A 228,621-nucleotide genomic window follows, 5' to 3' on the forward strand; every position below is an offset into this window, starting at 1 on the left:
CTGCCGCCGCCGGTCTGGTCGTAGACGCGGGTGATGGTGCAGGTGGTGCCCGCGCAGAACGAGTCCTGCGCCGCGGCGTCGGCGACGCCTCCGGCGGACAGCACCCCGATGTCCTTGAAGGCGTTGTCCGAGGCCCGCTGCACCTGGTAGAGCGGCCCGTTGAAGGAGGCGAACAGCGCGCGGCTGGTGCTGTGCGCCGCGACGCACGGCGTGCCGCCCGCCGCGTAGATGTCGCAGGGACCTTGTGCGGCGGCCTGCGAGGCGCCGCTGAACGCGACAAGACCGGCGAAGGCAAGCGCCACCGCGGCCAACGAGACAACCACCCCCCGGCTCAGTTTTCGCAATATGAGAAGCGCAGGCATCATGTACTCCCTTGTTCATTCCTACGGGGGCAGAAAGCCGCGCCCCCAGCCGGGATTGCCGTGGGGTTCTGGGGGCGGGCCGGCTGGGGGCGGGTGGACGCGTCCGGGCGAGCGGATTCGCCGATGCGTCGGGTCACCCTGTCACTGGATCGTCCAAGCCTGGTTGGACTGGTTCAGCGGCATCCACTGACTGATGGCGGCTCCGTCGGCCGTCGATCCGCCGCCGACCTCCAGGACCTGCCTGCTCTCGAAGTTGCGGATGACGTACCCACCGCTGGTCGGCTCGAAGTACCACAGTTGGTTGTTGCCGCCCCCGTAGGTGTACTGCTGCAGCGCGGTCCCCCTCCAGTGACTGGAGGCGTTGATGTCGAGGACCTTGCCGCTGTTCCTGTTCACGATCTTGTAGAGCTGACCGCTGACCGGAACGATGTTCCACTGCTGGTTGGCGCCACCGTTGCTCGGCCACTGGATGACGCTCCCGCCGTCGGCGGTGGAGTTCTGGTACACGTCCATCAGCTTCCCGCTGTTGACGTTCTTGATCGTGTAATTCGTCGACGGGTTGATGGTCGGCGTCCCGGTCGCGGCCTCCAGCGCCCCGCCGGCCTGCTGCACACTGAAGTCCGCGATGAAGAAGTACGCGCCGTCGGTCTTGGCGACCCGCACATAGCGGAACTTCTGGCGGACGTCGATGTTGCCCGTGAGCGTCGAGGCCAGCGACAGGGTGCTCGTCTGGCGTCCGACGACGGTGTAGGTGCCGAAGGACGGGTCGTTGGAGGCCCGGATCTCGAAGTTGCCGCGCGTCTCGGGCTGGTCCAGGTCCTGACGGGTCGTCAGGGAGAACTGTCCGAGCTGGTAGGCCTGCCCCAGGTCGACCTGCCACCAGGCCGAGGTGTCGCTCCCGGTCGGTGACCAGCCGGTGGCACCGTCGTTGTCGTCGGCTTTGGCCGGCCCCCAGGTGGAGCCGTACACCGAGGAGGCGGACGTCGGCTTGTTGTAGGCGAGGTCGACCTTCGCCGCCAGCCCCCGGTAGGCGGACTCAAGACCGGATGCCTTGATCACCGAGTCGTTGGACGTCGTGTTGTTGGTGAGCGTGACGTTGGAGCCATTGCGGTTCTGGTTGATGAATCCGTCGGTACGCGACAGCACGTTGTTCGAAAGGGTCATGTTGTTCGACCCCTCGTCCGTGTAGATGCCGGCCACGGCGGAGCCACAGGCGGCCGGCCCTCGTATCGCGTCGTGGATGTAGTTGCCGCTGATGACCGTGCCCGGGTCGTTCGAGAGGTGGTAGATACCGGCGGAGTCGCACAGCCGGTTCATCACGTTGCCGATCCGGTTGTAGCTGACGCTGTTGTTGCCCTCGGCGTTGGCCGCGGACTGCCAGCCCCAGCCGAGTGAGATGCCGGCCCACGGGGTGTCGGAGATGTCGTTGTGGTCGATGGTGGTGCTGTTGACGAAGCCCGCGTTGATGCCTGCGGTTCCCAGGTAGTCCTCACCGGTCCGGGTGATCAGGTTGTCCTTGACGGTGACGTTCTTGACCACCTCCCGGGCGTCCTCACCGGCCGGGGAGGCGGGCGGGTTGTAGACGGTGTGGTACTCCACGGTCGGGTCGGAGAACTTGCCGACCATGATTCCGTTGCCGGCGATGTCGTGGACGAGGTTGCCGGTCACGGTGCTGTCGTGCACACCGTGGTGCAGGTCGAGGGCGGTGGCGCCCATCTGCGTGAAGGTGTCGCCGGTGAAGGAGAGGCGGTCGGCGTTCGACGCCTGGACCCCGGCCGGCGGACGGCCGACGTACTGGTTGTTGGAGGTGTCGGCGGACAGGTTGTAGTTGCCGCCCTGGCCGTTGAGGTAACCGTTGTTGGTCGCTTCCATCCAGGTGGTCCCGGTGAAGGTGAGCCCGGAGAAGCGCAGGTCGTGTGCGGGACTGTCGAGGTTCGTGCCCTTGATGTCGAGGAGGGTCTGCAGCGTCGGGGCCTGCACGTCGGCCGTGGACATGTCCTCGCCGGGGCGGGGCTTGTAGTACACGGTCTGCGCGGCGGTGTCGACGTAGAACTCGCCCGGTTCGTTGAGGAATTCGTGGGCGTTCTCGAAGTGCAGGGGAGAGCCGTTGGAGAGGACGGGGAAGGGGCGCGGGAAGAGGATGCCCGCCTCGTGGTCCTGGATCGACACGCCGGCGGTGCCGTTGGCGGAGCTGATCGACTTCAACCGCAGGTAGCTCTCGCCCCACTGCGTTTCCAGCATCATCTCGACCTGGTTGAGGTGGCCCCAGTCGGAGACCTGTGAACTGAGCACCTTCAGCAGCTTGTTGGTCTTGTCGCTGCCCTGCAGCTGGAAGTCCGAGCCGAGGTCGGGGAAGCGGGCCCGGGTGGCGCGGACCCCGTTGACGTACAGCTGCCGGAAGTCGAGGCTGCCCACGGACGCCTTGTACTCGCCGTTCGCGGCCGCGGTCCAGCCGGTGATCGCCTTGCCGCCGGTGATGACGGGCGTCTCGCCGTTGTACGCCTGGTAGACGACCGTGTGGCCGTTGGTGCCCGAGTCGCCGGCGCCGAAGGTGATCGGGGTGGTGAGGGGGTAGGTGCCTCCACGCAGGTTCACGACGATGTCGTCGGACATGTTCGCGTTGACAGCTCGGACCGCGGCCTTGGCCGCCTGGATCGTCTTGAAGGCTGCGGCGGTGCTGGTTCCCGGGTTGCTGTCACTGCCGTTGACAGGGTCGACGTAGAAGTTCGTCGTGGCTGCGTAGGCGGGGTGGGCGGGCAGTACGGCCGCGAAGACGACAGCCGCCGCTGCGAGCGCCCTGACTGTCCCCGCTCCGATGCTTGGGGGTCTCATCTGTGGTGTCCCTCCTCCAAACCCCTGCTTCCTATGAGTTGCATTTATCAATGCAAGGAAGCGTTGCAGTCAAGACGATAGGCATATCTATTTTTCACTGGCGCAACAAGGGTGACATGTAGGGGCATCGGGCCCGGCGTTGTTGATGCCAGCGTCAAGGGAGAATCAGCCCAGGTGAAGGCCTTGTTGGCTGAGGCGATCGATCGCCGACGGCGTCCCGCACGGTCCGTCTCGGCCAAGCCGCCTTGCTCTTGATAAGTAGTACTCATTTAGAGGGATGCTGTCGCGGGCGGCCCCGCCAACGGCGCGGGTGCCCCTTCGGCCGTGCGCGCTGTCATCTCCGCGGAGGCTTCCAGCGCATCGCGCTCCGGTTCTCCGGGAAACATGGCATGTCTCAGAAGAATGAATCATCGCATATATGAATGAAACGGTCTCATCTGCTCTCACTCTAAGTACTTTCATCCACTTACCTGTTGACACGGAGCAGTTACGTCATCGAACTTCATGCGTGACTCGGCAGCCCCTGGGATCGCAGGCCCTCGGGCCGCCGCCCCAACCGCCGCACCCCCGACGTATCAGAGCCGCCCGACACCTGGGAGTAGCACCTATGTCGTCAGGAAGACTGTCCCGTCGTACCCTGCTGGGCTCCGCGGCCGCCGCTGTGGCCGCGAGCGCGCTGCCCGTGGTTCCCGGCTTCTCCCGCCTGCTGCCTCAGGCGGCCGCCGCGGACATGCAGACCAATCTCAGCAACCTGGTGAACATGCGGTTCGGCATGTTCAACCACTTCAACATGGGCACGTTCACCAACGAGGAGTGGGCCGCGCCGAACCAGAACCCGGCTCTGTTCGCGCCCACGGCGGTCGACTGCGCCCAGTGGGCGGCGGCCGCGGCGGCGGCGAAGATGAGCTACGGCGTCCTGACCACCAAGCACCACGACGGCTTCTGCCTGTGGCCCAGCGCCCACAACACCTACAACGTCGCCAACAGCTCCTACAAGCACGACGTCGTCGCGCAGTACGTGACCGCCTTCCGGGCCCAGGGCCTGAAGGTCGGCCTGTACTTCTCCATCTGGGACCGCACCTACAACGTGCAGGCCTACGACACCCGCCACAAAGTCGCCTCCGACCAGGCCGTTCAGCCCGGCGACATCACCTACATCCTCAACCAGATCACCGAACTGCTCACCAACTACGGCGACATCGACATGTTCGTCACCGACGGCTACGCCTGGCAGATGGGCCAGCAGGCCGTCCCCTACCAGCGCATCAGGGAACATGTGAAGTCCCTGCAGCCCGACATCGTGATGATCGACCACGGCGGGCTGTCGGTGCCCTACCTCGGCGACGCGATCTACTTCGAGGAGCCCCTCGGCATCACCTCACCGGCAGGCAACACCTACGCCTCGCTGCAGGGCCAGACGATCAGCAACGGGTGGTTCTGGCACCCGACGACGCCCACGACCGATCCGATGAGCAGGGACTCCATCCTCTCCCATCTGGCGGACCTGGAGCCCAAGTACACCTCGTTCATCCTCAACTGCCCGCCCAACCGCAACGGTGTGCTGGACACCAACATCGTCAACCGGCTTTCCGAGGCCGGCGCCGCCTGGAGCGGCCCGGACATCTCCCGGCCGCCCCTGCCCGCCCAGATGCTCCGCGCCGAACACCCGGTCACCCCCGTGGCCGCCTACGCCACCGACTACCACACCGGCGAAGGTCCCATGAACGCCATCGACGGTCTCAGCGACAAGGGCTTCGAGACCTGCTGGTCCACCTGGAGCCTCACGCTGCCCCAGAGCATCACCATCGACCTCGGCGGTGTGTGGAGCAACATCTCCACCCTGGAGTACCTGCCCAAGCAGTGGAACCGCAACGACACCACCGACGGTGACATCACCGCCTGCACCATCTCGACCAGCACCGACGGCACCACCTTCACCCAGGTCGCCACCGCCCGCTGGGCCGGTGACCGCACCACCAAAGTCGTCGAATGGCCCGCCCGCAACGCCGCCTTCGTCCGCATCCAGGTCACCGCCGGCACCGGCGGCTACGCCAACATCGGCAACCTGCGCGTCGGCGGCCGCACCGCGACACCCGCCCTGGTCTCCACCCTCTTCCCCGGTGACGGCACCGTGTACCGCCTTGTCGCCCGCCACAGCGGCAAGGTCGCCGACGTCTCGGGCGCCAAGACCGCCGACAACACCGCCATCCTGCAGTGGCCCTGGCAGAACCATGCCAACCAGAAGTGGACGATAGCCCGGGCCGACAGCGGCTACTACAAGATCCGCAACGTCAACAGCGGCACGCTCATGGAAATCGGCGGGCTGTCCCGCGTGGACGGCGGAGGTGCCGATATCTGGGCCGACGCCGACGCGCCCCAGCAGGACTGGGCCATCACCCCCACCGGCGACGGCCACTACCTCCTCACCAACCGGCTCAGCGGCCTGTCCCTCAACGTCGACAGCGGCTCCACCGCCGACGGAGCCGCCATCAACCAGTGGGCCTACACTGCCATCCCCCAGCAGCAGTGGCAGATCATCCCCTCCTGACAGAGGACCAAAGAAACGTGCATCCGGCGCACACAGGCGCCGGATGCACGTACTTCTCGGGCGACCGCTGCGCGAGTGGCACTGGAGGGTCACGCGGGTGCCGGCCGATCGCGGTAACGTCGGCCAATTGGTCGACTTCGCCCACCGCGTCCTTGGGCCGGCTCTCACGGTGGTCAAACGCAGCGAGGACGTCTCGGGGTTCATCGTGCCGCCCAGGAGGCCCGCAGCCTGGTGGCGCTCCTGGGGACGGCGGCGTGCGGCACGCGCGGCCGGCTCGTCCGGGTGTGTCGTCAGGAGGATGAGACACGCGCCTGGAGGTGGGCCCGGCCGGCCACCCGAACCTGGTCCCCGACGGTGCAAGGGCGGTGGCCGGTGACGTCACCGATCCGCGGACGGTGAACGCGCCGGCCAAGGACGCCGACGCGCTGGTGCCGACCGTCGGCGGGCCCGACGCCGCCCGCTACACCGACGCCGTGGCCACGGCCACCGCCGCGGTCCGGGCGCTGGGACCCGCCGGCCCGCGCATCATGCACGCGGGCGGCGGCGCCGGCCTGCTCGACGCCCCCGACTTCCCGAGGAGTTCAAGCCGTACGCGATCGGCCAGGTCCAGGCCCTCGATGCGTATCGGGCCCCGGACGAGGACGTCACCGGGACGTACTTCTCCCCGCCGCCGGTTCACTTCGCGCCCGGCGAGCGCACGGGGCGCTACCGCACCGGACCGGACACTCCGGACGTCGGGGACGACGGACAGGGACGCGTCTCCTACGAGGACCACGCCGCCGCCCTCGTCGACGAGGGCGCGAACCCGCGCCATCCCGACCGGCGCTTCACCGGCGGCTCCTGAACTGGGCGCCTGACCCGGCCGTCCGTGGGGCCAGGCGCCCAACTCGCGCCTCGGACACCTGTCAGTGCAGGGGGAGTGCCCGCGTGTGGTCGATGCGTACGGCGTCCAGGGACTGGGAGTTGAGGCCCAGGAGCCGCAGGATCGTCGGGGCGATCTGCGTGGTCCGCACCGAGTCTCCGACCCGCACCCCTTGCGGGGTGGCGGCGCCGGAGACCACGAGCGGGACGTCTAGGTCGTCGGCGTGGGCACCCCCGTGCTCGGCGATCTTGGACTTGCCGCCGGTGTAGACGACGCCGTACCGGGTGATGCCGAACAGGTCGGGCACGCGGGAGTCGCCCGGGCGGACGTGGAAGTAGCGGGCGGCCTCGGCACCCGCGTAAAGGGTCCTGAGGCCGCCGGCCGTGAAGGGCTTGGCCGCGCCGTCGATGCCGTTGCCGGTACCGGACTGAGCGAGCAGGTACGCCTTGGCGAAGCCGGTGGCGGCCTTGGAGCGGTCGGTGAGCCACAGGAGCATCGCGTCGTCGTCCACGGCGTGCGCGACCAGGTCGCCGGCGCCCGGGTGGGCGGCCTTCCACGCGGCGTTGAGTCCGTCCAGGAGGGCGCCGTCGTCGATCCGGGTCAGCGCCTTCGGGTCGGTCGGCGACTGGCCGTGCTTGGCCGAGAGGATGACCGTCGTGCTGCGGTCCAGGTGCTGCTTGTGGAGTTCGGCGAGGAACGCGCCCACCTGCTGGTCGACGAAGGCGAGGTTCTTGGCCAGCAGCGGCCCGGGCACGCCCTTGGCCTGGTAGCCGCCCGTCAGGCCGTCGGAGGAGGGCAGCTTCTGGGCGGTCGACACCGACTGGAAGTTCATGCCGAAGACCGCCGGGGTGCCGACCTGGTGGGTGCGGCCGTGGTCGTAGCCGTCGATCTCGTTCAGCACGGCCCGCACCTTGTAGCCGTCGTACTGCTCGGTCGCCGCGTTGTCCTTCGTCCAGTCCTTGCCGGCGGGGTAGCCGATGGCCTGGCTGTTGATCTCGGGGGCGAACAGGTCCTGGATGCCGTTGCCGCTCGGGCCGTTGAGGATGTCGTAGGCGACATGTTTGTCGGACCATGCGGTGCGCAGGCCCGCCTTGCGGGCCACGTCGAAGACCGTGTTCACCTTCAGGTAGCCGTGCGGGTAGAGCGGCTTGCACGTCTTCGGGTCGACCGGCAGCTTCGACGGGTCGATGAGGCTCGCGGCGTCTCCCGTCATCTTCAGGATGCTGCCGGGCAGTCCCGCGAGGCCCTGGCCGGCGTCGAGGGAGTCCTTGTTCTTGTCGAGGTCCTCGGTGAGGTCGACCTCGGCACCCGGCTTGGCGCCCGCGCAGGCGGTCGTGCCGGCCGGGAGGAGCGCGGCGTCGTAGGTGTCGTCGTAGTAGACGCCCGTGGTGCCCGGGTCGCCGCCGGTGAGCTGGCCGACCATGCCGGGGAACGAGTCGGAGGGGACGGTGGTTCTCGCGTGGGTGTACTCCACACCGCCGCCGACGAGCCGGGCGAGCGGCGAGTCGGGGTGGCGGTCGATGTACCAGGCCAGGTCGGACTGGTGCAGTCCGTCGACGGACAGCAGCAGGACGTGCCGGGCACGAGCGTGCGCCTGCGCGTGTGCCGCGGCAGGCGCGGTGGCCGTGGCGGTGAGGGCGCCCGCGGCGGCTAGCGCGGCTGCGGCCGCGGCGACGGTACGGGCGGGACGGACTGGACGTCGGAACAAGGGTGCTCCCTGGTTGTGCGGCGCGGGGGGCGGCGAACCGTGCAACGACATGGGAAGGGCAGAACGTGTACAGGAGCGGACGTACGGACCGGGTCCTGCCCAAGAAACACATCGGCGCACGCAAAGAGGTGCGCTGCCGACACCGCCCACCGGGTCCCGGACAACTCTCGTACGGTCGACTGGCCTTCCCTCGGGGCGCCTGACCTCAGCGGGCTTCTGAGAGCAACTCGCCCGCGGCCCGCTCCACATCGCCCTCCGACACGAGCACCAACTGCGCCGCCTGTCCCAGCGGGACGAAGCTGTCCGCGCTGGTGACCCGTCGGACCGCGCCGCTGAATCCGGCGTCGACCAGGGCGGTGACGACTCCCTCCGACACGCCGCCGGTACGGCGGGTCTCGTCGACCACGAGGACACGGCCCGTCGCTCGGGCCTCCCGCAGCAGGTCGTCGACCGGCAGGGGGGCCAGCCAGCGCAGGTCGACGACCCGGCAGGCGACGCCCTGTTGCTCCAGCCGGCGCGCGGCCCGAAGCGAGATGCGCAGACCGTTGCCGAAGGTCACGAGGGTCAGGTCCGTGCCCGTGCCGTAGGTGCGTGCCCGGCCGATCGGGACGTGCTCGGCGGCGGGCGGGTAGGCGGCGAGCCAGGCGTTGTCCCCGTCGGAGTGGAGATCCCTGGCGTGGTAGAGCGCGATCGGCTCCAGGAAGGCGCTGACCGTGCCGTCCACCTTCGCGGCCGCCACACAGGTGCGGAGCATCGCGGCGGCGTCGTCGGGGCGGGACGGGGAGGCGATGACCAGCCCGGGAACGTCCCGCAGGGCGCCCAGCGCGTTGTCGTTGTGGAAGTGGCCGCCGAAGCCGCGCTGGTAGCCGTAGCCGGCGATGCGCACCACCAGGGGATTGCGGTACTGGCCCTGGGAGAAGAACTGCAACGTGGCTGCCTCGCCGCGCAGTTGGTCCTCGGCGTTGTGCAGGTACGCGAGGTACTGGATCTCCGCCACCGGCAGCAGCCCGGACAGTCCCGCCCCGAGCGCGAGGCCGAGGATGGCCTGCTCGTCGAGCAGGGTGTCGAAGACCCGGGCGGTGCCGAAACGCCGTTGCAGTCCCCGGGTCAGCCCGTAGACCCCGCCCTTGCGGCCGACGTCCTCGCCGAAGACGACCATCTCCGGGTGGCCGCCGAGCAGGTCGGCGAGAGTGTGGGTGATGGACTGCGCGACGGTGACCGGCTCACCCACGGGCACGGTCGGCGGTTCGCTCGTACGGCGCGCCCATGCCGCCACGAGGTCGGGGCGGCGGGGTGCGAGGGGGGCGGCGATCTGGACCGCGGTGGTCAGCGGCTCGCTCTCGAGGGCCTCCTTGGCGACGGCGAACACCCGTCCGCCCACCTCGTCGTACCGGTCGACAACCTCCTGCGGGGTGAGGACGCCGGTCGTCGTGAGCAGCCGGGCAGTGGCCAGCAGCGGATCGCGCCGCAGGTCCGCGGCGACTTCGGACGGCATCCGGTAGGCGGCCTCGGCGTCCGAGCCCGCATGGCCCAGGAAGCGGACCATCGACAGGTGCAGGAACGCGGGTCGGCGGTGCTTGCGCACATGGGCCACAGCCTCGCCGGCGGTGTCGAAGACGGCTTGCGGATCGCACCCGTCCGCGGCGAAGTAGGCGAGAGCGGGCCGGTCGCCGTAGGCGCGCCGCACCCAGTCGTGCGGGGTCGGCACGCTGATCCCCAGGCCGTTGTCCTCGCAGACGAACAGCACCGGCATCGGCAGACCCTGGTAGGCCGCGTGGCAGGCACTGTTGAGGGCGCCCGCCGCGGTTGAGTGGTTGACCGACGCGTCACCGAAGGAACAGCACACGACGGCATCACCGGGCCAGGCGCACTCGGTTCCGAGCCGCCTGGCGCGGGCGATGCTCCACGCCACCCCGACCGCCCGGGGCAGATGGGAGGCGATGGTCGACGTCTGCGGGATGACGGCCAGTTCGCGGCGCCCGTAGACCTTGTGCCGGCCGCCGGCGATCGGCTCCTCGGCCCCGGCGGCCACCCCCAGCAGCATGTCCCTGACGGCGTCGACACCGCCGGCCTGCCGGGCGCGGGCGCAGTAGAAGGCGCCCGACCGGTAGTGCAGCAACGCCGGGTCGGTGGGGCGCAGCGCGAGGGCGAGTGCGGCGTTGCCCTCGTGGCCGCTCGATCCGATGGTGTAGTAGCCGCGGCCCTGCTGCTGCATCCAGCGCGCGGCGGCGTCGGCGTGCCGGCTCTCCAGCTGGGCATCGAACAGGTCCAGCGCGGTACGGGTGTCCAGCCGGCCCGGAGCCTGGGCGGCAGACCGGAGACCGGCCACCGCCTCGCGGAAGTGCCGGTCCAGGTCCTCGACGCCGCTCACAGGCGGAAGGACAGGTCGGGTTCGAGCACGGCGACGTCCATCTGTGCCTTCTGCAGCCGGCCGGAGTGGTCCCAGTTCATCGACTGCCAGCGGGTGAACTGGTCGAGCACCCACTGCCCCGACTGGCGACTGCCGTTGCCCGACTTGCCGTTGCCGCCGAACGGCAGGTGCGCCTCGGCTCCCGAGGTGGTGTTGTTGACGCTGACCATGCCGGCGGAGATGCCGCGCCGGAACGTCCACACCTCGTGCGGGTCGGTGGTGTAGATCGCGGCGGACAGCCCGTAGCCGTGGGCGTTGGCCAGATCGAGGGCCTCGTCGAAGTGGTGGTAGGTGGTCACGCCGACGATGGGGCCGAAGGTCTCGGTGAGGAACAGGTCGTCGTCGCGGCGCACTTCGTCGACGATCACCGGGTGGTAGAACATGCCCGCCTCGGGGTCCCCGACGAACCCCTTGCGCGGGTTGTCGGCCGTGATCCGCCCGACGCCGTCGGAGCCGTAGGTCCGGTGGTGGTCCTTGATCCAGCCGAGGAAGGTCTCGTAGCGCCGCGCGAACCGCTCGTCGAGCATCGGGCCGTACAGAACGTCCTCGAAGGCGTCGCCGATGCGGGCCGTGCGGCTCGCGGTGTCGAATCGGGCGAGGAAGTCCTCGTGCACCGACTCGTGGACGATGAGCGTCCCGAGGGAGGTGCAGCGCTGCCCCGCGGTGCCGAATCCGGAGAACAGCGCCCCCTCCACCGCCAGGTCGAGGTTCGCGCTCGGGGTGACCACCTGAGGGTTCTTGCCGCCCAGCTCCAGGCACGGGGTCTGCAGGTGACTTCCGCACAGGGCGCCGATCTTCTGGCCGACGTGAGTGGAACCCGTGAACCCGACCTTGTCGATCAGCCCGGCGTCCAGGGAGGCCTCCAGGCCGGCGTACGTCTGCTCCCCGTCGGCGAGTACGAGGTTGAGCACGCCGTCGGGCAGGCCGCCCCCGTGCACGAACAGCTCGAAGAGGGCCCTGGCGCTCGCGGCGGCGTACTCGGCGGGCTTCCACACCACGGTGTTGCCGGTCACGAGCGCCGGCACGAGATACCAGGCCGGCACGGCCACCGGGAAGTTGCCAGCGGTGATCACCGCGACCGTGCCCATGGGGTTGCGGAAGGTGAACAGCTGCTTGTCGGGCATCTCCGAGGGCACCGTCTGCCCGTACAGCCGGCGGCCCTCGCCCAGGAAGAAGTCGCAGGTGTCGATGATCTCCTGCACCTCGCCGAGCGCCTCTGCGAGCGGCTTGCCGATCTCTTCGGTCACGATGCGGGCCAGCCGGTCCTTGTTCGCCTCGACGAGCCGGCCGATCTTTCCGATCGCGGAACCGCGCACCGGCGCCGGGACGTCGGCCCAGGCCCGCTGTGCCGTCTTCGCGGCCTTGGCTGCCCCGACGAACGTCGAGGCGTCCCCGAGGGAGACCTCGGCGACCAGATCCGCCGTGCGGCCGGGATTGCGGCGCTGAACAGTCCCGCCGGGAGCGCCGGCGACCGGGTGGCCGGCAACGATCGAGGCGACGGAACGGGCCATGACATTGCTCCTTGTCAGCTGGGAGGGGTCGGTGTCCGCCGGGAGGGGTCAGTCCAGGCCGGCAAGGACCCGGTCGAGGGCCCGCAGGGCGATTCCGAGTTCGTCCTGGGTGATGGACAGGGCGGGGCGGAAGCGCACCGAACGCTCACCGCACGGCAATGCGATCACCTGCTCTTCCGTACGCAACCGGCGTACCGCCTCGTCACGGACGCCACTGTCCGGCAGGTCGATGGCGCTCATCAGCCCACGCCCCCGCGAGTTGGACGCGAGGGGCGCGTGCCGGACCTCCAGATCACGCAGTTCGGCCAGGAACCACGATCCCACGGCAGCCGCATGGGCCACCAGGTCGTCCCGTTCGACGATCTCCATGATGCGCCGCGCGCGGACCATGTCGACCAGCCCGCCGCCCCAGGTGGAGTTGATCCGCCCGGAGACCCGCAGGACGTTGTCGGGCACCTGGTCGACCCGGCGCCCGGCCATGATGCCGCCCAGCTGGACCTTCTTGGCGAAGGCCACGATGTCCGGCTGGAGACCGAGTTGCTGGTAGGCCCAGGTGGTGCCGGTGATCCCCACGCCGGTCTGCACCTCGTCGAGCACGAACAGCGCGTCGTACTCGTGGCAGAGCGCCTGCATCGCCTGCAGGAACTCGGGGCGCAGGTGGTTGTCGCCCCCCTCGCCCTGGATCGGCTCGGCGATGAAGCAGGCGACGTCGTGCGGGTTGTCCTCGAAGGCCCGCCGCGCCTGCGTGAGGGCCCGCTGCTCGGCCTGCTCCACCTCGGCGAGGTGGCGCTCGAGGGGAAACCGCATCGCGGGTACGTCGATGCGCGGCCAGTCGAACTTCGGGAAGCGTGCCGTCTTGTTGGGCTCGGTGTTGGTCAGTGAAAGGGTGTAACCGCTGCGGCCGTGGAAGGCCTTTTGGAGGTGGAGCACCTTGGTGCCGAGTTCGGGGGAGCGGCCCGCGGCCTCGTTGCGGCGGCTCTTCCAGTCGAACGCCGTCTTGAGCGCGTTCTCGACGGCGAGTGCCCCGCCCTCCACGAAGAACAGTCTCGGCAGGTCCGGATCGCCCAGTACCCGGGCGAACGTCTCGACGAACTCGGCGTAGTGCGTGGTGTACATGTCGGGGTTGGCGGGCTTGTTGGCCGCCACCTGCGCAAGCAGGGTCATGAACTCCGGATCGTCCACGATGCCCGGCGCGTTGAGCCCCAGCGGAGCGGACGCGAAGAACGAGTAGAGGTCGAGGAACCTCTCACCGGTGCGTGCGTCGACGATCCAGGAGCCCTGACTGGAGAGCGGGTCGAGGACAAGCTTGAAACCGTCGGTCAGCACATGACGGCCGAGTCTTTCGTGCACCTCGCCCGGATGGATCGTCGACGCAGCAGCAACCGTCATGGGGCACCTACTCTCGATAGCCGCGAACAGGAGATGTTTCGTCAGTCACGAGGAGTCACGAAAGTATCTTAGGTGTGTGGCTGAGATGGCCGCAAGATTTCGTGCACGGGTAGATGTGAATGCCGTCGGCGGCGGCATGTCCGGCGGTCCGCCCCGCGTTACCGATCATGACTTAGGCCGATTGTCAGTGGTGCGTCCTACTCTCGCCATATGACCTACTGCGTCTGGCACAGGGGCCTCGGCATCACGCTCGACCTGACCGAGGCGGATCTCGGGCACCCCGAATACCCGCGGCTGCTCGACGAGATCTACGGCAATTACCAGCCGGACCTTCTGTACTGCCTGGAAGCCCATGAGGACGAGGGGTTCATCTGCCCCGGCTTCATGGCCGTCCGCAAGGTCGACGGCCGCCCGCACGCCATGCACGTGGCCAGAGGGGAGCGCCCCGAGACGAAGGCCGAAAGCGATCTCCACAAGGCGCTCAGGGAGTACACCGTCAAGGTCGCCTCGGGGGAGGGGTTCCGGGTCACGGGAGCGGAGAGGGCCGAGCGTGGAAAACACCGCACCGACGTGACCGTGGAGAGCGGCGGCAGCCGTCGGCTCGCGTATGAAATACAGCTCGCGGCGATAGCCGGCGGTTCCGTCGACGAGCGCACCCGCAGCGCACATCGGGAGGGGCTCACCCCGCTGTGGCTCGTCAACAACGAGAACGCGATACCCATCGACCGCGCGCCCTGGGCCCGCCTGAACGTACAGAGCTGGCGGGACGTGACCGACCGCGCGGCCCTGCCGGTGCGCGGCGGCATCAAACAACTGCACATGTCCCGCTGCGACTGGAGCAATCCGGTGCCCTGCCCCCTGCAGGGTGCGGGCCGCTGCGGCGGACGGCACGCGCTGTGGGAACCCGTGCGTGGCCTCTACTACGACGACGTCATCCGGCGCACGGCCACGGGCGAACTCGTCTCGCTGTACCTGCCCCACCCGGCGGGCCGCCGTGGCTGGCACATGTGGGTCACTCCGACGGACAAGGACGAGTTCCTCGAAGGCCGCCCCGAACCCCTGCCCGGCTCTGCGGCGGCGCTCCGGGCGGGCGGGGCGGATCCTCTGCCCGCGCCTCGGACCGCCGCATGGGAGGCCGGCGACGGCATGGAGGCGGGTCTGCGCGGCGAGCTCACCCGGGCGCGTGACGACGAACGGCCCATCGATGCCTCGCTGTGGCACACCGAGCCGGGCTCGTCGGAGTTCTCACGGCCCTTCACCGTGGGCGAGTTCGTCATACCCGGCGATCTGGTGGCCGCCCGGCGGACCTTCACCCGGGCGCTGGAGCACTGTGCGGACATCGCCGCGCACCTGCCCAGTGGCGTGGACGTCGCAGCCGGGCGTGCCGAGATCACCGGTGGTCAGCGGGAGCGTCTCGCGGACGCGCGGGAGCGGTGCCGGCGTCTGGCCGAGGAGATGCACACGCACCCCTGGTGGGAGACGGTCGGCGACCGTCATGCCGCACGGGAGGCGCTGACGCACGCCGCGACCCACGACACGGCATCCTGGACTGTCCGTCCAGGCATTGGACCAGCAGTCCAAGGTGAAGTAGTCTGAGGCGTATGCCTGAGGAGCAAGTCCACGACGCCGAGCGGGACGCGATCCTCGCGGCGCTCGGCCCTGTCGTCGACGGGATCGCGGCGACGTTCGGCCCGGTGTGCGAGGTGGTGCTGCACGACTACCGGCGGCCGGAGAAGTCGGTCGTCGCCGTCGCCGGCGAGGTGACCGGGCGGGGCGTGGGCGGGGCGATGAGCGAGATCGGCATGAGGGTGCTCGCTCAGGGCGACGAGGCGGCCGACGACCTGAACTACGTCACCCGCACCGGGACCGGAAAGCTGGTCAAGTCGTCCACGATGGTGCTGCGCGACTCCACGGGAGCGGTGTTCGGCGCACTGTGCGTCAACGTGGACATCACCGCCGTGAACGAGGCCCATGCCCTGCTCGGAGCGCTGGCCGGCCTCGTCTCCGGCGCCGCCGAGCCGCCGGTCACGGCCTTCGGCAACGACATCGACTCCGTCGTGGACGCCATCCTGGACGCCCATCGGCTCGGGCGGAACGAGAGCTGGGCCGGACTCGGCCGGGCCGAGCGCCTCGATCTGTTCCGCGGGCTCGACGAACAGGGCGTGTTCGCCGTACGCCGCGCGATCGAGCAGGTCGCCGCCCGGCTCGGCATCTCCCGCGCCACCGCCTACAGCTACCTCTCCCAGGCCCGAGCCGCCACCGACCCGACCCCCGCTGGAGGACACGCGTGACGACCACCACCCCGCCGGTCACCCTCGACGCCGTCCGCGAAGCGGCCGACCGGCTCAAGGGCGTCGCCCACCGCACCCCCGTACTCCGCTCCCGGACGCTCGACGAACTCGTCGGCGCCGAGGTCCTCCTCAAGTGCGAGAACTTCCAGCGCGTCGGCGCCTTCAAGTTCCGCGGCGCCTACAACGCGGCCTCCCGGCTCGCCCCGGGACAGCTGGCCCGCGGCATCGCCGCCTACTCCTCCGGCAACCACGCCCAGGCCGTCGCCCTCGCCGCCCGCGAACTGGGCACCACCGCCGTCATCGTCATGCCCGAGGACGCCCCCCGCTCGAAGGTGGACGCGACCCTCGGTTACGGCGCCGAGATCGTGACGTACGACCGCTACACGGAGGACCGCGTCGCCGTCGGCGAGGCCCTGGCCGCCGAGCGGGGCCTCGCCCTCATCCCGCCCTACGAGCACCCGCACGTCATGGCCGGGCAGGGCACGGCAGCCCTCGAACTCCTGGAGGAGGCAGGGGAGTTGGACGCACTGATCGTGCCCGTCGGCGGCGGTGGGCTGATCGCCGGGTCCGCCACGGCCGCCAAGGCGCTGCACCCCGGCATCCGGGTGCTCGGCGTCGAACCGGAGGCCGGGGACGACACCAAGCGGTCCCTGGAGGCGGGCCGGCGCGTCAGCATCGAGGTGCCGCGCACGATCGCCGACGGGCAGGCCCTGCACACGCCCGGCGAGCTGACCTTCTCGGTGAACCGGCGGCTCGTCGACGGGATCTGCCTGGTGTCCGACGACGAGATCCGGGACGCCATGCGGTTCGCGTTCGAGCGCCTGAAGATCGTCGTCGAGCCGAGCGGAGCCACCCCGATCGCTGCCCTGCTCGCCGGGCGTGCCGGTTCGCTTCCGCGCCGGATCGGCGTCATCGTCTCCGGCGGAAACGTGGACGCGGACCGCTTCGCCCGGCTGTGCGGCCGGGCGACGGAGTCATGACCAGAACTCGTTGCCCTTGTCGATGTCCGCTACGCACTCGTCGAGGTCGGTGATCTTGTCCCCGACGATCCGGAAGACGATGGCTCCGTCCTCGTCGATCCGCTTGTCGCCGCGCTGGGCGGTGAAGTGGTGCATGGAAACCGCGTGGCCGCGGCCGTCCACGAGGACGTTGCGCAGTTCGACCTTGAACGTGCCGCCCGTCTCCTCGTAGAGCCGGCGGTAGTAGTCCAGGACCGCGTCGATTCCCTTGCAGTCGCCGGACAGCATGTGGCTTCCGGGCACATGGTGCGTGGCGTCGCCCGTCATCATCGAGCGCAGGGTGTCCATGTCGCCGCGTGAGAAGGCCTCATAGCCCGTGCGGACGAGTTGTGCGTGGGGGTGTTCAGCCACGGTGATCGCCACCTTTCTGGGTGGTACGGCGAAAGCGGCCTCGCACCATTCTCCGCTCGTTCGACCGGGTTGTCCGCTCATCGACGTTTTCTCCGCATCCCGGATGGCGGTCCCAGCTGGACCGGCGGACGATGGTGTGGTGGGCGGAGCTCGCAAGGAAGGGAGCCGTCATGCTTGAGATCAAGGCCGTCGAGAAGCCCGACGAGCGGCGCGATTTCCCGCGCGGACACCTGGAAGCCGTGCATATGACCGGGCTCGACTTCGCGGTGGGGACCTTCGAACCGGGCTGGAAGTGGTCCGAGTCCGTCGCGCCGATCGCCGGAACGGACAGCTGCCAGGTCCACCACAACGGATACTGCGTCTCCGGACGCATGCGCCTGCGCATGGACGACGGCGCCGAGCAGGAGGTCGGACCGGGCGACGTGTTCGTGGTGTCACCCGGGCACGACGCCTGGGTGGTCAGCGACGAGCCGTGCGTGGTGTACGACTTCGCGGGCCAGATGGCGACGGACTACGCGAAGTCGAAGGGCTAGCGGTCACACCGGCAGCAGGCGCGCGACGAGCGCGCCGAGCTGCCGGGCGTTGCGGCACTCGTGCATCTCCACCAACTCGGCGTACTCGGGTGCGGCGGAGTCGCCCGTGCCCCACTGGGCGTGCGGCTCGGGGTTCAACCAGTAGACGCGGCGGGCCCGTTCGGCCACCTGCCGTACCGACGTCAGGTTCGGGTCGCTCATGTTCGTACGGGCGTCGCCGAGGACGAACACCGTGGTACGCGGACCCACCGCGTCGCCGTACCGCTCCGCGAACTCGCCCAGTGCGACGCCGTAGTCGCTGCTGCCGTGCCAGCCCGTGAGCGTCGCCTCCGCCCGGATACGGGCGCCCAGCCCCTCCGGGTCGGCCGCTCCGTGGTCGAGGAGCCGGGTCACCTCGTCGAGCCGGTTGACGAAGGCGAACACCCGCACCTTGCTGAACTGGTCGTGCAGCGCCTGGACCAGCAGCATCGTGAAGTCCGAGAACCCGGACACCGACCCCGACACATCGCACAGCAGCACCAGTTCGGGCCGCATGGGCCGGCGCCTGCGCAGCACCGGCTTCATCGGCACCCCGCCCGTGGACAGGGAACCGCGCAGGGTGCGCCGCAGATCGATGCTGCCGCGGGAGGCACGGCGCCGACGGGCCGCGAGCCGGGTGGCGAGCTTACGGGCGAGCGGCTGAACGGTTCTGCGCAACTCGGCGAGCTGGAGTTTCCCGGCGTAGAGGAAGTCGACCCGGTCGGGCGTCGTGGCCACCGCGCGCCGCGCGAGCTCGTCCCGGTCGCGCTGCTCGGCGATCCGGCGCCGCGCCTCCACGGCCACCTGCCTGCGGAACGTCTCGATCCGCCGCCGGATCTCGTCGTCGAGCAGCCGGTCGGCGAACCCGGAACTGCCGTTCCGCGCCCGGACGTTCTCGCGGACGCGGGCGAGCAGGGTCTGCGGGCGGAGCCGGTCGAGCGTCTGGTGCGACGACCAGCCCTCCGACCCCGGCGACGTACCGTATCCGCCGAAGCCGTCGACCGCCTCCGCCGCCAGCTGCCCCATCATGACGACGTCGCCCGCGGCGAGCGCGGCGGAGAGCCGTTCCCGCAGATCCTCCCGGTCGGCGGGCTCCGTCTCCGGCCCGCCGACGCCCCGCGGGAAGTACAGGTCGAAGACCGGGTCGAACACCTGACGCTGCACCGTGCCGTGCAGCAGTGTCGCGGCCAGCCCCTCCCGCAGCAGCTCTCGGTCCGCGAGGCCCAGTGCAGCCACCGCCTGTGCCGCGTCCACGGTCTCGCCGGTACCGATCCGCATGCCGTGCGCCCGCAGCGCCCCGACGAGAGAGGTGAGGCGCTCCGCCACTCCGGGGGCGGTCACACGGCGTCCACGTCGAGCTTGGCGGCCGCCTTGAGGACGTCGTCCTGGTGCTTGAGGAGAACGCCCAGAGTGTCGCGTACGACCGTCTCGCCGAGGGTGTCGGCGCCGAGCGCGAGGAGCGTGCGCGCCCAGTCGATCGTCTCGGCGACCGAGGGCACCTTGCGCAGGTCCATCGCGCGCATCGCGCCGACCACCCGCACCACCGAGCCGGCCAGCGCCTCGTCCAGGCCGGGCACCTTCAGCCGTACGATCCGACGCTCCAGTTCCTCCTCGGGGAAGCCGATGTGGAGGAACAGACAGCGGCGGCGCAGCGCCTCGGACAGCTCGCGGCTCGCGTTCGAGGTGAGGACGACGAAGGGGCGGCGGGTCGCGGTGATCGTGCCCAGCTCGGGAACCGTGACCTGGAAGTCGCTCAGTACTTCCAGGAGCAGGCCCTCCACCTCGACGTCCGCCTTGTCGGTCTCGTCGATCAGCAGCACCTTGGGGTCGTCACCGCGGATGGCGGTGAGCAGGGGCCGCGTGAGCAGGAACTCCTCGCTGAAGATGTCCGTGCGCGTCTCGTCCCAGGTCTCGTCGCGGCCCGCGCTGATGCGCAGCAGCTGCTTGGCGTGGTTCCACTCGTACAGTGCCCGGGACTCGTCGACGCCCTCGTAGCACTGCAGCCGGACCAGCCGCGCGTCCGCCACCTCGGCGACGGCCTTGGCGAGCTCCGTCTTGCCGACCCCCGCGGGGCCCTCCACCAGCAGCGGCTTGCCCAGGCGGTCGGCGAGGAAGACGGTGGTGGCGACCGCGGGCGAGGCGAGATAGCCGGTGGCGGCCAGACGCGCGGAGACGTCGTCGACGGATGTGAACAGCAACGGGGCCTCCAGCTCGGCACGGATCGGACCGCTCGACACGGATCGGATCCACTATCTAAGCGCTTGTTCACCCGTCCTGTCACGCGAAACCATCCAGGCGGGGCGCAGAACCCGGCCCCGTCCGGGTCACCACGACGCGCCGACCCTGCGCCCGGCCGGCGCAATGGACCGGTGACCGCGCCCCCGGACGACTGCCTCGCCGTTCCGCGCAATGGCCGGCTCGGGCGGCGTGGAGCATCAGCACACCCCGGATGCCGGCCATGCCGCTGTGGCCCCGCTGCTGCCGGCCGTGCTCCTCCTGGACCCGGAGCCCCGCGGTCAGGGAGAGGGAAGTCCGTTGTCAGTGGCGCCTTGTACGTTTCGGTCATGGGGATCTATCTGGTCAGTGTCGATGCGCAGGAATGGTTCGACGACGACGAGGATGAGGGCGGCCGAGGCGCCGTCGCCGCCGCGCTCGACGCGGAGTTGGGACGGCGCGGGCTGCCGCCGTACACCTCGGTGCCCGAGGGGGCGGACTTCGTGCGCGGCTCGGGGATGTCGTTCGAGGAGAAGCTGGTGCCTCCCATGGACGGGTTCAGCGCCCTGTGCCGGGCACACCTGTCACGGGCGGAAGAGGAGGTGCTCTGCGGCTGGACGCTGCTGGTGCCCCTCTCCCTCGACGAGGAGATCTGGCTGCCCGTCGACTCCGCCTACACGGACGAGACGATGGTCGCCGGTGCTCCCCAGGTGCTCCGCCTCGCGGAGCGGCTGGCGACGGCAGTCGAACTTCCGGTGGACGAGATACCGGCGACCAACGACAACCTGGACCTGACCATGTGGTTCCTGGACGGCCCGGCGAAGGACCTGGCCGCCACCCGGCCGGGACCCTGGAGCGACGACCTGGACACCGCCTTCTACGTGGCGGTGTATCTGCGGGCCGCCCAGCACTCGCTGCGCCGCGGCTGCCCGATCGAGTACTGCTGACCGGGACCTCGCAGTTGGCGTGCAGGCAGACCGTCGGTCAGGAGAGAACGAGGCCTCTGGTGCGCCACCGGCCTCGTGTCCTGGTGCGACGAGCGGTGGGTCCTCGGAATCCTGGGCCGCAACTCGACGACCAAGCCGGCAGCAGACTCAGCGCCTTCTGCCGCACCGGCTCGACTCCGGCGATGTCCTCGCCGTTCACGAGGATCCGCCCCGAGGCCGGCTCGATCAGCTGGTTGACCATCATCATGGTCGTCGTCCTGCCGCAGCGGGAGGGGCCCGCCGGCGTGACGAGCTCGCCCTGCGGACCCCTCGAAGCCCAGGTCGTCCACCGCCGTCGTACCGCCCCGGATACCCCTTGGTGACCTGCTCGAACCGGATCATGCCCTCACGCCGACGGCGCGGCCGGTGCTCCGACCGTCAGCGGGCCCCGGCGGTGGGTGAGCGGCCGGCCGGGCTTCCGGCAGGGACGGGCCGCTGACTCACCCGCTCACCAGCACCACCTCCAGGGTGCGCGGCCCGTGCACCCCTTCGACCCGGTCCAGCTCGATGTCGCTGGTCGCCGACGGGCCGGAGATCCACGTCAACGGGCGGACCGGGTCGAGGCGTTCGAGAGCCTGGGGCACGGACGACACGACCTGCTCGGGGACCCGTACGACACAGATGTGGTGGTCGGGGACGAGGGTGATGCGACGGCGGCCCTGGTCGGGGCCCCCGTCGAGGACGATGGTGCCCGTCTCGGCCACGGCCACCGCACACCCGGTGACCACGCTCTCGACCTGGTCCAGCTCATGCGGGGTGCTCTCGGCACGATCCGGAACCCGCTCGGCGTCCGTCCCCCCGAGCCACTCCTCGTTCGGTCCGGCCGGCACCAGCACCGTCTTCGAGCCCCGCTCGGCGAGCAACCGGCCGATCACCGCCGCCAGTTCGGCCGCCGTGCAGCGATGCACGATCGCCCGGTAGTCCGCCAGGTTCTCGGCCAGCAGATCCACCGTCTGCGCGACACTCCGCTCCCCGTGCTCACGCACATAGTCGCGCGAAACAGCCTGCTCGTACGGCGTGTCGTCCTGCGGTACGTCCGCGAGCGCGCGCCGTACCCGGCCCAGGATCCGTTCCCTGCTGCTCACTTCGCGCCTCCCTTGCCACCCTGCGTGCGCTGCCACCAGTCGCGGAACGGTTCCGCCGGCACCGGCGGAAGATCCCGGCTGCCGCTCCACGCCTTGCCCGGCCCGGGCAGTGTGCGCGGATGAAGGCGGCGCGTGCGGGAAGCCAGCCGCTGACCCGTGCGCAGGGCCCCCGGACGGGTGAACGCCCAGCGGGCCGCGCGCATCGCCGCCCGCTCGGCCGCATGTCCCTTCGCGGGCTGCAGCACCACCTTGTTGCCCTCGCGGGTCACCGGCCCGCCCTCCACGACACGCTCCCGCAGATGAACCAGGACCTCCGGGATGTCGATGGCGACCGGGCACACCTCGTAGCAGGCGCCGCACAGCGACGACGCGTACGGCAGCGAGGCGTCGATCTCGCTTGCGGTGCCCCGCAGTTGAGGGCTGAGGATCGCGCCGATCGGGCCCGGGTAGACCGAACCGTAGGCGTGCCCGCCGGCCCGCTCGTACACCGGGCAGACGTTCAGACAGGCCGAGCAGCGGATACAGCGCAGCGCCTGGCGGCCGACCTCGTCGGCGAGGGTGTCGGTGCGGCCGTTGTCGAGCAGCACCAGGTGGAAGGTGCGCGGTCCGTCGCCGTCCGTGGTGCCGGTCCACGTCGAGGTGTAGGGGTTCATGCGCTCGGCGGTGGAGGAGCGGGGCAGGGTCTGCAGGAACACCTCCAGGTCCCGCCAGGCCGGCACGATCTTCTCGATGCCGACGACCGAGATCAGCGTCTCGGGCAGGGTCAGACACATCCGCCCGTTGCCCTCGGACTCGACGACCACCAGGGTGCCGGTCTCGGCGACCATGAAGTTGGCGCCGGAGATCCCGACCTTGGCGCGCAGGAACTTCTCCCGCAGGTGCAGCCGGGCCGCCTCGGCGAGCTCGGCGGGCGTGTCGGTCAGGCCGTCGGGGGCCGGGCGGCCCCACTCACTCATCTCATGCTCGAAGATGTCCCGGATCTCGCCGCGGTTGCGGTGGATCGCCGGGACCAGGATGTGCGAGGGCCGGTCCTTGCCCAACTGCACGATCAGTTCGGCGAGATCCGTCTCGTAGGCACGGATGCCCTCGGCTTCGAGCGCTTCGTTGAGGCCGATCTCCTGCGTGGCCATCGACTTGACCTTGACGACCTCCGACTCGCCGGTCGCCTTCACCAGGCCGGCCACGATCCGGTTGGCCTCGTCGGCGTCGGAGGCCCAGTGCACGATGCCGCCGGCGGCCGTGACCGACGCCTCCAGCTGCTCCAGGTACCGGTCCAGATGGCGCAGCGTATGGTCCTTGATCCGCTTGCCCGCCTCCCGCAGCGCCGCCCAGTCGGTCAGCTCCGCCACGGCCGTCGCCCGCTTGGCGCGGATGGTGTGCGTCGCGTGCCGCAGATTGCCGCGCAGCGTCGGATTGTTGACCGCCTCGTGCGCGGCCTTGGGAAAGGCCGGCATCCCCACGAACGTCCCGCTCATACGGCCGGCTCCTCCTCCGTGCTCGCCAGGATCTCCGCGATGTGCACCGGCCGCATTCCGCTGCTGAGCCGCGTCATCGTCCCGCCGATGTGCATCAGACAGGAGTTGTCGGCCGCGCACAGCACCTCCGCGCCGGTCGACTCGGCGTTGCGCACCTTGTCCGCGCCCATCGCCGCCGAGACGTCGGCGTTCTTCAGGGCGAAAGTGCCGCCGAAGCCACAACACTCCTCGGCACCCGGCAGCTCGACCAGCTCCAGGCCCTTCACCGCCTGGAGCAGCCGGCGCGGGCGGTCGCCGAGCCCCAGGCCGCGCAGCCCGTGACAGGTCGGGTGGTAGGTCACCTGGTGCGGGTAGTACGCGCCGACGTCCGTCACCCCGAGCACGTCCACCAGGAACTCGGTGAGCTCGTACGTCTTCGGGACGACAGGAGCCAATGTCGCCGCGAGCGAGTCCCCGCGCCCCTCGGCCCGCGCCCGCTCACCCATCCGCGGATAAAGCTCCCGCACCATCGCCCCGCAGGACCCGGACGGCGTCACGATCGCCTCGTACTCCCCGAAAACATCGGAGAAATGTCGGGCCAGCGGCTCCGCCTCATGTCGATACCCAGTGTTGTAGTGCGCCTGCCCGCAGCAGGTCTGTGCCATCGGGAAATCGACCTCGACACCCAGCCTGGTCAGCAGTTTTACCACGGCGCGCCCGGTCTCCGGATAGAGCGTGTCGTTGACACAGGTCAGGAACAGGGCGACACGCATCGCAGCTCCTCGTGATCGGTCATCGGATGAGTGAAGCGTAGCCGGGGGACGGCGCGTGGGGGAGACCCCCCTCACCTTCCGGTGAGCCGGGCCTGCGCCTCACGCCACCGGGCGGTGTCGCCCCGCGGCTCGTAGCGGGTGAGCGGCTGGGTGCGCGTGAGCAGGTGCCGTCCGCTCGCGAGGTCGCCCACCAGTCCGTGCGCCCGGGCCTGGACCAGCACGTTCCCCAGCGCCGCCGCCTCCGTCGGACCGGCCACCACGGGCAGTCCGCACGCGTCGGCGGTCAGCTGGCACAGCAGCGCGTTGCGGGTACCGCCGCCGACGACATGCACGACGTCCACCGGATGCCCGGCCAGCCGCTGGGCGTCCTCGATCGCCCGGCGGTGGGCCAGGGCGAGCGAGTCGAGAATGCAGCGCGTGATCTCCGCGGGGGATGCGGGCACCGGCTGCCCCGAGGCGCGGCACGCCTCGGCGATCCGTTCCGGCATCCGCCCCGGCGCCAGGAACGCCGCATCCCCCGCATCCACCACCGACCGCAGGGCCGGCGCGTTGGCGGCCTCCAGCAGCAGCGAGCCCAACTCCGGCTCGCCCCAGGCCCGTACGCACTCCTGGAGCAGCCACAACCCCATGATGTTGCGCAGATACCGGACCGAGCCGTCCAGCCCCAGCTCGTTGGTGAAGTTCGCGGCCCGGCTCTCCTCGGTCAGCACGGGCGCGTCCAGCTCCAGACCGGCCAGTGACCAGGTACCGGTGCAGATGTACGCGAACCGCTCACCGTCGGCCGGTACGGCGGCCACCGCGGACGCCGTGTCGTGCGAGCCGACCGCCGTCACCGGCACCGGCCCCCTCAGCCCGGTCTCCTCCAGCACCTCCGGCCGCAGCACACCCGCCGGATCCCCGGGCTGCCGCAGCGGCGCGAACAGGCCCAGGTCGACGCCCAGCCGGGAGGCGACCTCGTGCGACCACCCCCGGGTGCGGGGATCGATCAGCTGCGTCGTCGAGGCGTTGGTGAGCTCGGTGCCCTGCTCACCCGTGAGCCAGTAGGACATCAGGTCCGGGATGAGCAACAACCGCTCGGCATGGCCCAGTTGGGCCGTCCCCCGCGCCGCCACCAACTGGTACAGCGTGTTGAAGGGCGCGTACTGCAAGCCGGTCGCCGCGTACAGCTGCTCGGCGGGCACGGTCGCCCACACCTTCTCCGCGACGCCCTCCGTGCGGGCGTCCCGGTAGTGCACCGGATTGCCCAGCAGCGCCCCGTCGGCGTCCAGCAGCCCGTAGTCCACGGCCCAGCTGTCGATGCCGACGGAATCGACCTGCCCCGCCGCCTTCAGTCCGTCCAGGACACCCCCGTACAGGGAGAGGATGTCCCACCGCAGTCCCTCGGGCACCCGTACGGGCCGGTTGGGGAAGCGGTGCGCCTCGGTCAGCTCCAGGCTGTCGGGGCCGACGCGGCCGACCATGACGCGCCCGCTGGACGCGCCGAGGTCGACCGCGGCGTACGACTTCACGAGCGCGCTCACCGCAGGAAGGCGGCCGCGACGCCGGCGTCGACCGGGACATGCAGCCCCGTGGTGTGGGTCAGCTCGCCCCCGGTCAGTGCGAACACGGCGTTCGCGACATGCTCCGGCAGCACCTCCCGCTTGAGGATGGTCCGCTGGGCGTAGAACTCGCCCAGCTTCTCCTCCGGCACCCCGTACACGGCGGCCCGCTGTGCACCCCAACCGCCCGCGAAGATCCCGGAGCCGCGTACGACACCGTCGGGGTTGACGCCGTTGACCCGGATGCCGTGCTCGCCCAACTCGGCGGCCAGCAGCCGTACTTGATGAGCCTGGTCGGCCTTGGTCGCCGAGTAGGCGATGTTGTTGGGCCCGGCGAAGACGGCGTTCTTGGAGGCGATGTAGACGATGTCGCCGCCCAACTCCTGCGCGATCATCACTCGGGCCGCCTCCCTCGAAACCAGGAAGGAACCACGGGCCATGATGTCGTGCTGCAGATCCCAGTCCCTGGCCGAAGTCTCCAGCAGTGGCTTGGAGATGGAGATCCCGGCGTTGTTGACCACCAGATCGACCCCGCCGAAGGCGAGAACGGCCGCCTTGAAGGCCGCGGCGATCTGCTCCTCGTCCGTCACGTCCACGGCAACGGAGACGGCCTTGTCCGGACCACCCAGCTCCTCGGCGACGGCTGCCGCGTTGTCCGCATTGAGATCGGCGACGACGACACAGGCCCCCTCCCCGACCAGCCGCTCCGCGATGGCCTTGCCGATCCCGCTGCCCGCGCCCGTGACGAGCGCGACCCGCGTGGCGAGCGGCTTCGGCTTCGGCATCCGCTGAAGCTTGGCCTCCTCCAGCGCCCAGTACTCGATCCGGAACTTCTCCGACTCCTCGATCGGCGCATACGTCGATACGGCCTCGGCGCCGCGCATCACGTTGATGGCGTTGACGTAGAACTCGCCGGCCACCCGCGCGGTCTGCTTGTCCTTGCCGAAGCTGAACATGCCCACCCCCGGTACCAGCACGATCGCCGGGTCGGCGCCGCGCATGGCGGGGGAGTCGGGCAGAGCGTGCCGCTGGTAGTAGGCGGCGTACTCCTCGCGGTACTCGCCGTGCAGCTCCTTCAGCCGCGCGATCGCCTCCTCAAGGGGAGCGGCCGGCGGCAGATCGAGCACCAGCGGCCGGACCTTCGTCCGCAGGAAGTGGTCGGGGCAGGATGTCCCGAGCGCGGCGAGCCGCGGATGCTCGGCACGCGCCAGGAACTCCAGCACGACGTCGGAGTCGTTGAAGTGCCCGACCTGCGGCTTGTCCTGAGAGGCGACGGCCCGCACATACGGCGCCAAGGCCGCCGCACGCTCCCGACGCTCGGCCTCGGGCAGCGCCTCGTGGCCCTCGACCACCGGCCCGAAGGGCTCCGGCTTCCCCCGCTCGGCCAGGAACGCCTCGGCGGTCCGGATGATGTGCAGCGAGTTCCGCTCGCACTCCTCGGACGTGGCACCCCAGGCAGTGATGCCATGGCCCCCCAGTACACACCCGATGGCCTGCGGATTGGCCTCCTTGACCGCCGCGATGTCCAGCCCCAACTGGAATCCGGGCCGCCGCCACGGCACCCACACCACCGTGTCGCCGAAGCACTCGGCTGTCAGCTTCTCCCCGTCGGCGGCGCAGGCGAGCGCGATCCCGGAGTCGGGGTGCAGGTGGTCGACATGCGCGGCGTCGACCAGCCCGTGCATCGCGGTGTCGATGGAGGGGGCGGCACCTCCCTTGCCGTGCAGGCAGTAGTCGAACGCGGCGACCATCTCGTCCTCGCGCTCGACACCCGGATAGACCCCTTGCAGGGCCCGCAACCGGTCCAGCCGCAACGCGGCGAGCCCGGCCTCGGTGAGCGTGCCGAGGTCACCACCGGACCCCTTGACCCACATCAACTCGACGTCATCGCCGGTCACGGGGTCGGTGTCGGTGCCCTTCGCCGAGGCGTTACCGCCGGCGTAGTTGGTGTTGCGGGGGTCGCGGCCGAGCCGATGGGACCGGGCCAGGAGGGCGGCGGCTTCGGGGTGGGGTGCCATGAGCGGGTCTCTTCCTTGTGTCGTCGGAACGTTGCGGGTGTACGAGGGGCGGGCAGGCGGCGCAGCCCTACGCGCCCCAGCCGGCTTGGGTGCCGCCGACACGCTCGGCGGTGATGTGCTGCTGCCAACCGGAGCGGCGGTAGGCGGCGATCGGGTCGGGGTCGAGCCCCATCTCCTCGCGGACTTCGGCGAGCAGCGGGCGTACGTCGGTGTTGTACGCATCCATCAGCACGGCATTGGCTTCCAGCACATCCCCCTCACGCTGAGCCACCGCAAGCGCCTCCCGGTCCACGAGGAGTGCCTTCGCCGTGGCTTCCTGGACGTTCATGACGGAGCGGATGATGGCGGGGATCTTGGCTTCGATGTTGTGGCACTGGTCGAGCATGAAGGCGATGTCGGAGGTGTAGCCGCCGCCGCGGACGACTTCGTACATGATGCGGAAGAGCTGGAAGGGGTCGGCGGCGCCGACCATGAGGTCGTCGTCGGCGTAGAAGCGGGAGTTGAAGTCGAAGCCGCCGAGTTTGTTCTCCCGCAGCAGGGTGGCGACGATGAACTCGATGTTGGTGCCGGGTGCGTGGTGTCCGGTGTCGACGACGACCTGTGCCTTCTCGCCGAGCTTGAGGCAGTGGGCGTAGGCGGTGCCCCAGTCGGGAACATCCGTCGCGTAGAACGCCGGCTCGAAGAACTTGTACTCCAGCAGCATCCGCTGCCCGTCCCCGAGCCGCTGGTAGACCTCGGCCAGGCCTTCGGCGAGCCGGTCCTGCCGCCCCCGGAGGTCGTCCTGCCCGGGGTAGTTGGTGCCGTCGGCGAACCACAGTTTCAGGTCCCGGGAGCCGGTGGCGTCCATGATGTCGACGCACTCCAGCAGATGGTCCAGCGCCTTTCGCCGTACCCCCGCGTCCGGGTGGCAGATGCTGCCCAGCTTGTAGTCGTCGTCCTGGAACGTGTTGGAGTTGATCGCGCCCAGCTTCACGCCGTGGTCCTGGGCGTACTTCGCCAGGGCGCTGTAGTCGTCCACCCTGTCCCAGGGAATGTGCAGCGCGACGGTCGGCGCCACGCCGGTGAACGCGTGCACCTGCGCCGCGTCCGCCAGCTTCTCCTGCGGGTCGCGCGGCACGCCCTGCTGGGCGAACACCTTGAAGCGCGTACCGGAGTTGCCGTACGCCCATGACGGTGTCTCGATCTTCTGCGCCGCGAGTGCTGCCTTCACGGCGGACTGGTCTGGCATGACCACCTCTGAACACTGTTTGAATCGTTTCAGGGAACCTAGTCCCACTGGTGGGACGCCGTCAAGACGTCAGGGTGCTCACCCTGGGGCGTTCATGAAAGTGCGGGGATTCGTTGCCGGAACCCTTGACGAGCCGCCGTCGTGGGATCACGATGCCGTGAAACGTTTCACGGCTCCTTTCAGGGTTGGTTACACGTGTCACAACCCCATGGCGCAACCGGCCCTCCGTCCCCGAACTCCCCCTCCGAAAGGCCGCCTCGATGAGCAACGACGCCATCTCCAGCAGGCCCGCCAAACCCCGGGTGACCCGCTCCCAGTGGCGCCTCGCCGTCCTCTCCGGCATGGCTTCCTACCTGGACTCGGGCATCATCGTTTCCTCCGGCCTGTCACTGGGCCTGTGGCAGAGCCGCTTCCATCTGTCCTCGTGGGGCCTCGGCGCGCTGAGCGCGGCGCTGACCTTCTCCATCGCCGCCGGCTCGCTGGTCGGCGGCCGCCTCGCCGACCGCTTCGGCCGGAGGCGCGTGTACGGGATCGACATCGTCGTCTACGCCGTCGGCGCCGCCCTGCTGGTCTTCGCGCCCACCACCACATTCCTCTTCGCCGGCATGATCATCGGCGGGCTCGCGGCCGGAGCCGACCTGCCGACCTCGCTCGCCATGGTCTCCGAGCACTCCCCACGCTCGGTACGCGGCCGACTGATCGGCGCGACACAGACCATGTGGGTCGTCGGCATCACGGCCGCGATCGTCATCGGCTTCGGCACTTCCACGCTCGGCTACCTCTCCGCTCAGCTCCTCTTCGCCCACCTCGCCGTCGTGGCCCTGGTCGGCTGGGTGCTGCGCAACCGCATGCGGCTGTCTCCCGTGCCGGAGGAGGGCGAGCACGGCGGCGGTCGCGAGGGCGTCGACGCACGGGCGCTACGCCGCCTCGGCGCGAAGCCCGTCCTCGTCCCGCTCCTGGCGACGGGCGGCTTCTACCTCGCCTGGAACCTCGCCGCCAACACCATGGGCCAGTACGGCACGTACTTCCTGACCACGGTCAGCGGTGCCTCCCAGACCCTCGCCACGGGCATGAGCCTGGCCGGCCTCCCGATCGGACTGGTCTGCTCGCTCGCCTTCGTCCGGCTGGCCGACACCCCCTGGCGCGACCGGCTGTTCTACGTCTGCGCGGCGCTCCAGGTGCTTGCCTTCGCCGTGGCAGCGGCGACCGGTGGTGCCGTGATCGCGGCGATGGTGTTCTTCCTGCTCCTTTACAACGTCGTCAACCAGTTCGCCGGCGAGGCCAATTACAAGATCTGGTCCCAGGAGGCATTCCCCGAGGAACTGCGCGCCACCACCCAGGGACTGACCTACGGGCTCAGCCGCGCCCTGTGCGGTCTCGCCGGGCTGGTCACCCCGACCCTGATGGCGGCCAGCGGTTCGGCCGTCCTGTGGATCACAACGGGGTGTGTGGCCGTGTCCGGTCTGATCGGAGTGTGGGTCGTCCGCAGCATTGCTCCGCAGGGGCGGGGCGCGTCGGCAGGGACCACATCCGCCGTCCGTGCGAAGGAAGCGATCTGATGCGAGTCACCGCACCCGTCCCGGAACACCACCGAGAGCCGCTCGGCATCGGCGAGTCCCGCCCCCGCCTGAGCTGGCGCACCGAGACGGACACACCGGACTGGACACAGAAGGCGTACCGGCTCGAGATCACCGGCGCCGACGGCACCGTCCTCACCGACTCCGGGCGCGTCGAGAGCGCCGACTCGGTGCTGGTGGCCTGGCCGGGCGAGGCGCTCGGCTCCCGCAGCCGGATCGGGGTGCGCGTCCGGGTGTGGGGCGAGGACGGCGAGCCGTCCCCCTGGTCGCCGCTCACCTGGGCGGAAACGGGACTGCTCGCCCGTATCGACTGGACCGCCCGGCCCGTCACGCCCGACCGCGAAACTGCCGACGTCCCGCTTCCGGTGGCGCTGCTGCACCGCACCTTCACCCTCGACAAGGCGGTCACGTCGGCCCGCCTGTACCTCACCGCGTACGGCGTGTACGAGGCCGAGATCAACGGCCACCGCGTCGGCGACCACGTCCTCGCCCCCGGCTGGACCTCGTACCGCCATCGGCTGCGCTACCAGACCTTCGACATCACCGACCTGCTGCGCGAGGGCGACAACGCGATCGGCGCGCTCCTCGGCGAGGGCTGGTACACGGGCCGACTCGGCTTCCACGGCGGCCGGCGCCATCTCTACGGCGACCGCCGCGCGCTCCTCGCCCAGCTGGAGGTCACCCACCCCGACGGCACCGTCACCACCGTCGGCACCGACGAGTCATGGCGCGCCACGGCAGGCCCGATCCTGCGCTCCGAGCTCTACGACGGCGAGGCGTACGACGCGCGTCTGGCCCGCCCCGGCTGGTCCGAACCGGGCCACGACACCTCGGACTGGTCACCCGTCACGGAACTCCCGCTCCCCGAGGCCGAGTTGGTGGCCCCGACCGGCCCGCCCGTGCGCCGCACGCAGACCCTCACCCCCGTCGACGTCCTCACCACACCCTCCGGCAGGACGGTTCTCGACTTCGGGCAGAACCTGGTCGGGCGCCTGCGCATCCGTGTGTCGGGCCAGGCCGGACACACCGTCACCCTGCGGCACGCGGAGGTACTGGAGCACGGCGAACTCGGCGTACGGCCCCTGCGTCTAGCCGCCGCCACCGACACGTACACCCTCTGCGGCGTGGGCGAGGAGACGTACGAGCCCCGCTTCACCTTCCACGGCTTCCGCTACGCCGAAATCGGGAACTGGCCCGGCGAGTTGGACCCGGCCGCAGTCGAAGCGGTCGTCCTGCACACGGACATGACCCGCACGGGATGGTTCGAGTCCTCGCACGAGCTGGTGAACCGCCTGCACGAGAACGTCGTCTGGGGCATGCGCGGCAACTTCCTCGACATCCCCACCGACTGCCCCCAGCGCGACGAACGCCTCGGCTGGACCGGAGACATCCAGGTCTTCGCCCCCACCGCCTCCTTCCTCTACGACTGTTCGGGCATGCTGGGCGGCTGGCTGCGCGACCTCGCGGCCGAACAACTCGCCCGCGCGGACGGCACGCCCCTGCTGGTCGTGCCCGACGTCCTGCCCTCAGGCTTCGGCGGCACCCCGCACGCGGTGTGGGCGGACGTCGCCGTGCTGCTGCCGTGGACGCTGTACCGCCGATTCGGCGACCTGGAGGTGCTGCGCACCCAGTACCCGAGCATGCGTGCCTGGGTGGAGACCGCCGCCCGCCTCACCGAGGAGGGCGGGGGCCTGTGGCGGCAGGACTTCCAACTGGGTGACTGGCTCGACCCGGCCGCCCCGCCGGACGCTCCCGGAGACGCCCGTACGGACGGCGATCTCGTCGCCAACGCGTACGTCGCCCGCTCGGCCGACGTCCTCGCCGAGACGGCACGGCTGCTGGGGGAGAAGGACCACGCCGCACGGTACGAGGAACTCGCGCGGTCGGTGCGGGTGGCGTTCGCCGAGGAGTTCCTCACCCCGGGCGGGCGGACGTCGAGCGACGCGCAGACCGCGTACGCGCTCGCTCTGTGCTTCGCGCTGCTGCCGACGGAACGTCAACGACGGGGCGCCGCGGAGCGGTTGGCCCACATCGTGCGCAAGGCGGGTTTCCGCATCGCCACCGGATTCGCCGGTACACCACTGGTCTGCGACGCCCTGTGCGCGGGCGGGGAAGCGCAACTGGCGTACCGGATGCTCCTGGAGAAGGGCTGCCCGTCCTGGCTGTACCCCGTGAGCATGGGGGCGACGACCGTGTGGGAACGCTGGGACTCGATGCTGCCCGACGGGAGCATCAACCCGGGCGAGATGACCTCCTTCAACCACTACGCCCTCGGTGCCGTCGCCGACTGGCTGCACCGCACGGTCGCCGGCCTCGAAGCCGCCGAACCGGGCTGGCGCCGGCTGCGCATCGCGCCCGTTCCAGGCGGGGACCTCACCTTCGCGAAGGCCGCACACGACACGCCGTACGGCCGTGCCGAGGCGGGCTGGCGGATCGAGGACGGCACGCTCGTGGTGGAGGCGCTCGTCCCGCCGAACACCCGAGCCGAGGTCGAACTCCCCGGTGACGACGAGCCGTTCGAGGTCGGCTCGGGTCGCCGTACCTTCCGGCGGCCGTACACCGCACCCGCGTGGCCGCCGGCCGCGGTCCGGAATCCGTTCGACGGCCCGGAGTGACCGCGGGGGAGGCGCTCAGGCCAGGACGGCCGGCCTGAGTACCTCCTCGCACCACTGGCGGAACGTGGTCGGGCCGGGCGAGGCGACGCGGTGGTCCTCGTCGTAGGCGTCCTTGATCTGGGCCAGGGCCATGTCGACCAGGCCCTGCGCCCATGCCTCGCTCGCGCCGTGCTCCAGCATCGTCGCCCGGTAGGTGTCGACGGGCAGCTGCTGATACCGGACGGGACGCCCCAGCACCTCGGAGAGGACCTGTGCCATGCCGTCGAAGGAGAGGGCGTCGGGGCTGACCACGGGTACCCCCTCCTGACCGCTCCACGACCGGTCGAGCAGGAGTTCCGTGGCCTTGGCCGCGATGTCCCGGGTCGCGACGGACGCGACGACGCGGTCGCCGGGCTGCGGCCAGTAGAACGCGCCCTGGTCCCTGATCGCGGCCACCTGCCACAGCAGGTTCTCCATGAAGGCCGGCGGCTGCAGCGCCCGGTAGTGCACACCGGTGTCCATGATCATCCGGTCCTTGGCCAGCGACGCCGACAGCTGCCCGGCGTTCTTCTCGATTCCGCGGCCCATGGTCGACACGGCGACGACCCGCTCGACGCCCCGGGCGGCGATGGCCTGGCAGGCTGATCGCGTGTAGTCGACGTAGTGGCCTTCGACGTTCTCCGCTCGCGGGTCCGGCGGCACCACCCAGAACACGGCGTCCGCGCCCGCGAAGGCATCCATGACCACATCGAGGTGGCGGTGCGACCCCTGGACGACCTCGACACGGTCCCGCACATGTGCGGGAAGCCGGGCGGGATCGCGGACGATCACGCGGACCGGCTCCTCGCCGTCGAGGAGACCGTCGACGAGCTGTCGGCCGATCTGACCGGTGGGAGTGGTGATGACAAGCATGAAGAAGCTCCAAGGGGGCTCGCTGGAAAGGCGGTTGACATCCTTCGGCCGCTGGATGGACCAGTTGGACGGGCCGGCTGGACGGGCCGGGGAACCGCATGCCTCGATCCTGCGCTGCGCCCCTGCGAGACGGAAGGACCGAAGGGATCCCGCTTGTTACCCTCTGGGTCATACCGAACGGAGGTGCCGGATCGTGGAATCCCGATCACTGCGCTACTTCGTCGCCGTGGCCGAAGAACTCAACTTCGCCCGCGCCGCCGAACGGCTGGGCATCTCCGCCCCGCCCCTCTCCCGCGCCATCCGCAAACTCGAGGCCGAGCTGGGCGTCACCCTCTTCGAGCGCACCACTCACAGCGTCGAGCTGACCCCCGCCGGAGCGGTCCTGCTCGGGGAGGCCCGGATCGCCCTCGACGCCCTGCAGGCCGCCGGGCGACGGGCCCAGCGCGCGGCTGCCCGGGAGGCGAAACTGGTCCTGGCCATCAAGGCCGACGGCGACGGGGGCCTGCTGGAACCCATCCTGGCCCGCTACGCGACCGAGCCCGCCGCCCTGCCCGTCACGATCCGTCTGTCCGGCTGGGGTGACCAGGCCCGTCTGCTGCGCCGGGGCGAGGCCGACGCCGCCCTGATCTACGAACCCTTCGACCACACGGGCCTGGACACCGAAACGGTCACCGTCGAACGCCGGCTGGCCGCTCTCCCGGCCACCCACCCGCTGGCGGCCCGCGACCACCTCACCCTCGCCGACCTGGCCATCCCGGGGGTCGAGTCCGGCCGCCTCGACGGCCTGGCCCGCTACCTGGACATGATCGTCGAACGCCATGGCATCGCCGACCTGCCCCAACTGCTCACGCTCGTCGAACTGGGCGAGATCGTGACCCTGCTGCCCGCATCCGTCACCGCCCGGTACCCGCGCCCGGGCGTCGCCTACCGCGAGATCCAGGACGCCCCACCGGCCACCCTGTCGATCGTCTGGCCCCAGCAGTCCTGCTCGACGGCCACCGCCGCACTGGTCCGGGCGGCGGCGTCGGTGGTCCCCGCCGTCGAGGCGTTCGCATGAAGTACCTGGTCCTGATGTACGCCGACCCCGCGGCGACCGAAGCGATGACCGCCGCCGAACGCGCGGAGGTCTTCCGCAGGCACGAAGCGCTCCACCGGGACCTGGAAGCCACCGGTGAGATGCTCAACGGAGCCGGACTGGCCGTCCCGCGTGACACGGAGACAATCCGGTGGCACGGCGAGGGGTCGGCCCCGACCACGACGGACGGCCCGCTCATGGACTCCACCGATCACCTGACCGCGTACTACGTGATCGACTGCGCCACCCCGGAACGGGCTCGGGAGATCGCCGAACGCGTCCTGGACTTCCACGTCGTGGCGGTAGAGGTGCGGCCCGTCCACGACTCGTTCGGGATGGGCGAAACCTGACCCCACGGGCCGACATCCGCGAAGCTGCCTCGCAAACCGAGCCGCTTCGCACGCTGACTGCCATGGCCATCCCAGCCAGGTCATGATCGCGCAGCGCCCGCCCGGGTCGGTGCCCGCCGTGTGCGCGGTCGCCGAACACCTTCCCGCGCGCGACAACTCCGCACCGACGCCGTCATGGCGCTGCTGACCATCCACCACTGGACCGACCTGGGGGCCGGAATCGGCCTTGGGAACCAACGGAACAGCCAGTATCGATGAGAACGATCATGGTCGGTTACTGACGACGGCGCTTTGATGTCGTCTCGCCGAGGTTCGCTGACGGACGGCCCTGACGGCGCTATGTCGTTGGTGTGAGATACGCGCAAGGCGGCGGGCTGGACGCCGCGGGGCGGGCGCGCCGCGAGGCTTTGCGGATGCGGGCGGCCGCGATGTTCGCCGAGAACGTCACGTCTTCGGAGATCGCCGAGCGGCTGCGGGTGACGGTGCGGTCGGTGTACCGGTGGAGGGCGGATTTCGAGCGCGGCGGGACGGCGGCGCCGGCAAGTAGGGGCCCGGTGGGGCAGCGTTGCAAGCTCAGTGCGAAGTCGCAGGCCAAGCCGGCCCGGATGCTGGATGAGGGCCCGGCGGCGTTCGGCCGGGACGAGGACCAGGTGTGGACCGGGGCTCGGGTCGTCAAAGCAGCGCACCGATCTCGCTGGCGGCGGAGGCCGGCGAGGCGACCAGGCCGCGCCGGTGGGGTGCGGCGTCTTCGACCAGGCAGGCGGTGACGCCGGTGTACTCGCCACCGACGGCGAAGCCCATGACACAGCGCAGCAGCAACAGCAGAACCCCGGCGACGGAGCCGATCTGGTCGCGGGTCGGGAGCAGGGCGGTGGCCGGCATCGCGGAGGTCATCACCGCCATCGAGCCGAGCAGCACCTTGCGGCGCCCGAGCCGGTCCCCGATGTGGCCGAAGGCCATCGCGCCGAGCGGGCGTATCAGGTAGGCGACGGCGAAGACCGCCAGGGTGATCAGGAGCGAGGTGGTGCCGGTGCCGAAGATCACCCGGGACAGCACGGTGGTCATGTACAGGTACAGCGTGAAGTCGTACCACTCCACGACGGTGGACAGGGCCGCCACCAGAATGGAGGACCGGGGCAGGACGGCCGTCGCCTGAGCGCGCGGTGCGGGTGCGAGGGATTCCATGATGTGCCTTGCGGGAGGGCGGCAGCGCGGACCTGGACGGTCGTGCGGGAGGAGGAGGCACCTGTCTGCCTCACGGCGCCGGTACGGCGCCGATCTGCTGCATGAGCCCGAGGAGATCGGGCTGACCCCGCTCTTTGACGATGCGTCCATCGGCCAGGTAGTAGAAGTTCATGGCCTGGACCGCGATCTTGTTGCCGGTGGCAGGGATGCCGAAGAACTCGCCTTCGTGAGTGCCGCGCATGGTGAACCGTGCGGCCACCGTGCTGCCTTCGGTGATGCTCTCCTCCAGCGTCCACCGGACGTCGGGGAATGCGCTGCGCATCATCGCGATGATCTCCAGGTAGCCCTCGGGGCCCCGCAGCGGTTCAGCGTGACTGGGTGCGTGGAACACCGCGTCGGGGGCGATGACCTCCCGGGCAAGGTCCTCGTCGGCTGTGTTGATGAACTCGACGAAGCGCTTCATCACTGATTCGACGGATTCCGGTGACATTTTCCTCTGCCTCTCTGCCTCTCTGCCTGCGTGGTGGTGTTCGAAGCGAACGGCAGGGCCATGACGACCGTAACATCGAATCGATGTAAACCTCGTTTCGATATGTCATCCTGAAGGAATGCTGGAACTCTCCATACTCGGCTTCCTGGCCGCAGGCCCCCTTCCCGGACACGAGCTGCGCCGCCGCATCACGCACCTCACCGGATACAGCCGACCGGTCAGCGACGGCACCCTCTACCCGGCGATCAACCGCCTGACCAAAGCCGGACTGATTCAGCGGCGACCCGCGCCGGAAGCAGGAGGCGGCCGGTATGTGCTGAACCTGACCGACACGGGCCGCGAGGACATGCTCCGGCGGCTGCGCGAGCCGGCCGAGCACGAACTCACCGACTTCCCCCGCTGGTTCACGATCCTGGCCTTCCTCTCCCTGCTCCCGGACGTGGCCGACCAGCACGCGGTGCTCAGGCGCCGGCTCGCCTTCCTGGAGGAATCGGCGAGCTTCTTCTACGACGGAGACAAGCCGCTGCGCGCCGAGGAGGTCGCAGACCCCTACCGGCGCGGCATGCTGCTCACCGCCCGCGCCACCAGCCAGGCCGAACGAACCTGGATCCGCGAGTCCCTCGGCCAGGACACCCCCGAGCCCGGCCCCACGCGCGACCCACACGCCTCCTCCCCGCTCGACGCACCGGCGAGCTGACAGACAACGAAAGGCGCCCCCCCATGCTTGCTTCCTGGTACGACGCACAAGGCCGGGCCACCGAGGTACTGCAGGTCGGTGAACTGCCTGACCCCACCCCCGGCCCTGGCGAGGTCCGGGTCCGCGTCACCGTCTCGGGGGTGAACCCCGGCGACACCAAGAAGCGCACTGGCTGGACCGGCTCCGGCATGCCCTACCCGCGGGTGATCCCGCACAGCGACGCCGCCGGCGTGATCGACGCGGTCGGCTACGGAGTCGACGAGCGCCGCACCGGGCAGCGCGTGTGGGTGTACGGCGCCCAGTCCTACCGGGCCTTCGGTACCGCCGCCCAGTACACCGTCGTGCCTGCCGGCCTCGCCGTCCCGCTACCCGACCACCTCTCCGACGATCTCGGCGCGAGCCTGGGCATCCCCGGCATCACCGCGCACCGCAGCGTGTTCGCCGACGGCCCCGTCGATGGCAAGGTCGTCCTGGTCAACGGGGCCCTGGGCGGGGTCGGCTCGCTGGCAGCCCAGCTCGCCGCCTGGGGTGGGGCCACCGTCGTCGGCACCGTCCGCCGCACAGCCGACCTGGACCGGGTCGATCCGGCGGTCATCTCCCACGCCGTCGCCCTCGACGCCGCCGACCCGGCCGCCGAGATCCGCGCGTACGTCCCCGCCGGTGTGGACCGGATCATCGAGGTGTCCCTGTCCGACAACGCCGACCTCGACAACGTCGTGGCCGCCAACGGCGCAACCATCGCCGCCTACGCCACCCGCGCCGACCGCACCGAAATCCCCTTCTGGACCCTGCTGTTCAACAACGTCACCCTGCGCCTGATCGGCAGCGACGACTTCCCCGCCGACGCCAAACTCCGGGCCGCCCGTGATCTGACCTCCGCGGCCGCCGTCGGCGCGCTCACCGTCGAGATCGGCGACCGCTACCCGCTCGCCGACATCGCCAAGGCCCACGACCGCGTCGACGCCGGCGGCCGCGGCCGCGTTCTGATCGACATCCCCCGATAAGGCCCCGGGGAGCCGCCGTAGCAGCAGCCGCTCCCGTCTGTCGCCCCTGACGCGTCTCAGCCCTCCGCGCCGTCACGTACGCCGCAGCGCGATCACCGAGGCTGGCGGAACCTGGAGCCGATACGCCCCCGGTGACCACACACGGTGAGTTACCGCTCCACTTCCGCTGGCATGCCTAATCACTCGGGAAGAGTGAAGCCCAGTTCACGCAGGCGGGGCAGGCAGGCTTCGAGGCACTGCTCCACCGACGCGGCATCGGTACGCACGACGATGTCGTCACGCAACGGGGCGCCACTGGCCACGAACGTCCAGGGCTTCCGCCTCTCTGCCATCCGCTCAGCATCGGCCTTGAACAGCACGGTTACGCCCTGTTCGGCCAGCGCCTCCATGATCGTGACGATGTCCACCGGTGCCCCCTCCGGAAGTGGCTCGAACACACCACGGTGAATCCATCCGTCCGAGGACGCACCACGAACACGGTCGTCACCACCCAGAGTGACCAACGAAGGCTGTCCAAGCTCGAATACGCGACACCTCAACATGCGGGCCTACCAGTCCCAAGGCCGGGAATCGCCGAACTCCTCCGGGTCGCCCGCCGCCGCATCGTGATCCTGACCTGGGACCAGCGGATCGTCCGCGAGCAGTTCCGGCCCGTACGCGAATACCCCGACAGGCCGCCGCCTTCGACGACACCCGCACCCTGCCGCTGGACCGGCTGGCCGACCTGCACGGCGGGGCGCGCCAACAACCCGTCCCCGTCCCGCACGACTGCACGGACGGCTTCGCCGCAGCGTACTGGCGACGCCCCCACGCCTACCTGGCCCCCCAGGTACGGTCTGGAACCTCCCTGCTCGCCCAGACCGGAGAAGCAGCCCTCGCGCCGGGCCGGGCAGCCCTCTCCAAGGACCTGAGAACGGGCCGCGGGCACACCCGGCACGCGGACCTGCTCACCCGCGACACACTCGACGTCGGCTACCGACTACTGACAGTGGACATCTCGCCTGCCCGGGTAGGGGCGCGGGGCTGTATTCGATTTGCGGCTCCGCCGCGTGGGCGCGACCGGCCACATCAGGCCCGCGGGCCTGCAAGCAACGAAACCCGGCAGACGAGATGCGGCGCTCACGCCCCCCAGCCGGCCTGCTGTCCGCCGACCCGCTCTTCGATGATCTTCTGGGCCCATCCGGAGCGGCGGTAGGCGGCGATGGGGTCGGGGTCGAGTCCCATCTCCTCGCGTACTTCGGCGAGGAGCGGGCGTACGTCTGTGTTGTAGGCGTCCATGAGTACGGCGTTGGCTTCGAGGACGTCGCCTGTGCGCTGGGCTGTTCCCAGTGCCTCGGTGTCCACGAGCAGGGCTTTGGCGGTGGCTTCCTGGACGTTCATCACGGAGCGGATGATGGCGGGGATCTTGGCTTCGATGTTGTGGCACTGGTCGAGCATGAAGGCGATGTCGGAGGTGTAGCCGCCGCCGCGGACGACTTCGTACATGATGCGGAAGAGCTGGAAGGGGTCGGCGGCGCCGACCATGAGGTCGTCGTCGGCGTAGAAGCGGGAGTTGAAGTCGAAGCCGCCGAGTTTGTTCTCCCGCAGCAGGGTGGCGACGATGAACTCGATGTTGGTGCCGGGTGCGTGGTGTCCGGTGTCGACGACGACCTGTGCCTTCTCGCCGAGCTTGAGGCAGTGGGCGTAGGCGGTGCCCCAGTCGGGAACATCCGTCGCGTAGAACGCCGGCTCGAAGAACTTGTACTCCAGCAGCATCCGCTGCCCGTCCCCGAGGCGTTGGTACACCTGGGCCAGTGCCTGGGTGAGGCGGTCCTGGCGTGCGCGGAGGTCGTCCTGCCCGGGGTAGTTCGTGCCGTCGGCGAACCACAGTTTCAGGTCCCGGGAGCCGGTGGCGTCCATGATGTCGACGCATTCCAGCAGGTGGTCCAGGGCCTTGCGGCGCACTCCCGGGTCCGGGTGGCAGATGCTGCCGAGCTTGTAGTCGTCGTCCTGGAAGGTGTTGGAGTTGATCGCGCCCAGCTTCACGCCGTGGTCCTGGGCGTACTTCGCCAGGGCCGCGTAGTCGTCCACCCTGTCCCAGGGAATGTGCAGCGCGACGGTCGGCGCCACGCCGGTCAACGCGTGCACCTGCGCCGCATCCGCCAGCTTCTCCTGCGGCGTACGGGGAACGCCCTGCTGCGCGAACACCTTGAACCGGGTCCCCGAGTTCCCGTACGCCCACGACGGGGTCTCGACTGCCTGGGTCTTCAGCGCGGCCTTCACCGCGGCGAGCTCGGTCACTTCAGGGCTCCTGTGACGTCTGGCCGGAACGGCAGATTGATGAATCGATTCAAGACCGGAAGCTTAGAGCTCTCCGCAGGGGTGTCAAGCTTTCCGGCAGAGGCTGTTGCCCGTGGCCTGACCGTGACCTTTGGCTCTCGAAGGGCTCTCGAAATTTTTTCGAGCCGACCCCATTGACGTGACATGGCCGACGCGCCTAACGTCCCGGCAACCAAGTTGAAACCTTTCACGACGTCGTGAGCCCCTTGTCGGCGTCGTCGAGGAGCCCCTAATGACCCACCCGTCCGACACGGGTCCGGCCCCGGTGCTGGCGCTCGAGGACATCTCGAAGTCCTTCGGCGCGGTGCGCGCCCTGCGGGACGTTTCCCTGGAGTTGTTCCCCGGCGAAGTGCACGCACTCGCCGGCGAGAACGGCGCGGGCAAGTCGACCCTGATCAAGACCCTTGCCGGTGTGCACCGGCCCGACGCCGGCCGGGTGCTGCTCGACGGTGAGCCCGTCGTCTTCCACGGCCCCGGCGACGCCCGCGACGCCGGGATCGCCGTGATCTACCAGGAGCCCACGCTCTTTCCCGACCTTTCGATCGCCGAGAACATCTTCATGGGCCGCCAGCCCCGGCGCGCCCTCGGCCGTATCGACCACAAGGCCACGCACGCGGCGACCCTGGCCCTGATGCAGCGTCTCGGCGTCGAGCTCGACCCCGACCGCCCGGCCCGCGGTCTTTCGATCGCCGACCAGCAGATCGTCGAGATCGCCAAGGCCCTCTCCTTCGAGGCCCGCGTCCTGATCATGGACGAGCCGACCGCCGCCCTCACCGGCAGTGAGGTGGCCCGCCTCTTCGGTGTCGTGCGCACCCTGCGCGAACAGGGCGCCGCCGTGCTGTTCATCTCGCACCGGCTGGAGGAGATGTTCGAGATCTGCCAGCGGGTCACCACCCTCCGCGACGGCGCATGGATCTCCAGTGAGCCGATCGACGGCATGACCGAGGACGACCTCGTGCGCCGCATGGTCGGCCGCGACCTCGACGAGCTGTATCCCAAGCAGGACGTCGAGCCCGGTCAAGTCGCCCTGAGCGTGCGGAGGTTGACCCGCGAGGGCGTCTTCACCGATGTCTCCTTCGACGTGCGGCACGGCGAGATCGTCGGTCTCGCCGGGCTCGTCGGCGCCGGCCGTACGGAGGTCGCCCGAGCCGTCTTCGGCATCGACCGATGGGACGCCGGCGAGGTCGAGGTCCAGGGGCGCAGGCTCACCAACGGCGCCCCCTCCACCGCCATGGCCGCCGGGCTCGCCCTCGTCCCCGAGGACCGGCGCGCCCAGGGCCTGGTGATGGACATGTCCATCGAGCGCAACATCGGCCTGACCGGTCTGCGGACGACGGTCAGGGCGGGCCTGGTCGACCGCGGCGCCGAACGCAGCCGCTCCCTCGACTGGGCCGTCAAGCTCCAGGTCAAGTACGCCAGGATCGCCGACACGGTCAACACCCTGTCCGGCGGTAACCAGCAGAAGGTGGTCCTCGCCAAGTGGCTCGCCACCGGCCCGAGGGTGCTGATCGTCGACGAGCCCACGCGCGGCATCGACGTCGGCACCAAGGCCGAGGTGCACCGCCTGCTCAGCGAGCTGGCCGCCGACGGCGTGGCCGTTCTGATGATCTCCTCCGACCTGCCCGAGATCCTCGGCATGGCCGACCGCGTGCTCGTCATGCACGAGGGTCGCCTCACCGCCGAGATCCCACGCGCCGAAGCCACCGAGGAAACCGTGATGGCCGCAGCCACCGGGAGGGCCGCCGCATGACGGTGACCACTTCCAACGAAACCCCCGTCGCCGAGGTGCCCAGGTCCAGCGGCACCCGGCTCGTCGACCGCGTCTTCAAGATGCGCGAACTCGCCATCCTGGCCGTCTTCCTGGTGATGATCGCCGTCACCCAGATCGGCAACAGCGACTTCCTGTCCGAACAGGGCATCAAGGACCTGCTCCTCAACGCGACCATCCTGGTCCTCGTCGCCACCGGCCAGTCCCTGGTGGTGATCACGAGGAACGTCGACCTGTCGGTCGGCTCCACGCTCGGCATCGCGGCCTTCGCCGCCGGTGACTATCTGCACGGCGGCGGGAACGCGGTGGTGGCCATCGTCCTGGCGGTGCTGCTCGGCGTCGGCTGCGGCCTGCTGAACGGCCTGCTCGTCAGCCTCGGCCAGGTGCCCGCCCTCGTCGTCACCCTCGGCACCCTCTACATCATCCGCGGCGTCGACTCCATCTGGGTCGGCTCCCGCCAGATCACGGCGGCCGACCTCCCCGGCGGCTTCGTCGACTTCGGCTCCGGCGGCATCTCCGCGGTGCCGTGGCTGGCACTGATCGCGCTGGCGGTGCTGGTGGCGACGGCGTACTACCTCAAGCAGTTCGGCAGCGGCCGTGAGCTGTACGCCCTCGGCTCCAACCCGGAGGCCGCGCGGCTCGCCGGCATCCCCGTCCGCAAGCGGATCCTGGCCGCGTACACCTTCTGCGGCGGCCTCGCAGGCCTCGCGGGCGCGATGTATCTGGCCCGGTTCGGCAACGTCGACTCCGGGACAGGCAACGGCTACGAACTCACCGTCGTCAGCGCGGTCGTGGTCGGCGGCGTCGTCTTCACCGGCGGCTCCGGCAGCGTGTACGGGGCCGCGCTGGGCGCCCTGCTGCTGACCTCTATCAACAGCGTGCTGCCCGCCCTCGGCGTCAGCTCCGTGTGGGTGCTCGCCATCAACGGCATCCTGCTCATCCTCGCCATCGCGGTCGACCGGGTCGTCGCGCTGCGCGTGGCCTCCGCCCTGAAGAAGAGGAACGCCCGCCATGCCTGAGTCACTGACGCGCGCGGTCCGCTGGGACACGGTCGTCGGCGCGCTCCTGGTCGTCCTGTTGCTGCTGTCGTTCAGTACGGTCGACGGGTTCGGCAACGCCCTCAACCTGTCGTTCCTGATCGGCAACACCCTGCCGATCGCCCTGATCGCCCTGCCCATGACGCTCCTCGTCGTCTCCGGCGAGATCGACCTGTCCGTCGCCTCGACGGCCGGCCTCTCGGGCGCCGTGATGGGCAAGCTGTGGAACGACGGCATGGCCATCGAGACGATCATCCCGCTCTGCCTGCTGCTGGGTGTGGTCTGCGGGCTGGTCAACGGGCTCCTCGTCACCCGGCTCGGGCTGCCCTCCCTCGCCGTCACCATCGGCACCCTCGCCGCTTACCGGGGCATCGCACAGATCGTGCTCGGCTCCGACGCGGTGACCGATTTCCCCTCCCAGTACCTGGACTTCGCGGCCGGACGCATCGGGAACACCTTCATCCCGCAGGCACTCCTGCCCTTCGTGGTACTGCTCGCCATCGCGGTGGTCGTCCTGCACGCCACCCCGTTCGGACGCTCGCTGTTCGCGATCGGTGCCAACGAGGAGGCGGCGCGGTTCGCCGGCATCCGCGTCAGGCGGCACAAGCTGATCCTGTTCACGGTGACGGGGCTGATGGCCTCGCTCACCGGGATCTTCTGGGCCCTGCACTACGCCAGTGCGCGCTATGACAACGCGACCGGGCTTGAACTCTCCATCGTAGCCGCCGTGTTGCTCGGTGGCATCGACTTCGACGGGGGCAGGGGCACGCTCGGCGGCGCGATCGCGGGAGTTTTCCTGCTCGGCGCACTGCAGAACGTGATGAGCCTGCTCAATGTCTCGGCGCAGTCGCAGATCGTCGTCACAGGCGTCCTGCTCGTCATCTCCGTGCTCGGCCCCCGGGTCGCACGCCAGATCTCCGTCGCGAGGGCCGCGCGCTCCGCGGGATAGGCCGTTCGTCAGCTGCGGGCCCGTTGTGGCTGGTCGCGCCCACGCGGCGGAGCCGCACAAGGATCCCGCCCCGCGCCCCTGTGGGGCGCGTCGTACTCACCCTTCGTTAAAAGGACCAGATATGCGCAAGTCATCCCTCCGCCGTGCCTGTGCGGCGCTCGCCGCCGGAACCTCCCTCGCCCTTGCCCTCACCGCATGCGGTGGCACCACCAAGAACAACTCCAAGAGCGACGACACGGCGGCCACCTCGACCGCCAAGGCCGACCCGAACGCCGCCGTCAAGAAGGACCTGACCGTCGGCTTCCTGCCCAAGCAGGTCAACAACCCCTACTTCACCTCCGCCGACAAGGGCGGCGAGAAGGCCCTCACCGAGCTGGGCAGCAAGTACAAGGAGGTCGGCCCCTCCAGCGCCACCGACACCGCCGGCCAGGTCTCCTACGTCAACACGCTCACCCAGCAGCAGGTCAACGCGATGGCCGTCTCCGCGCAGGACCCGGGCGCCCTGTGCACCGCGCTCAAGCAGGCCATGAAGAACAACATCAAGGTCGTCACCTACGACTCCGACACCAAGCCCGACTGCCGCAACGCCTTCGTCTCGCAGGCCTCCGCCGAGGACCTGGGCCGTACCGAGGTGCAGCTGCTGGCCCAGCAGATCGGCTACAAGGGCGAGATCGCGATCCTGTCCGCCGCGCAGACCGCGACGAACCAGAACGTGTGGATCGACTTCATGAAGAAGGAGCTGGCGGACCCGAAGTACAAGAACATCAAGCTGGTCAAGGTCGCCTACGGCAACGACGACGCCCAGCAGTCCTTCCAGCAGACCCAGGGCCTGCTCCAGCAGTACCCGAACCTGAAGGGGATCATCTCCCCGACCACCGTCGGTATCAAGGCGGCCGCCCAGTACCTGTCCGGCTCCAAGTACAAGGGCAAGGTCAAGCTGACCGGTCTCGGCACCCCGAACGACATGCGCAAGTACGTCAAGAACGGCACCGTCGACGGCTTCGAGCTGTGGGACCCGTCCAAGCTCGGTGACCTCGCCGCCCGTACCGCCGTCGCGCTGGCCTCCGGTCAGATCACCGGCAAGGAGGGCGAGACCTTCAAGGCCGGCTCCACCACCTACACCATCGGCAAGGACGGCGTGATCACCCTCGGCAAGCCGACCGTGTTCAACGCCAAGAACATCGACCAGTTCAACTTCTGATCCCCTTCCACCCCTGCGGGAGCTGGTACTTCATGCAGCGCGTCTGTTTCCTCCTCAAGGTCCGCGAGGACCGGCTCGCCGAGTACCGCGAACGCCATGCCGCCGTGTGGCCGGAGATGCTCGAAGCGCTCTCCGCCACCGGCTGGCACAACTACTCACTCTTCCTGCGCGACGACGGCCTGCTGGTCGGCTATCTGGAGACCGAGGACTTCGGCGCCGCGATCGCCGGTATGGAAGCCACCGAGGTCAACGCTCGCTGGCAGGCCGAGATGGCGCCGTTCTTCGAGTCGCTGGACGGCGCCCGGCCCGACGAGGCCATGAAGCCGCTCACCGAAGTGTTCCACCTCGCCTGACATCTCCCCGGCACACCTCCCCTCCCGCTCTCGCACGACAATGGAGTCCCCTGAGATGAGACGACGCACCCTGCTGGCCGGCGCCATACTCAGCGCCGCGGCGGCCCCCGTCCTCGGTGCCGGCACCGCACGGGCCGCCGACCCGGGCCCCTCGGTCACCAAGAAGGGCACCACCCAACTCGACGCGGCAGCCATCTTCTTCGTCTCCTACGACGGCCTGGTCAACAACAACTCGTTCCAGAAGAACGGCCTGCTGACGTACAAGGGCTACCAGTACGCCACCTGGTACACCTCGACCGGCAACGCCGTGGTCGGCCGCCGCGCGCTCGGCGGGAGCAGCTGGTCGACGGTGACGCTGTCCCACGTGCTCAAGACCAGCGACTCCCACAACGTCATCTCCATGGGCGTCTCCAAGGTCGACGGCCGACTGCACCTCAACATGGACTCCCACAGCGACGGCTACTTCTACGTGAAGTCCGTCGCCGGGCTGATGGACAACCCCGCCACCACGAGCTGGACGTCGTCGGTCTTCGGCTCGGTCCAGACGTCCATGGACGGCCTCGCCCTCACCTCCCAGTTCACCTACCCCCAGTTCGTCTCCACCCCCGAGGGCAAGCTGCAGCTCAGCTACCGGGTCGGCATCTCCGGCAACGGCCGCAACGCCCTTGCCGAGTACGACGGTTCGACGTGGACGGCACTGGGGGAGTGGTCCAGCTCCACGGGCACGTACACCAGCTCGCACGGCTCCTCCACCGCCCGCAACATGTACCTGCACGGCATCGACTACGACGTCAACGGCCGGCTGCACTCCTTCTTCACCTGGCGCGAGCAGAACGCCGCCGTGATGTGCAACAGCGGCGGCATCACCAACCACGACACCGGTTACGTCTACTCGACCGACCGCGGCCGCACCTGGCGCAACGACGCGGGCACCCTCGTCGCGACGACCGGCAGCTCCGACACGGTGGCCGTCACCGACGGCGGACTGGTCGTCGACTCGCTCAACCCCGACCACTCGCTGATGAACCAGGAGAGCCAGTTCACCGACTCCTCCGGGCTCCCGCACGCGATCATCAGCTACGTCCCCGGCCGTTTCGGGCAGTGCACCACCAACTACGTCAGCGACCGCACCGCCAACGGCCGCGCCTTCCACCTCCGCAAGAACTCCTCCGGCACCTGGCAGAAGACCGAGATCCCCGTCGCGCTCAACTCCAGCCAGCGCACCAAGCTGATCCTGGACAAGTACGACAACGCCTACGCGGTCTTCCCCTTCGGCCGGATCGCCGCCGCCTCGAAGTCCTCCGGATACACGGACTGGACCCTGCTGTACGACGGCAGTGACCTGAACGCCTTCGGCGAGGTCGTGATCGACGAGCTGCGGGTCAAGGCGGACAACGTCCTGTCATTCATGTACCAGGAGAAGTCGAGCGGCACGACGCCCTCGGCACTCCACGTCGTCGACTTCGCGCTGCCCGCGTGACCGGGCACGATGCGCCGAACGATGACGGTAATGTGAAGGCCTTCCGGCCGAATCACGTCCCCCTGGAGGTCCCTGCCCGATGAGCCAGTCGGTGGGTATCAAGGACGTCGCCCGCGCCGCCGGAGTCTCCGTCGGCACGGTGTCGAACGTGATCAACCGGCCCGACACGGTCGCCACGGAGACCCGTGCACGGGTGCAGTCCGCGATAGACCGGCTCGGCTACGTCCGCAGCGAGTCGGCGCGCCAGCTGCGCGCGGGCCGCAGCCGGATCATGGGGCTGCTCGTGCTGGACATGGGCAACCCGTTCTTCGTCGATGTCGCGCGCGGTGCCGAGCGCGCCGCGCGCGACGCCGGCCTCGGCGTCATGGTCTGCAACAGCGCCCAGAGCGCGGGCGAGGAGGCCGAGTACCTCTCCCTCTTCGCCGAGCAGCGGGTCCGGGGCGTGCTCCTGACGCCCGCCGACGCGACCGGCCGGAACATCGAGACGTTCCGGCGGCACAACATCCCGTTCGTCCTCGTCGACCGGGTCGCCGAGGGCACCACCGAGTGCTCCGTCTCCGTCGACGACGTGGCGGGCGGCGCCCTGGCCGTGCGTCACCTCGTCGACGCCGGGCACCGCACCATCGCGTACGTCAGTGGTCCGCCCGGCCTCAACCAGGTCCGCGACCGTCGCACGGGCGCCCTGAACGCCCTCGCCGAGGCCGGCCTCGGACCGGAGTGCCTGCGCGAACTGCCCACCGAACGGCTCGACGTGGCGGCCGGCCGGGACGCCGGCGCCCGCCTCCTCGGCCTCGCCGACCGCCCCACCGCCGTCTTCTGCGCCAACGACCTGCTGGCCCTCGGCGTTCTGCAGGCGATGTACGCGGCCGGCATAACGGTCCCCGACGACCTCGCCATCGTCGGCTACGACGACATCGAGTTCGCCGCCGCGGCGGCCGTCCCGCTCACCTCGGTACGCCAGCCCGCCGTCACGATGGGCGCCCTCGCCGCCGAGCTGCTGCTGGAGGAGACAGAGGCGGAAAACGGGACGAAGCGACACGAACACCGGCGTGTCGTACTCCAGCCGGAGCTGGTCGTACGACGGTCCAGCCTCTCCGCCCGCTGACCGCCGGGTCAGTAAGTTTTCATGATCCCAGGGGTCCGCTGCCGGACGAACCTGTGGTGAAGTGGGACGCGGCCCGAAACCCGTCCGTCCCTGGAGGCCTGTTGACCGCCACGTACCGCCAGCCCGGAGTCGTCCTCACCGACCACCACTTCACCGTGCCCCTCGACCACGACGACCCGGCGGGGGAGACGATCGAGCTGTACGCCCGTGAGGTGGTCGCGAGCGACAAGACGCGGGCGGACCTGCCCTGGCTGGTCTACCTCCAGGGCGGCCCCGGCTTCGGCGCCAACCGTTTCGTGGGCAGGCAGTCCTGGCTGGGCCGTGCGCTCAAGGAGTACCGCGTGCTCCTCCTCGACCAGCGCGGCACCGGCCACTCCACGCCCGCCAACCGCCAGACCCTCCCGCTGCGCGGCGGCCCCGCCGAGCAGGCCGACTACCTGGCGCACTTCCGGGCCGACGCGATCGTCCGCGACTGCGAGGCGATCCGCACCCAGGTCACCGGCGGCGCCCGCTGGACGGTCCTCGGCCAGAGCTTCGGCGGCTTCTGCACGGTGAACTACCTCTCCGCCGCCCCCGAAGGGCTGACGGCGGCCGTGATCGCCGGCGGCCTGCCCTCCCTCGACGCGCACGCCGACGACGTCTACCGCGCCGCCTACCCCCGCATCGAACGCAAGGTCGCCGCCCACTACGCCCGCTATCCGCAGGACGTCGAACGCGCCCGCCGCATCGCCGACCACCTCCTCACCCACGAGGTGACTCTCCCGAACGGCTACCGCCTCATCGCCGAGGCCTTCCAGTCCCTCGGCATCGTCCTCGGCGGCAGCGAGGGCAGCCACCGTCTGCACCACCTCCTGGAACACGCCTTCGTCCGCACCCCGCAGGGCACGGCCCTCTCCGACGCGTTCCAGGAGGAGGTCCAGGGCCTCCTCTCGTACGCGAGCCACCCCCTCTATGCCCTCGTCCACGAGGCGATCTACGGCCAGGACGCGCGCCCGACCGCCTGGTCCGCCGAACGCGTCCGCGCGGAGTTCCCCCAGTTCGACGCGGCGAAGACGCTCGCGGGCGACGGCCCGCTCCTGTTCACCGGCGAGTCGGTCCACCCCTGGATGTTCGACTGCGACCCGGCGCTGCGCCCCCTGCGCGAAACCGCCGGCCTCCTCGCCGCCCGCACCGACTGGCCGCCCCTCTACGACCCCGCGCGCCTCGCCGCCAACGAGATCCCGGTGGCGGCGGCCGTCTACCACGACGACATGTACGTCGACACGGCCCACGCTCTGGAGACGGCGCGCACGATCCGCGGCCTCAGGACCTGGGTGACCGACGAGTTCGAGCACGACGGAGTACGGGCCGGCGGGCCGCGGGTGCTGGACCGGCTGCTGGCTCTGACGCGTGACGAGGCGTGAGAGTCACCGGGAGTGATGTCGGTGTCACGCACTAGTCTTCGACCATGACCGAGCCGAAGATCACCGAGTTGCGGCCCATGCCTGCCGACTGGCAGCGCGCTCTCGCCGTCGTCGCGCACCCGGACGACCTCGAGTACGGGTGCTCGGCGGCCATCGCCACCTGGACCGACGAGGGCCGCGAGGTCGGCTACCTGCTGGCCAGCCGCGGCGAGGCGGGCATCGACACACTGGAGCCCGCGAAGTGCGGTCCGCTGCGCGAGCGGGAGCAGCGGGCGAGCGCGGCCGTGGTGGGGGTGACGCAGGTGGAGTTCCTCGACCACGAGGACGGCGTCATCGAGTACGGCACCGCCCTGCGCCGCGACATCGCCGCCGCGATCCGACGCCAGCGGCCCGAGCTGGTCATCACCCTCAACCACCGCGACACCTGGGGCGGCATCGCCTGGAACACCCCGGACCATGTGGCGGTGGGGCGCGCCACGCTCGACGCGGCGGGCGACGCCGGCAACCGGTGGATCTTCCCGGAACTCATCGAGCAGGGCCTGGAGCCCTGGAACGGCGTCCGCTGGGTCGCCATCGCCGGCTCCGCCTCGCCGACGCACGCGGCGGACGCCTCGGCCGGACTGGAGCGCGCGGTGCGCTCGCTGCTCGAACACCGCACCTACATCGAGGCGTTGACCGACGAGGACCCGGAGACGTACGCCCGTGGATTCCTGACCGCGCACGCCGAGCGGACGGCGGAGCGGTTCGGGGGCCGGCCGGCCGTGGCTTTCGAGGTCTTCAGCCGATAGACGACTGCCGGCGGCGCCCTCCGGCAGCAGGCACGGGGAACAGATGGGGGAGTACATGGGGGAACGCATGAACGGCACGGACGTCCTGGCCGAGCGCTTCGAAGAGCACCGGGGGCATCTCAAAGCATTGGCCTACCGCATGCTCGGCTCGCTCGCCGAGGCGGAGGACGCGGTCCAGGAGACCTGGCTGAAGCTCAGCCGCTCCGACGCGGACGCCATCGAGAACCTCGGCGGCTGGCTGACCACCGTGGCCGGACGGGTCTGTCTCGACATGCTCCGCTCCCGGAGCTCGCGTCGCGAGGATCCCATCGATGAGACGTTCGTGCCCGACCCCGTGATCAGGCCCCTGTCGCAGATCGACCCCGAGCAGGAGGTGCTCCACGCCGACTCCGTGGGGCTGGCACTGCTGGTGGTCCTGGAGACCCTGGAACCCGCCGAACGGCTGGCGTTCGTGCTGCACGACATGTTCGCCGTGCCGTTCGACGACATCGCGCCCGTCGTGGAGCGCAGTTCGGCGGCGACCCGGCAGCTGGCCAGCCGGGCCCGGCGCCGGGTGCGGGGCGCCACGCCGTCCTCGGAACCCGACCTCGGCAGACAGCGGCAGGTCGTCGACGCCTTCATGGCGGCCGCCCGCGCAGGTGACTTCGAGGCGCTCGTCGCGGTCCTGCACCCCGACGTGGTGCTGCGGGCCGACTCCGGTGCGCTGGTCGGGGGTGCCGCCGCCTCCAAGCTGGTGCGTGGCGCCAGGCCGGTGGCCGAACAGGCGATGCTGTTCCGGCAGTTCGCGCAGTTCGCCCAAGTGGTGCTGGTCAACGGGGAGGTCGGTGTCGTCAACGTCTTCGAGGGGCAGCTGCAGTCGGCCATGGGCGTCACCGTCGTCGACGGCAGGATCGTCGCCCTGCACATCCTGGCCGACCCGTACCGGCTCGCCCGCCTCGACCCCGGCGCACTCGACTGAGGTCAGGCGGCCACGGCCAGCGGATTCAGGGTGCGGTGCGGGTCCACTACCCGCCCGTCCGGCAGGATTTCACCGGTGTCGTCGAACACGATCGTCCCGTTGCACAGCAGGCTCCAGCCCTGTTCGGGATGGGCCGACACGATCACGGCGCTGTGGTGCTCGGGGCTGTCCGCGGTGGGGCACGATGGCCGGTGACTGCACATGATCTCGCTCCTCGATCCGTCTGGCTCCCGCCTGAAATGGGCTCGTATCCGTGATAGCCGAGCTTGTTTTCCGTTGAATGAGGAGACCCCCACAGCGCCGGGAAGTCATCGGTGAGGTTCGGTTCCCGAGGCTGCTTTCGACGGGGTCCGCGGCTGCGCCTCTGTCAGACCCGCGTGGGAGCGTGGGACATGGACGAGCGGGCGCGTCGAGGCGAAGGGGACCGCGTCATGACCGCCGCTCACCGGAGCCGTTCTCTGCGAGCGCGATCGTCCTGCGCGAGTGCGGTGTGTCCAAACGATCCCCCGCAGCGGCCGGGGCCGACCCGATGTCCGCCCACGACACGCCGTGCATCCGGCGGTGTTCCACGCGGTCGTCGGTCAAGTCGCCGGTCAAGTCGGCGGTCGACGACTGGAGTTGACCGGATATGGTGGCGGCCGTCAGCAGCGCCGGCCAATAGGGCTGTTCCTGGTCACCGGGGCGCAGGGTTGTCAAAGGCCACACACCTCATGGGAGCTGAGGAGAGACCAGTGCACGAGGACGAACAGCCGCTGTCGGGCGGGAACGTCAGCGACGGCGTCGTCCGTGTCGGCGACACGGTCCGTCGGCCTGCGGGTCCCTGGACGCCCGCGGTGCACGCTCTGCTCACGCACCTGCACGAGTCCGGCTTCCGCGCGGCGCCGCGCCCCCTGGGGATCGACGACCGCGGGCGCGAGGTGCTGACCTTCGTACCGGGCGGCGTGATCTGGCCCGACCGGTTCGCCCTGGTGGAGCCGACCGCAGGGCTGGTCCGCGTGGCCCGGCTGGTCCGGGACTTCCACGACGCGGTAGAGGACTTCATGCCGCCGCCCGACGCCCGCTGGCAGGTGCTCGTTCCCGCGGAGGGCGCGGACATCATCGCCCACCAGGACCTGGCGCCGTGGAATCTCGTGGCCGGTGAGGGGGACTGGGCCTTCATCGACTGGGACACGGCCGCCCCCGGCTCCCGCCTCTGGGACGTCGCCTACGCCATCCGCGGATTCGTTCCCCTGTCCGCTCATCCCGACTGGCAGAGCCCCGACGCCGCCGCCCGCCTGCGCCTCTTCGCCGACGCCTACGGACTCGACGAGACCGAACGGCGCACCCTGGTACCGATGTTGGGCCGCCGCACCCGAGCCATGCACGACTTCCTGCGAGAACAGTCGGACCGGGAAGTTCAGCCGTGGGCGAGACTCTGGGCGGAAGGGCACGGGGACGCGTGGCGTGGGGATGCCGAATACATCGAGGAGCGCCAAGACCTATGGGAGCGAGCACTGCTGTCCGGTTGATCGCTGCCTTCCGGGCTCCCCGCACGCCCGGAGCTTCCCAGACGCCCGCGGCTCGTCATCCGGCCGCGCCCAGATCGGCGGACAACCAGCGTTCGGGCCGCATACGGACCACGACGTGATCGGCGAGTTCTGCCTCGGCGAAGGCCACGAACTCGTCGAGCGCCGCACCCGACAGGTAGCGGCCGGCCATCTCACGGTGGAGCGTGCCGCTGCCTTCGGCCACCTCGGCGACCGGCCCTTCGACCGACACGTACCGGGTCGTGGGCTCTGTGCGCTGGACCATCAGGCTGAAGCGGCCCGCCGCCCTGATCAGGGTCATTTTCCGGGAACTCGCGCCGGTGAGGATCCACGGCAGACCGCCGCGCTCGTAGGCGTACCAGATCGGCACCACCAACGGCCCGCGGCCGTCACCGGAGGCGACGCCCAGCGCGGCCACCTGCGGCTCAGCAAGGAAACCTTCCCGTTCTTCGCGTGAAAGCGCCATACGACGACTGTACGTACGGCCACCGACAGCGCCTGGCCGCGCCCCGTTAGGCTTGGCGTCATGCCAGATCAGACAGCCGACCGGGCCGAGCTGCGCGGGGACTGCGAGCGTTGCTTCGGGCTGTGCTGTGTCGCCCTGCCGTTCGCCGCCTCCGCCGACTTCGCGAACGACAAGCAGGCCGGCACGCCCTGCCCGAACCTTCGCGACGACCACCGCTGCGGCATCCACGCCCGCCTGCGGCAGCAGGGATTCAACGGCTGCACGGTCTACGACTGCTTCGGCGCGGGCCAGAAGGTCTCACAGGTCACCTTCGGCGGACAGGACTGGCGCACCAGCTCGCGGGCGGACGCCCGGCGCATGTTCGATGTGTTCCCGGTCGTACGGCAGCTGCACGAACTGCTCTGGTACCTCACCGAGGCCCTTGCTCTGCCCCCGGCCCGCCCGGTCCACGCGGATCTGCGCCGGGCCCTGGAGAAGACCGAGGAGCTCACTCGCCGACCCCCCGAGCAACTGGCCGCGTTGGACGTGGGCGCGCACCGGCAGGAGGTCAACGTGCTCCTGCTGAAGACCAGCGAGCTGGTACGGGCCGGTTCTGGCGCCCGCGGCCGAAAGAAGGACCGCCGTGGTGCCGACCTGATGGGCGCCCGCCTCAAGGGTGCCGACCTGCGCGGTGCGAACCTCCGCGGCGCCTACCTCATCGCCGCCGACCTGACCGGCGCCGACCTGCGCGACGTGGACATGATCGGCGCTGACCTGCGGGACGCGGATCTCACCGACGCCGACCTGACCGGCGCGTTCTTCCTCACCCAGCCCCAGCTCAACGCCGCCCGCGGCAGCGCCGGAACCCGGCTGCCGCGCTCAGTCACCCGCCCCGTGCACTGGGCAGCGCAGCTCTGACGAAGCCTCCTCGACGGCCTGCGCGGGTGCGGAGCACGCCGAGACCGTACGCCGCTCCAGGTGCAGCCGCAGCCCCTCCGGCATCAGCGTGAGCCGCTCGGTGACCCGCAGCCGGTAATCCGGGTCGGGCCGCAGGTCGTAGCGGCGCAGCAGCAGACCGAGTACCAGCGTGGCCTCGTGCAGTGCGAACTGCCGCCCTATGCACGCCCGCGCCCCCGTCCCGAACGGCTTGAAGGTGTGCGGGGCCCGGGACCGTACGGCCTTCGGGTCGAAGCGGTCCGGGTCGAACCGCTCAGCGTCGCTGCCCCACACCTCCGGGTCGCGGTGCAGCATCGCGGTCAGGACCAGCGCCCAGGCACCCCGCCTCATCGGATGGTCCCCGGCCAGCACCGTGTCCTGACGGGCCTCCCGGGCGAAGGCCGGTGCCGTCGGCCACAGCCGCAGCGCCTCGTCCAGCACCCGCCTCACATACCGCAGCTTGGCCACCTGGTCGTAGCCGGGCACCGTCGAGTCCCCCCAGACGGCGTCCACCTCGGCCCGCGCGCGTGCCGCGATCTCGGGGTGCCGGGAGAGGTAGTGCAGGGCGAAGGACAGCGCGCCCGACGTCGTCTCGTGGCCGGCCACCAGGAAGGTGATGACCTGGCGGCGCACGTTCTCGGCGGACAGGCGCTCCCCGGTCCCGGAGTGGGCCGTCTCCAGCATGCGGTCCAGCAGATCCCCTTCGCCGCCCTCGCCCGACGCCCGGCGGACCCGGACCAGATCGTCCACCGTGCGGTTGAGATACGCGATGTCGGCCTCGTTGCGGCGCGAGGCACTTCGCAGCAGGAACGGCGCCAGCGGCGAGGGCACCGCGTTCAGACGCTGGGCGTACGTCAGCGTACCCACCATCGCGGTCACGAACGGATGCAGTCGCGGCCGCTCGAAGGAACCGAAGTCGTGCCCGAACCCGGTGCGCGCGATCGTCTCCAGCGTCAGCTTGGTCATGTCACCGGGCACGTCCACCGCCCGGCCCGCCGCCTGCTCGCGGTCCCAGTGGTCGGTCAGCCGCTCGGCCACCGCCAGCATCATCGGGTGGTAGCCCTCCATGGCTTCCCGGCTGAACCCAGGGGCCAGCACGTCGTGCGCCAGCTGCCAGTTCGACTCGTGGTTGTACGCCGTGAACAGCGCGTCCCCGACGACCGGCCGCAGATTGGCGACCCCGAGGCCGACGTGCTTGGCGAAGCGCGACTCGTCCGCCATGTCGGCCGCCGGCTCGGCGCCCCACACGAACACGAACTCCTTGCCGAACGCCTTGCGCCGGAAGATCGGCCCGAGCTGCCGTGCGTAGCGCATGGAGTCCTGGACGGGCGTGCGCCGGTCGGCGCCGAGCACATCGCCGAGCAGAGGGAGCCGGTGCGGGGGGTGTGGGATGCGGTGCAGCTCGGGCCAGCCCTGTTCGGCGCCCCGGAACCCCTTGGGAAGCGACGCTTCCACCACCGGTCCGACCGTTGACGTCGTCTCCGCCATGACGCGTTCTCCCTTGAATCAGCGGCAGGTTGAGCTGTCGTGCAGCTGCTGGTTGAGCTGTCATGCAGCTGTTGTACGTGGGTTCAATAGCGGCTCCAGTCTGATCCCGCTGTTGAACCGGCGTCAAGTAAAGTGCGGGCATGGCCGCGAACCAGGGCGAGCGCACGCGCCGAAGGCTCAGCACCGAGGAGCGCAGGGAACAGCTGCTGTCGGTGGGCGCGCGGCTGTTCTCGGAGAGTCCCTACGACGAGGTGTGGATCGAGCAGGTCGCCGAGATCGCCGGTGTGTCGCGCGGGCTGCTGTACCACTACTTCCCGACCAAGCGGGACTTCTTCGCGGCGGTCGTCGAGCGGCAGAGCGAGCGGATGCTGCGGATGACGGCGGCGGTGCCCGGGGTTCCGGCGCGCGAGCAGCTGGCCGCCGGTCTCGACACCTTTCTGGAGTACGTGCACGCCCACGCGCACGGCTTCCGCGCCTTCCACCGCGCCGACGCGGCCGGGGACCAGGCCATCCGCCGGGTCTACCAGCGGGCGCTGGCGGCCCAGGAGCGGCAGATCCTGGCGACGCTCGCCGCCGACCCCGAACTCGGCCCGGTCGCGCAGCAGCGCCCCGACCTCAAGCTGGCCGTCCGCGGCTGGCTGGCCTTCACCACGGCCGTCTGCCTTGAGTGGCTTCGGGGTTCGGATCTGACCCGGGAGCAGGTGCGCGACCTGTGCGCCAGGGCGCTGCTGGGTGTCATCGCACCCTGAGGCGCGCACGCTTCCGCCGCCCCGTGGTTGGCGTACGCCCCGATCTTCGATAGCTTAGGCAAGCCTTACCTAAGGAGGTTTGGGATGAGTGACAGCCCCAGCTGGACTGCCGCGCCCGCCGCGGCCGAACGGGCCAGGTCGGTTCTCGCCGCCGCCTGGTCCTGCGCGGTGACCGCGGACGGCGGTCGCGAGGAGTTCGTCGGCGCCCATAGCGTGGACGAGGACGGTCGGGTGCTGCTGCACGTGCCCGAGGACAGCGCGCTGCTCGCGGCCGCGATCTGCGCGCCCCGCGGAGAACCCCATGCGGTGCTGGAGTTCGCCGACGTCGCGCCCGTCCCCGTGCGCCACCGGATCCGGGCCCGGCTCTGGCTCGCGGGGTACTTCCTTCCCGAGGACGGCCACCTGGCGTTCCGCGCCACCCGGGTCGTGCTGCGGCAGTCCTTTGGCGCGGTGGTCGTCGACCTCGACGAGTTCGCCGCCGCCGAGCCCGACCCGCTGGCCCTCGCCGAGGCGCACCTGCTGACCCATCTCGCCGACTGCCATCCCGACGCCGTCGAACGGCTCACCCGGCTCGTCGAACACGCCAGTCTGCACGGCGCGGTCCGCGTCCAGCCCGTCGCTGTCGACCGGCACGGACTGACGCTGCGCATCGAGCGCAACCGCGCCCACGGCGACGTACGACTGCCGTTCCATGCGCCCGCCGACGACATCGGACAGCTCACGGAACGCATGCACGCCCTGCTCGCGCAGGCGAGCGCCGCCTCCTGTCCGCGGGCTCTACAGCGGCAGCGCACAGACGGCGACGGGTGAGGCGAACGGCTCGCCCGCGAGTCGTAGTTCACCGCTCTTGTCGTCGACGTGGAAGACGCTGACCGTGCCGGACTTCTGGTTCGCCGCGAACAGCAGCGTGCCGTCCGGCGAGAAGGCGATCTGGCGCGGGAAGTCGCCGGACACCGGCACCGTGCCGAGCAGCCGCAGCCGGGCGCCGTCCGCGTCGACCGCATACCGGGCGAGGCTGTTGTCACCGCGGTTGGCGAGATAGGCGTAGGAGCCGTTCGCGGTCACCAGGATCTGCGCCGGGTAGTTGGTGCCCGGCCCGGAGCCCGTGCTCTGCGGATCGCCGATCGTCAGCCGCCCCGTGGCGGCCTCGTACGCGCAGACCGCGACCGTGTTGTCGACCTCGTTGGCCAGATAGGCGTGCCGTCCACCGGGGTGGAAGGTGAGGTGGCGCGGACCGGCGCCCGGCCGCGTGTGCGCCTGCGCGACCTCGGTCAGGGTGCCCCGGCGTTCGTCGAGGCGGTAGGTGTAGACGGTGTCCGTGCCCAGGTCGACGGCGAGCACATGACCGCCGTCGGGGCTGGTGATGAACTGGTGGGCGTGCGGGCCCTGTTGACCCGGACCGGGTGCCGGAGTCGAGTGCGTGACCACGTCTGTGCGTTCGCCCGGCGCGCCCGACGTGTCGATCGGATGCACGGCCACGCTGCCCGACGTGTAGTTGGCGCTCAGCAGCCAACGGCCGCTCGGATGCACGGAGAGGTGGCAGGGCCCCGCCCCGCCGGTGCTGCGGACGCCAAGGATCTTGCGATCGGCGAGGCGTACGGCGGTCACGGCTCCGTCGTCGTGCTCGTTCACCGTGTACACGGTGCGGCGGTCCGGGTGGAGCGCGAGATACGACGGGTTGACGATGCCGGTGAGCGTTCCGGTGCCGGTGATCCGGCCGGACGCGGGGTCGTACGTGGCGAGGCCGATGCCCGTGCCGCCGCCCTCGACCGTGGTGTAGGTGCCGAAGTAGAGCGGCTGGGGGCCGGAGGGCTTCTTGGCCGTGTGCGGGGCGGACGGCTCGGCCGACGGCCGCTCGGCAGCGGGCGCCGCTCGGTCAGGGGGCGTGGGGATGTCGGCGGCCGCGTTCTCGGGTGGCGCGGGCGCCGGCAGTGCCGTCACCGCGGCCGCTCCCGCGAGCGCGCCGACGAGACGGCGCCTGCTCCAGCCGCCGCCCGCAGCTCCCGTCCCACTGCCCATGTCCACACCTCAGGTGGTCGCTCGCCTCGATCGTGACAAGCCACCATGACCCGTGCCGCCAGGTGTGCGCAAGAACAGCAACGCCCGTTGCATAGCATGCAACAGCTGGTCCGTCTACCAGTCGCCGCCCTCCACCGGCTTGCCCGGCTCGTCCTTCAGCTGCTTGGCCTGCTGTGGCGCCGGATCCTGCCAGGGCTCGTGGTCGTCGCCGAGCCAGTCGCCGACCGGCTTCACGCCCTCCAGCGTGTCCGCGGGCGTGAGATCCTCCGCGTCCTGGTCGTAGTAGTCGTACCAGGGCAGTCCCACCCGGGTGTACTCCGCGCGGTTCACGGGTGACGGCGGGGGAGCCTCGCCGGTGATACGGCGCCACTCCGGAGGCGTGACCAGGTGCACGAACACCCTCCCGGCGGGCTGCTCGGCCCAGTCATCGAGGCGCCGGACGTCGCGGTAGACCTCCTGGCGCATCGAACCGCCGACGCCGAGCCCCATGGCCGCGGCGGGACGCGCACGGCCGGCCGAAGCCGCCACCGGGCCGCCCGGCGTGGCCGCCGCCATGGGCAGCGCCGCGCCGTACCCACCGGCCGCCATGCTCGTCCGCTGCCGCTGGGAGAGGCGCCGCTCCTCCTCGCGCCACTCGGCAAGCTTCCGCTCGCGGAGCGGAAAGGACTGCAGCTGTACGCCGCCCCAGGTCTCCTCGCCCGTGACCTGGCCCTCGACGGTCGCCCCCAGCCCCAGCGGCACCGCCACGAACTGGCGGACCGTGCCCTTCCCGGAGTTGATGCCGTCCAGCCAGGGCTGGCGGGGCAGCACCACATAGTTCTGCGGCTTCCGGGACAGCCGGTCGCTCCACGGCTTCCCCGAGACCGCGCACACCTTGCCCACGCCGACCTGCAGAGCGGCCGGCTCCGTGGTCCCCCCGAAGCTCAGCCACATCGCCTCCCGCAGATACACCGGCACCATCACACCGCCCCGCGCACGCCACTGCTCGGGCACCGTGTCGGGGAAGTCCGAGACCCGGCGGACCGGGAATTCGCCGAGGCCCGGCGGCAGCGGATGGGTGCCCGACTCGGGCAGCCGCAGGGTGCGCACGAACCGCACCGCCACCCCGCCCGGCAACCGCAGGGTGTTCCCGTCGATCCGCACGCTCTGGTCCGTCATCCGCCCGCCCCCTCGTTCCGGGTCCCGGAAGCGCACGCCGCTCCGGTGACTCCGTCACCTAGAACGACGCTCGGCGCCGTCGGGGTTCCTGCGCAGCACCTCCGGAACCCGCAGCCGTTCGGAATCGCGCAGGCTCTCCCGCAGCCTGGTCAGCCGGGGCATGCGCTCGCGCTGCTCGCGGGACGTGCGGTCCAGCTCCTCGAAGAGGCGGCGGGAGCGGTGCTCGGTGTCCATCTCGTCGAGGATGCGGTTGACCTCCGTCAGCACGGCCCCGTACAGCTGCCAGGTGCGGGCGTCGTGCTGCACCTCCTCCAACAGCAGCTGGGCCAGCTTGTCGCGGGTGGCCGCTGCCTGCCGCAGTTCGGCGGCCAGCCGGGACTCCGCCGACTCGGCGCTCACACTGACGTGGCTGGTGACCAGCACGGCGAAACTGACCACGGCGTCGGCGATCTCCGACAGCAGCCGCTCCACGGCGGCCCCCGTCTCCGGCGCGAACAGGGGCTCGGGATCGCGTTCCTTGGCCAGGTCGGTGAGGGTGCGGGCCAGCACCCGCAGTACCACCGTGCAGATCTCCAGCGTGTCCAGGCCGGTCCGCAGCACCACCCGGTGCAGCAGGCCCTCACGCACGCGGGGATTGAGCCGCAGACTGTCCTCGGCCTGCCTCAGGGCCGCGTCCACCTCCACGATGTCGTGGTCGAGCCGGCGTGCCTCGTGCAGCCGCTCGGTCGCCCGCTCGACGGGCGTACGGCCGGCGGCCTCCTCGCCCATGCGCAGCATCAGCTGCCGTACCCGGCGGGCCAGCCCCTCGATCGACTCGCCGGCCTCGTCCACCCACACCGGTGGCGCGAGCAGCAGATTGCAGCCGAACCCGACGACCGCGCCGATCAGTGTCTCCACCACCCGCGCCCACGCCGTGTCCCCATGGGTGGTCACTCCGAGCACCAGCATGGCGCTGATCGCCACCTCGGGTACGTACTCCTCGACCCGCACCAGCCGTCCCACCGCCAGTGAGGCCACGATCAGCAGGGCCAGACTCCACCAGGTCAGACCCACCAGGAGACTGAAGGCGATGGCGACGAGGACGCCGGCCACGACCGAGTTCACCCGGCGGATGCCGTTGGTGAGGGTGGCGTACAGGGTGACCTGGACGACCAGCAGCGCGGTCAGCGGGGCGGTGAGCGGCGCCGGCTCGGGGCTGAGACGCAGCGCGACGACGTACGCGATCGTCGCAGCGGCAGCCGCCCGCAGGGTCTGCACGACCATCGGGTCCCGGCGCCGTTTCGCAAAGCGCACGAGAGACGCCGTCCACTCACGTACATCGAGCATCCTCGGGCCGTGCCCTTCCTGTCCTTGAGGACTGTGTCATTGAGGACCGTAACTGTCCGCAAGGCAGCCTAGATTGTTCATGTCGGTCGAAGGATGACAGGAGGGGAACAATCGTGGAGCGCACCCAGGTCATCGAGGTTCTCACGCGAGCGCACGCTTATCTCGCCGAGGTGGTCGCAGGAGTGCCGGAGCCGGCGTGGGGAGCGCCGACGCCGTGCACCGAGTGGACGGTACGGCAGGTCCTCAACCACGCCCGGATCGACCAGCAGGCCTACGGTCTCGCGATCACCGGCGGCCGCCCGGACTCCGACCCGTTCCACCCCGCCGACGCCCTCGACGGAGATCCGGCCGCAGAGCTGGACAAGGTACTGCGCGCCGTGGCGGACGCCTACGCGGGACTGCCCGCCGACGCCGAGCAGGCACCGACGCCGCTGGGTCCCATGCCCGTGCCTCTCGCCGCGGCGGCGGCCGCCATGGACGCGGCCGTGCACGCCTGGGACATCGCGGTCGCCACGGGCCAGGACCGGCCGCTGGCCGGCGAACTGGCCGAGGGGATCTGGCCGGCGGTGCAACGGCTCGTCGATCACCTCCGGGACGCCTACCAGGTGTTCGCGCCCGCGCGCGAGCCTGCGCCGGACCACGACAGGGCCGAGGTGCTGCTCGCCTTCCTGGGCCGCGACCCGCACTGGTCCCCTGTGCCGTCCTGACGCACACGGCGGAGCGCACCCGAGAGCACACAGCCCGACCAGTCAGTTCGTCACCGCCGGGAACTGGTGGACGACGAAGTCGAATGCCTGCCCGGTCCGCAGATCCCCCAGCAGCAAGGCCCACAGCTGACCGAGCCCCCTCACCCGGTCGCCGCGCAGCCGCACCATCCCGGCCACGGCAGCCTCGGCTCCCGCTATGTGAGCGTCGGCCTGACCTTCGACCCGGGCTCGTTCGAACGCCACCGGTCGGGACGGCGCCATCCATCGCTGGACGCCGGGACCGGCGGGGCCGGGCACCAATGAACGGACCCTCGACCGCGTCCGGTACCGCGACTACGTCCTGGACCTGCGCTCGGTCGGCTCACCCGCCCGCGACTGGGCGGCCCGGCCGCGGGACCGGTAGCCGGCGACCTTCGCGAGATTGCCGCAGCGGTCCATCGAGCACCAACGGCGGCGCCGGGCCTGGGAGTCGTCCAGGAACAGCAGTGAACAGTCCGGGTTCTCGCACTCCTTGACGCGCTCCAGCAAGGGGCTGCGCACGAGGAGGACGGCATCCCGGGCCACCGTCGCCAGAGCAGCACGGGCCGGCTGCCGGGCCGTCCAGCGTACGGGGCCCAGCTGGGGGGCCAGGTCCGGGCGGGCCGCCGCCTCGTTGATCAGCTCCACGTCGGCCGGTTCCGGGTCCGGCCCGGCCATCGATGTGCGCACAAGGCGGTAGAGGGCCTCACGCAGGACGCGGGCGCCCGCCAGGTCCCGGGCGGTGGCCCGCACCGGCTCGCCGTCCGCGGCCAGCTCCGCCTCCGTGAACCAGCGGGCCAGCGCGGCCGGGTCCGGGAGCCGCTCCAGCGGAACGTTCGCGTGCCTCCGGCCGAGCGTCGCCACGAAGTTCAGGCAGGGGCGGCCGCCGATGAAGGGGAACGCGAGCGCCGGGTCGGCGGGGGTCGCGGAGGTGCCGGTCATACGGGAGAGCGTACACCGGTTCATGAGGTGTCGGTCATGGCCACGGCCCCTTGACACCAGTTGAAGAGGTGTTGGATGGTGACACCACTTCAACCGGTGTCAGCCGGGTGGTCGGCTGTGACAGGAAGCGGGTGCGGTATGCGTGCGGTACGGATCGACGAGTTCGGCGGGCCCGAGGTGCTGGTGCCGGTCGAGGTGCCCGACCCCGTGGCGGGGCCCGGCGAGGTGCTGGTGCGGATAGCGGCTGCGGGCGTGAACCGCGCCGACGCGCTGATCAGGTCCGGCGTCTATCACCGGGCCGGGCGGCCGCCGCTGATCCCCGGCGTGGAGGCGTCGGGAGTCGTCGCGGCGCTGGGGGAGGGGGTGAGCGGTCTGGAGGTCGGGCAGCGGGTCATGGCCCTGGACGGGGTGAACGCCCCGGGCTTCTACGCCGAGTTGGCGCCCGTACCCGCCACCCAGGTAACCGTCCTGCCGCAGGGCGTGGGCCTGACGGAGGCGGCCACACTGCCCGTGGCCTGGCTCTCCGCCTGGTACTGCCTGCGCCACCTCGCCCGGGTCACCAAGGAGGACACCATGGTGGTGAAAGCGGCCGCGAGCGGGGTCGGCAGTGCTGCCGTGCAGATCGCCGCCCAGGCGGGCGCGCGGGTCATCGCCCTCGCCGGATCGGCCGAAAAGGCAGCCTGGGCAGGGGAGTTCGGAGCCCACGCCACCGTTGACACCTCCGCCCATCCCGACGACGCGGAGGTCGAGGAGGTGCTGCGACTGACAGACGGCCGCGGCGCCGACGTCGTCCTCGACACCGTCGGCGGCCCGGCGTTCGGCCGCAGCCTGCGCCAGGTGAGCCACGGCGGCCGGGTCGTGGCCCTGGCCAACGTGGCCCTGGCGCCGAGCACCGTCGACACCCGTGACTTCTACCCCAAGAACGCCGCGATCCTCGGCTTCCAGCTCACCAACCTCCAGATCCACGGCTACGACCCCCGCAACGACCTGCGTGAGCTGGCCGAGCGGGTGGCCGCCGGGGCGTACCGGGTGCCGGTCGAAACCGTTGTACCCCTCGAACAGGCCCGTACCGCCCACGAGTTGCTGGAGCGGCGCAGCAACCGCGGCAAAATCGTCCTGGCGGTGGCCGACCTCTGAGTGATCTCATGAGGAAGGCCTCCGGGAGATCCGCCGGGCGCTTCAAGAGCGGCCCGAGAAGGAGAGCGAGTGGATTTCCGGGACCTGGGCTCACCGCGGGCGCGGCGGGCACTGCGCCATGTCGCCGTCCGTTCGACGGGCCCGTCCGTCGGCCCCGACCTGCGGATCACACTGAACTTCCACCCGGACCGGCTGGTCGGCCCACTGCCCCTTCTCCAGGCGCTGGCCCGGGACGGCGCTTACCACTCGCAGTTCGTCACCGGCACCAGCAACGGCGGGCTCACCGCGCACCCCGGCGGCGACCGCTGGCGCTGGGAGAGCCGGATCTTCGGCGGTGCCTACGACGAAGCCGACCCGCACGAGCGGCCCGTGTACGGCGCGCTGAACTTCCGGCGCCAAGTCGTCGGTGCCGCACCGCGCTTCGGCTCCTCGCACTTCCGGCTCACCGCCGACGCCCTCGCCCGCACCACCTTCTGCTACCCCGACAGCGCGGCCGGGCCGACCGACTTCGGGGTGGCCGCCGGAATGTCGCTGATCGCGCTCGCCGAGGCGGACGAGCAGGACGCCCTCAACGACTACATCGAGGCCCAGGTCCACGGAGGCGTCCTGCTCGCCCGCCACCTGGAGGCACTCGTCCTGGACGCGAGCTACCGCGGCACGCCCGTCGAGGCCGCCGCCCGTCTGCTGCCCTGCCCCGTCGAGTGGCACCCCGGCTACCGGCTGAGCGTGGCGGAGCTGTACGAACACGCCGACTACCGCGGACCGGAGTACGCGGAGCTCGGCGCCCGGATCGCGCAGGACGGCCATGTCGACCCACGGATCATCGGCGACGCGGCCCGCACCGGTCGCCACGAACCGCAGGACCTGAAGATGGTCTGGCACACCGTCGCCCGCTTCGGCGCACCCGAGGGAGCGGGCACCGCCTATGCGCCCGGCGGCCACACCCCGGGAGTGAGGACGCCGAGCGCATAGGCACGTGCCACCAGTTCGGTCCGGTTCGACGCGCCCCAGCGCGCCGACAGCCGCCGCAGGTGGTAGGTGACGCCGTCCGTGCTGAGGCCGGTCTCCTTCGCGGCCCTGGCGGTGGTCGCGCCCCCGGCGAGCAGCGCCAGGATGCGGGCCTCCACCGGCGCGACCCGCACGGGCTCCTCGCCGAGCGGCTCGCGCTCGCCCCGTACCCGCAGCATCACCAGCAGGGCGGGTGTCTCCTCCACGGTGTCGCTGACCGGGTCGGCGGTCAGCTCCCCGAACCGCTCACCGCCGCCCGGTCCCTCCCAGCACACCGACACCTGGTACCGCGAGCGGTGCCGCAGCCGCAGCGCCTGCGCGATCCGCTCCACCTGCGTGGCCTCCTGCGGCCGGAACAGCTCCAGCACATCACGGCCGCGCAGCCGTCCCGGGGTCGTACCGCACTCGGCCGCCATCTCCGGGTTGGCCAGCAGGACGGCGCCGTACGCATCGCACACCGCGACGGGCACGGAGACCCGGTCGAAGAGCATCAGGGCGCGGTTGCGCCACGTCACGGCCTCCCGACGGCCCTCTTCCACCCAGACCTCCTGCCACCCGCACAACGGCGACGCCCACTGCGTGCACTACACAATCATGTGGCGAGCCAGGCCGCCCGGTCCGGCGCCAGCACCCCGTCGTCGAGCGGGCCGCTCGCCAGCAGGACCGAGGCGTGCCCGGGCAGCCGGTACGGCTCGGCCGAGAGGTTCACCACGCACACGAACTCCGGCTCGCGGCGGAAGGCGAGGACGCCGGCCGGGGTGTCGAGCCAGGCCAGGCCGCCGTCGCCGAGGGCGGGAAGGCCGCGGCGCAGGCGCAGTGCGGCGCGGTACAGCTCCAGCATCGAGCCCTCGACACCGTCATGCGCGGCCACGCTGTGCTCCGCCCAGTCGGCCGGCTGCGGCAGCCAGGGCTCGGCCGTCGTACCGTCCGGGCTGAAGCCGTACGGGGCGCTCCGCCCCGACCACGGGATCGGCACCCGGCAGCCGTCGCGCCCGCGGTCGGTGTGCCCGGACCGCTCCCACACCGGGTCCTGGAGGACGGACTCGGGCAGGTCCTCGACCTCCGGCAGGCCGAGCTCCTCGCCCTGGTAGATGTAGGCACCGCCTGGCAGCGCGAGCATCAGCAGGGCGGCGGCGCGGGCCCGCCGAGTGCCCAGGGCCAGATCCACGGCGCCCTCGGGCCGGTAGGGCTCGTTGGCCACCCACCGCCGGACGACCCTGCGGCCGTAGCGGCTGGGGTGGCGCATGACGTCGTGGTTGGACAGCACCCAGGTGGCAGGGGCGCCCACCGCGCCGAGCATGGCGAGGGAGTCGTCGATGACGGCACGCAGATCCTTCGCGTCCCAACTGGACATCAGGAAGTCGAAGTTGAACGCCGTGTGCAGACCGTCCCGACGCACATAGGCGGCGAGCCGCTCCGGGGTGTCCGCCCAGGCCTCGGCGACGAACGACCGGTCGCCGGGGAACTCGTCGGCCACCCGGCGCCAGGCGCGGTAGACGTCGTGCACCTCGTCCCGGTCCCAGTGCGGATGGTCCAGATGTTGCCGTGGCCCGTCGGGCGCCGCTTCCGGGCGGGGCGGCAGGTCGGGCAGCTCGGGATGCTTGATCAGTCCGTGCGCCACGTCGATACGGAAGCCGTCCACGCCCCGGCTGAACCAGAACCGCAGGATCGACTCGAACTCCGCCCGCACGTCCGGGTGTCGCCAGTTGAGGTCCGGCTGTTCCGGGGCGAACAGGTGCAGGTACCACTCACCGTCGGGCAGCCGGGTCCAGGCCGGGCCGCCGAAGCAGGACACCCAGTCGTTGGGCGGCTCGGCGCCGTCCGTCCCGCGCCCGGTCCGGAAGACGTAACGCTCCCGCTCCGGGCTGCCCGGACCCGCCGCCAACGCGGTCTGGAACCAGGCATGTCGGTCGGAGGTGTGGTTGGGCACGATGTCCGGGATCACCCGGATCCCGTGCCGGTGCGCCTCCTCGATGAGCTGCTCCGCCTCGGCGACCGTGCCGAACAGCGGATCGATCTGACGGAAGTCGGCGACGTCGTATCCGTGGTCGGCCATCGGCGACTCGTACCAGGGGTTGATCCAGATCGCGTCCACGCCGAGCGACTTCAGATACGGCAGCCGGGAGCGGATGCCGGCGATGTCGCCGACGCCGTCGCCGTTGCCGTCGGCGAAACTGCGGACGTAGACCTGGTAGATGACGGCGTCGCGCCACCAAGGTGCGGTGCTGGTGGACATGTGGGTGCGTACTCCTCGCAAATCAGTGGGAAGCAGAACTACTTGGCCGCGCCGGCCGTGAGACCGGCCACGATCCGGCGCTGGAACAGCAGCACCACGACCACGAGCGGAACGGTGACCAGGACTCCGGCGGCCATCTGGCTGCCGAACGGCGTCTCGAACTGGGTCGCCCCGGCGAACTTGGAGATCGCCACGGGAGCGGTCTGGATGTCCGGCTTGTTCGTCATCGACAGCGCGATGAGGAACTCGTTCCAGGCCGCGATGAAGGTGATGATCGCGGTGGTGAAGATGCCGGGCGCGGCGAGCGGAATGATGACGCGGCGGAACGCCTGGCCGCGGGTGCAGCCGTCGATCATGGCCGCGTGCTCCAGTTCGTCGGGCATCTGCCGGAAGAACGCCGTCAGGTTCCACACCGCGAGCGGCAGTGTGAAGGACAGGCTGGGCACGATCATCGCCTGGTAGGTGTTGATCCAGCCGAAGCCGACGAACATCTTCAGCAGCGGCACCACGATCGACACCACCGGGAACATCGACGTGGCGATGATCAGCGTCAGCACGAACCGCTTGAAACGGAATTCCAGCCGCGCCATCGCGTACGCCGTGAACGTCGCCAGCAGCAGAGCACATACCGTCGTGATGCCCGCCACGACAAGGCTGTTGAGCAGCGCGCGGGTGAATCCCTCGGACGGGTCGAGGACCGCACGGTAGTTCTGGAAGGAAATCCGCGCGGGGAGGACGGAGTTGTCGAAGATGTCCGAGGTGCGGCGCAGGCTGGAGACCAGCATCCAGTAGAACGGCGCCAGACAGTAGGCGACGACGGCGGCGACCCCGAGCCAGAGCAGTGCTCTGCGCACGACCGCGTGCAGGGCGGTGGGGGTCATGCGGCCACCTCCTTGTGGCGGCGCGGCACCACGTCGGCGCCCAGCAGCCGGACGAACGCCAGCGCGACGAGGAAGACGTAGCCGAAGAGGATCACCGCGTAGGCCGCGGCCGGCCCGAAGCGCACGTTCGCGGCCTGGTCCTGGGCGAGCATGGACAGCGTCTCCACGGACGTCTTCTGCGCGCCGATCAGGATGTACGGCAGGTCGAACATGCGCAGCGCGTCGAGCGTGCGGAACAGCACGGCCACCAGCAGCGCCGGTTTGACCAGCGGCAGTGTGATGCTCCAGAACTGGCGCAGCCCGCCCGCCCCGTCCATCCGGGCCGCCTCGTACACCTCCTTCGAGATCACCTGGATCCCGGCCAGCACCAGCAAACCGATGAACGGAGCCGTCTTCCACACGTCGGCCACGATGACCGCCACCTTCGCGTGGAACCCCTCGGTGGTCCACAGGATCTGACGGCCGATCAGGGCGTTGGCGACCCCGTCGCTGTTGAAGACCCAGCGCCAGAGCAGACCCGTGACGGCGGTCGGGATCGCCCATGGCACGAGGATGGACGCGCGGACGACCGCCCGGCCGCGCAGCGCACGGTGCATGATCAGCGCCATCGCGATGCCGAGCACCGTCTCCAGCGTGACTGTGGTGACGGTCAGGAACGTCGTGTTCCAGAAGGCGTTCCAGAAGCGGTCACCCGCCGCCCCGAAGATCGCCGTGTAGTTGTCGGCGCCGACGAACGGGTCGTGGTCGCGGACGAACCCCGTCTTCGGGTCGAGGCCCGGGGTGCCGTAGAAGGAGTCCTTCAGCGCCACGACCGTCGGATACAGGACGACGACCGCCAGGACCAGCAGCGTGGGAGAGACGAGGAGAGCGCCGAGTCTGCCCTCGCCGGAGGTGGCCGTGCGGCGGCGAACCCGACCGGTGGCGTTCCCGCACGTCTTCGGTTCCGGCCTGTCGAGGGTCTCGGGCGGGTTGTGGGTGGTTGCCATGCCGTGTCTCCTCACTTCCCCGCCGCCTGCTGCCGCAGGTCCCGCTGCAGGTCCTTGAGCGCGCCGGCGCTGCTCTTGGCCCCGGTCAGCGCGGCGAACACCTCCCGCTGGACGGCCGCGGTGACATCGCCGTAGCCGAAGACCCGGGGCCGCGGCACCGCGTGCAGGATCGACTGCTTGAGCACCGGCAGGTACGGATACTTCTTCACCAGGTGCGGATCCTGGTACAGGGCCTGGTACGTGGGCGCGGCCGGTGCGTAGGCCAGTGAGAACCGCTGGGTCTCCTGGCTGGTGAAGAACCGGATGAAGTCCAGCGCGGTGGCCTTGTTCCGCGCGGAGGCGGACAGGGCCAGGTTGTGGCCGCCGAGGCTGGAGGCGCCCGGCCCGTTCAGGCCGGGCAGCGGGGCGACGGCGAACTTTCCGGCGACCTTGCTGGAGCCGTCCTTCCTGTTCGCCAGCGGATACATGTACGGCCACTGCCGTTCGAAGACGAGCCTGCCGGACTGGAAGGCGCGGCGGGCGTCCTCCTCCTGGTAGGTGGCGGCCTCCTTGGGGATGGTGCCGTCCCGGAAGGAGCGGACCAGGAACTCCAGGCCCTTCCTGGCCTGCGGGGTGTCGAGGTGCGGGCGCCCCCGGGCGTCGGTGACGACACCGCCCGCGGAGTTCACGGCCTCGGCGAAGTTCACCGTCAGGCCCTCGTACTTCTGGAACTGGCCCGCGTAACAGGACACGCCCTTGGCCGCGGGCAGCTTGCGTACCTCGGCGCAGTCGGCTTTCAACTCGGCCCAGGTGACCGGCGGTCGGTGGATTCCGGCCTGCTTCAGCAGATCGGTGCGGTAGTACAGCATGCCGCCGTCGGAGCTGGCCGGGACGGAGTACAGGCCACCGCGGTACATGCCGGTCGCGACGATCGGCTTCAGCATCTTCCCCAGCGGGAAGTGTTTCTCGGACAGCCGGTCCACCCAGCGGTGCGCCGCGAACTCCGAGGTCCATACGACGTCCAGGGACAGAACGGTGAAGGCGTCCGACCTCGTCGCCGCGTTCTGGATCATCTGCTGCCGCTGTGCGTCGGGATCGGTGGGCAGCTGCACGAAGGTCACCTTCTCCCTCGGGTGCAGCTTGTTCCAGCGGTCGAGCACCGCCCGCACGGTGCCGGTGTTGTCGGCACCGGCGACGTAGGTGATGGGGCCGCGCGCGGAGGTCGACACCGAGCCGCCGCCGGTACCGCACGCGGCGACGGCGGCCAGCCCCGCGCACAGCGCACCGGAGCGCCGCAGCGCTCTGGTCTTCCTGTTCTTCAAAGTTACTCCCGGATAGCGATTGCAGCATGGAATGCGCAGGTCACACCGTATGTATGGTGGATCATCTCCAGTTTCTAGTGGTCAGCGTGACAACGCTTGCAAGCTAGGAGGAGGCTGGGGGGTGCGTCAATGCGTTACGCGTAAGTAATGCCGTGACAGCGCTGTCACATCGGAAGGCGTGCCAGTGCACGCCTGTGCTAACGTCCGCCCATGCCAGCAGCTCAACGGCACCCCACGATGTCCGACGTCGCCGAACGGGCCGGGGTCTCCACGTCCACCGTCTCCCGCACACTGCGCGGCCTGTCGAGCGTCTCGCCGGACGTCCGCGCCCGCGTCGAACAGGCCGCCCGCGAACTGAACTTCGCGGTCTCCCGGCAGGCCTCCGGCCTGGTGACCGGCAGGACCGGTGTGGTGGCGGTGCTCGTCCCCACCCTCAAGTCGTGGTTCATGGGCTCGGCCCTGTCCAGCCTGGGCCCGCTGCTGCGCGCGGCGGACATGGAGCTGGCCGTCTACGTGATACCCGACCTGGCCGAACGCGCCTCGTTCTTCGAGCAGTTGCCGGCCCGACGCAACGCCGACGCGCTGCTGGTCCACTGCTTCGACCTCACCGACGAGGAGGGCGCCCGGCTCGACGACCTCGGGATGCCCGTCATCTACGTCAGCCAGCACGCCGAGGGACGCCCGAGCGTGTACGTCGACGACGCGGCCGGCGCCCTGAGTGGCACCCGGCACCTGCTGAACCTCGGGCACCGCCGCATCGCCTTCATGCAGAGCCCGGGCGCCACCGGCTTCTCCTTCAGCTCGCACGCGAGGCTGCACGGCTACCGGCAGGCGCTCGCCGAGGCGGGCGTTCGGGTGGACGACTCGCTCGTGGTGGCCGCTCCGGCCGAGGACAAGCGCGCCGTCGCCGAGGCGCTGGGGCAGCTGCTGGGCCTGCGCGAGCCGCCCACCGCGGTCTTCGCCGAACAGGACGAGCTCGCCGCCACCCTCATCTGGACCCTGCGCAGGGCCAGGATCGAGGTGCCCGAGGCGATGTCCGTCCTCGGCTTCGACGACCAGCCGCTGGCCGAGTGGTTCGATCTGACCACGGTGGCCCAGTCGCCCTCCGAGATGGGCCGGATGGCGGGCGAGCTGGTCCTGCGGTTGATCAACGACCCCGAGGCGGACCACGAGCGGCACATCGTCCTGCCGACCCGCCTGATCCCCCGGGGGACCACCGCTCGGCCCTCCGGGTTCGCGACGGAGGACGAGATCCCCTCCTGACGGCTTCCGCAAGCCCCGGGGGAAGTTCTTGACTACACGATCGTGTAGTCCCGTGGCGCGGGCGGCCGGATCCGCTCGACCAACCTTGATCGCAGTACTCCCGTACCGCGAAAGGCAGTTGTCGCGCCATGCCCCCCACCGCCCTGCACCCCCACACCGCGGACGCCCTCCCCGCGGTCCCCCTCGTCGACATCACCGCCACCGGCCCCGGCCGCGCACCGATCCAGCAGGTCATGGACCTCATGCGCGAGCACGGCCCGGTCCTCGTACGGCGGCTGCACGGGCGGGACGCACTGTTCGTCGGCGACCTGGACCTGGTGGCCGACCTCGCCGACGAGACGCGGTTCGCCAAGCATGTCGGGCCCGCGCTGGAGAACGTCCGTGAGTTCACCGCCGACGGGCTGTTCACCGCGTACAACGACGAGCCCAACTGGGCCAAGGCGCACGACATCCTGATGCCCGCCTTCGCGCTCGGCTCGATGCGCACCTACCACCCCGTGATGCTGAAGGTCGCCCAGCGGCTCATCGCGTCCTGGGACCGGGCCGCCCGTGAGGGACAGCCCGTCGACGTGCCCGACGACATGACCCGGATGACCCTCGACACCATCGGACTCGCCGGCTTCGACTACGACTTCGGGTCCTTCGGGCGGGACGAGCCCCACCCCTTCGTCGAGTCCATGGTCCGCTGCCTGGAGTGGAGCATGACCCGGCTCGCCCGCACCCCCGGCCGCGACTACTCGGCCGCCGACGCCGCCTTCCGCGACGACTCCGCCTACCTCACGCAGGTCGTCGACGACGTCATCGCCTCCCGCACCGGCACCGACCAGACCGGCGCCGGGGACCTGCTCGGCCTCATGCTCAGCGCGCGGCACCCGGCCGACGGCACCACCCTCGACACCGCCAACATCCGCAACCAGGTCATCACCTTCCTGATCGCAGGCCACGAGACGACCTCCGGCGCGATGTCCTTCGCCCTCTACTACCTCGCCAAGCACCCCACCGCGCTCCAGCTCGTCCAGCGTGAGGCTGACGCCCTCTGGGGCGACCAGGCAGACCCCGAGCCGACGTACGACGAGGTCGGCAGGCTGACGTACACCCGCCAGGTCCTCAACGAGGCCCTGCGGCTGTGGCCCACGGCCGCCGCCTTCAGCCGGCACGCGCTCCAGGACACCGTGCTCGGGGGCCGGATCCCGCTGCGCGCCGGGCAGGCCGTCACCGTGCTCGCCCCGATGCTGCACCGCCAGCCCGTCTGGGGCGACAACCCCGAGCTGTTCGACCCCTCCCGGTTCACCGCCGAGGCGGAGGCGGCCCGGCCGGTGCACGCCTTCAAGCCCTTCGGCACCGGCGAACGCGCCTGTATCGGGCGGCAGTTCGCGCTGCACGAGGCGACCATGCTGCTGGCGATGCTGGTCCACCGCTACCGCCTGCACGACCACACCGGCTATGCGCTCCACGTCAAGGAGACCCTCACCCTCAAGCCCGAGGGCTTCACGCTGACCCTCACCCCGCGCACCACCGCCGACCGCGAACACGGTGTTCTTCCCGGGACCCGTCCGGCCGAGACCCCGCAGAGCCAAGGCCCGCGCACCCTTTCCACCCGCGTCCGCCCCGGCACCGGCGTCCTCTTCCTGCACGGGAGCAACTACGGCACCTGCCGAGAATTCGCCGCCGGGCTCGCCGACGAGGCCGCCGGGATCGGCTGCGAGACCGAGGTCGCGCCCCTCGACGCCTACCCCGACGGCCTGCCCACCGACCGGCCCGTCGTCATCACCGCCGCCTCCTACAACGGCCGCCCCACCGACGACGCCACCGCCTTCGTCGCCTGGCTCGAGGACACCCACGACCTGACGGACGTCACCTACGCCGTCCTCGGCGTCGGCGACCGCAACTGGGCCGCCACCTACCAGCACGTCCCGACCCGCATCGACGACCGCCTCGCCGAACTCGGCGCCACCCGTCTCGTCGACCGCGGCGCCGCCGACGCCTCGGGCGATCTGACCGGCGCCGCGCGGGACTTCACGGCCCGCCTGCGCACTGCGGTCCTGGAGCGGTACGGCGACCCGGACGCCACCGCGGCGGCCGACGACGAGCCCACCACGGCGTACGAGGTCCGCACCCTCACCGGCGGCCCCCTGGACACCCTCGCCGAACGGCACGGCCTCCTCCCGATGACCGTCACCGAGGCGTACGACCTCACCGCCCCCGGCCACCCGCGCCGCAAGCGCTTCGTCCGCGTCGCGCTCCCGGACGGCACCGCCTACCGCACCGCCGACCACCTCACCGTGCTGCCCGTCAACGCCCCGGACCTGGTCGACCGGGCCGCCGCCGCACTCGGCGTCGCCCCCGACACCGTGCTCGACATCCGCGCCACCCGCCCGCGCCGCGACGGGCTCGCGGTCGACCGGCCCTTGACGGTACGTCAACTGTTCACTTACCAAGTCGAGTTGCAGGAGCGGGCGACGCCCGCCCAGCTGGTCGCACTCGCCGCCGCAAACCCCTGCCCGCCCGAGCGTGCGGCCCTGGCCTCCCTCACCGGCGACGACCCGCGCACCCTCGTCGAGCTGATCGAGGACCACCCCGCCCTGCGCGGCGCCCTCGACTGGCCGCAGCTCCTGGAGATCCTGACGCCACTGCGCCCGCGCCACTACTCCATCTCCTCCTCGCCCGCCGTCGACCCCGGCCGCGCGGACCTCATGGTCTCCCTGCTCGAAGCCCCCGCACGCTCCGGCAAGGGCGTGTACCGGGGGACCGGGTCAGGTCACCTCGCCGCAGTCGAACCCGGCGAGACCATCCTCGCCCGGGTCCAGCCGTGCCGGGAGGCCTTCCGGCTGGACCACTCCGCTCCGGTGATCATGGTCGCGGCGGGAACGGGCCTCGCCCCCTTCCGCGGGGCAGTCGCCGACCGCATGGCCTCCCTCGCCGCCGGCGCCGAACTCGCCCCCGCCGTCTGCTACTTCGGCTGCGACGCACCCGAGGCGGACTTCCTGCACGCCGAGGAGCTGCGCGACGCGGATTCCGCTTCAGCCGTGTCGTTGCGCCCCGCCTTCAGTACCGAGGGGACGTTCGTGCAGCACCGCATCGCCGCCGAGGCCGACGAGGTGTGGGAGCTGCTCGGCGCCGGGGCCCGGGTGTACGTCTGCGGCGACGGTTCGAAAATGGCGCCGGGTGTGCGGGACGCGTTCCGTACGCTGTACCGGGACCGCACGCCGGGCGCCCACCACGCGGCGGCCGAAAGGTGGCTCGACGCACTGATCGCGGACGGCCGTTACATCGAGGACGTGTACGCGGCCGGCTGACCGAGGGGAGAGGTGGGCGCACGGTGGTGGACTCCTGGGAACGGGCCCGAAGCATCCTGGAGTACGCGGAGATCCCTCCCGACCGGCTGGCCCACCTGCGCCCCCTGACGGGTGGCACCTACAACACCGTCGAGGAACTCCGCCTCACCGACGGCAGCCGCTACGTAGTGAAGGTCGCGCCGGACGCCCCGGGACTGCGCTACGAGAGCCGGCTCCTCGTCGCCGAGGCGGAGTTCTACCGCGGCGCCGAAACGGCCGGGGTGCCGGCGCCCCGGCTTGTCGCCCTGGACGACGAGAGCCCCGTACTCCTGATGACGGCTTGTTCCGGCGAACCGTGGGACGGATCCCTCACCGAGTCCGAACGAGCATGTCTGCGCACGGAGTTGGGCTGCCAGGTGGCCGCCCTGCATCGCGTCACCGGAACCGCCTTCGGCTACCCGTCCGGCGCCCTCGGCCCCCTCGCGCCCGACTGGCGGACCGCTTTCACGGGGATGCTCGACGCGATTCTCGACGACGCCCGCCGCTTCGCTGCCCGGCTGCCCAGGCCCGTCGAGGAGATCGCCGGCACGCTCCGTGTCGCGTACGGCGCCCTCGACGGGGTGACCGTTCCCGCTCTCGTCCACTTCGACCTGTGGGACGGCAACATCCTCGTGGAGCGCTCGGCGGAGTCCGTCCGCATCGGCGGGCTCATCGACGGGGAGCGCATGTTCTGGGGCGACCCGCTGGCCGAGTTCGTCTCCCTGGCGCTGCTGGGGGACATCAGGAAGGACGAGGCGTTCCTCACCGGGTACCGGGAGGGCGGCGGGCGGGCCGAATTCGACCGCCCGGCCCTCCTCCGTCTCGCCCTCTACCGCGCCTACCTCTACCTGATCATGCTGGTCGAGACGGTCCCGCGGGCGATGGGGGAGGGGGACATCCGGTGGCGAGAGGAGGCGGTCGCACCGGAACTCGTGGCCGCCCTGGACGAGATCGAGGAGGCCACCTCTTAGCTCACATCGTGAACTAAGGGTTGGAGGAATATCGCGCCAAGTCCGTCCGCAGAGGTATGTTGCAGGTCGGACAGGGCGCGAAAGGAACCATATGGCGGGGCGGAACGGGCGCACGGTGCGCGACCTCAGGCGGGCCAACCGCACGGTCGTGCTGCAGCGGCTCTACTTCGACGGGCCCCTCAGCCGCTTCGAGCTCGGCCCGGTGACCGGGCTGAGCTCCGGCTCGGTCAGCAACGTCGTCGCGGACCTGGTCGCCGACGGCCTGGTCGAGGAGGCCGGCAGCGTCGACTCCGACGGCGGCCGCCCCCGCACCCTGCTGCGCGTGGCGCCCGCCAGCGGCCACATGATCGGTGTCGACGTGGGCGAGACCCGGGTGCGTGTCGAGCTGTTCGATCTCACCCTCACCGAACTCGCCCGCGCCGAGCGGCCCTTGGAACAGCAGCGCTACGACGTCGAGGTCATCGTCGGCCACATCCGCGACGGGATCGCCGAGGTGCTCGCCGGCGCCGGCATCGGCCCCGAACAGCTCCTCGGCGTCGGCATCGGCGTCCCCGGCATCGTCGAACACACCCCGGAGCGCGGCGCCGTGGTGCACGGCCAGACGATCGGCTGGGACGCCGTGCCGCTGGAGGCGCTGCTCCGCTCGACCTCCCGACTCCCGGACGGAGTGCGGTACTTCATCGGTAACGGGGCCAAGACCCTCGGGCAGGCCGAGATGTGGTTCGGTGCGGGACGCGGCGCTCGCAATGCGATCGTCGTCCTCTTCGGCTCCGGTGTCGGCGCGTGTCTCGTGACGCCCGAGGTGGAGCACGGGCGGGCGGTCGAGTGGGGCCATCTGACCGTACGGGTCAGGGGGCGCCGCTGCCGGTGCGGTGCGCTCGGTTGCCTGGAGGCGTATGCGGGGGCGGAGTCCCTGCTGGAGCGGTGGCGGGAGGAGGGGGGACGGCCCCCGAAGGACGCCGACGAGGAGACCGCCCTCACGGCGATGCTTGCGTCGGCGTATCCCTCCGGGGGTGGGCCGGCCGATCCGGTGGCGCTCGCAGTGCTGGAGGAGACCGCCGAGTATCTGGGGGCCGGGCTGTCCGATCTGATCAACCTGTTCCAGCCCGAGCGGATTCTCATCGGGGGATGGGCGGGGCTTCAGCTGGGGGCGCGGTTCCTGCCCGCCGTGCGGCGGTACGCGGCCTCCTATGCGCTGCGGCATCCGGCCGAGAAGGTGGCCATCGATCTTGGGCGGCTGGGGCCCGACGCTGTCACCGTCGGTGCGGCGATTCTGCCTCTGGCCGACTTCTTCGCCCGGGGCGGGCGGCGGCTGGAGCCGGTGCCCGAGGGGCCGGTGCCGGCTTGGCGGACGGCGATGGAGGAACGCGCTCCGTAAGTGCCGGGATGGGCTGTCGAGCGACTGCTGCTGCGTTGTGGCTGGTCGCGCCGTTCCCCCCGTCCCTTCGGGGCGCTGAGGCACCCCCAGGTTTCGGCCACCACTGCCGGAGGTACTCGCGTCTCGCTCGACGACGTGAAGGGAGTGCGCCGTGGCCGACCGGCGTGACACAGGCCAGGGCGGTGAATCCGTGCCACGGGACCTGCCCGACCAGCAGGTGCACGAGGGCGAGGATCCGCTGGACATCCCCGTTCCGGACCTGGAGGCGCAGGAGCCGGACGGTGAGGTGCCCGACACCGACGAGGCCGGTACCGGCCGCCGGGACGGGCCCCGTTCGGCGACCGTCCACCCCGAGCACCCCGCTCCGGACGAGCCCACCGCCTGACCGATACAGGGAGCCATCATGGGTATCGGCGACCGGGTCCGCGCGTGGCCCGTCTACCGGCAGCTCACCGGCACGGACCGCACAGGCCGGGGGAGCGCCGCGAAATCCTCGTACACCGACGGCCTGCGTCCTCGCACCGACAGTGCGGAGCGTGTGGTGCAGTCTGTCTGCCCCTACTGCGCGGTCGGCTGCGGGCAGCAGGTCTATGTACGCGACGAGAAGGTCGTCCAGATCGAGGGCGACCCCGCCTCGCCGGTCAGCCGCGGACGGCTGTGTCCCAAGGGTTCGGCGACCCTTCAGCTGACCACCGGACCGGCCCGTGAGCACCGGGTCCTCTACCGCCGTCCGCACGGCACCGACTGGGAGACCCTCGATCTCGACACGGCCATGGACATGGTCGTCGAACGGGTCCTGCGCGCCCGGCGGGAGACCTGGGAATGGGAGCGCGACGGGATGCGCACCGCCCGCACCCTGGGCATCGCCGGTCTCGGCGGCGCCACCCTCGACAACGAGGAGAACTACCTGATCAAGAAGCTGCTCACCGGCCTCGGCGTGGTCCAGGTGGAGAACCAGGCCCGGGTCTGCCACAGCTCCACCGTCGCCGGCCTCGGCACTTCCTTCGGCCGCGGCGGCGCCACCACCTTCATGCAGGACCTGCAGTACGCCGACTGCATCGTCATCGAGGGCTCCAACTTCGCCGAGTGCCACCCGGTCGGCTTCCAGTGGGTGATGGAGGCCAAGAAGCGCGGTGCCACCATCATCGACGTCGACCCGCGCTACAACCGCACCAGCGCACTCGCCGACCTGTACGTGCCGATCCGCGCGGGCACCGACATCGCCTTCCTCGGCGGGATCATCAACCACGTCCTGACCGAGGAGAAGGACTTCCGCGAGTACGTCCTCAACTACACCAACGCAGCCACCCTGGTCGGCGAGGACTTCCGCGACACCGAGGACCTCGACGGCGTCTTCTCCGGCCTCGACGAGGAGAAGAAGCACTACGACCCCGCCACCTGGCAGTACGAGGGCGTGGAGATCCAGCAGCCGGCCGGCGAGGCCGACGAACTCTACGAGGACCGCACCCGCAAGTCCGCCGGCGCCGAGGCCCACGGCTCCGGCGGCGCCCGCACCGGCCACCGCGCCCCCACCGACGAGACCCTCCAGCACCCGCGCTGCGTCTACCAGATCCTCAAACGACACTACGCCCGCTACACGCCCGAGATGGTCGAGGAGGTCTGCGGCATCCCCCGCGAGACCTTCCGGCAGGTCTGCGACGCGTTGACGAGCAACTCCGGCCCCGAGCGCACCAGCGCCTTCTGCTACGCCGTCGGCTGGACCCAGCACACCACCGGCGCACAGTTCATCCGGGCCGCCTGCGTCCTGCAGCTGCTGCTCGGCAACATCGGCCGCACCGGCGGCGGTATCCAGGCCCTGCGCGGCCACGCCTCCATCCAGGGCTCCAGCGACATCCCCACCCTGTTCAACCTGCTGCCCGGCTACATCCCGATGCCGCACGCCCACGAGGACATGAACCTCGACAACTTCGTCGAGACGACCCGCACCGTGAAGGGCTTCTGGTCCGAGATGCGGTCCTACCTCGTCAGCCTGCTGAAGGCCTACTACGGCGACGCCGTAGTAGGCCTTCAGCAGGCTGACGGCCTACTACGGCGACGCCGCCACCCCCGAGAACGACTTCTGCTTCGACCACCTGCCACGCCTGACCGGCTCCCACTCCACCTACGACACGGTGATGGCCCAGCTCGACGGCGACTGCAAGGGCTACTTCCTGATGGGCGAGAACCCGGCGGTCGGCTCCGCCAACACCCGTCTGCAGCGGCTCGGGATGGCCAACCTGGACTGGCTGGTCGTCCGGGACTTCTCCCTCATCGAGTCGGCGACCTGGTGGAAGGACGGCCCCGAGATCGAGACCGGAGAGCTGCGCACCGAGGACATCGGCACCGAGGTGTTCTTCTTCCCGGCCGCTGCCCACACCGAGAAGTCCGGCTCCTTCACCAACACCAACCGCTGGGTGCAGTGGCACCACCAGGCCGTGGAACCCGAGGGCGACGCCCGCAGCGACCTGTGGTTCATGTACCACCTGGGCCGCCGCATCAAGGAGGAACTGGCCGGTTCGACCGACCCCATGGACCGGCCGGTCCTGGATCTCGTCTGGGACTACCCGGTCGACGGCGAACTCGACGAACCCGCGGCCGACGCCGTACTCGCGGAGATCAGCGGCCACGGACCCGGCGGCGACCCGCTCAGCGCCTACACCGAGCTGAAGGACGACGGCTCCACCCGCTGCGGCTGCTGGATCTACTGCGGTGTCTACGCCGACGGAGTCAACCAGGCCGCCCGCAAGAAGCCCGAGTGGGAGCAGGACTGGGTGGCCGCCGAGTGGGCCTGGGCCTGGCCCGCCAACCGCCGCATCCTCTACAACCGCGCCTCCGCCGCCCCCGACGGCACGCCTTGGAGCGAACGCAAGAAATACGTCTGGTGGGACCCGGGGCAGGGCAGGTGGACCGGACGTGACGTCCCGGACTTCGTCCCCGACCGCGCACCCGACTTCGAGCCCGACGAGGACGCGACCGGCCCGGACGCGCTGCGCGGCGACGACCCGTTCATCATGCAGGCCGACGGCAAGGGCTGGCTCTACACGCCCGCCGGCCTGGAGGACGGCCCGCTGCCCACCCACTACGAGCCGCAGGACTCGCCGTTCCCCAACGCCCTGCATCCCTCGACCCCGCGCAACCCGGTGCGCCACCTGATGCCCCGCGAGGGCAACCGCTACCACCCCAGCGGCGACGAGAAGGGCGCCGAGGTCTTCCCGTACGTCGTCACCACGCACCGCCTGACCGAGCACTTCACGGCGGGCGGGATGAGCCGCTGGTCGGAGTATCTCTCCGAGCTGCAACCGGAGTTCTTCTGCGAGGTCTCGCCCGCGCTGGCCCGCGAGCGCGGACTGGAGAACGGCGGCTGGGCGACGATCGTCACCGCCCGCAACGCCGTCGAGGCACGTGTGCTGGTGACCGACCGCATCCGCCCGCTGCGGGTGGAGGGCCGCGCCGTCCACCAGATCGGCCTGCCCTTCCACTGGGGGCCCAACGGCGTCGCGAGGGGCGATGCGGCCAACGAGCTGATGGCCATCGCCCTCGACCCCAACGCCCACATCCAGGAGGACAAGGCCCTGACCGCCGACATCCGCGCGGGCCGTCGCCCGCGCGGCCCGGACCTGCCGAAACTCGTCGCCGAGTACCGCAGCCGGGCAGGCATCACCCCGGACACCGGAACGGAGGTGCGCAAGTGAGCGAGGAACGCGTCGGCTTCTTCACCGACACCTCCGTCTGCATCGGCTGCAAGGCCTGCGAGGTCGCCTGCAAGGAGTGGAACGCCATCCCGGAGGACGGGCTGTCGCTGACCGCCATGTCGTACGACAACACGCAGGCGCTCGGCGCCTCGACCTGGCGGCACGTCGCCTTCATCGAACAGCCGCGCCCCGAGGGACGCACCGAACTCCCGCTGGCCCAGGGTGAGTCGACCGCTCAAGAGACACCGGTGGGCGGCGACGGCGAACTGCGCTGGCTCATGTCCTCCGACGTGTGCAAGCACTGCACCCACGCCGCCTGCCTCGACGTCTGCCCCACCGGCTCGCTGTTCCGCACGGAGTTCGGCACGGTCGTCGTCCAGGAGGACATCTGCAACGGCTGCGGCTACTGTGTGCCCGCCTGCCCGTACGGCGTCATCGAGCAACGCCCGCACGACGGGAGGGCGTTCAAGTGCACCATGTGCTACGACCGCCTCGGCGCGGGACGGGAACCGGCCTGCGCCAAGGCCTGCCCGACGGAGTCCATCCAGTTCGGCCCGCTGGACGAACTGCGCGAGCGGGCCGCGCTGCGCGTCGACCAGCTGCACGAGGCGGGCGTCACCGACGCCCGGCTCTACGGCCACGATCCCGACGACGGCGTGGGCGGCGACGGAGCCTTCTTCCTGCTGCTGGACCGGCCCGAGGTGTACGGGCTGCCGCCGGACCCAGTCGTCACCACCCGGGATCTGCCCGCCATGTGGCAGCACGCCGGTACGGCGGCCCTGTCCCTGCTGGGCGGCCTCGCGGCCTGCTTCGCGCTCACGGGAAGGGGCCGGCGATGAGCACGACCGGGCGCGCGGGACGCAGGCGGCGCCGGGGAGAGCAGCCCGTCGTTCCCCGGGCCGACTTCGAGTCGTACTACGGCCGCCCCGTCATCAAGGCACCCTCCTGGGCGGCGCCCGACATCGCCGGCTACTTCTTCCTCGGCGGTCTCGCGGGAGCCGGTTCGGTGCTCGCGGCGGGCGCGCACCTGACCGGACGTACGACGACCGCGACCGCACTCAAGGTGTCCTCGCTGGCCGCGGTCTCCCTGTCGGCCGCCGTGCTGATCCACGACCTCGGCAAACCGAGCCGGTTCGCGAACATGCTGCGGGTGTTCAAGCCGACCTCGCCCATGAGCATGGGGTCCTGGCTGCTCGGCGCCTACGGTCCCGCGGCGGGTGCGGCCGCCGCGAGCGCCGTGACCGACCGGTCGCCGCGTCTCGGGGGCGCGGCGACCGGCGCCGCCGCACTGCTGGGCCCGGTGGTCGCCACATACACGGCCGTCCTGGCCGCCGACACCGCGGTTCCGGCCTGGCACGGCGTCCACCGGGAGCTGCCGTACCTCTTCGCGGCGTCCGCGACCGCGGCGGCCTCCGGTATGGCGCTCGTCGTCGGACCCACGGACGAGAACGCTCCGGCCCGGTGTGCCGCCGGGCTGGCGGCGCTGGCAGACGCCGCGGTGACGAAGGCGGCGGAGCGGCGCCTGGGCATGGTCGCCGAGACCTGGCGGGAGGGCCGGGCCGGCGCGCTGCTGCGGGCCGCGCAGGTGCTCACCGCCGGGGGTGCGGTCACCGGCGCCCTCTTCGGCGGACGGCGCGGCGGCGCGGTCGCCTCCGGGCTCGCCCTGCTCGCGGGGTCCGCCTGCACCCGCTTCGGCGTGTTCGCGGCGGGCATCGCGTCGGCAAAGGACCCCCGGTACACGGTGGTGCCGCAGCGCGAACGGCTCGACGAGGCGTCGGCGTAGGCCTGCGCCGGTTCCGCGGGCGGTCAGCCCACCTTGCGCCCCCGCATCGGCTCGGTCCGTGCCCCCGCACCCTGCTGCAGGCCCTGCAGGAACTCCTCCAGCACCTCGGTCGCCTGATGCTCCGGGTGCCAGTCCAGCTCGGCACGCGCGCGTGTGCAGTCCATCAGAGGCAGCCGCAGCACCGCGTCGAAGAGGTGCGGCGACGCGGGCAGCAGATGCAGTCCCCAGGCGGCGGCGATCGCCGAGCGGGCCGCGACGCGGGGGAGCCGGACCGGACGGGTGCCCAGCATCTCGCCGAGCAGTTCGGCGTCCACCCAGGGCTCGGCCGCCAGGTTGAAGGCGCCGCGGACCTCTGTGCCGAGCGCGATGACGTACGCCCTGGCCGCGTCGTCGGTGTGCAGCGCCTGGACCCGCAGACCGGGGATGTCCGGGAGGAAGGGCAGCAGCTCCGGACGCGCCAGCGGGCCAGGGAGGAGGCGGCCGCCGAAGATCCGGCGCTGCTCGCTCGCCGACTCGCGCTTGAAGAGGAAGGCGGGCCGCATCCGGACCACCCGCACCTCCGGATGATCGCGTTCGAAGGTGTCCAGGGCGCGCTCCAGATAGGCCTTTTCCCGGCAGTACGCGGCATCCGGCCAGCCGTGCGTCGGCCAGGACTCGTCCACCGCGTGTTCCTTCGGTCCCGGAGAGTAGGCGCCCACCGACGACGCGTGTACGAGCGTCGGTACCCGGGCCGCCGCGACGGCCTCGAAGACCCGGATGCTCCCGAGCACGTTCGTGCGCCAGGTCGCCGCCGGATCATGCGTGGGCTGGAACGCCCACGCCAGATGGACGACCGCGTCGGCGTCCGCGAACTCCTTGACCAGGTCCGCCTGTTGGGACGCCAGATCTACCGCGGACCACTCCGTCCGCGCGGGCGACCAGTCGGGAATCCGCCGGGCCAGACCCAGTACGGAACCCACCTGCGCGTCCTCCGAGAGGAGGCGCACCACACTGGTGCCGACGTTGCCGGTGGCACCCGTGACCACGATCCTGCTGCCCACTGCGCTGCTCATTTCGGGCTCCTTCCGGCGGCACGGTCCGAAACGGGGTGACCGAGTACCCGGCCGGGGCGCGGGCACGCGGACTCCGCCGGACGACCTCGGAGGTGATCCACGCCCCTTACCGGCCCCCGGAACCATGGAGGACGTAACCACCCCACCGGATCGCGGGAGGACGTCCCACGCCGTACTTCGCCGGCCCCGCCGACGGTGCACAGCTGCGCTGCGTCGACTACGGACCGGCGTGGCCCGCACGGCGGACACCCCGGACGGCTGGGGCCCCGCGGTCATGCGGGCCGGCAGGAGAACGCAGGCCACGGCCTGTTCATCACCCACGCCTGGTAACGCGCCGCAGACCTGCGGGAGTTCATGGCCGACCCGGCGGCTCCTGGCCGGGAGGCCGGGGAATGATCAGGACATGAGCGAGATCATCCTGATGTCCGACGCCCGGGTCGCCGACGTCCCCGTGGTGGACAACGGCGAGCCTCTCGTCGACGTACGAGACAAGCTCCTGGTCGACGATCGCAAGTACAACGACTCCAACGGCGCCGAGGTCCATCTGCGCCGGGGCGTCCTCGACCGTCTCCTGGCCGCACAGGCCCTGCTGCCGGAGGGCCTGCGTCTGTTGTTCGTGGAGGGATACCGGCCGCCGGCCCTGCAGCGCCGCTACTTCGAGGGGTACGCCGGCGAACTGCGCGCCGCACACCCCGACTGGTCCGCGGACCGCATCCGCAGCGCCGCCAGCCGCTATGTCTCCCCGCCCGAGATCGCCCCGCACAGCGCGGGCGCGGCCGTCGATCTGACCCTCGCCGACGCCGACGGCCGCGAACTGGACCTGGGCACGGAGATGAACGCAAGCCCGGAGCAGAGCGACGGCGCCTGCTACACGCAGGCCGCCCACATCACGGACGAGGCCCGCGCCAACCGGGGCCTGCTCGGCGGGGTGCTGACGGCCTCCGGGCTGGTCAACTACCCCACCGAGTGGTGGCACTGGTCCTTCGGAGACCGCTACTGGGCCCTGGCGACCGGTGCGCCGGCCGCCCTGTACAGCCCCCGGGAACCGGGTGGCTCCTAGGCGAAGGCGTTCACGCCCGTCAGCTCTGACGACAACTCCCACAGGCGCGCGGCCTGGTCGGGGTCGACGGCCCAGTCCTTGACGCCACTGGTCTCGCCGTCCACCGCGAGTTCGGCGACATCGCAGTCCTCCAGGTAGACACCGCCCAGGCCGTCGAGCTGGGCCGAGGTCGCCGCCCACACCTGGGTGGCTGCGCCCTGCTCGGGGGTCTTGAAGCCCGCGGGGTTGAGCACGGTGCCGTTCTCGTCGATCCAGCCGCGCTCGACCATCTCCTCCTTGGGGATGTGCCGTTGGAGCGGGGTGATGATGCCGCCCGGGTGCAGGGAGAAGGCGCGCACGTCCGCGTCGCGGGCGAGCTTGTCGAGGTGAACGGCGAACAGGACGTTCGCGGTCTTGGCCTGTCCGTAGGCCTGCCACTTGTCGTAGCCCCGGCTCCAGTGGACGTCGTCCCAGCGCATGCCCGAGAAGTGGTGGGCGCGGGAGGAGACGGAGACGACGCGGGCGCCGCCGGGCGCGATGGCCGGCCACAGCCGGTTGACCAGGGCGAAGTGGCCCAGGTGGTTGGTGGCGAACTGGGCCTCCCAGCCGGGACCCACCCGCGTCTGGGGGCACGCCATGATCCCGGCGTTGTCGATCATGAGGTCGATGTTCCGCCCGGAGGCGAGGAACCGCTCGGCGAAGGCGCGCACGCTCTCCAGGTCGCCGAGGTCCAGCTCGTCCACCTCAACGCCGGCGAGCCCGGTCAGCGCCTCCTCCGCGGCGGCCCGGCGGCGGGCCGGGACGACCACCTGGGCGCCCGCCTCGGTCAGGGCGCGGGTGGTCTCCAGGCCGAGCCCGGAGTAGCCGCCGGTGACGACGGCGAGCCTGCCGGTCAGGTCGACGCCCTGGAGGACGTCGTCAGCCGTGCTGGTGGCGCCGAAACCGGATCCGATCTTGTGCTGTGCAGTGCCAGTGCTCATGCCGAGAACGCTACGAATTGGAGTGCTCTCGAAGTCAAGCGCAGTCGAGACCGCGTGTGTGGTGAGGCGGGGCAGGAAAGAGCCCCGACCGGACGGGGGAGGCCGGTCGGGGCTCGCCGACGGGTGGGCACGGATGGCGGTCGCCTCTCGGCGAAAGGCTCCACAGGGCTTCAGCCGAACGATCGTCCCTGTGGGCGAATGGTGAGGCCCGGGGACACTGTCCCATCCGCACCCACGGATTGTTCAACGGCGAACTACCCACTGGTGTTCCGGTGTTCGGCGCCTTGCGCGGTGATCTGCGTCACCCGTATGGGCACTCACGCCAGCGGGCTGTTCTCCAAGGCGGACAGCAGGTGCGCGGGGTCGTCGTACACCGCCTCCGCACCCGCCCCCTCCAGGTCGGCGCGCGGAATCCCGCCGCACAGCACGCCCACGCAACGCACGCCCGCCTGGCTGCCCGCCCGCATGTCCCACACGGTGTCTCCGACGAAGACCGCCCGTTCCGCGGGGACCCCGGCCAGTTCCAGGGCGTGCTCGACGGGCTCGGGGGCCGGCTTTCCCTCCTCCACGTCGTCCGCGCTCGCGGTGGCGGTGATCGCGTCGTCGGCGGAGATCGCGCGGCGCAGCGCGGAGAGTTCCGGGCCGCTCGCGGAGGTGGCCAGTACCACCGTCCAGCCGTGGTGGTCGAGGCGCCGCAGCAGCCGTCCGGCGTCCTCGAAAGCGGGCAGCCGGTCGAAGTACTGGCCGTACAACGCCCTGTGCGCGGCGCTGAGTTCGGCGTCCTGGTCCTTGTCCCGTCGGTCGCCGAGCAGCCGGGCGATCAGGTCCTCGGATCCGAGGCCGACGCAGCGGTGCACGGTGTGCATGGGCACCTTGTGGCCTGCCTGTCTGAAGACCTCCCACCAGGTCACCACGTGCAGGTGGTTGGTGTCGACGAGGGTTCCGTCGACGTCGAACACGGCCGCCCGTTCCATGCGCGCTCCCTTGCTCTTGCGGCGCCCGGGTACCACGTCAGGTGCCTGCCACTCCTGCGGGCGTGCGCCGCGAGTGGGTCCATGCCAGCAGGTCGTCCAGGCTCCAGGTGTTCACCACGCGCTCGGCCGGCACCTCGCACTCCTCGGCCCGGGCACAACCGAGGATCTGCCAGTCCAGCTGACCCGGCGCGTGCGCGTCGGTGTCGACCGAGAACAGCACGCCCGCGGCCACCGCCCCGCGCAACAGCCGCCGCGGCGGATCCAGCCGCTCGGGCCGGCTGTTGATCTCCAGGGCGGTGCCCGTCTCGGCAAGCGCCGCGAACACCTCGTCGGCGTCGAACTCCGACTCGGGCCGCCCCCGCCCGGTCACCAGCCGTCCCGTGCAGTGCCCGAGCACATCGGAATGCGGATTCCGTACGGCGGTCACCATGCGGCGGGTCATCGGGCGGGCGTCCATGCGCAGCTTGGAGTGCACCGACACCACGACCACGTCGAGCCGTTCCAGCAACTCCGGCTCCTGGTCCAGCGAGCCGTCGTCGAGGATGTCGCACTCGATGCCGGTCAGCAGCCGGAACGGTGCCCACGTCTCGTTCAGCTCCGCCACCACGTCCAGTTGCTCGCGCAGCCGCTCGGGCGACAGGCCGCGTGCCACGGTCAGCCGGGGGGAGTGGTCTGTGAGCGCCGCCCAGTCGTGCCCGAGGGCCCTCGCGGCCCGGCCCATCTCCTCGATCGGACTGCCGCCGTCCGACCAGTCGGAGTGCAGATGGCAGTCCCCGCGCAGCCGGGCCCGCAGCGCCGCACCGGCACGGTCCTCGCTCGGCTTCTCCGCCTCGCCCTCCAGTTTCCGCAGATAGCCGGGCACCTCACCGGCCAGCGCCTCCCGGACGACCTGGGCGGTCTTCGGACCGACCCCCTTGAGCGACTCCAGAGACCCGGAGTCCGCCCGCTCGCGCACCTCGTCCGCGGGCAGGGACGCCAGGACGCGGGACGCCGTACGGAAGGCGCGGACGCGGTACGTCGGCGCCAGGGACCGCTCCAGCAGGAACGCGATCCGGTCCAGTGCCTCGACGGGGTCCATGGTCACCTCCTCCTCCAGGGTTCCCCAGCCGCGGGCAGCCTGCACGGTTTGTCCCGCATGCGCCCGGGTACTGCGATGCGCAACCACGCAGCGCCCCGGGAGGTTGGCGATGTCCACATCGGCTGCCGCCGAGGTGGCCGTGATCACCGGCTCCGGCATCGGCCGCGCCACCGCCGTCCGGCCGGCCCGCGCGGGCATGGACGTCGGCATCACCTGGAACAGCGACGGCAAGGGCGCCGAAGGGACCGCCGACGGGGTCCGCGCCCACGGTCAGCGGGCCGCCGTGGCGCAGCTGGACCTCACCCGGCTGCCCACCGCGGCCGACACGGTCGACGAGCTGTGCGAACGGCTCGGCCGCCTCGACGTACTGGTCGACAACGCCGGTACGGGCACCATGACGCCCTTCCTCGACCTGGAGCTGGACGCGGTGCGCGAGATCGTCGAGGTCGACCTGATCGGCCCCTTCCTGTGCGGACAGCGGGCGGCGCGGCACATGATCCGGCAGGGCGACGGCGGCCGGATCGTCAACGTGACCTCCGTCCACGAGCACCAGCCGAGGGTCGGCGCCGCCCCGTACTGCGCCGCCAAGGGCGGCCTCGGACTGCTCACCCAGGTCATGGCCCTGGAGCTCGCCGAGTACGACATCACCGTCAACGCGGTGGCGCCCGGCGAGATCGCCACCCCGATGACCGGCCAGGAGGACACCGACGTGCAGACCGAGCCCCGCCCCGGCATCCCGGCCGGACGCCCCGGCGACGCCCGCGAGGTGGCCGCCGTCATCGCCTTCCTGGCGAGCCCCGACGCCTCCTATGTCACCGGCGCCTCCTGGAGCGTCGGCGGCGGCATGCTCCGGATGGGCCCGCAGGCGGGCTCCCACCTCAGGAGCGACGACTGGCGTCGCCCCTGAACCGCCCCCGGGAGACTGCGCACCAGCTCCTGCGACCGCGCCGGCTCCACAGGTGCAGCCGGGCAGGCCGCCGTTCCGGATCGTGGAGATCGACGGCGAAGTGATCGGTGAGGCCAAGTCCGTCACCGACGTCTCGGCTCAGCCGACCGTCCACTTCTGGTTGCCGCCGCCCGAACAGGTCCAGATCTGCAGCCGGGTGCCGTTGGCCGAGTTGTTCCCGGTCACGTCGAGGCACCTGTTCGCCTGCGGGTTGACGATGTCGTTCGCCCCGTTGACCGTCCACTTCTGGTTCGGGCCGCCGGTGCAGTCCCACAGCTGGACGGTCGAGCCGTCCGCGGTGCCGTTGCCGGTGACGTCCAGGCACTTGCCGAGCGCGCGCAGGGTGCCGTCGGAGCCCACGGTCCACTGCTGGGCGGCGGTGCCGTTGCAGTCGTAGAGCTGCACAGGGGTGCCGTCGGCGGAATTCGCCCCGGCGACGTCGACGCACTTTCCGGCCAGCCCCCTGATCGCCGCTCCGCCGGCCGAGTCGCCGGTCGTGACCGACACCGAGTCCACCACCAGTTGCTGCGGGAAGGACGTCGAGCCGTCCGGGTCGCCGGGCCAGTAGCCGCCGACCGCCAGGTTCAGGATCAGGAAGAACGGCTTGTTGAACACCCAGGTCCTGCCACCGAGGTCGGCCGGCGTGCGGCGCTGGTAGACGTTGCCGTCCACGGACCAGGTGATCGAGTCGGGCGCCCAGTCGACGGCGAAGGTGTGGAAGGCGTCCGCGAAGGCCTGGCCGCCCGGGAGTGTGTAGGCGGCGCCTATGCCGCCCGAGCCCGAGTAGCCGGGGCCGTGGATGGTGCCGTGCACCGTGGACGGTTCGAAGCCGACGTTCTCCATGACGTCGATCTCGCCCGAGTCCGGCCAGTTGACCGGCGTGCCGAGCATCCAGAACGCGGGCCACATGCCCTGCCCCCGCGGGATCTTCATCCGCGCCTCGACGTGCCCGTACTGGGCGTTGAACTTCCCAGAGGTGTTCAGCCGGGCCGAGGTGTACTGGCAAGTGCCGTACCAGCACTGGTAGTTGGCCGGGTTTTCGCGCCGGGCCGTGATCACGAGGTGACCCTGGCCGTCCAGGGCCGCGTTCTTGTTGCCCGAGGTGTAGTACTGCCGCTCATGGTTGTTGACGTTGTCTCCGGTCTCGGTCTGCCACTTCGAGGAGTCGACCGCGGCCCCGGCGGGCCCGTCGAAGGTGTCGGAGAAGGCCACCGCGGCGGCCGCCGCCCTGGGCGGATCCGCGTGCGCCGCACCGGTCGCGGCGGACGCGACCAGCACGGCGGACAGGGCGGCGAGCAGACATCTGCGCAGCAGGCGTGGGGAGGCCACGGCACTTCCTTCCGTACGGCGGCCGGGCGCCCGGAGGCGCCGACCGGGGTGGGGGTGAAGGCGTCGCCTCTTGATTTAAGAAGTGAGATAAGTAGGCGTCAATACTTTGGTACGGACCAGGAGTCGAGCGGCTGGACTATGCGCCCTTTGCCCGCTTCGCCTCCCGTCGCGGCAGCTTCTCCCGTGCGTGCACCGCCCGGCTCAGCCGCCGCCCGAGCAGGACGTACCCGATCAGCGCGCCGGTGGTGTTGAGGATGACGTCGTCGATGTCGAAGGCCCGCCCTTCGATCAGTGCCCCCTGGGCGAACTCCACCAGCAGCATCACCACCGCGGTCAGGATCAGCACCCGCAGCAGGCCGCGGGTCCGCGGTGCGACGACCGGCACCAGGACACCGAACGGGACCCCGAGCAGTACATTGCCGCCGATCTGCTTCACGGCGTCCTTGAGGGCCGGCTGATCCAGATAGGCCCGCAGTGTGCTCCCCGGGTGCAGGTTCGTGTGTGCCATCGCGACGGACGCGGGGGAGGGCTCCAGCGTCAGCCGGGCCAGTACCGCCGCGAACGCCACCATGAACACGAACGCGCAGAGCATCGCCAGCAGCCGGATCGGCAGGGCCAGTACATGCCGCTCACGAGGGGCGGGCCGCGACTTGCTCCCGGGCTTCTTCGACTTCTCCGGCTTCGACTTCTCCGGCTTCTGGGGCTTCTCTGCCTTCTTGAGCTTCTTCGGCTTCTCGGACGTGCCGGTCTTGGTGGTACGCAGGCGCAACGCTGCACGTGGTCGTAAGGCTGCACGGCCCATCAGGTCCTCCAGTCTTCAACTTCCCTGCGTTGTAAGGCGGTTACCCGCTCGGCAGCCGAGAATGCCGCCGCCCGCCGACTCGGCCGGACGGCCCCGCGGTTTCCCTTCCCGCCGTAGGGGCACTCCGGCGAGGGAAGTCAGCGCGCCGTCACCCGAGGCGCCCGCCGCGATGTTTGGATGCCGCGGGACGGACGTACCGGACATCCCGCCCGTGACGGTGTGCGAGCAGAGCCCGAGGAGGTGGCGCGTGACCCCGCGTACGGCCCTGTTCACCGTGGCCGAGCTGCTTGGCTGGTGGATCGCGCTCGGCCTGCTGTGGCTGGTACTCATCAGCACCGTCGACACGCTGGAACTCGTCGTCGGAGGGGGCTGCGCCTTCGTGGCCGCCTTCGTGGCCCGCGGTGCACGGCGGGCGGTGGGAGGGGCGTGAACGGCTGGACGCTCGCCGCCGCCCTCGGCCTCGCCGGCGGACTGGGCACCGCGCTGTGGGGCGTGACCACCGGTCCGCTGCGCCGCCGGGTCGTGGCCCAGAACCTGTCCACCGCACTCGCCTGTCCGAGCCTGCTGCTGCTCTCCCAGGCCTACAACCGCCCCTCCTACGTCGACCTCGGCCTCGTCCTGGCCCTCCTCGGGCCCGTCGGCACCCTCGTCTTCGCCCGGCTGCTCGCCGAGGAACTCGCCGAGGACCCGCCGCGCGCCTGGGGCGCGACCCTGACGGTCGCCGGCCTCGGCGCGGCCGCCGTCATCGCCCTGTGCGTCGCCACCGGGCCCGGCCGGGCCATGGCGAAACTGCTGGTCATCGGCGCGTTGCTGATCAGCGGGAACATCATCGCCTCGCGGGCCCTGTCCGGTGGATTCCGGGGGGTCCGCGGTGGCTGACGCGGTGATCGTGGTGGCACTGCTGCTGGTCGCGGGCTGCGCGACCGCGGCCGTGGCCACCCGCGACCCCATGCGCCAGGCCCTTGTCCTGTCCCTCCTGGGTGTCGTCCTCGCCGTCCTGTTCACCGTGCTCCAGGCGCCCGATGCCGGGCTCTCCCAGCTGGCGGTCGGCTCCGCGCTGACGCCGCTGCTGCTGATGCTCACCGTGCGCAAGGTCAAGCGGCGCGCGCAGGGCAAGGAGCGGGAGCGGTGACCCGGCGCGCCCGGCTGTGGGTTCTGCTCGCGGGCGGTGCGGGCCTGGCCGCCCTGCTCGTCGCCGCCTGTCTGCGTCTGCCGCACTTCGGCGGCAAGAGCCACCCCTACGGCGACCGGGCCGTCCACGCCTCGCTGGCCCGGCAGACCGCCAACACCATCTCCTCCGTCAACTTCGACCAGCGCGCCTTCGACACCCTCGGCGAGATGACCATCCTGTTCTCCGCCGTCCTCGGCTGCGTGATCCTGCTGCGCCAGACCCACGACGAACACCGTGCCCGCCCCGAGCCCGCCGAGGTCGCACCGCCGGTGCGCCGCTACGCCCTCGTCGTCCTGCCCGTCGCCCTGCTCAGCGGCCTGTACGTCATCGCCCACGGCCAGCTCAGCCCCGGCGGCGGCTTCCAGGGCGGAGTGGTCGCCGCGACCGCCCTCCACCTGCTCTACCTGGGCGCCGACTACGCGGCCCTGGAACGCATCAGGCCGGTCGGCGCCTACGAGGTCGCCGACGCCCTCGCCGCCTCCGGCTACCTCGTCATGGGCATCGCGGGACTGATCGGAGGCACCGCCTTCCTCGCCAACACCCTGCTGCCGTACGGCACCTTCAACACCTTGTCCTCCGGCGGCACCGTCCCGCTGCTGAACGCGGCCATCGGCATGGAGGTCGCCGGCGCGGTCGTCGTGCTGCTCGCCCGCTTCCTGGACCAGGCCGTCGAGATCGAGGAGGAGAGCGGCACATGAGAGCCGTGATGGACGTCCTGCCGTACCTGGTCGCCGCCTGGGTCTTCCTGGCCGGCTGCTACGGCCTGGCCACCAGCCGCAATCTGATCCACGCGGTCGGATGCCTGTCCGTGTGCCAGGTCGGCACCTATGTCCTGCTGCTGTCCGTCGGCTACCGCGACGGCGCCACCGCGCCGGTGTTCTCCGACGTCAAGCCCGGTTCACGGCCGGTCGTGGACCCGGTCGTGCAGGCGCTCACCCTCACCGACGTCGTCGTCGGCGCCACCGTCACCGCGCTGCTGCTCGCGCTCGTGATACAGGTCGCCAAGCGACACGGCACCCTCGACCCCGACGAACTCTCCGAGCTGCGCGGCTGATGAACGACCTGCTGCCCCTCGTCGTCGCCGTGCCCCTGCTGGGGGCCGCCCTCCTGGTCGCCGCGGGCCGCCGGCTGCCCCGGGTGATCGCCGAGTCCACCGCCTGCGCCGTCTCCGCCTGCACGGCCGGGCTCGCGATCACGCTGCTGCTGAACTCCTCGCCGCCCATGACCGAGTGGGTCGGGGGCTGGCAGCCCGTGAACGGCGAGAGCGTCGGCATCGTCCTGACCGGCGACGGTCCGGGCCTCGGCATGGCCTCGCTGGCCTCGCTGCTGACCCTGGCCGCACTCGCGTACTCCTGGCACTACTTCGACGAACCACCCCGCCGCCACGCGGGCTCCTTCCCCGCGCTGATGCTGCTCTTCCAGGGCGGCATGTGCGGCTTCGCGATCGCCGGCGACCTGTTCAACATGTTCGTCTGGTTCGAGCTGATGAGCGTCGTCGCCTACGCCCTGACCGGCACCCGGGTCGAGGAGGCCAAGGCCGTCCAGGGCGCGTTGACCTTCGCGGTCGTCACCTCGCTCGGCGCGTACGCCATGCTGATGGGCATCGGGCTGCTGTACGCCCGTACCGGCGAACTGGCGATGACCCAGATCGGGCGCGGTCTCGACCGGCACGGCGGGCCCGGCGCGCTCGTCCTCGCCGGGTTCGTCCTGCTGGTCACCGGACTGCTGGTCAAGGCGGCCGCCGTGCCCTTCCACTTCTGGCTCCCCGACGCCCACGCCGTCGCCCCGACGCCCGTGTGCATGCTGCTGTCGGGGGTGATGGTCGAGCTCGGCACGTACGGCGTCTGGCGGCTGTACGGGACCGTGTTCTCCGGGCCCGGCGGGGTGCCCGCCGGGGACCTGACGCGGGTGCTCGTCGTGCTCGGCGTACTGACGGCACTGATCGGCGCCGTCATGTGCTGGTACCAGCGGCACATCAAACGGCTGCTCGCCTACTCGACGGTGGCCCACACCGGCCTGTTCCTCATCGGGATCGGCGTCCTGAGGCCCGAGGCGGACGACGGGGTCGCGCTGTACGTCCTCGGCCACGCCGGTGTGAAGGCCGCCCTGTTCGCCTGCACCGGCGTCCTCCTCGACCGGTACGGCAGCGTCGACGAGCACGCCCTGCACGGGCGCGCCCGGCGGCTGCGCGGACTCGCCGTCCTGTACACCGCCGGGGCCCTCGGCCTCGCCGGGCTGCCCCCGTTCGGCACGGCACTCGGCAAGTCCGTCACGGAGGACGCCGTGGGTGGCCCCCTCACCGTCGTGTACGTGGCCGCGAGCGCGGTGACCGCCGGCGCGGTGCTGCGGGTCGTCGCCCGTGTCTTCCTCGGCCTCGGTCCCGATCCGCCCGACCAAGGCGAGTACGAGACGACCGGCTCCGGCGAGGAGCCCGAGACCGGCACCCGCGTCAGCCGGGTTCCCGGCCCGATGACGGTCGTCCCCACCGTGCTGCTCGCCGCCGCCCTGGCCATCGGCGTCGCTCCCGGCTTCGCCGGGCTCGTGGCACACGCAATGAGCGAGGCGGGGTCCGGCGGGGTGGTGGTCTCCACCCCGCAGTGGACCCTGCCCGGTGTGCTGCTGGGCCTGGCCTCGACCCTGCTCGCCCTGGGCCTCGCCGCCGTCGCCGTCACCCGCCCGAGGCTGCTCGCCGCCCCGGACTGGGCGCTGCCGCTGCGGCGCCTGCAGTCCGGGCACGTCGGGGACTACGTGGCCTGGGTACTGGTGGGCGCCGCGCTGCTCGGCGCACTGGCGCTGCCAGGTGTGCTGAGCGCCTGATCAGCTGCCGTAGCTGACATGCACCTCCTTGAAACCGAGGGAGCGCAGCAGGCCGTCGAGCATGTCGGTGGTGTTGGTCTCGGCGCGCGCGGTCAGGCCGCTGTCCTTGGCCGCGTCACCGATGTGCTTGACCGCGAGTTTCTGCACGGCCTGTTCACTGTTGGGGTTGTCCGAGAAGAGGTCGCCGAGCCGGTCGAGGAGACCGCGCTGCTTGGAGACTGCGTAGGAGCGGTCGGGGTCGAGGGCGGGCTTGCCGAGCGCCGCGTGCGGCAGCCGGAGCGTGGCGGACGTGCGGTCGCCGTTGACCGCCACGTCGTCCTTGCCGACCTTGCCGAGGTCGACGTACGCGTCGACGGTGCCCGCACCGATGTACAGCGTGCGGGAGCCGCGGATCGCGTCGGGCAGGTACTTGGTGTCCTTCTCCAGGTCGACGACGACCTGGAAGTTGCCGGAGGCGGCGTCGTAACGGCTCATGTCCTGGATGGACTGGAGCAGTGCGGGTCCCGAGCGGTCGTGCGTCTGCGTGCCGAACAGGTCCTTGAGGCCGGGGAGCACGCTCAGCCGGATCCCGGCGAAGAACACCACGAGCACCAGCACGACGGCGCTCACCGCCTTCGCCCAGCCGGGCATGCGCCTGGACACGCGCCTGATGGGAGTCGTCATGGCGACGGCCCTCCTTCCTACTGTTCCGAATGCCCGCCAAACCCCTTGGCAGACCGCCCCGTTGGCCGATTGACCCTCCTGACGGAAGCAGTGCGGGCGCACTAGCGTGGAGAACTCTCCGTATCGGCGCGCCTGGAGTCCCGGATGAGTACAGACAGCACGTCCCGGCCCCTGTGTCCCATGCACCGCATCGACCTTCCCGAGCCCGCCCCACCCCGCCCCGCCACCCTCGCCACCGGCACCCCGGCGTGGCTGGTGACCCGCTACGCCGACGTACGTCAGGTGCTCATGGACCCCCGGTTCAACAGGAGCTCCCTGCACGCCGAGGACGCTCCGCCGCTGCTCGTCGTGCCGAACCTGCTGGACGACCCCAACGGGCTCCTCAACCAGGACGGCGAGGCCCACCAGCGGTTGCGTGGCACGGTCCAACGGGCTTTCACGCCCCGCGCCATCGCCCGCTGGCGGCCCTGGGTGGCCTCGGTGGTCGGGACACTCCTCGACGACTTCGCCGCGCGGGACCGGCCCGCGGACATCATCGAGGGCTTCACCCGCCCGCTGCCCGTCTCCGTCATCTCCCGGCTCATGGGACTCGACCACGTGGACCGTGAGCGCATCCGCCACTGGGCCGACCACGCCCTCTCCGGCGGTGCGCACACCCGCGAGGAAGTCGTCGCGGCCATGCACGAGTTCGGGGCCTTCGCCGCCGATCTGATCGCCCAGCGACGCGAGAACCCCGGCGACGACCTGGTCAGCGGCCTGGTGTCGGCGGGCGACGGCCTGGACATCGACGAACGGCAACTGGTCACCCTGGTGTGCGGGCTGGTCGTCGCCGGGCACGAGACCACCATGACGGCGCTCGGCAACATCGTCGTCTACCTCCTCACCGACCGGCAGGAGGCCTGGCCCGGGCTCGCCGAGGACGAGGAGACGGCGGCCGTCGCGGCCGAACAGCTGCTGCGCGCCGTCCCGCTCAGCGAGGGGCGCGTGCTGCCCGGCCTGATCCGGCGCGCCGTCGAGGACACCGACGTCGGCGGCGTGACGATCCCGGCCGGCAGCGTGGTCGCCGTCCAGACCAATGCCGCCAGCCGCGACCCAGACGTGTTCCCGCCAGGCCCGCCCGACCTGTTCACCCCGCTGACCGCACCCGGCGTGATCTTCGGCGCCGGCCCCCACCACTGCCTCGGCGCCTGGCTGGCCCGCCTGGAACTCGGCCTCGCCCTGCACCGCGTGGCGACCCGCTTCCCCGACCTCCGCGCCGAGTTCACACCCGAGACGATCGAATGGCGGGAGGGCCAGATGACACGAAGCCCGAGGCGGCTGCCGGTGTCCTGGTGAACGGGCCCTGACGGGCCGGCTTCGCGCCCGCCCCAGGCAGGCCGGGCGAATGCCGCCGCGGTGCGGCAGCGCCCCGAAGGGGTGCGGGGAACTGCGCGACCAGCCACGACGGCGCCGCGGACAATCGACGACCCATCGCCGTCCCAGCGGTGGAACCGCAGTTCGGCTCAGCCGGCGGAGCGCTCAGTGCGACCGAAGCTCCCGGTCCCCCGACACCCGCGACCACCACACCCCCTCACCATGCGTGAGCCCCGGCAGCCGCAGCTCGACCTCCCGCACCCGCCGCGCAGGCAGCTCGCCCGTGATCAGCCACACCGTCGAGCCACCGGTCGTCCCGGTGAACTCCGCTCCGCACGAGGCGAGTTGGGCCGTCACGGGGGACAGCGCGTCGAGCGGAACCTCCGTTTCGAACGCGTGGTACGGCTCGTACAGGCGGGTCCCCGCCCGCTGCAGCGCACCGCGCAGCACGACCGGGGCGAGCCCCCGGAAGTCGGCGGCCGTGCTGATCGGCGCGCAGTAGCCGGAGCGGATCAGCGTGACCCGGTAGTCCGTCACGGGGGCGCCGCGCGGCCCGGTCTCCATGGTGGCGTGCACCGTGTCCTCGATGGCCTGGTGGAAGGCGCGGGGGAGCGCCCCGAGTTCCGTCTCGTAGCCGAAGACCCCGCCCGAGCCGCGAGGCCCCGGCTCGACCCGCAGCCCGATCGTCGCCCAGTAACGCCTTCCGAGATGCCACGGCATCTCCTCCGAAGCCTCGCCGACGCCCCGCGGGCGTTCCAGGAACCGCACCCGGCCCGGTTCGAATACGGCCTCGACGCCGAAGTCCTGGGCGAGCGTGGCCGCGAGCACCTCCATCTGGACCTCGCCGTACAGCAGGAGCGCGGTGGAGTCGGCGGACCCGGGGCGGGCGTGGATCAGGGGGTCCTGGTCGGCGAGGGTGAGCAGGGCGGCGCGGAGCCGGGCCGCCTGCCCGGGGTGCCGGGGCCGCACCAGCGTCTCCAGTGTGGGCGGAGCGAACTGCGGGGCGCGGTGGGCGAGTTCGCCGAGGCGGTCGCCCACCCGCACGCCGCCCAGACCGGTGATCGCCCCGATGTTCCCGGCGGTGAGCGACGGTCCGCTCCCCCCGATCACATCGAGGCGGTTCACCCGTCCGGAGACCTCCGTGGTGCGGCCGTCGGCCTCGCGCCGCAGCAGGGTGAGCCGCTGACGTGGCGTCACCTCACCGTCGTACAGCCGCAGATACGCCGTCCGTTCGCCGCCCGGCCCGGGGCGTACGGCGAACACCGTGCCGCGCGGGCCGGCGCCCTCGGCCGTCGGCGCCGGTGGGATGAGCCCGGTCACGCCCTCGACGAGTTCGGCGACGCCCTGTCCGCCGAGGGCCGAGCCGAAGAAGACGGGGTGGAACGAGCCGTCGGCGGTTCGCGCGGACAGCACCTTGCGCAGGTCGTCGGGCGTGGGCGCGGGGCCGTCCACGACTGCCGCGAGGACATCCGGGTCGACATCGGCGAGTGCCTCGGCCAGCCGGGCATCACCGGGCGGGCGAACCGTGACGCGGGCGTCCGCGGTGCCGATGCCGGTCACGTCCGTGAGCGGCGCGACGTACGGCGTCAGCCTGCGCCGGATGTCGGCCAGCAGGTCCGCGGAGCGGGCGCCCGCGCGGTCGATCTTGTTGACGAAGACGAGCGTGGGCAGCCGCAGCCGGCGCAGTGTCCTCATCAGCACCCTCGTCTGTGCCTGCACGCCCTCCACGGCGGACAGCAGCAGCACAGCCCCGTCCAGGACCTCCAGGGCGCGCTCGACCTCGGCGATGAAGTCGGAGTGCCCGGGTGTGTCGATGAGGTTGATCCGGGTGTCGCCGACGGTGAACGCGGCGACCGCGGAACGGATGGTGATACCGCGCTGCCGCTCGATCTCCCCGTCGTCCGTACGGGTGTCACCGCCGTCGACGCTGCCGAGCCGGTCGATCGCTCCGTGGTCGAACAGCAGCCGCTCGGTGAGGCTGGTCTTACCGGCGTCGACGTGGGCGAGAATTCCGATGTTCAGGGTTGTCATGCGGGTTCGAGTCCTCGGGAACCGTGGGCCGATGGGGGCGCTGGTTGATTCCGAGGAGTCGGCGCATGGGATCTCCTGAGGTGAGGGACTCGGACGGGGACATCATGGCGCGCGGCCGATGCCGCACCGCAACCGAATTTCCGCGGTCAGTAGCATGAATCCGTCCCCCGGAATGATCACGCGAGGAGCGGATCGTGCGAGACATCTCCGTGTTCAGCGGCAGTGCCCACCCCGACCTCGCCGCGGAGGTCTGTGCGCATCTCGGTGTGCCGCTCAGCCCCACCCGGGTCAGCCGGTTCGCCAACGACTGTCTGGAGGTGCAGCTCCAGGCCAACTGCCGTGAGCGGGACGTCTTCCTGATCCAGCCGCTGGTCCGTCCGGTCCAGGAGCACCTCGTGGAACTGCTGCTGATGTGCGACGCGGCCCGTGGCGCGTCGGCGGCGCGGATCACCGTCGTCATGCCGCACTACTCCTACGCCCGCTCCGACAAGAAGGACGCGCCCCGGATCTCCCTGGGCGGCCGGCTCGTCGCGGACCTGATGGTCGCGGCGGGCGCGAGCCGTGTCCTCACCATGACGCTGCACTCGCCGCAGGTGCACGGCTTCTTCTCGGTGCCGGTCGACCATCTGCACGCCCGGCGTGAACTGGCCGCGTACTTCAGGCAGTACGACCTGTCCCGGACGACCGTCGTCTCGCCGGATCTCGGCAACGCGAAGGAGGCGGCCGCGTTCGCCCGGATGATCGGCGCCCAGGTGGCCGCCGGCGCCAAGCAGCGGTTCGCCGACGACCAGGTCAGCATCAGTACCGTGATCGGCGAGGTCGCGGACCGGGACGTCATCGTGCTGGACGACGAGATCGCCAAGGGCAGCACGGTCCTCGAACTCCTGGAGCGCCTGCGGGAGTCGGGGCCGCGGTCGATCCGTGTCGCCTGTACGCACGGCCTGTTCGCGGCCGGGGCGCTCAAGCGGATCGGGGAGCAGCCCGACGTGCTGGAGATCGTGTGCACCAACACCGTGCCGGTGCCGGAGGAGGAACGCACCGGGAAGCTTCGGATCCTGTCCATCGCCCCCGCCCTCGCCGAGGCCGTGCGCCGCATTCACAACGGGGAGTCCGTCAGCGCCCTGTTCGACGCGTCGCGAAGCGAATAGACATGAGGTAGCGGAGCAACGCCCGGCATCAACGTCCGAGGAACGGCAGCGCGGCATCGCAAGCTGCTCTACGAGGGCCGAGATCCTCGCGCAGGGAGTTTCACCATGACCCGGATGTGGCCTCGGGCTGTCCCAGGGCCGCGTCCAGGGTCGGGTGCGCGGGCAGCAGCCGGGTCAGCCCGGTGACCCGCATGATGCGTAACGTGAGCGGGTGCGTGCAGACGAGCCGCAGCTCCCCGTCCTGGTCGAGGACCCGGGCCCGGGCCCGGTAGAGCAGGCGCAGCCCGGAGCAGTCGAAGAAGTCGACCGGCCGCAGGTCGATCACCAGGCGGACATCGGGGTGTGCCGTCACCCGGTCCACGAAGGGGGCGATCTCCAGGGCCGCGGCGATGTCGATCTCGCCGCGGAACTCCAGCACCGTATGGCCCCGGTCCTGGTAAACACGCAGATGCCGGGTGAGCGGTGCGGGCTCCTGGTGCACGACGACATCGCCTCCAACCTGCTCCGTCCGCTGCGGGGCTGCAGGTCACCGGGGGCCGGGGTGACGTCGTGCAGCGAGCGTACGAGCGCAGCCGAGCCCCCGGGTCCCTGGTGAGCGCAAACGCGTTCTCCGCCCTGCAAGTTACCCTCGATGGAGTGAATTTGAGCATGTTCGATTGACATATGTCTTCGAATTGCGACAGAGCTCGCTGAGGACTTCCCCCGTGGCGGACGCGCCGGGGCTACGACAGTGCGTGCCAGGCCTTGGAGAGTGCCTGGCGCAGTTGCTCGGTCTGGTGCGCCGAGAGATCCCGGACCATCCGCTCCTCCAGCTCCCGCACGGGTGCCGTGAACTGCTCCAGCAGCTCCCGGCCGGCGCCCGTCAGCAGGATCAGCAGCTCGCGCCGGTTGCGCGGATTGCGCTCCCGGCGCACCAGTCCGCGGCTCTCCAGGGACCGTACGAGATCCGCGATGGACTGGGCGGTGACGAACGAGTCGCGGGCCAGCTGCGCGGCCGACAGTCCGTCGTGGCGCTCCAGGACGGTGAGCGCGGTGTACTGCAGCGCGGTGATCCCGGACGGCTTGACCAGCTCGTCCAGGTGCGAGCGCACCACCAGCTCCACCTGCTTCACCATGTAGAGCAGGGACGGGGGCGTCTTGGTCGCCTGGGTGTCGAGCATGGGTTCAGCGTAGAGCATTGACAGGAAACCTGTCTGTAATGAGACTGCGAACCAACAGGAATCCTGTTGGTTGAAAACTTGGCAATGAGGCTGAGGAGTGGTGATGACCGCCTTCGAGATCGAACCCGGACGGCTGTTTGTCGGCGGACAGTGGCGCGAGGCCGCCGACGGAGCGCGCACCGAGGTGGTCGACCCGTCCCGGGGCGCGGTCGTCACCACCGTCGCGGAGGCGGGCGCCGCCGACGTCGACGCGGCCGTGGGTGCCGCCCGGGAGGCCTTCGACGCCGGCTCCTGGTCCGGGCTGAGCGGCCGCGAGCGCGGCCGGATCCTGCACCGCGTCGCCGAGCTGATCCGTGAGAACGCAGACGAACTCGCCCGTCTCGAAAGCCTGGACGTGGGCAAGCCCATCTCGCTCTGCCACGCCGTCGACATCACCAACGCGGCCAACGACTACGAGCACTTCGCCGCCCTCGCCCACTCCCTCGACGGCGCTGTCCGCGACACCCCCATGAACGCCCTCGCGTACACCAAGCGTGAGCCGATCGGTGTGGTCGCCGCGATCACGCCCTTCAACTTCCCGCTGATTCTGGCCGGTTCGAAGATCGGCCCCGCGCTCGCCGCCGGCAACACCGTCGTGCACAAGCCGGCCGACGAGACCCCGCTGAGCGCCCTCTACATGGCCCGGCTCTTCCAGCAGGCGGGCGTACCCGACGGGGTGGTCAACGTGGTCACCGGCGCGGGCCCGGTGGCGGGCGAGGCGCTGCTGCGCCACCGCGGCGTCGACAAGGTCGCCTTCACCGGCTCCACCGCCGTCGGCCGCCATGTGGCGAGCACGGCCGGCGAGGCCCTCAAGCCCGTCACCATGGAACTGGGCGGCAACGCCGCCCACATCGTCTTCGAGGACGCCGACCTGGAGAAGGCCGTCGGCGCGATCATCAAGGCCTTCGTCTTCAACACCGGCCAGTTCTGCATGGGCGGCCCGCGTCTGCTCGTCTCCCGCCCGGTGTACGCCACCGTGCTCGGCATCCTCGCCGACACCGTCCCCGGCGTTCCCGTCGGCGACCCCCGCGACCCCGAGGCCGTCGTCGGACCGATGGCGGGGGAGAAGCACCTGAAGAAGGTCGAGGAATACGTCGACATCGCCCGCAAGGAGGGCGGACGCATCGTCTGCGGCGGCGAACGGCTCGACCTCGACGGCGGCTACTACTACCGGCCCACGGTCATCGCCGACCTGTCCAACGACTCCCGGGTCGTCCAGGAGGAGATCTTCGGGCCGGTCCTGACCGTGCAGCCCTTCGACACCGAGGACGAGGCCGTCGCACTCGCCAACTCCACGCCCTACGGCCTGGCTTCGGGCATCCAGACCAACAACCTCGCCCGTGCCCACCGCATCGCCGACCGCCTCCAGGCGGGCATCGTCTGGATCAACGACTGGGCCATGCTCGACCCCGCGGTGCCCTTCGGCGGAGTCAAGGACTCCGGCTTCGGCCGCGAGTACGGACCCGAGGCCCTCGCCGCCTACACCAAGGTCAAGTCCGTCGTCGTCTCGCTCGACTGAGAGCGGCCGAGCACGCCCGAACGCGCCCGAACGCGCCAGAACATCAAGGGAGTTCGTACGATGTCCCTCACCACCCGCGCCGCTGTCGTCGAGTCCGGCGGTGCGCCCTTCACCCTCGCCGACGTCGAGCTCGACGAGCCCGGACCCCACGAGGCCGTCGTCCGTATGGTGGCCACCGGCCTGTGCCACACGGACCTCGGCGTCGCCGGCGGCGGCCTGCCCTTCCCGCTGCCGGGCGTGCTCGGTCACGAAGGCGCCGGAGTCGTCGAGGCCGTCGGCCCGGCCGTCACCGGCATCGCGCCGGGCGACCACGTCGTGCTGTCCTTCACCTCCTGCGGGGAGTGCCGCAACTGCCACGGCGGCCACCCCGCGTACTGCGCGACGTGGCTGCCGCTGAACCTGCTCGGCGGACGCCGAGCCGACGGCACCAGCACCATCAGCCGGGACGGCACCCCGCTCGGCGGCCACTTCTTCGGGCAGTCCTCCTTCGCCGAGCGGGCGCTGGTGGACGAGCGCAGCCTGGTCAAGGTCGACGCGGACGTACCGCTGGAGTCGATCGCACCGCTGGGCTGCGGTGTGCAGACCGGAGTGGGCGCCGTCTGGAACGTGCTGAAGCCGGTGACGGGCAGCACCATCGTCGTCCTCGGCGCCGGCGCCGTCGGCCTCTCCGCCGTGATGGCCGCCGCGCTCACCCCCGCCACCCGGATCGTCGCCGTCGACAAGGTCGGCGAACGCCTCTCCCTGGCCAAGGAGTTGGGTGCCACCCACACCGTCAACGTCGGCGAGGCCGACCTCGGCGAGGCGCTCGCGGAGATCACCGGCGGTCAGGGTGCCGACGGCATCGTCGAGACCACCGGCAGTGTGGCCGTGCTGCGTCAGGGTGTCGACGCGCTTGCCGCGCGCGGCACGCTGGTCGTCGTGGGAGCGCCGCCCTTCGGCAGCGAAGTCGCCCTGGACGTCAACGGGTTGCTGGGCGGCAAGCAGGTCGTCGGCCTCACCCTGGGCGACGCCGAGACGCAGACCTTCATCCCGTCCCTGGTGCAGCTCGTGAAGGAGGGACGGCTTCCACTGCACCGCCTGATCAGCACCTATCCGTTCGCGGAGATCGACCAGGCGGTGCGGGACATGGGCGCGGGCAAGGCGATCAAGCCCGTGCTCACCTTCTGACCGGGGTCAGTCCACCAGCAGGACCAGCTTTCCCGTCGTCCGGCCGGTGTCGCCGAGCCCGTGTGCCTCGGCGGCATCGGCCAGCGGGAAGGTGCCGGCGATCGCGGGGCGCAGCTTCCCCGCCTCCACCAGCTCCGCGATCGCCTTCATCCCGCTGTGCGAGGCGTCCACGAGCATCCGCAGGGCCCGCACACCGAGCCGCTCGGCCTCCGCGTAGAAGTCCTCGGAGCCGACCGGCAGGATCGAGACGACCAGCCCGCCCGGGCGCAGCACGCGCAGCGAGCGCATGGCGGTGTCGCCGCCGATGGTGTCCAGGACGACGTCGACGTCCTTCACGGCCTCGGTGAAGTCCGTCTCCCGGTAGTCGATCGCCTCGTCCACGCCGATCCCGCGCAGGAAGTCGTGCTTGCCCGCGCTCGCCGTACCGATCACATACGCGCCGCGGGCCTTGGCGATCTGCACGGCCACATGCCCGACCCCGCCGGCCGCCGCGTGGATCAGCACCCGCTGCCCCGGCTGCAGACCGGCGTACTCCACCAGGGCCTGCCAGGCGGTCAGGGAGACCAGCGGCAGCGCGGCCGCCTGTGTGTGGTCGATCGAGGCCGGCTTGTGCGCGAAGGTGCGCGCCGGGGCGGTGACGTACTCGGCGTGCGAGCCGTGGCCGAACGGGTACGACAGCATGCCGAAGACCTCGTCGCCGGGCTTGAACCGGGCGACGCCGATCCCGACCGACTCGACCACCCCGGAGACGTCCCAGCCCAGGACGAAGGGCGGCTCGCCCAGGAAACCGCCGGAGGCGCGGTGCTTCCAGTCGGTCGGGTTGACGCCGGCGGCGCGGACGCGGACCAGCACCTCGTTGGTGCGCGGCTCGGGGCGCTCCAGTTCCACTTCCTTGAGGACCTCGGGACCGCCGAGGACGTCCTGGCTGATGGCTCGCATCATGTTCACAGTGCTCATGGTCACCCAGCCTGCCGGGGGGCGCCCGGTAGTGAAATGGCATGATTGCCAACCTTCGATAAGATCGTGCCATGCGTGGTGAACAGCAGGTGGAACGAGTGGTCGTGCTGGCCCTCGACGGCGTCTACCCCTTCGAGCTCGGCATCCCCAGCCGGATCTTCGGTGCGGCCGACGGCCGGTACGAGGTGCTGACCTGCACCGTCGACGGCCAACCGGTGCGCACCGACGCGGACTTCACGGTCGGCGTCGAGCACGGCCCCGAGATCCTGGACACGGCCGACACCGTGGTGGTGGCCTCCATGGCGATCCCGCACATCCCTACCGAGCTCCCCGCCGAGGTCGCCGCCGCGCTGGCGAGGATTCGCCCGGACGCACGGATCGTCTCCATCTGCACGGCCGCCTTCGTCCTCGCCGCGGCGGGTCTGCTGGACGGTCGCAAGGCCACCACGCACTGGTGCGTGGTCGACCTGTTCCGGCGCCGCTACCCGCACGTCGAGATCGACCCGGACGTCCTCTTCGTCGACGACGGCCGCATCCTCACCTCGGCGGGCGCCGCCTCCGGTGTCGACGTCTGTCTGCACATCGTCCGGACCGACCACGGCAGCGAGCTGGCCAATTCCGTCGCGCGTCGCTGCGTGGTACCGCCGTTCCGGGACGGTGGCCAGGCCCAGTACATCGAGCAGCCGGTGCCCAGGAGCGGGGCCGCGAGCACGGCCGCCACCCGGGCCTGGGCCCTGGAGCGACTCGACGAGGCGCTCTCCCTGGCCGACCTGGCCGGTCACGCCCGGATGAGCCTGCGTACCTTCGCCCGCCGTTTCAACGAGGAGGTGGGGATGAGCCCCGGCCGCTGGATCGTCCAGCAGCGCGTGACCCGCGCCCGGCACCTGCTGGAGTCCAGCGACCTGTCCGTCGACCAGATCGCCGGCCACGTCGGCTTCGCAACGGGCGCGTCACTGCGCCAGCACCTGCACGCCGCGATCGGGGTCTCACCACAGGCGTACCGGCGTACGTTCCAGGCGGTCACCCGCTGAAGGTTCCGTGCCGGTGCCGCGTCGGAAGGCCGGAAGACAGCGAGCGGAACAGGGGGCGGGATGCGCGGGAGAGCGGTGGCGACGACGGTACTCGTCGCTGCCGATGATGAGCCTCGACGAGGACGGCGTCCGGGCCGCCCGCATCGAGTCCGGCACCGCCGCCCGGGCGCTGGAGTGCAACGGGGAGATCGACTCGTGCGGCAACAGTGAGCCGTGGCGCGAGGGCGCCGGAGGCACCACGCCCGCGGAGGGTCTCAAGGCGCACCGCCGTCCCCCCGTCACGGCTACCGCGTGGAGCGCAGGGACCGACTGGCAGAAGGCGCACTTCCTGTAGCTGGGGGAGGGCGAGGGGGCAGGCTGTACGCCCGCGGTGCCGACGGCGTCGAGGCCCGGCCCCTGGTCAAGGCGGGCGCGGGCTGGGCGTGAGGCGCCGTCACCGGCTTGCGTGCAGGGCGACCAGCAACTGCCAGACCTCGTCGGCGATGTGAGCCGCGTCGGCCTCCAGCAGGCCGTGCAGCCAGTCGGCCAGCACGCCCGCGAACGTGGCGGCCACGGCCGACGCGACCAGCGGTGCGTCCGCGGCGCCCGCCCGTTCGCGCTCGCGGAGGCTGTAGGCGCGCAGGTCCCGGTGCAGCACCCGGCCGAGAGGGCCACCGCCGCCCGGGGCCAGCAGCTCGCGGTACAGGCCGGCGTGCGGGGAGAGCGAGGCGAAGAACTCGGCGAGCGCGGGCGGCGCGTGCACCGGGTCCGGCCGGCCCTGCCACGAGTGCAGCGCCTCCACCGCCTCCCGGACGACATCGGCACAGGCGTCGACCGCCAGCGCCTCCAGATCGGCGTAATGGACGTAGAACGTGGCCCGTCCGACCCCCGCCCGCCGCACCAGCGGCGCCACCCCCACCTCCGCGAGGGGCCGCTCGGCGCACTCCGCGAGCAGCGCTTCCCGCAGTCGCGCCCGGGTCCGCGCGGCCCGTGGGTCATGGGGCGCGGGGCGGGTCACTGCGCGATCAGGACGGCGGCCAGGGCGAGCGCGCCCGGCAACGCCTGCGCGAAGAGGATGCGGCGGTTGGCCGTCACGGCACCGTAGACCCCCGCGACCACGACGCAGCACAGGAAGAACACCTGGGCGCGGAAGCCGGTCGGGTCCGCCGCGATCAGGCCCCAGACCAGACCGGCCGCGAGAAAGCCGTTGTACAGCCCCTGGTTGGCGGCCATCGGCGCGGTCGCCCGCGCCATCTCCGCATCGAAGCCGTGCAGTGCCCGCCCGGGCTTCTTCTGCCACAGGAACATCTCCATCACCAGGATGTAGGCGTGCAGCGCGGCCACCAGACCGACCAGCACGTTCGCGACCGTCTCCATTGGGGGCTCCTTCATTCTCATGGCTATTTCCTGGACAGGTGTCCACTATAGCGGGACAGGTGTCCAGGAAGTATCGCTGTCAGTACCCGCCGATAGCCTGCGCGCATGACTGGTCGACAGGTGATCGTGCGACGCGCTCGTGCCGAGGACATACCGGGTCTCGTCGCCTCCAGCGCCGGGTTGTTCGCCGAGGACGGGGGCACGCGGGACAGCAGCGTGAACGTCGACTGGCCGCGCGAGCACGGCGCGCGGTCCTTCGCCGCGGCGCTCGATGACCCGGCGCGACTCGTCCTCGCCGTGGAGCACGACGGGCAGGTCGTCGGACACCTGATGGGATCCCTCACCGGCCCCACGGCGAAGCGGCCGGTCACCTCCGCGACCCTGGTCAGCATCCACGTCCGCCCCGGGCACCGGCGCGCGCGAGCCGGAGACCGGCTGGTGGAGGAGTTCCTGGACTGGGCCCGGCGACAGGGAGCCGAGCACGCCGAGGTGACCGCCTACTCGGCGAACACGGACGCCGTCCGGTTCTACGAGCGGAGCGGCTTCGCCGCCATGACGGTCACCCTGCGCCAGCCCCTGTAGCCGCGCGGCGCAGCTCCAGGGCGCGCAGAGCCAGTTGCATCTCGAACTGGGCCGCCGGGTCGTGCAGTCGGGAGCCGAACAGCTCGTCCAGCTGGCGCATGCGATAGCGGACCGTCTGGGGGTGCACGGCCAGCCGGACGGCGACCTCGCTGGCGTTGTGGCCGCACTGCAGCCAGCTGAGCAGGGTTTCCGCGAGGCGTTCGCGCTGCGGCGGCCGCACCTGCTCCAGCGGGCGCAGCCGGTGCTGGGCCATGGCGTCGATCAGGGCGTCGTCGCGCAGGAGCAGCAGCGCGGCCAAGTGGTCCTGGCAGCGCACCATTTCCGGGCCCGGGAGCACGCCACGCCGCGCCAGGTCCAGCGCCTCGGACGCCCAGCGCAGCGACCGTGCGCCCTCCTGCAGGGCCACCGTCGGACCCATCGCGGCCCGCCGTCCGTGCAGGGCCCCGGCCACCGCACGCGCCCGGCCGGGGCCCTCCGGGTCCGGCACGACCAGCACGGCCGGCTGGATGTCGAAGCGGGCGAGGAACTCCGGTGCCACGATCGGCTGCACGCCCGCCTGCGGGCAGTTGTCGATCGCCACCACCGCGACCGCGCGCGGCAGCGGCCAGCGTGCGCTGCGCGCGAGTTCCGCAATGGCCTCCGCGGAGGCGGGCGGGTCCGCGGTGAGCAGGTCGAACAGCCGGGTACGCCGCTGCTGCAGCTCGCCGGCCGCGTGCAGGCGCGCCTGCGTGTAGCCCGCGGTCGTCGCGGCCGCCATCTCGTCCAGGTACAGGAACAGCGCCTCGCCGAAGGCCGCCAGTACGTTGCGCGGCAGCAGATCCGCGTCGACCAGTGCGTTCACCCGCCGCCACGTCACCCGCGCACCGAGCCGCAGCGCCGACTGGAACGAGTCGAGGCTGCGGCCCTCCTCGGCCTCCCCGCGGCCGATGCGCTGATACGTCGCCTTCACCGGCGCCCAGTCCGTGTCGGGCTCAGCCATCCGCTCCAGGAAGCCCTGCAGTGCATGGTCCACGCCACGGTGCACACCCTGCATGTACGTGTCGTCGGCGGGGCGCGCGTACTCGGGGATCTCGGTCCTGATCGCCCGTACGACCTCCTCGGTGATGTCGGCGAAGAACGGTCTGAGGTGGTGGTGCAGGCCCGTCGGCAGCGCGTTGAACGGACCCAGTGGCTCGTCGACCGGCGCTGCGGCTCTCTTCGGCACGGCCGCGACGATACCTGTCAGTAATCCGTCAGGGCTTATCAGCGGCGGACAGGCATGGGCAGGCGAATTGTCACCGCATGACAAGTGCGCCGGTCCGTAAAGGGATTTGTCGATGTGTGGGCAGCTGGCTCAGAGTGATGGAATCCTCACTTCCGCCGGATGATCGAGGTTGATCCTTTCGGGTTGAAACCCGATAAGCTCCTGTGCGGCGCTGCGAGTTGACTCGGTCGCGATCGGTCGTCCCGTAGTGCGTATGCATCAGTGCGCTCCCCCCTGGCACACCTCCCTGTTCGTTCGTGTTGCTTGTAAGGATGCAGATGGAAGTCGCCACTCCGCCGCCGGCGGCGCGGGCCCCTGTCGGCTGGTACAGCTGGTGGTTGATGCCGCTGGCCTTAGGAGGCGGGACGGTCGCCGCCACCTTCATGAGCTCCGAGCGCATAGCCGCCGGTGTCGCGGGCGTCGCGGCCACCGCCGCAAGCGCCGTGTGCGTCCGGCTGCTGATCCGCACCCGCACGCAGTTGAGCCGCACCGAGGGCTCCTTCCGCGCCACGCAGGCCGAGCACTCGCAGCAGTGGCAGCAGCATGTCGTGGGCCTGGAGCGGAAGTTCACGGCCGAGCGCGGTTCGCTGGAGGCGCAGCTCAACGACCAGTCCGGTGCCTACGAGGCACGGCTGGTGGAGCAGATCTCGACGTACGAGGCCCAACTCGCCGAACAGGCACGGACCTTCGAGGCACGCCTCGCCGACCAGGCCAAGTCGTACGAGTCCCAGCTCGCCGACCAGGCCGAGGTCTGGCAGGAGCAGCTCGCGCACCAGCAGGACGCGGTCACCCGGCTCGCGAACGAGCAGCTGCCCGACGCGCTGAAACAGCTGCGCGCCGGTGACGCCGTCGACGACCTGCTGCCCGAGGCGAACCAGTGCGCCAAGGTCAGCGCCGACCTGCAGGCCGACCTGCGCAAGGTGCTCAGGACCGCGTTGATCGGCGTGGAGGAGGAGTTCAACCGCTCGACCTCCGCAGAACAGGCCGTCATCAGCATCGGCAACCGCATCCACGTGCTCACCGGCAAGCTCCGCGGCCGTCTGCACGAGATGCAGGGCGAGCACGGCCGGCTGCCCGCCGTGGCCCGCGGTCTGATGCAGCTGGACCAGGAGCTCGGCCCCGCCGACTCGCTCGCCGCGAGCATCGGTGTGCTCGGCGGCTCGGACCGTCCGGGCCGGCAGTGGCAGGAGCCGCAGCGTCTGCTCAGCGTGGTGCGCGGCGGAGTCGGCCGGATCAAGGACTTCCACCGCGTCGAGATCCGCCACCTGCCGGAACTCGGCGTCGACGGCGGTCTGGTGGACCACCTCACGCTGATCTTCGCGCACCTGCTGGACAACGCGGCCCGCTACTCCCCGCCCAGCGAGCCCGTGCTCGTCTCCGGCAAGGAGGTGCCCAACGGCGTCGGCATCGAGATCCAGGACTCCGGCAAGGGCCTGAGCGACGAGAAGAAGCGTGAGGCCGAGGACGCCCTGACCGGCACCGCGGCCGGACCGGGCATCGGCGGCATCTCCGAGGACGCCAGCATCGGTCTGCGCGTCGTCGGCGCCCTCGCCCGTCGCTACGGCATCCGCGTGACCTTCGCGGACTCGCCCTGGCTCGGCACTTCGGTGGTGGTGGTGGTTCCGCACAAGTACTTCAGCCCGCTGGCCGCCGCAGCTCCGGCCGCCGCCGCGACCCCGGCGGTGCCGGCCGCCGAGGCCGCCCCGGTGCGCACGGCAGCAGCCGCCGAACGGGTGGCCGAGCCCGGCGAGGCCGTGGACACCACCCCCGGCGGACTGCCCCGGCGCCGCAGCAAACGGAACGAGACGGTGCGGCACGAGCCTGCCGAACGCCCGGAGCGGAGCGACGAGTCCAGCGTCGCCGCCGTCCCGCCGGACGCCTCGTTCGCCGGTCTGGCCGCCTTCGCCACGGCCGGCCGGGAGATCGGCGAGGAGTCCACCGAGGAGGAGACCGCACCTGCCGGACGCGGATCCACCGAGCACCACACTGAAGAGAGCGACTAGTCCCATGACACAACAGGGAACCGATGTGAGCTGGGCGCTCCGTGATCTGGTGGAGTCCATCCCGGAGATCCGGTTCGCCCTCGTGGCCTCCAGCGACGGCAAGGCCATCACCTCCTTTGGCGCCGAGGACCCCGACGACGTCGACCGGTTCGCGGCAGTGGTGGCCGGGCTGCAGGCGCTGGCCCAGCCGGTCGCCGAGCAGTTCCCCAAGTACGCGGGGCAGCTCAGGCTGGCGATGATCGAGGTCGACGGCGGACACCTCTTCGTCGTACGGGCCGGTGTGGAGACGTATCTCGGTGTGCTCGCCCGGGAAGGCCTCGACCAGGGGCTGCTCGGACACCAGATGAGGGATCTCGCCCGCAGGATGGGCGAGCTCCTCGGCACCACTCCGCGCCTGGAGGAGCACTCTGGATGAGTGCTCCCCGCCGGCCCACGGACCCGTCCGGTCTCGAGCGCTACTACGTCCTCACCGGGGGGCGCAGCGGACCGGGCGGTTCGGCGTCGAGTCTCGACGTGGCGACCCTCATCGTCTCCCTGGCCGCCCCCGTACCGGGCATGCAGCACGAGCACGAGGACATCCTCCGGCGCTGCCGCGATCCGCTGTCGGTGGCCGAACTCGGCGCCCATCTCGGACTGCCCTTCAACATTCTCGCGGTGCTGCTGACGGATCTGCTCGAGGCAGGCCGTGTCGAAGCCCGTGACCCCATCCCGGCGCACGGCGCCGGTCGCGGGCCCGACCTCGCGCTCCTTGAGGAGGTTCTCAGTGGACTTGAAAGGCTTTGACCATCCGGGCCGGCCCGGTGGGTCCGGCCCCCGCTCGGTGAAGGTGATGATCGCCGGCGGCTTCGGCACCGGAAAGACCACCATGGTCCGCTCGGTCAGCGACATCAAGCCGCTGACCACCGAGGAGACGCTCACCCAGGCCAGTGCCGACGTCGACCACCTCATCGGGGTCGCCGACAAGACCGAGACCACCGTCAGCCTGGACTTCGGCAAGATCAGCCTCAACGACAGCCTGATGCTGTACCTGTTCGGCACGCCGGGGCAGGAGCGGTTCTGGTTCCTGTGGAACGGCCTGTTCAAGGGTGCGCTCGGCGCGGTCGTCCTGGTCGACACCCGGCGCCTGGCCTCCAGCTTCCGGGCCATCGAGGAGATGGAGCGGCAGAACGTGCCGTTCGTCGTCGCGCTGAACGTCTTCCCCGACTCCAAGAACTACCCGGTCGAGGAGATCCGCGACGCCCTCGACATCCCCGAGAACATCCCGGTCGTGGCCTGCGACGCCCGCGACCGGGCCTCCAGCCGTGACGTGCTCGTCGCGCTGATCCAGCACCTGAAGGACCGCTCCGCCGTCGCAATGGAGTCCCGATGAACGCCCAGCCCTTAAACGATCCCGACACCCCGAGCGGGTGCCCCGTCGCACACGGGGCCGACCTCACCCGGCTGTTCGGGCCGGAGGCGTCGACCGACCCGTACGGCATCTACGAGCGGCTGCGCAAGGAGCACGGGTCCGTGGCGCCGGTGCTGCTCGAGGGCGACGTACCCGCCTGGCTCGTCCTCGGCTACCGCGACAACCGGCGGGTGCTGGACAATCCGCGCCAGTTCAGCCGGGACGCGCGGATCTGGCGGGACTGGCGGGAAGGGCGTGTCTCCGAGACGTCACCGTTGATCCCGATGGTCGGCTGGCGGCCCGACTGCGTCTCCCAGGACGGCGAACCGCACCGCCGGTTGCGCGGTGCGGTCACCGACGGGCTGCTCGCGGCGTCCAGCCGCGGTGTGCGGCGCCACGCCACGTACTTCGCGAACAAACAGATCGACGCGTTCGCCGACGCCGGGCACGCCGATCTGGTGGCCGACTACGCCGAGCACCTGCCGATGCTCGTGCTCACCCGGATCCTGGGCCTTCCCGCGGCGGAAGGGCTGCGCCTGGTCGAGTCGTGCGCCGAGGTCTTCAAGGGCGGTGAGGGCGCCCTCGAACACAACGACCGGATCATGCAGATCCTCGCGGAACTCGCCGAGCGCAAGAGGGCCGAGCCGGGCTCCGACTTCGCCACCGCACTGCTGGAGCACCCGGCCGGCCTCGACCACGACGAGGTCGTCAGCCATCTCCGCCTGGTGCTGATCGCCGCGCACACCACCACCAGCAACCTGCTGGCCCGAGTCCTGCAACTGGTCCTCACCGACGCTGCCCGGCTGTCCGGTCTGGTCAGCGGGCAGCTGACCATCTCCTCGGTGGTGGAGGAGGTCATGTGGGACACCCCCCCGCTGGCCGTGCTGCCGGGCCGGTTCGCCGCCGCCGACCTGGAGCTCGGGGGCCATCACATCCAGGAGGGGGAACTGCTCGTCCTGGGCCTGGCCGCCGGCAACCTCGACCCGGAGGTACGGCCCGACTCGGCCGTCGCCGTACAGGGCAACCAGTCCCACCTGGCGTTCAGCGCCGGACCGCACGAGTGCCCGGGGCAGAACATCGGCCAGTCCATCATCGAGATCGGTGTCGACGTCCTGCTGCACCGGCTGCCGGGCCTGCGCCTGGCCCTGCCGTCGGAGGAACTCTCCTCCACGGCCTCGACCTGGGAGTCCCGGCTCGACAGCCTGCCGGTCGAGTTCTCCGTCTGACACCAACGCTGCCCGGCCGGACCCCCGGCCGGGCAGCGCCGTCTCCTCACACGGTCGGCGGGTCGTCCACCGTGCCCCGCCCGGCCGACCGGGCCGAGGCCACCGGACCACTTCACGGCCCCGTGGCCGGGCAGCCCTCCGGGACATCCGGCGACGCAGCACCGCTCGGCGGTCTCGCGGAGGAAGCCCCGGTCCGCGTGACACAGCCACCACTGTTGACAGGCGTGGCCGGGCAGCGTGGACCTGACCGCGAGGGTGGCGCGTTCGGCGTCACTGAAGTGGGAGCGAGCCTGCGGCGGCCGTGGGAGAGCCGATCCCGCGGAACAGACTCCCTCCTGCCCGCGTCCGGCCATGCTTCCGGCGCCTCCGCCGGCAGGAGCCCCCAGGGCACCGAAACCCTCCCGCCCCCGGACCCCGCAGGTCCGAGGCGGCGTCAGCCGTCGAGCCAGTCGCCCGCGACGTCCGTGGGGCGGTACCCCGTGGCGTTCCAGAGGAAGTGCGGGTGGGCGGCGCCGAACATGTAGGCGAGCAGTGAGATGTCTTCCCTGCCGGTTCGAGGGTCGTGCAGGGTGTGAAACATTTCGGATCCGACCACGCCGGCGTCTTGTTGGATCTCACGAGCGCGGGCCGGGGACGATGCTTCCCTGGACGCCTCCACAGCGGCGATGTAGGTGCGGCGCAAGATCTCCCATGCGCTGTCGACATTGCCGTACCAGGGGCCGTGCAGTGCTTCGAAGGCATGGAGCTCGGCGTCGAAGAGGGCCCATGTCCGGGGGTATTGGGCCCGGCAGCGGGCGGACAGCTCGGCGGCCCCGGGGCTCAGGTCCGGCGCGGTGGGCCGCGGGGCGATGGTGAGGGTGGTGCCGTGGGTGAGGATCCCGGTGCACGGGTTGGGCTGCAGGTCGCACAGCGGGCACGCCTCGGTCGGGGGGAGACCGTCGGTGATGCCGTCGAACCACAGGGCGTGACGGCCCGTGAGCCCCATCCAGACGATGGTGGTGGTCATCAGCCAGGTGTTCCACATCGGGTTGTGCGCCTCGGGCGTGCAGCCGTACTTCACGATGGCTATCGCGCATGCGGCGTAGAGAGCCTTGGTGTGGGTGGGCATGTCGGCGAGCCAGAAGTTGCTGATCTCGCCGGTGAGGGCGTCGGCCCGTACGTCGGCCATGTCGTCGATGACGCGGCACAGCAGCAGGGAGGCGAGGTTCTCCTCCTGCCAGAGTTCGGTGTCCGGTGCGACGTGCCAGAAGAGGCAGTCCAGCATCTGCAGGATCGAGTAGGTGCTCTGGCTGAGCGGGTTGCTCTGGGGGAGCGTGACGCTGCCCGCGTCGTGCTGCCGGAGCCAGTACTCGTCGACGGATCGCTTATGGGCTGCGAAGAGTCCGGAGACCAGGGCCCGTGCGCTGTTGGTGCTGAAGTTCTCGGCCAGTCGGCCTTCGACGTGTTGGGTGAGGAGTGTTGTGTCGATGGTGTCGATCACGCGCTTGTACTCGTGGAAGACGAGGATGTCGTCCTCGAAGCGGTGGCGGTGGCCAAGGTCTCGTTCGAGGTCGTTCATCTGCCGGGTCCAGGACCATCCACCGGTCAGCACGCTGTCGAGTTCCCGGCGGTGGGGCCAGGTCTTGACGGCGAGGGGACGACCGGCGCTCTGCCGCCAACGGTAGTCATCCAGTGTGCGTGCGGGGGGCGTGGGCAGCCGACGGCACAGAGGGCAGGCGCACGCCGTGGTCTGCTCCTCCTCGCGCGGCGGGGCGAGGGCTCGGCTCCGCCAGGCCCCTTCCAGCATCGTGCAGGTCAGGCGGCAGACCTCGATGTCGGTGCTGACTTCGGGGAAGGCTGTTTCGATCACGCGCAGGCCGGCGTCGAGGTGCCTCAGCCTGGCGTAGCCCTCCTCGTCGGGCGGGAGGAACGCGGGCCGCGCCAGATGGAGGGCGCCCTCCAGATGCAGCGTGGTACCGGGCTGAGGGGATCCGAGTGCGTCCAGCCGCTGCCGAGCGGCGTTCTGCCAGCTTCGGTGCTGCTCCGTGCTTCCCTTGACGCGTTTCACGAAGAGGTGGGCCAGGGTGTTCCCCGCCTCCGTGGGCTGGAGCTGGGCGCTTGGCTGCGTGGGGATCAAGCTGTCGGTGGACGCCTTCGGAACGGCACCTACGACTCGGGATTTCACATCGGTCTCCCATCAAGCTGTGGTCATGACAACGGAATCGATCGACTGCGGCGGTTGACCGGTCGTGTCCGAGGGCCTTCTGCGGCGTCCGCGAGGCCTCGCCGGACTCACGCGACCGGCACCGGCTGCTGCGGCGAACGACCGCCAGGGGTACGAGGGCTGCGTTCACGGCCGAAGAGGGTGCGGCGGATCGCCCACCCGTCCTTCGGGGACGAACTGCCCTGTCGAATTACTCCTGTTGCCAGGCAGGCACCTGCGTCGCCGGCTCAACCGTGTTGATCAGGAAGCACTCGCGGCCCGTCGGACCTGGCAACCGCATGCCGTGCTTCGACCCGGCGGAGCACCCGTGGCCACCTGCCTGTGGGGCGCAGCGGGGCGAGGTTGGGCTCACTCGCCACCTCGGCTGTGTCGGCCGAGGTGTGTGGGCAGGTGAGGGTGGTCTGCGGCGGATTCCATGACCTGTATTCGTCGAACCCCGGCAGTGCCGCGGCCCGGGACCGTGTGCCGGATCCAGCGCGGAAGGCGCTCCTGGGGGTACTCCGGATGTCTGTTGACGGGGGTGCCGAAGGGGAGGTCGAACGTGACGTCCTGAGGCATGCGTTTCCTTCCGGGAGACGGCGATGCAGAGTCCCCCCGGCCCTGTGAACGGGTGGCCGAAATGGCCACCCGTGCCCTCGAACTGAGCTTCTATGGCCGAAAGTTGAACCGAGAAGCGATACGAGGCTGCCCAGAGCGTAAATGATCTACGCGTGACCTCACCGTGATGTGCGTTACTGCCTATGCCTCATGAGCTGCGTACACTGCCTCCCCTCCCACGTACGTCAGGGCCACACCCGTCTCCGCGATCGCCTCGGTCGGCCCGTCGAACGGATCGCGGTCCAGCACCACGAGATCCGCCAGCGCGCCCACCTGGATCCGGCCGGAGTCGTCCAGGTGGTTCACCCGGGCCGATCCCGCGGTGTACGCGGTCAACGCCTCACCGAGGCCGATGCGTTCACCCGGCAGGAACACCGGTGCGCCGTCGCTGTCAGGTGCCACCCGGTTGACTGCGACATGGACGCCCTGGAGCGGATCGGGGCTGCTGACCGGCCAGTCGCTGCCGGCCGCGAGGGTGGCGCCGGAGCGCAGCAGCGCACCGAACGGGTACTGCCAGCCGGCCCGTTCGGTCCCCAGGAAGGGAATGGTCAGCTCGTCCATCTGTGGCTCGTGCGCCGCCCACAGCGGCTGGATGTTGGCCGTCGCGCCGAGCCGGGCGAAACGCGGCACGTCGTCGGGGTGCACGACCTGAAGATGCGCCAGATGCGGCCGGGTGTCGCTCGGCCCGTTCGTGGTGCGCGCCGCCTCGATCGCGTCCAGTGCCTCGCGTACGGCCCGGTCGCCCAGCGCGTGGAAGTGACACTGGAAGCCGAGGGCGTCCAACTCGGTCACGTACTTGGGGAGTTGACCACGGTCGATGAAGCTCTTGCCCCGATTGGCAGTGGCGCAGCCGCACTTGTCCAGATACGGGTCGAGAAGCGCCGCCGTACCGTTCTCGGCGACCCCGTCCAGCATCAGCTTGATGCTGGACGCCTGGAACCGGCCGTGGCTCAACGCGGCCCGCTTCTCGACGAGTTCGGGAATCTGCTCGGCCCCGCGCTCCCGGTCCCACCACAGCGCCCCGACCACCCGCGCGGTCAACGAGCCGTCCCGGGCGGCCGTCAGATAGGCCTGCGAGGGGTCGTCCATGCCGAGGAAGTCCCCGACGAGGGCGTCCTGCCAGGCCGTGATGCCGAGCGCGTGCAGATGGCGCTGGGCGTGCAGCAGGGCCGCCAGCCGGTCTGCGGCGGTGGCCTGGGGAGTGAGCCGGCCGACGAGCTGCATCGCGCCCTCCTGCAGGGTGCCGCTCGGCTCGCCGGCCGCGTTGCGCTCGATCCGCCCGTCGGCCGGATCCGGCGTGTGGCGGTCGATGCCCGCCAGCTCCAGGGCGCGGCTGTTGACCCAGCCGCCGTGATGGTCACGGTTGGGCAGGTAGACCGGCCGGTCGGGGACGGCTGCGTCCAGCAGCTCCTTCGTCGGCGTACCGCCCTCGAAGGCCTCCATCGACCAGCCACCGCCGAGGATCCACTCCCGTTCGGGATGCGCCTCGGCATAGGCGCGGACGGCGGCGACCGACTCCTCGGCCGTACGGGTCCCGGTCAGGTCGCACTGGCTCAGCTCCAGCCCCGCCGGGACCGGATGGACGTGCGCGTCCTGGAAGCCCGGCAGCAGCAATCGCCCCGCCAGGTGGACCACTTGGGTGCGTGGCCCGGCGAGGTCCAGTACCTCGGCGCCTCCGACAGCGGTGATGCGGTCGCCGGTGACGGCCACGGCGGTGGCGGTACGGCCCTCGGAGGTGAGGACCGGGCCGCCGGTGAAGAGGAGGTCTGCGTGCATGATCCTTTTCCTAGTGACTGGTCGTGAGCAGGGCCGGCGCGTCCGCGTCCGTGCCCTGACCGGTGCGGAAGTACGGCGACCTGCGCACCCACTTGGCCCAGGCGGCGGCCACGAAGCCCGACGCGATCATCGCCAGGGGGGTGAGAAGCAGGAACCAGCCGTTGTCGGCGCTGAGTTCGAGATGGTCCGTGGAGGTGTAGAAGGACCAGCCGAGATAGCCGCCCAGGCAGAGCAGCGCCGTGGCGCTGAGGGCGGGCAGTACCACGGCCCGTATGCCCTGCCGCAGGTCCTCGCGCAGCAGCGAGCGGAAGCGTACGGCGGCGGCGAGCGCCGTCAGGGCGTACGAAAGGGCGACCACGATGCCCACGGCGTTCACCGTCGCCATGATCATGTCCGCGAGCTTCGGAATCACCAGGGCGAGCGCCGCGACCGCCGTCGCCGCCGCACCGATCAGCAGCGTCCCGGTGGCCGGGGTGCCGTAGCGCGCGCTCACCTTGGACCACACCGGCCCGAGCGTGCGGTCCCGGCTCATCGCGAACATGCCCCGGGCCGTCGGGATCACCCCCGCCTGCAGCGAGGCCACCGCCGAGAACATCAGCGCCACCAGGGGCAGTGCGGCCAGCGGCTGCGCCGCCAGCCGGTCTCCGAAGTACGCCAGTCCCTGGGCGCCGTGCCCGGCCAGCTCCGGCTCGGACAGGACCCGTTGGAAGGCCACGGAGCCGAGCAGGAACAGCGTCAGCATGGTCAGGAGCGTGATGAAGCCGGCGCGGGAGGCGTCCCGGGGTTCACGCACCTCCTCGTTGACGCTGAAGGCGGCCTCGAAACCCCAGTAGCAGAACACCGACAGGATCAGCCCCTGGGCCAGCGCCGACGCCGAGGGGATGGCGAACGGGTCGAACCAGCTCAGGCTGAAGGCGTGCGGGCCGGTGACGATGCCGTAGCCGCAGAACCCGAGCAGGACGACGTACTCGAAGACCAGCAGACCGGTCTGCAGCCGGGCGGCCGTACGGACGCCGGTGACGGCGGTGACGGTGACCGCGACCAGCACGACGATGCCGACGGCGGTGGTCTGCGCCGTCGACCCCGCGTCCAGGGTGAGGCCGCCGAGCCGGTGCACCCCGGCCTCGCCGGCCAGCTGGATCAGTGCCGAGCCGGTGACCGCGGTCGTATACGCGAGGAACGCCACCGTCGCCACGATGTTCACCCAGCCGACCAGGAAACCGAGCCACGGGCTGAGCGAACGGCCCACCCAGACATAGCCGTTGCCCGCGTTCGGCTCCACCCGGTTGAGACGGGAGTAGGCGCCCGCGATGCCGAGCACAGGCAGGAAGGCCAACAGCATGATCGCCGGCAGATGCAGCCCGACGACCCCGGCCGTCACCCCGAGACCGATGCCGATGCTGGTGGTGGCGGCCGTGCTGGACGCGGCGATGGCGACGCCGTCGAGGACACCGAGGGACTTGCGCAGCGCGGGCCGCGCGGGTGGGGCTGCACCGAAGGGCTGGTCGGACATGGCCGGTCTCCGCTCGCACCTGGGGGCCTGGGCGGCCCCGGTGAACGCACATGAAACTGCCCGGGGACTTAACAGGTCAACGGTGTTGTCGTAAGGTGCGGGCACCGGACCAGGGAGGCAGTCCATGAGCGAGCGTGTCGTCCCGCCCACCGCCCGGCAGCGCAGGCGCCCGACCAAGCAGGGCGTGGTCCTCTCCGAGGAACTGATCGTCGCCACGGCCCTGCGGCTGATCGAGGAACACGGTGCGGAGGCCCTGTCGGTCCGCCGCCTCGGCCGCGCCCTCGGCGCCGACCCCAGCTCGCTGTACCGCTACTTCCGGCACACCGACGACCTGATGCTCGCCATCGCCGACGAGCTCATCGGCCGTACCCTGCGTATCTGGCGGCCCACCGGCGACTGGCGGGCCGACCTGCGTGACCTCGGCCTGCGCATGCACGCGGGCGCACTCGCCCACCCCCGGGCGGCCGTCCTGAGCTCGTACCGTGTCACAGGGCGGGCGTACGAGATCCAGGCCGTCGAGACCATCCTCGGCGTACTGCGCGAAGCCGGCTTCCCCGATGCCGACGCGGTGCGGATCTATCACGCCTTCGTCGACCAGTCCCTCGCCTTCGGCACCCTCGACTCGGCGAGCACGGCGCTGCCGAAGGCCGCCCGGGAGGCGGAGACGGCCGTGTGGCGGGCCACCTACGCCCGGCTGCCCCGCGCGACGCATCCACACATCGCCGCAACGGCCCGCCACCTCATGGCGGACATGCCCCGCAGCTCCTACCCGGCTGCGCTGGACATGTTGTTGAGTGCGGCGGCGGCGCGCTTGGCGGAGATCCGGGAGCGGGCGGAGGCCTGAGAGCCTGCCAATTGTGGTTGCTCGTCGACACGCATCCGCGGGTCTGCCGTGGGGGCTCGTCACCTTGTGGCCGACATGTGCCGCGGCTTGTATGCGGCTGGGTCGGACCTGTCGTCGGGCGCGGCGGCGGCACGGCTGGCGGGAATCCGGGAGCTGGCGGAGGGCTGACGGCCCCGCAGTGCCCGAAGTGGGTGCTTGCCGACTGAATCAGCCGGACGGGGATATCCGTGAGGTACAGGGCCGCGGGGCACGACGTTCCGCGCCCCGGAACTGTTCGGAGGAGACATGCCACTGGTGGAAGCGGGTTACGTGGTGCTCGATTGCCTCGAGCCCGAGAAGCTCGCCGTGTTCTACAAGGAGTTGTTGGCGGCCGAGGAGACGGACGCGACCGCCAACCGCGTGGAGATCAGGAGCGCCGACGGCATCCGGCTGGCCTTCCGCCGCGACGGGAACGCGACGCCGCCGAGCTGGCCGCGCCCCGAGAACTCCCTCCAGGTCCATCTGGACTTCATGGTGGAGGACCTGGACGCGGTGGAGCGCAAGGTGGTCGAACTCGGCGGACGCCCGCTGGAGACGAAGGACGCACCCGGACCGTTCGAGGAACGCGGCTACGCCGACCCGGCGGGCCACTCCTTCACCCTGCGCCGGGTCACACCCACGGCGCCCAAGCTGGGCTGAGACCGCCTGCCCGGCGGCTCCGCTCCCACAACGCTCGAAAACGGCAGCGGCAGGCCCCGGTCGCTACGCGGCGCCCACCGCCGTGACGACTGATCGACACGGCTCCTCCGCCTTGCAGTTGCACGCTCCCCACTCCCGGCTTCGCCCGAGCGGGGGTCATGACCCCCGCTCGGGCGGACCGACAGGCATCGTTCTCCCGCAGCCCGACAGACCCCGGCCGGGGCGGTCAGTCCCGGCCGCCCTGCTCGGAGGCCGGCCAGACGCCGGTCGAGCGCTCGATGGCCTTCGCTCCCGTGCGGTCCACCGCACTGCGCACCACGGCGAACAGCGCCCCCTGGACAGCCGCGGCGAGCAGGATCTCTCCCCAGCCGCGGTCCCGGTCCAGGGCGTCGGGCGCGTCCTCCTCGTGCCGCAGTGCCATCCACGTCTTGCGGAAGGCCAGCGAGGCGATCGTCCCGCTGGCCCAGCCCATGGCGAACCCCAGGGGCTTGTAGGCGAGGGGCAGCTTCAGCTTCCTCTTCTTCGTCTTCGCCACGTCTGTCTCCTTCGTCGGTCAGGGCCGCCCCGGCGCGGCAACCGCCTCGCCGGCCGGCACGGGCCCCGGCGGCGTCCCCTCGCCGAACGGCCGGCCGCCCAGCTCCTGGCGGTGATGGGGCGTCAGCCAGCCGGACGGATCCGGCCCGAGGGGCACGATCCGGGTCGGGTTGATGCCGGTGTGCACCTGGTAGTAGTGCCGCTTGATGTGGTCGAAGTCGACGGTGTCACCGAAACCGGGCGTCTGGTACAGGTCGCGAGCGTACGCCCACAGGACCGGGTTCTCCGCGAGCTTCCACCGGTTGCACTTGAAGTGGCCGTGGTAGACGGCGTCGAAACGGACCAGGGTGGTGAACAGCCGGATGTCCGCCTCGGTGATCGTGTCGCCGACGAGATAACGCTGCCGCGCAAGCCGCTCCGTCAGCAGCTCCAGCCGCCGGAAGACACCGGCGCACGCGGTCTCGTACTCCTCCTGGTCCGTGGCGAAACCGGCCCGGTACACACCGTTGTTGACGTCCTCGTAGACGTCCGCCATCACCGAGTCGATCTCGTCGCGCAGGGCGTACGGATACAGATCGGGCGCCCCGTCACGGTGCAGTGACCGCCACTCGGTGGCCAGGTCCAGGGTGAGCTGCTGGTAGTCGTTGGTGACCAGCTTCCCGCTGGGTACGTCGACGATCGCGGGCACGCTCACGCCGCCCGGGTAGTCGCTCTCCCGCCGGTCGTACGCCTCGCCGAGGAAGCGGATGCCGAGGACCGGGTCGCGGCCGTCCGGGTCCAGGGTGAAGCGCCAGCTGCGGTCGTCCTGGATCGGGTCGGCAAGGCCCAGGGACAGGGCGTCCTCCAGGCCGAGCAGCCGGCGCGAGACCAGTGCCCGGCTCGCCCACGGACAGGCACGGCTCGCCACCAGCCGGTAACGGCCCGCCGCCACCGGCCACCCGTCCCGGCCGTCGGCGGTGATCCGGTCCGTGAAGTGGCTCTTGGACCGCTTGAACGTCGTCTGCCCGTACCTGCTGTTGCCCCCGCCGCCCATGATTCCTCCCTGCGTCGAGTGTCCCCTGATGATCGGGTTCCCCTCATGTGATGACCGGGTTCCCCGCATTCCTTCGATTCCCCCGAATTCCGCCGGCGCGGTGTGAGCCGCCAGGAGAGGGGCAGTCGGCGAAGGTGAGCGGGACATCCTCGAAATCCTCGGACGACAAGGCGGACCGCAGGACACGCGTCACCGTGCTGGTGGCGCTCGCCGCCAACCTGCTGATCGCGGTGGCCAAGGCTGCCGGCGGTCTGGTGGCCGGATCACCGGCGCTGCTGTCGGAGGCGGCGCACTCGGTGGCCGACAGTTTCAACGAGGTCTTCCTGCTGGCGGCACTGCGCCGCAGCCGCCGCCCGCCTGACAAACGGCATCCCTTCGGCTATGGCAAAGAACGGTTCTTCTGGTCGCTCCTGGCAGCCGTCGGGATCTTCGTCATGGGCGGCTGCTTCTCCTTCTTCCAGGGCGTCGAGGCCCTCAGGAACGGCGCCGAGGAAAAGCTGAGCGGCTATGTCGCGGGCCTGATCGTGCTGGGCGTCGCCTTCGTCGCCGAAGGCGTCTCGCTGCTGCGGGCCCTGCACCAGGCGCGCGGCCAGGGCGGCGCGCAGGGCATGCGTGACCCGGCGCTGCGCACGGTGGTCGCCGAGGACGGCACGGCGGTGCTCGGCGTGACGCTGGCCGCCGCGGGCATGGCGCTGCACATGGTCACCGGGCAGGTGGTGTGGGAGGCGTCCGCCTCGCTCGCGATCGGAGCGCTGCTCGTCTTCGTCGCCTACCACCTGGGCCGCGAGGCCCGCGACCAGCTGATCGGGGAGTCCGCCGACCCTCGGACGGCGGCCCGGATCCAGTCCCTGCTGGAGGCGCAGCCCGAGATCGACAGCGTGGAGGCGCTGTTCACGATGAAGACGGGCCTCGACACGGCCCTCGTGGCCGCTCGCGTCGACCTGGTGCCCGGCCTGGACAGTGAGCGGGTCGAGGAGGTCGCCGTGCGGATCAAGCGGTCCCTCGCGAACACCGTGCCCGAGGCGCGCGAGATCTTCCTCGACATCACCGACCGGCCGGCCCACGAGGCACGAGAAAGCCCCGCCGCGACGGGGGAGCGCGGCGGGGCCTGACGCACGCGTGCCCGGCGGCAACCGGTTCATGCGTCCCCGAACGAAGATTTTTCTTCCAGCCCTGTTCAGCGGCCGGTCCGGGGTCTGGTGGAGGGCCCGGACCGGGAGCTGCCGAACCGGGCCCGCATCACTGCTCTCCGTCGGCCGGTTCCAGCACGAACACCGGAATCTGCCGGTCCGTCTTCGTCTGGTAGTCGGCGTACGGCGGATACGCCGCCACGGCACGCTCCCACCACTCGGCCTTCTCCGCGCCGGTGACCTCACGGGCCGTCATGTCCTGCTTCGCCGGCCCGTCCTGGAGCTCCACCCGGGGATCTCCCTTGACGTTGTGGTACCAGACCGGGTGCTTGGGCGCGCCGCCCTGCGAGGCGACCAGGGCGTACCGCCCCTCGTGCTCGACGCGCATCAGAGGCGTCTTGCGGATCTTGCCGCTCTTCACACCCCGGGTCGTGACCAGGACGACGGGCATGCCGGTGTCCAGCAGTGTCGTCCCCTTCGTGCCGCCGGAGCTCTCGTAGAGCTCCACCTGATCGCGCACCCACTGCGCCGGGCTGGGTTCGTACTCGCCCTCAAGAGGCATGTCATCCGTCCTATCGTCGAGTTCTGCAGCCGACTGGCACCGTGCTTCAACACCGGTGCCCGCAGGATTCATCCATACCGGACTGCCCTTCGGCGTCGTGATCACGCCACTCGACGGCAGTTGCGTCACCGGCTGCCCCCGCAGCGGCAGCGAGAGTGGCCGGATATGGCCGCGGCCACCGCCCGCCCCGGCACGCATTCCGATGCGCGAGCGAGCATCCCCGGCCAGATTGCCCGCACCACCGATCTGGCCGAACTTCACGTCGTCCCATAGATGCCCCGGGCATCTAATGAAGATCTGCACGACGCACTCTTCGTCTGCGAGGTCTTCCATGACGGAAACGGAACCCGTCGCGTTCCCCCAGGACCGGACCTGTCCCTACCACCCGCCCACCGCCTACGATCCGTTGCGCGCCACCCGCCCGCTGAGCCGGATCACGCTCTACGACGGCCGTCCGGCCTGGCTCGTCACCGGGCACGCCCTCGCCCGTGAGCTGCTCGCGGACCAGCGCCTGTCGACCGACCGCAACCATCCGGACTTCCCGGCGCCCACCGCGCGGTTCGCCGCGGTGAGGAACCGGAGGGTCGCGCTGCTGGGCGTCGACGACCCGGAACACCGCACGCAGCGGCGGATGATGGTGCCCAGCTTCACCCTCCGGCGCGCCGTCGAACTGCGGCCGCAGATCCAGCGGATCGTGGACGAGCGGCTCGACGCGATGATCGCGCAGGGGCCGCCGTCCGAGCTGGTGAGCGCCTTCGCGCTGCCCGTGCCGTCGATGGTGATCTGCGCGCTGCTCGGCGTCCCGTATGCCGACCACGAGTTCTTCGAGGGGCAGTCGCGCCGGCTGCTGCGCGGTCCCACGGTCGACGACGTGCAGGACGCACGCGACCAACTGGACGCGTACTTCGAGGAGTTGATCGACAGCAAGCTGAAACAGCCCGAGCCCGGCGGCGGCGTGCTGGACGAACTCGTCCACCAGCAGCTGCGCGAGGGGGTGCTCGACCGCCAGGAGGTCATCGCGTTCGCGACCATCCTGCTGGTCGCCGGCCACGAGACGACCGCCAACATGATCTCCCTGGGGACCTTCACCCTCCTCCAGCACCCGGAGCGGCTGGCCGAGCTGCGCGGCGACTCGGACCTCGTGCCCGGTGCCGTCGAGGAGCTGATGCGCATGCTGTCGATCGCGGACGGGCTGCTGCGCAGGGCCACCGAGGACATCGAGGCCGGCGGCGCGACGATCAGGGCGGGCGACGGCGTGGTCTTCGCGACCTCGGTCATCAACCGCGACGAGGAGGTCTACCCCGCCCCCGACACCCTCGACTGGCACCGCTCCGCCCGCCACCATGTCGCGTTCGGCTTCGGCATCCACCAGTGCCTCGGCCAGAACCTGGCCCGCGCCGAGCTGGAGATCGCCCTGCACACCCTCTTCGACCGGCTGCCCACGCTCCGTCTCGCCGTCCCCGCCGACGAGATCCCCTTCAAACCCGGCGACACGATCCAGGGGATGCTGGAACTCCCCGTGACCTGGTAAGAGGCTCAAGGCCATGCACACCGACACACACATCGAGATCGACAAGGGCGTCTGTATCGGCGCGGGGCAGTGCGCCCTGGCCGCCCCTGGCGTCTTCACCCAGGACGACGACGGCTTCAGCACGCTGCTGCCGGGCCGGGAGGACGGCGGCGGCGACCCGATGGTGCGGGAGGCGGCCCGGGCCTGCCCGGTCGCCGCGATCACCGTGTCCGAGGGCTGAGACTGAGAGCCTGGCCACATCCCCGGCCGGATCAGCGCGCGGCGTCTGGTGCGTGCGAACGCGGCGAGCGTGTGTGCCAGGAGTCGCGCGCCCGGCCGGGAACATGGCACAGGCCCCGAGGCTCAGCAGGCCCGCAGCAGAAGCCGAGCCGCCTCGCGCGCCTCCCGGGCGGGCTCGGTGCTCCGGGTGATCCCGGCGGTGGCCATGGCGCCCTCGGCCAGCAGGAACAGCTGCCCGGCCCGGGCGCCGGGCAGCGCCGCGTCCGCCACCAGCCCGGCGAGATACTCCCGGAACGCCCGCTTGTGCGCCCGCACCTGGGCCGCCACCCTGGTCGACGAAGTGCCCAGCTCGCCGTAGGAATTCATCCACGCGCACCCACGGAAGCCGTCCTCGCCGAACCACAGCTCCAGCCAGTCGAAGACCGCCAGGATCCGCGCCTCGGGTCCCTCCCGCCGCTCCACGAACTCGGCGAGCCGACCGCGCCAGCGCACGTCGCGTCGTTCCAGATAGGCCTCCACCAGCTGTTCCTTCGACGGGAACAGCTGGTACAGCCGCTTGAGTGAGACGCCCGATGCGCCGCGGATTTCGTCCATGCCGACGGACTGGATGCCCCGCCCGTAGAACAGCTCCTCCGCGGCGTCCAGCGCCTGCTCCCGGGCGACTGCACTGTCCATGACGGCCATACGGCGAACGACCTCCCCTTGACGTGCCCGTCTTGACGCGAGAACGAGCGTTCTCCTACGGTAGCAGCCCGGTGGAGAACGAGCGTTCTCTACCGCGGTCCACCCGTCGAGGAGGAATTCATGGCCGCCGACCGCCCGCCCCTGCCCCCTTTCACCCGTGAAACGGCCGCCCAGAAGGTCCAGGCCGCCGAGGACGCCTGGAACACCCGCGACCCGCACAAGGTGGCCCTCGCCTACTCGGAGGACTCGGTGTGGCGCAACCGCGACACCTTCGTCACCGGGCGGGCCGAGATCGTCGGGCTCCTGACCGCAAAGTGGGAGCGCGAGCTGGACTACGCGCTGCGCAAGGACCTGTGGGCCTTCGACGGCAACCGCATCGCCGTCCGCTTCCAGTACGAGTCCCGGGACGCCGCCGGCCAGTGGTGGCGCTCCTACGGCAACGAACTGTGGGAGTTCGACGAGCACGGCCTGATGACCCGGCGCGAGGCCAGCATCAACGACGTGCCGATCGAGGAGAAGCAGCGCCGCATCCACGGCCCGCGGCCCGAGGCCGAGCGGGGACGGTCCTTCCCGCTCGAATAGCGTTCCTGGTGAGTAGGGTTTCGCGGATGACCGAACTGGCCGAGAAGCCCTTCCTCTACGTCGTCGTGTGCGCCGCCGGGATCGCCGCGGACGTCAGCAAGCTGATCACCGCCGCGCAGGAGCGGGACTGGGAGGTCGGCGTCATCGCCACACCGGTCGCCATGAACGGCTTCTTCGACACCGCCGCCGTCCAGGCGCAGACCGGCCGCCCCATACGCTCCGCCTGGCGCACCCCCGGCGACCCGCGCCCCTTCCCGCCGCCGGACGCCGTCGTGGTCGCGCCCGCCACCTTCAACACCGTCAACAAGTGGGCGGCGGGGCTGGCCGACACCCTCGCGGTGGCCACCCTGTGCGAGGCCTACGGTCTGGGTGTCCCGGTCTCCGTACTCCCTTGCGTGGCCGACGCGCTGGCCGCCCATCCCGCCTATCGGGACAGCCTCGTACGGCTGCGCGGGATGGGCGTCCGGTTCGGCGAGCCGTACTCCGGCGAGCCGCAAGAGGACGGCACGCGACCGGAGTTCGGCTGGGAGCGGGCGCTGGATCTGATCGAACGGAGGTGACGGGTCAGGTGCAGCCGACCGACGGGCCCGCCAGCATGCCCCCGGTGTACAGCGCCTGTCCCTGCGGCATCCAGTAGCCCAGCTTGGAGACGACCGTCGAGCAGGCGGACCCGACCGAGGCGCGGACCACCACCGTGGCCGGGTGACCCGGCTGCAGGTCGGTGAGCGCGCAGTCGAGGGCGTACGCGTTCCTGGTCGTCGCGGGATAGCGGCCGGTCAGCGGATTGACGCAGCGGGCGTCCGACGTGGACAGCCGCACCCCCGAACTCTCCTCCCCGATCAGCCCGAACCGCGCGCTGCCGTCCCCCTGTTCGCTGTCACGGTAGATGCGGTACGTCAGTGTGGTCGCCGCGCCGCGTTGCAGCGTGGCCCGGTCGACCTCGATGCGGTGCGTGACCGGTGGCTTCGGTGTGGTCAGGGTCAGCGTGGCGTGGACGGTGCCGTGCAGGTTCAGTCCTGCGGGCGACGACTTCACGCGGACCTCGGCCGTGACGTCGTACGTCCCCGGGCCGGGATACTCGCCGCCTCCGGGAAGCCTCCCGGAGGCGGCCGTCACGCCGCCCTTCCGAGCGGTCCAGGTGCCCGACGTCAGGCAGGCGCGATCGTCGTCGTCCTCTCCCGGACCGCTGCAGGTCGCCGGGGCCGACACCGCCATCGTCGGGGTGCCGCTCCCCGCGCACAGGCTGACCACGGCGCGCTGTCCGCCCGCGCCCCGCAGGAGCCCCGCGGGTGCGCACAGCGTCGCCGGTTCCGGCGGCGGACTCGGGCTGCTCCACGCGGGGGAGACCAGCATGAGGGGCAGGGTCAGGGGCAGTACTGCCGCTGAGATCAGGAGCTTCAGCCTCGTCTTCGTCGGGCGTGCCGGCACCGGTTCCTCCCGCAGGGCCACGACCGGCCGGGCGCCGGTCACCTGCGCCGAGGATGCGCGTGTGCGCCGACTTCCCGGCGGCTCCCACGCCGGGCGGTCACCTGCGGGCAGCAACGGCCGGTGCCCCGGCCCTCCGGAGGCGTGCTGCCCGGAGTGCGGGCGAAGCCGTACGCTCCCCTTCGTACCCATCCCGAAGGCAGGAGCAGCAACGATGCAGTACGTGAAGCTCGGTTCGACGGGCCTGGACGTGTCGCGGGTCTGTCTCGGCTGTATGACCTACGGCCTGCCCGACCGCGGCGTGCACGAGTGGACCCTCGACGAGGAGGCCTCGCGCCCGTTGATCCGGCAGGCGCTGGAGGCCGGGATCAACTTCTTCGACACGGCGAACGTCTACTCCGACGGCACCAGTGAGGAGATCGTCGGCAAGGCGCTGCGCGACTTCGCGAACCGCGACGAGATCGTGCTGGCGACGAAGGTGCACGGCCGGACGCGACCCGGGCAGAACGCGTCCGGACTGTCCCGCAAGGCGATCATGACCGAGATCGACCACAGCCTCAGCCGGCTCGGCACCGACTACGTCGACCTGTACCAGATCCACCGCTTCGACCCGCACACCCCGGTCGAGGAGACGATGGAGGCCCTGCACGACCTGGTGAAGGCGGGCAAGGTGCGCTATATCGGGGCGAGTTCGATGTTCGCCTGGCAGTTCTCGAAGATGCAGTACACCGCCGAGCGGCACGGCTGGACCAGGTTCGTGTCGATGCAGAACCACTACAACCTCCTCTACCGCGAGGAGGAGCGCGAGATGCTGCCGCTCTGCGCCGACCAGGGCGTCGGCGTCCTGCCCTGGAGCCCGCTCGCCCGCGGCCGGCTCACCCGGGACTGGGGCACGGTGACGGAACGCAGCGCGGGCGACAACTTCGGCAGCCGCCTCTACCCGGAGGGCGACCGCACCATCGTCGAGGCCGTCACCCGCATCGCGAACGACCGCGCCGTCCCGCGCGCCCAGGTCGCCCTCGCCTGGCTGCTGCACCAGGACACGGTGGCGGCCCCCATCGTCGGCGCCGCCAAGCCGCACCACATCGAGGACGCCGTGGCCGCCGTCGAACTCGCGCTCAGCGACAAGGAGGTCGAGGAACTGGAGCAGCCGTACACCCCGCACCCCGTCGTCGGCCACAGCTGATTGCGGGGTGGACCAAGCGGGCCGGGCGAAGTCCGCTGCGGTTCGGCAGCGCCCTGGAGGGGCGCGGGGCTGTGTCGATCTGCGGCTCCGCCGCGTGGGCGCGACCAGCCACGACGGTGCCGCAGACGATCGACGGCATGTCCCGGCACTTCCAGCGGAGCGCCTAGTGGGGCCCGTGCGGTGCGAACTCCGTGCCGCACGGGCCCGCGCCCTCGCTCTCCGCGAGGGCCACGCGCTCGCCGTCCATCGACAGCGTGCGGTAGTAGTGCCCGATGCGCTCCGCCGACCGCCCCACGTAGTGGCCGATGAACGACCGGCGGAAGCGGTCGGTGGTCCCGTTGGGCTGCGAGCCGTGCACCAGGCTGCCGTTGAAGAACAGGACGTCCCCCGGCGCCATGTCGACCGGCACGGCCGCGAGGCCCGGAGGCGGGGGAACGTACTCCCGCGCGAACGACACCTCGGCGTCCGCCACCTCCGGGCAGAACAGGTCCATCCGGTGCGTGCCGGGGACGACCTCCAGGCCGCCGTTGTCCCGGCCGATCACGTCACAGGCCACCCACGCCGCCACACAGGTGCCGGGCTCCACCCGCAGATAGAAGTTGTCCTGGTGCAGCGCCTGCCCCCGCGCACCCGGCGGCTTGAAGTAGAACATGCTCTGGGCGGCCAGCACCTCCTCGCCGAGCAGCGCCTCCAGTGCCCTGCGCAGCCGGGCGTCGAGCAGGACGCGCAGCGCCGTCTCACTGATCTCGTGCGGGTGCATCACCCTCGGGTACGCCGCCAGTGGATCCCCTGACCTGCGCGGCTCGAAGTGCCCGGGCACCGGCCCTGCCGCGTGCAGCGCCGCGAACTCCGCACAGAGCCGATCGACCTCGTCGGGCCCGAAGAGTCCGCGTACGACGGTGAAGCCGTCCTCCTGGAACTGCCTCAGCCCGTCCTGGGTCAGGATGGAAGCGCCGGCGGCGCCCATATCCATGGCTGTCATTCATCCGCTCCTTCGGTCGGGTGTCCTCGGCTCATCACGCTAGGTCGGCCCCCGCTTCAGGAGGATGCCCGTGAACGCTGACGGATTGCCCGAGACTGCTGCACCCGGCGATCCCGCCCCGCCGCCCGGACTCGTCGTGGTCGGCCGCTACGACCAACTGGAGGGGTACGGAGTGAACCGGCCGCGCGGCGCGGACAGCTGGCTGTTCACCTGGACGACGCGCGGGCACGGGCGACTGCGGCAGGGCGGGGCCGAGGCAAGGGCCGGCGCCGGGGACCTGGTGGTGCTCGCCCCGGGCGTCCGGCACGAGTACGCGGTCGAACCGGGCGCCCACAGCTGGCAGTTCTGGTGGGCGCACTGCCAGGCACGACCGTCCTGGTCGCCGTGGCTGCGGCCGTACGACACCGGCGACGGACTGTTCGTCGTCACACCGACCCCGGCCGCCGTGCACGACCGGGTCGGCGAGGCCTTCCGCCGGATGCTCGGCGACGCCCGCTGGACGGGCACCGAGTCACCGCCCGCCGCCGCGCCGGACGACCGGGCCGCCGTGGCGCACGGCACCGCCGCGCGGGAGCTCGCCCTGTCCTGCCTGGAGGAGATCGTTCTGCTCACCACTGCCACCGCACGCACCGCGTCGCCGCCGCCCGGCGCCGACGCCCGGGTGCGCCGCGCCGAGGCGCTGATCGCCGCCGACCCGGGCGCCCCGCACACCGTGCGCTCGCTCGCGGACAGCGTCTCCCTGTCGCCCTCCCGGTTCGCCCACCTGTTCACCAGACAACTGGGGCAGTCCCCGATGCGGGCCCTGCGCGAGGCCCGTCTGCGGCACGCCGCGCGGCTCCTGGAGAGCACCGACCTCTCCGTGGACCGCGTGGCCGCGGCCTCGGGATTCGCCAGCCCGTTCCACTTCAACCGGGTCTTCCGCGTCCGCTACGGAGTGCCGCCCGGCACCTACCGGAGAGGGGACTCAATGGTTGAGACATGAGCCGCAACACTCTGTCCGACCGGTCGGATGCGGGGTGGAACGCCTGCTCAATGGTTGGGAAGCGACTCCGCGTGCCGACCACCTGAATCCCATTTCCGATGGCCGCACCGACGGGCTTGACCATGCGTCAAATCCGGTCGGCGGGCCCGCAAACCACAAAACCGCTGGATCTCTTGTTAGGCATCCCTGACCTGTGCAAAGGTGTGCCTGTCGGCGCACGGACAATACATTTTCCCGCTGTGTGCACGAGGCCGCTCCCGTTCGACCTACGCTCCAAAAGAGCTTCCCCAGGTGAGCGTTGGAGTTGCCGAATCCTGTACCCATACCACTTGGTATGGACTTTATGACGCATGCCCCCGAGAGGAATGCAGCCGTGAAAGACGCGGGCCTGTCGAATTCCCCCACGCCCGACCGCCGGTTCTTCGTGACGGACGAACAGCTGAGCGCAGAACTGAAGAAGTGGACGGGAACGACGCCCGCGCTGCAGCCCGTCGGTGAACTCCTCGACCGGCACTGGGAAGCGGCGTTCGCCTACGCCCGGCTGTGCACCGACGGCGCCGCTTCGGCGGGAATGCTCACCACCGCCGCATTCACGAGGCTCTTCGGCGAAACCCTGCGGCAGAACGGGCCGACCTCGGCCTGGCGGCCCCAGCTCCTCGTCACCGTGCGCCGTATCGCCGCGGAGTGGGACAACGACCACAGACGGGAACACCTCCACCCCGAACTGTGCTCGGAGGGCGGGGACCGTGTCGCGGCCCGACTGCTTCCGCCGTCCGGTCGGCGCCTGCTGTCCGGGGCCTATCAGCGGCTGCCGCAGTCGGCCCGGTGCGTGCTGTGGCATGTGGAGGTCGAGGCGGAGCCGCTGGAGATACCTGCCGGCCTGCTGGGCATCGAGGACGAGGACGCGCGCGTCGAACTGGAGCGGGCCCGCGAACGGCTGCGCGAGGAGTGCCTCCAGGTCCACCGCGAACTCGCCCCCGAGCAGGAGTGCCGGCGCTACCTGCGGATGCTCGACGTGACCTACCGGCGCGGCGGAGTCGACATCGACCCCGACCTCAACGCCCACCTCGCCGGCTGCAGGCACTGCCGTCAGACCGCCGACCAACTGGCGCAGTTCAACCAGGGACTCGGCCTCGCCCTGGCCGAGGCGGTACTCGGCTGGGGCGCGCGGGCCTACGTGGAGTCCCGGTTGGCCTCGTTGACCGAGGAGTCCGGCGCCCTGCCCCCGGAGGTCCCGGCCCCGCCGATCCCGGGCGAACCCTTCGCCCCCACCCCCTCCGCGCCCGGCTCGGCCCCGCGCCCCGGTGGCCGCTCCGCCGCCCGCCGTGCCGCCCACAAGGCCGCCCGGCATGCCGCCGCCCGGCGCCGCAATCTCGCCGCGGCCGTCCTGACGGTGAGCGGACTGGTCGTCCTCCCGCTGGTCCTGTGGTCCGTCCTCGGCTCCGGCGACGGGACCACCGCCGCGGACGGCGACCACCCCTCCGAGAGCCCCGGCAGCGGTCAGGGAACCCCCACCCCGGACCCCTCCTGGGTCGGTACCAGCACCGGCTCCCAGGGCACCATGCGCGGCAAACTGCACAACGCAGACTCCGGGCTGTGCGTCGCCGTCGTCGGCAAGAAGGCCGTCAAGGGAGCCGAGACCGAACTCGCCGACTGCTCCTCGGCATCCGTCCAGCAGTGGACCTACGAGACCGACGGCCGCCTGCGCAGCGTCGCGGACCCCGACCTGTGCCTGGACTCCCACCTCGGCTACTCGGTGCAGCTCGCCCCGTGCACGGGCGACTCCGAGCCGGGCGCCAGGAACATCCGCTACGACTTCACCCTGCAGGGCACCCTGGTGCCGCGCTGGGACCAGGACCTGGCCCTGACCCCGGCGGCCACCGACGGCTCGGGCGCCCTGGTCGTCAAGACCCGCGACGACGGCACCGCGCAGCGCTGGGTGTTCGACACGTCCAAGGCCGACCTCCAGATGCAGGTGGTCAACTGGGACGCCGAGAACACCCCGACGCCCTCGCCGAAGGCCACTCCCAAGGCCGCGAGGACACCGAGCCCCACGCCCACACCCACGCCGTCCGCTGCTCCCTCGACCGCGCAGCCCACGCCGACGAGCCCGTACCCCACGAACCCCTACTGCTACTACAACCCGTCCTACTGCGGACAAAGCGGCGGCTACGGTTCCGGCTCCGGATACCCCAACGGTTATGGATACGGCGGTGGCGGACACCACTGACCGCGGGGCTCAGCCGGCCACCTGGAGCGACAGCCACAGCGCCGCCACGGCCGCGACGAGCGCGGCCGGCGTGGCGAGCAGGCCGAGCCGGGTGAACTCCCCGAGCCGCACCTCCTGACCGTCCCGCTGCACGATGCGCCGCCACAGCAGCGTGGCCAGCGATCCGGCGTACGTCAGGTTCGGGCCGATGTTCACCCCGAGCAGCACCGCCAGCACCGCGCCGTGCCCGGCAGCGGCGGTCAGCGGCAGCAGGACCAGCACCGCGGGCAGGTTGTTGATCAGATTCGCCAGTACGGCGGCCAGCGCGGCGACGCCCAGCAGCGCGAGCAGTCCCGAGCCGCCGGGCAGTACATGGCCGAGCGCGTCGGCGAGCCCGTTGTCGACCACCGCCCGCACCACGATGCCGAGCGCGAGAACGAACGCCAGGAACGCCGGGGACGAGGCCCGCACCACCGACAGCGGGGTGGCCCTGCGCCGGACGAGCGCGCGGGCGGCCAGCACCAGCGCGCCCGCCGCGGCCACCCAGGCCGGGTCGACGCCCGCCGCGGAGGCCACGACGAATCCGCCCAGCGTGCACCCCACGGTGATCAGCGCGAACACCGGCAGCGCAGGCGTCTCACCGCGGTCGGGGGAGTGGACGGACGCGGCCAGGTCGTTGTCGAAGAACCGCCGGAAGACCAGGTACTCGGCGCCGATCGCGACCAGCCACGGCAGTGCCATCAGCGCCGCGAACCGGGTGAAGCTCAGCCCGCTCGCCTCGAACGCCAGCAGGTTGGTGAGATTGGAGACGGGCAGGAGCAGCGAGGCCGTGTTCGACAGATGGGCGCAGGCGTAGAGATGCGGCCTGGCCCGCACGCCTGACCGGGCGGCGGTGGCGAGCACCACCGGCGTCAGCAGCACGACCGTGGCGTCCAGACTGAGTACGGCCGTGATCGCCGACGCCAGCACGAAGACCGCCGCCAGCAGCCGCCCGGGAGAGCCCGCCGCCCGCCGGGCCATCCACGCCCCGCAGGCCTGGAACAGGCCCTCCACATCGCAGAAGTGGGCCAGCACCAGCACGGCGGCGAGGAAGCCGATGACGGGTCCGAGGCTGGCGGCCTCCTCCCGGGCGTGGGCCGGCGAGATCGCGCCGGTGGCGATCACGATCCCGGCGGCCGGGACCGCCAGCACGGCCTCCGGCAGGCCCTTCGGGCGCAGTACCGCCCACGCAAGGACCGCGACGAGCAGGGCGGCGGACAGTATTTCGGCGAGCGCGGTGTTCAGGGCAGGGTCCTTCAGGGGGGATCAGCGCGGGACCCTCAATGAAAACAGGTCACCGTAGGAGACCCACCGGTGCCCTGCCCGTTCAGGGTCCGGTGCCCGGGCTGAACACCGTCAGGAACACCGACGACGCGTTGCCGGACACGGGGACCTGACCGCCGCTCCACGTCACCGTGAGATGGTCACGCTCGTCGGGCGGTGTCACCAGCAGCGAGGCGGGGGTGGCCGGATGGGCACCGCTGACCTCCGGATTGGAGAACGTCAGCCCCGCCCACGCGCTCTTCCCCGGCGCCAGTGTCACCGTCGTGGGGCTGCCCGCGTTGCGCTTCGGGTCGGGGCCCAGCTGCCGGCCCGACGCGTCCACGAACGCGGCACCCGGGTAGCCGCGCACCGTGCAGGAGCGGGAGGACGCGTTGGTCAGGACGACCGGGAAGTTCTCCTGCCCGGCACCCGGGTCGTTCCGCCCTACGGTCGCCCGCAGCTCGGAGGTGTGACAACGGCCTCCCGTGGTGCCGGCCGGCGTGGCGCCCGGCGCGGACGCGGTCAGGGTGGCCGCGCCGGGGGTGGTGCTCGACGCGGAGACGGATGCGGACGCGCTCGCCGGGCCGGTGCTGTGATCAGCGGTGGCCGGCGCGGCCGTACCCGGCAGCGTTGATGGAGCGCTTGCCGAGCCGCCGCCGCTGCTGCCGCAGGCCGTCAGCAGACCGAGCACCGCGACCGCGCTCGCGAGCTGGGCCGCCCGCTGGACGGAGGGGGACTTCTTCGCCATGTGCCTCAACACTCCCGGAGGTTCCTCGCACACGTCGTGGCGTGTACGTACGGCGCTGGTGTGCCCCGTCATACAGGTCCGATGCACGGCGGGACCAAAAAGTTCGCGCGCGGCCCGAGTGTTCCGCGTCAGCTTCCGATGCGTACGGAGGCGAGGACGCGGTCGGTCGCCGACGCTCGGCCGCTTTGACGGATCTGCACATACACCCGAGTCTGCTCGCTGCCGCCCGCCGGGGCGAGTGCGGCCTCCGTGACCGAGCCACCGCCCGGGCAGCCGTCCCAGGTGCGGACCCTGCCATGCCAGACGGTGCCGGTGTAGGCCCGGCCGCCGGCGTAGTGGCAGCCCGGGTGGGTGAGGGCGGTCACCGCGGACGTGAGGTCGCCGTGCCTGCTCAGGCCCACCAGCACGCCGTTCACATCGGCGGTCAGGTCCTGCCACGAGGTCAGGCGGTCCGCGACGGCGAATCCCGGCTCGTGGCCGGAGGGCAGGCCGAGCGCCCGCGGATCCCACCCGGAGTCGCGCACCTGATGGTCCCAGCCGCGGGGGACCTGGGCGACGACCCGGCCTGTCGTGTCCGAGACCCGCGCTTCCGTGGCCGGTGACGGCCGGTTCACCAGCGTCACGGCCACACCGGCGGCCGCGACCACCGTCACGGCACCCGCCAGGGTGAGGGCCGTCCGCCGCCCGCGGGGCCGGTGACCGGAGGCGGCGAGCCGTTCCAGCTCCTCCGCGAAGGCCTGCGCGTCCGGCCAGCGGCGCCTGCGGTCCGGCGCCAGCGCCCGCATCAGGGCACGCCGGACCGCGGGGGCCAGATCCGGACGCAGCCGGTCGGGCCGTACGACCCTGCCGGGCTCACCCGGAACCGTGCCGGTGACCAGGTGGTAGGCGACCGCGCCCAGGCTGTACACATCGGCCCGGGCGTCGATGCCCACGCCGGGTTCGGCCTGCTCGGGCGGCCGGTATCCCGCCGAACCGGCGGCCTGTGTGAGCCCGGACGCCTGCGCCAGGCTCTTGGCGAGACCGAGGTCGGCGAGCAGCACCCGTGACCCGCCGTCGGGGGAGGAGCACAGCAGCACGTTGCTCGGCTTGATGTCCCGGTGCACGATCCCCGCCGTATGCAGCGCGGCAGCTCCGCGAGCGGCCAGCGCCGTCAGCCGCAGCGCCTCGGACACCGGCAGCGGACCGTCTGCCAGTAGATCGGCGAGGGTGCCACCGTCGGCGTACTCCATCACGAAGTAGGGCCTGCCGTCCGGCAGTTCACCGATGTCATGGACCTGCACCACCCGGTCCGAACCCGCCCGGCGCAGCATCCGGGCCTCGGCCAGGAACCGCTCCCGCACATCGAGCCGGTGCGACCAGTTGTCGGCGAGGACCTTGACCGCCACCGGCGCGTCGAGCTCGTCGTCGTGGGCCAGCCAGACCGTGCCGAACGCGCCCGCCCCGAGGCGCCGTTCGAGGCGGTAGCGCCCGATCCGCTCGACGGAATGCATACGACTATCATGCCTGGACGTGGACCGTTCCCGAGGAGAGCCCCAGGTCGCGCCGACCGAGGACCTGGCCCGCGGCGCCGCGGCGGGCGACCCGGCGGCGCTGGAGGAGCTGCTCCAGGCGATCCGGCCCGAGGTCCTCCGGCGCTGCGGCCGGTTCCTGCCCTGCCGCGAGGACGCGGAGGAGGCCGCGCAGGACGTCCTGCTCCAGGTCGCCCGGAAGATCTCCACCTTCCAGGGCCGCAGCCGCTTCAGCACCTGGCTCCACACGGTCGTCGCCAACTGCTGCCGCCAGAAGTACCGCGAACTCAAGCGCCGCTCGGCCGAACAGCCCGCTCCGATCGACACGGGCCGGCTTGCCGACCCGCGCACGACGAGCGTCATCGCCGGATCCCGCCTCGACCTGCTGGAGGCACTGGACCGGCTGGAGCGCGAGCATCCCCAACTCGTCGAGCCACTGGTCTACCGTGACATCTGCCAGCTCGACTACGCCGAGGCGGCCGAGCGCGCGGGCATCCCCCTCGGCACCTTCAAATCCCGCCTCCACGAGGCCCGCAAACAAATCAGACCCTGGCTGAGGGAAGCGCCCTGAGCCAGGCGGGCAAAGTCCGCTGCGGCTCGGGCGGCGCCCCAAAGGGGCGCGCGGCTGTGTCGATGTGCGGCTCCGCCGCGTGGGCGCGACCAGCCGCGACCGACCCGCAGGTGAACGACGGCCCCATCGCGGCACTCCCCGCGGAGCGTCACTCGTCGAGCAGCCCGATCTCCGCCCAGATCGTCTTCCCGTCCGCCGTATGCCGGCTACCCCACCGCTGCGTGAGCTGAGCGACCAGCAGCAGCCCCCGCCCGCCCTCGTCCCACGTCTTCGCACGGCGCAGGTGCGGAGCCGTGTGGCTGGTGTCCGACACCTCGCAGATCAGCGTGGCCTCGTCGTGGATCAGCCGCAGCCGGATGGGGTGCGCGCCGTAACGGATCGCGTTCGTGACGAGCTCGCTCACCACCAGCTCGGCGGTGAACGCCGCCTCCTGCAGTCCCCAGGTGTCCAGCTGCTCGACGACCTGCTTGCGGATCGGCGCGACCAGCGCCGGGTCGGCGGGGATGTGCCAGGTCGCCACCTGGGAGGCCGGCAGCCCGCGGGTGCGGGCCAGCAGAAGGGCCACGTCGTCCATGGCCCCGCCCGGCGGGAGCAGGGCGTGCAGCACCCGGTCGCAGGTCTCGTCCAGCGAGTCGGAGTACGTCTCCAGCGCGTCGCACAGCATCTGGTGGCTGGCGTCCACGTCCCGCTCGCGGGTCTCGATCAGCCCGTCCGTGTAGAACGACAGCACGCTGCCCTCACGCAGCTCCAGCTCGGCCGACTCGAACGGCAGCCCGCCCAGGCCCAGCGGCGGCCCGGCGGGCAGGTCCACCTGCCGCGGGACCCCGCCCGGCGGGACCACGACCGGCGGTGGATGCCCGGCCCGGGCCAGCGTGCAGCGCCGCGACACCGGGTCGTAGACCGCGTACAGGCAGGTGGCGCCCACCTCGCCGGGGCTGCCGTCGTTGCCGGCCTCCGCGGACAGCCGGACCACCAGATCGTCCAGGTGGGTCAGCAGCTCGTCGGGGGCGAGGTCTATGTCGGCGAGGGTGCGCACGGCGGTACGCAGCCGGCCCATGGTGGCCGAGGCCTGGATGCCGTGCCCGACGACGTCCCCGACGACCATGGCGACCCGCATCCCCGACAGCGGGATCACGTCGAACCAGTCACCGCCCACACCGGCCCGCGCCGCGGGCAGATAGCGCGAGGCGGCATCCACCGCGGCGGTACGGGGCAGCGAGCGGGGCAGCAGGCTGCGCTGCAGGGCGAGGGCGGTCTCCCGCTCGCGGGAGAAGCGGCGGGCGTTGTCGACGCAGACGGCGGCGCGAGCGGTGATCTCCTCGGCCAGCAGGACGTCGTCCGCCGAGAAGGGGTCCGGCCGCCGGAACCGGGTGAGGACCGCGACACCGAGGGTCTGACCACGGGCCTGGATCGGCACCGACATCGTGGAGTGGATGCCGTACTCCTTGACCCGCTCGGCGCGCGCCTTGTGCCAGCTCAGCCACTGGTCGAGGGCGCCCGAGGAGACCGACGCGACGATCGTGCGGCCCGCCACCAGCGAGTCGGCCTGGGGCGAGCCGACAGGGTAGTGCTCCAGTTGCCCGGGCTTGAGGACGGCCTCGGGGGTGCCCGGATTGACCGAGAGGTGCGCGGCGCGGCGCAGGACGATCGGGGCGGTCAGCCGCAGCGGGGGCTCGCCACCGTGCTCCTGGAGGTCCAGCAGGTCGACGCTGACCAGGTCGGCCAGGGCGGGCACGAAGACGTCCGCGAGCTCCTGCGTCGTACGCGTGACGTCGAGCGTGGTGCCGATGCGCACACTCGCCTCGTTGACCAGCTGCAGCCGCTCCCGGGCCAGGTAGTTGTCGGTGAAGTCGTGCGCCGCCAGGCACACGCCCCGCACCCGCCCCTCGGCGTCCGTGACCGGCGCCAAGCGGGCCAGCCAGGCGTGCGCGAGATCCTCGCCGCCGGTGCGCATGTACGTCTGGACGTCCAGCGGGCGCCCGGTGGTGAGCACCCGCACCATGTGCGCCTCGAGCTCCTCGCTCTGCGGCTTGCCGCCGATCTCGGCCAGGCGCAGCCCCCGCATGCGCTCCTCGGGCAGGCCGATCACGTCGGCCATGGCGTCGTTGATCCGCTTCAGCCGCAGCCGCTCGTCGTACACGGCGACCGCGCAGGGCGACTGGGTGAGCGCCGCCTGGGCCAACGGGTCGTCGGGGGTGTGCGGGGCGTCGCCGTCCAGCGGGCTGAAGAGGAGCCACCGGCCGGGGACGTCGTCGCGCGACGGACGGTGGTGGGCGAGCAGCCAGACGGACACGTCGTGGCCGTCGCGGTGGCGCAGTGTGACGGTGCCGTCCCAGCGGGCCCCGCCCGGTGCGGGAACCTCCCCGTCGACCAGCAGATTTCGGCCGGGACGCCCCACCACCTCGGCGACGGGCCAGCCCAGCAGCCGCTCAGCGCCCGCGTTCCACTCGAGAAGCGTGCCGGATTCACTGATGACAGCCCGCGCCGTCGCGGCATCGTCGAACGGATACTCCGGGCTCATCGTCGCCACTCCATCGCGAACACTCACAGTGAACCGCCGGGTCACTTGAGTTCCAGCCTAGTCCGTCGGCGAGCTGTGCGGACGGGAACCCCCTCGGGCCCGCGGCGGGCCGGTCAAGGGGCAATTCCGGCCGTTGTGACCCGTGGGGCAGAAGGGCGCCCCCGTACCCTTGACGGCCCTGTGTGGCGTCACGTCAGAATCTGTTTGTTCACGATCAGTTGTGAGTACTTCTGGGCCCTGACGAGGAGGAGCCGCCGTGACAGTGACTCGAAGATCGGTTCTGATCGCTTCCACCACCGCGCCGGCTGCCGGAGCGCTTCTCGCCACCCCGGTGGCCCGGGCCGCAGAGGCGGCCGCCGGCGGATCCGGCCGCCGCACCGTCGCCCTGCGCGACGGCTGGCGTTTCGCGCTGGTCGACCCGGGCGGGATCACCGACCCCACCGGCGCCTACGCACAGGCCGCCGACCCCGGTTACGACGACTCGGCGTGGCGCGAGGTGGCGGTGCCGCACGACTGGAGCATCGAGCAGACCCCGACCACCGAGCACGGCACCACCAGCGGCACGGGCTTCTTCCCCGGCGGCCTCGGCTGGTACCGCCTCGCCTTCACACTGCCGCCCGCCTTCGCCGGCAAGCGGATCTCGGTGGAGTTCGACGGCGTCTACATGGACTCCTACGTCTACTGCAACGGCACCCAGGCCGGCCGGCACCCCTACGGCTACACCGGCTTCGCCCTCGACCTGACCGATCTGCTGCACACCGACGGCACCACCGAGAACGTGATCGCCGTCAAGGTGCAGAACCAGCTCCCCAGCAGCCGCTGGTACTCGGGCAGCGGCATCTACCGCGAGGCCCGCCTGGTCGTCACCGAACCGGTGCACGTCGAGCGCTGGGGCACCTACGTCTCCACGCCGGACATCACCGGCGAGCGGGCCGTCGTCCACGTACGGACCTCGGTGGTGAACGAGTCCGGCGCCGCGAGCCAGGTCGAGATCCGCTCGACGGTCAAGGACCCCGACGGCCGCACGGTGGCCCGCGCCGCCACCACGGTCGCTGTCACCGACAAGACCGCCGAAACCCACGAACTCACCGTCCCCAGGCCCAGGTTGTGGGATCTCGCGACCCCGCACCGCTACACCCTGGAGACCGAACTGCGCGTCGGCGGAAGGACCGTCGACACCTGCCGCACCGTCTTCGGCATCCGCACCTACCGTTTCGACCCCGACGAGGGCTTCTCCCTCAACGGCACCTACACGAAGATCAAGGGCGTTGACCTTCACCACGACCAGGGCGCCCTGGGCTCCGCGATCAGCATCGACGCCGTGCGCCGGCAGCTGACCATCATGAAGTCGATGGGCGTCAACGCCTTCCGCACCTCCCACAACCCGCCCTCGCCGCAGATCATCGAGGTCTGTGAGGAACTGGGCATCGTGATGATGGTGGAGGCCTTCGACTGCTGGAAGACCGGCAAGACGAGGTACGACTACGGCCGCTTCTTCGACGAGTGGTGCGAGAAGGACGCCACCGAGATGGTGCTCGCGGCCCGCAACTCGCCCGCCGTGGTGCTGTGGTCCATCGGCAACGAGATACCCGATTCGACCTCGACTGCCGGACTGGCCATGGCGGACCGGATCATCGGTGCCATCAAGGCGGCGGACGACACCCGGCCGGTCGTCATCGGCTCGAACAAGTACCACGGCGTGCCCGCCACCGGCTCCGCGGCCGACCTCATGCTGGCCAAGCTGGACGGCCTCGGTCTCAACTACAACACCGCCAAGTCGGTCGACGCCCTGCACGCCAAGTACCCGAAGCTGTTCCTCTTCGAGTCGGAGTCCTCGTCGGAGACCTCGACCCGCGGCTCCTACCAGGAGCCCGAGCACCTCAACACCGGCGAGAACCAGACGCCCGGCAGGCGCGAGGTCTCCTCCTACGACAACAACCTCGCCTCCTGGACCATGAGCGGCGAGTACGGCCACAAGAAGGACCGGGACCGCAAGTGGTTCGCCGGGCAGTTCCTGTGGTCCGGCATCGACTACATCGGCGAGCCGACGCCGTACGACGTCTTCCCGGTCAAGGCGTCCTTCTTCGGCGCGGTCGACACGGCCGGCTTCCCCAAGGACATGTACTACCTGTTCCAGAGCCAGTGGATCAGCGAACCCATGGTCCATCTGCTGCCCATGAGCTGGAACCACGAGGAGGGCGACACGGTCGAGGTGTGGGCGTACTCCAACGTCGACACCGTCGAGCTGTTCCTCAACGGAAAGTCCCTCGGCACGCGCACCTTCGACAGGAAGAGGACCACGGACGGCCGTACGTATCTGGAGACCACGGAGGCCACCGGAGACGACAAGACCTTCACCACGGGCCCCTACCCGGGCAGTTACACCAGCCCGAACGGCAGCGCGGGCAAGCTGCACCTGACCTGGAAAGTGCCGTTCCAGCCGGGCGAGTTGAAGGCGGTGGCACGCAGCGACGGCAAGGCGGTCGCCACCGACGTGCTGCGCACGGCGGGCGGACCGCATGCCGTACGGCTCACGGTGGACCGCAAGTCCCTTGCTGCGGACGGGCGTTCGCTGGCGTTCGTGACCGCGGACGTCGTCGACGCACACGGTGTGGTGGTGCCCGACGCCGAGAACCTGATCACCTTCGACGTGCGGGGTGGATCGCTTGCGGGGCTGGACAACGGCCGGGAGGAGAGCGCCGAGCGCTACCAGGCCACCACCCGCACCGCCTTCCACGGCAAGGCCCTTGCCATCGTGCGCTCGGGCACCAAGTCCGGCGCCCTGAAGGTGATCGCACGCGCGGAGGGGCTGCGGACGGGAACCGCGATCGTGCGCACCACGCCCGCCCGGTCGGCCACCACTCCGGCGGCCGCCTTCGGACCGGAGCACCCGGCGCCTTTGAACTACCCGTATGCGGACGCCAGTTACTCCGGCCGCCCGGACACCCTCCCCGCCGCCATGCTCGACGGCGACACGGCCACCGGCTGGTCCAACGCCTTCAGCAAGTCGGCCACGGCCCTGCTGCCCGCCTTCAACGGCGCCCGCCCCGAGGACTGGGTCTCGGTGGACTACGGGCGTACCCGGGGCTTCGACCGGGTGGAGGTCTCCTTCACCGTTGACGCCACGCACAGCCTCCCCGCGTCGGTGCAGGCTGCCGTGTGGGACGGCCACCGGTACGTGCCCGTCACGGGAGCGGCGGTCGACTGGGCCACCGCCTCGGACGCGCCCACCGTCGTCACCTTCGACGCGGCGCGCGGCTCCCGCCTGCGGCTCACGCTGACCAGCGCTCATCCGGGCGAAGTCCTCGGGGCCGTGCGGATCAGCAAGTTGGCGGCGCCGGGCGGCTGAGCACTCGCAGCGGTCCGGGCGGGAAACCAGTCCCGTCCGGACTGTTGACGGGGTGTCATGGCGCCAACAAACATGAGCTGCGTCCGCATCTGGGAGCGCTCCCACCCCGTTGGGCTTGGCGAGCGTCACCCGTACCTCAGCCCGAGGAGCCCAGACGTGAAACGACGCAGAACCATCCTGCTGACCCTGACGGCCCTGTTGGGGGCGGCGCTGACCGGGGTGCCGGCCCAGCCGGCCGCCGCCGACGAGGTCGAGCAGCTGAAGAACGGCACCTTCGACACCACCACCGCGCCTTGGTGGACGACCACCAACGTCACCGCGGGCCTGTCCGGCGGACAGCTCTGCGCGGATGTGCCGGGCGGCACCACCAACCGCTGGGACGCAGCGGTCGGCCAGAACGATGTCACCCTGAAGAAGGGAGAGTCGCACAGGTTCAGTTTCAAAGCGACCGGTTCGCCCGAGGGACACGTGGTGCGGGCGGTCGTGGGGCTCCAAGTGGCGCCGTACGACACGTACTTCGAGGTCAGCCCGCAGCTGAGTGTCTCCGGCAACACCTACTCGTACACCTTCACCTCGCCCGTCGACACCACCGAGGGCCAGGTCGCCTTCCAGGCCGGCGGCAGCGCGGACGCCTGGCGGTTCTGCATGGACGACATATCGCTGCTCGGCGGTGTCCCGCCGGAGGTCTACCAGCCGGACACCGGACCGCGCGTGCGCGTCAACCAGGTCGCCTATCTGCCCTCCGGGCCCAAGAACGCCACCCTCGTCACCGACGCCACCTCGAAACTGCCCTGGCAGCTCAAGAACGCCGCCGGTGCGACGGTCGACCACGGCTGGACCGTGCCGCGCGGGGTCGACGTCTCCTCCGGGCAGAACGTCCACTCGATCGACTTCGGGGAGTATCGCAGGCAGGGCAAGGGCTTCACGCTGGTGGCCGACGGGGAGACCAGCCGCCCGTTCGACATCGGCACCGGCGCCTACCAGAAACTCCGGCTCGACTCGCTGAAGTACTACTACACACAGCGCAGCGGCATAGCGATCCGCGACGACCTGCGTCCGGGGTACGGCCGGGCCGCCGGGCACCTCGACGTGGCGCCGAACCAAGGCGATGCCCACGTGCCCTGCCAGCCGGGCGTGTGCGACTACACGCTGGACGTCACCGGCGGCTGGTACGACGCCGGCGACCACGGCAAGTACGTCGTCAACGGCGGCATCGCCACCTGGGAGCTGCTGAGCACGTACGAACGCGAACTGCTGGCCCGCACCGGGGAGTCGGAGAAGCTGCGCGACGGCACCCTCGCCATCCCGGAGAGCGCGAACAAGGTGCCCGACATCCTCGACGAGGCCCGTTGGGAGCTGGAGTTCCTGCTCAAGATGCAGGTCCCCGACGGGCAGCCGCTGGCCGGCATGGCCCACCACAAGATCCACGACGCGCAGTGGACCGGCCTTCCACTGCTGCCCGGCGACGACCCGCAGAAGCGCGAACTGCACCCGCCGTCCACCCAGGCGACCCTCAACCTGGCGGCGACGGCTGCCCAGGCGGCCCGCCTGTACCGCCCCTACGACCGTGCCTTCGCGGCGAAGGCGCTGACCGCGGCCCGCAAGGCCTGGTCGGCGGCGCTCGCGCACCCCGCCATGTACGCCTCCGCGAGTGACGGCACCGGAGGCGGCACCTACGACGACACCAACGCGACGGACGAGTTCTACTGGGCGGCGGCGGAGCTGTATCTCACCACGGGCGAGAAGGAGTTCGCGGACTACGTGCGCAACTCCCCGGTGAACACAGCCGACATCTTCGGCCCGCTCGGCTTCGACTGGGGAAGGACGGCCGCAGCGGGACGCCTCGACCTCGCGACCGTGCCCAGCAAGCTGCCCGGCCGGGGCAAGATCCGCCAGTCCGTCGTCAAGGGCGCCGACCGCTACCTGGCCACCCAGAAGTCACAGCCGTACGGCATGCCGTACGCGCCCGACGACAACGTCTACGACTGGGGCTCCAGCCACCAGATCCTCAACAACGGGGTGGTTCTGGCGACGGCGTACGACATCACGGGAGCGTCGAAATACCGGGACGGTGCCGTCCAGGGCATGGACTACATCCTTGGCCGCAACGCGCTGAACATCTCGTACGTCACCGGCTACGGCGAGGTCAACTCCCACAACCAGCACAGCCGTTGGTACGCCCACGAACTCGACCCGAAGCTTCCGAACCCGCCGCCCGGCACCCTGGCGGGCGGGCCGAACTCGTCCATCCAGGATCCCTACGCACAGAGCAAGCTCCAGGGCTGCGTCGGCCAGTTCTGCTACATCGACGACATCCAGTCCTGGTCGACGAACGAGACGGCCATCAACTGGAACGCGGCCCTGGCCCGGATGGCGTCCTTCGTGGCGGACCAGGGCTGAGGTCTTTCAGGACTGCGACTCGTGCTCCACGAGCTCGGGTTGCCGCCTGTGTTCCACGAGTTCCCCCTGCCGCCGGTGGGCGGTGAGGGTGTGGAGTTCGGCCTGATCGAGCGGCTGGTGCACCTCGACGTACTCGCCGTGCGGCAGCCGCTTGATCAGGCCGGTCTCCCGGCCGTGCAGCACCAGCTCCCTGTCGCGGAGTTGGAGACCCAGGCAAACGCGGCGGGTGACGACGAAGACGACCGCCGGGAGGAGGAACACCGCGACGCGGACCGTCCAGGTGACCGTGTTGACCGACAGGTGCAGACGGGTGGCGACGATGTCGTTGCCGCCTCCCGCCAGCAGGATCAGATAGAGGCTGATCCAGGCCGCGCCGATCGCCGTGCGGACGGGACGGTTGCGGGGACGGTCCAGGAGGTGGTGTTCGCCCTTGTCACCGGTCACCCGGGCCTCCAGGAACGGGTAGACCCCGATGAAGACCAGGAGCAGCGGGAAGACCACGATCGGAATCAGCACGCCGAGGACGAGCGTGTGGCCCCACAGCGTGATCTCCCAGCCCGGCATCACCCGGACCAGGCCCTCCGCGAAGCCCAGGTACCAGTCGGGCTGGGCGCCCGTGGACACCTGGTCGGGGCGGAAGGGGCCGTACACCCAGACCGGGTTGACCGTCGCCACGGCCGCGATCAACGTCAGCGCGCCGAAGACGAGGAAGAAGAACCCGCCCGCCTTCGCCAGGTACACCGGCATGAACGGCGTACCGATGACGTTGCGTTCGGTCCGTCCGGGCCCCGCGAACTGCGTGTGCTTGTGGTGGACGACCAGGATGAGGTGCGCCACGACGAGTGCCGCCATGACACCGGGGATCAGCAGGATGTGCAGCGAGTAGAAGCGGGCCACGATGTCGTGGCCGGGGAACTCGCCACCGAACAGGAACATCGACAGATACGTCCCGACGATCGGCACCGACAAGAGGGCGCCGTTGACGAAACGCAGGCCCGTGCCGGACAACAGGTCGTCCGGCAGCGAGTAGCCGAACAGGCCCTCGAACAGGCCCAGGAACAGCAGCAGCCAGCCGAACAGCCAGTTGACCTCCCGGGGCCTGCGGAACGAACCCGTGAAGAAGTGCCGCATCATGTGCGTCAGCATCCCGGCGACGAAGACCAGTGCCGCCCAGTGGTGCAGCTGCCGGATCAGCAGGCCGCCGCGCACGTCGAAGCTGATGTGCAGCGTGGAGGCGTACGCCTCGGACATCCGCACGCCGTTGAGCGGGACGTAACTGCCGTGGTACGTCACCTCGTTCATCGACGGATGGAAGAAGAGGGTGAGATACACCCCGGTCAGGACCAGCACGACGAAGCTGTACAGGCAGATCTCGCCGAGCAGGAACGACCAGTGGTCCGGGAATACCTTGCGCAGGTACTTCCGGCCGAGCGAGTGGATGCCGAGGCGGCCGTCGAGCCAGTCGGCGACGCGCTCGCCCCTGCCGGAGGTCTCCCTGTCGGTCACTCGTCCTCCTCGTCCTTGTGCACGTGCGTGAGCTTGTCGGGGTTGGTGACGATGTAGACGCCGTTCACCTGGTCGCCCTCGGGCGTGAGGTCCATGACCATCACGGCGTACGGCGCCTCGCCCTGGAACAGCACCGCGGCGTCGTCGCCGTTGACCCGGCGGTAGCGCAGGTCGAGCCGCTGGGGCCCGCGACGTGCCGCGTACGAGGAGATGAGGCGGACCGCCTTGTCCCGGCCGTGCACCGGGCGCAGCCCCGCCGGCCTGCGGTTGCCACCGCCGTCCGTCCACACCGTGACGTCCGGCGCCAGGATCTCCATCAGCTCGGCGATGTCCCCGCCGAGCGCGGCCCGGACGAACCGCTCGGTTGCCTCCTGCCGGACACGTGGGTGCGCGCGGTAGCGCGGCCGGCGGGCGAGCACATGATCCCGTGCGCGGTGCGCCAACTGCCGTACGGCCGCCGGGGTGCGGTCGATGATGCCCGCGATCTCGGTGTGGGGGTAGCCGAACACCTCGTTGAGGACGAACACCGCGCGTTCCAGCGGGGTCAGCGACTCCAGCACCACCAGCATCGCCAGGGACACGGACTCGCCGCGCAGCACCGGGTCGTCGGCGCTCGCGTCGTCGGCGACCAGTGGCTCGGGCAGCCACGGCCCGACGTAGGTCTCGCGGCGGCGGGTGATCACGGCCTGCCGCTGCAACGCCTGGTTGACGGCGATCCGGACCAGGTAGGCGCGCGGGTTGGTGATCCCGTCGGCGCCCCGGCCCGACCATGCCAGCCAGGTCTCCTGCAGCACGTCCTCGGTGTCGGCGACGCTGCCCAGCATGTTGTAGACGAGGCCGAAGAGCAGCTCGCGATGGTTCATGAAGACATCGGTCGCCTCGTCGGTGACAGGACTTCCGGTGCTGTGCGTCATGTGTGGGCCTCCCCGGTGCCGCGCTCACTGCTCTGAGGGCCGGGAGGGGGCCGAATGTGACATGAAGAGGGCGCGATGTGACCTAAGTCTCAGCGCATTCGCGCCGTGTCACACCCGCCCGCCGCCCCGCCCTCTTGAACGCGAGTCCGACACGAGACCGACTCGAGTCCGACCGCAAGGAGACCGACATCGTGTTCAAGAAATGGCACGGCAACCCGTGGGCGATTCTCCTCACCCTCTCCCTCGGGTTCTTCATGACGCTGCTCGACCTGACGATCGTGAACATCGCGATCCCGCAGCTGGGCGAGGACCTGAACGCGTCCCTCGACCAGATCCTGTGGGTGGTCAACGCCTACACGCTGGCGCTGGCCGTCCTGTTGATCACCGGCGGGCGCCTCGGCGACCTGCGCGGCAAACGCAACCTGTTCGCCGCCGGGGTCGCCCTGTTCACCCTGGCGAGCCTCGCCTGCGGCCTCGCCCGGGACCCCGCCCAGCTCATCGCCTTCCGGGCGGTGCAGGGGCTGGGCGCCGCGCTGCTGATGCCGCAGACCCTGTCGATCATCGCCGAGGTGTTCCCGGCCGACCGGCGCGGTGTGGCGATGGGCATCTGGGGCGCGGTGGCCGGTGTGTCCGGCGCGCTCGGGCCGATCCTCGGCGGCACGCTGATCACCCACCTGAGCTGGCGGTGGATCTTCTTCGTCAACCTGCCGTTCGGCGTGATCGTGCTGGTGATGACCGCGGCGTTCATCCCGGGCGCCCGGCGCACGGTGCGGCACCGCTTCGACACCCTCGGCGTGCTGCTCGCCTCGACCGCCCTGTTCTGCCTGGCCTTCGGGCTCACCGAAGGACAGCGCTACCACTGGAACCGCTGGATCTGGAGCCTGTTCGCCCTGGCCGCGGCCCTGTTCGCCGCCTTCCTGCTGCATGAGCGCGGCCAGCAGAGCAAGGACCCGCTGGTCCCGTTCTCGCTCTTCCGCGACCGCAACTTCACCTTCATCAACCTGGTCGGCGTCACCGTGTCCTTCGGCGTGGTCGGGATGTATCTGCCGCTGACCATCTATCTGCAGTCCGTGCTCGGCTTCAGCGCGCTCAAGTCCGGCCTGGTGCTGCTGCCCGTCGCCCTCGGCTCGTTCGTGATGGCGGGGCCCGCAGGGGCGCTCGCGGACCGGATCGGCGGCAAGTTCATCCTGATGACCGGCCTGCTCGCCTGGGCCGGCGGACTGGCCTGGGTCGTGACCGTCGCGGACGTCGGCTCGGGCTGGCCGAGCATCGCCCTGCCGCTCTTCCTCGTCGGCCTGGGCGCCGGCTGCACCTTCGCGCCCTTCGCCACCGAGGTCATGCGGGGAGTCCCGGCGCGGCTGGCCGGAGCGGCCTCCGGCGTCACCAACGCGCTCAGGCAGGTCGGCTCGGTGCTCGCGGGCGCCGTCGTCGGCGCGGTGCTGCAGAACCAGCTCGCCTCCGCGCTCACGGACCGGGCACGCGAGAGCGCCGGACGGTTGCCCGCCGCGTACCGGGACTCGTTCGTCGCCGCCTTCTCGAAGACCGAGTCCGGCGTCGGCGCCCGGCAGCAGGGGGGCGCGCCGCACGGCGTGCCCCACGACATCGCCGAACGCATGCACGCCCTCGGCGGTCAGGTCTTCGGCCATGGCTTCGTGGAGGCGATGGGCCCGGCCGTGTACGTGTCCGCCGCAGTACTGCTGGCCGGCGCGCTCGCCTGTCTCGCCGTACGACGCCAGCGCGGCCCGTCCGCCAACCCCCATGCCCTGCCGATCAACGAGACCGAACTGGAGGAAGCCGCGCGATGAGCATCGACTTCACCGCCATGTACGCCTCCCACGACGCCTTCCGACGCGATCTGGAGCGCCTCGCGCAAGCCGTCGCGGAGGGCCGCGCGCACACCCCCGGCGTGCGCGCGGGCTGGGAGAACTTCACGCACCAGCTGCACATCCATCACACCGCCGAGGACAGCGGCCTGTGGCCGCGCGTCCGGGAGCGCGTCGCGGGGCGTCCGCGGGAACTCGCCCTGCTGGACGACATGGAGGCGGAACACTCCCGCATCGACCCGCTGCTCACCGCGGTCGACACCGCACTGGCCGATCAGGCGCCCGAACTGCCCGATCTCGTAAGGGCGTTGACGGCCACCCTCGACGACCACCTCAAGCACGAGGAGGACAGCGCGCTGCCGCTGATGCAGGACGTCCTGACGGCCGCGGACTGGGCCGCCTTCACCGGCCGCATCCGTGAGACCCAGGGCCTGCGCGGCGCCTCGGTGTTCGTGCCGTGGATCGTCGACGGTGCCCCGCCCGCGGACCGCGTCCGCTTCCTGGGCGCCATGCCGCCACCGGTACGGGTCCTCAACCGCCTGTTCTGGGAGGGAAGTTACCGCCGCAGGGGGCTGTGGTCCGAAGCCTGAGGCGCTGGGCGGCCCCGACAGGGGCGCGGGGCTGTGTCCATATGCGGCTCCGCCGCGCGGGCGCGACCAGCGCTCACCGGCCCGCAGGTGTCATCGCGCTTCCAGCGGAGTGCTCACGCATCGTGGAAGACGATGCCCAGCGCGTGCCGCCGGCCGGAGCGGACGGTGCTCACGCCGTGCCGCATCGCTCCGGCCGACCAGCCGCGCTTGGTGAGCACCGGCCGGTCCCGGGTGGTGAAGACCAGGCCGTGGCCCTGCCGGAGCGCGGTCGCGGTGCCCCGGGACTGGGCCCGCGGCCGCTGCTCGACCATCAGGAACTCGCCGCCGGTGTAGTCGCTGCCGTACTCGTCGAGGGCGACCACCACCTGGAGCGGGAAGAGCATGTCGCCGAACACGTCACGGTGCAGGGCGTTCCAGTCGCCCTCGACGTAACGCAGCAGGATCTGCGCCGAGCGGTCCTGTCCGGCCGCGTGACATGCCTCCAGCCACTCCTGGAGGGAGTCCGGCCACGGTGCCGGACGGTCCAGCCGGGCCGCCCAGTCCCGCGCGATCGGCAGCAGCCGCGGGTAGAGGGCGGCGCGCAGGGCGGCCACCGGGGTCGGCAGGTCGTGGGTGAAGTACCGGTACTCGCCGGAACCGAAGCGGTGCCGTGCCATGTCGACGGTGGTCCGGAACAACTCCGGCTTCTCGTACAGCGCGGCCAGGCCACGGCACTCGGCCGGCGTCAGCAGCGGCCCCGTCGGCGCGCTGCCGTGCAGGTCCAACTCGGCGGCGAGGGCCGCCCATTCGGTGCCGGCCACCAGCCTGCGGGCCTGAGCCCCGGTGAGCGTCACGCCATCTCCTCCCGTCACCCCAGCATCGGCTGCAGCGCACCCTCGTGGGTGAGCAGCCGCACCTTGCGCTCGACGCCGCCCGCGTACCCGCGCATCGAGCCGTCGGCCCCGATCACACGGTGGCAGGGACGGACGATCAGCTGGGGGTCCCCCCGGACGGAGTCTGGGGGAGGATTGGCGCCGATCGCGGCACCCACGGCCCGGATCTCGGCCCGGGGCACGTCGGGCCGGGCGGCGAGCTCCCCATAGGTCGTGGTGCCGTACGGGATCTCGTCGAGCGTCCGCCACACCCTCCCCCAGACTTCGTCCGGGGGGACCCCAGCTGGAACTCCGTCCCCGCGGGGGCGAGGCCCAGCTCGAAGCGGGTGAGCCGGCCCCCGAAGTAGGCGGAGAGCTGCCTGGTGGCCTCCCCGAAGGCCTCGTCGTCGCGCCGCCGGTCGGCCAGCAGTTCACCCACCGGACTGTCGGTCTTCCTGTACGTCGTCATGGCTCCAGTCTGTTGCGCCGTGCCGCCCGGGACCGGCGGGAAACGGACCTGGTCCTCGGCCGGCGAGGACACCCGGAGGTACCGTGGTAAAGGTGCTGTGACCAGCGACTATTTACGACTGAGTACCTCGGCGGTACCGTGAAGGCATGCCAGCCCTGAATGTCGAGTTCAGCGACCGCGAACTAGAGGACCTGCGGCAGATCGCCAAGGAGCGCGGTACGTCGATGAAGGCCCTCGTGCGTGAGGCGGCCGCCGCGGACATAGCCCGGCACCGCGCGCTGCAGGAGGGTGCGGAGGCGTTCCGCCGCTTCTTCGCTTCGCATGCCGACGAGTTCGCCGCCGCCTTCCCCGACGACGAACCCGCCCACGCAGGCGAGGGGCGGGTCGCCTGACCGATGGCACCCGTCATCCATATCGACGTGCCCTGGCTGCTTCAGCGCCACGAAGAGGTCCTGCCGGACCAGCCCACCGTCAACGACTTCTCCGCCCTGGTCGCCGCCGTCGCCCGGCACCGCGTGGACCCGCCCCGCCTCGGCGTGGACTCCGACCCGGCCTGGCGGGCCGCCGCCCTGCTGCACACCCTCGCCCTGCTCAAGCCCCTGCCGTCGGCCAACGCCCGCTTCGCCTGCGCGACAGCCGTGGCGTACATGTTCGTCAGCGGCGCCGGCATCGACCCGCCCTACGGCGCCCTCGTCGACCTCGCCCGGGATCTCATCTCCGGCAAGGCCGACGTCTACGGCGCGGCCGACCGGCTGCGCTCCTGGCAGATCTGAGGGCTGCCCGGCCCCGTCACCGTCACGACCCGCCCCCGGGGCCGCCGACCGAGGGCGGGAGGAACAAGGCCGGCGGCCCGTGCGGCGCAGGAGAGCCGCCGTCCTGCGCAGGGCCTCCGAGAAGGGCCGGTACCCAGTGCACTACGGGGTGGTGCACGCCGGGAGCGTGCGCGGTGCTCCGGCGCGTGCGCCTGTTTCACACGGGGCGCATGGAATGACGAAAGCTCATGCGGGTGAGGCGAGTTGCCGCCGTTTCTGACCAACTTTCAAAGAGGCGGATGTTGCCCAAGTGCCTTGTTGGTCATGAGTGTGTTGTGCAAGGGTGAACTACCCGTGCGGGGGGTGTAATGGCCGGGTGTCGATCGGCCAATCGGAAACCGTCCCGGACGGACATACCAGAATTCACACCCTCCTGTGTGTCCCATGCGTGTGGGAAGGAATCCGCTCAGTGCCCACCCCCCACCCACCTCGTCCCCCTTACCCGCCGCCCGGCGGTGTTCCCGGAGAATCCGACGAGAACCTCGCCACCCGGCTCAGGGGCCGTCCCGACGGCGAGGTCGCCCAATCCGTCGCGCTGCTGATGGCGCGGCACTGGCAGCCCGCCCGCGACTACGCGGCCATCTGCATCGCTTCCCAGGCCGACCTCGCCTCCATGGTGGCGGCGGCCGCCTTTCACCAGGTCCTCGACCGGCTGGCGCTGGGCGAGCCCGCGCTCGCGGTGCGCCCCCGGCTTCTGGTGGCCGTACGGGAGACGGTCCGGGTGTGGTCCGCCGAGGACCGAATATCCAGTGTTCTGCCGGAGCTGCAGAAACCCTCCGGCGGCCGCGGTATGCGTAAGACGAAGTCCATGACGCCCGAAAACCGCAGGCTCGCCGAGCGGTCATTCCAGGCCCTTCCCGGACTCTCCCGGTGTCTGCTCTGGCACACCGAGGTCGAAGCGGAGTCCATAACCGTTCCCGCCGGTCTGCTCGGCATGGATACCGACACCGCGTCGGTGGCCCTCGAACAGGCGCGTGAAAAATTCCGCGAAGGTTGTGTACATGCCCATCGGGAACTCGCGCCCAGCAAGGATTGCCGGTTCTACAACCGCCTCCTCGATGTTCCGATTCGCCGCGGCGGGGCCCTGCTGCCGGATGTCCAGCAGCATCTGACCCAGTGCTCCTACTGCCGTTCTGCCGCGGAACAACTGAGCCATTTCGAGGGCGGGTTGGGGGTGCTCCTCGCCGAAGCGGTGCTCGGCTGGGGCGCCCGCCGCTACTTCGACTCCCGTCCCGGCCGCGCGCCGCAGGAAGCGCACATGAGCGGCTCCGCCCGGCACGGCGGCGGGCGCCCGCGCATCCTGCCCCGAATCCCGCTGCCCGGCCGACGGCCCCCGGGGGCGCCGCGGAACTCGCGGGCGCTGCTGACCGGGGTGGGCGTCGCCTCCGCCGGGCTGCTCGCCGCGCTGTTCGCCGCCGGCCTGTGGACGCACGACGACGGTGTCGACCCGGCTGCCTCCACCAGTGCGAGCGGCGGCACGGCGCCGGGCGCCGGATCCCAGTCGTCGCCCGGAGCCGCTCAACTCCCCACGGTTCCAGGGAAGTCGAGGCTGCGCAGTGCCGGCGCCGACCTCTGCCTCGACATCACGGGCAAGATGAAGGCCGGCGCCGGGACCACACTGGCAGCGTGTTCGGACGCCGCCACCCAGCAGTGGACGTTGGAGAAGGACGGTCTGCTGCGCAGCGCGGCCGACCCCGGCCTGTGCCTGGACTCGCACGTGGACGCCGGTGTGGCCGTTCTCGGGAAGTGCGCTGCGGAGAAGGACGAGCGGGGCGCAGACGTGCGCTACGACCTCACCGTCCAGGGGGAGTTGCTGCCCCGCTGGGACGAGCAGCTCGCCCTCGCCGCCACCGCTGAGGATCCGGGCGCCGACATCGTCGTCAAGGGCCGCGACGGCTCCCCGGCGCAACGCTGGCTGGCGGATCCGACGGCCTCGGCGACCCCGGGCTCGCTGTCGATCACGGGGACGGGGGCGCCTGCGGCTCGGCCTGCGGGGTTGTCTGAGAAGAGCGCCTAGTAGCTCGGGGGCGGGAGATTCTGGCGGCTGCGGGCGCGTCGTGGCTTGTCGCGCGCCCGCGGCGGAGCCGCATATCGATACAGCCTCGCGCCTGTTGAAGGGTTCGCTCAGCTCACGACGTCCCGGGGGTGCCCTCCCGCCAGAAAGCCGGCGACGTTCTGCACGGCGGCCAGGGCGATGCGGATCAGCGTTTCGCGGGTCACCCCGCCGACGTGCGGTGAGAGCACCACGTTCGGCGACTTGAGCAGGCGCAGGGCCGGGGCGGGCGGTTCGGGGTCGAAGACGTCGATGCCCGCTCCGGCCAGGGCGCCCTTCTCCAGCGCGTCCGCGAGGGCGTCCTGGTCGATGAGGGCGCCCCGCGCCGTGTTGACCACGAACGCCGTCGGCTTGAGGAGCGCGAGCCGCTCGGCGTCGATGAGGTGCCGGGTCTCCCCGGTGAGCGGGGCGTGCAGGGTGACGTAGTCGGCGGTGCGCAGCAGCTCGTCGAGCGGGACGTGTCGGGCCCCGCCGAGCCGGGCCTCCGTCTCCTCGGGCAGCCTGCGGCGACCGGCGTAGACGATGCTCATGTCGAACGCGACCGCGCGGCGGGCGACTTCCTGCCCGATGGCACCGAGTCCGACGATGCCGAGCGTCTTGCCGCAGAGCTCGGTGAGGGAGCGCTGGAGGCGGGGCAGCGCCCAGTCCGCCTCGACGAGCGCCGTGTGCGCCGGGATCAGCTGTTTGGCCAGCGCCAGCATCAGGGCGAAGGTCTGCTCGGCCACGTTCTGGGACTCGGCGCCGCTGGAGCCGATGTTGCACACGAGTACGTCCCGGGTGCGCGCCGCGTCCAGGTCGACGTAGTCGAAGCCGTGGCTCGCACACTGCACCAGCTCCAGGTCCGGTGCGGCGGCGAGGTGTTCGGCGGTCACGGGGGAGAGCGCCGTGATGATGACGTGCGCCGCGTGAAGGGCGGCCGGGTCCTCGTCGACCGCCTCGACGACGGTGACGTTCGCCTCGCCGGGAAAGAGCGTGGCGAGTCCGGCGCCGGAGGCACGGCCCCCGACGTGCGGGGCGACGACGGCGAGAATGTTCTTCGGGGCGGTGGTCATACGGATTCCTCGGTGAGGTCGGCGGAGCCGATCGTGGCGGGCGTGGCGTGTCCGGACAGGGCGAGCGTCAGGTCGAACTCGGCGAGCAGACAGCGGATCACATGTTCGACGCCCGGCTGGCCGTCGAGTCCGAGCCCGTACACGTACGGCCGCCCCAGGAGCACCGCCCGCGCGCCGAGCGCCAGTGCCTTGAAGACGTCGTCGCCGGTGCGCACGCCGCTGTCGAACAGGACCGTCAGCCGGTCGCCGATCGCCTCGGCGACCCGGGGCAGAGCGTCGGCGGCGGCCACGGAACCGGCCACCTGGCGGCCGCCGTGGTTGGAGACGACCACGCCGTCCATCCCGGCGTCGGCGGCGAGCCGGGCGTCGTCCGGGTGCAGGATGCCCTTGAGGACGATCGGGCCGTCCCAGTTGTCCCGCAGGAACGCCAGGTCAGGCCAGGTCTTGCCGGGGTCCGCGAACATACCGATGAAGTGCAGCACGGCCGCGTTCGGGTCCTCGTGCACCGGCTTGGCGAGGCCGGCCTGGAAGGCCGGGTCGGAGAAGTAGTTGGCGGTGCCCACGCCGTGCAGGAAGGGGAGATAGGCCTGGTCGAGGTCGCGGGGGCGCCAGGCCAGCAGCGGCGTGTCGAGGGTGACGACCAGCGCCGTGAACCCGGCCGCCTTCGCCCGGTTCAGGAAACTCCGCGTCACCTCACGGTCCTTGGCCCAGTACAGCTGGAACCAGCGCTCCGCGTCGCCCATCGCCTCCGCGACCTGCTCCATCGGGGTGCTGGACGCCGAGGACAGGATGTACGGCACACCCTGCGCGGCGGCGGCCCGGGCGGCCGCGCACTCGGCGTCCGGATGCATGATCGACAGCACGCCGACCGGCGCCAGGGCCAGCGGGGCGGGCAGCGCCCGGCCCAGCACCTCGACCGACAGGTCCCGCTCGTGCACGTCCCGCAGCATCCGCGGCACGATCCGGCGCCGCTGGAGCGCCGCCCGGTTCGCGCGCGCCGTGCTGCCGTCGCCCGCACTGCCCGCGACATAGCCGACGGGCCCGGGGCCGAGCCGCTGCTCGGTCAGCTCCTCCAGCCGGGTCAGATCGGTGGGCAGCCGCGGTACGGCCCCCGACATCCCGTTGAGATAGATCTCGTACTGGAAGTCCGCCCAGTGCTTGGCCATGGGTACGTCCCGCCTCTCGTCGGTGAGATCGCGTTGCACCCCGACGATACTGGCGAGTAGGCGCAGGTCCGTCCATCGGGGTGGACCTGCGGATCATGGCCGGGCCGAAACCGGACTCCCGCGGAATCCGGCCGGTTCGCGTGGCCGAGGGCACGTGAGGTGAGTGGGGGGCGGGACACCGGGCGAACGCGGGCCGAACACCGTCATCGGGCAAAGGATCAGCGCGCCCGCGAGGACGCCGAGGAGGGTGGCCGCGAGGCCCTGCCACAGGGAGAGGCCGAAAGAGTGTGCCGCGGGCAGCGCGGCCGTCCTCTCGGCGGTGTGCCGACCGTAGGCCGGTGTGCGAAACCCGCACCAGAGGACGGTTCATCGATTTTTCGCGTTGGGAGTGTACGAACCTTCCCTCAGTCGTCGTCGGCCGGTGTGTCCGTCGAAAGGTCCGTGCCGGCGTCCTCCGGCTCCGTGTCCGGGCCCTGTGCCCGCACCCGCTGGACGTGTTCGAGGGAGTCGCGCAGCTCGGTGAGCCAGTCGTCGGTGTGGCGCTGGACCAGGCGTACGCACCAGGCGAGGGCGTCGCTGCGGCTGCGGGCGACTCCGCCGGCGATCAGGGTGTCGAGGACCTGGCGCTCGGGCTGGCGCAGCCGGGTCATCACGGGCGCGGCCACGTGCGTGAACAGGGCGCGCTCGCCGCCGCACTCCACCCCCCAGGAGACCTTCCGGCGGAAGCGGTGTTCCGCCTCGCGGGCCACCTCGATGCGCGCCTCCCGGGTGCGCTCCCGGAACTCCTGGATCCGGCCCTGGACCGCGGCCTCCCGTTCGGCGTCCGAAGCGCCTTCGGTGAGCCGGGGGGCGGGGATGCGGCCTAGCACGGTGATCTCCTCGCGGTCGACCGTGAGCTCGGCCGGCCCCTCGAAGAGATCCTCGGGCACACGGCCGGCGAACCAGCCGCGCAGCTTCTCTCGTTGCTCTGTTGTAATCATGTAATGACGATTACCCGACTCGTTCATGAACGCAAGGGGGTGCGGGGGAGTCCGCCGACAGCTCAACCGGAATGTTTCAGGCCTATTAACGAAGCGCAGGAAATCAGCCACTTGGCTGCTTCGGGCGATCAAGAACCGCTCAGTTCCGGGGTTCCACCGGTCGAATTCTGTAACTTCGCGCCACTGATTCAACACGCAAGGTTACCGAAACGCATGGGGTCGAGGTGTGCTTCCGCCGCGGACTCGGCAGACTCGCGCTCGCCGGTCCGGCACCGACCCGGAACGGTCCGGCACACCCTCGAATCCTGCGGAAGGATGCACACAATGCGGAACACCGCGCGCTGGGCAGCCACCCTCGCCCTCACGGCCACCGCCGTCTGCGGACCCCTGACCGGGGCCGCACTGGCCGGCCCGGCCGCTGCCCCCGCCTCGCTCTACGCCCCCTCGGCCCTGGTACTCACCGTCGGCCACGGCAACAGCGCGGCCGCCGCGACCCCGCTGCGCGCCGTCACCCTGACCTGCGCCCCGACGGCCTCCGGCACCCATCCGGCCGCCGCCCTCGCCTGTGCCGAACTGCGCGGCGCCGGCGGTGACTTCGACGGCCTGACGGCGAGAGACGACACGATGTGTACCAAGGAGTACGACCCGGTCGTCGTCACGGTCGACGGCGTCTGGCAGGGCAAGCGCGTCTCCTATGAACGGACCTTCGGCAACGAGTGCGTGAAGAACTCCTACGGGATCAGCGTCTTCGCGTTCTGAGAGACCGGGATCGCGGAGCCCTCGTGCACACCTGAAGAGGCCCGCCAGTGGGGAGTGCGAGTCCCTTGTCACGGGGTACCCGTCGATCTCGCACCAGGGGTCGGCCGGGCGGAGTGGGGCCGCCCGCCGACTCCTGGCATCAGTTCCGCCCCTCCCCGGGGATCGCGGGGAGGGGCGGAAAACGTTCCAGTGGTCCGGCACCACTCGGCAGGCGGCGGATGCCGGGTGCGTCGGAGACGATGCGCAGCCGGCCGCCGCGCTCCCGGGCCCGCGACTCGGCCCGGCGCAGCACGCGCAGGCCCGAGCAGTCGAAGAACTCGACCTGCCGCAGGTCCACCAGCACATCCGGGACCGGCCCCGCGGTCGCCGCATCCAGGTGTTCCACCAGGAACTCCGCGGTCGCCAGATCGATCTCACCCGCGACCTCCACCACAGTGAACCGGCTGCCGGCCCGAGTGCGGGCATGAGGGTTCGCCGCGGGCGGTTCGGAAGCACGGTCGTGCGCATGCGGCATCATGTCCGCTCCACCTGGGTGAAGGGGCGCATTGGATCCGGGTAGTTACCCCGGCGGGTGGGGAGACATCCATGACACGCCGAGCGCAAGATCTGGTTCAGTCGACCTGGTGAATTGCGGTGGAATCGCTTGACGGTTCGTGTGCGTAACGGCTGGTAGGGCGTTCCCTCAGCGTGTCGATGCCGCGATGCGCAGGGGCACCGGATCCGGCGGAGGGGGCGCCGCGTCGAGGCTGTTGATCTTCGCCCACCAGGATGCGCCGTCCTCGATCTGGCGCAGCAGGACACCTTCGCGGATCGCCCAGGGGCAGATGGTGACCATTCTGAGGCCCGTCAGCTTCATCGCGGTGTGAGCGATCACCGCGCCGGCCAGGCTCTGCCCGGCACGCGGCGCGGAGATGCCGGGGAGCCCGGCGCGTTCGGCGGCGGGCAGCGCGGCCAGGCGGCCGACGGCAAGACGCAGGTCCGAGCGGTCCAACTGCCGTTCCATGAACGGGCCGTGGCGCCCGGGCGGCGCTCCGCACAGCCGTCCCAGCTGCTGGAACGTGCGCGAGGTGGCCACCGCCGTGCGCGGCCCCTCCCAGCGGATCCGCGCGGCGACGTCGCGCAGCTGGTGCCGGACCTTGCGGCGCAGCGCCCGCACCTGCTCCTGCGGCGGCGGATCCTGCCCTTGGAAGAACTCATGGGTCAGCCGTCCCGCCCCCAGCGGCAGCGAGGCCACGAAGTCCGGTAACCGGCCGCGCCCGAAGGCCACTTCGAGCGAGCCGCCGCCGATGTCGAGGAGTGCGAGGGGCCCCGACCGCCAGCCCATCCAGCGCCGTGCTCCGAGGAAGGTCAGCTCGGCCTCGACCTCACCGGGCAGCGTGCACAGACCGACCCCGGTCCGCTTTCGGACGGTGCGCAGCACCTCCCGGCGGTTCGGAGCGGCACGGACCACGGCGGTCGCGAAGGCCGGCGGTGCGGTCGCACCCCACCGGGCCGCGGTCCGGCTCGCCTCGGCGACCGCCCCGGCGATCCGGTCGATGTCCTCCTCGGGAATGCTGTTCCCCGGCTTCACGTGTTCCGACAGCCTCAGACGCCACTTGGCGGTGTGCACCGGCAACGGCACCCCGCCCTCCGCATCCGCCACAACCAGCCTGACCGTGTTCGACCCCACATCCACCACGCTGATCCGCATGGGCCAGGGGGTACCCAATTCCGGGCAGGACAACGCGCGTCAGTCGCCGCGCCAGGGGGTCATTCGGGGCCACCAGCCCGGTACCGCGCGCCGGTAGCGGCTGTAGTCGGCGCCGAACCGGCGGGTCAGCGCGGGTTCCTCGTACCACGTCGCGAACGCCCACATCGCCGCTCCCGCGCAGGCGCCGTACCCGAACAGCACCGGCCGGGCGAGCAGCAGGCCCTGACCGCCGATCGCCGCAATCACCGCGACGTACATCGGAATGCGGACGTACCGGTAGAGCCCGCCCATCACCAGCTCCTCGGTCGGAGCGACCGGTGCCGGAGTGCCCAGGCCCTCGACGACGAACCGCACGAAGGCCGACAGCAGCACGACCGCCCCCGCGACCAGTGGGACCAGGCCGAGCGCGCGCACGGGCAGCCACCAGCCGCCGGACCGCCAGCGGGTCAGCCACCACGGCAGCAGCACGACCACCGTGCCGGGCGCGAGGAACAGGAAGACGGTGCTGCCGAGCACCGCCGCGGGTTTGCGCATCCGTCCACCATGGCAGCGAAGAGGGGCCACCGTCTCCCTGCGGACGGCGGCCCCTCGGACCTGTGCGGCTCGGGCCGGTGCGGCTCGGAGTGGATCGATCACATGTGGACGACCGGTGCGGCGTCAGCGTCCAGCTCCGGCACCCCGCGGCGGAAGAGCAGGAAGGCGATCACCGCGCCGGCGGCGAACAGGCCCGCCGACCACCAGAAGGCGGTGGTGTAGCTCTCGATCGTCGCCTGGGCCCGGACCAGCTTGCTGGTCGCGTCCTTGCCGGCCAGGTAGTCGGTCGCGGCGCTCGCGGCCAGGGTGTTCAGCAGCGCCGTTCCGATCGAACCACCCACCTGCTGCATGGCGTTGACCGTGGCGGAGGCGACGCCCGCGTCCTCGGCCGCCACCCCGCCGGTGGCCAGCTGCATGGCCGCCGGCATCACCAGGCCAAGCCCGACACCGGTCACGATGAGCTGCGGCAGCACCGCGCTGACGTAGCTCGACCCGACGCCGATCCCGGTCAGCCAGGCCATGCCGACCGCGGCGATCGCGAAGCCCAGCGGGACGACGACCTTCGGCCCGATCCGGGGCACCAGCACTGTGGTGCCCAGCTGCGCCGCCACCATCAGTGCGCCGACCATCGGCAGGAACGCCACACCGGTCCTGGTCGGGCTGAAGCCCAGGTTCAGCTGCAGGTAGTAGGTGAGGAAGAGGAACACACCGAACATGCCGCCGCCGGAGATCAGCACGGCGAGGAACGAGGCCGCCCGGTTGCGGTCCAGCAGGATGCGCAGCGGCAGCAGCGGGTGTGCCGCCCGGGTCTGCCACCAGGCGAAGGCCGCCAGGAGCATGCCGCCCGCGATCAGGAAGCCCCAGGTCAGACCCGAACCCCAGTCGTGCGTCTCGGCGTTGGAGAAGCCGTAGACCAGCGAGAACAGACCGGCGGCGACCAGCACCGTGCCCGGCACGTCCAGCTTGGAGTTCCCGGCGTCGCGGTGGTTGGTCAGCAGCAGCCAGCCGCCCACGAGGGCGACGACGGCGATCGCGACGTTCACGTACAGCGTCCAGCGCCAGTCGAAGGCGTCGGTCAGGACACCGCCGAGCAGCAGGCCCACCGCGCCGCCGGCGCCGGCGATGGCGCCGTAGACGCTGAACGCCCTGGCGCGCTCCCGGGCGTCGGTGAAGGTGGTGTTGAGGAGGGAGAGCGCGGCCGGCGCGAGCAGTGCGCCGAAGGCACCCTGCAGGGCACGCGCGGTGACCAGCATGCCGAAGCCGTTCGCGGCGCCGCCCAGTGCGGAGACGGCGGCGAAGCCGACGACACCTATGAGGAAGGCCGTCTTGCGGCCGAAGAGGTCGGCGATACGGCCGCCGAGCAGCAGCAGGGAGGCGAACGACAGCGCGTACGCGGTGACGATCCACTGCCGGTTGCCGTCGGAGAAGCCGAGGTCGGCCTGGGCCGAGGGCAGGGCGATGTTCACGATGGTGGCGTCCAGCACCACCATCAGCTGCGCGACGGCGACGACCGCGAGGATCCACCATCGCTTCGACGAGGCGGCGGGCGCAGCCTCGACCGCACCCTTGGGGGTGCTGTCGGTCAGGGTCTTCTGGGACATGGGAGAACCACTCCAGGGAAGTCGTTCGGGAAGACTTGAACGAAACGGTTTCGTACACCAGTAGCCTAGACCTCCTCTAGCGAAACGACAACGTTTCGCTACGTGTGGCCTCCGTCTCATGCGGGCCGTCGTCGCCTTGCTCCTCGGGCGGACGCGGCCCGTGGACGGGATCGTGGAGGCGTGTCCACGCCCTCGACCCGTTCCCAAGGACTGATCCACCATGGCCGCTGATCTCACCGGCACCTGTCTGACCCTGGACGACGGCCGCCCGGCCGTCCGCTTCAGCCGTACGTACGACCATCCGATCGAGCGTGTGTGGCAGTTCGTGACGGATGCCGAGGAACTCGCCCACTGGTTCCCGTCCCGCGCCGAGATCGACCCCCGGCCGGGCGGCACGATCACCTTCAGCGGGGACCCGAACATGCCGGAGGCCACGGGCCGGGTGCTCGGCCTCGACGAGCCGCGTCATCTGTCCTTCGAGTGGGGCGGCGACGAACTGCACTTCGACCTGGAGGCGCTGGGCGGCCGGCGCACCCGCTTCACCCTCACCAACGTCCTCCAGGCCGCCGACACCGCCGCCCGCAACGGCGCCGGCTGGGAGGTGTGCCTGGCCGCCCTCGACACGAAGGCGCGGGGGGAGCGGTCCGCTGGGCCGCACGCCGGGGCGAGCGCTGCCTGGAAGGAGTTCTACGAAGGGTACGTCGAGGCCGGTGTGCCCTCCGGGGCGCCGGTGCCCGGCCTCGACTGACCCTCTTCAGGAGCTTCGGCTCACGCCATCTGCCGCCGCACCAGCTCGTGCAGCCGCCCGTTCGTGTCCGCGAGCAGCTGCCCGGGCGGGCCCTGCTGGGCGACCCTGCCGTCCTCCATGACGATCACGCGGTCTGCGTCCAGGACCGTGGACAGACGGTGCGCGATGACGATGCGGGTGGCGTTGAGGGCCTTGGTGGACTCGATCACGGTGCGCTGGGTCTCGTTGTCGAGGGCGCTGGTCGCCTCGTCGAAGAAGAGGATGCGCGGACGGCGGATCAACGCCTGCGCGATCATGAGGCGCTGGCGCTGGCCGCCGGAGACGGCGCCGCTGCCCTGCACGATCGTGTGCAGGCCCATCGGCATCCGCTTGATGTCCTCGGCGAGCCCCGCCATCTCGGCCGCCGCCATCGCCTCCTCCGGCGTGTAGGGCTCGGTGCCGCAGATGACGTCCAGGATGGAACCGGTGAACGGCTGCGCGTGCTGCAGCACGACACCGCACTGCCGCCGCACCGCCGACTGGTCCAGCGCACCAAGGTCCTGGCCGTCGTACAGGACACTGCCCGAGACCGGTTTGTCGAAGCCGATCAGCAGCCTGAGCAGCGTCGACTTGCCGCAGCCGCTGGGGCCGACGACCGCCACGAACTCGCCGGGGCGTATCTCGAACGACACGTCGTCCAGGACCAGCGGACCGTCGTCCGAGTAACGGAAGGACAGCCGCCGGGTCTCTATGGCACCGGACAGCGGGCCCGGCCGGGTGCTCGCCGTGCGCACCTCCGGCGTGGCCTCCAGCACCGGCTTGATCTCCTCGAACAGCGGCAGCGCGGCCACCACGGAGACGAACGCACTGGTGAGCTGGGTGACGGAGGTCAGCACCATCGTCACCGCGGTGCTGAAGGTCAGGAACGCCGCCGCCGACATCACCCCCCGTGCGGGGCCCGCCAGCAGCATGAACATCAGCAGGGTGCACAGCGGCAGATAGACGGCGCCCATCACCGTGGTGAGGTTCTTGATCCGGCCGACCTTCTGCTGCAGTTCACGGCTGTGCGCGAACTCCGAGGCCCAGGCCGCGTAGGCGTAGTTCTCGGCCGCCGCCACCCGCAGCTTCGGCAGACCGCGCAGGGTCTGGAAGGCCTGGTTGTTCAGCTTGTTGCTCAGCACGACCAGCTTGCGCTGCCAGCGCACCTGCCACAGACCCAGCCCGAGGAACACACCCGCGATGACGACGAGCATGCCGATCGCCGCCAGCGCCATCAAGGGGCTGTACCAGAACAGCAGCCCCAGGTTCATCGCGCCGACGGTCACCGACTGGGCGATGACGGGTCCCAGCCCTGCCATCATGCGGCGGATCGAGCTGATGCCCATGGCCGCGCTGGCCAGCTCGCCGGTCGAGCGCTCGGTGAAGAACTTGGTCGGGAGCCTCAGCAGCCGGTCCCAGACGGCCGGCTGGAGCGTGGCCTCGATCCGGCCCTCCATGCGGAGGATGGTGAGGTTCTCCAGCAGCATGAAGGCCGCCGCCACGACACTGGTGAGCATCACGGCCAGACAGACCTGCGCGATCAGGCCCGTCTGCGCCTTGGGGACGAACTCGCCGAGCACCTTGCCCGTCGCGATCGGCACCAGCGCGCCGATCCCCACCGTCACCAGACCGCTCACCAGCAGGTTGGTCAGGTCGCTGCCGGTGCCGCGCATGCTGAACCGCAGCAGCCGCAGGGGGCTCAACGTCCGTTCGGGCAGCGGGCGGTAGAACATCACCGCGCGCGGCTCGAACTCCTCCGCGTTGTCCTTCTCGATCGGCGTCTCACGTCCGGTCGCCGGATGCACGGCGACGTAGCCACCGCGCCGCCACAGCAGCGCGACCGGCGCGCCCGACAGGGCCCGGTGGCCCACCAGCGGGCCGATGTTGTCCCGCCACCAGCGGCCGTCCAGGCGTACGGCCCGGGTGCGGACACGGGAGGCGATCGCCACCAGTTCCACCGGGTCGAGGCACTCGCTCTCCGTCCCGCTCTGCGCGGGTTCGGCCAGTGTGATCCCGGCCGCCTCGGCGACCAGCTTGCATGCCGCGTACGAGGCGTCCGCGTCGGCGGCCGTGGTGCGTTTGCCGGACGACTTGCCGATGGAGGCGAGCAGTGTGCGGTCGGCCTGGGCGCGGACCGCCTCACCGGCCTTGATGCCGGCGGCCGTCCGGGTCTCGTGGGTGCGCTCCAGCTGCTCGATCCAGCGGTCCAGTGCGGTCAGCAGGCGGTACTGCTGGTCGACCATGCTCTGCCAGACCGCGGGGTCCATCAGCAGGTCGGCGGCCGCCTCGGCGCCGTACAGCGAGCCGTACTGCACGCTGCCCGGCGGCACCTGCATCCAGAACACGTCGTCGTCCGTGACCTCGGTGGCCGATCCCTCGGTCGCCATCGGCGCCTGGAAGAGGACGGAGAGGCTGCGGCCGACGCCGAGGGCGAGGGCGTATTCGAGGGGGCTGGTCGTCGGCGGGACGTACTGGGCGTTGCCGTACTCGTCGTAGGACCAGGTCTGGGTGTCGGCCGTCTGATACAGCTCGCGCAGGCCGATGCGGTGGACGACGCAATCCCTCAACGGGCGTGCGACCAGGGTGTGCTGGGGGCCGGGGACCGGGCCCAGGATCAGCGAGCCCGCCTCCAGTCGGCCCAGGTGGTGCCAGTGGCCCTGCTGCACGGCGTCCACCGCGAACAGGTCCAGGCTGCCGGCCGCGACCAGCCACAGCACCTGCGGGCCCTCCAGGTCGAGCCGGGTCAGGCCCGAGCAGTCGACATAGGTGCCCATGGAGCCGAGAGCGCCGAGAACCAGGTCGCCATCGTGTGCGGTCGTCATCTCATCGCTCCCTGACCAGAGCCGCGTACGCGCCGCCGCGCGTCACCAGGTCCTCGTGCCGCCCGCGTTCCACGATCGTGCCGTGCTGGAGTACGACGATCTCGTCACTGTCGCGCACGGTGCTGAGCCGGTGCGCGATCACCACGCAGGCGCAGCCGCGCTTGCGCAGGTTGTCCATCACGACCTGCTCGGTCTCCGCGTCCAGCGCGCTGGTGACCTCGTCCAGCACCAGGATGCTGGGGCGGCGCACCAGCGCCCGGGCGATCTCCAGGCGCTGACGCTGACCGCCGGAGAAGTTGCGGCCGTCCTGCTCGACCTTGCTGTGGATGCCGCCAGGCCGGCGCGTCACCACGTCGTAGAGCGCGGCGTCCCGCAGCGCGTCGACGACCGCGTCGTCAGGGATCGACGGGTCCCAAAGCGCCACGTTGTCGCGGACCGACCCCTCGAACAGGAAGACCTCCTGGTCGACGAAGGAGACCGAGGCGGCGAGCGCGCCGCGCGGGATGTCGTCCAGGCGCTGTCCGTCGATGCGGATCACGCCCTCCCAGGGGGTGTACAGGCCCGAGATCAGCCGGGAGACCGTGGACTTGCCGCTTCCCGAGCCGCCGACCAGGGCGACCTGCTGGCCGGGGCCGACCGTCAGGTCGAAGCCGGTGAGCAGCGGCTTGTCGAGCGGGTTGTAGCCGAAGGTGATGTTCTCCAGCTCGACATGGCCGTGCAGGCGGCGCGTGGAGTCGCCGGAGCCGGGACGGCCGTAGAGCGGGTCGGCCTGGAAGTTCTCGACGTCCTTCAGCCGGGCCACGTCGGCGGCGAAGTCCTGGATGCGGCCCGCGACGCCGTTCAGCCGGGTGATCGGCGCGGTGAAGCGGGTGACCAGGGCCTGGAAGGCGACCAGCAGGCCCACCGAGATACCGCCCTCGACCGCGCGCATGCCGCCGATCCACAGGATCAGCGCGCTGTTCAGCGAGGCCAGGGTCGGCGCGACCACGCCCAGCCAGGCGCTCGGCACACCGAGGCGCTGCTGCTCCTCCAGGGTGGTGGCGTGCTGCCCGGCCCACTTGCGGAAGTAGCCGTCCTCGCCGCCGGTCGCCTTCATCGTCTCGATCAGCTGCAGCCCGGTGTAGGCGGTGTTGGTGAGCCGGGCACTGTCGGCCCGCAGCTTCGCCGTCCGGGTGGCGCGCAGCCGGATCACGACCCGCATGGCGACGATGTTCAGCAGGGCCACGCCGATGCCGAGGAACGTCAGCTGCGGGTCGTACGTGTACAGCAGCACCGCGTAGAGCACGACGACCACGGCGTCCACGCCCGCCGCCGCCAGGTCGCGGGCCAGGGTCTCGGCCACCTGGTCGTTGGACTGCAGCCGCTGCACCAGGTCGGCCGGGCTGCGCTGGGAGAAGAAGGTGACCGGCAGACGCAGCAGATGCCGCAGGAAGCGGGCGCTGGAGAGGGTGGAGGAGATGATGCGGCCGCGCAGCAGGTTCGCCTGCTGCAGCCACGTCAGCACCACCGTGAGCAGCACGGACGCGCCCATCGACGCGAACAGCACGCCCAGCAGGGAGGTGTTCTGGCCGATCAGGAACTCGTCGATGTACGTCCGGCTGAGCGCGGGCACCGCCGCGCCGACCGCGACCAGCAGCAGGCTCGCCAGCACCGCGGCCGGCATGGTGCCCGCGGTGCCGCGCAGCCGGGCCGGCATCGCGCCCAGGATCCCGGGCTTGCGGCCGCCCTTGCTGAAGCCGTCACCGGGCTCCATGACCAGCACGACACCGGTGAAACTGCCGTCGAAGTCCTCCATCGGCACGAAGCGACGGCCCTTGCCGGGGTCGTTGATGTACACCCCGCGGCGGCCGAAACGGCGCCCCATGCCGTCGTAGACGACGTAGTGGTTGAACTCCCAGAACAGGACCGCCGGCGTCTTCACCTCGGCGAGGGCGGCCGTGTCCATCTGCATGCCCTTGGCGGTCAGGCCGTAACTGCGCGCCGCCTTGAGGAGGTTGCTGGCGCGCGAGCCGTCGCGGGAGACACCGCAGGCGATGCGCAGCTCCTCCAGCGGGACGTGCTTGCCGTAGTGGCCCAGCACCATCGCCAGCGAGGCGGCGCCGCACTCCACGGCCTCCATCTGGAGGACCGTCGGAGTACGGACGGCCTTGGCCTTGCCCTTGGGGACGGGGCGCTTGGGCGGAGCGGCACGGCGCCTGCTCCGCGTCTCCTGTGCGGTGCTCACGGCAGCAGCCAATCGACGGGACGCTGATCGGCCAGCCGGATCGAACCCGAGGCCAGGGTCATGGAGGTGAGGCTGAAGGGCGGCCCGTCCGCGGACGACCACTGGTAGCCGCTCTTCGTGCCCGACGACTTGTCCAGCTTCACCAGTACGGCCACCGGGCGGCCCTTCTTGGTGAACTGCTCGCCCAGCTGGCTGTCCCCGAGGAAGGCGGAGATCTCCTGGGCCGACTGCGCCGAGCGGTCCACGGACTTCACATGACCGCGCAGCACACCGTACGTCTGGGTCGGTACCGACGAGACGGTCAGGTCCACGGCGGCGTTCGCGGGGATGGAGGCCGCGTTCTCGGCGGGCACGTACACCGTGGCGTACAGCGGATCCGCGGCGTGCGCGACCTTCTCCACGGCGGCGACGTTCGCGCCCGTCTGGATGATCTGGCCGATGGTCGCGGCGAGCCCGGTGATCCGGCCGGCGGCTACGGTGCGGACGACGGTGTCGCCCTGCGTCGTACGGACCTTCAGGACCGGGGAGCCGGCCGGCAGCCGCTCGCCCTGCTGGGCGAGCACCGCCGTGACCTGGCCCGCCACGGGGCTCTGCAGGATGTAGCTGCCCTCACCGTGCGTGAGGATGGCGGGCGCGCCCACCGTGGAGGTCACCGAGCCGGTCACCGCCCACACCGAGGCGGCCGCCATCGCGACCACCGTCACCGAAAGGACGAGCCAGCCCTGGGGGCGGGCGAAACGCACCGGAAGATCGAGTTCGTCCGGCGACTGGAGCTTGGCGAGGGCCTGTTGGCGGAACTGCACGGAATTTCCCTCACCTGAAAACGAGAGAGGACCGGCTCGCACGAGCCGGCTGGTTTCTGGCAACCGAAGGCCCCGGAGCCGCGATACGACTCCGGGACTCGACGATCACAAAAGGCGCGATCAGAGACCGGCGACCAGGTTGGTGACCGGAGCGGTGTTCAGGCCGGTCACACCCTCGACGGTGCCGACGACCGTGTCGACCGTGCCGGAAACGGGAGCAATGCCGTCCAGCGCACCGGTGACGGAGTTGACAGCGTTGATCGACAGGCCGCCGGAAACGGCGTCGAGCTCGGCGTCCGAGATCTCAGCGGTCTCAACACGGGGGGTGGAGTTCATGATGGAACTTCCCTTCGTATGGATATTTCACAAGGGGGGAGCGGCCCCCCTCTGGGGACAGAGCGACGGCCGCGACCGCAGGTGCCGGGCTCCCGTTTCCGGTGACCCTTCGCGGTCCCTGCGGTGCGATGGATCAAAGCACGCTGCGGGTGCGCCCTTCCAATCAACCAATGGCCTCACCAGGCAACTTGAGCCCCAGGGGCACCCATCCGTGCAGGCTTGCGCACGGCTCGATGGCGAGTTCTTCACATGCGCCACGACATCGGTTCGTCAGCGGCCTTGCCGCCTGCGCGACGAATCCGACACTCCCGCCCCAATGGCGTGGCGAAGGCTGCCGGAGTGTGCAGAACCTTCGCGCACGGTGACTTGGTTGCGTATTGGATGTGCAGATTCGCTGAAAGCAGGATTCCGATCAGTGTTCTGAACGGACGGTTGTCGATCGACTGCGGACAGTGTCAGTCCAGAACCGCTCAGCCGAGAAGCGCGTAGACCGTGCTCGCACGTGCGGCGAGTTCACCCGAGGCCTCGGCGGTCATCGTGATGTCCGCGAATGCCATACGGCGGCCCAGTTTGGTCAGCACCGCTTCGATCAGGACATCCGAACCCGTCACCGCGCGCTGGAACGACGTCGACTGCTGGACCGTCGTCATCGGTCCGTAGGCCCCGCGGGCGGCCGACACGGCGATCACGGTGGCCGTGTCGGCGGCGGCCATCAGGGCCTGCCCCGACAGCCCGCCGCCCTCCCGGGACAGCCGGTCCGACCAGGGAAGTCGCAGCGTCGCCCGGTCGTCGGCCAGGGCCTCGACCGTGAGGCCCAGCTGGAGGACCCAAGGGGCGAAGTTGGCGGAGAGGATCTTGTCGGCTTCGGCGGTCGTCATCGTCATATGGGCGATTGTTCCCCGTGCCGCTTCGTCAGACGCGGGTCATGGCCGATTCGGCATTGTGCGAAGCGAGTTGGCAAACGGAATTGAACGCACCCTGCGGCCCGTGCGTACCAACAGCCATCCAGGCGCCCCGAACAGAACAGCTGCCGCACGGCGGCACAGACTCCGGTCCCCCAGGAGGTCGAGAAGTTTGAGTCACAAGCGAATTCCGAAGCGCAAGGCCGCGATCGCGGCAGGCAGCGTCGCGGCGCTCGGCGCAGCCGTCATCCTGCTGCCGAACGCCAACGCGTCGCAGGACGGGTCGTCGGCGACTGCCGCTCCCAAGACCCTGAAGGCGACCGACGCCTCGAATCTCGCCTCGCAGCTCCAGAACCTGCTCGGTGACGCCTTCGCCGGTTCGTACTACGACTCGGGCACGCAGCAGCTCACCGTCAACGTCATATCCGGCGACAAGAACAACGTGGTCGTCCAGGCGGAGAAGGCGGGCGCGAAGGTCCGCGAGGTCAAGAACAGCCTCGCCGCGCTGAAGGCGGGCGCGCGGACCCTGAAGGCCGATGCGACCATCCCGGGCACCGCCTGGGCGATCGACCCGAAGACCAACAAGCTCGCCGTCACCGCCGACTCCACCGTCACCGGCGCCAAGTGGAACAGACTGACGTCGACGGTCAAGAGCCTCGGCGCCGACATGGCCACCGTGAAGAAGTCCGCCGGCACCTTCAGGACGAAGGTGTCGGGCGGTGACGCCATCTTCGCCCAGACCGCCCAGGGAGGGGTCCGCTGCTCCCTCGGCTTCAACGTCACCGCCAGCGACGGCAGTCCTGCCTTCCTGACCGCCGGTCACTGCGGAGTGGCGGCCAAGCAGTGGTCCGATTCCCAGAACGGCCAGCCGGTCGCCACCGTCGATCAGGCCAAGTTCCCGGGCAACGACTTCTCGCTGGTCAAGTACGACGACACCAGCACGCAGGCGCCCAGCGAGGTCAACGCCGGTAACGGCCAGACCGTCCAGATCACGAAGGCCGCGGACGCCACCGTGGGCGAGACGGTCTTCCGGATGGGCAGCACGACAGGCCTGCACAACGGCCAGGTCACCGGCCTCGACGCCACCGTCAACTTCGCGAGCGAGACCGTTCCGGGCGGCACCGACACCGTCAACGGCCTCATCCAGACCAACGTCTGCGCCGAGGCCGGTGACAGCGGCGGCTCCCTGTTCACGCAGGACGGCAGTGCGGTCGGCCTGACCTCCGGCGGCAGCGGCGACTGCACCGCCGGCGGCGAGACCTTCTTCCAGCCGGTGACCGCGGCCCTGCAGGCCACGGGCGCGACCCTGGGTGACGGCGGCGCGGGTGCGGGCGCCGGTGCGGGCGACCAGGCAGGCACCGCCGACCCGTCCGCCTCGGCCTCGGCCGGCGACCAGGCGGGCGGCGGCGACGCGGTCGGCGGCGGCGACCAGGCGGGCACCGCCGACCCGTCCGCGACGGCCAGTGACGGTGCCGGGACCGGCGACCAGTCCGGCAACGGCGTCGGCGACCAGTCCGGGGCCGGTGCCGGTGACCAGTCGGGGGCCGGTGCGGGTGACCAGTCCGGCGCCGGTACGGGCAACCAGAGCGGCACCGGCGCGGGCGACGGTTCGTCGTCCCTCACCGGGTCCCGGTGATCGGGCCCCGCTCACTGACCGAGCGCACTCACAACGCGCCGACCCACTGATGGAGACCCACTGATCGGCCTCCAGCGCGGTTCCGGTCGACGGTGGACGGTCCGGCCCTCCGGCGGGAGGGCCGGACCGCGTCGTGTCAGCCCGCGTCCACAGGTCGCGTCCGGGGGACGTCAACGGGCCCGCAGCAGCAACAGCGCCACGTCGTCGAGCCGTTCGCGCGCGGCCGTGCTGTGGTGTACGAGATGGTCGGCCAGCTCGTCCAGGGGCAACTCGCCCGCTTCCGTGAGGCGTTCGCCGAGGCCGGCGAGAGCGTCCTCGATGTCGACGCCGGGGGACTCGATCAACCCGTCCGTGTAGAGGGCCAGTACGGAGCCGGGAGCGAGGTCGACCTCCGTCGTCGGGTAGGTGGCGGAGCCGTCGATGCCGAGCAGCGGGCCGCCGGCGAGGTCGAGCACCCGTACCCGCCCGTCGGGGCGGCGCAGCAGCGGCGGTGGATGACCCGCCCGGGCCATCACGGCGCGCCCGCGCGCGGGATCGAGCCGTAGATACAGACAGCTGGCGAACAGATCGGCGCCGAGGTCGATCAGCAGCCGGTTGGTGCTGCCCATGACCTCCTCGGGGGCCTGTCCGACGGTCGTGTAGGCGCGGACGGCGGTGCGGATCTGCCCCATCAGCCCGGCGGCGGTCACGTTGTGGCCCTGCACGTCCCCGATGACCGCCGCCGCCCCGCCCCGCGTCGGCACCAGGTCATAGAAGTCGCCGCCGATCTCCATGCCGTGCGTGGCGGGCAGATAGCGGGAGGCCGAGTCGATGCCGGCCAACGGCGGCAGCGAGTGCGGCAGCAGGGCCGCCTGCAGGCCGTGCGCCAACTGGTGCTTGGCGTCGTAGAGCAGGGCCCGCTCCAGGGCCTGCGCGATCAGACCGCCCAGGCTCGTCAGCACCGCCCGCTCGTCCGCGGGGAACGGATGCGGTTCGGCATAGGCGAGCACACAGGTGCCCACCGGGCGTCCCGAGGCGATCAACGGCAGATAGGCCCAGGCCGCGAAGGAGTCCGGGGTGGCGTGCCGCGACGGGTACAGGCGTTCCAGCTGCTCCCGGGAGTCGAAGAACGCGGGCACCCCGGTGTTGAGGGCGTGCGTGCCCGGCGTCGGCTCCGCGAGCGGCAGTCCGTCGAACCGCTCCACGACGTGCGCGTCCGGATACCCGCGGTGCCCCAGTACGTGCAGCCGCCCCGCCCGGGAGCCGAGAACCACCAGCGCCTGGCTGCCGACGGCCGGCGCGATCTCGTCCGCGACCAGTTGCACCACGTCCTGCACCCCCACCGCCTCGGTCAGCGCACCGGCCAGCGTCAGCACCTGGGAGATGGTGACCAGCCGGGACGGGGCGTCGCCGGGCTGCGGCCCTGCCCGGTTCATCTCTGCCACCGCCCGCGCCCGGGTGACCCGGACACTGAGCCCGGTCGTACTGGGATACATCCGGAAGGACAGCCAGTCCCCGGGCGGGCGCAGCGCCACGAACGAGGTGGTCTGCTGGCTCATCAGCGCGGCCCGGTAGCGGTCCTCGTACACGGGGTCGTTGAGCCAGGGCACCGACGCCCACAGCTGTGTGCCCAGCAGCCTGCTGACCGGGAGTCCGATCAGCTCGGCCGCCGCGGCGTTGGCGAAGGCGACCCGGCCGTGCAGATCGAGCGAGCACAGTCCGTACGGCAGCCGGGACACCATCCGTGCCGCCTCCACCGTGCCGAGCGTCCCGGCCGCGCCGCCCATCGGCGGGACGCCGAGCAGATCGGGCTCGGGCAGCAGCGGGTGTCTCTCATCGAGGGCCCGCTCCAGCCGCTTGGCGAGCCGGTCGCAGGCCGCCGTCAGATGCTCCCGCTCGCGGTCGGACAGGTCGGGAGGATGGGTGCCGGGCCAGGTCACGAAGACGGCGCCGTACGCGGTCGAGCCGGTGGCCACCGGTACCGCGGCCAGCGCGAAGGGGTAGGGCAGCACCACGGCGATGCGCGGATAGCGGGCCGCCATCTCCTCCTCGCCGCCCACCCACACCAGCCGTCGCTCCCGCACCGCCTCGGAGACCGGGATCGGCGCGCTCAGCCCCACCCGCTCCCAGGGCGCGGCGAAGGCCCGGGGCAGGCCCGCCATCACGGCCATCTCCAGTACGGGTTCGGCGGGCGACAGCAGATACACGGCGCCGGAGTGCGCGTGGACGTCGTCCATCATCGAGGCCAGCGCCAGGGACAGCAGGGGGCGGCCCACCCGCGTCCTCGCGGCCGCCGGCGCCTGTGCGGACGTCTGCCCGTCGGACACGCCGACCACCTCCTCGCACGGCCGGGCGACGGGTCCCAGGGATCAATCTGCCCCCTGGCGGCCGCTCGCGCACGGCGAGCGGTGGCCGGGAGGGCGCCGCCCGGCCCGCGTACGGGCACACGACAGCCCCCGGCCCGGTGAAGAGACCCCGCGTACCCCCCTGCCCCCGGAGCATGCCCCCTCAGTTGATGCGCGGGACGGTGTGCGGGCGCCGCCTGTGCGCCCCCGCGCCCCCTCTTGGCCGGTTCTTCGCGCCCATGAACGGTCGCGGGCGCCAACAATGGGCACGCGTTCAACACAATGCGACCGCGGACGGACAGCTGAGGGGCGGCAGTGATCCGGGTACTTCTGGTGCATGACGAGTGTCTGGTGCGGTCGGTGCTGGCGGACTGGCTGCGCCGGGAGCCCGACCTCGGAGTGGAGGACACGGCGTGGCGCAGTGCACCCGGCCGGGTGAGATCCCTGCGGCCCGATGTCTGCGCGGCGGACCTGGAGTGCGCCGACGCGTACGGCATCCCGCCGCTGGGCGAGCTGCGCTCCCGGGGCCCGGGCACGGCGCCGCCGGGACTTCTCGTGCTTGCCAGTGCGAACAGGCCCGGCCTGCTGAAACGGGCGATCGAGGCGGGGGCACTCGGCTATGTCGACAAGGAGGCCTCACCGGAACACCTCGTGCACGGGATCCGGCGGGTCGCCAAGGGGGAACGTTTCGTCAACGACTCGCTGGGCTTCGGGTTCCTCAAGGCCGCCGAGATGCCGCTGACCCGCCGGGAGCTGAGCGTGTTATCCCTGGCCGCCGAGGGCGCCTCCGTCGCGGAGATCGCGGGGAGTCTGCACCTGTCCCACGGGACCGTGCGCAACTACATGGCGGCCATCACCCGCAAGACCGGGGCCCGCAACCGCATCGACGCGATCCGCATCTCGCAGGGGGAGGGCTGGCTGTGACGGTACGGGTGCCCAGCTGCCGACGAGCTCCCGGTAAAGCGGCGAGGTCTCCAGCAGCTCGTGGTGGGTTCCGCACGCCGTGCCCCGCCCGTCCATGACCAGCACGCGGTCGGCCCGCCGCGCCGAGCTGATGCGGTGCGCGACCACGACGAGGGTGCCGCCCGGCCGCTGCGCGAAGGCACGCTCCGCTCGTTCCTCGGCCTGCGGATCCAGATGACAGGTCGCCTCGTCGAGCAGGGCGAGGGGGGCGTCCGAGAGATAGGCGCGGGCCAGCGCGATGAGCTGCCGTTCGCCCGCGGAGAGCACCGCGGGGTCGATCTCGGCGCCGGGCCCGCCGAGCGCGTCGACCAGCGGACCGAGCCCGACGGCTTCGGCCGCCGCGACCAGCTCCGCCTCGGACACGGGGTCCTGCCGGAAGTGGGCGAGGTTGTCGGCGACGGTGCCGGTGAAGACGTACGCCTCCTGGGGAATGAGCACCCGCTGCCCAGCGGCCGCCGCCGACGGCACCGGCTCCCCGCCCACCAGGATCGTCCCGCGTCGCGGTTCCAACAGTCCCGCGACCAGAGCGGTGAGCGTGGACTTCCCGATACCGCTGGGACCGACGACGGCAAGGTGGGAGCCGGGAGGAAGGGTGAGGTCCAGGTTCTCCATCACGGGAGTGGCGGTGGGGCTGTAGGCGAAGGTGACGGAGGTGAGGGAGAGGGCGGGGGCGGCGGTCGTGTCGTGGGGAGCCGGGGGCCGCGGGATCCCCTGGAGGGGGTGGCTCGGTGCGGCGGGGACCTGGTGGGGGTGGTCGCCCGGTGTGGCTGGGGGCGGCGAATGGCCTGGCGCAGTGGTCGGACGTCCGCCTTGCTCGCCGGGTGCGGATGGCGCCTTGCCGCGCTGATCGGCGGTGGTTGTTGAGGGGGTGGGCCGGTCGGCCGGTGCCGGGCTGGGCAGAGCCGATTCGCGGTGGCCGCCGTGGTTGTCTGTTCCGGTTCGATCCGGGGCCGGCCGGTCGGTGCTGGGCCCGTGGGGCTGGGCCAGCCGGCGTAGGACCACCGTCAGACGTGAGCCGCTCGAGCCCAGGCCGTGGACGAGGTTGCGGAGGGCCGGGAGGAGGGACTGGGTGATGTAGGCGAGGGCGCCGACCAGGGCACCCGTGGTGACGCCCCGGGACAGAAGCCAGGGAGCGGCGGCGAGCAGCACAACCATCGGGAGCTGGCCGCCGATGGCGAGCGACGCGATGCGCAGGACGCCCCAGCGGGCGAGGGAGCGGGCGGCCCGCAGTTCGGCGTCGACGCGTTCCCCGGTGTCGGCGGCGATGCGCTCCTCGGCTCCGGTGGCGGTGATGTCCCGCAGCGCCGGGCAGACGGCCCCCAGCCGGTCGGCCAGGGCCTCGTCCGCGACGAGGAACGCCTCCTGCCGCCGGGCCAACGGCCGCAGCGACGCCGCGAACACGGCCACCCCGGCAACCAACGGCGGCCCCACGACCAGCAGGAGCAGCGGGGCGAGCGAGAACAGCCCGACGAACGCCCCCACCGCCGTGAACACGAACGACCGCGACACCATCACGAGCCCGGCGAAGGTGTCCCGCGCGATCTCCACCTGCTGGGTGAGCCTCGACAGCGCCCCGCCGTCGGCCTCCCGCACCCCGCGCCCGACCACCTTTGCGACGAGCCGGTCCCGCAGGGGTTCCACCAGCTCGGCGACGGCCGCGTACACCCGCCCGGTCCCGTACGCACCCACGACGACACCGAGCCCGGCCACCCCGAGCCAGGCCAGCCCGACCTCGGCCCGCCCGGCCAGGAACCCCGCGTCCAGTGCCTGCGCCGGGGCGTACCCGGTGACGAAGGTCTGCCCCGTCTCCAGCACGGACCACCCGGCGAGCCGCACCACGACCCGCCGGCGGTCCCGCAGGAAACGGAGACCGCGCACAGCGATCCCCCCGGTCATGGACGTACCTCGCCGCGCGCCGCCCCGGTCGTTCATGCCGGTGCTCCGTTCCCGGCCACGGCCCGGAAGCCGGCGCCCCGCCACGTCTCCACGCCCGCCCTCACGGCACGTCCCGCGCCCGGCTGCTCATGGGAACCGTGCGGCGGGACGACTCCGCCCCGCCGAAGCCCGCGACCACCCTCGTAGCCCGCGCCGTTCACGCCGGGCCCCCATCCCCGAACACCGACCGATACCCGGCCAGCCGCCACAACTGCGCATGCGTCCCCACCGCCCGCACCCGCCCCCCGTCCAGCCACGCCACCGCATCCGCCCGGGAGGCCGTGGCCGCCCGATGGGCGATGAGGAGCCGGGTGCGGTCCGAGCCCTGCGTCAGGGCCTCGGCGATCTGTGCTTCCGTCACCGTGTCGAGGCTGGAGAGGGCGTCGTCGAGGATGAGCAGGCGGCCGTCGTGGGCGAAGGCCCGGGCCAGGCCCAGGCGTTGGGACTCGCCGCCGGAACGGGGCGCGTCGGCGCACGCGGTGGCGTAGCCCTTCGGCAGGCGGTGGACGAAGTCGTCGGCGCGGGCCAGGCGCGTCGCCTCGCGGATCCGTGCGGGGGAGGGGGGCTGCGGACCGAGCGCCAGCGTGTCCTCGATCGTGGTGCCGAGGAGGGCGGGGCGCTCGAAGGCGTATCCGACGGATTGGCGCAGGTCGGTGTGGGTCAGTTGGCGGAGGGGGACGCCGTCGAGCAGGATTTCTCCGCCGTCCGGGTCGGCCAGGCGTCCGGCGAGTGCGGCGAGCAGCGACTTGCCCGTGCCGGAACGGCCGACCACGGCGAGTGTCGTGCCGCCGGGGACGACGAGGTCGACGCCGTCGAGGAGGGTGCGGTCGCCGCGCCGCGCCGTCACGCCGCGCAGCTCCAAGTGGCCGGGGCCGGGCGGAAGCCGGCGGTCTCCATAGGTCACGGCCGGCTCCGCCAGTACCTCGTCGAGGCGCCCGGCGGCCGCCCTGGCCCGGGCCAGACTCGCGAACTGGCCGACCAGCACGCCGACGCCCGCCGCGAGGACCGCGTACCGGGAGGCCGCAAGCACCTCGCCGACCGACAGCCGGTGCCGGGTGAGGAGCACTCCGGCGACCGCGATGACGCCCAGCTGCAGCAGCGGCGCCACGGCGCTCGCCTGTGCCGCGGCCCGCCCCTGCACCCGCCACATGCGGTGGCCCGCGCGGGACAGTTCGGGCAGGGGGCGCAGGATGCGAGCCGTCTCCTTGCCCGCCGTACCCGCGGCGGCGATGGTGCGATGCCCGGCCACCGCCTCCGCCAGCGCGCCCGCGATCCGCCCCTGCACCTTCTGGTAGTCCGCCACACAGCGTGTCGTGTCACGGGCGAAGGTGCGCAGAAGGAGCGTCAGGAGTGGTCCTCCGGCCAGGAACACGGCCGCCAGCCACGGGTCGATCAGGCCGAGCGCCACGACGCCCCCGACGGGACCGGCCAGCGCGGCGAGCAGTGCGGCTCGGGCGGCCGGAGCGGTTCCTGCCTGGGCCGCGTTGCCGACGAGGCGGGCGACGAGATCGCCGGGCCCGAAGCGGGTGGCGGCACGCGGGCCGACGGCCAGCACGTGCCCCGTCAGCCGCCGCCGCAGCCACGCCGCCGTCCGGGCGTCTACGGTGCCGCCCAGCACGGTCTCGCAGGCGTCGAGCAGGGCCAGCAGCAGCACGATCCCCGCGCAGTACAGCACCCAGCGGGTCGCGGGGGAGTGTGCCAGGAGCAGGTCGAGGGCGCGGCCGAGCGCGGCCGGCAGCAGGAGCCCCGCACCGGTCGACGCCGTGCTCATCAGGCAGAGGGCGATGCAGCGCGCGCCGCTGTGCCGGGTCGCGGAGTTCAGCAACGCGGCGGCGGGGGCGGCGTCGGCACGAGTCGTCATACGGCTGCGGCCTCGCATCCGGGGTCGGGGGAGCGCAGGACCCCGGGCGGCCCCTCCCTCGCGGGAGCGGACCGCCCGGAGCCGTGGGTGCACGGTGCCGTCAGAGACAGAGCAGAACGCTCGCTGCGCTGATGCAGGAGAGCAGGCTCGCGGTGCTGGCGCCGCCGCCACCGCCGGTGTGCTCGTCGGATTCCATCGTCTGCAGGTCGAGCAGTGCCATTTCGTGTCCTTCCATCTGTGTGTTCACCCGTGGGGACGGGGTTGGGTCACGGCTCCGTCAGGTTGCGGAGCCGCGTCATCGGGGCCGCCGCAGCGGCGGGAGGAACGGCAGGTGGGCGCTGTCACCGGTGGCCGCCGCGAGGGCGAGCAGACATCCTGCCGTTCCGGTGGCGAGGTCCATGGACAGCCGCATCATCTGGTGCCCGGGGAAGGCCAGTTGGCCCTCGTACGCCATCGCGTACCAGCCGAGCGCGGCGATCTGCTCGGCCAGGTGTCGGTCCGTGGCGCTCGGGTCCGTGGTGCGGCCGAGGTGCAGGATCATGCCGGCGCGGCCCTGGAAGAGGCCGGGCTGTGCGTAGAAGCGGGAGGTGGCGGCGGTGAGGATGCCGCAGCGTGCCTTGTCGAACTCCGCGTCGGCGGCGTGTGCGAGATAGTCGTCGAGGACCATGCCGAGGCCCGCGCTGCCGTCACCGAGGTAGGGCAGGGTCCGCCAGCCCTCGTCGACCTCCAGGCCGCCGCCGCTCTTCTGCACGACGCAGCAGTCCAGGTCCCGGCGCAGCGCCACCCCGGCCGCCTCCAACAGCGCTGCGTCGCTGGTCCACTCGTACTGCCGTAGCAGGAACAGGGCCGGCCCGCTTGCGCCCCGCAGTAGCCCGGCCCGCCGCCGGGGCGCGTCCGGCACCGGCTCGGCGAGTCGTCGTACGAGGATCTCCGCGGCCTCCGCGGCCCGATCGCGCAGCTCCGGCTCGCCGGTGGCGCTTGCCAGTTGGCCGAGGACGAGGCCGAGGCCGGCCAGGCCGCCGTGCAGGGTGGAGGAGAGGTTCTGCCATTTCTCGGCGAGGATGCCCTCGACCAGGTCCAGGGCCCGCTGCCGGTGGCCGAGCCGGTCCAGGACGTGCGCGACGCCCGCGAGCCCGTCGTACAGGCCGAGCGGTGTGCCGACAGGCGCCGGGTCCGTGTGGGCGAGCAGCCAGCGTTCGCCCTCCTCGTACCGTTCGGCGCCGGTCTCGGCCAGCGCGTACAGCACTCCGGCCGCGCCGTGGGCGAGCCCGAGTCCGCCGCCGTCCGAGAACTGGGCGATGTCGCCCGGGAAGAGCCGGTCGTCGCGCTCCGGTGTGGCCGAGGCGAGGACCGCCTTGACCATCGAGTCACGGCTGTGCGGCCAGTCGCCGGGCCGCACCAGCGCCGGGGCACCCACACCGGCGCCCCGCGTGATCTCCGCGACCGCCTCGTCCAGGAACTCCCGTGGCACGTCCGGGAACTGCTCGGCGATCACCTCGGCCAGGTGGGCCGCCTTGCCGCGGTCGACGACGAACAAGGTGGTGACGGGCAGGAACAGCGCGAGGCGTAAGCAGGCCAGCGCATAGCGGTCGACGTCGGTGCCCGTCCGGTCGGGCGGGGCGAAGAAGCCGGGGTGGGCGACGACCTGACGGCCGCTCGCAGCCACCGGCGCCGCCGCCTCGAAGTCCAGCAGGGACACCGACTCCTCGTCCGGCGCGACCATGATGTTGAAGACGTGCAGGTCGTTGAAGACGATCCCGCGCGCGTGCACCGCCTCCACCGCACGCTCCACCGCCCCGTGGATGCGCACCGCCCACGCCGAGTAGCGCGCGACGGCCTCCGGATCCGGGTCGGGGGTCAGCAGCGGATGCCGTTCGGCGAAGAAGGAGTTGAGGGGGCGCCCCTCCAGGAAGTCCATGACCAGGAACCGGTGGTCGCCCAGCTCGAACCAGTCCCGCACCTCCGGCACCACGCCGGTCCCCGCCACCTGCTCCAGCGCCTGCTTCTCGCGCTCCAGCCGGGTGATCGCGTCGGCGCCGTCGGAGGCCAGCCCCGCGTGCGGCCGCCCCTCCTTGAGTACCACCTTGCGCCCGTCCCGGGTGTCGGTGCCCGAGTACACCCCGCCGCCGTTGGAGAAGTGCAGCGCCTTCTCGATGCGATACGGCAGCTCGCCCACCGTCGTGGTGTTGCGGGCCGCCAGATGCGGCTCCAGGAACGCCGGCAGCGTCACCCACTCCGGCACCTGGAAGGACGGCGCTCGCCGGTCCGGCACCAGCGTGCCCGCGCCGTCGCGCACCGCCGGCACGAGCGAGCCCCGCTCGTCGACGACGAAGGCGCGCGCGAAAGCGCCGTAGCGGACGTAGAGCGGGCCCTCGTGCCAGCGCAGGTCGGTGAGGATGTACGGCCCCTCGAAACCCTCCAGCAACCGGCCCAGTTCGCGCAGCACCCGGTGGAGCTGCTCCTCGTCGGCCGGATAGACCGTGACGAACTTGCCGCTGGTGTCGCGCGCCGCGTACTTCGTGTTGCGCAGGTGCAGCAGGTGCGGTCCGGGCACGAACTTGAACGGGATCCGGCGCGGCACGCAGTAGTCCCACACGATCTCCGCGATCCGCTCCGCGTTCGCCCGGGTGGCCGAGGCGTGGATCTTCCAGCCCTGCGCCGGGCCCGCCGACGGGCTGCCGTCCGCGCCGAGCGGCGTCAGCGTCAGCCAGTCGCCGATCCGCGCCGACTCCCAGCCCTCCGGCACCTCACGGCGGGCGGTCTCGAAGAGCGGTGCCGTCTGCTGTCCGGCAGCCGCCAGCCGGTCCGGCGTCTCGTAGAAGTGTCTGTCCGCGAGTGCGTACACCTCGTACCGCTTGTCCATCGATCCCCCTCCGTGGCCCGGCACCGACACTTCCAGCCGTCCGAGGCCCGGGACAGTCACGCCCGTCACGAGATCACCGTGCGATACGCACGCGTCAAGACATGTTCGGCGCCTTTCGAGTCGGCGCCCCCGATGGCCTCCACGGAATGCTCACAGGGGCTGCGCAGGCGTCCCATACGCGCTGTAATTGCGGACGTGGTCAGTGAGGGCGCCGAGACACGCAGAACGAGGACTCTGCGTGCCGAAGACGCCCTGAAAGCGCTCACGTCCGGTCCCGCCCCACCCGAACGGGTGCGCCGGGTCCTGGAACAGGCGCTGGTCTTCGCCGGGGCGGCGTTCGCCGCCGTCTACACACCGGAGGAGGACGGCGACCTGCTGTGCCTGGTCGAGTCGGCGGGCGTACCGAGGACGCTGTTCGGGCTGCGCGACAGCTACCCGCGCTCCGGCGGCTCCCCGGTGGCCGACAGCCACCGCACCGGGAGCCCGGTGTGGCTCGGCCCGGAGGAACTGGCGCAGGACGCCGAGGCACGGCGGACGCCGCCGCGGGACTTCTTCCTGGCGGCGCTGCCCGCTCGCGGGGGCGACGGCGGCGGTTGCCTGCTGGCCGTCAGCGAGCGGCCCGACGGCTTCGACACCGAGGACCGCAAGTGCCTGGAGCTCATCGCCGACGCCGTCGGCTGCCCCGCCCCCGCCCCCTCCACCGAGGGCAGCGAGCTGCCGGCCGACGCGTTCAGCCTCGCCATGGACAGCGGCCGGGTCGAGGTCGGCGACGACATCCTGGAGCTGTTCGCCCTCACCCGTGCCGAGTTCGACGGCAGGGTCGAGATCCTGCTGGGCCTGACGGTGCCGGAGGACCTGCCCTCGCTGATGTCCGTGGTCGAGGCCGACCACATGTCCATCGGCGACCGCGAGCTGGAGTTCCGGGTGCTGCAGCCCGCCGGCCCGCCCAAGTGGCTGCGGCTGCGCGGGCGTCTGCTGCCCGGCGGCGAGGGCCGGCCCGCCACCCTCGTGGGTACGGTCGCCGACGCCTCCAAGCTGCGCTCCGAGGTCACCGACGTGGCCCGAGTCCAGCGCCTCGCGGCCACGCTCGCCACCGCCGGCACCGTCCGCGACGTCAGCCAGGCCGTCGTCTCCGCCCTGCGCAAGCCGCTGCAGGCCGACCGGATCGCGCTCGCCGAACTGGAGGGGGACCGGCTCGTCGTCACGGTCCTCGACCCGGCCGAACCGGAGTCCTGGCCCGAGCTGTGGCGCCTGGAGTGGCGCACCGAGTGGCCCGACGCTCCCGTGCGCGCCATGCCCACCCTGGCCGCCGCCCTGCGCGAGGGCCGCGCCCGCATCTGGCCCGCCGGCACCCCACTGGAGCCCGCCCTCGCCGAGGTCGGCCCGGGCGGACTGGCCGTCCTCCCGCTGCCCGCCGGCAACCGCATGGCCGGCGCCTGTCTGATCGGCTGGGACGCCCCGCACGACTTCGGCCCCGACGAACGCGCCCTGCTCACCGCCTCCGCGGGACTGGCCGGCCAGGCGCTGATGCGCGCCCACGCCTTCGACGCCGAACACGAACTCGTCGGCATGCTCCAGCGCCAGCTGCTGCCGCGCCGTCTGCCCAAGCTGCCCGGAGCGGTCGCCGTCGCCCGCTATCTGCCCACCACGGCCGGTCTGGAGGTCGGCGGCGACTGGTACGACGTGATCCCGCTGCCCGACAATCACGTCGCCCTCGTCATCGGCGACGTCCAGGGCCACAACGCGAGCGCCGCCACCCTCATGGGCCAGATGCGCACCGCGCTGCGCGCCTACGCCGTCGAGGGCCACCCGCCGGACGTGGTCGTCTCCCACGCCAACCGGCTCCTGACGGACATGGAGACCGACCTCTTCGCCACCTGCTGCTATGTCGACGTCGACATGGAGGAGGGCTCCGCCTGGTACGTCCGCGCGGGCCATCTGCCGCCGGTGCTGCGCCACCCGGACGGCAGCACCGAGGTGCCCGAGTCGGACGGCGGGCCGCCGCTCGGCGTGGTCGCCCAGGCCGACTTCCCGATGAGCGCGCTCCGCCTGCAGCCCGGCACGGTCGTCGCCCTCACCACGGACGGGCTCGTCGAGTCCGCCGAGGCCGACATCGACGACGGCATGGAGCGCCTCGCCCAGGAACTGTCCGCATCCGACCCCGCCCACCTCGGCCTGGTCGCGGACGCCCTCCTCGGCAGCGCCCGGCGCAGCGACGACGTCGCCCTGCTCCTGCTGCGCTACGACGGCATGGCGCTGCGTCCGCTGCGCGAGAGCTGGACGGTCTGGCGCGTCCCCGAGGCGGTCGGACACACCCGCCGCTTCACCCGCCGCACCCTCCGCGCCTGGGGCGTGACCCGGGACGACATGGACGCCGTACTCCTCGTCGTCTCCGAACTCGTCACCAACGCCCTGGTGCACACCGACGGCCAGGTCCGCCTCGACCTCATGCTTCTCGACAACCGCCTGCGGGTCTCGGCCGCCGACTCCTCGCCGCGCACCCCTGTGAAGCCGACCAGCATCGGCTGGGAGGCCACCGGCGGCCGCGGCATTCTCCTCGTCGAGGCCATGTCGGAGGCATGGGGGACAGTGCCGGTCAGCGGTGGCAAACAGGTGTGGGCGGAGCTCGGGCTCAGTCCGTGACGTTGGCGGTGATCAGGCGCAGTAGCTGTTTGGCCAGGGTGTCCTGCTCCGGGGTCAGGCCCATGGCGTCACCGATGGCCAGGGGGACCTGGCCCGCCCGCTCCCGCAGCCGATGGCCGCCCTCGGTGAGGCGGAGGGCGACCGACCGCTCGTCGTCGACGCGCCGTTCGCGGCGCAGCAGCCCGTTCGCCTCCAGTCGCTTCAGCAGCGGAGACAGGGTGCTGGACTCCAACTGGAGCGCGGCCCCCAGGTCACGCACGGAGATCGAGTCCTGCTCCCAGAGCACCAGCATGACCAGGTACTGCGGGTACGTGAGGCCGAGTTCGTCCAGCAGCGGGCGGTAGCGCGCGGTGACGGCGCGGGAGGCGGCGTACAGGGCGAAGCAGAGCTGGTCGTCAAGGAGGAGCGAGCCCTCGCTCGGTTCCGCTGCGGCTGGGCTCACGGTGTGGCTCCCGGTTGCTGTCCTGTGCACGGCGATCACCAGCCTATCGTTCGGGTCCGTTCGATTATATCGAGCGCAAATAGATACTGCACGTATTAGTTGTGTGCGATTTAATCGTGCACTACTCTCCCCATGGTGTGCCGCACTCCGCGGCACCCGATCCGAGGAGTCCGTCATGACCGGCGCCACCGCACCCCGCCCCGTCCTCGAACCCGCCGCCCAGGCCTTCGCCGAGGCCACCGCCAATCCGCCCTATCTGTTCGATCTCGGCCCGGCCGAGGGCCGCAAGGCCGTCGACGAGGTGCAGTCCGGCGAGATCGAGAAGCCCGCGGTCGACGAGGAGTGGATCAGCGTCCTCGGCGGTCCCACCGGCCAGGTCCGCGCCCGCATCGTCCGCCCCCTTGGGGCAACCGGCGCCCTCCCGGTGATCGTCTACATCCACGGCGCGGGCTGGGTCTTCGGCAACGCCCACACCCACGACCGGCTGGTGCGCGAACTCGCCGTCGGCACCGGCGCCGCGGTCGTCTTCCCCGAGTACGACCTCTCGCCCGAGGCCCGCTATCCGGTCGCCATCGAGCAGAACTACGCGGTCGCGAAGTGGGTCGTCGAGCAGGGGGCCTCCAAGGGCCTGGACGGCTCACGCATCGCCGTGGCCGGTGACTCCGTCGGCGGCAACATGACCGCCGCCCTGACCCTGATGGCCAAGCAGCGCGGCGACGTTCCGCTGGTCCAGCAGGTGCTCTTCTACCCGGTGACCGACGCGAGCTTCGACACCCCGTCCTACCACCAGTTCGCCGAGGGCTACTTCCTGCGCCGGGACGCCATGCAGTGGTTCTGGGACCAGTACACGACGGACGAGGCGGAGCGCGCCCAGATCACCGCGTCGCCGCTGCGGGCCTCCACCGAGCAGCTCACCGGTCTGCCGCCCGCCCTCGTCGTCACCGGTGAGGCCGACGTCCTGCGCGACGAGGGCGAAGCCTACGCGAACAAGCTGCGCGAGGCGGGCGTCCCGGTCACCGCGGTCCGCTACCAGGGCATCATCCACGACTTCGTGATGCTTGAGGCCCTGCGCCGGACCCACGCCGCTCAGGCCGCCATCACCCAGGCGATCGGCACCCTTCGCGGAGCGCTGGGCACGGCCTGAGCGTCGAACTGGGGACTGTCCGGGGCAGGTTCCTGTGCCCGCCGGCCGCGTACGGCGTTTGGCCGGGGTGTCGAAGGGGACCCGTTCGGCAGGTACTGAAGCAGAAGGAAGATGAGCCGCCGTGACGCCGCAGACCACTGACAAGCCCGTGATCCGTCGACCGGAGACCGGTTGGGCGAGGGCCCGGCGGCTGCGGGGCAAGGGCGTACTGCGCACCTGCGTTCCGGCGGTTCTCGAACAGGGCACCACCCGAACGGACCAGCTGTGCCCGGAGGGGAACATCGTGCGGGGCGAGGACTGATCCACCGGCGCGTCACCCGCGCCGGCTCATCGGTCGCGATCCCATTCCGAGGGATCGCGACTTGGTGAGCAAAGACCTGGCGAAGCAGATGAAGGCACACGCACCCATCGGCCGAACAGCCCGTGCCCGTGTCCGTCGCCAACGAGCCCGTCCTCTTCCGCGGGTTGGAATTTGCCGCGGCCGGCACCACCGAGGCCGGCGTCATCGTCGAGGCGGCAGCGCCCTCGGCCAGGTCGTGGGCCTGGAGGAGAAACAAGGACACCGGGAACGTCGTCGACACGGCCGCTGAGCCGGTCCGGCGCGGCGAGGACGTCGTGTGGCTGGATCGCGCGGCTCTCGGCATCACCCAACAGAACCCCGTCGAGGGGGCGTTGGGCGGCCACCGCCACGCCCCAGTCGTCAACTGCGCCCCGTGCACGGCCGGTCGACGACGCCGAGTCCGACTGGGAACGGGCCCTCCGGATCAACGGCGACCGAGCCCGCGGTCTCGCCCGCCCCTGCGCGGCCCACGGCGCCGCCTGATCCACATCTCCACCGACCTGCGTCTTGGCCGCGACACTGCTACCCCGTATTCCGCGGATCATGCCGCCGCTCCGCGCACCGCCTACGGCCGGACGAACTCTCCGGCGGGCCTGCCGTGGCCGAGGAGCTTCCCACATCGAGCGCAATCGTGCGAACGGCTTGGCTCTAGGGCGTTTACGGGCGTAGTTTCGTCCGCACGATGATCGACCTGGAGTCCCGCCGCGACGCTCTCGACGTCGTCGACGACCAGCGCGGGCAGCCCATGTGGAGCGCGGACGTCGCCGCACGCCTCGCCGACCTCGGCCCGCACGCGGGCCGGGGCGCGAGTGGTGTCTTCCATGCCACCAGCTCCGGCGAGGCCTCCTGGTACGAACTGGCCCGAGAGGTCTTCACCGGCCCGGGCACGGACCCCGACCGGGTGCGGCCCGTGGGCAGCGGGGCCTTCCCGCGCCCCGGGCCCCGCCCCGAGTACGGCGTCCTCGCCCACGATCGCCGGCAGGAGCCGGGTCTGCCGCCGCTGCGCGACCGGCGATCCGCCCTGTACGAAGCACTTCCCCCGATCCGCAAGGAGTCCCCTGCGTGAAACGCCATGAGTTCCTGCGGGGCCTGCACAAGGCCACCGCCAACCGCAACTACCTGGAGATCGGAGTCAACGACGGCCGCAGTCTCACGCTGTCCCGCGTCCCCAGCATTGCGGTCGACCCCGCCTTCAAGGTGGTCACGGAGGTCCGGTGCGACGTCCACCTGGTGAAGGCCACCAGTGACGACTTCTTCGCCCGCGACAACCCCCTCGCCCATCTCAAGGGCGGCCGCCACCCCCTGCGCAACCTGCGCCGGGGCCGCAGCCCGTTCGGCTACTGGCGGCGCACCACGCTCGACCTGGCGTTCATCGACGGCATGCACCTCTTCGAGTACGCGCTGCGGGACTTCATCAACATCGAGAAGCACTCCGACTGGTCCAGTGTGATCGTCTTCGACGACATGCTGCCGCGCAGCATCGACGAGGCGGCCCGCGACCGGCACACCAATGCCTGGACCGGCGACGTCTACAAGGTCATCGAGATTCTGAACCGCTACCGGCCCGACCTGGTGACCGTCCTCGTCGACACCGCGCCCACCGGCCAGCTGATCGTCTTCGGTGCGGACCCCGAGAACACCGTACTGAAGGACAAGTACGACGAGATCATCGCCGAGTTCGAGGTGCCCGACCCGCAGAAGGTGCCCGAGGCGGTCCTGGAGCGGGTGAAGGCGGTCAAGCCGGAAACTTTCCTGGAGGCCGACTTCTGGCGCCCGCTGGCCCGCGCCCGCGGTCGCGGTCTCGGCCGCTCCCGCGGCTGGGAACCGCTGCGCAAGGCCCTGGAAGGCCTGACGGCCGACCGCTGAACGGCCGGCCGCGAACTTTCTCGTAACGGGCGGTGCAGGCCTCGTACGGCGGCAGCAGCCCGGTCCGCCGGGCCTCTGCCGACGACGGCGCCTGCGCGTCCTTCGGCGACGGCACCTCAGCGATGCCCTCAGGCCGGGCGATGCCCAAGCCGGGCCGAGGGGCGCACGCCGTGTTCAGGCCCCGGCGCGCACCCCGTCGAGCGGACCTCTGTGTGCCGGGCGTCGGAGTCGCGGCGCACCCCGCCGCCCCACCGCGAAGGCGGACGAGCCGAGACCGGGCAGTCGGCCGGCGCGCGCGACGGGCCGTAGCCGGTGGCCTCGCGGAACTCCTCGCCGCGGGGCCGGTCGTCCAAGCTGCCCCGCTCGTCGGGGAAGGCGCGCGCGACGGGCCGTAGCCGGTGGCCTCGTCTCTGCGGCTCCAGCGCCCGCGTGCCCGCTATGTTCAGAGATTGTACGTTTTCACGCCTTTTGGGCCTTGGCTGCCCGGGAAGCCGCGCGCCGTCTGAGGACCGCGGCGAGCGCACGCCGCGCCCTGCGGGCCAGCCGCCGTACGGCCGAGGGCCTGGGAGTCCGTACAACCTTGATCGAGTCAGTGTCCGCGCGCAGGGCGAGCGGCAGCGGCAGGAAGCGTGGCTCGGCGGCGTCCGGGGCCGCGCACAGAGCGGTCCGCCAGGTCGCGCCGCTGAGGTCCGCGACGTTCGGGGCGACCTCCAGCAGGGCCGCGTCCCCGGCCGGGGACAGTGTGCCGGCCACGTCCACCGCCGCCGGCCTGTCGGGCGAGGTCAGCCTCAGCAGCACGGGCGTCGCGGCCGGGACGTGCAGCGGCAGGGGCGCGCGCAGCAGGCCCCGCGAGACGCTCACGGCCTCGGGGTCGAGCCTGCTGAGGCCCACGCGCTGGTTCGCCCGGTCGACGTCCAGGGAGAGATTGCCGTGCTGGTCGGTCCAGTACGGCAGGACCACCCGCCCGCCCACGACCCCCGCGGACGTGGCGGCTCGGGCCTTGCGTGGGCCCGGGCCCACGCGGGACGTCTTGCTCCAGCCACCCAGCCTGACGCGGGCGTACGTGTCCCACAGCCCGGCGCGCAGCGGCGCGCCGTCCACCGCGGCGGCCGGGTCGACAGTGGCCGTCGCACGCAGCACCAGTCGCACCTGCCCGCTGTCCTCGACCGGCACGATCTCCCGGGTGACCTCGATGGGCTGGAAGTACTGGGCGGCGCTTGAGCGTTCGCGCACCAGCAGGTCCACGGCGGCCTGTCCGAACCGGGCGACGGTGTCGGCACCCACCCAGGCAATCGCCTCGCCGAGGTCCTTCGGCGGGCCGTCCAGCCGGGTGCGGACCCCGCCGCCGGGGAACGTCAGCGCCGCACCGCCCGCCGCGAGCTCGGCGGCGAAGTCGAAGCGCAGCCTGCCGTCCTGCCACTCGACGGTCCCGGGCCGGGCCGAGAGGCCGAGCCCGGTCTCCCACTCGGCGAAGGCCACCACGTCGTCGTACCGGTCGGCGGCGACGAGCGCGGCCACGACCTGCTGCGTCGGCTGCAGTCCGGCGGCGACACCGGGGCCGAAGCGCTCGACGACGACCTGGCGGATCTCCTCGAACTGCTTGCGCCGGTGGTCGTCCGGCTGGGCGAGGAGACGGTTGCCGCGCAGCCGCTCCACCATCTCCACGCGCAGCCAGCGCCGGTGCAGGCTGTCGCGCACCTCGCCCGGCTCGGTGTACTGGTCGACGACGTCCAGCGCCTCCCGCAGGTTCTTGAAGTACCCGACCGGGTCGAACTGTTGGAAGCCCGCGTTGGAGGAGTCGTCGCGCCGGATGTGGTAGTAGCAGACGTAGTCGCCGATCACCGACACGTTGGCCGCGCGCAGATACGCCTCCGTCACGAAGACGTGGTCCTCCAGGCGCCGTCTGCCCTCGGGGAAGCGCAGGCCGATCTCGTCGAGGAAGGCCCGGCGGAACATCTTGTGCGGGGTGAGGCTGTCGATGAGCGGGGCGTCCCGCACAGTGGCCCGCGGCCGGTTGCGGCGGAAGAGCTCCACCGGCACCCCGCGGCCCTGGCCGGCCATCTTGCCGACGACGACGTCGGCGCCGTTGGCCACCCCGTAGCCGTACATCCGGTCCAGGGCCTCGTCGCCCAGGCGGTCGTCGTTGTCGACGAACATGACGTACTCGCCCTGTGAGGCGGCGATGCCGACGTTGCGCGGCTTGCCAGACCAGCCGGAGTTCTCCTGGTGGATCACCCGGACCCTGGGCTCCTGCGCGGCAAGCGCGTCGAGCCGGGCCGGCGTCCGGTCGGTGGAGCCGTCGTCGACGAAGATCACTTCGTACTCGTCGGGTGGCAGGGACTGCTTCAGCAACGAGGTGATGCAGTCCTCGATGTAGGGCCCCGGGTTGTAGACGGGGACGATGACGCTGACCTTGACCGGCATCGGGCTTCCGAGCCCCCTCGGGTCGCTCGCCGAATGTGTGGGTACGGTGGCCAGATGCTATCTCCGCCGGGGGCTCCGCCCCACTCCGGACCCTTCTCCGGGCGGTCCCCGGCGGCCGGGTCGGTCGCCTGGTGGCGATGCCCGTCCGCACGATCGGCGTGACCGGTGCCGTGGAAGACCCCCAGTTGCGCTTGGAGACGCTGATGTCCCCTGGGGGGACGGGCAGTTGGGCCACGATCACGTCCCAGCACTCGGTCGGTACGCCGCCGGACGGTGCGGCCCCGCATCAGGAGGACGGGCAGGCCGTGGGAGCGGAAGGCTTCGGCGAGTTCGGCCGTACGGGTGATGGCCCCGGCCCCGGTGTACAGCTCGACGGGCCCGGCGACGACGACGGCCTTGAGCCGATCATCACGAGCGCGGTACTCCCCGACCGGCACCGCCCCGGGGACGGCCCGGCGGCCGGTCCGCCCAGGTGGTGCGGCGTCGGCCGCAGGACCTCACCGACGCACCGGGCGGCACGCCCATCCCGCGGCGCCGACACCCTCTCTCTAGGCTGCCTGCGTGCGCGTTCTCCTGACGACCGACACCCACCTCCCCAAGCGCGCCAAGGAGCTGCCCGCCAGGCTCTTGGCTGAACTCCCGCGCGCCGACGTCGTGTTCCACGCCGGGGACTGGGTCGACACGGACACCCTCGACCTGCTTGAGGCCCGCTGCCGCAGAGTCGTCGGCGTGTACGGCAACAACGACGGGCCGGCGCTGCGTGCCCGGCTGCCCGAAGTGGCGTACGCCGAGCTGGGCGGGCTGCGCTTCGGGGTCGTGCACGAGACGGGCCCGGCGCAGGGCCGGGAGGCGCGCTGCGCTGCCCGGTTCCCCGACCTCGACGTGCTGGTCTTCGGGCACAGCCACATTCCCTGGGACACGACAGCCCCCGGCGGCCTGCGCCTGCTCAACCCCGGTTCCCCGACCGACCGGCGCCGGCAGCCCCACTGCACCTACATGACCGCCACCGTGGCCGACGGCCTGCTCAAGGACGTACTGCTGCACCGGCTGCCCCCGAGGTAGCCGCCGGTTTGGGGACAGCGGGGCAAGGGCACCCGGCAGCGTTGTCAGACCGTCCTGTTACCAAGGAACCATGACTGGATCACCGGCAACGCTTCTGCGGCGCGCGGTGAGCCCCGGACGGCACGAGGGCTCGCCGCGCACCGTACTGCTCGTCATGTGCGCCGGGTACTTCCTGGTGCTGCTCGACGTCACCGTCGTCAACGTCGCGCTGCCCGCCATCGGTGCGGGCCTCGGCACCGACATAGGCGGCCTCCAGTGGGTGGTGGACGGCTACGCGCTGGCGCTCGCCGCCCTCATGCTGACCAGCGGGACGGCCGGGGACCTGTACGGACACCGGCGCGTGGTGCTCGCCGGGCTCGTCGTCTTCGGCGCGGGCTCGCTGGCCTGCGGACTCGCCCCGGACGTGGCCGTGCTGACAGCCGCACGGGTGGTCCAGGGCGTGGGCGCCGCACTGCTGCTGCCGGGCACGCTGGCCATCATCAGCCGCGCGTTTCCCGACGGTTCGGCACGCGCCCGGGCGATCGGCGTCTGGGCCGGTATCGGAAGCCTGGCGCTGCCCGCCGGCCCGTTGCTCGGCGGCGCCCTCACCGAGGCTTTCGGCTGGCGGGCGATCTTCCTGCTGAACGTGCCGATCGTGCTCGTCGCCCTGGTGTGGTCCGCCGCGATCGTGCGGGAGAGCAGAGAGGAGCAGGCCCGGCGCCTGGACGTACCCGGAGTGCTGCTCGGCAGCCTCCTGCTGCTGGCGACGACGTACGCCTTCATCGAGGGCGGACGCGCGGGCGCCACCGCCCCGCAGGTGCTTGCGGCCGCGGGGCTCGCCGTCCTCGCCGTGCCGGCGCTGGCCGTCGCCGAACTGCGCCGCGGGGACGACGCGATGCTGCCCCTCCCGCTGCTGCGGCGACCCGCCTTCGACGCGGCGAACGTGGTGGCCGGGATCATGAACATGGGCACGCTCGGCACGCTCTTCGTGCTGATGCTGTTCCTCCAGTCGGTCCAGGACCGCTCCGCGCTGCTCGCGGGCGCGGCGGTGATACCGCTGTTCGCCCCGCTCGCCGTCATCGCGCCCTTCGGCGGACGCATCACCAGCCGGATCGGCTCCCGCCTGCCGGCCGCCGCGGGTCTGCTCGTGGCCACGGCAGGGCTCGCGCTCCTGGTCCTGGCCGCACCGCACTCCCCGTACCTCGTCCTGCTGCCCGCGTTCCTGCTGTGGGGCATCGGCATGGGTTTCCTGACCCCGGCGGTCGTGGCCGCGGCCATCTCGGCCGTCCCGCCCGAACGCTCGGGGTTGGCCTCCGCGATGAACAACACCGCACGTCAGACCGGTGGCGCGATAGGCATCGCGGTGGCGGGCGCGGTCGCCGGACAGCCCGGCGACGAGACACGGTTCGTACGGGGCTTCCACGCCGTCGCCCTCGGAGCCGCGGGCCTCTACGCGGCTGCCGCGGTGCTCGCTCTGCTCGTGCTGCCGGGCGCACTGGGTCCGGGTGGCGAGAAGTGATGGGAACAGCCACAGGATTCCGGGCCGCTCCATGAAGATCCTGCCCGCGCGGGCACGGGACGTCTTCCGTGAGGCGGTCGGTGCCGACGACGCGACCCGGGCGCGGGGCCGCGGCTGGGCCTCGCGGGATCGCTCCCCGTACCCGACGACCCCTTCTTCCGGGACCATCCGGCCCGGGCCACGGCAGCGCTGAAGCACCTGGAGGCGATCCTCGCGGACCACCGGAGCAACGGAGCCTGAGGGCGGTCAGCTCCGGAAAAGACTGATCCCGGGGATCAACTCCCCGGAAGACAGGTCCAGTAGGACATCAACCCCGCCGACACCGCCGTACCCGCGCGAACACGATCGCCACCACGACCACCGCCGCGACCGCCACCGCCGCCCGCTTGGCCACCGGCACCCCCGCCGTACGGAACAGGTCGAGGGGTTCACTCTCCTGCGGGGGCTGAGCCTCCGCTTCGGCAGGCTCGGCGATCCGCTCCGACAGGCACTGGGCGAACCGGCCGACGAGCCGGTCGCCCACCTCAGCCATCACACCGCGCCCGAACTGCGCCGGACGCCCGGTCACCGTCAGATCGGTCCGCACCGACACGGCCGTACCGCCGTCGCGCTCGGCCAGGCTGCCGGTCACCGTGGCGCGAGCGGTGCCCTGGCCGCGGGTCTCCCGGCCGCTCGCGGTCAGCACCACGCGGTGTGCGGTCTCGTCCTGCTCCTCGAAGACCGCGGTGCCCTTGTACGTCACGGTGATCGGGCCCACCTTGACCTTCACCGAACCGGTGACGGTCTTTCCGTCGTACTCCTCGACGGTCGCCCCGGGCATGCACGGTGCTATCCGCTCGATGTCGAGGAGCGTCCGCCAGGCGTCGTCGACCGGGACCGGCACGGTGAACTCGTGGTGCAGCTCCATGACTTCCTCCAACGGGCGTCATGTCGACGGATGGATGGTCCCTCCGGTGACGGTCAGCGGTGCGCCGCTGCCGCCCCAGCGCAGCGCGACGATCTCTGCGGCCACGGACACCGCGACCTCCTCGGGCGTACGGGCGCCGAGGTCGAGACCGACGGGGGAGCGCAGCCGGGACAGTTCGCTCTCGGCGAGCCCGGCGTCGAGCAGGCGTTTCATGCGGTCGTCGTGGGTGCGGCGGCTGCCCATCGCCCCGATGTAGGCGGCCGGCCGGCGCAGTGCCTCCTCCAGCAGGGGAACGTCGAACTTGGGGTCGTGGGTGAGGACACAGATCACCGTGCGTTCGTCGGTGTCGGTGCCCCGGAGATAGCGGTGCGGCCAGTCGACGACCACCTCGACCGCGTCCGGGAAGCGTTTGGGGGTGGCGAACACCGGGCGGGCGTCGCACACGGTGACCCGGTAGCCGAGGAAGCTGCCGATGCGGGCGACCGCGGCCGCGTAGTCGATGGCACCGAAGACCAGCATGCGCGGCGGCGGCGCGAAGGAGTGCAGGAAGACGGTGACCGTGTCCTCGCGGCGCTCGCCGTGCGGGCCGTAGTGGCGCAACCCGGTCGCGCCCAGGGCGAGTTCGCCGCGCGCGTCGGCGGTGACGGCGACGTCCAGGCCGGTCGGGCCGAGCGTGCCGGACACCTCGTCGGGCCAGACGGCGAGGGTGGCCCCGATCGTCGCCGGCCCGTCCGTCACCGTCGCCACGGTCACCGGCCGGCCCGCGGCCACGGACTCCGCGACCGCGGCGAACCCCGGGTCGGTCTCCTGTGTGACGGGCCGGACCAGCAGCGTGATCTCACCGCCACAGGTGAGCCCGACCGCGAACGCGTCCTCGTCGCTGTAGCCGAAGGTCTCCAGGCGGGCCTCGCCGGTCTCGGCGACCTCCTGCGCGAGCTCGAAAACCGCGCCCTCGACACAACCCCCGGACACGCTCCCCACGACCTCGTCGCCGGGTCCCACCGCCATGGCCGCACCGGGATCGCGCGGTGCGCTGCGGCTCACCGCGACCACGGTCGCAAGGCCGAACGGGAGCCGGGCCGCGTACCACTCGCTCAGCGTCGGGAGAATCTCACGCACGATCGGCTCCTTCCACGGGCGCGGGGGCGGCCCCGCGCACCACCGCCGCCAGGCGCTCCAGTGCGGCCAGGCTGTGCCCCTCGACGAACGCGTCCACGCTCGGCAGCGCCGCCGCCATCCCGGCGGCCAGGGGTGCGTAACCGGGGCGCGCCTTGCGCGGATTGGCCCAGATCACGCGGTGCGCCAGCCGGTGCAGACGGCGCATCTGGGCGCCGAGCAGCTCCGGATCGCCACGCTCCCACCCGTCGGACAGCATCACCACGACCGCCCCGCGCGCCATGCCCCGCTGCCCCCAGCGGTCCAGGAACTCGCGCAGCAGCTCCCCGAGCCGGGTGCCGCCCCGCCAGTCCGGCACGGCTGCCGCGAGCGCCGCCATCGCCAAGTCCACGTCCCGGTGCGACAGTTCGCGGGTCACCCGGGTCAGTCGCGTGCCTACGGTGAACACCTCCGTACGGCTTCCACGGGCGGCGGCATGGGCGAACCGCAGCAGGGCGTCGGCGTACGGAGCCATCGAACCGCTGACGTCCACGAGCACGACGACCCGCCGAGGCCGGTCCGCCCGGGTGTGCCGCAGCAGCCGGGCCGGTTCCCCGCCGCGCTGCAGCAACTCCCGCACCGTCCGGTGCGGATCGACCTCCCCGCGCCGCGCCGGCCGCCGCCGGGCGGTCCGCCGTACCTCGCCCCTCAGCGCGAACGCGGCGAGCAGACGGCGCAGTTGGTCCCGCTCGGCGGCGTCCAGCCCGGCGACGTCGCGGTGGCGCAGGACCTCGGCGGAACTGGCGAGCGCTGCTGCGGGCGGCAGGGGCCGCTCCCCGTTGCGAGCGACCGTACGGGGCACCGGGCCCTCCCGTGCGACCAGCCGCAGCCGGGGCGGGCGTGGGGCGGTGACCGTCCGCCCAGCCGGCGCGGCGTCGCCGAAGCAGGCGGCGAACACCCGCTCGTATCGCTCCAGGTCGTCCCGCCCGCCGCACAGCGTCAGCCGCCCCGCCCAGTACACGTCCGCCCGCACCCCGGTGCGCAGCACGTCCACCGCCCGCAGAAAGGCGTGCACCCGCTCGGCACTCGCATCGACCCCGGCCGCCCGCAGGGCCCGGGCGAAGCCCAGGAGGGCGGCGTCGGCACGGGCGCCTGCGGCGGGCCGGGCGGGCGCGGCGACCGGACCGCCGGGCGACGCGCCCCCATGGGCAGTTCCGCCTTCCCGCCCCGGCACATCGACGCATCGGCCCCGCACATCAGCCGCGGGGGCGCGCCCGGTTTCCGGCTCGCGCCGTTCGGCGTGTCCGTTCGGCGCCTCGCGCCCACCTGCCTGCCGGGCCGGGGGCGTGCGTCCGTCGGTCTGCCGGCTCGGCGATTCGTGCCGGCCGGTCTGCCGGGCCCGTCCATCGCGCTCGTCCGACCGCCGGTCCCACGCTCCCCACCCGTCGGTCCGCCCCCGTCCCCCGCTTTCCGCCCACCCCGCACCGCCGCCCACTCCGCTCACGCCCCCCGGGCCGCGAGGACCGCCGCCAGATCGAGCCCGCGCGCCCGTTCCGTGTCCTCCCGGTACTTGAGGACCGAGCCCAATGTCGCCACGGCCAGCTCGGCGTCCACCTCGTTCGCGCCCAGCGCGTCCAGGGCCCGGGCCCAGTCGATCGTCTCGGCCACGCCCGGCGGCTTCAGCAGGTCCTGGGAGCGCAGCGCCTGCACCAGTGTGGTCACCTGCTCCGCCAGCCGTGCCGAGACGGCCGGCAACCGCCGCCGTACGATGGCCAGTTCGCGTGCGAAGCCCGGATGGTCGAACCAGTGGTACAGGCAGCGTCGCTTGAGCGCGTCGTGCACCTCGCGGGTGCGGTTGGAGGTCAGGACCACCACGGGCGGCACCTCGGCCCGCAGTGTGCCCAGCTCCGGGATCGTGACCGAGAACTCCGACAGCAGCTCCAGCAGGAAGGCCTCGAACTCGTCGTCGGCACGGTCGATCTCGTCCACCAGCAGCACCGACGGCTGCGTCTCCAGCGCCTTGAGCAGCGGCCGGGAGACCAGGAAGCGACGGTCGTACAGCTCGCCCTCGAGGCGGTCGGCGTCCTTGACGCCGGTCGCCTCGGCGGCCCGCAGATGCAGCAGCTGACGCGGGAAGTCCCAGTCGTACAGGGCCTGCGAGGCATCGATGCCCTCATGGCACTGCAACCGGATCAGCGGCGCGTCCAGCGCCCCGGCGAGAGCGGACGCGAGCGCTGTCTTGCCGACGCCCGCGTCGCCCTCGCAGAAGATCGGCCGGTGCAGCCGCAGGGCCAGGAAGCAGGCGGTCGCCAGCCCGTCGTCGACGAGGTACCCCGTCTCCTCCAGGCGGGCCCGCACCTGCTCCGGGCCGTCGATGTCCCCGGCCGGGTCGAGCCCGCCCGTGACCGGTTCCTGCTTGTGCGTGATCGGTCCTCACCCCATTCCGGCCGCGGCCAGCACCGCCCGCCTGGTGAGCACCCGCGCCAGGTGCTCGCGGTACTCCGGCGAGGCCGAGACGTCCTGCGACGGCCGGGTCCCCTCGGCCGCGGCCTCGGCGGCCCGCGTCACGGCCGCCGCGTCACCGGCACCGGACAGGGCGTCCTCGGTCTCCGAGGCGCGCAGCGGGGTCGAGCCCATGTTGGTCAGGCCGACCCGTGCCTCGGCGATGTGCCCGTCGTCACGCCGCACCAGTACGGCCACGCCGACCGTCGCCCAGGACTGCGCCACCTGGTGGAACTTCTCGTAGTGGAAGCCCCAGCCGTCCGCCTTCGGCACCCGCACCTCCACCAGGAGCTCGTCGGGTTCGAGTGCCGACTGCAGATAGTCGACGAAGAAGTCACGGGCGGGCAGCGTGCGCCGCCCCCGCGGCCCCTGCGCCACGAGTTCGCCGTCCAGGGCGAGTACCACGGCGGGCAGGTCGCCGGCCGGGTCGGCGTGTGCGAGGGAGCCGCCGAGGGTGCCCCGGTGCCGTACGGCGGGATCCGCGACGGTCGCCGTGGCGGACGCCAGCAGACCCGCGTGCCGGCGCACCAGCGGATCGTGGATGACGTCGTGGTGGGTGGTCATCGCGCCGATGACGAGCGTGTTCCCATCCTCGCGCACCCCGCGCAGCCCGGGGATGCGCCCGACGTCCACGACCAGCTCCGGGAAGGCCAGCCGCAGCCGCAGCAGCGGCAGCAGGCTCTGCCCACCGGCCAGCACCTTCGCCTCCTCGCCGGCGTCGGCGAGCACACGTACCGCCTCGTCCACGCTTGCCGGCCGGGCGTAGTCGAATGCCGGAGGGATCATGACCGGGCCTCCTTCACCGCTCGCCAGACCCGTTCGGGGGTGCAGGGCATGCGGACGTCCTGAACGCCCAGGGGGCGCAGCGCGTCCACGATCGCGTTGACGACGGCGGGCGTGGACGCGATCGTGCCCGCCTCGCCGACTCCCTTGACCCCCAAGGGGTTCGAGGTGGCCGGCGTCTCCGTCCGCTCGGTCACGAAGTCGGGCAGGTCCGGCGCCGACGGCACCAGGTAGTCGGCCATGGTGCCGGAGACCAGGTTGCCCTCGTCGTCGTACACGGCCTCCTCGTACAGCGCCTGCGCGATGCCCTGCGCGATACCGCCGTGCACCTGTCCCTCGACGATCATCGGGTTCACGACCTTGCCGACGTCGTCGACGCAGACGTAGGAGCGGATGTGTGTCTGCCCGGTCTCGGTGTCGACCTCGACCGCGCACAGGTGGGTGCCGTGCGGGTAGGAGAAGTTGTCCGGGTCGAGCAGGTGCTCGGCGTTGATGCTGGGTTCCATGCCGTCGGGCAGGTTGTGCGAGGAGAACGTCTCGAAGGCGATCTCCTGGATCGTTTTACGGGCGTCCGGGGAGCCCTTCACGGAGAAGACGCCGTTCGTGAACTCCAGGTCGTTCTCGCTGGCTTCCAGCAGGTGGGCGGCCACCTTCCGGGCCTTGTCGACCACCTTCTGCGCGGCGTGGTGGACGGCCGTCCCGCCCACCACGAGCGAGCGTGAGCCGTAGGTGTCCATCCCCTGCGGCACCAGCCTGGTGTCTCCGTGCACGACCTCGACGTCCTCGAACGGCACGCCCAGCACATCGGCGGCGATCTGGCTCCAGCTGGTCACATGGCCCTGCCCGTGCGGGCTGGTGCCGGTGACCACCTCGACCTTGCCGGTGGGCAGCATGCGGATGCTCGCCGCCTCCCAGCCGCCGGCCGCGTACCGCAGATCGCGCAGGACCCGGCTGGGCGCCAGCCCGCACATCTCGGTGTACGTCGACACGCCGATGCCGAGCCGGACGGTGTCGCCCCGGTGGTTGCGGTCCGCCTGCTCGGCGCGCAGCTTGTCGTAGTCGAACAGCGCGAGCGCCTTCTCGGTGGCGGCCTCGTAGTTGCCGCTGTCGTACGTCAGACCCGCGACGGACGTGTACGGGAACTCCTCGTGCCGGATCCAGTTCCGGCGCCGCACCTCCATCGGATCCAGGCCGAGCTCGGCCGCCAGGTCGTCCACGATCCGCTCGATGGCGAACGTCGCCTCCGGGCGTCCGGCGCCGCGGTAGGCGTCGGTGGGCGTGCGGGTCGTGAAGACGCCGGTGCAGGTGAAGTCGTAGGAGTCCATCTTGTAGATCGCCGGGTACATGAATGCGCCCAGGATCGGGATGCCCGGCGTGACGAGCATCAGATACGCGCCCATGTCGGCCAGCAGGTCGACCTTGAGGCCGAGCAGCTTGCCGTCGCGGTTCGCGGCGATCTCGACGTCCTGGATCATGCCGCGGCCGTGGTGGGTGGCCAGGTAGCCCTCGGAGCGGGACTCGGTCCACTTCATAGGACGCCCGGTCTTCCGTGCCACCGCGAGCGCGACGGCCTCCTCGCCGTACACCTGGAGCTTGGAGCCGAAACCGCCGCCCACGTCGGGGGCGACCACTCGCAGCTTGTGCTCGGGAATGCCCGTGACCAGCGCCATCATGACGCGCACGATGTGCGGGATCTGCGTCGCGGAGTAGAGCGTGTACTCGCCGGAGGCGGCGAGCGGGGTGACGACGACGGCGCGCGGCTCCATCGCGTTGGGGATGAGCCGCTGCTGGTGGTAGCGGCGCTTCAGGGTGATCTCGGCGCGTTGCCGTACGGAGTCGAAGTCCTCGCCCGTCTTCAGCGGCCAGACGTAGCAACGGTTGGTGCCCTTGTCGGAGTGGACCAGCGGGGAGTCCTCGGTGAGCGCTGCTTCCAGGTCCAGGACCGGCGGCAGCGGCTCGTAGTCGACCTCGATCGCCTCCAGGGCGTCGGCGGCCGTGTACCGGTCTCGGGCCACCACCACCGCCACCGGGTCGCCCGCGTAGCGCACCTCGTCGACCGCGACCGCGGGGTGGTCGGGCAGCACGATGTCCTCGGTCACCGGCCAGGCACAGGGGAGGGAGCCCAGTCCGTCCGCGAGGTCGCCGCCGCTGAAGGCGGCGATGACACCGGGGCGTTCCAGGGCCGGTGAGACGTCGATGCGCTCGATGCGGGCGTGCGCCATCGGGCTGCGCAGGATCGCCAGGTGGAGCAGTCCGTTGACGCTGATGTTGTCGGTCCAGTTGGTCTGCCCGGTGATCAGGCGGGCGTCCTCCTTGCGGGGCCGGGCGCGCCCGACCTCGCCTTCCACGGCCTGGTCGGTCATGCCGGGACCTCCTGCTCGGAGGCGGCCTGTACGGCCCGCACGATGTTCTGGTAGCCGGTGCAGCGGCAGAGGTTGCCCTCCAGGGCGTGGCGGATCTCCTCCGAGGTGGGATGCGGGTGCTCGCGCAGCAGATCGCGCGCGGCCATCAGCATCCCCGGGGTGCAGTAGCCGCACTGCAGGGCGTGCTTCTCGTGGAAGGCGCGCTGGAGGGCGGACAGCTCCCCGTCCTGGGCCAGCCCCTCGACCGTGGTCACCTCACCGCCGTCCGCCTGGACGGCGAGCACCGAGCAGCTCTTGACGCTGACGCCGTCCAGCTCCACCGTGCAGGCCCCACAGTTCGAGGTGTCGCAGCCGATGGGGGTGCCGGTCAGACCGAGGCGGTCGCGCAGGTAGTGGACCAGGAGGAGACGGGGTTCCACGTCGTCCTCGTACGTCGTGCCGTCCACCTTCACCGAGATGTGGGTCATGTGCCCTCCCAGGATCACGGGACGTGATGTACGTCACTCTATGACCGCTTCCCGGAGGGGGCGAGGGCAGCGGAGCCATTGGTTGAGCGTTAATCCGTTGCCGCGGTGGCGCCGGCACTGCTGCACTTCAGGTGTCTTGTCGCCGCACCGTCCAGGAGAAGCAATGCGCACATCGCTCATGTCCGCCCAGGAAGGAATGACCCCCTCTTCGAAGGACATGACGCTTCGTGCACTTGCTCAACCTCGGCATCCTCGCCCACGTCGACGCAGGTAAGACCAGCCTGACCGAGCGGCTGCTGCACTCGGTCGGCGTGATCGACGAGCCCGGCCGTGTCGACGACGGGAACACCCGCACCGACACCCTCGCGCTGGAGCGGCGGCGCGGTATCACCATCAAGTCCGCCGTCGTCTCGTTCGCGATCGACGACGTGACGGTCAACCTCATCGACACCCCCGGCCACCCGGACTTCATCGCCGAGGTGGAGCGGGTGCTCGGGGTACTCGACGGCGCCGTACTCGTCGTCTCGGCCGTCGAGGGCGTCCAGGCACAGACCCGCGTCCTGATGCGGACGCTGCGGCGGCTGCGCATCCCGACCCTCCTGTTCGTCAACAAGATCGACCGCCGCGGAGCGCGGTACGAGGGCGTACTGCGCGAGATCTCCGAGCGGCTCACCCCGGCGGTCGTGCCGATGGGGACGGTCGACGGGCTCGGCACACCCGATGCCCGCTTTGTGCCCGGGCTCGCTCTGACGGCCCTCGACGTTCTCGCGGACCATGACGACGACTTGCTCGCCGCCTATGTGGAGGGCGGTGGTATGTCATATGGCGCGGGCGGTGGTACGTCGCATGGCGCCGCTGGTGGCATGTCACATGGCACTGCCGGTGCCATGTTTCATGACCCCCTCCGCGCGGCTCTCACCACCCAGACCCGTCAGGCCCTCACCACCCAGACCCGCCAGACTCTCGTCCACCCCGTCCACTTCGGCTCAGCCATCACCGGCGCAGGCGTGAACGCCCTGGTCACCGGCATCAAAGAGCTCCTGCCGAGGGCGGACGGCGACCCCGACGGACCGGTGTCGGGCACCGTCTTCAAGGTCGAGCGGGGCCCGGCGGGGGAGAAGGTGGCGTACGCGCGCATGTTCTCCGGCACCCTCCGTACCCGCGACCGGATCCCCTTCGGCGAGGCCCGCAAGGAGGGAAGGGTCACCGGGATCAGTGTCTTCGAGCACGGCACCGACGTGCGGGCGGATGCCGTCCCCGCCGGGCGGATCGCCAGGCTGTGGGGCCTGACCGACATCAGGATCGGCGACGCGCTCGGTGAACCCCCCAAGGCCCACGAGCGCTTCTTCGCCCCGCCCACGCTGGAGACGGTGGTCGTCCCGGCCCCGGGCGCGGACACGGGGAAGCTCCGTCTCGCCCTCACCCAGCTCGCCGAACAGGACCCCTTGATCGACCTCCGCCACGACGAGGTACGTCAGGAGACCGCCGTGTCCCTCTACGGCGAGGTCCAGAAGGAGGTCGTCCAGGCCACGCTCGCCGAGGAGTTCGGCCTCGATGTCACCTTTCGGGAGACCACGGTCGTCTGTATCGAGCGGCCGTCAGGATCGGGGGCGGCGGTCGAGTTCAACAAGAAGGACCCGAACCCGTTCCTGGCCACCGTCGGCCTGCGTGTCGACCCCGCGCCGACCGGCTCGGGCGTGGAGTTCCGGCTGGAGGTGGAACTCGGCGCCATGCCGTACGCCTTCTTCAAGGCCGTCGAGGACACCGTCCGCGAGACCCTCGGCCAGGGGCTGCACGGCTGGAAGGTGACCGACTGCACGGTCGCCATGACCCACTGCGGCTACTCGCCCCGGCAGAGCCACGCCCACCAGGGCTTCGACAAGAGCATGTCCAGCACCGGCCACGACTTCCGCTGCCTGACCCCGCTGGTCCTGGCCGAGGCGCTGCGCCGGGCGGGCACCCGGGTGTACGAGCCGATGCACCGCTTCCGCCTCGAAGTCCCGGCCGACACGCTCGGTGCGCTGCTGCCGGTGCTCGCCGCGCTGCGGGCCGTACCGCAGACGACCGAGACGCAGGGTGCCGCCTGCGTCCTGGAGGGGGTGGTCCCGGTCGGCCGGGTGCACGAACTCGGACAGCGACTGCCCGGACTCACCCGCGGTGAGGGCGAGTTGGAGAGCGCTTTCGACCACTACGCACCGATCACTTACGGAACAGTTCCTGAACGTTCGCGCACCGACCACAACCCCCTCAACCGCAAGGAGTACCTGTTGAACTCCACACGTCGCATGGGGAGTTGAGCGGGCCCGGGAGGGGGCGTGGCGAAAAACCTGATACTTACTCAAGAGTCAGAAGTATTGACGTTGTCAGGACATCCCCGGACTGTAGTGAACATGCCGAATATCCGGACACGTCTGCTCCTCGTGCTGGTTGTCCTCTTCGGATCTCTGACGGTGGCGGGCGTGCCGTCCGCCACCGCCGCGACCCTTCCCGACTCCCTCTGGTTCGACGCGTCGCCGCTGACCGTGCAGAACGGCAGATTCGTCGACGGCAACGGCCGTGAGGTGGTGCTGCGCGGCTACAACGTCTCCGGCGAGACCAAGCTGGAGGAGAACAGCGGCCTGCCCTTCGCCTCGGTCGCCGACGCGAAGAAGTCCGCGACCGCGCTGCGCGCTCTCGGCGGCGGAAACTCGGTCCGCTTCCTGCTGTCCTGGGCACACGCCGAGCCCACCCGCGGTACGGTCGACACCGCCTACCTGGCCGCCGTCACCGCGCAGATGCAGGCCTTCCTCGACGCCGGCATCCGCGTCTACCCCGACTTCCACCAGGACCTCTACTCCCGCTACCTCTTCAACTCGGGCAGCTGGTACACCGGTGACGGCGCCCCCAAGTGGGCGGTGACCGCGGGGAGTTACCCGCAGGAGTCCTGCGGCATCTGCCTCTTCTGGGGCCAGAACATCACCCAGAACCAGGCCGTGACCAAGGCGCAGTACGACTTCTGGCACAACAACTACGGAGTGCAGGACGCCTTCCTCGACACCGCCCAGAGGACCATGGCGTACGTCGGACAGCACCTGAGCGCCGCGGAGTTCGCAGGCGTCGTCGGCTTCGACCCCTACAACGAGCCCTACGCCGGCAGCTACGACTCCGGCCAGAGCAGCCGCAGTTGGGAGCAGGGCCTGCTGTGGCCCTTCTACCAGAAGTTCCGGGCCCGGATGGACGCGGCCGGCTGGCAGGACAAACCGGCCTTCGTGGAGCCGAACCTCTTCTGGAACGCCAACATCGACGCGCAGAAGCAGGAGGGCGGGCTGCTGGACGCCGGCACGCTCGGGCCGCGCTATGTCTTCAACACCCACTTCTACGATCAGAAGGCCATCTCCGGGGTCCTGATGTGGGGCAACGCGTCCGACGGGCAGTACGCGACGGACTTCGGGACGGTCCGCGACCGGGCATCGGCCGCGGGAACGGCTGCCGTGGTCAGCGAGTTCGGCCATCCGCTGTCCGGGAACGTGTCAGGCAAGGCCCCGACGGTCGACAAGGCGATGTATCAGGCCCTCGACTCCCGTCTGCCGGGCTCCGGTTGGTGGTCGAGTCCGGCCTCCTCCGGGCCGGTCCTCTCGGGAAACCAGTGGCAGTGGGACATCTACAACGGCCGCCACCACGAGCTGATGAACGACAACGCCGACAAGGTCCAGACCTCCGGTGACGCCTGGAACGACGAGGACCTCTCGGTCGCGAAACTCGACGACTCCGGCGCGGTGACACTCCGTCAGGACGCCCGGCTCCTAGACCGCGTCTACCCGAGTGCGACGGCCGGTACGGCGCTCGCCTTCACCTACGAGGACCGTTCACGCGACGGTTCGACGACCCTGACCTGGAACCCGGTGCCGAGTTCACTGCCGAACGTGTCCCAGTTGGTCGGCGCCGGCCAGTACGGGCTGCTCGTCTGGCGGTCGGGCAGCGGGACGGCGCCCACCGAACTGCATCTGCCCGCCTCCTTCCCGACCTCGACGACCACCGTGGTCTCCGACCTCGGCACGGTCTACGGTCCCCCGGCGTACACGTCGTCCACGCCGGTTGCGGCGGCCCTCGAACCCGGAGGCACGGGCAGCCGGCGCCTCCTGCTCACCGACTCGGACTCCGGCGTCCTGCACTACGCGCTGGTGACGAACGGCGCGACGGCACCGTCGGCGAGCCTGCTCAGCGCGGCCAAGGCCGAACTGTCGGCCTGGGCGGCGGCGCACTTCTGACGCGGGGACTCGGGCGGGCCTGTCCGGGGATCCTCTCCGGCACGCCCGCCCGAGGCGCGGGGGGCGGTGCGACTCGCCTCCCGCATGCGGGCGTACGCGTACACGCAGCCGGCCGGCGACATGACCGGCCGCCGCCGGTGCGTCCGCATCTCGGACCTCCACCGGCACGGGACCGCACGGCAACGGCGCCGGACCTCGTCGTCCGGCGCCGTCCACGAAGAGGTCAGCCGGCCGACGGACCCGTCCAGTCGGCCTTCACATGGCCGAGCCGCACCCGCTGCGGATGGTCCCCGACCGGCACGGACGTGACCTTCTGCCCGGTCGCGAAGTCGATCGCCGTGACCTGGTCGGCGCCGCTCTCGGAGATGACGCAGTCCTTGCCGTCACCGCTGACGGTGGCCCAGTACGGGGTGGACGCCGTGATGAGCGAACCCTCCTGGAGGGTGGCCCGGTCGACGACGGTGGCGTAGTTGTCCATCGTCCCCGCGACGCACAGCTTGCTGCCGTCGGGGCTCATCGAGATGCCGTGGTGGCGCGAGTCCAGCAGCCAGGTGGTGCGGTCGGTGCTGGTCGCCGGGTTCGCCGGCAGCGTCTTCACCCGGGTGATCTTGTCGGCGGCGACGTCGTACTCCAGGAAGCCGTTGAAGAACGACACCTGGAAGTACATCTTCGACCAGTCGGGGGTGAAGGCCGCGGGTCGTACCGCGTCGGAGAAGTCCTTCAGACCGATCGCGTCCAGCCGGTCGCGCATGTCGATGGTCTTCACCGTCTTGTAGGTGGTGGCGTCGACGACGGTGATGTGGCGGTCACCCTTCGTCCAGTCCGCCGACGGGTCGTCGAGGGAGGTGGTGACCTCTCCGATCGACATGTTCCAGATGTACTTGCCGCCGTTGGTGAAGACGTTCTCGTGCGGCTTGTCCCCGGTGTCGAACTCGCCCAGTTCCTTGCCGGTGTTGATGTCCAGCACCTGCACCTTGTTGGCGGTGGACGCGGAGACCGCGACCTTGGTGCCGTCGGGGGAGACGGCCATGTGGTCGGCACGGTAACCGGCGACCGGGAAACGCCAGTTGATTCTGTCGGTGGCCAGGTCGATGGAGACGACGTCGGCGAAGCTGGGCCGGGAGACCACCACGGACGTGCCGTCGGGGGTGGAGTACATGTCGTCGGCGTACTGGTCGTGGCCCTGGCCGACCTGGTTGCGGACGGCCATGTAGTAGATCCACTTGATGGGGTCGGCGTTGATCTCCGCGATGCGCTGTGCCTTGTCGGGAACGACATTGATCTCCCCGACCTTGGCGAAGTCGCCGGTCGCCTTCAGGACGGTGGCGGTGCCGTCCCAGTTGTTGCCCACGAACAGCACGTCGCGCAGCGCTGCGGAGGAGTCCGCGGTGGCGGCGGTCGCGGGTGCGGTGACGGTCAGGACGAGGGCGGCGGCTACGGAGCAGAAGTGCCTGGATCTGAAGGCAGGCATGAGTGCTCTCTCCTCTGTGGACGGGATGTGACGAGGGCATGCCAAAGAAACGGGACTGAATCTGAAAACAAGCTCGTTCAGATTCCTACTTACTGGAAAGTAAGGAAGAGGTGCCCTTCTCCACAAGACTGCGTACACGACAAAATTGGCGGAGCGGGCGACATGGGAGGCTCAGTGGCGGGAAGGCTCAAGGCGCCGACCGGGCGGTACGGCGGCAAGACCGCCGCGGAACGGCAGGCCGAGCGGCACCGGAGGTTCCTCGACGCCGGGCTCGAACTCTTCGGCGGCGACCCCGGCTACCGCGCGACCACGGTCGCGGCACTGAGCGAGGCCGCGGGCCTGTCCACCCGGCAGTTCTACGAGGAGTTCCGCACCCTTGAGGACGTGCTGGCCGCGCTGCACCTCCAGGTCAACGACTGGGCCGAGGAGGCCGTCCTGACCGCGTTCGCCGAGGCGCAGGGTCTCCCGCTGGCCGAGCGCGTCACCGCGATCTTCCGGGCCTACGCCGGGAACGTGACCGGCGATCCACGCCGGATCAGGATCACCTTCGTCGAGATCATCGGTGTGAGCCCACGCCTGGAGGAACAGCGCCTGGCCCGCCGCTCCCGCTGGGTGGACCTCATCTGCGCCGAGGCGGACGCGGCCGCCGCCCGGGGAGAGGCGGCCCCCCGCGACTACCGCATCGCCGCGACGGCCTTCATCGGCAGCGTCAACGGACTGCTCCACGACTGGAGCGCCGGCTGGGTGAACGCGACGCTCGACGACGTGGTGGACGAACTGGTCCAGCAGCTGCTGGCGATCCTGCGTCCGCCGGGGTGGGCGACGGCACGCTCGTGATCGCGAGCGCTCATGGCCTCTGACCCCCTGGGACGGGAGCCCCGGAGCGGCCGGGACCTGTGACGACGTCCGCCACGGATCGGCCGACGACACCCCCATGTCCTCCGCCGCTGCCCTTCTGACCACTCCGAGTCACCCCTCGAACGGCCCAGTGATACTGCGCCGGAGGAGGCGAGGGTGCGTGGGCGATGTGACCGTGGTGGAAGGCATGGGCGTGCACGCGGATGACGAGGAGGCGCGATGCCGGAGGGTTCGGTCGAGGGCGGCATGGCGTCCGTTGCCACGAGGGACGGGCCGGACCTGCCGGCGCGGCCCCGGAACGTCTTCGAGCAGTTGAGCGCCGTCGCCGACGCCGTCCTGTATGAGGGATACCTGCTCTATCCCTACCGTCGGTCGTCCGCCAAGAACCGCGTCCGCTGGCAGTTCGGGGTGCTTTTCCCCCGGGCCTGGGTGGAGCAGGACGGCCCGGTCGTACCAGGAGTCTCCGGCTCCGCCGACTCCTGGTACCAGCAGACCGAGTGCCTGCTGAGGGTCCGAGAGCCCGGCGCGACACTGCGGGTGCGGCTCCGATACCTGCAACTGCAGCGCAAGCAGGTGGAGGAGACCGGCGAGAACGGCGGCCGGCGCTCCGTCGAGTCACTGCGCACCGATGACGGCACGGTGCATCTGACCTTCGACGAGGCAGTGCCGTGCGAAACGGACATTGCGGTCCCACTGGAGGACCTCCTTCAGGACGAACGCACTGTCTTCGCGGGGGCGGTGGCCGACACGGACATCGAGCCGCTGCCCTCAGGCGCCGGGCGCGTGGTGCGCCGTCGCGAGGAGGTACGCGCGAACGTCACCCTCGGCGCCGAGAGATTGGGGCAGAACCTCTGCCGTCTCCGCGTACGCACCACGAACACGGGACCTGAGCCGGACTCGCGGGCCCCCCGCGAGGAAGCGCTGCGTGGCGCGCTCATCGCCGCCCACACCCTCATCGGCGGTGACGGCGTCGAGTTCGTCTCGCTGATCGATCCGCCCGAGGAGTTGCGCGCACATGCGGGCGCCTGCCGGAACGCATTCACGTTCCCGGTACTGGGTGGTGAACCCTGCACCTCCGGCGTCGGCGCCACGGGACACGTCCTGCTCTCCTCGCCGATCATCCTCCCCGACCATCCGCAGGTGGCCCCGGAGAGCCCGGGTGATCTGCACGACGCCGCCGAGATCGACGAGATCCTCACGCTGCGCACGATGCTGCTGACGGACGAGGAGAAGCGCGAGGCGCGGGCCACCGACCCACGGGCCGCCGCGATCCTCGACCGGGTCGACACCATGCCCCCGGAGGTCTTCGCGCGGCTGCACGGCGCCGTCCGCTCCCTCGCACCGGCCACCCCGCGGCCCCCGCTCATCGAACGCCCCACCTGGTGGCGGGAAGGTGCCGACGACGGCCTCTCCCCGTCCACCGACACGGTGCTCGTCGACGGCGTGCCCCTCGGCGGCGGCAGCCGGGTACGGCTCCGCCCCCGGGGACGGGGCGCCGACGCCCAGGACATGTTCCTGGCCGGGCGGACCGCCGAGGTGGCCGCCGTCCTCCACGACGTGGACGGCAGTGTGCACCTCGCCGTCACGCTCGACGACGACCCCGCGGCCGAACTGCACAGCTGGTACGGCCGCTTCCACTACTTCCGGCCCGACGAACTCGAACCACTCCAGCCGACCGACTCCGACACCCCCCGCAGCGGAGGCCGTTGACATGACAACGCACAGCAGTACCACCGAGGTCAGCGGCGAACCCGGCCGCGACGAGGAACGGCAGGGCTTCGACGAGATCCACATCCTCTGGATCTCCGAAGGCATGAGCTGCGACGGCGACACCGTCTCCCTGACGGCCGCCGACCAGCCCTCCATCGAGGACCTGGTCCTCGGCCTGATCCCCGGTCTGCCGAAGGTGAACCTGGTCAACAAGGTGCTCTCCCCGAGCCTGGGCGGCGAGGACTTCCTCGCCCCCTACCGGGCGGCGGTACGCGGCGAGCTGGCCCCGTTCATCCTCGTCATCGAGGGCTCGATCCCCAACCAGAACATCATCGAGGGCGACGGCTACTGGACGTCCTTCGGCAACGACCCGGAGACGGGCGAACCGCAGACCCTCAACTGGTGGATCGACCAGCTGGCCCCCAAGGCCTGGGCGGTGGTGGCCGCGGGCACCTGCGCCACCTTCGGCGGCATCCACGCGATGGCCGGAAACCCGACCGGCTGCATGGGCCTGGCGGACTACCTGGGCTGGGACTTCAGGTCCCAGGGCGCCCTGCCCGTGGTGAACGTCCCCGGCTGCCCGATCCAGCCCGAGAACTTCATGGAGACCCTGATCTGGGTTCTCTACCATGCGGCCGGATCCGCACCGCCGCCCCCGCTGGACCACATGCTGCGCCCGCAGTGGCTGTTCGGAAAGACGGTCCACGAGGGCTGCGACCGCGGCTCGTACTACGAGCAGGGCACCTTCGCCAAGGACTACAACTCACCCAAGTGCCTGGTGAAGACGGGGTGTTGGGGTCCGGTGGTCAACTGCAACGTGCCCAAGCGCGGCTGGATGGCCGGTATCGGCGGCTGCCCGAACGTCGGCGGCATCTGCATCGGCTGCACGATGCCCGGCTTCCCCGACGCGTTCATGCCGTTCATGGACGAGCCGCCCGGCGGGACGCTGTCGTCGATGATCGTCAAGCCCTACGGGGCCGTCATCCGCCGGCTGCGCGGCTTCACGAACGAGCTGGTCAACCACGAACCCAGGTGGCGCCACAACAAGCGGAAGCTGACCAGCGGTTACGACCCGCACTGGCGGCCCTGACACCGCGCGAGCCACACCCGACACGGACGGACCCACGGAACACCGACAGCGAGGGGCAGTAACAGCAATGACCACAACCGAGGCCCGGCCCACGGGACGCAAGCCGCCGCAGATCGTGGACATGTCCTGGGACCCGATCACCAGGATCATCGGAAACCTGGGGATCTACACGAAGATCGACTTCGCCAACCGGGAAGTCGTGGAGTGCCACAGCACTTCGTCGCTGTTCCGTGGCTACTCCGTGTTCATGAAGGGCAAGGACCCCCGGGACGCGGGCTTCATCACCTCCCGCATCTGCGGCATCTGCGGCGACAACCACACCACCTGCTCCGACTACGCCCAGCAGATGGCCTACGGGGTCAAGCCGCCGCGGCTCGCCGAGCACATCGTCAACCTCGGCGAGGCGGCCGAGTACATGTTCGACCACACGATCTTCCAGGACAACCTGGTGTTCGTGGACTTCTGCGAGGCCATGGTCAAGGCCACCAACCCCGGTGTGCTGGCCCGCGCCGAACGCAGCGACGCCCCCCGCGGGGACATCCACGGCTACCGGACGATCGCCGACATCATGAAGGCCTTCAACCCCTTCGAGGGCGAGGTCTACAAGGAGGCCCTGAAGGTCAGCCGGGTCACCCGTGAGATGTTCTGCCTGATGGAGGGGCGGCACGTCCACCCGTCCACGCTGTACCCCGGCGGCGTGGGCACGCTGCCGCAGCCGACGGTCTTCACCGACTACCTCAGCCGGCTCATGCGGGTCATCGACTTCGTCAAGAAGGCCGTCGCCATGAACGACGACGTCTTCGACTTCTTCTACGAGGCACTGCCCGGCTACGAGGAGGTCGGCCGGCGCCGCATTCTGCTGGGCTGCTGGGGAGCGTGGCAGAACCCGGACGTCGTCGACTACCGCTACGAGAACATGAACCGGTGGGGCAAGGCGATGTACGTCACCCCGGGCATCGTGGTCGACGGCGAACTGGTCACCAACAACCTCGTCGACATCAACCTCGGCCTGCGGATCATGCTCGGCAGCTCCTACTACGAGGACTGGGTCAACGAGCAGCCCTTCGTCACCCATGACCCGCTCGGCAATCCGGTCGACATGCGCCACCCGTGGAACCAGACCACCGTCCCGGTGCCGCAGAAGCGCGATTTCGACGACAAGTACAGCTGGGTGATGAGCCCGCGCTGGCACGACTCGCGGACCGGGGACCACCTCGCCCTGGACACCGGCGGCGGCCCGCTCGCCCGGCTGTGGTCGACCGCGCTCAGCGGACTGGTCGACACCCCGTACATCAAGTCCACCGGCCACAGTGTGCGCATCTCGCTGCCCAAGGGCGAATCGCTGCCGGAGACGACCCTGGAGTGGCGCATCCCGAAGTGGAGCAACACCATCGAACGGGACCGCGCCCGTCCGTACTTCGTCGCCTACGCCGCCGCCATGGCCCTGCAGTTCCTGGAGGAGGCGATGGGGCTGGTGCGGGACGGCGACACCAAGGTGTTCGAGAACTTCGAGGTGCCGGACGAGGCGATCGGCTGCGGCTTCCACGAGGCGGTGCGGGGCGTCCTCTCCCACCACCTGGTGATCAAGGACAAGAAGATCGCCAACTACCACCCGTACCCGCCCACTCCGTGGAACGCCAGCCCCCGCGACAAGTTCGGTACCCCCGGCCCCTACGAGGACGCGGTCCAGGGGCAGCCGATCTTCGAGGAGAACGGGCCGGACGACTTCAAGGGCGTCGACATCATGCGCACCGTCCGCAGCTTCGACCCCTGTCTGCCGTGCGGTGTCCACATGTACGTCGGCAAGGGCAAGACGCTGACCACCCTGCACTCGCCGACCTACGGGGCGAACCATGGCTGAGGCCGAGCACCTGGCCGAGCGGCTCGCGGACCCGGCCGTCGAGGCCAGGCTGACCCGGCTCGACCAGCTGCTGGAGGAACTCCAGTCCGCGCCCGGGCCCGCCACCCGCTCCGCGGTCGAGACGGGACGGCTGCTGACCGAGGTCTACGGCGAGGCGCTCGCCCGGGTCATGGACCACGCGGACGCGCACCTGGCCGAACGCCTGGCCGACGACGAGCTGCTGGGGCATCTGCTGGTGCTGCACGAGATCCACCCGGAGCCCGTCGAGCGCCGAGCCGCCCGCGCGGTCGAGCGGCTGCGGCCCGCCGTCCAGGAGCGCGGCGGCGACGTGGAGTGGGCCGGCGTGGACGGAGAGGTGGGCCGCGTGCGGCTGACGGCGGGCGGCGGCTGTGGCTCAGGATGCGGCGGCGGGACCGGCGACGTCACCGCCGCGGTGCGGGAGGCGGTGCTCGCCGTGGCCCCGGAACTGACGGAGGTGGAGCCGGTGCAGACCACGGCTCCGGCTTTCGTACCGCTGGCCACGCTCACCCACCGAGGCACACCGTGACCACGGAGGGAGCGCTCGCACGCCTCATCCGCTCCGCCGAACCCACGCCGACGGCCGAGACGGAGCGGTGCGACCTGTGCGCCGCTCCGGTTCCCGACGACCACCGGCATCTCTACGACACGGCGGCCGAGGAGGTGCGCTGCGCCTGCGGCCCCTGCTCGGTGCTGTTCGCCGACGGCGGCGCGGGCGACGGGCACTACCGGCTCGTCCCCCGCAGGCGGATCCGGCTCCCTCGGGTGGACACTGAGGTTCTGGGCGTGCCCGTCGGCCTGGTCTTCTTCGTGCCCCGGGCGGACGGCACGGTCACCGCCGAGGGCCCGAGCCCGGCCGGGGCCATGCGGTGGGAGATCGACGCGGGGGCCTGGCGGCGGCTGACCGTGGAGTGTCCGCAGCTGGCCTCCGTGCAACCCGACGTGGAGGCACTGCTCGTGAACACCGTCCACGGCCTCGACCACCACTGGATCGTGCCGGTCGACGACTGCTACCGGATGATCGCCGTCGTACGCCGGGAATGGCGCGGCCTGTCCGGCGGCGGCCGGATCTGGCCCGCCGTCGAGCGGTTCTTCGACGACCTCACCGAGCGGCCATGACCACGACTCCGCGGCGCGGAGACGAGGAAGGAGAACACCTCATGGGCAACATCAGAGTCGGCCGAGCCCAGGCCAAGCCCGACTCGACCGGGCACGTGTCCGGCATGCATCAGGGCAACCGAGGGCCGTACGGCCACCAGACCGGGCATCACGAGGACGGCACCGCCGACGCGCGCCGCTCCACCGGGATCCATTGGAAGCGGCACGACGCTCTGCTGGAGGTCATGCCCAACATCCCGCCGGGATGAGAGACAGCAGGGAGCCGGAATGAACGTCCAACGAGCAGACCGCGCACAGAGCGGGACGACGGGGCGGCAGTTGCTGATGGCCGAGGCCGTTGTGGCCGGTGCCGTGGCCCTGGCGCTGTTCGTCCGGGAGCTGCCGAGCCTGAGGCGCGAGTTGCGTATCTACCGAATGGCGGGTGGCTTGCGCGCAGGCCACCGCTACCCGTGAGCCGACCGTGCACGAGTTGTCGATCGCGACCGCGATCATCGACCGGGCCGACGAGCTCGCCCGGGCGGACGGGACGGACACCGTCTCGGCGGTGACCGTCCGGGTCGGCGAGCTGGCCGGGGTCGTACCCGACGCGCTGAGCTTCGCGTTCGAGGTGGCCCGGGAGGGCACCGCCCTGGCCGCGGCCCGGCTCGTGGTGGAGCCGGTCCCGGCGCAGGCCTACTGCGGCGCGTGCGCCCAGGAGTTCCCGGTGGGCATGCCCCCGTTCTTCTGGTGCCCGCACTGCGATCAGCCCTCCACCGACCTGCGCAGCGGCCGGGAACTGGAGATCACCGAAATCCAGTGACATGCACGGGGCCCCGCCGGAGCTCGATGCTCCGGCGGGGCCCCGTGCGTCCGGGTCAGCAGATCCGCGGCAGCTGCTCACCCAGCGGCAGGTCCACCACCCGGGTACCGCCGAGGCCGGTCGAGACCACGACCATGCCGGGGTGCTCGGCGACACACTCGCCGATCAGCGTGGCTCCGGCGCCCTGCGGGTGAGCGCGCATCGCCGCGAGGACCTCCTCCGCCGCGGACGGGGGCACGAAGGCGACGAGCCGGCCCTCGTTGGCGACGTAGAGCGGATCGAGGCCCAGGAAGCCGCAGGCGTTGGCGACGGCGTCCGGTACGGGGATGGCCCGCTCCTGGAGGCGGACACCGGTCCCGGAGGCGCGGGCGATCTCGTTGAGGGACGCGGCCAGACCGCCACGGGTGGGGTCGCGCAGGACGTGGATGTCGGGCGTGACCTTCAGCATGGCCGCCACCAGGCCGGCGAGCGGCGCGGTGTCGCTGGCGAGCTCGACGCCGAACTCCAGTCCCTCCCGGACGCTCATGATCGCCACTCCGTGGAGACCGATCGGACCGCTGACGATGACGGCGTCACCGGGCCGCGCACGCTGGGGACGGACGTCCACCCCGTCGGGGACGAGCCCCACACCGGCGGTGGTGACGTACACACCGTCGCCGTGCCCGGACTCCACCACCTTGGTGTCACCCGTGGCCACGACGACCCCTGCCGTCTCGGCCGCCGCGCCCATGGCGCGCGCGATCCGCTCGACCACGGTCAGCTCCACGCCCTCCTCCAGCACGAAGGCGGCGGACAGGTAGGCGGGCCTGGCACCGCTCATCGCGAGATCGTTGACGGTGCCGTTGACCGCGAGGTCGCCGAGGCTCCCGCCGGGGAAGAACAGCGGCCTGACCACATAGGAGTCGGTGGAGAACGCCAGCCGAGCGCCGCCCAGTTCGAGGACGGCGGAGTCGGCGAGCGCGGAGAGGATGGGGTTGCCGTAGGCGGGGGCGAAGACCTGCTCCATCAGCTCGGCGGACAGGGCACCGCCTCCGCCGTGCCCCATGACCACCACGGGCTGGTCGCGAAGGGGCGCGGGGCAGGTCCAGTTGGCGGGGTCGACGGTTTCGGCGAGTTCAGGCAACGGGGTTCATCTCCTCGCGCGCAGCCTGCGGCGTCGCGGCGTTCATCCGGCGGTACAGGTAGTAGGCCGCGCAGGCACCCTCGCTGGAGACCATGGTGGCGCCGAGCGGGGTGCGCGGGGTGCAGGTGGTGCCGAACGCGGCGCACTCGGTGGGCTTGATCAGCCCCTGGAGCACCTCGCCGGCGCGGCACTCGGCGGGCTCCTCGGTGCGGATCCCGGTGACATCGAAGCGGTGCTCCGCGTCGTACGCGCGGAACGCCTCGGTCAGCCGCCAGCCGCTGAGGGGGATGCGTCCGATGCCCCGCCAGTTGCGGTCGGTGACCTCGAAGACCTCCTCGATCATGCGTACGGCGGCCGGGTTGCCGTCCGCGCGCACGGCACGTGCGTAGGCGTTCTCCACCCGGTGCTCACCGCGCTCCAGTTGGCGCACCGCCCGGCGGATGCCCTCCAGGATGTCCAGCGGCTCGAAACCGGTCACCACGAGCGGCACCCGGAACCGCTCGGCAAGCTCGGGGTACTCGCCCGTGCCCATCACGCTGCACACGTGCCCGGCGGCCAGGAAGCCCTGCACCCGGCACTCAGGGGCCGTCATGATGGCCTCGACGGCCGGTGGTACCCGTACGTGCGACACCAGCAGGCTGAAATTGGTCAGCCCCAGGCGGCGCGCCTGGTGCACCGCCATCGCGTTGGCGGGGGCCGTGGTCTCGAAGCCGATGGCGAAGAAGACCACCTCCCGGTCCGGGTTGCGGCGGGCCAGCTCCAGCGCGTCGAGCGGGGAGTACACCACGCGGACGTCGCCGCCCTCGCCCTTGACCCGGAACAGGTCCCGGTCCGTTCCCGGCACCCGGAGCATGTCGCCGAAGGAACAGAAGATCACCCCGGGACGCGCGGCGATCTCCAGCGCCTTGTCGATGACCTCCAGCGGGGTCACGCACACGGGGCAGCCGGGCCCGTGGATCAACTCCACCTGCTCCGGCAGCAGTTGGTCGATGCCGTGCCGGATGATGGAGTGCGTCTGCCCGCCGCACACCTCCATCAGGGCCCACGGCCGGGTGGCGGTGGCACGGATCTCGTCCAGCAGCCGCCGGGCCAGCTCGGGATCGTTGAACTCGTCGATGTACTTCACCGGGCCTCGCTCTCTCGGGATTCCTCGGTCACGGCGGCGACTCCCGCGTCCCGCGAGGCCTGCTCCCAGGCGTCGCCGAACTCCTCCTCCAGCAGCCCCAGTTCCTCGAAGAGCTGGAGGGAGGCCAGAGCCGACTCCTCGTCCAGACGCTGGAGCGCGAACCCGACGTGGACGATGACGTACTCACCCACCCGCACGTCCGACACGTACTCCAGACACGCCTGCTTCTGCACACCGCCGAAGTCGATCAGCCCGGTGAGCGGGTCGGCACTGTCGTCGATGGACACGACCTTGCCGGGCACTGCCAAACACATGGGTCACTCCTCTTGTCGTTGGTGCGCCGCGACCACGAGTTGTCCAAGGGCCAAACCGCCGTCGTTCGGGGGGACTTCACCGTGCCGCAGCACCGCGAAGCCGTTCTCGGCCAGCAGCCGCGTGCACTCCTCCTCCAGCAGCGCGTTGGCGAAGACCCCGCCGCTGAGGGCGACCGTGGCCAGGCCGGTGTCCCGGCGCGCCTGCCGGGAGATCTCCAGCACGGCCCGGGCGACAGCGCGGTGGAAGCGCGCGGCGAGCACGGGGACCGGCGTGCCGCGCCTCAGGTCGGCGACCAGTGCGCTGAGCACCGGTGCCGGGTCGAAGGTGCCTGAGGCGATGCCGAAGGCGTACGCCGAGGTGTCGGCGCCCCGGGCCGAAGCGGCCGCGGCCTCCAGCTCCAGGGCGGCCTGGGCCTCGTATCCCGCGCGATGGCACACGCCCACCAGGGAGGACACCGCGTCGAAGAGCCGGCCCATGCTGGAAGTCGCCACGCAGACCACCTGGCGCGTCAACTGCTGTTCCAGGACTGTCAGTTCGGCGGGCGAGCAGGCGGCGACGCAGGGCAGGTCCTTGTCCCAGGGGAGACCTGCGGCCCACAGCCGGGCCAGAGCCAGCCGGCACGGGTTGGCGACCCCCGCGTCTCCGCCGGGCAGCGGGGCGGGGGAGAGGTGGGCGAAACGCCGGTGGCCCGTGTAGTCGGCGAGCAGGACCTCGCCGCCCCAGACGGTGCCGTCGTCGCCGTAGCCGGTGCCGTCGAAGGCGACACCGATCACGGGCGTGGTGCCGTCGAGGCCGTGCCCGGCCATCGCCGAGGCGATGTGCGCGTGGTGGTGCTGAACGAACACGGGTGTGCGCGCGGCCAGTTGGGCGGCCCGGCGGCGGGCCCAGCGGGCCGAGTGGTAGCCGGGATGCCGGTCGGCGGCGACCACTTCGGGCGTGACGCCGCTCAGCCGCCGGATGTGCCCCTCCGCCCGCTGGGCGGCCTCCAGAGTGGCGAGATCGCCCATGTCGCCGATGTGCGGGCCGAGCCAGGCATGGTCCCCCTCGCCCACGCACAGCGCGTTCTTGAGGTCGCCGCCCACCGCGAGCGCGGGTCGCACGACGACCGGCAGCCGCAGTGGGCGGGGCACATACCCCCGGGACCGGCGCAGCACCTGCTCGGTGCCGTCGGCCCGCACCCGCAGCAGCGAGTCGTCGCACGGTGAGGAGATGGTCCGGTCGTGGGTGAGCCAGGCGTCGGCCAGCCCGTCGAGCCGGGTCAGCGCCTCCTCGTCGTCCGTGACGATCGGTTCCCCGGACCGGTTGCCGCTCGTCATGACCAGCACGCGAGGGCCCGGCGGATCGCCGGGCAGCCCCAACAGCAGGGCGTGCACGGGGGTGTAGGGCAGCATCACGCCGAGCTGCGGGCTGCCCGGGCACACGCCGGGAGCCAGACGGACGCCTTCGGCCGGCGTCCGCGGGCCCAGCAGGACGATGGGGCGGCGGGGGCTGGTGAGCGCCGTGCGCTCGGCCGCGGAGACCTGGGCGATCAGGTGCACGGTGTCGAGATCCGCGCACATCACCGCGAACGGCTTGCCACCGCGCTCCTTCCGGCTGCGCAGTGTGTCGACGGCTCGTGTGTCGGTGGCGTCGCAGGCCAGGTGATAGCCGCCGAGGCCCTTGACCGCGAGGACCCGTCCGGCCGCGAGCAGGGCCCGCGCCGCCGCCAGGGCGTCGCCGTCCCGCGCAGGACGGAGCCCGCTGCCGGCCGCGGGCACCAGGCGCAGCCGGGGACCGCAGTCCGGGCAGGCCACGGGCTGGGCGTGAAAGCGGCGGTCGGCGGGGTCGCCGTACTCCCGGGCGCACGCGGGGCACATCGGGAAGCCGGTCATCGTGGTCAGGGCCCGGTCGTACGGCATCCCCGTGGCGATGGTGAAGCGGGGGCCGCAGTGGGTGCAGGTGACGAACGGGTGCCGGTGGCGGCGGTCAGCCGGATCGGCCAGCTCCCGCAGACAGTCCTCGCAGGTCGCCGTGTCGGGCGGGAGCTGGGTGCGGCCCGCGGACCGCTCGGTGGCACGGATGGTGAAGGGGGCGTCGGCACCGGTGGCGGTCAGGTCCTCGACGCCCACGCCGGTGACGGCGGCCAACGGCGGAGGCTCCGCGGCCAGCCGCTCGCAGAAACGGTCGACACCGTCCGGCGGGCCCTCCACCTCGATGAGCACGCCGCTCGCGGTGTTGCTCACGAATCCGGCCAGGCCGAGATCGGTGGCCAGGCGGTGCACGAAGGGGCGGAAGCCCACGCCCTGCACCGTGCCGCGCACCACGACGCGGCGGCGTACCGCCTGCGCGGCCGGAGCGGTCACGAGACGCGGCCGGCCGCGAGTCCCGGGGCCTGCGGCGCGTGCTCGTGGCGGTGGGGGTGCGGAGCGAGGGGAGGCCGGTGCACGGGGCCCCCGTCCCGTGCGGCGAGCACCCGCTCCAGCACGGTGGCGACACCGCCGCCGTCACGGGCGCAGGACCGTACGACCTCCACCCCGGGGTTGACCCGCTGCACATGCGCGGTGAAGGCGGCCTCGTCGAAACCGGCGGGCTCGGCCAGGTCGGTCTTGGTGAGCACCACCAGGTGGGCGGAGCCGAAGGCCGTGGGGTACTTCAGGGGCTTGTCCTCGCCCTCCGTGACCGCCATGAGCACGATCCGCAGACTCTCGCCGAGGTCGTAGGCCGCCGGGCAGACGAGGTTGCCGACGTTCTCCACGAACAGCACCGCGGTCTCCGCGGGCAGCCAGCCCTGCACATGGCCGGTGAGCTGCCGGGCCTCCAGATGGCACAGCCCGTCGGTCAGCAGCTGTTTGACCGGCGCCCCCGACCGGGCCAGCCGGTGGGCGTCGTTCTCGGTCGCCAGGTCGGCGGTGAGCGCGGCCACCGGGATGCACCGCTCCACCGCCAGGGCCAGCACCCGCCCGAGCAGTTCCGTCTTGCCGCTGCCCGGGCTGGACAGCAGGTTGACGACGGTGACCCGGCGCCGGGCCAGTTCGTCGCGCAGGCCCGCGGCCAGGCCGTCGTTCTTCGCCAGGACGGCCTGGGTGACGTCGTCCATGGACTCGCACATGGGCGCTGCTCCTCGCGGTCGATCGGGGACGGGGTGCGTCACCGATCTTCGACGCCGCCGGCCACCGGGAGCGGGACCTCGGCCGAGGACGAGTCCGTGGATTCGTCCGGGCGGCTCAACGAAGGCGTGGCCGTGGGGTCGGCGAGCAGCACCGGGACCAGGGTGTGCAGGGCGGCGACGGCCCTGTCGACCGCATCGCGAACCGGTGCGCTGAGGCCCGGGGTGATGTCCTCGTCGCCACGGGGCCGGACCTCGGGCTCGCAGGCGAGGAGGAGGACCCGTGGCAGCGGCTCGTCGCCCAGGTGGGCGGCCAGGGCCAGCACCTTGGCCGGATCCATGCCATGTGCCTCGGGCGGGGCGGCGCCCGTGGTGCCGTCGGGGGGTTCCGGCTCGATCAGCGACAGGGTGCCCGGCCGGTGTCCCCGCGCGGCCGCGTCGACCAGGACCGCCGTGTCGTAGCCGTCCAGCAGTTCGTAGGCGAGATCCATGCCGCGGATGCCGAAGTCCCGCACACGGACCTCGGGAGGCAGGGGCCGCCGGTCCAGGGCTTGGATCACCTCGGGCCCGAAGGCGTCGTCCGCGAGGAAGATGTTGCCGACGCCCGCCACCAGCAGACGGGTACCGGACCGCGTCACCGCAGACCCCCGTCGACCTGGTCGCCGGCCGGGGCCAGGGGCCGGGCACCGCCGCTCGGGAGCTTGCGGACGAAGGCCGAGCGCAGGGCGTGGTACGGGGCGTGCGGATCGAAGAAGATGGCGCGCATACGGGCGAGTTCGTCCCGCCGGTACTCCGAGAGCGGCTGCTGTTCCTCGTCCGCCCGGCGTGCCGCGGCCTTCGCGGCGATCTGCCGCGCGAGGTCCGGGTCACGGGCGACTTCGGCTGCCAAGCGCTCGATCTCGGCGGTGAACTCCTGTGCGGAGACCTCCACCAGACGGTCCACCAGGCCGATCCGTGCGGCGGTCGCGGCGCTCACCGGCAGCGCCTCGGTCGTCAGCCGCCGGGCCGTCTCGGTACCGACGCGGCGCGGCAGCGTGTACGTCCAGAACTCCGACCCGTACAGACCCATCCGCCGGTAGTGCGGGTTGAGGACCGTGCCCGCACGGCACCACACCTGGTCGGCGGCGAGGGCGAGCATGACGCCGCCGGCCGCGGCGTTGCCGCCGAGCGCCGCCACCACCATCCGGTCGGTGGTGCGCAGCACCGCCTCGACCAGGTCGTCCATGGCGTTGAGGTTGGACCAGGACTCGCCCGCGGGGTCGGCGGCCGCCTCGATGACGTTGAGGTGGATGCCGTTGGAGAAGAAGTCGCGGGAGCCGCCGAGCACCAGCAGCGAGGTGGGGCGGGTGAGCGCGTAACGGTAGGCGGCGAGCAGTCTGCGGCAGTGGTTGGTGCTCATCGCCCCGCCGGGGAAGGAGAAGGTCAGAAATCCGATGTCGCCGTGCTGCCGGTAGCGGATGTCGGTCCAGGTGTTCCGCTCGGCGGGCAGGTCGAGCGGTGCCCCGGCTTCCGGCAGGAACGGAACGGGGAAAGAGGCGAGCACGGACGCCGCCGGACGGCGGAACGGCGCGGGGTCGCCGGAGTTCTTGCGGGGCCGCAGCTCGGGAATCCATACGGCCCCGTCCCGAGTGGCCCGGCAGACCGCCCCGGCGCGCGTCGCGAGCAGTTCCCCGGGGCGTCCGCGCAGCCGGTCCTCGGGATGCCCGCCGTGCAGGAACACCTCCCGGCCGCAGAGTTCGTCCAGGACGCCCGGCTGAGAGTCGGCCCCGCGGAGCTTGCGCAGGACCGTCCCGGTCGTGTCGTTCTCCCAGTCGATCCTTCGCCGCTCCCGGCGGAAGGGGTCGCGCCACACCACCCGGATCGCGGGATCGCTCTGGGCCTGCGGCTTGTACGAGCCGTCGGCGTACCGGCGTACCGCCTGCAGGACGGCGGCCGAGGCGGCGTCGGAGGCCTCGTTGCGATACAGGTCGCTCTTGCCGACAGGCGGCACCGGGAAGGGCTCGGTCGCCCACACGTCGCCCGCGTCCATGACCGCCTCGGCCTGGAGCACCGTCACCCCCCAGTGCGAGGCGCCCTCGGCGATCGCCCAGTCCAGGGAGGACGGCCCACGGTCGCCGGGCGGTCCCGGGTGCACGATGAGACAGGTGTGCTCCCGCCAGACGTCCTCCGGCAGCGCCGTCTTCAGCATCGGAGCGATGATCAGTTCCGGTCGGGTTTCGTGAACGGCGGTCCGGATCGCTTCGGTGCCGTGCGAGGCGAGCACGACGTCCACCCGGTGCCCTTCGTCCGACAGTTCCGCGTACACACGCTGGGAGAGGCTGTTGAACGCGCTGGCGACGAGCAAGATGTCCATGACGCGGAATGATCGTCGCAATGCGGAAGGTCGAGAAGGACCGCTGCGGCGTTTCGTTGTCGTGCGTCAGGTCTCTTCCTCCATCCGGATCGCATTGCGCAGGTTTTCGAACGCCTCGCTCTCGTTGCCCCGGTGCACTTCGAGCAGTGCGGCGGCGATCGCGTCGAGCTTGCGCTGGACCGCGTGCTCGGCACGCATCTCGGCGTTCTTCAGCAGCGCCAGGAGCAGCAGCGTCACCGCGGTCATGGACCCGCTCGCCAGCAGGAGCAGTTCGATTCCCAGGTGCGCCAGGTGGGAGGCCAGGAAGAAGGCGATGAGAATCAGACAGACCAGGAAGAAGAGCGGAGAGCTGGTGAAATTGGAGGCGTACTCGGCGAATTGATCGAACCGGCCGCGTCGCGGGCCACCCCGCTGAACGGGACTCTTGAAGGTCATGAGCGAGCCATACCCCGCCGTCCGCACGGACGGCGCCCGTGGCCGACCCGAGGACGCGGTTGCACTCGGGTGGGGCAACCCCGCGGGCCGGCCGTCTCGGCCCGTGCCCGGCGCCGGACCGCCGAGACCGGTCCTAGCCATGTCCTAGCCACCCCACCGATCCACCGCGGCCAGCACCGGAGCCACCCCGTCCTCCTCGCGGATGCGTGCCCCCAGCGTCTCGGCACGCCGTGCGAACACCGGGTCGCGGGTGGCCCGCATCAGCGCCGTGGCCAGCGTGTCGGGGGTGAGGCGGCGCAGCGGCAGGGTGCGTGGGGCGACGCCCAGGGCGACCAGGCGGGCGGACCAGAAGCCCTCGTCGAACTGGATCGGTACCGGGACGGCCGGCACCCCGGCGCGCAGACCCGCCGCCGTCGTGCCCGCGCCCGCATGGTGGACCACTGCGGCCACGCGGGGGAAGAGCGCGGAATGCGGGACCTCGTCGATGGTCAGCATGTCGTCGCCGCAGACCTCGAGGCCGGCCCAGCCGCGCTGGATCACTCCGCGCAGCCCGGCCCGGCGCAGGGCGCGCACGATACAGCTGCTGAGCCGTCCGGGTTCGGGCACGGTCGCGCTGCCCAGGCCCACGTACACGGGTGCCGGCCCCGCGTCGAGGAAGTCCCGCAGGGGAGAGGGGAGTTGGGGCTCTCCGTCGTACGGCCACCAGTACCCGGTCACGGACAGGCCCGGCCGCCAGTCGTCCGGCCGGGGCACCACCAGCGGGCTGAATCCGTGCAGCACCGGCCGCCCCTGTCGCTCCCGGGCCCGCCAGGCCGCGGCGGTACTCACCCGGGGCAGCCCCAGCCGATCCCGTACCGCGGGCAGCGCCCCGGCGAAGACCTGCTCCACGGCAAGGCTCACGCCGTGCCCGGCGATCCGGTTGCCCATGGCTCCCAGGGAGCGGACGCCCAGCATCGGCGGCCCGAACTCCCGTGTGGGGGCGAGGGGTTGGAGGGGAACGTCCAGGTACGGCAGGGACAGGCCCTCGGCGATGGTGTGCCCGAGGGGTCCCACCGAAGCGGACAGCAGCAGCAAGTCACTCGACCGGGCGGCCGCCACCAGATCGTCCGTCATCCGTCCGACCAGCGCCCGCGCCATGGCGACCACCCGTACCAGCTTCCCCACACCGGTGGCGCTGCGATGCAGCCCGCGCCCCCGCGAGGACTCCAGTTCCGCCCGTGGGTCCACCGGCAGCGGATGGAAACGGACCTTCGCCCCGGCCACGAGCGGCTCGAAACGGGCATGCGTCACCAGGGTGACCTCGTGCCCGGCACGGGAGAGCCCGTGCCCGAGTCCGGTGTACGGGGCGACGTCGCCCCGGGAGCCCGCCGTCATGATCGCTACGCGCACGACGGCCAGTATGGCCCCGCGGACGCCTTTGAGCGACAACGCCCTGTCGGAAGAAGCCACTTCACGCTGGTCACTTCCGTTGACTTGACGCTCTCCTTGGCTCTACTTTCGGCGCGCCCAACGCGTTCGGATCGCCGATCCTCGTTCGGTATATCGAATGAACGGAGCCGTATGTACCCCCCTTCGCGCTCACCCCACAGAGGTCTCGTACGCCGCTGCAGAGCCGCCGCCGTACGCTTCCTCGCCCTCGCCCTCACCGCGGCTGCCGCCCTCCTCTTCGCCGCGCCCGGCCCCGCGCAGGCGGCGACGACCCGTCAGACAGCGGTGCCCACCGCCCCCATGGGCTGGGCCTCCTGGAACAGTTTCGCCGCCAAGATCGACTACAACGTCATCAAGCAGCAGGTCGATGCCTTCGTCGCCGCGGGGCTTCCGGCCGCCGGATACAAGTACATCAACATCGACGAGGGCTGGTGGCAGGGCACCCGCGACAGCGGCGGCAACATCACCGTCGACACCAGTGAGTGGCCCGGCGGCATGAGCGCCATCGCCGACTACATCCACAGCAAGGGCCTCAAGGCCGGCATCTACACCGACGCCGGCAAGAACGGCTGCGGCTACTACTACCCGACCGGCCGCCCCGCCGCCCCGAACACCGGCAGCGAGGGCCACTACGACCAGGACATGCTCCAGTTCTCCAAGTGGGGCTTCGACTTCGTCAAGGTCGACTGGTGCGGCGGCGACGTCGAGGGGCTCGACGCGGCGACGGCGTACCAGTCGATCAGCGACGCGGTCGCCAAGGCGACGGCCACCACCGGCCGCCCGCTCACCCTCTCGATCTGCAACTGGGGCAAACAGAACCCCTGGAACTGGGCACCGGGCCAGGCCCCCATGTGGCGCACCAGCACGGACATCATCTACTACGGCAACTCGCCGTCGATGACCAACCTGCTCTCCAACTTCGACCAGGCCCTGCACCCCACGGCCCAGCACACCGGCTACTACAACGACCCGGACATGCTGATGGTCGGCATGGACGGCTTCACCGCCGCCCAGAACCGCACCCACATGAACCTGTGGGCCATCTCCGGCGCTCCGCTTCTCGCCGGCAACAACCTCGCCACGATGACCTCCGAGACCGCCTCGATCCTCAAGAATCCCGAGGTCGTCGCCGTCGACCAGGACCCGCGCGGCCTCCAGGGCGTGAAGGTCGCCGAGGACACGACCGGGCTGCAGGTGTACGGCAAGGTCCTCACCGGCAGCGGCAACCGTGCCGTCGTCCTCCTCAACCGCACCTCCGCCGCCCAGAACATCACCGTCCGCTGGTCCGACCTCGGCCTGACCAGCGCGTCCGCGACCGTGCGTGATGTGTGGGCGCGCGCCAACCTCGGCACCTTCGGCACCAGTTACACCACGAGTGTTCCGGCGGGCGGCTCGGTCATGCTGACGGTCACCGGAGGGACGGAGGCGTCCAGCAACACCTACACCGGTAGCTCCGGCTTCTCCGGCGTGGTGGCCGGGAGCACCGGCATCAAGGTCGTCGACGTCTCGTACACGAACAACACGTCCGCGACCCGCACCGGCACCCTCAGGGTCGACGGCCAGGGCGCCACCACGGTCGCCTTCCCGCCGACAGGCTCCAGCCCGGGCACGATCTCCGTCGAGGTCGGCCTGTCCAAGGGTTCCGCCAACTCGCTCACCTTCTCGGGAGCCCCGCCCCTCGACTCGATCACCGTCAGACCCCTGCCGGGGGCCAACGGCTCCCAGGTCGTGGGCAAGCAGTCCGGGCGCTGCCTGGACATCTACAACAACACGATCACCAACGGCACCCAGGCCGAGCTGTGGGACTGCAACGGCGGTCAGAACCAGGCCTGGACGTACACCTCCCGCAAGGAACTCGTGGTGTACGGCAACAAGTGCCTGGACGCCTACAACCAGGGCACGACCAACGGCACCAAGGTCGTCATCTGGGACTGCAACGGCCAGAACAACCAGAAGTGGAACGTCAACAGCGACGGCACCCTCACCAACGTCAACGCGGGCCTGTGCCTGGACGCCTACAACAACGGCACGGCGAACGGCACCTCCATGGT

The 228,621-nt window shown here is 71.2% G+C and carries 197 protein-coding genes and 5 pseudogenes (1 of these 202 only partly in view); 99 read left to right on the forward strand and 103 right to left on the reverse strand.

What is annotated here, in order from left to right; genetic code table 11:
• Positions 1 to 362, reverse strand: a 362-nt coding sequence (locus LJ657_RS11880) for an arabinofuranosidase catalytic domain-containing protein (protein WP_372487904.1), incomplete at its 3' end; no start/stop codon positions are given.
• A gap of 141 nt (positions 363 to 503) precedes the next feature.
• Positions 504 to 3,194, reverse strand: a complete 2,691-nt coding sequence (locus LJ657_RS11885) for an RICIN domain-containing protein (protein ID WP_232648433.1) — start codon at positions 3,192 to 3,194, stop codon at positions 504 to 506.
• A gap of 607 nt (positions 3,195 to 3,801) precedes the next feature.
• On the opposite strand from LJ657_RS11885, the gene LJ657_RS11890 reads away from it, so the two are divergent.
• Positions 3,802 to 5,742 (forward strand): RICIN domain-containing protein, encoded by a 1,941-nt coding sequence (locus LJ657_RS11890; RefSeq protein ID WP_232648434.1) that lies wholly within the window; start codon positions 3,802 to 3,804, stop codon positions 5,740 to 5,742.
• 460 nt (positions 5,743 to 6,202) lie between these two features.
• On the opposite strand, the gene LJ657_RS11895 is transcribed toward LJ657_RS11890, so the two are convergent.
• From LJ657_RS11895 to lat, 5 genes are all read right to left on the reverse strand, one after another.
• Positions 6,203 to 6,556, reverse strand: a complete 354-nt coding sequence (locus tag LJ657_RS11895) for a hypothetical protein (RefSeq protein ID WP_232648435.1) — start codon at positions 6,554 to 6,556, stop codon at positions 6,203 to 6,205.
• 91 nt (positions 6,557 to 6,647) lie between these two features.
• Positions 6,648 to 8,312 (reverse strand): alkaline phosphatase family protein, encoded by a 1,665-nt coding sequence (locus tag LJ657_RS11900; protein ID WP_372487905.1) that lies wholly within the window; start codon positions 8,310 to 8,312, stop codon positions 6,648 to 6,650.
• A gap of 205 nt (positions 8,313 to 8,517) precedes the next feature.
• Positions 8,518 to 10,683, reverse strand: coding sequence for a thiamine pyrophosphate-dependent enzyme (locus tag LJ657_RS11905; protein ID WP_232648437.1), 2,166 nt, complete (start codon positions 10,681 to 10,683; stop codon positions 8,518 to 8,520).
• Complete coding sequence (locus LJ657_RS11910; RefSeq protein WP_232648438.1) at positions 10,680 to 12,233, reverse strand: aldehyde dehydrogenase family protein; 1,554 nt, start codon at positions 12,231 to 12,233, stop codon at positions 10,680 to 10,682. The genes LJ657_RS11905 and LJ657_RS11910 overlap by 4 nt, the downstream gene beginning before the upstream one ends.
• A gap of 48 nt (positions 12,234 to 12,281) precedes the next feature.
• Positions 12,282 to 13,622 carry an L-lysine 6-transaminase gene (gene lat, locus LJ657_RS11915; RefSeq protein ID WP_232648439.1) on the reverse strand — a complete coding sequence of 447 codons (1,341 nt, stop codon included), beginning with the start codon at positions 13,620 to 13,622 and terminating at the stop codon, positions 12,282 to 12,284.
• Between the two features lie 210 nt (positions 13,623 to 13,832).
• Between lat and LJ657_RS11920 the strand changes: the two genes are divergently transcribed.
• From LJ657_RS11920 to LJ657_RS11930, 3 genes are read left to right on the forward strand one after another with little or no spacing between them, the layout of a single operon-like run.
• Positions 13,833 to 15,218, forward strand: a complete 1,386-nt coding sequence (locus LJ657_RS11920; RefSeq protein ID WP_232648440.1) for a competence protein CoiA family protein — start codon at positions 13,833 to 13,835, stop codon at positions 15,216 to 15,218.
• Between the two features lie 5 nt (positions 15,219 to 15,223).
• A complete protein-coding gene (locus tag LJ657_RS11925; protein ID WP_232648441.1) occupies positions 15,224 to 15,913 on the forward strand; it encodes a helix-turn-helix transcriptional regulator in 690 nt (229 codons plus the stop codon).
• A complete protein-coding gene (locus LJ657_RS11930; RefSeq protein ID WP_232648442.1) occupies positions 15,910 to 16,893 on the forward strand; it encodes a threo-3-hydroxy-L-aspartate ammonia-lyase in 984 nt (327 codons plus the stop codon). Before LJ657_RS11925 ends, LJ657_RS11930 begins: the two co-directional genes overlap by 4 nt.
• Here LJ657_RS11930 and LJ657_RS11935 read toward each other — a convergent pair.
• The gene (locus LJ657_RS11935) at positions 16,888 to 17,283 is read right to left on the reverse strand and encodes a nuclear transport factor 2 family protein (protein ID WP_232648443.1); all 396 of its coding nucleotides are present in this window, start codon (positions 17,281 to 17,283) and stop codon (positions 16,888 to 16,890) included. The genes LJ657_RS11930 and LJ657_RS11935 overlap by 6 nt on opposite strands.
• A gap of 170 nt (positions 17,284 to 17,453) precedes the next feature.
• Between LJ657_RS11935 and LJ657_RS11940 the strand changes: the two genes are divergently transcribed.
• Entirely contained in the window at positions 17,454 to 17,816 is a 363-nt protein-coding gene (locus tag LJ657_RS11940; RefSeq protein WP_232648444.1) for a cupin domain-containing protein, read from the forward strand.
• A gap of 3 nt (positions 17,817 to 17,819) precedes the next feature.
• Here the strand turns inward: LJ657_RS11940 and LJ657_RS11945 are convergent, their stop codons facing one another.
• Positions 17,820 to 19,175 carry a vWA domain-containing protein gene (locus LJ657_RS11945; protein ID WP_505016516.1) on the reverse strand — a complete coding sequence of 452 codons (1,356 nt, stop codon included), beginning with the start codon at positions 19,173 to 19,175 and terminating at the stop codon, positions 17,820 to 17,822.
• Positions 19,172 to 20,029, reverse strand: coding sequence for an AAA family ATPase (locus tag LJ657_RS11950; protein WP_232648866.1), 858 nt, complete (start codon positions 20,027 to 20,029; stop codon positions 19,172 to 19,174). The genes LJ657_RS11945 and LJ657_RS11950 overlap by 4 nt, the downstream gene beginning before the upstream one ends.
• A 369-nt stretch (positions 20,030 to 20,398) precedes the next feature.
• On the opposite strand from LJ657_RS11950, the gene LJ657_RS11955 reads away from it, so the two are divergent.
• Positions 20,399 to 20,995 carry a hypothetical protein gene (locus tag LJ657_RS11955; RefSeq protein ID WP_232648445.1) on the forward strand — a complete coding sequence of 199 codons (597 nt, stop codon included), beginning with the start codon at positions 20,399 to 20,401 and terminating at the stop codon, positions 20,993 to 20,995.
• 160 nt (positions 20,996 to 21,155) lie between these two features.
• Here the strand turns inward: LJ657_RS11955 and LJ657_RS11960 are convergent.
• From LJ657_RS11960 to rhaI (LJ657_RS11990), 7 genes and pseudogenes are all read right to left on the reverse strand, one after another.
• Positions 21,156 to 21,376, reverse strand: a pseudogene (locus LJ657_RS11960) (ATP-binding cassette domain-containing protein); the annotation flags it as partial.
• Positions 21,377 to 21,474: 98 nt separating this feature from the next.
• Entirely contained in the window at positions 21,475 to 22,119 is a 645-nt protein-coding gene (locus tag LJ657_RS11965) for a LutC/YkgG family protein (protein WP_232648446.1), read from the reverse strand.
• Positions 22,116 to 23,594: a lactate utilization protein B gene (locus tag LJ657_RS11970; RefSeq protein ID WP_232648447.1), complete on the reverse strand. Its 1,479-nt coding sequence runs from the start codon at positions 23,592 to 23,594 to the stop codon at positions 22,116 to 22,118. Before LJ657_RS11970 ends, LJ657_RS11965 begins: the two co-directional genes overlap by 4 nt.
• The gene (locus tag LJ657_RS11975; protein ID WP_232648448.1) at positions 23,591 to 24,346 is read right to left on the reverse strand and encodes a (Fe-S)-binding protein; all 756 of its coding nucleotides are present in this window, start codon (positions 24,344 to 24,346) and stop codon (positions 23,591 to 23,593) included. The genes LJ657_RS11970 and LJ657_RS11975 overlap by 4 nt, the downstream gene beginning before the upstream one ends.
• Positions 24,347 to 24,417: 71 nt before the next feature.
• Positions 24,418 to 25,866, reverse strand: a complete 1,449-nt coding sequence (locus tag LJ657_RS11980; protein ID WP_232648449.1) for a rhamnulokinase — start codon at positions 25,864 to 25,866, stop codon at positions 24,418 to 24,420.
• Positions 25,863 to 27,902 carry a bifunctional aldolase/short-chain dehydrogenase gene (locus LJ657_RS11985; RefSeq protein WP_232648450.1) on the reverse strand — a complete coding sequence of 680 codons (2,040 nt, stop codon included), beginning with the start codon at positions 27,900 to 27,902 and terminating at the stop codon, positions 25,863 to 25,865. The genes LJ657_RS11980 and LJ657_RS11985 overlap by 4 nt, the downstream gene beginning before the upstream one ends.
• Positions 27,903 to 27,969: 67 nt before the next feature.
• Positions 27,970 to 29,130: an L-rhamnose isomerase gene (gene rhaI, locus LJ657_RS11990; protein WP_232648451.1), complete on the reverse strand. Its 1,161-nt coding sequence runs from the start codon at positions 29,128 to 29,130 to the stop codon at positions 27,970 to 27,972.
• Between the two features lie 260 nt (positions 29,131 to 29,390).
• Here rhaI (LJ657_RS11990) and LJ657_RS11995 point away from each other — a divergent pair, with 260 nt between their 5' ends.
• Positions 29,391 to 30,689: an MFS transporter gene (locus LJ657_RS11995; RefSeq protein ID WP_232648452.1), complete on the forward strand. Its 1,299-nt coding sequence runs from the start codon at positions 29,391 to 29,393 to the stop codon at positions 30,687 to 30,689.
• The gene (locus LJ657_RS12000) at positions 30,689 to 33,322 is read left to right on the forward strand and encodes a family 78 glycoside hydrolase catalytic domain (protein ID WP_232648453.1); all 2,634 of its coding nucleotides are present in this window, start codon (positions 30,689 to 30,691) and stop codon (positions 33,320 to 33,322) included. Before LJ657_RS11995 ends, LJ657_RS12000 begins: the two co-directional genes overlap by 1 nt.
• 15 nt (positions 33,323 to 33,337) lie before the next feature.
• Here the strand turns inward: LJ657_RS12000 and LJ657_RS12005 are convergent, their stop codons facing one another.
• Positions 33,338 to 34,213: an NAD(P)H-binding protein gene (locus tag LJ657_RS12005; protein WP_232648454.1), complete on the reverse strand. Its 876-nt coding sequence runs from the start codon at positions 34,211 to 34,213 to the stop codon at positions 33,338 to 33,340.
• A gap of 193 nt (positions 34,214 to 34,406) precedes the next feature.
• Here LJ657_RS12005 and LJ657_RS12010 point away from each other — a divergent pair, with 193 nt between their 5' ends.
• The 3 genes and pseudogenes from LJ657_RS12010 to LJ657_RS48925 form a co-directional block, all read left to right on the forward strand.
• Complete coding sequence (locus LJ657_RS12010; protein ID WP_232648455.1) at positions 34,407 to 35,270, forward strand: LysR family transcriptional regulator; 864 nt, start codon at positions 34,407 to 34,409, stop codon at positions 35,268 to 35,270.
• Positions 35,267 to 35,638 (forward strand): YciI family protein, encoded by a 372-nt coding sequence (locus LJ657_RS12015; RefSeq protein WP_232648456.1) that lies wholly within the window; start codon positions 35,267 to 35,269, stop codon positions 35,636 to 35,638. The genes LJ657_RS12010 and LJ657_RS12015 overlap by 4 nt, the downstream gene beginning before the upstream one ends.
• A gap of 350 nt (positions 35,639 to 35,988) precedes the next feature.
• Positions 35,989 to 36,327 (forward strand): annotated as a pseudogene (locus LJ657_RS48925) (helix-turn-helix domain-containing protein); the annotation flags it as partial.
• On the opposite strand, the gene LJ657_RS12020 reads toward LJ657_RS48925, so the two are convergent.
• Both LJ657_RS12020 and LJ657_RS12025 read right to left on the reverse strand, forming a co-directional pair.
• Positions 36,311 to 36,973 (reverse strand): MFS transporter, encoded by a 663-nt coding sequence (locus LJ657_RS12020; RefSeq protein ID WP_443735553.1) that lies wholly within the window; start codon positions 36,971 to 36,973, stop codon positions 36,311 to 36,313. The pseudogene LJ657_RS48925 and the gene LJ657_RS12020 overlap by 17 nt on opposite strands.
• Positions 36,894 to 37,286 (reverse strand): ester cyclase, encoded by a 393-nt coding sequence (locus LJ657_RS12025; RefSeq protein WP_232648458.1) that lies wholly within the window; start codon positions 37,284 to 37,286, stop codon positions 36,894 to 36,896. Before LJ657_RS12025 ends, LJ657_RS12020 begins: the two co-directional genes overlap by 80 nt.
• Before the next feature lie 145 nt (positions 37,287 to 37,431).
• Between LJ657_RS12025 and LJ657_RS12030 the strand changes: the two genes are divergently transcribed.
• Both LJ657_RS12030 and LJ657_RS12035 read left to right on the forward strand, forming a co-directional pair.
• Entirely contained in the window at positions 37,432 to 38,010 is a 579-nt protein-coding gene (locus LJ657_RS12030; RefSeq protein ID WP_232648459.1) for a PadR family transcriptional regulator, read from the forward strand.
• Positions 38,011 to 38,033: 23 nt separating this feature from the next.
• Complete coding sequence (locus LJ657_RS12035; RefSeq protein ID WP_232648460.1) at positions 38,034 to 39,014, forward strand: NADPH:quinone reductase; 981 nt, start codon at positions 38,034 to 38,036, stop codon at positions 39,012 to 39,014.
• Positions 39,015 to 39,193: 179 nt separating this feature from the next.
• Here LJ657_RS12035 and LJ657_RS12040 read toward each other — a convergent pair whose 3' ends face one another.
• Both LJ657_RS12040 and rhaI (LJ657_RS12045) read right to left on the reverse strand, forming a co-directional pair.
• Positions 39,194 to 39,421 (reverse strand): hypothetical protein, encoded by a 228-nt coding sequence (locus LJ657_RS12040; RefSeq protein WP_232648461.1) that lies wholly within the window; start codon positions 39,419 to 39,421, stop codon positions 39,194 to 39,196.
• 712 nt (positions 39,422 to 40,133) lie between these two features.
• Entirely contained in the window at positions 40,134 to 41,294 is a 1,161-nt protein-coding gene (gene rhaI / locus LJ657_RS12045; RefSeq protein WP_232648462.1) for an L-rhamnose isomerase, read from the reverse strand.
• 271 nt (positions 41,295 to 41,565) lie between these two features.
• Here rhaI (LJ657_RS12045) and LJ657_RS12050 point away from each other — a divergent pair, with 271 nt between their 5' ends.
• From LJ657_RS12050 to sigJ (LJ657_RS12095), 10 genes are all read left to right on the forward strand, one after another.
• Positions 41,566 to 43,083 (forward strand): sugar ABC transporter ATP-binding protein, encoded by a 1,518-nt coding sequence (locus tag LJ657_RS12050; RefSeq protein WP_232648463.1) that lies wholly within the window; start codon positions 41,566 to 41,568, stop codon positions 43,081 to 43,083.
• On the forward strand, positions 43,080 to 44,120 hold the full coding sequence (locus LJ657_RS12055; protein WP_232648464.1) for an ABC transporter permease: 1,041 nt from the start codon (positions 43,080 to 43,082) through the stop codon (positions 44,118 to 44,120). Before LJ657_RS12050 ends, LJ657_RS12055 begins: the two co-directional genes overlap by 4 nt.
• Positions 44,113 to 45,087 (forward strand): ABC transporter permease, encoded by a 975-nt coding sequence (locus tag LJ657_RS12060; RefSeq protein ID WP_232648465.1) that lies wholly within the window; start codon positions 44,113 to 44,115, stop codon positions 45,085 to 45,087. Before LJ657_RS12055 ends, LJ657_RS12060 begins: the two co-directional genes overlap by 8 nt.
• A 121-nt stretch (positions 45,088 to 45,208) precedes the next feature.
• The gene (gene rhaS, locus LJ657_RS12065; RefSeq protein ID WP_232648466.1) at positions 45,209 to 46,288 is read left to right on the forward strand and encodes a rhamnose ABC transporter substrate-binding protein; all 1,080 of its coding nucleotides are present in this window, start codon (positions 45,209 to 45,211) and stop codon (positions 46,286 to 46,288) included.
• A 32-nt stretch (positions 46,289 to 46,320) separates the two neighbouring features.
• Positions 46,321 to 46,641, forward strand: coding sequence for an L-rhamnose mutarotase (locus LJ657_RS12070; protein ID WP_232648467.1), 321 nt, complete (start codon positions 46,321 to 46,323; stop codon positions 46,639 to 46,641).
• Positions 46,642 to 46,696: 55 nt separating this feature from the next.
• Entirely contained in the window at positions 46,697 to 48,121 is a 1,425-nt protein-coding gene (locus LJ657_RS12075; protein ID WP_232648468.1) for a BNR repeat-containing protein, read from the forward strand.
• Positions 48,122 to 48,200: 79 nt separating this feature from the next.
• The gene (locus tag LJ657_RS12080; RefSeq protein ID WP_232648469.1) at positions 48,201 to 49,226 is read left to right on the forward strand and encodes a LacI family DNA-binding transcriptional regulator; all 1,026 of its coding nucleotides are present in this window, start codon (positions 48,201 to 48,203) and stop codon (positions 49,224 to 49,226) included.
• 101 nt (positions 49,227 to 49,327) lie between these two features.
• Positions 49,328 to 50,629, forward strand: coding sequence for an alpha/beta fold hydrolase (locus tag LJ657_RS12085; protein ID WP_232648470.1), 1,302 nt, complete (start codon positions 49,328 to 49,330; stop codon positions 50,627 to 50,629).
• 44 nt (positions 50,630 to 50,673) lie between these two features.
• Positions 50,674 to 51,417: a PIG-L deacetylase family protein gene (locus LJ657_RS12090; RefSeq protein ID WP_232648471.1), complete on the forward strand. Its 744-nt coding sequence runs from the start codon at positions 50,674 to 50,676 to the stop codon at positions 51,415 to 51,417.
• 67 nt (positions 51,418 to 51,484) lie between these two features.
• Complete coding sequence (sigJ, locus tag LJ657_RS12095) at positions 51,485 to 52,375, forward strand: RNA polymerase sigma factor SigJ (RefSeq protein ID WP_232648867.1); 891 nt, start codon at positions 51,485 to 51,487, stop codon at positions 52,373 to 52,375.
• 2 nt (positions 52,376 to 52,377) lie between these two features.
• Here sigJ (LJ657_RS12095) and LJ657_RS12100 read toward each other — a convergent pair whose 3' ends face one another.
• Both LJ657_RS12100 and LJ657_RS12105 read right to left on the reverse strand, forming a co-directional pair.
• Positions 52,378 to 52,578, reverse strand: a complete 201-nt coding sequence (locus tag LJ657_RS12100) for a DUF5999 family protein (RefSeq protein ID WP_232648472.1) — start codon at positions 52,576 to 52,578, stop codon at positions 52,378 to 52,380.
• A 226-nt stretch (positions 52,579 to 52,804) separates the two neighbouring features.
• On the reverse strand, positions 52,805 to 53,071 hold the full coding sequence (locus LJ657_RS12105; RefSeq protein WP_232648474.1) for a hypothetical protein: 267 nt from the start codon (positions 53,069 to 53,071) through the stop codon (positions 52,805 to 52,807).
• Between the two features lie 35 nt (positions 53,072 to 53,106).
• Between LJ657_RS12105 and LJ657_RS12110 the strand changes: the two genes are divergently transcribed.
• On the forward strand, positions 53,107 to 53,883 hold the full coding sequence (locus LJ657_RS12110) for a phosphotransferase (protein ID WP_232648475.1): 777 nt from the start codon (positions 53,107 to 53,109) through the stop codon (positions 53,881 to 53,883).
• A gap of 55 nt (positions 53,884 to 53,938) precedes the next feature.
• On the opposite strand, the gene LJ657_RS12115 is transcribed toward LJ657_RS12110, so the two are convergent.
• Positions 53,939 to 54,367, reverse strand: a complete 429-nt coding sequence (locus LJ657_RS12115) for a pyridoxamine 5'-phosphate oxidase family protein (RefSeq protein WP_232648482.1) — start codon at positions 54,365 to 54,367, stop codon at positions 53,939 to 53,941.
• 60 nt (positions 54,368 to 54,427) lie between these two features.
• Between LJ657_RS12115 and LJ657_RS12120 the strand changes: the two genes are divergently transcribed.
• On the forward strand, positions 54,428 to 55,264 hold the full coding sequence (locus LJ657_RS12120) for a pentapeptide repeat-containing protein (protein WP_232648484.1): 837 nt from the start codon (positions 54,428 to 54,430) through the stop codon (positions 55,262 to 55,264).
• Here LJ657_RS12120 and LJ657_RS12125 read toward each other — a convergent pair.
• Positions 55,226 to 56,770, reverse strand: coding sequence for a cytochrome P450 (locus LJ657_RS12125; protein ID WP_232648487.1), 1,545 nt, complete (start codon positions 56,768 to 56,770; stop codon positions 55,226 to 55,228). The genes LJ657_RS12120 and LJ657_RS12125 overlap by 39 nt on opposite strands.
• Positions 56,771 to 56,910: 140 nt before the next feature.
• On the opposite strand from LJ657_RS12125, the gene LJ657_RS12130 reads away from it, so the two are divergent.
• Both LJ657_RS12130 and LJ657_RS12135 read left to right on the forward strand, forming a co-directional pair.
• Complete coding sequence (locus LJ657_RS12130) at positions 56,911 to 57,519, forward strand: TetR/AcrR family transcriptional regulator (RefSeq protein WP_232648489.1); 609 nt, start codon at positions 56,911 to 56,913, stop codon at positions 57,517 to 57,519.
• Positions 57,520 to 57,603: 84 nt separating this feature from the next.
• Positions 57,604 to 58,329 carry a DUF2470 domain-containing protein gene (locus LJ657_RS12135; protein ID WP_232648490.1) on the forward strand — a complete coding sequence of 242 codons (726 nt, stop codon included), beginning with the start codon at positions 57,604 to 57,606 and terminating at the stop codon, positions 58,327 to 58,329.
• Here LJ657_RS12135 and LJ657_RS12140 read toward each other — a convergent pair.
• From LJ657_RS12140 to LJ657_RS12150, 3 genes are all read right to left on the reverse strand, one after another.
• Positions 58,297 to 59,538: a lactonase family protein gene (locus tag LJ657_RS12140; RefSeq protein ID WP_232648491.1), complete on the reverse strand. Its 1,242-nt coding sequence runs from the start codon at positions 59,536 to 59,538 to the stop codon at positions 58,297 to 58,299. The genes LJ657_RS12135 and LJ657_RS12140 overlap by 33 nt on opposite strands.
• A gap of 114 nt (positions 59,539 to 59,652) precedes the next feature.
• Positions 59,653 to 60,696 (reverse strand): hypothetical protein, encoded by a 1,044-nt coding sequence (locus LJ657_RS12145; protein ID WP_232648493.1) that lies wholly within the window; start codon positions 60,694 to 60,696, stop codon positions 59,653 to 59,655.
• A 54-nt stretch (positions 60,697 to 60,750) separates the two neighbouring features.
• Positions 60,751 to 62,022: an FUSC family protein gene (locus LJ657_RS12150; RefSeq protein WP_232648495.1), complete on the reverse strand. Its 1,272-nt coding sequence runs from the start codon at positions 62,020 to 62,022 to the stop codon at positions 60,751 to 60,753.
• Between the two features lie 113 nt (positions 62,023 to 62,135).
• Between LJ657_RS12150 and LJ657_RS12155 the strand changes: the two genes are divergently transcribed.
• Positions 62,136 to 62,729 carry a TIGR03086 family metal-binding protein gene (locus LJ657_RS12155; RefSeq protein ID WP_232648497.1) on the forward strand — a complete coding sequence of 198 codons (594 nt, stop codon included), beginning with the start codon at positions 62,136 to 62,138 and terminating at the stop codon, positions 62,727 to 62,729.
• Between the two features lie 42 nt (positions 62,730 to 62,771).
• Here the strand turns inward: LJ657_RS12155 and LJ657_RS48930 are convergent, their stop codons facing one another.
• Positions 62,772 to 62,972, reverse strand: coding sequence for a hypothetical protein (locus LJ657_RS48930; RefSeq protein ID WP_372487907.1), 201 nt, complete (start codon positions 62,970 to 62,972; stop codon positions 62,772 to 62,774).
• Between the two features lie 90 nt (positions 62,973 to 63,062).
• Complete coding sequence (locus tag LJ657_RS12165; RefSeq protein ID WP_232648499.1) at positions 63,063 to 63,689, reverse strand: CGNR zinc finger domain-containing protein; 627 nt, start codon at positions 63,687 to 63,689, stop codon at positions 63,063 to 63,065.
• Between the two features lie 138 nt (positions 63,690 to 63,827).
• Between LJ657_RS12165 and LJ657_RS12170 the strand changes: the two genes are divergently transcribed.
• Positions 63,828 to 64,826 carry a quinone oxidoreductase family protein gene (locus LJ657_RS12170; RefSeq protein WP_232648500.1) on the forward strand — a complete coding sequence of 333 codons (999 nt, stop codon included), beginning with the start codon at positions 63,828 to 63,830 and terminating at the stop codon, positions 64,824 to 64,826.
• Positions 64,827 to 64,895: 69 nt separating this feature from the next.
• Positions 64,896 to 65,798, forward strand: a complete 903-nt coding sequence (locus tag LJ657_RS12175; protein WP_232648502.1) for a DUF3626 domain-containing protein — start codon at positions 64,896 to 64,898, stop codon at positions 65,796 to 65,798.
• Here the strand turns inward: LJ657_RS12175 and LJ657_RS12180 are convergent.
• From LJ657_RS12180 to LJ657_RS12200, 5 genes are all read right to left on the reverse strand, one after another.
• Entirely contained in the window at positions 65,750 to 66,325 is a 576-nt protein-coding gene (locus LJ657_RS12180; protein WP_269786402.1) for a PAS domain-containing protein, read from the reverse strand. The two genes, LJ657_RS12175 and LJ657_RS12180, sit on opposite strands and share 49 nt — an antisense overlap.
• Positions 66,326 to 66,426: 101 nt before the next feature.
• Positions 66,427 to 68,070 carry a glycoside hydrolase family 13 protein gene (locus LJ657_RS12185; protein ID WP_232648504.1) on the reverse strand — a complete coding sequence of 548 codons (1,644 nt, stop codon included), beginning with the start codon at positions 68,068 to 68,070 and terminating at the stop codon, positions 66,427 to 66,429.
• A gap of 38 nt (positions 68,071 to 68,108) precedes the next feature.
• Positions 68,109 to 68,951, reverse strand: coding sequence for a carbohydrate ABC transporter permease (locus LJ657_RS12190; protein ID WP_232648506.1), 843 nt, complete (start codon positions 68,949 to 68,951; stop codon positions 68,109 to 68,111).
• The gene (locus tag LJ657_RS12195) at positions 68,948 to 69,937 is read right to left on the reverse strand and encodes a carbohydrate ABC transporter permease (RefSeq protein WP_232648507.1); all 990 of its coding nucleotides are present in this window, start codon (positions 69,935 to 69,937) and stop codon (positions 68,948 to 68,950) included. Before LJ657_RS12195 ends, LJ657_RS12190 begins: the two co-directional genes overlap by 4 nt.
• Before the next feature lie 11 nt (positions 69,938 to 69,948).
• Positions 69,949 to 71,238, reverse strand: a complete 1,290-nt coding sequence (locus LJ657_RS12200) for an ABC transporter substrate-binding protein (protein WP_232648508.1) — start codon at positions 71,236 to 71,238, stop codon at positions 69,949 to 69,951.
• Positions 71,239 to 71,448: 210 nt separating this feature from the next.
• Here LJ657_RS12200 and LJ657_RS12205 point away from each other — a divergent pair, with 210 nt between their 5' ends.
• The 8 genes and pseudogenes from LJ657_RS12205 to nrfD all read left to right on the forward strand — a co-directional run bounded on the left by LJ657_RS12205 (position 71,449) and on the right by nrfD (position 83,639).
• Positions 71,449 to 72,501: a LacI family DNA-binding transcriptional regulator gene (locus LJ657_RS12205; RefSeq protein WP_308117024.1), complete on the forward strand. Its 1,053-nt coding sequence runs from the start codon at positions 71,449 to 71,451 to the stop codon at positions 72,499 to 72,501.
• A 128-nt stretch (positions 72,502 to 72,629) separates the two neighbouring features.
• Complete coding sequence (locus tag LJ657_RS12210) at positions 72,630 to 75,797, forward strand: bifunctional cytochrome P450/NADPH--P450 reductase (protein WP_232648518.1); 3,168 nt, start codon at positions 72,630 to 72,632, stop codon at positions 75,795 to 75,797.
• 23 nt (positions 75,798 to 75,820) lie between these two features.
• Positions 75,821 to 76,786 carry a phosphotransferase family protein gene (locus tag LJ657_RS12215; protein ID WP_232648520.1) on the forward strand — a complete coding sequence of 322 codons (966 nt, stop codon included), beginning with the start codon at positions 75,821 to 75,823 and terminating at the stop codon, positions 76,784 to 76,786.
• A gap of 91 nt (positions 76,787 to 76,877) precedes the next feature.
• Positions 76,878 to 78,164 carry an ROK family transcriptional regulator gene (locus LJ657_RS12220; RefSeq protein WP_232648522.1) on the forward strand — a complete coding sequence of 429 codons (1,287 nt, stop codon included), beginning with the start codon at positions 76,878 to 76,880 and terminating at the stop codon, positions 78,162 to 78,164.
• Between the two features lie 151 nt (positions 78,165 to 78,315).
• Positions 78,316 to 78,549: a hypothetical protein gene (locus LJ657_RS12225; protein WP_232648524.1), complete on the forward strand. Its 234-nt coding sequence runs from the start codon at positions 78,316 to 78,318 to the stop codon at positions 78,547 to 78,549.
• Between the two features lie 18 nt (positions 78,550 to 78,567).
• Positions 78,568 to 81,856: pseudogene (gene fdh, locus LJ657_RS12230) on the forward strand (formate dehydrogenase).
• On the forward strand, positions 81,853 to 82,695 hold the full coding sequence (locus LJ657_RS12235; protein WP_232648525.1) for a 4Fe-4S dicluster domain-containing protein: 843 nt from the start codon (positions 81,853 to 81,855) through the stop codon (positions 82,693 to 82,695). Before fdh ends, LJ657_RS12235 begins: the two are co-directional and overlap by 4 nt.
• On the forward strand, positions 82,692 to 83,639 hold the full coding sequence (gene nrfD / locus LJ657_RS12240; RefSeq protein ID WP_232648527.1) for an NrfD/PsrC family molybdoenzyme membrane anchor subunit: 948 nt from the start codon (positions 82,692 to 82,694) through the stop codon (positions 83,637 to 83,639). Before LJ657_RS12235 ends, nrfD begins: the two co-directional genes overlap by 4 nt.
• Positions 83,640 to 83,662: 23 nt before the next feature.
• On the opposite strand, the gene LJ657_RS12245 is transcribed toward nrfD, so the two are convergent.
• Positions 83,663 to 84,691 (reverse strand): SDR family oxidoreductase, encoded by a 1,029-nt coding sequence (locus LJ657_RS12245; protein WP_232648528.1) that lies wholly within the window; start codon positions 84,689 to 84,691, stop codon positions 83,663 to 83,665.
• A 403-nt stretch (positions 84,692 to 85,094) separates the two neighbouring features.
• On the opposite strand from LJ657_RS12245, the gene LJ657_RS12250 reads away from it, so the two are divergent.
• Entirely contained in the window at positions 85,095 to 85,751 is a 657-nt protein-coding gene (locus LJ657_RS12250) for a M15 family metallopeptidase (RefSeq protein WP_232648530.1), read from the forward strand.
• On the opposite strand, the gene LJ657_RS12255 is transcribed toward LJ657_RS12250, so the two are convergent.
• The 3 genes from LJ657_RS12255 to LJ657_RS12265 form a co-directional block, all read right to left on the reverse strand.
• Positions 85,748 to 86,710, reverse strand: a complete 963-nt coding sequence (locus LJ657_RS12255; protein WP_232648531.1) for an SDR family NAD(P)-dependent oxidoreductase — start codon at positions 86,708 to 86,710, stop codon at positions 85,748 to 85,750. The genes LJ657_RS12250 and LJ657_RS12255 overlap by 4 nt on opposite strands.
• A gap of 317 nt (positions 86,711 to 87,027) precedes the next feature.
• Positions 87,028 to 87,684 (reverse strand): HAD family hydrolase, encoded by a 657-nt coding sequence (locus LJ657_RS12260; protein ID WP_232648533.1) that lies wholly within the window; start codon positions 87,682 to 87,684, stop codon positions 87,028 to 87,030.
• 37 nt (positions 87,685 to 87,721) lie between these two features.
• The gene (locus tag LJ657_RS12265) at positions 87,722 to 88,762 is read right to left on the reverse strand and encodes a PHP domain-containing protein (protein ID WP_232648869.1); all 1,041 of its coding nucleotides are present in this window, start codon (positions 88,760 to 88,762) and stop codon (positions 87,722 to 87,724) included.
• A 109-nt stretch (positions 88,763 to 88,871) separates the two neighbouring features.
• On the opposite strand from LJ657_RS12265, the gene LJ657_RS12270 reads away from it, so the two are divergent.
• On the forward strand, positions 88,872 to 89,669 hold the full coding sequence (locus LJ657_RS12270) for an SDR family oxidoreductase (protein WP_232648534.1): 798 nt from the start codon (positions 88,872 to 88,874) through the stop codon (positions 89,667 to 89,669).
• Between the two features lie 138 nt (positions 89,670 to 89,807).
• Here the strand turns inward: LJ657_RS12270 and LJ657_RS12275 are convergent, their stop codons facing one another.
• Positions 89,808 to 91,037, reverse strand: coding sequence for a ricin-type beta-trefoil lectin domain protein (locus LJ657_RS12275; protein ID WP_232648538.1), 1,230 nt, complete (start codon positions 91,035 to 91,037; stop codon positions 89,808 to 89,810).
• 136 nt (positions 91,038 to 91,173) lie between these two features.
• Positions 91,174 to 91,839 carry a VanZ family protein gene (locus LJ657_RS12280; RefSeq protein WP_232648540.1) on the reverse strand — a complete coding sequence of 222 codons (666 nt, stop codon included), beginning with the start codon at positions 91,837 to 91,839 and terminating at the stop codon, positions 91,174 to 91,176.
• Between the two features lie 247 nt (positions 91,840 to 92,086).
• Here LJ657_RS12280 and LJ657_RS12285 point away from each other — a divergent pair, with 247 nt between their 5' ends.
• Genes LJ657_RS12285 through LJ657_RS12310 form a run of 6 tightly spaced genes read left to right on the forward strand, consistent with a single transcriptional unit; the run spans position 92,087 to position 95,827 of the window.
• On the forward strand, positions 92,087 to 92,269 hold the full coding sequence (locus LJ657_RS12285) for a hypothetical protein (protein WP_232648541.1): 183 nt from the start codon (positions 92,087 to 92,089) through the stop codon (positions 92,267 to 92,269).
• Complete coding sequence (locus LJ657_RS12290; protein ID WP_232648545.1) at positions 92,266 to 92,718, forward strand: MrpF/PhaF family protein; 453 nt, start codon at positions 92,266 to 92,268, stop codon at positions 92,716 to 92,718. The genes LJ657_RS12285 and LJ657_RS12290 overlap by 4 nt, the downstream gene beginning before the upstream one ends.
• Positions 92,711 to 92,971: a Na(+)/H(+) antiporter subunit B gene (locus LJ657_RS12295; protein WP_232648547.1), complete on the forward strand. Its 261-nt coding sequence runs from the start codon at positions 92,711 to 92,713 to the stop codon at positions 92,969 to 92,971. Before LJ657_RS12290 ends, LJ657_RS12295 begins: the two co-directional genes overlap by 8 nt.
• Positions 92,968 to 93,708 carry an MnhB domain-containing protein gene (locus LJ657_RS12300; RefSeq protein ID WP_232648548.1) on the forward strand — a complete coding sequence of 247 codons (741 nt, stop codon included), beginning with the start codon at positions 92,968 to 92,970 and terminating at the stop codon, positions 93,706 to 93,708. Before LJ657_RS12295 ends, LJ657_RS12300 begins: the two co-directional genes overlap by 4 nt.
• A gap of 8 nt (positions 93,709 to 93,716) precedes the next feature.
• Entirely contained in the window at positions 93,717 to 94,064 is a 348-nt protein-coding gene (locus tag LJ657_RS12305) for a sodium:proton antiporter (protein WP_232648870.1), read from the forward strand.
• Positions 94,064 to 95,827: a complex I subunit 5 family protein gene (locus tag LJ657_RS12310; RefSeq protein ID WP_232648550.1), complete on the forward strand. Its 1,764-nt coding sequence runs from the start codon at positions 94,064 to 94,066 to the stop codon at positions 95,825 to 95,827. The genes LJ657_RS12305 and LJ657_RS12310 overlap by 1 nt, the downstream gene beginning before the upstream one ends.
• On the opposite strand, the gene LJ657_RS12315 is transcribed toward LJ657_RS12310, so the two are convergent.
• Positions 95,828 to 96,490 (reverse strand): DUF4230 domain-containing protein, encoded by a 663-nt coding sequence (locus LJ657_RS12315; RefSeq protein WP_232648551.1) that lies wholly within the window; start codon positions 96,488 to 96,490, stop codon positions 95,828 to 95,830.
• A gap of 144 nt (positions 96,491 to 96,634) precedes the next feature.
• Here LJ657_RS12315 and LJ657_RS12320 point away from each other — a divergent pair, with 144 nt between their 5' ends.
• The gene (locus LJ657_RS12320) at positions 96,635 to 97,825 is read left to right on the forward strand and encodes a cytochrome P450 (protein ID WP_232648556.1); all 1,191 of its coding nucleotides are present in this window, start codon (positions 96,635 to 96,637) and stop codon (positions 97,823 to 97,825) included.
• Between the two features lie 183 nt (positions 97,826 to 98,008).
• Here LJ657_RS12320 and otr(A) read toward each other — a convergent pair whose 3' ends face one another.
• Positions 98,009 to 99,874: a tetracycline resistance ribosomal protection protein Otr(A) gene (gene otr(A), locus LJ657_RS12325; protein WP_232648560.1), complete on the reverse strand. Its 1,866-nt coding sequence runs from the start codon at positions 99,872 to 99,874 to the stop codon at positions 98,009 to 98,011.
• 194 nt (positions 99,875 to 100,068) lie between these two features.
• Here otr(A) and LJ657_RS12330 point away from each other — a divergent pair, with 194 nt between their 5' ends.
• Positions 100,069 to 101,022 (forward strand): ribose-phosphate diphosphokinase, encoded by a 954-nt coding sequence (locus LJ657_RS12330; RefSeq protein ID WP_232648565.1) that lies wholly within the window; start codon positions 100,069 to 100,071, stop codon positions 101,020 to 101,022.
• Between the two features lie 100 nt (positions 101,023 to 101,122).
• Here the strand turns inward: LJ657_RS12330 and LJ657_RS12335 are convergent, their stop codons facing one another.
• Positions 101,123 to 101,503, reverse strand: a complete 381-nt coding sequence (locus LJ657_RS12335; protein WP_232648566.1) for an anti-sigma factor antagonist — start codon at positions 101,501 to 101,503, stop codon at positions 101,123 to 101,125.
• A gap of 241 nt (positions 101,504 to 101,744) precedes the next feature.
• Positions 101,745 to 102,182, reverse strand: a complete 438-nt coding sequence (locus LJ657_RS12340; RefSeq protein WP_232648568.1) for a MarR family winged helix-turn-helix transcriptional regulator — start codon at positions 102,180 to 102,182, stop codon at positions 101,745 to 101,747.
• Between the two features lie 103 nt (positions 102,183 to 102,285).
• Here LJ657_RS12340 and LJ657_RS12345 point away from each other — a divergent pair, with 103 nt between their 5' ends.
• Both LJ657_RS12345 and LJ657_RS12350 read left to right on the forward strand, forming a co-directional pair.
• The gene (locus LJ657_RS12345) at positions 102,286 to 103,740 is read left to right on the forward strand and encodes an aldehyde dehydrogenase family protein (RefSeq protein ID WP_232648569.1); all 1,455 of its coding nucleotides are present in this window, start codon (positions 102,286 to 102,288) and stop codon (positions 103,738 to 103,740) included.
• Positions 103,741 to 103,800: 60 nt separating this feature from the next.
• Complete coding sequence (locus tag LJ657_RS12350) at positions 103,801 to 104,907, forward strand: NAD(P)-dependent alcohol dehydrogenase (RefSeq protein ID WP_232648571.1); 1,107 nt, start codon at positions 103,801 to 103,803, stop codon at positions 104,905 to 104,907.
• Positions 104,908 to 104,913: 6 nt separating this feature from the next.
• Here the strand turns inward: LJ657_RS12350 and LJ657_RS12355 are convergent, their stop codons facing one another.
• Positions 104,914 to 105,864: an NADP-dependent oxidoreductase gene (locus LJ657_RS12355; RefSeq protein WP_232648572.1), complete on the reverse strand. Its 951-nt coding sequence runs from the start codon at positions 105,862 to 105,864 to the stop codon at positions 104,914 to 104,916.
• Positions 105,865 to 105,935: 71 nt separating this feature from the next.
• Between LJ657_RS12355 and LJ657_RS12360 the strand changes: the two genes are divergently transcribed.
• Positions 105,936 to 106,895 (forward strand): GlxA family transcriptional regulator, encoded by a 960-nt coding sequence (locus LJ657_RS12360; protein ID WP_232648579.1) that lies wholly within the window; start codon positions 105,936 to 105,938, stop codon positions 106,893 to 106,895.
• Positions 106,896 to 107,001: 106 nt separating this feature from the next.
• On the forward strand, positions 107,002 to 107,229 hold the full coding sequence (locus LJ657_RS12365; RefSeq protein WP_232648580.1) for a hypothetical protein: 228 nt from the start codon (positions 107,002 to 107,004) through the stop codon (positions 107,227 to 107,229).
• A gap of 99 nt (positions 107,230 to 107,328) precedes the next feature.
• Here the strand turns inward: LJ657_RS12365 and LJ657_RS12370 are convergent, their stop codons facing one another.
• Entirely contained in the window at positions 107,329 to 107,892 is a 564-nt protein-coding gene (locus tag LJ657_RS12370; protein ID WP_232648582.1) for a TetR/AcrR family transcriptional regulator, read from the reverse strand.
• On the reverse strand, positions 107,889 to 108,251 hold the full coding sequence (locus LJ657_RS12375) for a DUF1304 domain-containing protein (protein ID WP_232648584.1): 363 nt from the start codon (positions 108,249 to 108,251) through the stop codon (positions 107,889 to 107,891). Before LJ657_RS12375 ends, LJ657_RS12370 begins: the two co-directional genes overlap by 4 nt.
• 105 nt (positions 108,252 to 108,356) lie before the next feature.
• Here LJ657_RS12375 and LJ657_RS12380 point away from each other — a divergent pair, with 105 nt between their 5' ends.
• Complete coding sequence (locus LJ657_RS12380) at positions 108,357 to 108,833, forward strand: GNAT family N-acetyltransferase (protein ID WP_232648586.1); 477 nt, start codon at positions 108,357 to 108,359, stop codon at positions 108,831 to 108,833.
• On the opposite strand, the gene LJ657_RS12385 is transcribed toward LJ657_RS12380, so the two are convergent.
• Positions 108,811 to 110,037, reverse strand: a complete 1,227-nt coding sequence (locus LJ657_RS12385; protein ID WP_232648588.1) for a PucR family transcriptional regulator — start codon at positions 110,035 to 110,037, stop codon at positions 108,811 to 108,813. The two genes, LJ657_RS12380 and LJ657_RS12385, sit on opposite strands and share 23 nt — an antisense overlap.
• A 317-nt stretch (positions 110,038 to 110,354) precedes the next feature.
• Here LJ657_RS12385 and LJ657_RS12390 point away from each other — a divergent pair, with 317 nt between their 5' ends.
• Genes LJ657_RS12390 through LJ657_RS12410 form a run of 5 tightly spaced genes read left to right on the forward strand, consistent with a single transcriptional unit; the run spans position 110,355 to position 114,692 of the window.
• Positions 110,355 to 112,079 (forward strand): sensor histidine kinase, encoded by a 1,725-nt coding sequence (locus LJ657_RS12390; protein ID WP_232648590.1) that lies wholly within the window; start codon positions 110,355 to 110,357, stop codon positions 112,077 to 112,079.
• A 4-nt stretch (positions 112,080 to 112,083) separates the two neighbouring features.
• Positions 112,084 to 112,494 (forward strand): roadblock/LC7 domain-containing protein, encoded by a 411-nt coding sequence (locus LJ657_RS12395; protein WP_030043913.1) that lies wholly within the window; start codon positions 112,084 to 112,086, stop codon positions 112,492 to 112,494.
• Positions 112,491 to 112,862: a DUF742 domain-containing protein gene (locus LJ657_RS12400; protein ID WP_232648597.1), complete on the forward strand. Its 372-nt coding sequence runs from the start codon at positions 112,491 to 112,493 to the stop codon at positions 112,860 to 112,862. The genes LJ657_RS12395 and LJ657_RS12400 overlap by 4 nt, the downstream gene beginning before the upstream one ends.
• On the forward strand, positions 112,843 to 113,448 hold the full coding sequence (locus LJ657_RS12405) for a GTP-binding protein (RefSeq protein WP_232648599.1): 606 nt from the start codon (positions 112,843 to 112,845) through the stop codon (positions 113,446 to 113,448). The genes LJ657_RS12400 and LJ657_RS12405 overlap by 20 nt, the downstream gene beginning before the upstream one ends.
• Positions 113,445 to 114,692 carry a cytochrome P450 gene (locus LJ657_RS12410; RefSeq protein ID WP_232648603.1) on the forward strand — a complete coding sequence of 416 codons (1,248 nt, stop codon included), beginning with the start codon at positions 113,445 to 113,447 and terminating at the stop codon, positions 114,690 to 114,692. Before LJ657_RS12405 ends, LJ657_RS12410 begins: the two co-directional genes overlap by 4 nt.
• A gap of 433 nt (positions 114,693 to 115,125) precedes the next feature.
• Here LJ657_RS12410 and LJ657_RS12415 read toward each other — a convergent pair whose 3' ends face one another.
• From LJ657_RS12415 to LJ657_RS12425, 3 genes are all read right to left on the reverse strand, one after another.
• The gene (locus tag LJ657_RS12415; RefSeq protein ID WP_232648604.1) at positions 115,126 to 116,808 is read right to left on the reverse strand and encodes a hypothetical protein; all 1,683 of its coding nucleotides are present in this window, start codon (positions 116,806 to 116,808) and stop codon (positions 115,126 to 115,128) included.
• An 825-nt stretch (positions 116,809 to 117,633) separates the two neighbouring features.
• Positions 117,634 to 119,268 (reverse strand): amidohydrolase, encoded by a 1,635-nt coding sequence (locus tag LJ657_RS12420; RefSeq protein WP_232648605.1) that lies wholly within the window; start codon positions 119,266 to 119,268, stop codon positions 117,634 to 117,636.
• A 10-nt stretch (positions 119,269 to 119,278) separates the two neighbouring features.
• On the reverse strand, positions 119,279 to 120,781 hold the full coding sequence (locus tag LJ657_RS12425; RefSeq protein ID WP_232648606.1) for an APC family permease: 1,503 nt from the start codon (positions 120,779 to 120,781) through the stop codon (positions 119,279 to 119,281).
• A gap of 124 nt (positions 120,782 to 120,905) precedes the next feature.
• On the opposite strand from LJ657_RS12425, the gene LJ657_RS12430 reads away from it, so the two are divergent.
• Both LJ657_RS12430 and LJ657_RS12435 read left to right on the forward strand, forming a co-directional pair.
• Entirely contained in the window at positions 120,906 to 121,625 is a 720-nt protein-coding gene (locus LJ657_RS12430) for a TetR/AcrR family transcriptional regulator (protein WP_232648607.1), read from the forward strand.
• Positions 121,626 to 121,910: 285 nt separating this feature from the next.
• Positions 121,911 to 122,303, forward strand: a complete 393-nt coding sequence (locus LJ657_RS12435; RefSeq protein WP_232648608.1) for a VOC family protein — start codon at positions 121,911 to 121,913, stop codon at positions 122,301 to 122,303.
• Positions 122,304 to 122,529: 226 nt separating this feature from the next.
• Here the strand turns inward: LJ657_RS12435 and LJ657_RS12440 are convergent, their stop codons facing one another.
• Together LJ657_RS12440 and LJ657_RS12445 are read right to left on the reverse strand one after the other, a co-directional pair.
• Entirely contained in the window at positions 122,530 to 122,838 is a 309-nt protein-coding gene (locus LJ657_RS12440) for a DUF4235 domain-containing protein (protein ID WP_308117025.1), read from the reverse strand.
• Positions 122,839 to 122,856: 18 nt separating this feature from the next.
• Positions 122,857 to 123,870, reverse strand: coding sequence for a glutathione S-transferase family protein (locus tag LJ657_RS12445; RefSeq protein WP_232648609.1), 1,014 nt, complete (start codon positions 123,868 to 123,870; stop codon positions 122,857 to 122,859).
• Between the two features lie 134 nt (positions 123,871 to 124,004).
• On the opposite strand from LJ657_RS12445, the gene LJ657_RS12450 reads away from it, so the two are divergent.
• Positions 124,005 to 124,982 (forward strand): cation diffusion facilitator family transporter, encoded by a 978-nt coding sequence (locus LJ657_RS12450; protein ID WP_232648610.1) that lies wholly within the window; start codon positions 124,005 to 124,007, stop codon positions 124,980 to 124,982.
• A 127-nt stretch (positions 124,983 to 125,109) separates the two neighbouring features.
• On the opposite strand, the gene LJ657_RS12455 is transcribed toward LJ657_RS12450, so the two are convergent.
• A complete protein-coding gene (locus tag LJ657_RS12455; protein WP_232648611.1) occupies positions 125,110 to 125,562 on the reverse strand; it encodes a nitroreductase family deazaflavin-dependent oxidoreductase in 453 nt (150 codons plus the stop codon).
• A 331-nt stretch (positions 125,563 to 125,893) separates the two neighbouring features.
• Here LJ657_RS12455 and LJ657_RS12460 point away from each other — a divergent pair, with 331 nt between their 5' ends.
• Together LJ657_RS12460 and LJ657_RS12465 are read left to right on the forward strand one after the other, a co-directional pair.
• Positions 125,894 to 127,093 carry a cytochrome P450 gene (locus tag LJ657_RS12460; RefSeq protein WP_232648612.1) on the forward strand — a complete coding sequence of 400 codons (1,200 nt, stop codon included), beginning with the start codon at positions 125,894 to 125,896 and terminating at the stop codon, positions 127,091 to 127,093.
• Between the two features lie 13 nt (positions 127,094 to 127,106).
• A complete protein-coding gene (locus LJ657_RS12465) occupies positions 127,107 to 127,313 on the forward strand; it encodes a ferredoxin (protein ID WP_232648613.1) in 207 nt (68 codons plus the stop codon).
• A 122-nt stretch (positions 127,314 to 127,435) separates the two neighbouring features.
• Here LJ657_RS12465 and LJ657_RS12470 read toward each other — a convergent pair whose 3' ends face one another.
• Positions 127,436 to 127,987 carry a TetR/AcrR family transcriptional regulator gene (locus tag LJ657_RS12470; protein ID WP_232648614.1) on the reverse strand — a complete coding sequence of 184 codons (552 nt, stop codon included), beginning with the start codon at positions 127,985 to 127,987 and terminating at the stop codon, positions 127,436 to 127,438.
• 129 nt (positions 127,988 to 128,116) lie between these two features.
• Here LJ657_RS12470 and LJ657_RS12475 point away from each other — a divergent pair, with 129 nt between their 5' ends.
• Both LJ657_RS12475 and LJ657_RS12480 read left to right on the forward strand, forming a co-directional pair.
• A complete protein-coding gene (locus LJ657_RS12475) occupies positions 128,117 to 128,578 on the forward strand; it encodes a nuclear transport factor 2 family protein (RefSeq protein WP_232648615.1) in 462 nt (153 codons plus the stop codon).
• 26 nt (positions 128,579 to 128,604) lie between these two features.
• Complete coding sequence (locus LJ657_RS12480; protein WP_232648616.1) at positions 128,605 to 129,138, forward strand: flavoprotein; 534 nt, start codon at positions 128,605 to 128,607, stop codon at positions 129,136 to 129,138.
• Positions 129,139 to 129,142: 4 nt separating this feature from the next.
• Here the strand turns inward: LJ657_RS12480 and LJ657_RS12485 are convergent, their stop codons facing one another.
• Positions 129,143 to 130,048: a hypothetical protein gene (locus LJ657_RS12485; protein ID WP_232648617.1), complete on the reverse strand. Its 906-nt coding sequence runs from the start codon at positions 130,046 to 130,048 to the stop codon at positions 129,143 to 129,145.
• Positions 130,049 to 130,217: 169 nt separating this feature from the next.
• Between LJ657_RS12485 and LJ657_RS12490 the strand changes: the two genes are divergently transcribed.
• Positions 130,218 to 131,189 carry an aldo/keto reductase gene (locus LJ657_RS12490; protein ID WP_232648618.1) on the forward strand — a complete coding sequence of 324 codons (972 nt, stop codon included), beginning with the start codon at positions 130,218 to 130,220 and terminating at the stop codon, positions 131,187 to 131,189.
• 163 nt (positions 131,190 to 131,352) lie between these two features.
• Here LJ657_RS12490 and LJ657_RS12495 read toward each other — a convergent pair whose 3' ends face one another.
• The gene (locus tag LJ657_RS12495; protein ID WP_232648619.1) at positions 131,353 to 132,171 is read right to left on the reverse strand and encodes a phytanoyl-CoA dioxygenase family protein; all 819 of its coding nucleotides are present in this window, start codon (positions 132,169 to 132,171) and stop codon (positions 131,353 to 131,355) included.
• Positions 132,172 to 132,235: 64 nt separating this feature from the next.
• Between LJ657_RS12495 and LJ657_RS12500 the strand changes: the two genes are divergently transcribed.
• Together LJ657_RS12500 and LJ657_RS12505 are read left to right on the forward strand one after the other, a co-directional pair.
• On the forward strand, positions 132,236 to 133,153 hold the full coding sequence (locus LJ657_RS12500; RefSeq protein WP_232648620.1) for a helix-turn-helix domain-containing protein: 918 nt from the start codon (positions 132,236 to 132,238) through the stop codon (positions 133,151 to 133,153).
• A 373-nt stretch (positions 133,154 to 133,526) separates the two neighbouring features.
• The gene (locus LJ657_RS12505) at positions 133,527 to 135,383 is read left to right on the forward strand and encodes an RICIN domain-containing protein (protein WP_232648621.1); all 1,857 of its coding nucleotides are present in this window, start codon (positions 133,527 to 133,529) and stop codon (positions 135,381 to 135,383) included.
• 9 nt (positions 135,384 to 135,392) lie between these two features.
• Here the strand turns inward: LJ657_RS12505 and LJ657_RS12510 are convergent, their stop codons facing one another.
• The 3 genes from LJ657_RS12510 to LJ657_RS12520 form a co-directional block, all read right to left on the reverse strand.
• Positions 135,393 to 136,646 carry an SLC13 family permease gene (locus LJ657_RS12510; protein WP_232648872.1) on the reverse strand — a complete coding sequence of 418 codons (1,254 nt, stop codon included), beginning with the start codon at positions 136,644 to 136,646 and terminating at the stop codon, positions 135,393 to 135,395.
• 82 nt (positions 136,647 to 136,728) lie between these two features.
• Complete coding sequence (locus LJ657_RS12515) at positions 136,729 to 137,412, reverse strand: DUF4232 domain-containing protein (RefSeq protein ID WP_232648622.1); 684 nt, start codon at positions 137,410 to 137,412, stop codon at positions 136,729 to 136,731.
• 128 nt (positions 137,413 to 137,540) lie between these two features.
• Positions 137,541 to 138,902 (reverse strand): serine/threonine-protein kinase, encoded by a 1,362-nt coding sequence (locus tag LJ657_RS12520; RefSeq protein WP_232648623.1) that lies wholly within the window; start codon positions 138,900 to 138,902, stop codon positions 137,541 to 137,543.
• 19 nt (positions 138,903 to 138,921) lie between these two features.
• On the opposite strand from LJ657_RS12520, the gene LJ657_RS12525 reads away from it, so the two are divergent.
• Positions 138,922 to 139,491, forward strand: coding sequence for an RNA polymerase sigma factor (locus LJ657_RS12525; RefSeq protein WP_232648624.1), 570 nt, complete (start codon positions 138,922 to 138,924; stop codon positions 139,489 to 139,491).
• 148 nt (positions 139,492 to 139,639) lie between these two features.
• Here the strand turns inward: LJ657_RS12525 and LJ657_RS12530 are convergent, their stop codons facing one another.
• On the reverse strand, positions 139,640 to 142,012 hold the full coding sequence (locus LJ657_RS12530; RefSeq protein WP_232648625.1) for a SpoIIE family protein phosphatase: 2,373 nt from the start codon (positions 142,010 to 142,012) through the stop codon (positions 139,640 to 139,642).
• Between the two features lie 256 nt (positions 142,013 to 142,268).
• Here LJ657_RS12530 and LJ657_RS12535 point away from each other — a divergent pair, with 256 nt between their 5' ends.
• The gene (locus LJ657_RS12535; RefSeq protein ID WP_232648626.1) at positions 142,269 to 145,361 is read left to right on the forward strand and encodes a glycoside hydrolase family 2 TIM barrel-domain containing protein; all 3,093 of its coding nucleotides are present in this window, start codon (positions 142,269 to 142,271) and stop codon (positions 145,359 to 145,361) included.
• A 156-nt stretch (positions 145,362 to 145,517) separates the two neighbouring features.
• Positions 145,518 to 147,761 (forward strand): glycoside hydrolase family 9 protein, encoded by a 2,244-nt coding sequence (locus tag LJ657_RS12540; RefSeq protein ID WP_232648627.1) that lies wholly within the window; start codon positions 145,518 to 145,520, stop codon positions 147,759 to 147,761.
• A gap of 6 nt (positions 147,762 to 147,767) precedes the next feature.
• Here the strand turns inward: LJ657_RS12540 and qcrB are convergent, their stop codons facing one another.
• Both qcrB and sigJ (LJ657_RS12550) read right to left on the reverse strand, forming a co-directional pair.
• A complete protein-coding gene (qcrB, locus tag LJ657_RS12545; RefSeq protein ID WP_232648628.1) occupies positions 147,768 to 149,267 on the reverse strand; it encodes a cytochrome bc1 complex cytochrome b subunit in 1,500 nt (499 codons plus the stop codon).
• On the reverse strand, positions 149,264 to 150,181 hold the full coding sequence (sigJ, locus tag LJ657_RS12550; RefSeq protein ID WP_232648629.1) for an RNA polymerase sigma factor SigJ: 918 nt from the start codon (positions 150,179 to 150,181) through the stop codon (positions 149,264 to 149,266). Before sigJ (LJ657_RS12550) ends, qcrB begins: the two co-directional genes overlap by 4 nt.
• A gap of 191 nt (positions 150,182 to 150,372) precedes the next feature.
• Here sigJ (LJ657_RS12550) and LJ657_RS12555 point away from each other — a divergent pair, with 191 nt between their 5' ends.
• Both LJ657_RS12555 and LJ657_RS12560 read left to right on the forward strand, forming a co-directional pair.
• Entirely contained in the window at positions 150,373 to 151,986 is a 1,614-nt protein-coding gene (locus LJ657_RS12555) for an MFS transporter (RefSeq protein ID WP_232648630.1), read from the forward strand.
• Positions 151,983 to 152,594, forward strand: coding sequence for a hemerythrin domain-containing protein (locus tag LJ657_RS12560; protein ID WP_232648631.1), 612 nt, complete (start codon positions 151,983 to 151,985; stop codon positions 152,592 to 152,594). Before LJ657_RS12555 ends, LJ657_RS12560 begins: the two co-directional genes overlap by 4 nt.
• 113 nt (positions 152,595 to 152,707) lie before the next feature.
• Here the strand turns inward: LJ657_RS12560 and LJ657_RS12565 are convergent, their stop codons facing one another.
• The gene (locus LJ657_RS12565; RefSeq protein WP_232648632.1) at positions 152,708 to 153,427 is read right to left on the reverse strand and encodes a 2OG-Fe(II) oxygenase; all 720 of its coding nucleotides are present in this window, start codon (positions 153,425 to 153,427) and stop codon (positions 152,708 to 152,710) included.
• Positions 153,428 to 153,441: 14 nt separating this feature from the next.
• Positions 153,442 to 153,914, reverse strand: a pseudogene (locus tag LJ657_RS12570) (methylated-DNA--[protein]-cysteine S-methyltransferase).
• Between the two features lie 146 nt (positions 153,915 to 154,060).
• On the opposite strand from LJ657_RS12570, the gene LJ657_RS12575 reads away from it, so the two are divergent.
• The 3 genes from LJ657_RS12575 (at position 154,061) to LJ657_RS12585 (ending at position 156,743) form a co-directional block, all read left to right on the forward strand.
• The gene (locus LJ657_RS12575; protein WP_030937710.1) at positions 154,061 to 154,306 is read left to right on the forward strand and encodes a hypothetical protein; all 246 of its coding nucleotides are present in this window, start codon (positions 154,061 to 154,063) and stop codon (positions 154,304 to 154,306) included.
• Positions 154,307 to 154,309: 3 nt separating this feature from the next.
• Complete coding sequence (locus LJ657_RS12580; protein WP_232648633.1) at positions 154,310 to 154,687, forward strand: toxin Doc; 378 nt, start codon at positions 154,310 to 154,312, stop codon at positions 154,685 to 154,687.
• Between the two features lie 448 nt (positions 154,688 to 155,135).
• Positions 155,136 to 156,743, forward strand: coding sequence for an RICIN domain-containing protein (locus LJ657_RS12585; protein ID WP_232648634.1), 1,608 nt, complete (start codon positions 155,136 to 155,138; stop codon positions 156,741 to 156,743).
• Between the two features lie 107 nt (positions 156,744 to 156,850).
• On the opposite strand, the gene LJ657_RS12590 is transcribed toward LJ657_RS12585, so the two are convergent.
• The 3 genes from LJ657_RS12590 to abmR form a co-directional block, all read right to left on the reverse strand.
• Positions 156,851 to 157,831, reverse strand: a complete 981-nt coding sequence (locus LJ657_RS12590; RefSeq protein ID WP_232648635.1) for a 2-hydroxyacid dehydrogenase — start codon at positions 157,829 to 157,831, stop codon at positions 156,851 to 156,853.
• A complete protein-coding gene (locus tag LJ657_RS12595) occupies positions 157,828 to 158,997 on the reverse strand; it encodes a lactate 2-monooxygenase (RefSeq protein ID WP_232648873.1) in 1,170 nt (389 codons plus the stop codon). Before LJ657_RS12595 ends, LJ657_RS12590 begins: the two co-directional genes overlap by 4 nt.
• Positions 158,998 to 159,401: 404 nt before the next feature.
• Complete coding sequence (abmR, locus tag LJ657_RS12600; RefSeq protein ID WP_232648636.1) at positions 159,402 to 159,977, reverse strand: ATP-binding transcription factor AbmR; 576 nt, start codon at positions 159,975 to 159,977, stop codon at positions 159,402 to 159,404.
• A gap of 324 nt (positions 159,978 to 160,301) precedes the next feature.
• Here abmR and LJ657_RS12605 point away from each other — a divergent pair, with 324 nt between their 5' ends.
• Positions 160,302 to 160,736 (forward strand): protease inhibitor, encoded by a 435-nt coding sequence (locus LJ657_RS12605; protein WP_232648637.1) that lies wholly within the window; start codon positions 160,302 to 160,304, stop codon positions 160,734 to 160,736.
• A 139-nt stretch (positions 160,737 to 160,875) separates the two neighbouring features.
• Here the strand turns inward: LJ657_RS12605 and LJ657_RS12610 are convergent, their stop codons facing one another.
• The 4 genes from LJ657_RS12610 to LJ657_RS12625 form a co-directional block, all read right to left on the reverse strand.
• Positions 160,876 to 161,253 carry an STAS domain-containing protein gene (locus tag LJ657_RS12610; protein WP_232648638.1) on the reverse strand — a complete coding sequence of 126 codons (378 nt, stop codon included), beginning with the start codon at positions 161,251 to 161,253 and terminating at the stop codon, positions 160,876 to 160,878.
• A 165-nt stretch (positions 161,254 to 161,418) separates the two neighbouring features.
• A complete protein-coding gene (locus tag LJ657_RS12615; protein ID WP_232648639.1) occupies positions 161,419 to 162,426 on the reverse strand; it encodes a Ppx/GppA family phosphatase in 1,008 nt (335 codons plus the stop codon).
• 39 nt (positions 162,427 to 162,465) lie between these two features.
• Positions 162,466 to 162,960 (reverse strand): methyltransferase family protein, encoded by a 495-nt coding sequence (locus LJ657_RS12620; RefSeq protein ID WP_232648640.1) that lies wholly within the window; start codon positions 162,958 to 162,960, stop codon positions 162,466 to 162,468.
• Between the two features lie 98 nt (positions 162,961 to 163,058).
• A complete protein-coding gene (locus LJ657_RS12625) occupies positions 163,059 to 164,561 on the reverse strand; it encodes an MFS transporter (RefSeq protein ID WP_232648641.1) in 1,503 nt (500 codons plus the stop codon).
• 220 nt (positions 164,562 to 164,781) lie between these two features.
• On the opposite strand from LJ657_RS12625, the gene LJ657_RS12630 reads away from it, so the two are divergent.
• Positions 164,782 to 165,309, forward strand: a complete 528-nt coding sequence (locus tag LJ657_RS12630; protein ID WP_232648642.1) for an SRPBCC family protein — start codon at positions 164,782 to 164,784, stop codon at positions 165,307 to 165,309.
• A gap of 20 nt (positions 165,310 to 165,329) precedes the next feature.
• Here the strand turns inward: LJ657_RS12630 and LJ657_RS12635 are convergent, their stop codons facing one another.
• The 5 genes from LJ657_RS12635 to LJ657_RS12655 form a co-directional block, all read right to left on the reverse strand.
• Positions 165,330 to 168,149, reverse strand: a complete 2,820-nt coding sequence (locus LJ657_RS12635) for an NHLP bacteriocin export ABC transporter permease/ATPase subunit (RefSeq protein WP_232648643.1) — start codon at positions 168,147 to 168,149, stop codon at positions 165,330 to 165,332.
• Position 168,150: 1 nt separating this feature from the next.
• The gene (locus LJ657_RS12640) at positions 168,151 to 170,373 is read right to left on the reverse strand and encodes an NHLP family bacteriocin export ABC transporter peptidase/permease/ATPase subunit (protein WP_232648644.1); all 2,223 of its coding nucleotides are present in this window, start codon (positions 170,371 to 170,373) and stop codon (positions 168,151 to 168,153) included.
• Positions 170,370 to 171,176 carry an HlyD family efflux transporter periplasmic adaptor subunit gene (locus LJ657_RS12645; RefSeq protein WP_232648645.1) on the reverse strand — a complete coding sequence of 269 codons (807 nt, stop codon included), beginning with the start codon at positions 171,174 to 171,176 and terminating at the stop codon, positions 170,370 to 170,372. The genes LJ657_RS12640 and LJ657_RS12645 overlap by 4 nt, the downstream gene beginning before the upstream one ends.
• A 120-nt stretch (positions 171,177 to 171,296) precedes the next feature.
• Positions 171,297 to 171,512 (reverse strand): type A2 lantipeptide, encoded by a 216-nt coding sequence (locus LJ657_RS12650; protein ID WP_232648646.1) that lies wholly within the window; start codon positions 171,510 to 171,512, stop codon positions 171,297 to 171,299.
• A 470-nt stretch (positions 171,513 to 171,982) separates the two neighbouring features.
• A complete protein-coding gene (locus tag LJ657_RS12655; RefSeq protein ID WP_232648647.1) occupies positions 171,983 to 172,396 on the reverse strand; it encodes a PaaI family thioesterase in 414 nt (137 codons plus the stop codon).
• A gap of 190 nt (positions 172,397 to 172,586) precedes the next feature.
• Between LJ657_RS12655 and LJ657_RS12660 the strand changes: the two genes are divergently transcribed.
• Positions 172,587 to 174,050 (forward strand): S1 family peptidase, encoded by a 1,464-nt coding sequence (locus LJ657_RS12660; RefSeq protein ID WP_232648648.1) that lies wholly within the window; start codon positions 172,587 to 172,589, stop codon positions 174,048 to 174,050.
• A gap of 170 nt (positions 174,051 to 174,220) precedes the next feature.
• Here LJ657_RS12660 and LJ657_RS12665 read toward each other — a convergent pair whose 3' ends face one another.
• Positions 174,221 to 176,365, reverse strand: coding sequence for a PP2C family protein-serine/threonine phosphatase (locus LJ657_RS12665; protein WP_232648649.1), 2,145 nt, complete (start codon positions 176,363 to 176,365; stop codon positions 174,221 to 174,223).
• A gap of 369 nt (positions 176,366 to 176,734) precedes the next feature.
• Between LJ657_RS12665 and LJ657_RS12670 the strand changes: the two are divergent.
• Positions 176,735 to 177,214 (forward strand): annotated as a pseudogene (locus tag LJ657_RS12670) (response regulator transcription factor); the annotation flags it as partial.
• Here the strand turns inward: LJ657_RS12670 and LJ657_RS48550 are convergent.
• The 4 genes from LJ657_RS48550 to lanKC all read right to left on the reverse strand — a co-directional run bounded on the left by LJ657_RS48550 (position 177,137) and on the right by lanKC (position 183,996).
• A complete protein-coding gene (locus LJ657_RS48550) occupies positions 177,137 to 179,233 on the reverse strand; it encodes an ATP-binding cassette domain-containing protein (protein WP_372487908.1) in 2,097 nt (698 codons plus the stop codon). The pseudogene LJ657_RS12670 and the gene LJ657_RS48550 overlap by 78 nt on opposite strands.
• 196 nt (positions 179,234 to 179,429) lie before the next feature.
• Entirely contained in the window at positions 179,430 to 181,133 is a 1,704-nt protein-coding gene (locus LJ657_RS12680; protein WP_232648651.1) for an ABC transporter ATP-binding protein, read from the reverse strand.
• Between the two features lie 100 nt (positions 181,134 to 181,233).
• Positions 181,234 to 181,353, reverse strand: a complete 120-nt coding sequence (locus LJ657_RS12685) for a SapB/AmfS family lanthipeptide (RefSeq protein WP_232648652.1) — start codon at positions 181,351 to 181,353, stop codon at positions 181,234 to 181,236.
• 75 nt (positions 181,354 to 181,428) lie between these two features.
• Complete coding sequence (lanKC, locus tag LJ657_RS12690; protein WP_232648653.1) at positions 181,429 to 183,996, reverse strand: class III lanthionine synthetase LanKC; 2,568 nt, start codon at positions 183,994 to 183,996, stop codon at positions 181,429 to 181,431.
• A 195-nt stretch (positions 183,997 to 184,191) separates the two neighbouring features.
• Here lanKC and LJ657_RS12695 point away from each other — a divergent pair, with 195 nt between their 5' ends.
• Positions 184,192 to 186,639 carry a SpoIIE family protein phosphatase gene (locus LJ657_RS12695; RefSeq protein ID WP_232648654.1) on the forward strand — a complete coding sequence of 816 codons (2,448 nt, stop codon included), beginning with the start codon at positions 184,192 to 184,194 and terminating at the stop codon, positions 186,637 to 186,639.
• Here LJ657_RS12695 and LJ657_RS12700 read toward each other — a convergent pair.
• Positions 186,629 to 187,081, reverse strand: coding sequence for a MarR family winged helix-turn-helix transcriptional regulator (locus tag LJ657_RS12700; RefSeq protein WP_232648655.1), 453 nt, complete (start codon positions 187,079 to 187,081; stop codon positions 186,629 to 186,631). The two genes, LJ657_RS12695 and LJ657_RS12700, sit on opposite strands and share 11 nt — an antisense overlap.
• 175 nt (positions 187,082 to 187,256) lie before the next feature.
• Here LJ657_RS12700 and LJ657_RS12705 point away from each other — a divergent pair, with 175 nt between their 5' ends.
• From LJ657_RS12705 to LJ657_RS12720, 4 genes are all read left to right on the forward strand, one after another.
• Entirely contained in the window at positions 187,257 to 188,225 is a 969-nt protein-coding gene (locus LJ657_RS12705) for an alpha/beta hydrolase (RefSeq protein WP_232648656.1), read from the forward strand.
• A gap of 121 nt (positions 188,226 to 188,346) precedes the next feature.
• Positions 188,347 to 188,526: a hypothetical protein gene (locus tag LJ657_RS12710; protein ID WP_232648657.1), complete on the forward strand. Its 180-nt coding sequence runs from the start codon at positions 188,347 to 188,349 to the stop codon at positions 188,524 to 188,526.
• A 721-nt stretch (positions 188,527 to 189,247) separates the two neighbouring features.
• A complete protein-coding gene (locus LJ657_RS48555; RefSeq protein ID WP_308117026.1) occupies positions 189,248 to 189,631 on the forward strand; it encodes a sugar nucleotide-binding protein in 384 nt (127 codons plus the stop codon).
• Positions 189,628 to 190,431, forward strand: a complete 804-nt coding sequence (locus tag LJ657_RS12720) for a class I SAM-dependent methyltransferase (RefSeq protein ID WP_232648658.1) — start codon at positions 189,628 to 189,630, stop codon at positions 190,429 to 190,431. The genes LJ657_RS48555 and LJ657_RS12720 overlap by 4 nt, the downstream gene beginning before the upstream one ends.
• A gap of 459 nt (positions 190,432 to 190,890) precedes the next feature.
• Here LJ657_RS12720 and LJ657_RS12725 read toward each other — a convergent pair whose 3' ends face one another.
• The gene (locus tag LJ657_RS12725; RefSeq protein WP_232648659.1) at positions 190,891 to 192,855 is read right to left on the reverse strand and encodes a glycosyltransferase family 2 protein; all 1,965 of its coding nucleotides are present in this window, start codon (positions 192,853 to 192,855) and stop codon (positions 190,891 to 190,893) included.
• Between the two features lie 561 nt (positions 192,856 to 193,416).
• Between LJ657_RS12725 and LJ657_RS12730 the strand changes: the two genes are divergently transcribed.
• Together LJ657_RS12730 and LJ657_RS12735 are read left to right on the forward strand one after the other, a co-directional pair.
• Complete coding sequence (locus LJ657_RS12730) at positions 193,417 to 193,917, forward strand: metallophosphoesterase family protein (RefSeq protein WP_232648660.1); 501 nt, start codon at positions 193,417 to 193,419, stop codon at positions 193,915 to 193,917.
• Positions 193,918 to 193,987: 70 nt separating this feature from the next.
• On the forward strand, positions 193,988 to 195,415 hold the full coding sequence (locus tag LJ657_RS12735; RefSeq protein ID WP_232648661.1) for an MFS transporter: 1,428 nt from the start codon (positions 193,988 to 193,990) through the stop codon (positions 195,413 to 195,415).
• Between the two features lie 307 nt (positions 195,416 to 195,722).
• Here the strand turns inward: LJ657_RS12735 and LJ657_RS12745 are convergent, their stop codons facing one another.
• The 7 genes from LJ657_RS12745 to LJ657_RS12775 form a co-directional block, all read right to left on the reverse strand.
• Complete coding sequence (locus LJ657_RS12745; RefSeq protein ID WP_232648662.1) at positions 195,723 to 196,322, reverse strand: SRPBCC family protein; 600 nt, start codon at positions 196,320 to 196,322, stop codon at positions 195,723 to 195,725.
• A gap of 18 nt (positions 196,323 to 196,340) precedes the next feature.
• Positions 196,341 to 197,441 carry an XdhC family protein gene (locus LJ657_RS12750; RefSeq protein ID WP_232648663.1) on the reverse strand — a complete coding sequence of 367 codons (1,101 nt, stop codon included), beginning with the start codon at positions 197,439 to 197,441 and terminating at the stop codon, positions 196,341 to 196,343.
• Positions 197,434 to 198,651 carry a vWA domain-containing protein gene (locus LJ657_RS12755; protein ID WP_372487909.1) on the reverse strand — a complete coding sequence of 406 codons (1,218 nt, stop codon included), beginning with the start codon at positions 198,649 to 198,651 and terminating at the stop codon, positions 197,434 to 197,436. Before LJ657_RS12755 ends, LJ657_RS12750 begins: the two co-directional genes overlap by 8 nt.
• A gap of 266 nt (positions 198,652 to 198,917) precedes the next feature.
• Positions 198,918 to 199,775: an AAA family ATPase gene (locus LJ657_RS12760; RefSeq protein WP_372487910.1), complete on the reverse strand. Its 858-nt coding sequence runs from the start codon at positions 199,773 to 199,775 to the stop codon at positions 198,918 to 198,920.
• Positions 199,776 to 199,850: 75 nt separating this feature from the next.
• The gene (locus LJ657_RS12765; RefSeq protein ID WP_232648664.1) at positions 199,851 to 200,705 is read right to left on the reverse strand and encodes an FAD binding domain-containing protein; all 855 of its coding nucleotides are present in this window, start codon (positions 200,703 to 200,705) and stop codon (positions 199,851 to 199,853) included.
• Complete coding sequence (locus tag LJ657_RS12770; RefSeq protein WP_232648665.1) at positions 200,702 to 203,065, reverse strand: xanthine dehydrogenase family protein molybdopterin-binding subunit; 2,364 nt, start codon at positions 203,063 to 203,065, stop codon at positions 200,702 to 200,704. The genes LJ657_RS12765 and LJ657_RS12770 overlap by 4 nt, the downstream gene beginning before the upstream one ends.
• Positions 203,062 to 203,532, reverse strand: coding sequence for a (2Fe-2S)-binding protein (locus tag LJ657_RS12775; protein ID WP_232648666.1), 471 nt, complete (start codon positions 203,530 to 203,532; stop codon positions 203,062 to 203,064). The genes LJ657_RS12770 and LJ657_RS12775 overlap by 4 nt, the downstream gene beginning before the upstream one ends.
• Before the next feature lie 227 nt (positions 203,533 to 203,759).
• Here LJ657_RS12775 and LJ657_RS12780 point away from each other — a divergent pair, with 227 nt between their 5' ends.
• Positions 203,760 to 205,829: an elongation factor G gene (locus LJ657_RS12780; RefSeq protein ID WP_232648667.1), complete on the forward strand. Its 2,070-nt coding sequence runs from the start codon at positions 203,760 to 203,762 to the stop codon at positions 205,827 to 205,829.
• A 93-nt stretch (positions 205,830 to 205,922) separates the two neighbouring features.
• Complete coding sequence (locus LJ657_RS12785) at positions 205,923 to 207,779, forward strand: cellulase family glycosylhydrolase (RefSeq protein WP_232648668.1); 1,857 nt, start codon at positions 205,923 to 205,925, stop codon at positions 207,777 to 207,779.
• A 223-nt stretch (positions 207,780 to 208,002) separates the two neighbouring features.
• Here LJ657_RS12785 and LJ657_RS12790 read toward each other — a convergent pair whose 3' ends face one another.
• Complete coding sequence (locus LJ657_RS12790; RefSeq protein WP_232648669.1) at positions 208,003 to 209,250, reverse strand: YncE family protein; 1,248 nt, start codon at positions 209,248 to 209,250, stop codon at positions 208,003 to 208,005.
• A 174-nt stretch (positions 209,251 to 209,424) separates the two neighbouring features.
• On the opposite strand from LJ657_RS12790, the gene LJ657_RS12795 reads away from it, so the two are divergent.
• From LJ657_RS12795 to hypA, 9 genes are all read left to right on the forward strand, one after another.
• Positions 209,425 to 210,087, forward strand: coding sequence for a TetR/AcrR family transcriptional regulator (locus LJ657_RS12795; RefSeq protein ID WP_232648876.1), 663 nt, complete (start codon positions 209,425 to 209,427; stop codon positions 210,085 to 210,087).
• A gap of 240 nt (positions 210,088 to 210,327) precedes the next feature.
• Positions 210,328 to 211,818: a hypothetical protein gene (locus LJ657_RS12800; RefSeq protein ID WP_232648670.1), complete on the forward strand. Its 1,491-nt coding sequence runs from the start codon at positions 210,328 to 210,330 to the stop codon at positions 211,816 to 211,818.
• A gap of 1 nt (position 211,819) precedes the next feature.
• The gene (locus LJ657_RS12805; protein WP_232648671.1) at positions 211,820 to 212,908 is read left to right on the forward strand and encodes an NADH-quinone oxidoreductase subunit B family protein; all 1,089 of its coding nucleotides are present in this window, start codon (positions 211,820 to 211,822) and stop codon (positions 212,906 to 212,908) included.
• 67 nt (positions 212,909 to 212,975) lie between these two features.
• Positions 212,976 to 214,769, forward strand: coding sequence for a nickel-dependent hydrogenase large subunit (locus tag LJ657_RS12810; protein ID WP_232648672.1), 1,794 nt, complete (start codon positions 212,976 to 212,978; stop codon positions 214,767 to 214,769).
• A complete protein-coding gene (locus LJ657_RS12815) occupies positions 214,762 to 215,316 on the forward strand; it encodes a NifU-related iron-sulfur-binding protein (protein ID WP_232648673.1) in 555 nt (184 codons plus the stop codon). Before LJ657_RS12810 ends, LJ657_RS12815 begins: the two co-directional genes overlap by 8 nt.
• Positions 215,313 to 215,906, forward strand: coding sequence for a DUF5947 family protein (locus tag LJ657_RS12820; RefSeq protein ID WP_232648674.1), 594 nt, complete (start codon positions 215,313 to 215,315; stop codon positions 215,904 to 215,906). The genes LJ657_RS12815 and LJ657_RS12820 overlap by 4 nt, the downstream gene beginning before the upstream one ends.
• A gap of 41 nt (positions 215,907 to 215,947) precedes the next feature.
• Positions 215,948 to 216,154, forward strand: coding sequence for a hypothetical protein (locus LJ657_RS12825; protein WP_232648675.1), 207 nt, complete (start codon positions 215,948 to 215,950; stop codon positions 216,152 to 216,154).
• A 19-nt stretch (positions 216,155 to 216,173) separates the two neighbouring features.
• Positions 216,174 to 216,359, forward strand: a complete 186-nt coding sequence (locus tag LJ657_RS12830) for a hypothetical protein (protein WP_232648676.1) — start codon at positions 216,174 to 216,176, stop codon at positions 216,357 to 216,359.
• Positions 216,360 to 216,366: 7 nt separating this feature from the next.
• Positions 216,367 to 216,705, forward strand: coding sequence for a hydrogenase maturation nickel metallochaperone HypA (gene hypA, locus LJ657_RS12835; RefSeq protein ID WP_232648677.1), 339 nt, complete (start codon positions 216,367 to 216,369; stop codon positions 216,703 to 216,705).
• A gap of 55 nt (positions 216,706 to 216,760) precedes the next feature.
• On the opposite strand, the gene hypE is transcribed toward hypA, so the two are convergent.
• The 9 genes from hypE to LJ657_RS12880 form a co-directional block, all read right to left on the reverse strand.
• The gene (gene hypE / locus LJ657_RS12840) at positions 216,761 to 217,828 is read right to left on the reverse strand and encodes a hydrogenase expression/formation protein HypE (protein ID WP_269786391.1); all 1,068 of its coding nucleotides are present in this window, start codon (positions 217,826 to 217,828) and stop codon (positions 216,761 to 216,763) included.
• Positions 217,821 to 218,954: a hydrogenase formation protein HypD gene (gene hypD, locus LJ657_RS12845; RefSeq protein WP_232648678.1), complete on the reverse strand. Its 1,134-nt coding sequence runs from the start codon at positions 218,952 to 218,954 to the stop codon at positions 217,821 to 217,823. Before hypD ends, hypE begins: the two co-directional genes overlap by 8 nt.
• Positions 218,951 to 219,268: a HypC/HybG/HupF family hydrogenase formation chaperone gene (locus tag LJ657_RS12850; protein WP_232648679.1), complete on the reverse strand. Its 318-nt coding sequence runs from the start codon at positions 219,266 to 219,268 to the stop codon at positions 218,951 to 218,953. The genes hypD and LJ657_RS12850 overlap by 4 nt, the downstream gene beginning before the upstream one ends.
• A 3-nt stretch (positions 219,269 to 219,271) precedes the next feature.
• Positions 219,272 to 221,611, reverse strand: coding sequence for a carbamoyltransferase HypF (gene hypF / locus LJ657_RS12855; protein ID WP_232648680.1), 2,340 nt, complete (start codon positions 221,609 to 221,611; stop codon positions 219,272 to 219,274).
• Positions 221,608 to 222,357: a hydrogenase nickel incorporation protein HypB gene (gene hypB / locus LJ657_RS12860; protein WP_232648681.1), complete on the reverse strand. Its 750-nt coding sequence runs from the start codon at positions 222,355 to 222,357 to the stop codon at positions 221,608 to 221,610. Before hypB ends, hypF begins: the two co-directional genes overlap by 4 nt.
• A 38-nt stretch (positions 222,358 to 222,395) precedes the next feature.
• Positions 222,396 to 222,992 carry a hydrogenase maturation protease gene (locus LJ657_RS12865; protein ID WP_232648682.1) on the reverse strand — a complete coding sequence of 199 codons (597 nt, stop codon included), beginning with the start codon at positions 222,990 to 222,992 and terminating at the stop codon, positions 222,396 to 222,398.
• A complete protein-coding gene (locus tag LJ657_RS12870) occupies positions 222,989 to 224,707 on the reverse strand; it encodes a hydrogenase maturation protein (RefSeq protein ID WP_232648683.1) in 1,719 nt (572 codons plus the stop codon). The genes LJ657_RS12865 and LJ657_RS12870 overlap by 4 nt, the downstream gene beginning before the upstream one ends.
• Before the next feature lie 66 nt (positions 224,708 to 224,773).
• The gene (locus LJ657_RS12875; protein ID WP_232648684.1) at positions 224,774 to 225,142 is read right to left on the reverse strand and encodes a low affinity iron permease family protein; all 369 of its coding nucleotides are present in this window, start codon (positions 225,140 to 225,142) and stop codon (positions 224,774 to 224,776) included.
• Between the two features lie 144 nt (positions 225,143 to 225,286).
• Entirely contained in the window at positions 225,287 to 226,516 is a 1,230-nt protein-coding gene (locus tag LJ657_RS12880; RefSeq protein WP_232648878.1) for a glycosyltransferase, read from the reverse strand.
• Positions 226,517 to 226,702: 186 nt separating this feature from the next.
• Here LJ657_RS12880 and LJ657_RS12885 point away from each other — a divergent pair, with 186 nt between their 5' ends.
• On the forward strand, positions 226,703 to 228,621 hold the 5' portion of the coding sequence (locus LJ657_RS12885) for an RICIN domain-containing protein (RefSeq protein ID WP_232648685.1). The gene runs 49 nt beyond the window's last position; 1,919 of the gene's 1,968 nt are visible here — the first part of the coding sequence; its start codon is at positions 226,703 to 226,705; the stop codon falls past the right edge of the window.

This window comes from Streptomyces guryensis (assembly GCF_021261325.1).
In the GTDB taxonomy this organism is placed as follows: domain Bacteria; phylum Actinomycetota; class Actinomycetes; order Streptomycetales; family Streptomycetaceae; genus Streptomyces; species Streptomyces guryensis.

What these genes read in the sequence shown, in the direction of transcription:
- LJ657_RS11885 (WP_232648433.1), bottom strand. Translation starts at nt 3,194, where the DNA reads ATGAGACCCCCAAGCATCGGAGCGGGGACAGTCAGGGCGCTCGCAGCG.
- LJ657_RS11890 (WP_232648434.1), top strand. Translation starts at nt 3,802, where the DNA reads ATGTCGTCAGGAAGACTGTCCCGTCGTACCCTGCTGGGCTCCGCGGCC.
- LJ657_RS11895 (WP_232648435.1), bottom strand. Translation starts at nt 6,556, where the DNA reads ATGGCGCGGGTTCGCGCCCTCGTCGACGAGGGCGGCGGCGTGGTCCTC.
- LJ657_RS11910 (WP_232648438.1), bottom strand. Translation starts at nt 12,233, where the DNA reads ATGGCCCGTTCCGTCGCCTCGATCGTTGCCGGCCACCCGGTCGCCGGC.
- lat (WP_232648439.1), bottom strand. Translation starts at nt 13,622, where the DNA reads ATGACGGTTGCTGCTGCGTCGACGATCCATCCGGGCGAGGTGCACGAA.
- LJ657_RS11920 (WP_232648440.1), top strand. Translation starts at nt 13,833, where the DNA reads ATGACCTACTGCGTCTGGCACAGGGGCCTCGGCATCACGCTCGACCTG.
- LJ657_RS11925 (WP_232648441.1), top strand. Translation starts at nt 15,224, where the DNA reads ATGCCTGAGGAGCAAGTCCACGACGCCGAGCGGGACGCGATCCTCGCG.
- LJ657_RS11940 (WP_232648444.1), top strand. Translation starts at nt 17,454, where the DNA reads ATGCTTGAGATCAAGGCCGTCGAGAAGCCCGACGAGCGGCGCGATTTC.
- LJ657_RS11955 (WP_232648445.1), top strand. Translation starts at nt 20,399, where the DNA reads ATGGGGATCTATCTGGTCAGTGTCGATGCGCAGGAATGGTTCGACGAC.
- LJ657_RS11970 (WP_232648447.1), bottom strand. Translation starts at nt 23,594, where the DNA reads ATGAGCGGGACGTTCGTGGGGATGCCGGCCTTTCCCAAGGCCGCGCAC.
- LJ657_RS11975 (WP_232648448.1), bottom strand. Translation starts at nt 24,346, where the DNA reads ATGCGTGTCGCCCTGTTCCTGACCTGTGTCAACGACACGCTCTATCCG.
- LJ657_RS11985 (WP_232648450.1), bottom strand. Translation starts at nt 27,902, where the DNA reads ATGGCACCCCACCCCGAAGCCGCCGCCCTCCTGGCCCGGTCCCATCGG.
- rhaI (WP_232648451.1), bottom strand. Translation starts at nt 29,130, where the DNA reads ATGCCAGACCAGTCCGCCGTGAAGGCAGCACTCGCGGCGCAGAAGATC.
- LJ657_RS11995 (WP_232648452.1), top strand. Translation starts at nt 29,391, where the DNA reads ATGAGCAACGACGCCATCTCCAGCAGGCCCGCCAAACCCCGGGTGACC.
- LJ657_RS12000 (WP_232648453.1), top strand. Translation starts at nt 30,689, where the DNA reads ATGCGAGTCACCGCACCCGTCCCGGAACACCACCGAGAGCCGCTCGGC.
- LJ657_RS12005 (WP_232648454.1), bottom strand. Translation starts at nt 34,213, where the DNA reads ATGCTTGTCATCACCACTCCCACCGGTCAGATCGGCCGACAGCTCGTC.
- LJ657_RS12015 (WP_232648456.1), top strand. Translation starts at nt 35,267, where the DNA reads ATGAAGTACCTGGTCCTGATGTACGCCGACCCCGCGGCGACCGAAGCG.
- LJ657_RS12020 (WP_443735553.1), bottom strand. Translation starts at nt 36,973, where the DNA reads ATGGACGCATCGTCAAAGAGCGGGGTCAGCCCGATCTCCTCGGGCTCA.
- LJ657_RS12025 (WP_232648458.1), bottom strand. Translation starts at nt 37,286, where the DNA reads ATGAAGCGCTTCGTCGAGTTCATCAACACAGCCGACGAGGACCTTGCC.
- LJ657_RS12030 (WP_232648459.1), top strand. Translation starts at nt 37,432, where the DNA reads ATGCTGGAACTCTCCATACTCGGCTTCCTGGCCGCAGGCCCCCTTCCC.
- LJ657_RS12035 (WP_232648460.1), top strand. Translation starts at nt 38,034, where the DNA reads ATGCTTGCTTCCTGGTACGACGCACAAGGCCGGGCCACCGAGGTACTG.
- LJ657_RS12050 (WP_232648463.1), top strand. Translation starts at nt 41,566, where the DNA reads ATGACCCACCCGTCCGACACGGGTCCGGCCCCGGTGCTGGCGCTCGAG.
- LJ657_RS12055 (WP_232648464.1), top strand. Translation starts at nt 43,080, where the DNA reads ATGACGGTGACCACTTCCAACGAAACCCCCGTCGCCGAGGTGCCCAGG.
- LJ657_RS12060 (WP_232648465.1), top strand. Translation starts at nt 44,113, where the DNA reads ATGCCTGAGTCACTGACGCGCGCGGTCCGCTGGGACACGGTCGTCGGC.
- rhaS (WP_232648466.1), top strand. Translation starts at nt 45,209, where the DNA reads ATGCGCAAGTCATCCCTCCGCCGTGCCTGTGCGGCGCTCGCCGCCGGA.
- LJ657_RS12070 (WP_232648467.1), top strand. Translation starts at nt 46,321, where the DNA reads ATGCAGCGCGTCTGTTTCCTCCTCAAGGTCCGCGAGGACCGGCTCGCC.
- LJ657_RS12075 (WP_232648468.1), top strand. Translation starts at nt 46,697, where the DNA reads ATGAGACGACGCACCCTGCTGGCCGGCGCCATACTCAGCGCCGCGGCG.
- LJ657_RS12080 (WP_232648469.1), top strand. Translation starts at nt 48,201, where the DNA reads ATGAGCCAGTCGGTGGGTATCAAGGACGTCGCCCGCGCCGCCGGAGTC.
- LJ657_RS12090 (WP_232648471.1), top strand. Translation starts at nt 50,674, where the DNA reads ATGACCGAGCCGAAGATCACCGAGTTGCGGCCCATGCCTGCCGACTGG.
- sigJ (WP_232648867.1), top strand. Translation starts at nt 51,485, where the DNA reads ATGAACGGCACGGACGTCCTGGCCGAGCGCTTCGAAGAGCACCGGGGG.
- LJ657_RS12100 (WP_232648472.1), bottom strand. Translation starts at nt 52,578, where the DNA reads ATGTGCAGTCACCGGCCATCGTGCCCCACCGCGGACAGCCCCGAGCAC.
- LJ657_RS12115 (WP_232648482.1), bottom strand. Translation starts at nt 54,367, where the DNA reads ATGGCGCTTTCACGCGAAGAACGGGAAGGTTTCCTTGCTGAGCCGCAG.
- LJ657_RS12120 (WP_232648484.1), top strand. Translation starts at nt 54,428, where the DNA reads ATGCCAGATCAGACAGCCGACCGGGCCGAGCTGCGCGGGGACTGCGAG.
- LJ657_RS12125 (WP_232648487.1), bottom strand. Translation starts at nt 56,770, where the DNA reads ATGGCGGAGACGACGTCAACGGTCGGACCGGTGGTGGAAGCGTCGCTT.
- LJ657_RS12130 (WP_232648489.1), top strand. Translation starts at nt 56,911, where the DNA reads ATGGCCGCGAACCAGGGCGAGCGCACGCGCCGAAGGCTCAGCACCGAG.
- LJ657_RS12135 (WP_232648490.1), top strand. Translation starts at nt 57,604, where the DNA reads ATGAGTGACAGCCCCAGCTGGACTGCCGCGCCCGCCGCGGCCGAACGG.
- LJ657_RS12140 (WP_232648491.1), bottom strand. Translation starts at nt 59,538, where the DNA reads ATGGGCAGTGGGACGGGAGCTGCGGGCGGCGGCTGGAGCAGGCGCCGT.
- LJ657_RS12145 (WP_232648493.1), bottom strand. Translation starts at nt 60,696, where the DNA reads ATGACGGACCAGAGCGTGCGGATCGACGGGAACACCCTGCGGTTGCCG.
- LJ657_RS12150 (WP_232648495.1), bottom strand. Translation starts at nt 62,022, where the DNA reads ATGCTCGATGTACGTGAGTGGACGGCGTCTCTCGTGCGCTTTGCGAAA.
- LJ657_RS12165 (WP_232648499.1), bottom strand. Translation starts at nt 63,689, where the DNA reads ATGACCGGCACCTCCGCGACCCCCGCCGACCCGGCGCTCGCGTTCCCC.
- LJ657_RS12170 (WP_232648500.1), top strand. Translation starts at nt 63,828, where the DNA reads ATGCGTGCGGTACGGATCGACGAGTTCGGCGGGCCCGAGGTGCTGGTG.
- LJ657_RS12180 (WP_269786402.1), bottom strand. Translation starts at nt 66,325, where the DNA reads ATGCTCTTCGACCGGGTCTCCGTGCCCGTCGCGGTGTGCGATGCGTAC.
- LJ657_RS12185 (WP_232648504.1), bottom strand. Translation starts at nt 68,070, where the DNA reads ATGTCCACCAGCACCGCACCTTGGTGGCGCGACGCCGTCATCTACCAG.
- LJ657_RS12190 (WP_232648506.1), bottom strand. Translation starts at nt 68,951, where the DNA reads ATGACCCCCACCGCCCTGCACGCGGTCGTGCGCAGAGCACTGCTCTGG.
- LJ657_RS12195 (WP_232648507.1), bottom strand. Translation starts at nt 69,937, where the DNA reads ATGGCAACCACCCACAACCCGCCCGAGACCCTCGACAGGCCGGAACCG.
- LJ657_RS12205 (WP_308117024.1), top strand. Translation starts at nt 71,449, where the DNA reads ATGCCAGCAGCTCAACGGCACCCCACGATGTCCGACGTCGCCGAACGG.
- LJ657_RS12210 (WP_232648518.1), top strand. Translation starts at nt 72,630, where the DNA reads ATGCCCCCCACCGCCCTGCACCCCCACACCGCGGACGCCCTCCCCGCG.
- LJ657_RS12220 (WP_232648522.1), top strand. Translation starts at nt 76,878, where the DNA reads ATGGCGGGGCGGAACGGGCGCACGGTGCGCGACCTCAGGCGGGCCAAC.
- nrfD (WP_232648527.1), top strand. Translation starts at nt 82,692, where the DNA reads ATGAGCACGACCGGGCGCGCGGGACGCAGGCGGCGCCGGGGAGAGCAG.
- LJ657_RS12245 (WP_232648528.1), bottom strand. Translation starts at nt 84,691, where the DNA reads ATGAGCAGCGCAGTGGGCAGCAGGATCGTGGTCACGGGTGCCACCGGC.
- LJ657_RS12250 (WP_232648530.1), top strand. Translation starts at nt 85,095, where the DNA reads ATGAGCGAGATCATCCTGATGTCCGACGCCCGGGTCGCCGACGTCCCC.
- LJ657_RS12255 (WP_232648531.1), bottom strand. Translation starts at nt 86,710, where the DNA reads ATGAGCACTGGCACTGCACAGCACAAGATCGGATCCGGTTTCGGCGCC.
- LJ657_RS12260 (WP_232648533.1), bottom strand. Translation starts at nt 87,684, where the DNA reads ATGGAACGGGCGGCCGTGTTCGACGTCGACGGAACCCTCGTCGACACC.
- LJ657_RS12265 (WP_232648869.1), bottom strand. Translation starts at nt 88,762, where the DNA reads ATGGACCCCGTCGAGGCACTGGACCGGATCGCGTTCCTGCTGGAGCGG.
- LJ657_RS12270 (WP_232648534.1), top strand. Translation starts at nt 88,872, where the DNA reads ATGTCCACATCGGCTGCCGCCGAGGTGGCCGTGATCACCGGCTCCGGC.
- LJ657_RS12280 (WP_232648540.1), bottom strand. Translation starts at nt 91,839, where the DNA reads ATGGGCCGTGCAGCCTTACGACCACGTGCAGCGTTGCGCCTGCGTACC.
- LJ657_RS12305 (WP_232648870.1), top strand. Translation starts at nt 93,717, where the DNA reads ATGGACGTCCTGCCGTACCTGGTCGCCGCCTGGGTCTTCCTGGCCGGC.
- LJ657_RS12310 (WP_232648550.1), top strand. Translation starts at nt 94,064, where the DNA reads ATGAACGACCTGCTGCCCCTCGTCGTCGCCGTGCCCCTGCTGGGGGCC.
- LJ657_RS12315 (WP_232648551.1), bottom strand. Translation starts at nt 96,490, where the DNA reads ATGACGACTCCCATCAGGCGCGTGTCCAGGCGCATGCCCGGCTGGGCG.
- LJ657_RS12320 (WP_232648556.1), top strand. Translation starts at nt 96,635, where the DNA reads ATGAGTACAGACAGCACGTCCCGGCCCCTGTGTCCCATGCACCGCATC.
- LJ657_RS12340 (WP_232648568.1), bottom strand. Translation starts at nt 102,182, where the DNA reads ATGCTCGACACCCAGGCGACCAAGACGCCCCCGTCCCTGCTCTACATG.
- LJ657_RS12345 (WP_232648569.1), top strand. Translation starts at nt 102,286, where the DNA reads ATGACCGCCTTCGAGATCGAACCCGGACGGCTGTTTGTCGGCGGACAG.
- LJ657_RS12350 (WP_232648571.1), top strand. Translation starts at nt 103,801, where the DNA reads ATGTCCCTCACCACCCGCGCCGCTGTCGTCGAGTCCGGCGGTGCGCCC.
- LJ657_RS12355 (WP_232648572.1), bottom strand. Translation starts at nt 105,864, where the DNA reads ATGAGCACTGTGAACATGATGCGAGCCATCAGCCAGGACGTCCTCGGC.
- LJ657_RS12360 (WP_232648579.1), top strand. Translation starts at nt 105,936, where the DNA reads ATGCGTGGTGAACAGCAGGTGGAACGAGTGGTCGTGCTGGCCCTCGAC.
- LJ657_RS12365 (WP_232648580.1), top strand. Translation starts at nt 107,002, where the DNA reads ATGAGCCTCGACGAGGACGGCGTCCGGGCCGCCCGCATCGAGTCCGGC.
- LJ657_RS12375 (WP_232648584.1), bottom strand. Translation starts at nt 108,251, where the DNA reads ATGGAGACGGTCGCGAACGTGCTGGTCGGTCTGGTGGCCGCGCTGCAC.
- LJ657_RS12380 (WP_232648586.1), top strand. Translation starts at nt 108,357, where the DNA reads ATGACTGGTCGACAGGTGATCGTGCGACGCGCTCGTGCCGAGGACATA.
- LJ657_RS12390 (WP_232648590.1), top strand. Translation starts at nt 110,355, where the DNA reads ATGGAAGTCGCCACTCCGCCGCCGGCGGCGCGGGCCCCTGTCGGCTGG.
- LJ657_RS12395 (WP_030043913.1), top strand. Translation starts at nt 112,084, where the DNA reads ATGACACAACAGGGAACCGATGTGAGCTGGGCGCTCCGTGATCTGGTG.
- LJ657_RS12400 (WP_232648597.1), top strand. Translation starts at nt 112,491, where the DNA reads ATGAGTGCTCCCCGCCGGCCCACGGACCCGTCCGGTCTCGAGCGCTAC.
- LJ657_RS12410 (WP_232648603.1), top strand. Translation starts at nt 113,445, where the DNA reads ATGAACGCCCAGCCCTTAAACGATCCCGACACCCCGAGCGGGTGCCCC.
- LJ657_RS12420 (WP_232648605.1), bottom strand. Translation starts at nt 119,268, where the DNA reads ATGCACGCAGACCTCCTCTTCACCGGCGGCCCGGTCCTCACCTCCGAG.
- LJ657_RS12425 (WP_232648606.1), bottom strand. Translation starts at nt 120,781, where the DNA reads ATGTCCGACCAGCCCTTCGGTGCAGCCCCACCCGCGCGGCCCGCGCTG.
- LJ657_RS12430 (WP_232648607.1), top strand. Translation starts at nt 120,906, where the DNA reads ATGAGCGAGCGTGTCGTCCCGCCCACCGCCCGGCAGCGCAGGCGCCCG.
- LJ657_RS12435 (WP_232648608.1), top strand. Translation starts at nt 121,911, where the DNA reads ATGCCACTGGTGGAAGCGGGTTACGTGGTGCTCGATTGCCTCGAGCCC.
- LJ657_RS12445 (WP_232648609.1), bottom strand. Translation starts at nt 123,870, where the DNA reads ATGGGCGGCGGGGGCAACAGCAGGTACGGGCAGACGACGTTCAAGCGG.
- LJ657_RS12455 (WP_232648611.1), bottom strand. Translation starts at nt 125,562, where the DNA reads ATGCCTCTTGAGGGCGAGTACGAACCCAGCCCGGCGCAGTGGGTGCGC.
- LJ657_RS12460 (WP_232648612.1), top strand. Translation starts at nt 125,894, where the DNA reads ATGACGGAAACGGAACCCGTCGCGTTCCCCCAGGACCGGACCTGTCCC.
- LJ657_RS12465 (WP_232648613.1), top strand. Translation starts at nt 127,107, where the DNA reads ATGCACACCGACACACACATCGAGATCGACAAGGGCGTCTGTATCGGC.
- LJ657_RS12470 (WP_232648614.1), bottom strand. Translation starts at nt 127,987, where the DNA reads ATGGACAGTGCAGTCGCCCGGGAGCAGGCGCTGGACGCCGCGGAGGAG.
- LJ657_RS12475 (WP_232648615.1), top strand. Translation starts at nt 128,117, where the DNA reads ATGGCCGCCGACCGCCCGCCCCTGCCCCCTTTCACCCGTGAAACGGCC.
- LJ657_RS12480 (WP_232648616.1), top strand. Translation starts at nt 128,605, where the DNA reads ATGACCGAACTGGCCGAGAAGCCCTTCCTCTACGTCGTCGTGTGCGCC.
- LJ657_RS12490 (WP_232648618.1), top strand. Translation starts at nt 130,218, where the DNA reads ATGCAGTACGTGAAGCTCGGTTCGACGGGCCTGGACGTGTCGCGGGTC.
- LJ657_RS12495 (WP_232648619.1), bottom strand. Translation starts at nt 132,171, where the DNA reads ATGACAGCCATGGATATGGGCGCCGCCGGCGCTTCCATCCTGACCCAG.
- LJ657_RS12500 (WP_232648620.1), top strand. Translation starts at nt 132,236, where the DNA reads ATGCCCGTGAACGCTGACGGATTGCCCGAGACTGCTGCACCCGGCGAT.
- LJ657_RS12515 (WP_232648622.1), bottom strand. Translation starts at nt 137,412, where the DNA reads ATGGCGAAGAAGTCCCCCTCCGTCCAGCGGGCGGCCCAGCTCGCGAGC.
- LJ657_RS12520 (WP_232648623.1), bottom strand. Translation starts at nt 138,902, where the DNA reads ATGCATTCCGTCGAGCGGATCGGGCGCTACCGCCTCGAACGGCGCCTC.
- LJ657_RS12530 (WP_232648625.1), bottom strand. Translation starts at nt 142,012, where the DNA reads ATGAGCCCGGAGTATCCGTTCGACGATGCCGCGACGGCGCGGGCTGTC.
- sigJ (WP_232648629.1), bottom strand. Translation starts at nt 150,181, where the DNA reads ATGACGCACAGCACCGGAAGTCCTGTCACCGACGAGGCGACCGATGTC.
- LJ657_RS12560 (WP_232648631.1), top strand. Translation starts at nt 151,983, where the DNA reads ATGAGCATCGACTTCACCGCCATGTACGCCTCCCACGACGCCTTCCGA.
- LJ657_RS12575 (WP_030937710.1), top strand. Translation starts at nt 154,061, where the DNA reads ATGCCAGCCCTGAATGTCGAGTTCAGCGACCGCGAACTAGAGGACCTG.
- LJ657_RS12580 (WP_232648633.1), top strand. Translation starts at nt 154,310, where the DNA reads ATGGCACCCGTCATCCATATCGACGTGCCCTGGCTGCTTCAGCGCCAC.
- LJ657_RS12590 (WP_232648635.1), bottom strand. Translation starts at nt 157,831, where the DNA reads ATGACCACCGCCCCGAAGAACATTCTCGCCGTCGTCGCCCCGCACGTC.
- LJ657_RS12595 (WP_232648873.1), bottom strand. Translation starts at nt 158,997, where the DNA reads ATGGCCAAGCACTGGGCGGACTTCCAGTACGAGATCTATCTCAACGGG.
- abmR (WP_232648636.1), bottom strand. Translation starts at nt 159,977, where the DNA reads ATGATTACAACAGAGCAACGAGAGAAGCTGCGCGGCTGGTTCGCCGGC.
- LJ657_RS12605 (WP_232648637.1), top strand. Translation starts at nt 160,302, where the DNA reads ATGCGGAACACCGCGCGCTGGGCAGCCACCCTCGCCCTCACGGCCACC.
- LJ657_RS12610 (WP_232648638.1), bottom strand. Translation starts at nt 161,253, where the DNA reads ATGATGCCGCATGCGCACGACCGTGCTTCCGAACCGCCCGCGGCGAAC.
- LJ657_RS12615 (WP_232648639.1), bottom strand. Translation starts at nt 162,426, where the DNA reads ATGCGGATCAGCGTGGTGGATGTGGGGTCGAACACGGTCAGGCTGGTT.
- LJ657_RS12620 (WP_232648640.1), bottom strand. Translation starts at nt 162,960, where the DNA reads ATGCGCAAACCCGCGGCGGTGCTCGGCAGCACCGTCTTCCTGTTCCTC.
- LJ657_RS12625 (WP_232648641.1), bottom strand. Translation starts at nt 164,561, where the DNA reads ATGTCCCAGAAGACCCTGACCGACAGCACCCCCAAGGGTGCGGTCGAG.
- LJ657_RS12630 (WP_232648642.1), top strand. Translation starts at nt 164,782, where the DNA reads ATGGCCGCTGATCTCACCGGCACCTGTCTGACCCTGGACGACGGCCGC.
- LJ657_RS12635 (WP_232648643.1), bottom strand. Translation starts at nt 168,149, where the DNA reads ATGACGACCGCACACGATGGCGACCTGGTTCTCGGCGCTCTCGGCTCC.
- LJ657_RS12650 (WP_232648646.1), bottom strand. Translation starts at nt 171,512, where the DNA reads ATGAACTCCACCCCCCGTGTTGAGACCGCTGAGATCTCGGACGCCGAG.
- LJ657_RS12655 (WP_232648647.1), bottom strand. Translation starts at nt 172,396, where the DNA reads ATGACGATGACGACCGCCGAAGCCGACAAGATCCTCTCCGCCAACTTC.
- LJ657_RS48550 (WP_372487908.1), bottom strand. Translation starts at nt 179,233, where the DNA reads ATGACCGGGGGGATCGCTGTGCGCGGTCTCCGTTTCCTGCGGGACCGC.
- LJ657_RS12680 (WP_232648651.1), bottom strand. Translation starts at nt 181,133, where the DNA reads ATGACGACTCGTGCCGACGCCGCCCCCGCCGCCGCGTTGCTGAACTCC.
- LJ657_RS12685 (WP_232648652.1), bottom strand. Translation starts at nt 181,353, where the DNA reads ATGGCACTGCTCGACCTGCAGACGATGGAATCCGACGAGCACACCGGC.
- lanKC (WP_232648653.1), bottom strand. Translation starts at nt 183,996, where the DNA reads ATGGACAAGCGGTACGAGGTGTACGCACTCGCGGACAGACACTTCTAC.
- LJ657_RS12705 (WP_232648656.1), top strand. Translation starts at nt 187,257, where the DNA reads ATGACCGGCGCCACCGCACCCCGCCCCGTCCTCGAACCCGCCGCCCAG.
- LJ657_RS48555 (WP_308117026.1), top strand. Translation starts at nt 189,248, where the DNA reads ATGATCGACCTGGAGTCCCGCCGCGACGCTCTCGACGTCGTCGACGAC.
- LJ657_RS12725 (WP_232648659.1), bottom strand. Translation starts at nt 192,855, where the DNA reads ATGCCGGTCAAGGTCAGCGTCATCGTCCCCGTCTACAACCCGGGGCCC.
- LJ657_RS12735 (WP_232648661.1), top strand. Translation starts at nt 193,988, where the DNA reads ATGACTGGATCACCGGCAACGCTTCTGCGGCGCGCGGTGAGCCCCGGA.
- LJ657_RS12745 (WP_232648662.1), bottom strand. Translation starts at nt 196,322, where the DNA reads ATGGAGCTGCACCACGAGTTCACCGTGCCGGTCCCGGTCGACGACGCC.
- LJ657_RS12765 (WP_232648664.1), bottom strand. Translation starts at nt 200,705, where the DNA reads ATGATCCCTCCGGCATTCGACTACGCCCGGCCGGCAAGCGTGGACGAG.
- LJ657_RS12770 (WP_232648665.1), bottom strand. Translation starts at nt 203,065, where the DNA reads ATGACCGACCAGGCCGTGGAAGGCGAGGTCGGGCGCGCCCGGCCCCGC.
- LJ657_RS12775 (WP_232648666.1), bottom strand. Translation starts at nt 203,532, where the DNA reads ATGACCCACATCTCGGTGAAGGTGGACGGCACGACGTACGAGGACGAC.
- LJ657_RS12785 (WP_232648668.1), top strand. Translation starts at nt 205,923, where the DNA reads ATGCCGAATATCCGGACACGTCTGCTCCTCGTGCTGGTTGTCCTCTTC.
- LJ657_RS12790 (WP_232648669.1), bottom strand. Translation starts at nt 209,250, where the DNA reads ATGCCTGCCTTCAGATCCAGGCACTTCTGCTCCGTAGCCGCCGCCCTC.
- LJ657_RS12800 (WP_232648670.1), top strand. Translation starts at nt 210,328, where the DNA reads ATGCCGGAGGGTTCGGTCGAGGGCGGCATGGCGTCCGTTGCCACGAGG.
- LJ657_RS12805 (WP_232648671.1), top strand. Translation starts at nt 211,820, where the DNA reads ATGACAACGCACAGCAGTACCACCGAGGTCAGCGGCGAACCCGGCCGC.
- LJ657_RS12810 (WP_232648672.1), top strand. Translation starts at nt 212,976, where the DNA reads ATGACCACAACCGAGGCCCGGCCCACGGGACGCAAGCCGCCGCAGATC.
- LJ657_RS12815 (WP_232648673.1), top strand. Translation starts at nt 214,762, where the DNA reads ATGGCTGAGGCCGAGCACCTGGCCGAGCGGCTCGCGGACCCGGCCGTC.
- LJ657_RS12825 (WP_232648675.1), top strand. Translation starts at nt 215,948, where the DNA reads ATGGGCAACATCAGAGTCGGCCGAGCCCAGGCCAAGCCCGACTCGACC.
- LJ657_RS12830 (WP_232648676.1), top strand. Translation starts at nt 216,174, where the DNA reads ATGAACGTCCAACGAGCAGACCGCGCACAGAGCGGGACGACGGGGCGG.
- LJ657_RS12850 (WP_232648679.1), bottom strand. Translation starts at nt 219,268, where the DNA reads ATGTGTTTGGCAGTGCCCGGCAAGGTCGTGTCCATCGACGACAGTGCC.
- hypB (WP_232648681.1), bottom strand. Translation starts at nt 222,357, where the DNA reads ATGTGCGAGTCCATGGACGACGTCACCCAGGCCGTCCTGGCGAAGAAC.
- LJ657_RS12870 (WP_232648683.1), bottom strand. Translation starts at nt 224,707, where the DNA reads ATGGACATCTTGCTCGTCGCCAGCGCGTTCAACAGCCTCTCCCAGCGT.
- LJ657_RS12875 (WP_232648684.1), bottom strand. Translation starts at nt 225,142, where the DNA reads ATGACCTTCAAGAGTCCCGTTCAGCGGGGTGGCCCGCGACGCGGCCGG.
- LJ657_RS12880 (WP_232648878.1), bottom strand. Translation starts at nt 226,516, where the DNA reads ATGACGGCGGGCTCCCGGGGCGACGTCGCCCCGTACACCGGACTCGGG.